The sequence below is a fragment of the Parasedimentitalea maritima genome (assembly GCF_005771405.1).
In the GTDB taxonomy this organism is placed as follows: domain Bacteria; phylum Pseudomonadota; class Alphaproteobacteria; order Rhodobacterales; family Rhodobacteraceae; genus Parasedimentitalea; species Parasedimentitalea maritima.
In genome coordinates this window covers 136,593-319,677 of sequence record NZ_VAUA01000006.1, presented here as the reverse complement: position 1 = coordinate 319,677, position 183,085 = coordinate 136,593, and the positions used below count along the sequence as shown (strand labels likewise).

Here is a 183,085-nt window from a genome sequence, read left to right as displayed (position 1 = left end):
GTAGAAGAGTGCGCCTTGCGCTTCTTGCTTAGGTCCCAACACCGTCAATCCCCCTGCATTCACAAGCAAATTGAATCAGTGAAGGACCCTCAAATCAAGAAGAGTTTTTCAACAAAATAGGCCATCTAAGCTCTTCCGGCTTGCCGGGTGGCCCCGACTTTGCAAAGTGCACTATCTGCGCACTCCTGCAGTTGATGCAGAATGCGTCTAATGGCCGCTGCGGACCTTTGCACTGAAGTGCCGCGTCGACCACAAGACGGTAGAAACGAACCATCGGCTTTGGGCCGACAATGGCCCATTTCTACCAGCTGTAAAGTGTATGATAGGGCAAATACGACGAACACGGTGTTCTGGACCATTCGCCATGAAAGAGTTCTGGCCGGTAAGTTACTAAAATTGGTCAAAGTTCATCTACGAAAGTTGTCGGCCCACCATTTATGACGAACGAATCAAGTATTTGACGATCTCAAAATCTTCCGAACACGTGACTGAATGCGCAACTGATCATACGGCGTCAGTTGCAGTCCACTGGTAAGATCCTTCTCAAAGTTCTTAAAGTCTTCCCCAACCATATCGTTAGAAAACTCGTCATCCCCGACAAGAGCATGCGCCAGATTTCGTTTTCTTGTTTGGAGCAAGAAAGCAGACAAGCGGTCACAGAGCCTGAGAAACTGATCATTGTCTACTTCGACAGTTGTATTGCTTACTAATGTCATTCTGGTTTCCCGAAGTGGGTTCGAATTCAATGCATCCAGATCTCGGATGACCAACCAGCCGAACCGCCGTTCAGCGAGTAGAAACGGCGACCGTGGCTGGTATGAGTTTATTCGAAGCCATTCAGAAAGATTGATCGAAACCAAAATTCAGTCAAGGTCAGCAGGATTGGCACTAAGGGTTATGCGCTCTCGCAAAACCCTGTTTCTCGATGTTCGCAAACCCCAGTAAAACAAGGGTTCGCGAAATTTTGGGCGTTTTATGCCTGTAAAAACCGGCTTAACTCACCCATTTGGACAATATATGCATGGTTTAACAAACAACTGGTTAGCGGAGAACTAGCCGCACTTGGAATGGCCGCAGCTTCGACAGGTCATGCAGCCTTCGACCATTTGCATATCAAACTGGCCACAGCTGGGGCAGGCTTTGCCACGCGGCGCGCCCAGGTTGACCACCTCGGCGGTGGGATCGGTTTTTAGCCCCATGCCTTCCCCTTCGATGAAGCCAGTGTTGATCATATGGGTCTCAATCACGCCACCAATGGCCGCCAGGATCGACGGAATGTATTTTCCCTGCACCCAGGCGCCACCGCGCGGATCAAACACCGCTTTCAGCTCTTCGACCACAAAGGACACATCGCCACCGCGACGGAACACAGCCGAAATCATTCGGGTTAGCGCCAGTGTCCAGGCATAGTGCTCCATGTTTTTGGAGTTGATGAAGACCTCAAACGGGCGACGGTGGCCATTCAACAAGATATCGTTGATGGTCAAGTAAATCGCGTGCTCAGAATCCGGCCATTTCAGCTTGTAAGTATGGCCCTCCAGGCTTTGCGGGCGATCCAGCGGCTCGGACATGTAAACGACCTCGGCACTGTCACTTTCATGTGGCGCATCGGCAGTTTCACCTGGGGCTTTTTCGGAGCTTTCCGAAACGGTCAGAACCGACCCCGTCACATCATTTGGACGATAGGTGGTGCAGCCCTTACAGCCCTGATCCCAGGCCTGCATGTAGACCTCTTTGAATTCATCAAAGCTGATGTCTTCGGGGCAGTTGATGGTTTTAGAAATCGAACTGTCGATCCATTTCTGAGCCGCGGCCTGCATCTTGACGTGATCGGCTGGGGCCAATGTCTGGGCGTTAACAAAATAGCCTGGCAGTTTGGCGTCTGCGCCGTATTTCTCACGGTACATCTGCACCGCGTAATCCACCACTTCCTCTTCCGTGCGGCTGCCGTCTTTTTGCAGAACCTTGCGGGTATAGGCATAGGCAAACACAGGCTCGATGCCCGAGGATACGTTGCCTGCGTACAGTGAAATTGTGCCGGTGGGGGCAATCGAGGTCAGCAGTGCGTTGCGGATGCCGTGTTCGCGAATGGCGTCACGTACATCGTCGTCCATGTTCATCATATTGCCCGACGCCAGATAGGCCTCGGCATCAAACAGTGGGAACGGACCTTTTTCTTTGGCCAAGTCCACTGACGCCAGATAGGCGGCGCGGGCGATTGCTTTGAACCAAGTTTCCGTCTGACGCGCCGCTTCGTCTGATCCATAGCGTAGGCCCAGCATCAGCAATGCATCAGCCAGACCAGTCACACCCAGCCCAATCCGGCGCTTGGCCAGGGCCTCGGCCTGCTGTTCGGGTAGTGGAAATTTTGACGCATCCACCACGTTGTCCATCATCCGCACGGCGGTGGTGACCAGCTCTTGCATGGCGACTTCGTCCATCGCAGCATTTGTCTCAAACGGATTAGCCACAAGGCGGGCCATATTGATCGAGCCCAGCAGGCAAGCACCATAAGGTGGCAGTGGCTGCTCACCACAAGGATTGGTGGCGGCAATCTTTTCAACATAAGACAGGTTGTTGGCCTTGTTGATACGATCAATAAAGATCACACCCGGCTCGGCATAGTCATAGGTTGCCTGCATGATCTTGTTCCACAGATCACGCGCCTGAACGGTTTGATAGACTTTACCGCCAAACTGCAGCTCAAACGAGCCATCTGCCTTGACCGCATCCATAAAGTCATCAGTGATCAGCACCGACATGTTGAACATACGCAGGCGGGCCGAGTCTGACTTGGCAGTGATGAAATCTTCGATATCTGGGTGATCGCAGCGCATGGTCGCCATCATCGCGCCCCGGCGTGAGCCCGCCGACATGATGGTGCGGCACATCGCATCCCACACATCCATAAACGACAGCGGACCCGAGGCATCTGCCGCGACACCTTTGACGTCCGCGCCACGGGGCCGAATGGTTGAAAAATCGTAACCGATCCCGCCGCCCTGCTGCATGGTCAGCGCCGCTTCTTTCAGCATCTCAAAGATGCCCGACATGCTGTCCGGTACAGTGCCCATCACAAAGCAGTTGAACAGGGTCACCTGACGCGCAGTACCTGCACCTGCGGTGATCCGCCCAGCTGGTAGATATTTGAAATCATCCAGCGCTGCATAAAACGTGTCTTCCCAAGCCGCTGGGTCTTTTTCTACCTTAGCCAGATCGCGGGCAATCCGCCGCCAGCTGTCTTCAACTGTGGTATCAATGGGCGTACCGTCTGCTTCTTTGAAACGGTATTTCATATCCCAGATTTGTGCGGCGATGGGGGCAGCAAAGCGGCTCATTTAGCGAATCCCTTTAGGCTTGAGGAGCGATCTCGATACACAGGCAAGGCCCATGTCTCAACTTGGAATCGACGACTGCGGCGCATTTTCCTGAGGAGTGTACCACAATACCTTGTTTCCCCCAAGGGAGTGACTACAATATACGGACGGTTTGGGGACGACTCTGGGGATGACCTGTGGATAACACTATCAATCTAATCAAGCTTTCGGTCGGGTCAGAAAGTGTAGAAACTTTGACCGCGTGGCAGGAAATGCGGCGCGCGCAATCCCCGGATGATTTGCCACGTCATGTTACCCGCATGTGGCCCAAGCGCGAGGTTGAAATCGTCGCAGGTGGGTCCATTTATTGGGTGATCAAAGGCGCCATTCAGTGCCGTCAGCGTATCCTGCGATTTGATGAGGTGATTGGTGAAGACGGCATTCGGCGCTGCGCCTTTGTGCTGGACCCAGAAATTCACCGCACCCAAAGCGCCCTGCGCCGCCCCTTTCAAGGCTGGCGCTACCTCAAACCAGAGGACAGCCCCCCTGATCTGCGTGAAGGGGCCAGCGCCGAGGATAGCCTACCGCCCGAATTGAACCAGGCGTTAGCTGAAATTGGGGTGCTATAGATAGTGACGTTACCGAACCGGGAAACCTACGGTAACGCCAGTAAATCTAACCTCAGGCTTCGCCGCGCAAAAGCGCCAGCATCTGCTTCAGCGCAGCCTTTTCTTTGTCGGTCATCACAACCGACCGGCTGCGCCACAGGGTGGCCTGTGATTTCAGCACTGGCCCGTCGCTGAGGATCTTCAAGTGGTTGGCCCGCAGGGTTTCACCAGTTGAAGTTATATCTGCGACCATTTCAGCAGTCTCATTCTTGACCGTGCCTTCGGTTGCGCCCTGGCTATCAACCAACTGGTAATCAGCCACACCACCGTCGGTGAGGAATTCCCGCACCAACCGGTGGTATTTTGTGGCGATCCGCAACCGATGCCCATGTCGCGCCCGAAACGCCGATGCCACCGCATCGAGATCATCCACCGTATCCACATCAACCCAGGACTGCGGCACCGCCAGGATCAGGTCGGCCTGTCCAAAGCCCATTGGTTCGACCTGTTCGACCTGCTGTTCCCACCGCGGAAGTTTCTCGTGCACAAGATCCGTTCCCGTGACACCAAGATGAATACGCCCGGCCGCCAATTCACGCGGGATTTCACCCGCAGACAGCAATACCAGATCAACACCATCAACGCCGTCGACACGGCCGGCATATTCCCGGTCCGAAGCGCTGCGCGACAGGGTCACACCCCGCTTTTCAAACCATTTGAAAGTTTTTTCCATCAGCCGCCCCTTGGACGGCACACCCAGTTTGAGGCTCATGACTGTGCCTCCTCTAACATCAGGATCAAATCCGGGCGCAACACGCCACCGACAGCAGGGATTTCGGCCCCCTGCCCGAGTTGCCGGGTCAGCGCATCATAACGGCCTCCACTGGCAATAGGAGGCAAGTCAGGGCGTGCCTCGGCATAAAACCCAAAGACAAACCCGTCGTAGTATTCCATCGAAGTCCGGCCAAATGAGACTTCAAAGTCAAGGTTTTCAACTGACACACCGCGCGCAGCTAAGGCCGCAGCGCGGGCTTCCAGTCGATCCAGCGCAGGGGTGATCGCGGGCAGGTCAACAGCGATATCGCGCAGCTGCTCCAACGCATAGGGCACAGTTTCGCGCACCGCCATCAGGGCCTCAAGCGCCAGCATTTCATTCTCGGAAATTGGCGCGACTGTCGCATCTTCGCGCAAGGCTTCAACCCGCGCATCAATCTCAGCCCGGCTACGCTTGCCGATTTCAACCGATGTTCCAGTCAGCGGTCCTTCCGTCGACAATAGTTTTTTGCGGCTCTCGGGCAGCTCGACCCGACCTGAGAAACGGTCCAGTAAGGCACGAAACCGGCGTGGTCTCCAGATATGGCGCATCAGTGCGGCCTTGCGTCGGTCTGTGGTGTTCAACCCCTGCACCGCAGCCATCAATATACCGATGTCGCCGGTGGCTGCCCGCAGGTTCAAACCTCGAACCTGTAGCGCGATCATGGCAAACACTTCTGCATCTGCCGAGGCCGGATTGTCACGATCAAAGATTTCATACCCGACCTGAACATATTCGTTCATCCGGTCCGGATCTAATTCCTGACGCCGGAACACCTCACCCGAGTAGGTATATCGTGCTGGTTCGGCGCCATCGCGCATATGCATCTGCACAACAGGGACCGTAAAATCCGGACGCAGCATCTGTTCTCCACGAAGCGCGTCGGTAGTCACATAGGCACGAGCGCGAATATCCTCGCCATATAGGTCCAGCAAAGTACCAGCCGGTTGCAACAGGGGCGGATCAACCACCAGCCCCCCTGCAGCTTCAAAACTCACGCGCAGCCGGGCGGCGCGGGCCTGAATATCAGAACGATTTGGCATTACTGATCCTGCCCATCCAGAATTTCACGCACCTTGGCAACCAGTTGGTCGCGCGGGACCTGAAACTGGCTGGGGCGCTCTTTCCATTCTTCCAATGTGGCGCTTTCGGCAATTTTGGCACCAAGGATCAGGTCCTTGATCTGCACCACGCCCTGTTCCTTCTCGTCACCACCTTCGATAATGGCGATGGGCGAGTTCCGCTTGTCCGCATATTTCAGCTGGTTGCCAAAGTTCTTGGGGTTGCCCAGGTAAACTTCGGCCCGGATGCCCGCATTGCGCAGCTCGGCGACCATCTCCTGATAGTCCGCCATGCGTTTCTTATCCATCACCGTGACCACGACCGGCCCCTTGGGTTCTGCAGTAATACGACCCTTTTCACGCAGAGCAGCCAGTAGGCGATCCACACCAATCGAAACGCCAGTTGCGGGCACTTCCTGCCCAGTAAAGCGCTTGACCAGATCGTCGTATCGACCGCCACCCGCAACAGACCCAAACTGACGCTTGCGGCCTTTGTCATCTAGGATTTCAAAGGTCAGTTCTGCCTCGTAAACCGGGCCGGTATAATAGCCCAGACCGCGCACAACAGAGGGGTCAATCTCGATCCTGTCCGGGCCATAGCCACCTGCCGTCAAGAATTCACCGATCTGCTCCAGCTCGGCAATACCTTCGGCCCCGACCTTGCTATCGCCAACAGCAGCACGCAGGTTGGCCAACGTTCCAGCCGTATCAGTCGCCTTTGAGGTCAAGAAAGCCAGCACCGGAGCAGCCTGTTCATCGGACAGACCAACACCGTCGATATAGGCCCCTGAGGCGTCCAGTCGGCCTTTGGTCAGCAGTTCACGCACACCAGCCTCGCCCACCTTGTCGAACTTGTCGATGGTGCGCAGCACATTATCACGAGCCCCGTCCCCCTCAGGCAGGCCCATAGCTTCCAGCACACCGTTCAAAACCTTGCGATTGTTGATACGCACCAGATAATCACCGCGGGGTATGCCGACGGTTTCCAACGTGTCCGATAGCATCATGCAGATCTCGGCATCTGCCGCCATCGACGCAGTACCAACAGTATCTGCATCACATTGGTAGAACTGGCGATAGCGCCCTGGTCCCGGCTTTTCATTACGCCATACCGGCCCCATTGCAAAACGGCGATAGGGTGTGGGCAGGTCATTGCGGTGCTGGGCATAGACACGGGCCAGTGGCGCCGTCAGATCATAGCGCAGTGCCATCCAGTCGCCGTTGTCTTTTTCGTCAAACTCTTGCCAAGCAAACACGCCCTCATTCGGGCGATCGACGTCAGGCAGGAACTTGCCCAGTGCCTCAACCGTCTCAACTGCGGCACTTTCCAGCGCTTCAAACCCATAGCGATGATAGACCCCGGCAATCGCATGCAGCATCTCGGTGCGCTGAGTAACTTCAGCTCCGAAATAGTCGCGGAACCCCTTAGGCGTCTGGGCCTTGGGGCGTGGGGCTTTCTTTTGCTTAGCCATGGGTATGGTCCCTTTGGGAGTGGTGTCGCCGCGCGGTCTATCCGATGCATGTAACAACAGCAAGGTATAGGCAGCGGCGGACCGTTGCCCCGTCGACCTTTCCCGCCTATGACAACCCAACCATCCGCAGGAGAGCCCCATGCAAGACCTAGAAGAACAAATCGCCCATCTGACCCGCACGGTTGAGGACATGAGCGATGTGATGGCCAAGCAGCAAAGTGAAATTGCCACGCTGACCCGGCGCGTACAGATGTTGATGCAAAGAGAAGCTGGCCGCGATCAGGATGCAGGCGGCAGCGCCACATTTGGCAACGAACGCCCACCACACTATTAATCAATCAGGGTTTTGACCCACTTATATTCCCCTTGATTTATAACGGACCACGACACAGGCTGAACTTGTTTTCTGACGTTGGCTCGCCAGCCCTGTGTTTTGTGTACGAGTATTTCAAGGAGATGTGCCATGGCACCATCCAATGATCCGGTAAAGTTTGTCGAAGAGGCAATTGTGGAGCACCAAAAACGCGTGCTCAATTTCTATAAGTCTGTCTGGAAGCGGGTGAAGTCCTATCTGACGCCACTGCAAAAGTTTCTGAAAAACGTTCTTTCGGCAGCTAAGGATCTAGCCCAAACAGTTGGCAAAAAGGTCATTAGCCAGCTTACCGATACGATCCGCGCCATCCTGAATTTTCTGTCTCCGATTGAAAAATTGCTAAAAGATATCATCCAGCTGGGTAAACGTATTCTGGCAACCATCCGCAAAAAGGTCGACAAAAACGAGGTCATTCGGTTTTTGAAAACCGTCGTGCGCAAGTACATCGAAACCTTCACGAAAATTGTAGGGCTGATCACTGACCTGTGGAAAGAACTTGGCATTCTGGATGCTGCGTTGGCAGTATTCAACAAATTCCGCTTGGTTCTGAGCATGGCATTTGGCTGGTTCGACCAGGTTACTGGCGTTCTGACTGCAATTGGGAAAGTCAGGAAACAGTTGCAGAAAGCAATAAAGTCGCTCCTGAAAGAACGCAAAGAGGCCCTACGGCTGGTCAAAGACGTCGCCAAGCTCAAGCTGTCGTAGCCTTTTTGGCAATTTCCTTTGCATGGATTCGGGAGTCACAGTTGCTAATCTGCTTGAGCATTTGAAACAGGTTGAATTTCGGGATCCGCAGTCGAGTTTCGACCCCAGTCCCTACTTTTGAGACCGCCTCGTCCCTCACCGAAAAGGATATTCGATGCAAAACAACACGGCGCAAATCGAGTTTTGGAACTCTCATTCGGGACGAAAGTGGGTCGCTTTTGAAGATGAATTGAACCTTGTGTTCCAAAACGTGAACTCGGAGCTCATTCGCCGATCTCAACCAGCGCCGGGCGAAACTGTTCTCGATATTGGTTGCGGCACTGGAGCAACGGGCCGGGCGTTTTCCCAGCACCTAGCACCCGGCGGAACAGTTACTGGATTGGATATCTCCGCGCCGCTGTTAGCGCAGGCTGAAAACCGGGCGGAAGAATCTGAGACAGAGATGCGTTATCATCTGCTGGATGCACAGGTCGATGCAATTCCTGGTGGGCCCTTCGATCTCGTGGTGTCCCGGTTTGGTGTCATGTTCTTTTCAGACCCCGTTGCAGCATTTGCGAATATTCACAGGCACATGGCTAGCGATGGGCGCCTCGTCGTCGCAGCTTGGGCGCTTATAGCTGACAATCCCTGGTTCAGAATTCCGCGGGATGCCGCTGTCGCCCAACTGGGCGAGCCGGATCCAACCAGCCCCAATGCCCCCGGCCCGCTTGGATTTCAGAATATCGATCATGTAGTCGGCGTACTCAAATCCGCGGGGTTCGCAAATGCGAGGGGTGATGCCTGCAAGGTAATGTTGTCCCACCCGGGGCCGACACACAAGCTCGCCGCGCTTGCCGCTAACCTTGGTCCAGCGGCAAGAATTTTAAAGAAATATGATGGCAACAGCGACGACCTCGCGGCAATTCAAGATGGGGTTCTCTGGCAATTACAAGCCTTTGAAACCTCACGGGGTCTCAACATCCCTGCCAGGCTAAATGTCTTTGAAGCCATACGAGAGTAGCGCTGCTACCTTTGGCAATTAAGACTAAGCTCGGAACAAAGCATGCTAAGGTACTGCCAAATGGACCATTTTCAGCCTGGTATCGCCGGGCCGCGCCTGACCTTCCCCCGGGAAGGCGCTTTGCACCTCCTCAAGGTCAGACGCGTCCTTTTACAAATGGATTCGCCGCTTACTGCCAAACTAGGATAGGGTCGTTTTCCGTTTGAAGCAGTATAACTTCCAGAGAAAAATAATCCTCGTCCGTCAGCGCAAGTTGCAGATAGTTGTGAACGTAATTCAACTGCTCGATGTCTTTCCAACAAGTATGTCACCAAATATATCAGCGCTCATGCTCAAATCTCCTCAACATCCAACACCCCATCCAAGCTCTTGATCGCCCCCTTAATCTGCGGGTTGATCGGGAAGTACTGACCCAGATCCAGCTCTACATCGCCGGGTAATGTCGGGTCTTGCAAATACATCAGCACCTCGCCCCGGCTGGCATTTTTGGCGGCGGCGCGGGCCTCTTCCAGCACGGTGGCTACGGTCGAGACCGCCGCCGCCTCGGTGATATAAACCCGCAGGCTGCTGTTGCCGGCATCGGCCACGGCGGCATCAATGGGACCAACGGATCGAGCCAGCAGTTTTAGCTGGTCAGCTTCCACTGTCGCCTCGGCGCTCAGCACAACCTTGCCACCGGTCACCAAATGTTCGCGGCTTTTCTCTAGCGCTTCGGAAAACAGCGTAATCTCAAATCCGCCAGTCGTATCCGACAGTTGGGCAAAGGCAAAGCGGTTACCCCGTGCCGATTTACGTTCCTGACATCCGGCGACAACTCCCGCCATCTTGGCCAGAAACGGTCCACGCTTGGCCTTCTCCAGAACCTCATCCAGCGTCATCACACCTTTGCGTTTCAACGCGGGCATGTAGTCGTCCAACGGGTGGCCAGACAGGTAGAAACCAATCGCTTTGAACTCTTCGCTCAACCGTTCAGCAGGCAGCCAATCCGGTGTGCCGGACATACGCGGTTCGGGCAGATCCTCACCCGCATCGCCAAACAGAGACACCTGGTTTGAATTCTTCTGCTCATGGATCGCATGTGAATAGCTAACCAAGGGTTCCAGACTGTCAAACACCCGGCGGCGATTTGGATCCAGCTGGTCAAAGGCCCCGGCTCGCGCCAGCATTTCCAGTGGCCGCTTGCCGACCTTCTTCAGATCCACCCTGCGAGCAAAATCATACAGCGTAGCAAAGGGTCGATCCTCGCCATCAGCACGACGCGCATCGGTCACTAGCTTCATCGCCTCAACGCCGACGTTTTTCAACGCGCCCAGCGCGTAGATCAACGCTCCATCGATTACGTTGAACATAGCCTCCGAGCGGTTCACGCAGGGCGGGATATAGGGCAGTCCCAGCCCCTTTTTCACCTCTTCAAAAAACACCGCCAGCTTATCGGTCAGGTGAATATCGCAGTTCATGACCCCGCCCATGAACTCAACCGGGTGGTTCGCCTTGAGCCAGCCGGTCTGGTAAGACACCACCGCATAAGCCGCCGCGTGGGATTTGTTGAACCCGTAGTTGGCGAATTTTTCCAACAGGTCGAACACTTCCGAGGCCTTTTTGGGCGGCACGCCATTTGCCGCTGCGCCCTTTTCAAACTTCGGACGTTCAGCGTCCATCGCCTCTTTGATCTTCTTACCCATCGCACGGCGCAACAGATCTGCGCCACCAAGGCTGTAACCCGCCATCACCTGGGCAATCTGCATCACCTGCTCCTGATAGATGATGATGCCCTGGGTTTCGGCCAGCAGGTGGTCAATCAACGGGTGAACAGATGTGATCTCTTTCAGTCCGTTCTTAACCTCACAATAGGTCGGGATGTTCTCCATAGGGCCGGGACGATACAGCGCCACCAGCGCCACGATGTCCTCGATACAGTTGGGCTTCATCCGCTTTAGCGCATCCATCATGCCGCTGGATTCCACCTGGAACACTGCCACCGTTTTGGCTGCAGCATACAGCTTGTAGGTGGGGATATCGTCCAGTGGAATAGCGTTGATCTCGTTCACCGCACCTTCGGGTGGATCATACAGCTGGGTGCCATCAGCGGCGATATGCAGATCACGCCCCTCGCCCTTGATCAAATCCACCGCGCTTTGGATCACGGTCAGGGTCTTCAGACCCAAGAAGTCAAACTTGACCAGCCCGGCCTGCTCCACCCATTTCATGTTGAACTGGGTCGCGGGCATGTCGGAACGTGGATCGCGGTACAGTGGCACCAGCGCATCCAGTGGGCGGTCGCCAATCACCACCCCCGCGGCGTGGGTCCCAGCCGAACGCAACAATCCCTCGACCTGCATACCATACTTCAGCAGCCGGTCCACAACCTCTTCATTCTTTGCCTCTTCACGCAGACGCGGCTCTTCCTTCAGGCTGTCCACGATGGACATCGGTTTGACGCCTTCAACCGGGATCAGCTTGGACAGCCGGTCCACCTGCCCATAGGGCATCTGCAACACCCGCCCCATGTCGCGCACCGCCGCCTTGGACAGCAGGGCGCCAAAGGTGATGATTTGCCCCACCTTGTCGCGGCCATATTTCTGCTGCACGTATTTAATCACCTCTTCGCGGCGATCCATGCAAAAGTCGATGTCGAAGTCGGGCATCGATACCCGTTCCGGGTTCAAAAAGCGTTCGAACAGCAGGGAGTAGCGTAGCGGATCAAGGTCAGTGATGGTCAGCGCATAGGCAACCAACGACCCCGCCCCCGAGCCCCGACCCGGCCCGACCGGGATATCATGGTCTTTGGCCCACTCGATAAAGTCGGCAACAATCAGGAAGTACCCGGGAAATCCCATGCCTTCGATAATGCCCAACTCAAAATCAAGCCGTTCCTGATACTCCTCCAAGCTCACTGCATGCGGGATTACGGCCAGACGCTTTTGCAAACCAACGTTGGCGATGCGGCGCAGTTCGGCCACCTCGTCATCGGCGAATTTTGGCAGAATCGGATCACGCAAATAGGCTTTGAAGGCGCAGCGTTTGGCAATTTCTACGGTATTTTCAATCGCCTCGGGCAGGTCAGCAAACAGCGTGACCATTTCCTCTTGGCTCTTGAAGTAATGCTGCGCGGTCAGCCTGCGCCGCCCCTCGATCTGGTCAACATAGGCGCCCTCGGCGATGCAGATCAGCGCATCATGCGCTTCGTACATCTCGGTATTAGGGAAATAGACGTCATTGGTCGCGACCAACGGAAGATCCATCGCATAGGCCATCTCAAGATGGCCGCGCTCTGTCAGCTTCTCCGCCTCAGGCTGGCCAGCCTCTCCCGGATGGCGTTGCAGTTCTACATAGAGCCGGTCCGGGAATATCGCCTTGAGCCGATCCATCAATTCTTGTGCTGCTGGGCGTTGCCCCATCTGCAACAGCTGCCCCACCGGCCCGTTTGGTCCACCTGTCAGGCAGATGACCCCACCGGAATTCTCGTTCAATTCCTCCAGCGTCACAAAAGGCAGCTCACTCCCCGGCCGCATGTAAAGGCAGGAGTTCAACTTCATCAAATGCTCATAGCCTGACTCGTTTTGCGCCAAGAGCACGATGGACGCGGGTGGTCTGGGCCGCTCGCCTGGGGCTGGTTCAGCAAACCGTAGATCCATCTGGCAGCCGATGATCGGCTGCACTCCAGCACCACTGGCTGAAACGGAAAACTCCAAAGCCGAGAACAGGTTGTTGCTGTCCGTCACCGCAATCGCGGGCATGTCATGCTTCTTGCACAAATCAGGCAGCTTTTTCAGCCGCAACGCCCCCTCTAGCAGAGAGTATTCGGTGTGGGTGCGCAGGTGAATGAATCGAGGAGATTGGGTCATAATGGCAAGTTAGCCCATTGCGGACACCCTGTGAAAGCTGATTATCCGAGTCGCTTCGCCCTCATTTTGACAGAATATCCACGCCCATTGTTCTGCTTTTGTTGAAAGTGTTATATAAGCGTTAAGAAGAGAGAATCCCTCAACTCTATGAAATTTAACGGGAACAACCCCAAAATTGGACTTTTGGACACATCAATTCACCTCGTAATACTGCAGCGCAGAGTGACTTTTCCTTGCCAGACTAAGGATCTGCTTTCTACGCTAAGGACAGCAAGCGACAATGCCCGCCATTTCTTCTACGTCGCATCGAAGGATGGCAATTCGGCAAAACAATGTAACGCGACGGGTTTCAACAATGACAATCACCTTTCACTTAAACGGTGAGGAGGTAACGCTGCCGGACGCAGAGCCGACAGTGACGCTGTTGGATTGGCTTCGAGAAGAGCGCCACCTTACAGGAACCAAAGAAGGCTGCAACGAAGGCGATTGCGGCGCCTGTACAGTTATGGTGACGGATCCCAACGGCTCCAAGTCCCTCAACTCCTGCATTCTATTCCTGCCACAGCTTAACGGAAAATCCGTGCGCACTGTCGAAGGTGTTGCCAGTGAGACCGGGGAATTACACCCGGTGCAGCAGGAAATGATCACCCATCATGGCTCACAGTGCGGTTTTTGCACGCCGGGCTTTGTGATGTCGATGGTCACCGCCCACAAGAACGGCGCCACCGATCACGACGACCAACTGGCCGGCAACCTGTGCCGCTGCACTGGCTACGCCCCAATTATACGCGCCGCCGAAGCGGTTGAGGAACAGCCGGTTCCCGTTTGGATCAAGAAAGAAGGCACCGAACTGCCAGCCCTAGCCGACGCCGGTGAATTTTCACCGCGCTCATCCGATGAGCTGGCCAAGGTCTATGCCGACAACCCAGATGCAGTTCTGGTCGCGGGTGCCACCGATGTTGGCCTGTGGGTCACCAAGGGCATGCGCCAGCTGGATCCTGTGATCTTCCTCGAAGGCTGTGCAGACCTGAAACAGGTCAAGGTCACTGGCACCCACGTCCGTTTGGGCGCCATGGTCGATATGAACGCTATGCGTGACGTTCTGGAGCCCCTGCACCCGTCTTATGGCGAAATGATCCGTCGCTATGCCTCTATGCCGGTGCGCAACGCCGCCACGGTTGGTGGCAACATCGCCAATGGCTCACCCATCGGGGACAACCCGCCAGCGTTGATTGCCCTAGGTGCCACACTGCACCTGCGCAAGGGTGACAGCCGCCGCGACATCGCCCTCGAAGACTTCTTTGTCGAATACGGCAAGCAAGACCGCCAAGCTGGCGAATTTGTCGAGGCTGTCAGCTTCCCCCGTCAGGACGACACCCTGCGCGTCTACAAGATCTCCAAGCGGTTTGATCAGGACATCTCGGCCGTGCTTGGTGCCTTTAACGTGACCGTGGACAACGGCACCGTCGCCTCTGCCCGTATTGCCTTTGGCGGTATGGCCGGCACGCCACATCGGGCCACCCATGTTGAAAACGCCCTGATCGGACAGCCCTGGTCCGAAGAAACCATTGCAAACGCCATGACAGAGTTTGGCAAGGATTACACTCCTTTGACCGACATGCGCGCCTCGGCTGACTACCGCCTGCAAAGCGCCAGCAACCTGCTGGCCCGCTACTTTGCCGAGATGAACGGCGAAACAACCTCGGTTCTGGAGGTGGCGCTATGAACGATCTGAGCAACAATGGCCCCGTTGCCAAGCCCCTGCCCCATGACGCCGCGCTGCTGCATGTGACTGGTAAGGCCCGTTATATCGACGACATCCCAATGCCCGTCGACTGCCTGCATCTGGCCTTTGGCACCTCTCCCATCGCCAAGGGCCGGATCCAGTCGATGGACCTGTCCGAGGTCAAGGCCAGCAAAGGCGTGGTTGCAGTATTGGTCGCCGACGACCTGCCCTTTACCAACGATGTTTCGCCGTCGATCCACGACGAACCGCTGCTGTCTGATGGCACCGTCAACCACGTTGGTCAGCCAGTGTTTCTGGTGGTTGCCACCAGCCACAATCTGGCCCGCGCCGCCGCAAAGAAGGGTAAAATCGACTATATCGAAGAAACCCCGATCCTGAGCATGGACGAGGCGATGGCTGCCAACAGTCGTTTTGAAGACGGCCCGCGCATCTACACCAAAGGTGATCCCGCCTCCGCAATCGACGCCGCCCCGCGCAGTGTCGAAGGCACCTTTGAAATCGGCGGCCAAGAGCACTTTTACCTCGAAGGTCAGGCCGCGCTGGCACTGCCACAAGAAGGCGGCGACATGCTGGTGTCCAGCTCAACCCAGCACCCCACCGAAATCCAACACAAGGTGGCCGAGGCCATTGGTCTGCCAATGCATGCGGTCCGGGTTGAAACCCGCCGTATGGGTGGTGGCTTTGGCGGCAAGGAAAGCCAGGGCAACGCACTGGCCGTATCCTGTGCGATTGCTGCGCGCCAAACCGGCAAGCCCTGCAAGATGCGCTATGACCGCGATGATGACATGATCATCACCGGCAAACGGCACGAGTTCCGCATCACCTACCGCGCTGGTTTTGATAATGACGGCCAGCTGCTGGGGGTCGAATTCCATCACATGACCCGCTGCGGCTGGGCTCAGGATCTGTCACTGCCCGTGGCCGACCGCGCCATGCTGCACGCCGACAACGCCTATGCCATCCCGGCCATTCGCATTGAAAGCCACCGCTTGAAAACCAACACCCAAAGCGCCACCGCCTATCGCGGATTTGGCGGCCCACAGGGGATGGTTGGGATAGAGCGCGTGATGGATCACATTGCCCATGATCTGGGACTAGATCCGGTCGAGCTGCGCAAACGCAACTACTATGATGCGCCCAACAACCGGGTGCGGGCTGACAACACCACGCCCTATGGCATGGAAGTCACCGATTTTGAGCTGCACGGCATGACCGACAAGCTGTTAGAGACCTCGGACTATGCCGCCCGCAAGGCTGAGATTGCCGAGTGGAACAAGGGTCAAACCCGGCTCAAGCGCGGTATTGCTTTCTCGCCGGTCAAGTTTGGCATTTCCTTCACCCTTACTCACCTGAACCAGGCGGGTGCGCTGGTGCATGTCTATCAGGATGGCTCGGTCCACCTGAACCACGGCGGCACCGAAATGGGTCAGGGTCTGTTCCAAAAGGTCGCTCAGGTTGCCGCCTCCCGCTTTGGCGTTGGCATGGATGTGATCAAGATCACCGCCACCGACACTGCCAAAGTGCCCAACACCTCGGCCACTGCGGCCTCGTCCGGGTCGGATCTGAACGGCATGGCGGTCAAAGCCGCCTGTGACACCATCCGCGACCGCATGGCCGAGTTTTTGGCCGAGCGCCACCAGTGTGATGCCAAAGCTGTGAAGTTCGAAGATGGTCAGGTCATCATCGGCGATGATGTGATGACTTTTGAGGACGCAGCTTCGCAGTGTTACCAAGGCCGGATCAGCCTGTCGGCAACCGGGTTCTACAAAACCCCCAAAGTCAAATGGGACCGGATCAAGGGTCAGGGTCGTCCATTCTTATACTTCTCCTACGGCGCGGCCATAACCGAAGTGGTGGTGGACCAGCTGACCGGCGAAAACCGCATCCTACGCACCGATATCCTGCATGACGCCGGGGCCTCGTTGAACCCAGATCTGGACATCGGTCAAGTCGAAGGTGCCTATGTACAGGGCTCGGGCTGGCTGACAACCGAGGAACTGGTCTGGGATGACAAAGGCAGCCTGCGCACCCATGCCCCGTCGACCTATAAAATCCCCGCCTGTTCCGACCGCCCCGATGTATTCAACGTTGACCTTTGGGATGGCCGCAACCCCGAGGACACGATCTATCGGTCCAAAGCAGTGGGCGAACCGCCGTTTAACCTAGGCATCTCGACCTTCCTGGCGCTCAGCGATGCGGTATCGGCTTTTGGCGATGCCTATCCGGCGCTGGATGCGCCCGCCACGGCTGAACAGGTCTATACCACGATCCGGAGGGTCCGTGATGGGGCTTGACCTACAGGGTCTGAAATCCGCGGTGACCGCCCATGGGCGTGTCACCCGGGTTGTCATCGCCGACATTCGTGGCTCCTCCCCTCGCGAAGTCGGTGCGGCGATGCTGGTCTGGTCTTCGGGCCAGTCCGGCACCATCGGCGGCGGCACATTGGAATATGAGGCCGCCGAGACAGCCCGGTCACAGTCCAAAGACCGGGTGCTGAGCAAACACGCGCTTGGCCCTGATTTAGGCCAATGCTGTGGCGGTGTCGTTTTTCTGCTGAGCGAAGTCTACGATGCAGCGACAGTGGCAGCACTGGACGACGAACTCATCGCCCGACCAGCGGACCCTGCCCCAGTGCCGATGTCCGTCACACGCGTGTTGACAAAACTGCGCAATCAAGGCCAGCGCCCCGTCCCGCAGCTGATCGATGGTTGGATGATTGAACCCGTGCACAAGCCTGACACACCTTTGTGGATCTGGGGCGCCGGACACGTGGGTCGTGCCCTAGTTGATGTGCTGTCCCCCCTGCCAGACTTGGACATCACCTGGGTGGACACCGCACCTGATCGTTTTCCGGAGAACATTGCAGACGGCGTAACAGCTGTTCCGGCCTCTGACCCGACGCTTTTGGTTCCACACGCGCCTGAAAATGCACAACATTTGGTGCTGACCTATTCCCACACACTCGATCTGGCGCTATGCCACGCCTTGTTGAAGCATGAATTTTCTTTTGCTGGTCTCATCGGCTCAGCCACCAAATGGGCGCGATTTCGCTCCCGGCTGGGTGGGTTGGGACACAGCGCCGGGCATATCGCCCGGATCACTTGCCCCATTGGCGATCCGTCCCTGGGCAAACATCCGCAGATGATTGCGGTCGGCGTTGCAGGGGAAATTCTGCGCGCAGGCGCAAAGGAAGAGTTAAAGAAGGATAGACGCGCGTGACTGTTCCATTGCTGAGCCTACAAGGGCTGACCAAGGCCTACCCCGGAGTGGTGGCCAACGACACTGTGACTTTCGACATCGGCGAGGGCGAAGTCCACGCGCTGTTGGGGGAAAACGGGGCCGGTAAATCCACACTAGTGAAAATGATTTATGGATTGGTGAAACCTGACAGCGGCCAGATGCTGTTGCGGGGCCAACCCTATGCCCCCCCTGAACCCCGCGCGGCGCGTGCTGATGGCATTGCTATGGTGTTCCAGCACTTTTCACTGTTCGACGCCCTTAATGTGGCTGAAAACATTGCGCTTGGCATGGAAAACCCGCCGCCGATGAAGGATCTGGCCACCCGTATCCGCGAAGTCTCTGAGGCCTATGGTCTGCCTCTGGACCCCTACCGCACAGTTGGCGATCTGTCGGCTGGCGAGCGCCAACGGGTCGAGATCATTCGCTGCCTGCTGCAAGATCCCAAGCTGCTGATCATGGATGAACCTACATCAGTGCTGACACCGCAAGAGGTCGAGATCTTGTTCCAGACGCTGCAGAAATTGCGGTCTGAAGGCACCTCAATCTTGTACATCAGCCACAAGCTGGAAGAGATCCGCACCCTGTGTGATCACGCCACCATTCTACGACTGGGTAAAAACGTCGGTGAATGTACACCGGCCGAGACTTCGGCGCGCGACATGGCGGAGCTGATGGTTGGTTCGACCCTGCACACTCCAGAACGGTCGGGTCGCGAATTTGGTTCTGCGGCAATGGATGTGTCGGGCCTTTCGGTTCCCTCCCCCTCGGCCTTTGGCACAGCGTTGAAAAACGTGCACCTAACAGTGCGCAAAGGCGAAGTGCTGGGTATTGGCGGCGTGGCTGGCAACGGCCAGGACGAATTACTGAGCGTATTGTCCGGTGAAACAGTCACTGAAGCGGACGCCGTCAAGCTGAATGGTGAAGCCATTGGTCAATTGGGCCCGGTAGCCCGACGCCGTCTGGGTGTGCTTGCTGCCCCCGAGGAACGATTGGGCCATGCGGCTGCGCCAGACATGAGCTTGACGGAAAACGCCATGCTAACCGGCTCCGTCCGTCAGAACTTGGAGACCAATGGTTTTCTAAACTGGGGCGCAGCCAAGGAATTCGCCGAAACGGTGATCAAGTCCTTTGACGTGCGCACCCCTGGGCCAGAAAATGCAGCGCGATCCCTGTCAGGCGGCAACTTGCAAAAGTTCGTGATTGGCCGCGAAGTGCTACAAGACCCCGACGTGCTGGTAGTAAACCAGCCCACCTGGGGTGTAGACGCCGCAGCAGCAGCTGACATCCGGCAATCCTTGCTGGATCTGGCTGCCAAAGGCGCGGCGGTGATCTGTATCAGTCAGGATCTGGATGAGCTGATGGAAATCTCGGACAGTTTTGCCGCGCTGAACGAAGGTCGCCTAAGCGCACCGCGCCCAGCGGCCGGGCTGACCGTAGACGAAATTGGTCTGATGTTGGGTGGCGCCCACGGAATGGAGGTCGCACATGATTGACCTCAAACTCAAAAAATTCACCTTCGACGTGAGTATTTACAACAAAAAGAAGCAAGGGGCAGCACAATGATCAGCCTAGAGAAAAGGCCACAGCCGTCGCGGGCCTGGTCGCTGGCAACCCCGCTGGTGGCGGTGCTGGCAACCATGGTGTTTGGCGGGCTGCTGTTCGCAATGTTGGGTAAGCCTCCGGTTGAAGCCATCCGGACCATTTTTTGGGATCCGCTGTTTGGCGAGTTTGCCTTTTATTATCGCCCACAGCTGCTAGTCAAAGGTGCGCCCTTAGTGCTGATTGCCATTGGTTTGAGCCTGGGCTTCAAGGCCGGAATCTGGAACATCGGGGCCGAAGGGCAATACATCATTGGCGCCATTGTTGGGGCCTCCGTCGGACTGGCCTTCTACCCTTATGAAGCTTGGTACATCTTTCCGCTGATGGTTATGGGCGGAGCGCTTGGCGGATGGGCCTGGGCGATGATCCCGGCGGTTCTGAAGGTCCGCTTTGGCACCAATGAAATTCTGGTGTCACTGATGCTGGTCTATGTTGCAGAGCAACTGTTGGCCTCTGCATCACTGCGGTTCCTGAAAAACCCCGAAGGATTTGGCTTTCCCGGATCACGCAACCTGCAAGACTATCCCAGCGCATTTAACGCCGACCTGATTGCTGGGTCAGGTATGCACTGGGGTGTCGTTGCAGCGCTGATTGCAGTGATCTTTGCCTATGTACTGTTGAACCGACACATGCTGGGTTTTCACATCCGCCTGACGGGTGAAGCCCCCCGTGCAGCACGGTTTGCCGGCGTCAATCCCTCGCGATTGATCTTGCTATGCCTGGGTATGTCCGGCGCATTGGCTGGATTGGCTGGATTGTTCGAGGTTTCAGGACCCGCGGGACAAATCAGCATCGACTTTAATGCAGGCTATGGCTTTACCGCAATCATCGTAGCCTTTCTGGGCCGGTTGCATCCCATTGGCATCATGTTGGCAGGCGGGCTGATGGCGCTGACCTATATTGGTGGCGATATTGCCCAGTCCAATCTGGGGCTGCCGTCAGCTGCTATCCAAGTGTTCCAAGGCATGCTCTTGTTCTTTCTGTTGGCGCTGGACCTGTTGACAAATTACCGCGTGACGTTGCGCAAATCGGAGGTGGCGTGATGAAAGCCCTCTCTCAACGTTTCGCGAAAGCTGCTGCTATCAGCTTTGTTGTCCTAGCTGCACTTTCACTAACTCCCCTCGCGTTTCTCCCAGCTTTTCTTGGCATCGCCGGATCTAGCTGGGGAGGTTTCGCTCTCCTTCTCGTGGCAGCTGGAGTCCCATTTGCGGGCTTCCTAATGGTCGCGATCTTCTCTCGCTCAGGTGAACGACTTAGCGAAATGGCCGCTCTGGCCGGGACTTGGACTGGGGCAATCACCGGCTCGCTATTCGGTGTAAAATTCTTGGGAGCCGTGTAATGGATCTTTCTGCAATCAATCCCGTCCTGCTGATCGCCTCTCTCATGGTGGCAGCAACCCCTATCCTGTTAGCTGCAATCGGCGAATTAGTGGTGGAAAAAGCCGGCGTGCTGAACCTTGGTGTCGAAGGTATGATGATTATCGGCGCCATTGGCGGCTTTGCCATTACCGTCGAAACAGGCTCACCTTGGCTGGGCTTTATTGCCTCGGCGGCCTGTGGCGCGGTGTTCTCGCTCCTGTTTGTTCTGCTGACCCAAGTGGCACAAGCCAATCAGGTGGCCAGTGGGCTGGCCCTGACGTTGTTCGGTCTTGGTCTCTCGGCACTGCTCGGACAAAGCTATGTTGGCATCAAGCCACCACAAATGGGCAAACTGGATATTCCATTCCTCAGCGATCTACCGGTCATTGGGCCGATCCTGTTTGGCCATGACCCAATCCTGTATATTGGCATCGCCTTGACCGCAGGTGTCTGGGCCCTGCTGAAGTACAGCCGTGTCGGACTGGTGCTGCGCGCCGTTGGTGAAAACCACGATGCGGCCCATGCCCTGGGATACAAGGTCGTACGTATCCGCATTCTGGCCATCATGTTCGGTGGCGCCTGTGCTGGCTTGGGTGGCGCCTATATCAGCCTGATCCGGGTGCCACAGTGGACCGAGGGCATGACAGCCGGTGTAGGCTGGATTGCCCTGGCGCTGGTGGTGTTCTCCAGCTGGAAACCCTGGCGTGCCTTGTTGGGTGCCTATCTTTTTGGCGGCATCACGGTTGTACAGCTTAATCTGCAGGCCGCAGGCGTTGCCATCCCTGTCGAATATCTGGCAATGTCGCCCTATGTGATTACAATCATTGTGCTTGTCATCCTTTCCGCCGACAAGAGCAGCGCGCCCGCTGCCCTGGGCCGCAATTTCCACGCCTCCCGTTAAGAGGCCGCAATTTTCACGCTCCCCGGCAAACGGGGGGCGTTCTAACCTGCCCCAATATTTTGGGGCCAATGACAATCAACCTGGGAGACTTTTGATGAAACTGACAACCCTTCTGACCAGCGCCGCGATGGCTCTGGGTCTGGCGACAACAGCCATGGCCGCAGACAAAACCAAGGTAGGCTTTGTTTATGTAGGCCCCGTCGGCGACGGCGGCTGGACATACGAGCACGACCAGGGCCGCAAGGCCGTTGTAGAAGCCTTTGGTGACAAGGTCGAAACTGTCTATGTTGAAAACGTAGCTGAAGGCCCTGACTCCGAGCGTGTGATGACCCAGATGGCACTGGAAGGCGCTGACCTGATCTTCACCACCTCTTTTGGCTACATGGATCCAACCATCAACGTTGCGAAGAAATTCCCCAACGTTCGGTTCGAGCACGCAACCGGTTATAAAACCGCGCCAAACGTGTCGACCTACTCAGCCCGCTTCTATGAAGGCCGTGCTGTGCAAGGCACCATCGCGGGCCACATGACCGAGAGCAACATCGTTGGCTACATCGGGTCCTTCCCTATCCCCGAAGTTGTCCGTGGCATCAACTCGGCCTACATCCACGCCAAAAAAGTTAACCCTGATGTTCAGTTCAAGATCGTTTGGGCCTTCACATGGTTTGACCCGGCCAAAGAAGCAGACGCTGCCAAGGTTCTGATCGAACAGGGTGCTGACGTGATCCTGCAGCACACTGATTCAACGGCGCCTCAGGCTGCGGCCCAGACAGCTGGTAACGTGATCACCTTTGGTCAGGCTTCGGACATGTCAGAGTACGGTCCTAAACCACGTGTATCGTCGATCATCGACGACTGGGCCCCTTACTACATCGCCCGCACCCAGGCTGTCATGGACGGCACCTGGGAATCGGCTATGACCTGGGACGGTATTGGCGCTGGTATGGTTGGCATCGGCGAGATCTCAGACGCAGTTCCTGCTGACGTCAAAGAGGCCGCACTCGCTATGAAGGCCGCACTGGCAGATGGTTCCTACCACGCCTTCACTGGCCCGATTAACAAGCAGGACGGCTCTGCCTGGCTGGCTGACGGTGAAACTGCCGACGATGGCACACTGGCTGGCATGAACTTCTTTGTAGAAGGCATCGAAGGCGAAATTCCACAGTAAGCGGATCGCTTGTGAGATACCGAAAGGCCCGTCATTTTGGCGGGCCTTTTTTAGGAGAAGTAAGAAATTTGGGCCGTTGCGCCTTAGCCTGCAAAACCTTCTACCAATTTCGACCATTCGTGACGATTGCAACGAATGACAGGTTCGAACCCAAACTACTGATTTTCTGCGTGGCAGCGAACGTCAAGCCTTTCCGGGACGCCCAAAACCGAATTTTTGAAACCAGAACAAATATCAAACATCTAAGCCCTTGTAGTGATCGGCATCATCGAAGTGACTTTGGTTGATGCTTGGACTCTATTCCAATAGGATTTTGCTATGTATTCGAAGGAGAAAAAGACTTGAGATGGCCTTGGCAACTTCAGAAAAGTGATTCCGGTTATTCGATTTTTACGACCGAGTTTGACGTTGAGTTGACAGGAGATGAGCTGGGGCGCGAACTTTCCGCCAAGGACCGTACAATTTGGCAGGCGCAAATCGATGCCTACCAAGCAGCTACGGAATTGGAGAGAACAAGGGCTGCCCTAATTTCAGCGGCCCGCATCAGTGACGTTCTTGCGCAGAATAACGATTTTCGCTCAACAACAGTTTCAATCGTTGTCGATCATTCTGGATCTCTTAAGGGACAAAGAGCGATCATCGCTTGCCTAATGGTTCAGATGATTGGTGATTTCCTCAGTAGGCTCGGCGTGAAATTCGAAATTCTTGGTTTCACAACAGCGGCATGGAAGGGTGGAAATTCGCGGAAGCGGTGGATTTCCAAGGGACGCCCCAAAAATCCAGGTCGTCTTAACGATTTACTGCATATTTGCTATCGCAAAGCATCGAGCACGAATCCCGGATGCCCATGGTCAATCCATCATATTCTCCGAAGCGCTGTTCTAAAGGAGAACATTGATGGTGAAGCGGTCTTCTGGGCAGCCGAAAGACTAAAGAACCAAGGCTCTGATCAGAACCTCATAATCGTAATTTCAGATGGTGCACCAGTCGACGACAGCACTCTTCACGAGAATGGTACTGAATTACTATGGAGGCATCTGGAGTCAGTGGTCTCAGATGTTGTGGCGACCCAAGGATTTCGTATTGCTGGGATTGGTATCGATCACGATGTTAGCCGTCTTTACCCGATCAACCTAAAGGTGGATCGGCTTGAGCAAATCTCTACCAAACTACCCGATTTCCTTGGTTCGCTTTTTTCGTAAATGCCTCTCGCATAATAAGGTAAATGAAAGGCGGGCGTTGGTACGGGTGCAGCGAAAGCCCATTTTGTCCGCATCTCTGTTGTTTGTGTTTGTCGCAGCTAACGTCTGGTATCCGCCATAGCCTGACAAAAGAATGTTCTATTGAAAAGGACCCCAAAACACCATCTCCAGACCTCGGGGAGGTGTGGAGTGTCTTCCCGGGGGAAGGTCAGGTGTGGGCAGCGATGCTACGCACCCTTTGCCCCCGAAAACGAGAGCCCTATCGCCTTCCAACACTAAATGCTTTGCTCTGTGGAAATAGCAGCGCCAATTCTGACCACAAGATTGCTAACCATCGAGCTATACTGCTCAACGGCCTATTGTTAGCGTTAGAGATGCTGTCCTATGCCAAACAGCCCTTTTCAAACGCCCTTGCAGCTGCTGCTAAAACAACCGCGCTGGCGCACTGGCCTTGGCGGTATTTCCGCGCAGTCGGTCGAATATGGAATTGCTTGGCGGGTTGAAATCGCGAATAGAAACGATCCCCAAAACCTGTCCCTCGTCGCAGATCGGCAAATGACGGAACTTGCCTTTGATCATTATTTGGTAGGCTTCGATCGGTTTTGCATCCGGAGAAAGCCATTGAGGGTTGGGAGTCATTACCTGCTTAACCAGTGTCGTCGCCGATGGGCGGTACACGATAACGCTGCGTTGGATGACATCTCGCTCACTAAATATCCCAACGAGCGTTCCGTTGTCGTCTACGACAGGAAGGGCACCGACATTCACGGAGGTCATGATAATACAGGCGGTTCGCACAGTATCATTGGGGGATGTACTATGCACCTGTTGACCGGCGATCATATCACTTAGCGTTGAAGCCTTCATTGGTTACCGCCTATATTATTTGTTCAGCTCTGAACGTCAGAATAGCACGGAAAATGGCCTCTGAGTTGATGAAGAAAATACTGTTTTAGGCAAATCCGCTGCAGCTATCATTTGGGAGGGAACCCTTCCTATTTTTAATGGGGTTCTCGAATGGAAATCCGCTAAATTTTCGACATTATGAAGATCTGATGCCAACCATTCCACTTTGAGCGTGCCAAATTGACTCCGCATCAACCGTTTCTTGGACGTGATCTGCAGCTACAGTTCTAGACCATAGCAGGTCCTATGCGCGCGATTTTGGTTTCAGTCAGTGTGACTTTGCAGAAGCATTCTCAAACCTGACACTAAGTTTCTAGCTAAACACCCGCCATGCCAGCCAAACCCGCACAGCAGCGGTCACAAGACACAACGTGCCAAACACCCAGGCCAGTGGCGCAAAAGCAACCGGCCAAAGGCACAGCAATACAAAAAATCCTATGGTTTCAGCCCCTTCCAGTAGTCCGCCCACATAATACAGCGTTTTTACTCCCTGTGCTTGTGTGGTCATCTTGCGCTTCTCAGCCAGTATCGCGTAGCCCAGAAAACTGGTACCGCTGACATAGAAACTGGCCAACAGGAATGCCCCAGCAACACCATTGGATGCGGGATCTGCCAGTACAAATCCCAGAGGAACAGCTCCGTAAACGGCAAAGTCGCAGGAGATGTCCAGCAAGCCACCAAAGTCGCTGGGCTGACTGGCCCGGGCCACCGCACCGTCCAATCCGTCTGCCAGACGCGACAACAACAGAGGCAGCAATGCCCAGCCCGGCGCACCCAGAGCAATCAAGAGTGCCGCGGTCAGGCCCAGCGCCAGCCCCAGCAAAGTGACCTGATTGGCACTGATCCCAAAGTGGGCCAGTTTGCGGCCCTGTGCATTCAGCAGCGGGTCGATGAAGAGGCGAATACGAGCGTCTAACATGCCCCCTATTACCGCCTGCCACGCCCAGATCACCAGTCACAATATGCGGAGCCTGTAATGTGATCCTGTGACAACAGGGCAAGACCAAGATCGAAACTCGCAATCTTGACAGGCATTCCCTAATCCCGCATCACAGGCGCACAGGGTTTGAGCCCCTGCCGTTCGCGGGATTTTCCTTGGTGAAGCCTCAAGCAGAGATATCTGACTTCCGTTTTTTTGCGGTTTGTTGGTAATGCGAGCCCCAGCCTGAAATCCGCATCCGAACACAAAACGAGGTTTTTGATGTCTAATACTGAACGCCCTGCGCATGGCGCGGGACAGGTCGCCGACACCCGGCACCCTGACAATATCTATTTGTCTGGCCCTATCATGACGCTCTTCCTTAAAACGGCGTTGCCTATTGTACTGGTGATGCTGGTGAACGGTTTGTTCACCGTTGTTGATGCCTATTTTCTGGGCATCTACGTCGGCACCGATGCTGTGGTGGCCGTCACACTCATGTTCCCACTCTATATGATGCTGATTGCACTTTCGACATTGGTTTCAAACGGTTTTTCATCGGTCTATGCGCGCCAGACAGGTGCTGGCAATATCACCACGGCGCAGGCAGTATTTACCAGCGCCATACAACTTTCGATGCTGGTTTGTGCGATCCTTATCATTGGCTTTGCACTGCTCGGTGGGCAGTTGTCGATCTGGGTGGCAAACGGATCTGAGGTACTGGCGAATTTGGGATGGGGTTACATGGCAATCCTGATTTTCTGCTCACCACTGGTGTTTGTGCTGGCCATCAACATCGACGCGCTCCGCGCCGAAGGTCTGTTGCCTGCCATGACCTTTATCACCCTGCTGTCGGCTATCCTGAACATCGTGTTTGACTGGCTGTTTGTGGTCCAAATCCAATGGGGGGTGAATGGGTCGGCCTATGGTACAGTCTTGTCACAGATCTGCGCCATGGCGGCAATTCTTCTGTATCGGCATCGTTCAAACAGCGGTCAGAACAGTTTTACATTCACGCCGATCACCCAGTACTGGCGTGAATTGCTAGCCTTAGGCGCGCCCTCCAGCCTTGGTTACATCGGGCTGTCACTTTCAGCAGGCGTCACCCTGTTTGGTCTTCAGGTCTGGGCTGGAGATCACTTTGAACCTACCAGCGGGGCCTTTGGTATCATGACGCGTCTGATGACCTTTACCTTCCTGCCTTTGCTGGGGCTCAGTCTGGCGTTCCAAACCATCGTCGGCAACAACTATGGTGCCAGACAGACCGAGCGTGCGCATAAAGCAACGTTTATTTCTGTGACCGTTGCCTTTGGATATTGCGCATTGGTGCAGTTTGCCTTTGTCCTTACCGCTCCTTGGTTGGGCGGCGTGTTCATCAATGATATGCTTATCCAGCAAGAGCTGGCACGCATTCTGCCCATTGGGACCCTGACCCTGTTCCTGTTTGGGCCTTTAATGATGATTGCTGGGTATTTTCAGGCCGTGGGTGATGCTGCGCGCGCTGCTATTTTGGGGCTGTCGCGCACCTATCTGTTTGCCATCCCGCTTACCTTTGCCTTGCCCTTTGTCATTGGCGAGCCCGGCATCTGGTACGCCGGCGTTGTGGCCGAGATAATGGTTCTTGCGGTGACAGTGGTTGTCCTGTTGCAATTGCGTTCCACACCTCAGACCAGCCCAACAACCTAAAACAAAACAGGCCCGGAGCAATTCCGGGCCTGCTTCAGTCTATTTCAGTCTATTTCAGCAAAATCAGTGTCCCGAGAACACCAGTGTCTGCACCGGCAGCATCAACATTTGGATCCTCAGTAACAAGGCATGCACAATGCCAACCGTATCGACCATATGCAGGAATAGCCACTCACCCGTGCCCAGGTCCGGGTTATCCAACAGGTGGTGGTTGTTTGTATAGGCATTGGCCAGACAGGTACTGCCCGGTGGGATATCATCAGCCTGCCCTTCGTAGACGGGTTCCAAGAACACTGTAAGCGTGCCCGGGCGGCCATTATCCTGGACATCGCGCAGAACATCCGAAGGCCGCATCTGACCTGCGGAAATCACATCCTGTATCCCGACAACAACCATTGGAATGATCGTGAACGGCTTGGACAAACAGCCCATCTCTGCGTACATTCCCGGCTTGATCACATTCGCGGTCAATTGCCCAAACCCGGCTGCAAAACGCTCCCGATCTACAAATTCGGTTGGCACCAGAATACCTGCAGGACGCAAGATCGGATTGATGTAATCGCCCTCTTGCAGCTCGAACTGTTCAACACGACCCGGAACGCTGGCTTTGACAACAGTTTTAGCCAGCTCCGCTTCGGCCTGTTTCAACGCTGCTTCGGCGCTTGCCATCTGCGCAGGGATCAGAACCGATATTTTTTCCTCAACCGATGATTTATTCGCTTCGGCAGCGTCCAGTTCTGCTTCGCGCTTGTTAACCAGGTTTTCCAGTCTCTCAATCTCAGTTTCGCGAACAGCACTGGAGCCGCGCTCACGCAGGGTCAGATTGCGCTCAAGATCGTCTCGAGCCTGCTGCAGGGCCGCCTGTACCTGTCCAACACCTGCATCTGCTGCTGCCAAATCGGTGGCAGCAACCGAAAGAGATGCAACCGTTTCGTTCACCTTTGCCTCGGCAGTGGCAACAGCTGCGGCTTGGCTGGCATCGTCGAGGCGAAAAATTATGTCGCCCGCCTCTACTAGCGCATTATTGTCTTGTAGCACTTCAATCACCCGACCACTGGTCTCAGGCAGAATAGTTACCGTACGAAAGAACGACCCAACTTTGGTGGTTGCCGGGTGGTAGTAGAAAATCGTGGTGATCAAAGAGATTGTCAGGATCGCACAGGCGGTAATTCCCCAACGCAATTCATACCAAACCGAAAACAGGTTTATCTCTTCGCCAATCCGCTTGCCCTGTGCGTAACGTCGAAAAAGGAAGTCTGGGAGAACGGTCAGCATGGAACAAAAAAGTAGCTCAAGCATGGGTCTCTCCTTCAGTTTGCCGGACCGGGGCCTCTACTGCCTCTAGGGTTTCAACAGGTTGTTGGGGCTGAGGTTGAGCTGGAGCCTGATCACGTTGTTTCAGATAGTCGAGTGAACTGGCTATCGATTGTAACGGCGTAAGAAAATCTGGCATTCGGAAAGCTGCCACCAGCAACGCGATCACCCAGAAAATGTTGTTGTGTGTAAACAGTGCCAGCAGGGCCAGAATACCAATCACCTGCATTTGCGTGTGGTTATCCTCATGCGCCATGTGCTCGGGGATCGCGTGCAGTTTGAAATAGAAAGACCCAATCAAGAGCACCAGCAGGATCGTAAAGACCACCATCCCGGTGAACAGTGGGTCGCTGCCATCGGCGCCTGGCAGATAGCCCGGAATATGTCCTGTCGCCATGGCATGGGTATTAGCAGTGGATGTGGACACGGCTTTTCCTCCAGAAAATTAAAATGTTTAACTATCTCTTTGCCCCATACTGACACTGGAAGAGATTGAAAACCAAGTTATTATTGCACGGCTCAGCCGACCTCTTTTCCGCTTTCCCCCGGTATTGCGACCATGCAATGGTCTGCAACAAACGCCCTCATTACCGCGACGGCAATCCAAAAGCTGAAACACGGGACCATTTAATGGCTGATTTTATCGTTATTGGCGGCGGCATCGCAGGTGTCAGCGCCGCCGCTCAGCTGTCTAAACTCGGCACTGTTACCGTTTTGGAAATGGAAGACGCGCTTGGCTACCATGCTTCTGGTCGTTCGGCAGCATTGTTTGAGCCAAACTATGGAAATACATCAACCGTTGCTCTGAGCCGTGCCAGTGCGGACCACTTTTGCCACGCAAATGGTGGCTATCTGACCCCGCGCGGCCTGATGCTACTGGCCACCGCGGATCAGACGAAACAATTTGCCACCGATCTGAAAGAATTGGACTTACAGGAAATCAGCCTTGACGATGCGATCAACCGCGTGCCGATCCTAAACCACAAAACAGTCGCTGCTGCTGCCTTTCATGATATAGCGTTGGACATCGATACCGATCGGTTGATCCAGGATTTTGCGAGGATGATACGGGCGAACGGAGGAACGACGCAGACCAAGACCGTCGTGACATCTATCACATCAACAGATGACGGCTGGCAAGTTTCCGCGGGTGAAAAAACCTACCAGGCCAAGGTTCTGATTAACGCAGCGGGAGCCTGGGTTGATCAAATTGCCGAACTGGCCGGGGTTGCCCCAATTGGCATTCAACCTCTTCGTCGTTCTATGGCGCAGCTGCCCGCCCCCGATGGGCATGACGTATCCTCTTGGCCAATGATGTTGGGCGCTGGCGAGGGATGGTACGCAAAGCCAGAGGCGGGCAAGCTGTTGGTTTCCCCTGCAGATACCGACCTAATGACGCCACATGATGCCTTTGCCGATGATATGGTCTTAGCAGAAGGTTTGGCGCGCTATGAGGAAATGGTTTCCGCACCGGTCACACGAGTGGAAAACAACTGGGCCGGGCTGCGTAGCTTTTCGCCTGACAAGGCACTGGTATTGGGCCCTGATCCAACTGTCTCCAACTTTTTCTGGTGCGCTGCACAGGGTGGGTTTGGCTTCCAAACCGCCCCAGCCGCCGGCCGATTGCTGGCTGATTTGGTTGCCGGACGAAAACCAGAGCTGGACACAGGTGTCCTGGCACAACTTTCTCCTGAAAGGTTTCATTGATGGTCGTTCGTTCTGTTCCCGGCTCAGCTTCGGTTGCCACTCCAGACGACGGAGGCAAACTGTTCGCGCCCTCTGCCGCCCGCAATCTGCGACCCCTGTGTGACCTGCTGACTGAGGTCGCAGCAAAGCAAGGCCGGGCACTCGAAATCGCCAGTGGTACAGGCCAGCATGTGGTGGGCTATGCCGCCTGTCTGCCAGGCCTTAGTTGGCAGCCCACCGAAGTTGAGGCGGCCCGCCGTGCAAGCATTGATGTCCATGTCGCTGAAACGACGCTCACCAATGTACTGCCTGCTCTTGAGTTGGATGCCACTGTGCCCGGTTGGGGCACTGATTTGGTCGACCAGAATTTGATTATGCTGAGCAACCTGTTGCATTTGATCAGCGAGATCGAAGCGCGCATTTTAATTTCTGAGGCAGCCAAAGCCCTGGCCGCTGGCGGCCGACTGGTGATCTACGGCCCCTTTCTGCGCAGTGACGAACTGACCAACGACAACGATGCCGCCTTTCACGCCTCGTTGATCGCGCATGATCCGGCAACTGGGTACAAGGATGATTTTGACACCATGGATTGGCTGCAAGAGGCTGGCCTGGAAATGGTCGATATGATCGAGATGCCGGCCAATAATCTGGCCCTGATTGCGCAGAAATAGCGTCCGCTCCTTGGGCCATCTCCATTAAATCCAGAGACTGACCTAGATCAAAGTTCTGTACGGCCTCCTTCATTACACATTCTGTAAATCAGATATGTAAAGAAGGAAAACACCATGAGTTATCGCGATAAGCTAAGTGACACCCGCAAAGGGCTACGCAACTTGAACAGCGCCATACCCGAAGCGGCGCAGGCATTTGGCGGGCTAAGCAAAGCCGTAAAACAGGGCGGTGTTCTGGACTTCAAAACTAAAGAATTTATCGCCCTTGGCATCGCTATCGCCGGACGCTGCGAAGACTGCATTGGCTTACATGTCGAAGCGCTGGTCAAGGCCGGTGCCACCCGTGCCGAAGTTGCAGATGTATTGGCAATGTCCATCCAAATGGGTGGTGGCCCGGCAATGATGTATGCCGCAAGGGCGATGACCTGCTTCGACGAGCTGACAAGTTAGAGAACAGCAGTATCTCTGCTTACCCCGAAACTCTACGGGAGTGGTGGTCAAGAATTTCAGGAAATTTCTCAGGCGGCGTTCTTACGCTGCCTTGGATTTTTCCAGCACAAGAAATGTCATCATGCCCATGGGCGGTAGAGTTGTCTTTTCGACCACAGAGAGGGTTGGCTCACCCAAAACTGTGCTGACTTCAAAGTCAGAGTGCCAACCCAGCAGATTGGAGAACGGCGCCGATATCCGCTCAACCGCAGCCAGAAAGCCCTTATCGCGGGCAAAATGGTTGGTGATGACGATATGACCTCCAGGTTTGCAAACCCGCGCCATCTCAGCCACTACGCGCTCTGGCTCTGGCACAACTGAAACAATGTGCATGGCTGCAACGGTGTCAAAATGGTTGTCAGGAAAATCAAGATCCCGTGCATCCATCTGCCGAAGGCTTTCGACATGGTTCAGGTCTTTCTTGCGCACCTTTTTGCGCGCCTTTTCCAACATGTCATCACTGAAATCGATACCCGTGACGTTCAATTTTGGATCATAGAATGGCAGTGCCAATCCGGTTCCCACCCCCACTTCAAGCACCTTGCCCGCGCTGCGCCCGTTGACGTAGGCAACAGAGCGACGGCGACCAACATTGGTGATCGCGCCAAACGTTTTGTCATAAACCGGTGCCCACCTCGCATAAGAGGTCTTCACAGCGTTGATGTCCATGGGTCTACCTTTATTTGGCCTTGGTCCTGCCCGAGCGGCGCAGCGCCCAGACAATACCGACAATGTAAACAATATTCAGAAGTACAAGCGTCGCCCAGAGATAGGTGAGCAACGCCGCTGCAAGCAACACAGCACCAAGCACAAAGAACTTGGCCTGATCACGCATAATCGCCATATTTTTGAACGAATAAGTCGGAATGTGGCTGATCATCAATAGACCAACCAAAACTGTGAACAGAGCCACGACGAGTGGTGGAATCTGCGGTATTTCCGGAAACAAAAACGAAATGAACATCGGTAGCATCACCAGAAATGCACCAGCCGGTGACGGAACACCGACAAAATATGAGGGATCCGTTTCTTCGTCGTCAGATTTGCTAGACACGTTGAACCGCGCCAGACGCAGCACACAACACATGGCGTAGGCAAGCACCGCAATCCAACCTGCGCGGCTCATCTCTTGCAGGCCCCAAGCATAAAGGATCAGTGCAGGTGCGACGCCAAAGTTCAAAAAATCGGCAAGCGAATCCAGTTCAGCCCCGATTTTTGACTGAGCCTTGAGCAGCCGCGCCAGACGGCCATCAAATCCATCCAGAACACAGGCCAGTAAGATCAGGTAAACCGCCCGTTCAAAATCCCCTTCAAAGCCAAACCTAATAGCTGTCAATCCGGCACAGATGGCCGCAAAAGTCAGAAGGTTGGGCAAGAGGTGGACAATTGGAACGTCCGTCTTTGGGGTATGTGATCGGTCGGCCATGTGTCAGACTGTCCGCGCTACACGGGCAGTTTCCTCTGACGTGAAATCTGCCAAAACGGTTTCGCCGGCAACCATAGTTTGACCCAAGCTCACCAAGGGCTCGACGCCCTCTGGCAGATACACATCCAGACGGGAACCAAAGCGGATCAAACCAAAGCGTTCACCCGTCTGCATTTGCTGGCCTTTACTGACAAAGCAGACAATTCGCCGCGCAACCAGCCCAGCAATTTGGACCACAGCGATCTGACGGCCATCTGCCATTTCGATACAAAGGCTGTTGCGTTCGTTGTCGACACTGGCCTTATCCATCGAGGCATTCAGGAATTTACCGGGACGATAGGCAATAGCTGCTACTTTACCGGCAATTGGTGTCCGGTTCACATGGCAGTTAAAGACACTCATGAACACGCTGACACGGGTAAGTGCCCTGTCTTCCATCCCCAGTTCTGCAGGGGGAACGGCCTTTTCAATCAGCGAAACAATGCCATCCGCAGGGCTGACCAACAACCCTTCACGGGTTGGGGTGGAACGTTTGGGGTCGCGGAAAAAATAATAACACCAAACGGTCAGACCAACGCCAATCCAACCCAAGAATTCCGCCAACAGGAACAATACAAATGTGATCGCTGCGAAAATGGCGACGAATTTGCGGCCTTCGGGGTGCATCGGTTTAATAAATGTATCGCGCATCCGCATGGAGCATGTCGCCTTTTGGTAAAGGATAGTCGCTTTTTGCCCGATCTCGTAGAAAGGTACAACACGATTATCCAGATTGTGCGCAGCCAGTGGCCACGCGCTTGTTTTTGTTAACTCCGTTTACGCGGCGCCGCGACAAACAGCAAAGTATTTTGGTTGAAAGTTGGATCATCCGCGAACAGCGTTTGCGCCACGCGATACACCTCACAACAAGCCTGCTCAAATCCGTGGCCGTCAATTCACTGAGTGCAAGATTTGGCGCACTGGTTGCGCACTAGTCCAACTCAAAACACTCTTCATTCGTTAGCCCACGGATGAAACTTTCGAAATCTGGCGCCACTGGTGTAATGCGATAATTATCTTCTTGATCCACATGTACAACCGAAGGCTCTTCCCCCGAACTGAGACCTCTATAGTCCAAGCAAAGCATATCATGGCCCCCAGAGGGACAATTGGCGAAATAGACTCCAATTTGAGGATACCCCACTCCCTGTTCAAGAACCCATTATCAAATTTGCCACAAAGAGAGTATGTTGGGGTTCGATCAATCGAGTAAATCCCAGATATAGCAACATGATCTTCCGCCCACGAAGTTGCTACTTTAGTAGCGTGGCAAGTGTTGCGTGGAATGCCACCATTTTGAAATCTCATCAATTCCACATAGCTTTTGGGCAGTATATACCCAAGCTCACGTTGAACCGACGAGACCAAGTCTTTATTCAAGGAAACGCCAACGTATTCCTTGCGTTCATATTCACTTCCGGACCAAAACTCAGAAACGTCAAAATTGCCAAAAACTATCATACGGTTTCCCAATAAAATGCTATTTCGACATTATTTTAAGATTGCACTCAATCTACTACAAGTATTCTGGCGCACCAAATTGACCAAGGGAACGCGGACCGTAAGTAAATAACATAGCCAGTCAGTTTCTTACCCAGCCAGGCACTGCCCGAAAAACACCGGCAACGTTTTCACACCCAACTGGCCAAAAGGGTAAAGGGCCTTGCGCCGCGCGATGCGCGTCGCAACATGCCAAGCAGGCCGCGCCTTTGGCGCGGCCTGCTTGGCCCAACGGGAACCTTCAGATTTCATATCTGAATAGTGACGGGCGGGAGACCTGGTTCGCAGCTCCCCACCCGTCTCAAAGGACTATAATCAGCCCGTCACCCGGATAGCTTCATTTTTCGGATCATAAGGGCTGTCTACTGTCACTTCGGCATCCCATAGTTGGTCCATGATTTTGACCTTCAGCTTGGTGCCTGGCACCGCCAGTTCGGGTTTAACGTAACCCATACCGATGCTTTTCTCGAACGCCACCGAATAGCCGCCCGAGGTCAGACGCCCAACGCGCTCGCCTTCTGGCGTATACAGCACTTCTCGGCCCCAAGGGTCGGCATCTGCCGGGCCGTCGATCAGCAGTGTACAGCATTTGACCCGCACGCCGGTTTCAACCATGGCATCCTTGCCATGGAAGTCCTTGGACAGATCAATAAAACGCGGCAGGTCGGCCTCGGCCGGTGTCGCATCGCGGCCCAGCTCGGTGCCAAAGGCGCGATATGACTTCTCAAGACGCAGCCAGTTTTGGGCGCGGCCACCAACCAGTTTCATACCGTGCTTTTCACCGGCTTTTTCCAGCAGATCAAACAGATAGTTCTGCATCTCGATCGGGTGGTGCAGCTCCCAGCCCAGTTCACCGGTGTAAGCTACGCGGATCGCATTCACCGGACACATGCCCAGTTCGATCTGACGGGCCGACAGCCATGGGAAGCGTTTGTTGGACAGGGCTGTGTCTGGATCAGCGTCGACGATCACCTCTTTCAGCACGTCACGCGACTTGGGGCCAGCGATGGCAAAGACGCCCCATTGGGTGGTGACATCCTGGATCTCGAGATAGCCGAACTCCTCCATCTTGTCTTGGGCGGCCTTGCGCAGGAAGTCAGCGTCATATTCTGTCCAGGCACCGGCAGAGACGAGGTAGTAGTCATTCTCACCATTGCGCACGATTGTGTATTCGGTGCGGGTGGTCCCGGCCGAGGTCAGCGCATAGGTCAGGTTGATGCGGCCAATTTTTGGCAGTTTATTGCAGGTGAACCAGTCCAGGAACTGGGTGGCACCGGGGCCTTTGACGACGTGTTTGGTGAACGCGGTTGCGTCGACCAGGCCGACACCTTCGCGGATTGCTTTGGCCTCGTCCACGGCGTACTTCCACCAACCACCACGGCGGAAGCTGCGCGCCTTTTCGTCATCAAATCCAACCGGGGCGTAATAGTTCGGGCGTTCCCAGCCGTTGACCCAACCAAATTGCGCGCCGCGCTCCTTTTGACGGTCATAGGCCGGCGAGGTGCGCAGGCCACGGGCCGCCGGGCGCTCTTCGTCCGGGTGGTGCAGAATGTAGACATGCTCGTAGCATTCTTCGTTCTTGCGCGCGGCAAACTCGGTGGTCATCCAGTTCGACGAGTAACGCTTGGGGTCAAGCGAGGCCATGTCGATCTCGGCTTCGCCGTCGACCATCATCTGCGCCAGATAGTAGCCAGTGCCGCCAGCGGCGGTAATACCAAACGAGAAACCTTCGGCCAGCCACATGTTGCGCAGGCCCGGTGCGGGGCCGACCAGCGGGTTACCGTCCGGCGTGTAGCAAATCGGGCCGTTGAAATCGTCCTTGAGGCCGGACTCGGCGCAGGACGGAACCCGCTCGGTCATTGCCATATACTGTTCAGCGATCCGGTCCAGATCCAGCGGGAACAGATCAGCGCGGAAACTGTCTGGCACGCCGTGTTCAAACCGTGCAGGGGCGCCGTGTTCATAGATGCCCAAAATCCAGCCGCCGCGTTCTTCACGAGCATAGGATTCAGAGTCGGCATCGCGAACCACTGGGTGCTCGGGGTTGCCCTCTTCGCGCCATTTCACCAGCTCAGGGTCTTTGTCCATGACGATGAAGGTGTGTTCGACCGGGATCGCGGGCATCTTGATACCCAGCATCTTAGCGGTGCGCTGAGCGTGGTTGCCCGATGCGGTGACGACGTGTTCGGCCGTGATCACGAACTGTTCGTCGCTGGGCACCAGGTTGCCGCCCTTTTCGACCATCTTGGTGCAGGTGACTTCCCAATGAGTGCCGGTCCAGTGAAAGGCATCAGCCTGGACCTTGCGCTGAATGTCGACACCGCGTTGACGCGCGCCCTTGGCCATCGCCATGGTCACGTCAGCCGGGTTAATATAGCCATCCTCGGTGTGATAGATCGCCCCCTTCAGATCGTCGGTGCGGATCAGCGGCCAACGTTCCTTGATCTGATCAGCAGTCAGCCACTCGTAATCTACCCCGCAGGTTTCAGCGGTCGAGGCATAGAGCTTGAATTCGTCCATACGCGCGTCGGTCTGTGCCATGCGTAGGTTACCAACCACGGCAAACCCGGCGTTCAAGCCAGTTTCTTCCTCAAGCGATTTGTAGAAATCGACCGAGTATTTGTGGATGTGTGTTGTCGCATAGGACATGTTGAACAGCGGCAGCAGGCCTGCGGCGTGCCAGGTCGAGCCCGAGGTCAGCTCATCGCGTTCGATCAGCATAACGTCGTCCCAGCCTGCTTTGGCCAGGTGGTAGGCAATCGAGGTTCCGACGGCACCACCGCCGACGACCAGTGCTTTGACTTGGGTTTTCATGGGGCCGCTCTCCGACAAATATGACTCGCTTTGATACGGTTATGCCCATGCCAAAGGGCACAGGCCAAATCCAGCCGACGCAAAAACTGGCAAAACCGACCTCTCGAGCCATTCATCGGCATATTTTCCAGGGACGTGTAGGAATTGGAGTATTTTGGGCAAAAAGAAACCACAAGATTCTGTCGCACCTTTTGAACAAGAACCAGGTATTTTGGGGATCCGCAGTGGACCCTTAGCAGTTCAGGATAGTTCCGCGCCGGACACAGCCACCGGCAGAGGCGCGCGATGTGGGACGGGCCAACCCTTTGTTGACGCGGACACCGATCCTATCTTCACGCAGATCAGGATTGGTCATCACCTGCGGAATTGTTGGGTCGATAGGCTCTTCAGCGCTGACCAGGGACCAGCTCGTTGTCAGGTCGGCGATGGCGGTCAGGTTGATTGTTGGAACACCCTCAATTGCTTGGAACCGGTTGCTAAGCACTGCGCCATATTGCGCCACACCCATTTGACCAAAAGGGATCTGGGCCCGGCGTGACGACTGACCATAATCAGCGCCTAGAACGACGAGACCGCATGTCGCAGCGAAACAGATATTCTGAGCAATCGCCATCAGGATTCTCCATAAAGGCGCGGTAGTTAAAGGTTAATTTTAATTGCTCATAAAGCTGAGAACTCCGGCAATTTTACGGCACAGGCAAGGCAACTTTAATAGGATTTCAGTTGGCTCTATTGGCAGTTCGACGAAGTACCGCGGCGGATACAGACGGGTGTCGGCGGCGCATCACTGCCCAGCCCCCCCTGTTGGACCGCGCTCAAGCCTGAAGCCGTAGCCGCTGGAGTGTTATAGCGTGCCTGAACAATGGCACTATAGGCCTTCATGCTCAATTCACCGGGGCCGAGCCCGGCCTGTTGGCTCTGCATGTTGTAATCAACTACCACAACCACCTGCGTGCACACGGCGATGATCCCTAACGATTTACGCAACCCCATCTGCCTGCTCCTACAACAACACCCTGCATAGTCTGGTATAGGGTGAACTGGTGCAAAATTATGGCAGGTTAAAGCGGTCCATTTCGCACTACCTGAGCGATCAGGGCGCACTACGGGCTAGTCTCTTAATCGATCAGGATTTTGCCGGGGTTCAAGATATTATCAGGGTCCAACGCCGCCTTAATCGCGGCCATATAGCGAGTGGTCTCTCCCAATTCCACTTTGAGATAAGGCCGTTTACCCTGACCGATACCGTGTTCTCCCGTACAGGTGCCATCCATGGAAATCGCCAATTGATTCAGCCAAGCCACATAGTCATCCGCCCTTGCGCGCTCTTCGGCATTGTCCATATCTATCAAAAGCAACGCGTGGAAATTGCCGTCCCCGACATGCCCCACGATAGGTGCAATCAACCCTAAGGCATCTGCCTTTTCCTGAGCCGCACCAACGCATTCCGCCAATCGCGAGATTGGCACACAGACATCTGTCGAGATCCCCTTGGCGCCCGGGCGAATTTGCATACAGGCCCAATACATATCATGACGCGCCTGCCACAGTTTGTTTCGTTCTTCGGTAGAAGTGGTTGTGGCAGTGTCAAAGCCTCCAAATTCTTCGGCAATAGAACTGAACATCTCGGCCTGTTCTGCCACACCCGCCTCAGAGCCGTGGAATTCCATCAGTAGCAACGGCGTCTCTGGCAGCTCCAGTTTAGAATAGGCGTTGGCGGCCTTGACGCTAAGCTCATCCAGCAACTCAATCCGGGCAACCGGGATGCCGTATTGGATGGTCATCATCACCGCACGACAGGCGTCATCAACGGTGCGAAATGAACAGCGGGCGGAACTGACCGCCTCGGGAATGCCCTGCAATTTCAAGGTCAATTCAGTGATTAGACCCAGGGTCCCTTCGGAGCCTACCATAAGGCGGGTCATATCATACCCAGCCGAAGATTTCTTGGCCCGTTGCGCAGTGCGAATAATTTGGCCGTCGGCCATCACCACCTCCAACGCCAAAACATTGTCCTTCATGGTGCCGTAGCGCACCGCATTGGTGCCCGAGGCTCGGGTGGCAGCCATGCCGCCAAGGGATGCGTTGGCACCGGGATCAATTGGGAAGAACAGCCCCTGATCACGCAAGAAGGTATTGAGCTGTTCGCGGGTGACGCCTGGCTGCACCACAACATCCAGATCTTCTGCGTGCACCGCCAAAATTTGGTTCATTTGGGTTGTATCAACCGAAATACCGCCAGCCGGAGCGTTTACGTGCCCCTCAAGCGACGTGCCGGTGCCAAAGGGAATAATAGGCACGCCATACTCAGCGCAGCATTTTACAATCTGCGACACTTCGTTGGTATCTGCTGGAAACACCACTGCGTCCGGCATCTGGTTGTTAATCCAAGTGGTGGTGTGACCATGCTGCTCGCGGATGGCGTCACTGGTTTGCAAGCGGTCGCCGAACAGCTGCTTCAACACGCTGATGGCGGCTTTGATACCGGCTTCGTTGCGCGGCAATGAGATAGCTTGCGCCATGATCGGCTCCTAATTCTGTAATGAGGCCATGGTGTCACCTTGGCCCCGCAGGTACAATAGAACTCAGGATAGTTACCAAGTGCAACCAACTATTAAATCATGAGTGTCGTGCCCAGCCGATGGAAACTCCCCGACCGAACACAACAGTGTTATAATCAGTCGCCCAGCGCGATCCCTTCACGTCTTGGATCTGCAGCCCCTTGCAGACCATCACCAATTTCAATGGCGTGAAGTCCCGAATTGAGTGCGCGGAGTTTGACTTCGTAGCCCATGCCGATCAAGGCCTCCTCCTGAGCAGCGGCCTCGGTCCCCTCTTCCAAATCATAGGTGCCAAACCGGTTCACCGCATGTGGCAGTGCAATCGCCTGTTGCAAATCCATGCCCCAATCGGCCCAGGCAATGATCGACGTGGCGACATACCCAATGATCCGGCTGCCACCGGGTGAGCCGATGGCCAGCACAGGCTTACCCTCCTGCATCACAATTGTTGGGGCCATTGATGAGCGTGGGCGCTTGCCCGGTTCAATACGGTTGGCAATCGGCACCCCTTCACGATGGCTGCGGAATGAGAAATCGGTGAGTTCGTTGTTCAGCAAAAACCCATGCACCATCAAGCGCGAGCCAAAGGCGTTCTCAATCGTTGTCGTCATCGACAGCACGTTGCCGTACTGATCAACAATCGAGATATGCGAGGTTGACGGCAGCTCAATCGATTCGTCATCAGCCCAAAGCGCGTGGTCAAATTCAGGCGAACCTGGAGCCACCTCGGCCAATGCATCATCACCCGATAGTAAGGCGGCCCGTTGGGTCAGGTATTCAGCGTCCACCAGACCGTTGGTAGGCATTGGGACATAGTCACTGTCAGCCATGTACCGGCCCCGGTCGGCAAACGCGAGCCGCGAAGCATCTCCGATCAGCCGCCAGCTTTCCGGGTTGTCAGCGCCCAATGTGGCCAGATCATATTGACCAACCATGCCCAAAATTTGCCCAACTGTCAGAGCCCCAGAGGAAGGTGGGCCCATGCCGCAGACCTCAAAAGACCGGTAAGCTGCACAGACTGGTGCGCGCTCCTTGACCTTATACAATGCCATGTCCATTGACGATAAAACGCCGGGATTGCCAGGAGCATGGGTCACTGCGCCGACCATTTCATCCGCGATACGCCCAAAATAGAAGCCTTCGGCGCCCTTGTCCGCCAAAACGCCGAGCGTATGTGCGTATTCTTCATTGGTCAGCACGTCACCAGCCTGTAATGGCATTCCGCCGGGAAGGAAGTAATCCGCAGTACGGGGAAATCGAGACAAGCGCTCGGCGTCCCGTTCGATCAACCCAGCAAGACGCGGTGACACGGTAAATCCATCTTTGGCCAGCTGCGTTCCTGCCTCGAACAGTGAAGACCACTCAGATCGCCCCCAGCGGCGGTGAGCTTCAGCCATCAATGCTGGCGTACCGGGAGTACCAACGGACCGTCCGCCTACAACCGCATCGAAAAATTTCAAAGGCTCTCCGTTTTCGTCCTGAAACAGGGTTGGCGTTGCGGCCAGAGGCGCGGTTTCACGGCCATCTAATGTTGTCAGTTTCCCGCTTGCAGCATCATACCAAACCAAAAAGGCTCCACCACCAAGACCCGAAGACTGCGGCTCAACCAGCCCCAACACGGTTTGCACCGCGACCATCGCATCAGCGGCAGATCCACCTGCGCGCAAAACTTCGGCTCCGGCCTCAACCGCGTGCGGGTTAGCAGCTGAAATCATCCAGTTGTCCGATTTGACCACCTGCCCAGCCAGTTTGGCCTCAAGGGAGGCTGCTACAGCAGGTGAAATAGCCTCAAAATCACCAGAGGTCGCCGCCTCGGGGGCTACGGCATCTGCCGCCTGCTGTGCAAAAGCTGGAAACACCAGTGTTGAGCTTGTCAGCAGCCCTAGAAATATCCGACGCATAATACCCTCCAAACAAATCAAACAACCGCAGCCTAGGGCTTTAACTGAGAAGACTGCAACACCTCATCGGTGTATGGGCCGCAACGTCCTGCGTGGGGATCAAGCCTGTCCTGCAAATTCATATTCGGCAAGCTGTTGGTGGAGTGCACCATCTTGGTGTAACTGGGATTCAAACAATGAAAATGTGTTCACTGGGAATGCCGGTAAGGTCAAAGATACATGATCGTTGATGAACTCGGCCAGTTGATCCGCGTCGCGCCAATGTACACCACGCCCAAATCGGGCCAGTGTCACATGTGGCTTATAACGCTCCCTCGCCAACACTATGCCAGCACGGTGCGCCGCACGGCGGGTTTGACGGTGCAGGTCCATCAGTGCGGTGTTGTCTGCAATACGTGCAAACAGGATTTTGGGTGCACCAGATCCAAAACTGCCCAACCCGTCAAAGCCCAATTCGAGCGGCGACATTCGCAGATCATGCAGTTCATAATGCAACTGCTCTAGTTGCTCCTCACTTTGATCATCCAGAAACGCCAAAGTAAGATGCAGGTTGTCCTCGGGCACCGGGCGACCGACTGGCAAGGCCATAGTCACCTGCATCAGTGCAGAGACAACAGGCTCAGGCAGATCGATCGCCAAAAAGGCACGCATTCCAGGATTTCACTTCTATAACATTGACGGGACAACTTGATCTGGGGGCCTGTGGCCATCCTCGAATGTTTTGATATTCAGCAATACCTTTTCACCCATCTCTATCCGCCCTTCAACGGTTGCTGAGCCCATGTGAGGCAAAAGAACCACATTGGGCAGCTCGCGCAGGCGCGGATTGATGTTGGTGCCATGCTCATAGACATCCAGTCCTGCCCCAGCGATCTCACCAGCCCGCAACATCCGGGTGAGCGCCATCTCGTCGATCACCTCGCCACGCGAGGTGTTGACGATCACCGCATTTGGTTTCATCAACTTCAAACGGCGCGCGTTCATCAGGTGGAATGTCGATGGGGTCGATGGGCAATTGATCGAAATCACATCCATCCGCGCCACCATCTGGTCCAAGCTCTCCCAATAAGTGGCTTGTAGTTCAGCCTCGGTCTCACTGCGGAGCCGACGGCGATTGTGATAATGGACCTGCATGCCAAAAGCAGCAGCGCGGCGTGCGACAGCCTGACCAATGCTGCCCATACCCAATATCCCCAAACGGCGGCCAGTCATGCGCCCGCCCAGCAATGCGGTTGGCGCCCAGCCCTGCCAGTCACCTTTTTGCATGATTCCCAATCCCTCGGGGATGCGGCGCACCACAGCCATGATCAGCGCCATGGCCATGTCAGCCGTATCATCGGTCAGAACGCCGGGCGTGTTGGAAACAAGAATGCCGCGCTGGCGAGCGGTGGCGACATCAATGTGATCCACCCCGGCGCCATAATTGGCAATGAGTTTAAGGCGTTCGCCCGCCTGGGCCAGCAACCGTGCATCGATGGTGTCCGTCACGGTTGGGATCAAGACATCCGCCCGCGCCATGATATCGGCCAACTGGGCACGGGTTAGCGGCGTATCCTCAGTGCGTAGGGTGACATCAAATAATTCGCTTAAGCGGGTCTCAACCACTTCTGGCAACCGTCGCGTTACGACAACACTCAGACGTTCTCTTGCCACTTGCCCACTCCTATTTCTTTTCACACTGGCCTGTTCTGTGCCATCGTGGCGTAGGATGGCAAAGGGCACAAGAACCCTTCCACCCCATCGACGCCAAGTGACGCAGTTTTCTGGAACCAGCCCGCGGGGAGACCCGGCAGAGGCAACGGCATGAAAAACGCTTTGGTCCGGTGGTAAACAGGCAACGAGAAAAAGAGCGAGCAGGCAGTGACATTTTCGGTTTTTAGATTGCGCCCATTGGTGGCAGCGCTTTTTGTGCTGCTGGTGTCTTCCCCTTCTGTAATGGCAGGCAATCCCGCGCCCGGTCAGGAACGTGGTCAGGTGACTAACCTACCGCTACCGCGCTATGTTTCCATGAAAGCCTCCGAAGGCAATGTCAGACGAGGCCCGTCGCTGACACACCGTATCGACTGGGTCTTCAAGCGTCGTGACATGCCTCTGGAGATCACAGCCGAATATGGCCACTGGCGCCGGGTCCGCGATCGTGATGGCGCTGGCGGTTGGGTCCACTATGCGCTGTTGTCGGGCAACCGCACTGTATTGATCGAAGAAGACATGCTGACTCTGCGGGCACAGCCCAGCGAGAACGCTCAAATCACCGCAGCTTTCGAATTGGGTGTCGTGGCGCGTCTCGGCAGTTGCTCGCAGGATTGGTGCCGCATTTCAGCTGGCGGTTATCGCGGTTGGGTCCCCAAACAGAAACTGTGGGGCGTTACACCAGCCGAACTGCGCGACTGAACCAGGTTTTCACCGCGCAGCGCAGCCTCGTCCCAAATATCAGAAACTCAACCTGACACTGTATACATTTCGCCTTTCCGAGTGCGAGATGCGCACAACTCTATGTGCTGTAACAAATTTATCTGATCGAGTGCATCAACCCTATGCGCTGCGATTGACTCCGAGACCGGAGCGGTTGAGAAATAAGCACTAATTGCCGAGCCCGGCCCAAAGTGTAGTCGCGGCATATGGATGTGCATTTTGAGAGGGATACCATGACAACTTTGAACCGCCGCAAGGCACTGGCTCTGATGGGCGGCACTGTTGCTGCCGCCGGTCTTTCAACTCCAGCACTGTCGCAGGGTCGCAAGATCACTGTTGGGGCGCTGCGCTTTACCAGCCACTCCGCCAGCTTCATCGCGCAACAGCGTGATTATTTCAAAGAGGCCGGTTTGGATGTCGAGCTGAAGTTCTTTCAGGCGGCCACACCGATGGCCGTTGCGATTGCCTCGGGTGATGTCGACTACGCCGTGACAGCCATGTCTGGCGGTCTGGTGTCATTGGCCGACAAAGGCGCGATCAAGATCATCGGTGGCGCACTGTCCGAGGAAGCAGGCATCGACGGTCAGAAATACCTGGTCTCTGACGCGGCATTTCAGGCTGGCGTGACTAGCCCGGCCATGCTGGACGGCAAAAGCTATGGTATCACCAGTGCCGGTTCTTCGTTCCACTACATGGGCTCCAAGCTGGCGCAGAAAGAGGGCATCTCAATGTCCTACAAGCCGCTGCAAAAGGTCGGTGCCATCATCGGTGCGCTGAAATCGGGCCAGATTGATGCATGGTCGATCGTGCCGCACATTGCCAAGCCACTGGCTGGTTCGGGCAAGGTTCACATCATTGGCAACGTGTCGGATGTTCTTCCTGACTATCAGGTTACTACCGTGTTCACCTCGGCCAAAAACGCAACTGACGAGCGCGGTATGACCGGCGATTTCCTGGCTGGCTTTTCCAAGGGTGTTGCAGATTACAACGCCACCATGATTGACCGTGCCCACGGCGATGACGGTGTGAATGAAATGGTCGATCTGATCCACAAATATGTCTACGCCGATAAACCGCGCGAAAAGGCCGCCAAGTCGATCATCAACGGCACCATGCGCCTGAACGAAGGCGCTGCGATGAACACCGCGTCCTTGCAGGATCAGCTGAGCTGGTTCCAGTCCGAAGGTCTGGTTGGCGGCGACATCACACTCGATACAGTTGTGGACAGCAGCTACGTCAAGACACTGGGCTAATTTCAAAAGTCTTATGCCCGGCCGACAGGCCGGGCAGCGCCTGACCTTCCCCCGGGAAGGCGCTTTGCACCTCCCCAAGGTCAAACACCGCCCTACCAGCCAAAGTCTCAGGGCGTTTTCAGATCCAACACCCACAGGACAATACCACATGGACATCCGCCTATCAGGCGTCAGCCACCGCTATGACCAAACCGAAGTCTTGCGGGACATTTCGCTTGAAATCCCGTCCGGCAAAATCGTCTGCATCGTCGGCCCGTCAGGCTGCGGAAAATCCACTCTCTTGCGGTTGATTGGCGGGCTGGAACAGCCCAGCGCGGGCAGAATCCTGCAGGTCGGCACCCCACCCGCCGATTGCCTGAATCCCCTGACCTATGTTTTTCAGGATTTTGCCCTGCTGCCCTGGCGCACTGTGCATGGCAATATCTCTCTGGTGCTAGAGGATCACAGTATTCCTAGCCAAGACGCCGATGACATCATCCAGAACGTTCTGGCCCGCACCAAGCTCAGCGATTTCGCCGAGGCCCTGCCCAAGCAGCTGTCCGGCGGCATGAAACAGCGGGTGGCAATTGCCCGTGCACTCGCGGTTAATCCCGCAGTGATGCTAATGGACGAGCCCCTGTCTGCGCTCGACAGCCAAACCCGCGAATTGCTGATGGACGATCTGGTCAACCTTTGGACCCGCATACCGTTCACTGCCGTCTACGTCACCCACAACCTGGCCGAGGCCGTGCGTCTGGGTCATTCCATTGTCGTCATGTCCCGCCGCCCCGGCGAGATCCGCGAGATTGTGCACTTGGACCAGCCGCTGGAACAACGCGGGCTGGGGAATGCCGAGCTGGAAGACAAGCAAAAATACCTTTGGAAGCTGATGCGTGAAGAAGCAGAAGCTGCAGATGCGGAGCTGATTCATGTCTGATCAAATAAACGCAGACGCCATCCGCCCCGTCCCGTTTCGTGGTGGCGGCTTTGCCCCCTCCTCGCGTCGCTGGGTTGGCTTGGTAGTTTTTGTCGTGCTGATCGCATTGGCCGAAATGGGAACCCGACAGGGATGGATTTCATCTCTGACGCTGCCCAAACCCTCCGATGTGCTGAAAACCTTTGGCGAGCTCTACAGCACTGGACTGCTGTGGAAACATCTGAGTGTGTCCCTGTCCCGCTTGATCGTCGGCGCGGCACTGGGGGCCAGCGTCGGTATCGCGGTGGGGGTGATGATCGGGTTGTTTTCCTATGTCCGCGCCGGGCTAGTGCCGTTGGTGGCCGCCCTGTTCCCGATCCCCAAAATCGCACTGCTACCGCTGTTTGTGATCTGGTTTGGCATCGACGAAGGATCCAAATACGCACTTATCGCCTTTGGCACATTCACCCCCACAGTGGTGGCCACCTATGGCGCAGTGGACAATGTCGACCGCGGGCTGATCCGTATGGGGCAAAGCTTTAACCTCAGCTGGTGGTCGATTGTGCGCAAGATCGTGCTGCCCGGCGCCATGCCCGGCATTCTGTCCGGGCTGCGGATCAGTCTGGCAATTGCCATCATCCTACTGGTCGCGGCTGAAATGCTGGGCGCGGAATACGGCATCGGTGCCTATATCCTCGAGGCTGGGTCGCTGTACGATCTGGAGCGCCTGTTTGCTGGGGTCACAATCTTGTCGATACTAGGTGTCACGCTGAGCATTTGCATCGGAATGATTGAACGCCGACTATTGCGCTGGCGGGTTTAGGGTTTTCCCTAGGGCCCTCCCCCCCAAAGGAGACATTCTTGGCTTGTCCCCCAACAAGTCGGACAATCCAAACGACTGGAGCCACACCTAAAGCTTGTCTCCCGGTCACAAAGCAACCGGGAGATGGGATCATTCAGCCACTGTTAGAATTTCATCGAGGGGCTTTTTCATCTTGGCCACTTTTGGCACTTTGGCATCTTCGGTGGGGTGACCAACCGCTACAATCATGATCGGTTTTTCTGATGCTGGACGGCCCAGCATTTCGTTCAAAAACCGCATCGGGTTGGGCGTATGGGTCAAGGTGACCAGCCCCGCACAGTGCAATGCGGTCAGCAAGAACCCCGAAGCGATTCCGACACTTTCCGGAACATAGTAATTCTTGAACCGTTCACCATCATCAAAATGCCCCCACCGTTGGGCAAACACCACAATCAGCCAAGGGGCCTGATCCAGATGTGGTTTATCATCATTGGTGCCGATGGGTTCCAACGCCTTCAACCATTCGTCCCCTGCTCCGCCCTCATAGAACTTGCGCTCTTCTTCTTCAGCAGCCAAGCGGATGCGATGTTTGAAAGTCGGATCCGAGATCGCCACAAAATGCCACGGCTGATGGTTGGCCCCAGATGGCGCGGTTCCCGCAGCGCGAATGCACTCCTCAATGACCTCACGAGGAACTTGACGATCTGTGTAGTCCCTCACTGTGTGTCGACGCTTGATTTTGTCGTAAAACGCCTGTGCCTCAGTCAGCATCTCGGCATCGCTCAACTCGGTGCGATCTGGTAGATCAACAGCTTCATATTCGATGTGATCTTTTGCAAACATGGTTGCACTCCTTGGTCATCTGCAGCACGTGATGACATCTTACTACGCCCATATCGCCCATAGGTGCATTCCTCATTAGTGAGGACTTTTGACGCCAAATACAGATCGTGTAATGGTCTGATTTACACATATACCCTTGGCTTCCAGTCAGCCATTTTTTGTGGTTGGAGAACGACAATGATCATTGACCGCAAATTGAACGAAGCCCTGCCGAAAGCTGCCTTTGACGTTGGTCCCTTGTGTGAGCTTACTGCGACCATCGGGACACCGACATATGTTAAAGCAGCGCTAGATTTTGCAAAACAAATAACCGGGGCCAGTTTTATCTCAATGTTTTGCCAAGGTGACCGTGATCATCCCCTATTGGTTGGAACGGCTTGCTCTCTGGGACAACGACGGGCCGAAAAAGCCGCCAAGGGCTATGAGCGTTATAGCGCGAATGACAAAAACGCTGCCTTGTTGGCGGGCGCTTCAGGGCTTGGCGATTTTCTGACTATTCAACATGCCGCCAGTATAAAGGACTTTACCTACAGGCGGGATTGCTATGAACAGCCGGGAATTTCTGCACGGGTTTCCCTGATCCGACGCACACAGACTTTTGGACTATCGGTTAGCCTGTACTCCAGCGCCGAAGATGGCGCATTTTCACCCCAAATGCACGACCCGGCAACCGCCGTTCTGGACCTGCTTCTGGCTACGACAGAACGCCATGTGGCTTTTTCTCTAAAAGGGAATACCTGGCAAGGTCAGGATATCCAAACTCGGCTGGCGGTCAGCTTTCCCGATCTGACCAAACGCGAGCGCGAAGTCGCCGCAATGACCATTAAAGGACGCACTGCAAGCGAAATTGCCGGGATCCTCGGGCTGGCAGAAACCACAATCATCACGCACCGCAAAAAGGCGTACAAACGCATGAACGTGCGCTCACTAAGGCAATTAATGGCCACAATTTGAGCCACCTAAGTGCTAACTATCCAATTGCTGTTCAAAGTCTTGCTGAATTCGACGCAGCTCTTCTATGGCGGCGCGGATGTTACTACTGTCAATCACGTTCACTTCGACGTGGCTTCCACTTCGCGAAAGTCTTCGCCGTAACATTCGGTCACGATGCTCTGCAGAGCGGAATTCCAGCACCTTGAACACCTCAACCGGACGCGCAAACCCCTTTGGGTTTATCTCTCCAACGGGTTCACATGCGACATGTTCTGAAATCAGGTTGCAGGTGCTCTCAGATATCAGAACACACCCCGGTTCAGCCAATCCTTCAAGCCGAGATGCCAAATTCACTGGGCCACCTAAGACAGTGTAATCAAGCCTTTTTTCAGAGCCAAAGTTACCAACAGTGCAAAAACCAGAGGTAATTCCCATGCGCACTCTCATGTGCTTTGGCACGCCTAATTTTTTCCAATGGCTCTGCAACTCCCCAACACGTTGTTGCATTAACAGTGCCATCTCAACAGCCTTTAATGCATCTTCCTCCTCTCCATCACTCTCTGGGTCCCCAAAGAAGACCATCACCGCATCGCCGATAAATTTGTCGATGGTTCCGCCGCATTGAATGGCAATTGCAGACATTTCAGAGAGGTAGGAATTGATCACTGATGTCAGACGTTCTGGCTCTAACGTGTCAGACAAGTCCGTGAAGTGTTCAATATCAGAAAAGAAAATAGTCAGGTTTTTACGCTTGGTTCTGGTGCTGCCGTCCTGTTTGCCTGCAAAAATGCTCTCATATATCTGCGGTGAGAGATATTTTGCCAAACGTGTGGCAAGATGTTCCAATTGGGAGCTTTTCTCTTCAATGATCTCACGGTCGCGAATTTTCTGCTCCAGCAGTTCCTCCCGCTCATGCCGCAGAGCCCATTCTTCGGTGCGATCGACAAACTGACCCTGAATGCCGTTGAGGTAAGAAAAACTGGGATCTTTCGTACGTGCCGACATCAGCGCATAGACCCGGCTGTTCCCATTGTCAGAGATGTGTATCTCAGGAATTCGCACGGCTCCGTCTTCGCGGATACCGGTGATCCAGGTATCAATTTGAGCACCCGGAACGCCCAGTTGCTCCAGAACATCTGGAAAATAGGCGTTGGAGACATTTCCCAACACTGGAAAGAAGTGCAGGAAGTTGTCGTTTACCTTGAGGATCTCAAAATCCTCGTTGGCATAATATGCCGCTGTTATAGCGTTGCGGAAATTGAAGAAACTCAGTTCGACGATATTCTTTTGGTTGAATAGATCCTCAACTTTCATGATATCTCCCTAGAACACACATCAGCCATCTTTCTTTGCCGAAAAATCAAGCTGCCATTGGGCACGCTTACCCGTCACCGCCCCCCAAGTGGTCACACAAAAAGGGGTGAAATAGGTCAGCAACACCTTCCACATTGGCGGTAGCTCTCCCGCCAAGACTTGATCCCCATGATTTATCAAGGTCAAAATAGTACCGACGACCAATGCGGTCATCAGCGCCTTTCTTGGGGTTCCGTCACCAAATACCATGTGCCGCAAAGAAGGAGCGGCTTGATAGGTTGCTTTGGGTTTGGTCATCAAAAGCCCCTTAGAAATTATCGTGCTTGGTCAAATCCCCGTACCGATTATCAGGCAGGTCAGAGCCTGGAGTGTCTACGCCAGTCTAATGAAGACCTCAGAAAAAGCATGAACTAATTTCTGGGGGCTCAGTTTCATTGAATTCAAACCTCGGCCTAAGACGTGGGCCAGACCATTTATTCTAGGCGACAAGAAACCGACGGCTTGACCATTTTTAACTTGGCAAAGCGAATCTGCTTCATGGTTTCTGCATCACAGCATTTTTGGCTCTACGCGGGCACGAAGCCAGCACGCCTGGCGAGCAACGCGCTTGAGAAATACACCTTCATGGAGAGAAAAGCCGTTTTCCGTAGGGTAAAACATATTTTTTCTCCGGCATCTAAGGAAATATTAGGAGCCCTTTCTTAGGAGCTGTTCGAATATCGAACACCGCAAAGGAAACAACTTACGATGCCTGCTGCACTTTACCGCCTATCCACCCGCATCTATGCGGTGATTGCCCTCTCGCTGATTATGATCGCCTTCCTCACCGTTATTCTGCTATCTCGCGCAGTCGACAACGCCTACTCGATGCGGGAAAACGAGTTACACCATGCGACCGATACCGCCATCAGCCTTTTGACTGCCCTTGAAGCGCGTGTTGAATCTGGTGAACTGTCGCGTGATGATGCCAAGAAAATTGCCCATGATCAGTTGAACAGTCTGCGGTTTGGAACTGCCGGGTACTTCTTCGTCAACGATGTGGATAATATCGTGCAGGCGCACCCATTCAAGCCTGAATGGGAAGGAACCAACAAAGCCGATCTGGAAGACATCAATGGTTTGAAGATCTTCGAAGAGATGAACAAGGTGGCCCAAAGCCAGGCAGGTGCAGGGGCAGTACGATACTGGTTCCAGAAGCCAAATGCAGATCAGCCTGAGCAGAAAATTGGCTATGTACAACTGTACAAACCCTGGGGGTGGATTATCGGAACCGGCTCTTATGTCTCTGATATCGAAGCCAGTCTTAGCTGGATGCGCAAGGCAGCAATGGCCACGATGGCTGTTTGCCTACTGTTGCTTGCTGGAGCAGGCTATGTAATCGCCCGCAGCGTAACCGCCCCCTTGGGCGCATTGCAGGTTCGCATGCAGGCAATGGTGAACGGGGAAACGGAAACTGAAGTTCCGGCAACGCAGGTACGTAGCGAAATCGGATTGATGGCCCAGACAGTTGAAGTGTTCCGCCAATCGCTTCAGAAACAACGGGAAATGGAACGTGGCCAGGAAGCCCGTGATCAAGAAAGACGTGGTGTGGTCGAAACCTTAAACCAGCGCCTATCTGCATTGTCCGACGGAGATCTCACTGGGCAAATCACCGAAACATTCCCCGAAGGTTACGAACAGCTGAGGCTCGATTTCAACCAAACCTTGGAGACATTGAACGGTACAGTGGTCCAAGTGATTGAAGCCTCTGAGAGTATCCGTAGCGGCGCGAATGAGATTAGTCAGGCGTCTGATGACCTATCACACCGCACCGAAAGCCAAGCTGCAACACTGGAAGAAACCGCTGCTGCTCTGGAAGAAATGACTGCTAGTGTGCGGTCAGCTGCGGAAGGTGCCCGAAGCGTTGAAAACTTGATGCAAGAAGCCAGAAGCGAAGCACAAGACAGCGGAACTGTGGTGAAAAATGCCGTCGAGGCGATGCATGAGATCGAAAATTCCGCCCATCACATTTCGCAGATCATCGGGGTCATTGACGATATCGCTTTCCAGACCAACCTTCTAGCTCTCAACGCTGGTGTTGAGGCCGCGCGTGCAGGCGAAGCAGGCCGTGGCTTTGCTGTTGTCGCTTCCGAAGTACGTGCACTGGCCCAGAGGTCCTCGGATGCGGCCACTGAAATCAAAACCCTGATTGGGAATTCCTCGCAGCAGGTTGAGCGTGGTGTAGACCTTGTCGGCAAGGCCGGCGGTGCACTGGACCGCATTGTTCAGCGTGTTACGGATATTTCCCAACAGATTTCCGGCATTGCCGAAGGGGCCAGTGAACAATCGACAGGTCTTGGTGAAATCAACATGGGTGTTAGCCAATTGGATCAGGTAACGCAGCAGAATGCTGCAATGGTGGAACAGGCGACCGCCGCAGGCCATTTGCTGAATACCGACGCCACCAAACTGTCTGGATTGGTGTCCCGCTTCACGATCACTGGTGGGTCAAGTACACCAACACTTGCAACAGCGGCTCCGGCGAACTCAATTTCCGGTCCAACTTCTCACGGCGAGGATGGCTGGGATACAGCCGCCGCGATCCCAGTGGCAACCGCAATGTCCGAAGGATCCGCAGCGAAGGACCTTTGGCAGGATTTCTAGTCCTTCTCCTTGAATTCCACTCGAGGAACATCTGCAAATTGACATCCCTCCATCGTTCAGGCGATGGGGGATTTACGTCTTCATGACAAAGCGCGGCAATATGTTCGGTCGTTTTTTCCTCCAGACGATTGAACGTCAGCGCTCCTTGTTTTACATGAGGCCCATAACGTAGGCCGCAAGAGTCGCAATTCGCGCCCCTTGACCGGCAATATGGGATCAATTCTGGGTGCAGCGTGTTGCATCGATTTACCAAAGTTTCCGAAATCGCTGAAAGGTTGAGAATAATGGCAGAAAAATCAAACTCCGATGTATTGTATACCATCGTAGACGAAGCGCCTGAGCTGGCCAGTGCCTCACTGCTGCCGATCATTCGCACCTTTGCCAGCGCCGCCGGCGTGAACTTTGGCACTAAGGACATTTCACTGGCCGCCCGTATTCTTTCGGCCTTTCCCGACAGCCTGACGGAAGAACAGCGCCAATCCAACGATCTGGCTGAACTGGGTACACTGGTGAAAACACCAGAGGCCAACGTCATCAAACTGCCAAACATCTCGGCTTCGGGTCCCCAGCTGGTCGCCGCGGTTACAGAACTACAGTCACAGGGTTACGCCCTGCCCAACTATCCTGAAGAGCCTTCGACCGACGAAGAAAAAGCTGTTCGCGCCGGTTACGACGCCATCAAAGGTTCCGCTGTGAACCCAGTACTGCGCGAAGGCAACTCGGACCGTCGTTCCGCACGCGCTGTTAAAAACTACGCTCAGAACAACCCACACTCGATGGGCAAATGGGCAAGCGACAGCAAGACCAAAGTTTCGTCCATGCCGGGCAACGACTTTTATGCCAACGAAAAATCCGCGACCATCACTGCTGCACAGGCTGGTGACGCGAAAATCGAATTTGTCACCAAAGACGGTTCTGTCACCGCGCTAAAAGACGCATGGCCACTGGAAGAAGGCACCGTTGCTGACGCGACATTCATGTCCGCCAAAGCTCTGGCATCTTTCTTGGCTGGTGCCATTGAAGACACCAAAGCCGACGGCACCATGTTCTCGCTGCACATGAAAGCCACCATGATGAAGGTCTCGGACCCGATCATCTTTGGCCACGCGGTTAAGGCTTGGTTGGCGCCCGTGTTTGACAAATTCGGTGCTGAATTGGACGCCCTGGGTGTCAACGCAAACTCTGGCATGGGTGACCTTCTGGACCGTGTCAAAGACAACGCCGACATCATGGCTGCCATCGAAGCCGTGACAGCTGACCGTCCTGGCATGTATATGGTCGACAGCGATAAAGGCATCACCAACCTGCACGTTCCGTCCGATGTGATCATCGACGCCTCGATGCCTGCTGTGATCCGCGCTGGCGGCAAAGGCTGGGATGCTGCGGGCAACAAGGGCGACACCAACTGTGTCATCCCTGATCGCTGCTATGCAACCATCTATGACGAATCCATCAACTTCTTCAAAGCCAACGGTGCTATGGATGTGACAACTGTTGGCTCCGTCGCCAATGTTGGCCTGATGGCGCAAAAGGCCGAAGAATATGGCTCGCACCCAACCACATTCGAAGCGCCTGCCGACGGTGTGATCCGTGTGGTTCTGGCCAATGGCGACACACTGCACAGCCACGACGTTGAGGCTGGCGACATCTGGCGCTCTTGCACCGCCAAGAAGGCGCCGATCCTGAACTGGATCGAACTGGCAATGGACCGTCAGCGTTTGACAGGTTCCGAGGCGATCTTCTGGCTGGACGCAAACCGCGCCCACGATGCTCAGCTGATCGAATATGTCACGCCTGTGCTGGCCGCTGCCGGTGTAGCTGACAAGTTCCAGATCATGGCACCGCGTGAGGCAACGGCCCAGTCGCTGAAAACCATCACAGCAGGCAACGACAGCATCGCCATCTCGGGCAACGTGCTGCGGGATTATCTGACCGACCTGTTCCCAATTCTGGAACTGGGCACCTCGGCCAAGATGCTGTCAATCGTGAAACTGATGAACGGTGGTGGCTTGTTCGAAACCGGTGCTGGCGGTTCTGCCCCCAAGCACGTTCAGCAGTTGGTCGAAGAGAACCACCTGCGCTGGGACTCGATGGGTGAATTCTGCGCTTTGGGTGAAAGCCTGAATTTCCTGGCTGACAGCCAAGGCAATGCCAAGGCTGGCGTTCTGGGTGTTGCTGCCGAGGCCGCGACGCAGGGCATTCTGGACAACAACCGCTCGCCTTCGCGCAAGGTTGGTGAGCCTGACAACCGTGACAGCCACTACTGGTTCGCTCGCTACTGGGCCGAAGCTTTGGCTGCACAGTCCGATGACGCTGAACTGGCCGCGCACTTTGCTCCGATTGCAGCTGAACTGGGTGCAAAAGAAGAGCAGATTACTGCGGAGCTGGCTGCTGCGCAGGGCAAACCTGCTGATCTGGGCGGTTATTTCCACACAGACCCGGCCAAGACCGCAGCAGTGATGCGGCCCAGCGCGACGCTGAACGCAATCATTGGCTAAACTTTGGCTATGGTTAAAGAAGAAAAGGCGCCCAAATCTGGGCGCCTTTTTTCTTGGTTCAACAAAAAGGCCCAGCCGGACCAATCGCCAAACAAAGATCTAGAAGACTACACCAGACATAACGATAGCCAGCCCCAGTAAGCCAACACACACCTTGGCGTACAGGGCCGACAAGGCGATCAGGCCATAGCTTAGCACCGCCAAACCTACTGCCATGCGCAAAAAGGCAAGCAGTGCAGCCATAGGGGTTTCAGCCAGCCGTAAGATATCTGGATTGGCTATCATCCCCAAAGGAATGACATAAAGACCAACGCCCAGCGCCATCGCAGTAAGAGCAACCTTGATCCAGTTTTCGCCAATCATCCCTGCGGCGATGAACACCGCCCCACAGACTGGCGGAGTGATGGTGGACAGCAACGCAAACCAAAACACAAACAGATGCGCCTGCAATGGCTCTAGCCCCTGCTGGATCAGCGCTGGCCCTGCGACAGAGACGCAGATGACATAGGCAGCAGTGGTCGGCACCTCCATCCCCAAAACCAGACATGCTATTGCGGTCAGCAGTAGAGACGGCCACAGCAACCCACCTGACCCAGACAGGATCAGTGAGGTGATTTTCACACCCAGCCCAGTAATTGACAACACGCCAATGATGATAGACGCGCAAAAGATGATCGAAGCGATCATCCCGATCTGACGTGCCGCATTCATCAGAGCCGAAGACAATCTTGCGGCGAATTGAGTGCCGTCAAACCGGGCCTCACGGTTAAACATCAACAGCACCGCTCCGGCGAGTATCGCCATACAGGCGGCGTATTGCGGCGTATATCCGGACCCAAACATGCCCCACAGAAGAACCGAAAACGGCACCAGAAAAAAACCGGATGTGATCACTACGTCGCGCGTTGCGGGTTGTTCGCTCGCGTCAATACCACGCAACTTAAATCGGCTTGCATAGGCGTTGATACCCATCCAGACAGCAAAGAAAAACAGCACGGCAGGTAGGATGGCAGCGCCCATGATCGAGGTGTATGGCACACCTGTCAGCTCAACCATGACAAAGGCGCCGGCCCCCATCAGTGGTGGCATGATTTGTCCACCCGACGACGCCACAGCCTCTACCGCAGCGGCCAGACGTTTAGGGTAACCAAGTTTGGTCATCGCCGGCAGAGTGATAGCGCCCGTTGAAGCAACATTGGCCGAAGCAGAACCCGAAATGGAGCCAAACAGCGCTGATGAAATCACCGAGACCTTGGCCGCCCCACCTTTAAGACGTCCGGCCGCTGCGGCAGCAACATTCATGAAGCCCTGCCCGGCCTCACCCGCGTTCAAAACCGCACCAAATATCACAAAAATCGACACCACCCCGACGGAAACCGCGGTCAGGCTTCCCCAAATTCCACCCTCCGCTATTGTCATGGTGCCCAGAAAACTAGGCAAGGGGGTGCCTGAATGCCCAAATTCGCCCGGGATAGCGTCACCAAACAGTGCATACCCCAATGCTGCAACTGCGACCAAGGGCAGCGGCCAGCCAATTGCACGGCGCGCGGCTTCGATCACGCAGACCAAAAGGGTTAAAGCCACTGCGGTCTGAAAACCCCCCTCAAGAAAGCCGTACTGGTCACCTAGCATGTCGTGGTTCAGCGCTATCCACAGTGCAGAAGCCCCCCCCAGTACTGTCAGCACCCCGCCCGAGATCAATTGCGCCCGAGATTTGGCAGCAAAAACAAAAACCCAAGGTAATACGAATGCCAAATGCAAAGGGCGGCTGACGAGATTAGGGACCAGCCCCCAGAAAATCAAACCCAGATGAAACATCACCATCAAGGCTGCCAATCCCAACCAGATAGGATGCTGGGTCATACGTGACTGTGTATCGATCATATTTTCTGGGGCCTTTAGATAACAGGACCGGGCAGTTGCCTGCCCGGTCAATTTTCTCTGACGATCAAGTCAGCTTATTTTTGCGCGTCACTCAATTCAAACCCAGCTTCAGTGTAATACTTCAACGCTCCTGGATGAATTTTACCCGTAATATTGGCCATCAAACCGCGATCCACACCGTTCCACCACGGGGCTGCGGCGCCCATGTCGGCTTTGCCTTCCCAGTAAGTTTTAGTCAGCTCATAGGCGGTAGCCTCGTCCATCTTGGTGGTGGTGAAGGCGACAACGGGCAAGGACGTTGTAACAATGTCTCTGTCCTGACCCGCGTAGGTGCCAGCCGGAATGACCAGCCGGGCGCGCTTACTGGCTGCGATTTGCTCGTCATTCAGTGATAGGACTGAAACGCCCGTTGACGCGGCGGCCTCGATCACGTTGGGGGCTGGATATGACCCGGCAGTGACAAAACCATCGATCTGGCCATTTTTCAACGCAGGGACAGCACCAGAGAGCTCAACATCTGCAATCTCAACTTTGCCCTCAAGGCCAAACAGCTTGAGATATTTTTCCCCTTCACGAGCACCAAACGATCCCTTGCCCAACAGCAGCGTTTTACCTTCCAGACTTGCGAAGTCGGTCACGCCTGACGCATCGGACATGACAAAATGCATTGTCAGTGATGGAATTGGGAACAGTGCGCGGATCTCGTCAAAAGCCGGATCGCTCTTGTCCTTGAACATCGCCCTGCCGCCTTGTGCCAGACTGACCAGGACCGGCGGAGTGGTGAACACATAGTCACCATTACGGGCCTTTACCTCCAACACGTTCTGTACCGAGCCTTGGCTTTCCTCAACCGTAACAACAATATCGCCACCAGATCCGGCCTTCATTGCCTCGGCGATCTGAACCGCCATCTGGTAATATGACGATGTGGTTTTGGCGGATTTATAAGTCACGCGGGTCTGCGCATAAGCCGAAGTCGCGGCCAGCCCGGTAACGATAGCGGCGGCAACGAACGGTTTAAAAATCTTGATCATTGGTCTCTCCCAGATAAGGCATATGGGTTTCTATCAAGCCTCACAGGAAAATCGAGCTGTTCTTTGCTCTACACAACCTCTAATTGCAATTCGGCATTCATGCGTTTGCTGTCCCAACCTCTCAAATTCGTTTCTAGCAATGACGAGCATCCCATAGCGCAAACTCCTGCTTGCAATCTATAATTGAAGTTTATTCACAAAATTCTCCCAACTTAACGCACCCGAAACATATTTTGGGCAGCATGAGTGCAGGCCCCCCTTTTTTTGTTCGGCCGCTTAAAAAGTAACCTTTTGATGAGAGATCCGCGATCATGACCAGCATATTCACACTGTGGAAGAGACTAAAGCTGAGTAAAAAGCTGCCTCTGTTGATTGCTCTGCCAACAATCCTACTAACCATGGCGTCAGGTGTTATGTATGCTTGGCAGACCCGGACAGTGCTTAAGGCTGACCGCGAAGCTGCTTTCTACACTTTGCTGTCCGAACGGGAACACGCTCTTAGCGATTGGCTTGAACGGTTAGAAACTGAAACCCGCGCCCTAAGTGAAAGCAACAGTGTGGAAACCGCGCTAATTGAATTCGATACGGCCTGGCAACAACTGGGTGACAGAGCTGGTGAGCATCTCCGCACCGCCTATATCGCAGATAACCCAAATCCGCTTGGTAAAAAGGACGAACTTCTTAAGGCTTCTGATCAGTCGCTTTGGTCCGACCTGCATGAACAATATCACTTGGGTTTCCAAAGTTTCCAACGCGAATTGCATTACTATGATCTCTTCCTTTTGAACCCTAATGGGGATCTTGTTTACTCAGTGTTTAAAGAAGATGATTTTGCGACGAACTTCCAAACTGGGCTTTATAGTTCCTCGGGACTTGGCGAAGCATTTCAATCGGCCATAACTCTGCAAAGGGGTGAGGTGCACTTTACCAGTATGGACGCATATGCGCCGAGTCATGGTGCACCTGCCATGTTTATTTCTACCCCTGTCATTCGCAACGGCGAATTGTTGGGTGTCTTTGTGCTGCAAATCCCAATTGACCACATGGCCGAAATCTTGTCCCAATCGGATATTCTAGGTGAAACCGGGCTGGTGTATCTGGTGCGTGGTGATGGTGTCGCATTGACCGCGTCACCTCATCCAGAAGGTCACCAGATTTTGGATGCTTTGCCCAACTTGCCTCAAATTGAGGAATCATTCCTTGAAGGTCACCATGCGCTCTCAGGCGTGACAGGGCTGAAAGGGCAATCGGTCGAGGCTGAATCTATTCCTTTCACATTCGATGGAAAAACCTGGGGCATTGTTCTCGAAATCGATAGTACAGAAGCCCTCGTCTCCGAACACGAAATGCTGCAATCATCCGTCGTTCAGGTCTTGGTGGTTTCGCTGATCGTTGCGCTTCTTTCTTGGTTTGCTGCCCGCGGCATTGCCCGCCGAGTTGGAGCATTGGCCCAAAGCGTGGAACGCATTGCAGATCAAGATTACGACAGCGAGGTTGCGGGCACCGAGGCCGGAGATGAATTCGGCACCATCGCCGTCACTCTGGAAGGCTTTAAAGCTGACCTAAAAGCTGCATCAGCTGCGCAAACCCAACTTGCGGTCCAGCAGGAGGAGCAACGCAATATGGTCGACAAGTTGAGCCATGGGCTGGTCAACCTGGCCGACGGCGACTTCACAAAACCACTGATCGAACCCTTCCCAGAAGGCCATGAACAATTGAGAAGTGATTTCAACCGAACTCTGAAGACCCTGAGTTCAACCATAGTTGAGGTCATCGGTTCCTCCGACAGCATCCGCAACGGTGCAACTGAAATCAGTCAGGCCTCTGATGATCTGTCCCGACGCACTGAAAGCCAGGCCGCAACTCTGGAACAAACCGCGGCTGCACTTGAGGAAATGACCGCAAGTGTCAAATCTGCGGCGGAAGGCGCCTTGAGTGTGGAAAACATCGTCAACGAAGCCAGAGATGAGGCCGTGGAAAGCGACAAAGTGGTCCAAAACGCGGTGACTGCAATGACGGGAATCGAGGACTCGGCCCGCCATATCAGTCAAATCATCAGCGTCATCGATGACATCGCATTCCAGACCAATTTACTTGCGCTCAACGCGGGTGTCGAGGCTGCCCGTGCCGGCGAAGCAGGTCGTGGCTTTGCGGTTGTTGCCTCTGAAGTGCGGGCTCTTGCCCAGCGCTCCTCGGACGCTGCCATGGAAATCAAAACCCTAATCGGCGACAGTTCGAAACAAGTGGAAGAAGGCGTTGAACTGGTCGGCAAGGCAGGCACAGCGCTGATTAGCATTGTGGACAGGGTTGGTCACATCTCGCAGCTGGTTTCCGAAATGGCCGTTGGGTCAACAGAGCAGTCCACGGGTCTGGCTGAAATCAACATTGGTGTGACCCAGTTGGATCAAGTGACTCAACAAAATGCTGCTATGGTGGAAGAGGCCACCGCCGCCAGTCATTTGCTGAACACCGACGCCAGCAAACTGTCCCATCTGGTGGCCCATTTCACCATTGATGAAAAACAGGCTTCTTCTTCGCGCAATCTAGACGCCGATGAGGTTGCTCCACCAACGGCTCATGGAGACAGTTGGGACACTGTTCCAGACGACCTGCCTGAGAAAAAAACAGTCAATGCAACATCAAGTACAGCTGATATCTGGAAAGACTATTAATCTCAGATCACTAAGGATTGCATCACGTCCCGAACACAAGGGTCCGTGGTGCAGTTCTTATTCTGACAGCGGTCAAATTTGCGATAGCTTAATCGAAGAGTAAGAGAATTACTCTACTTCTGCACTCCCCAAATATGATGTGAGCCGAAAACGTACCCGCTCAGAACGACACCGTTCTGCGGCCAGAATGGATGTGGTACCGGTTTGGCTAAGATGGAGCGCCAGACATGCAGAAGATGCTTAAGTCGATTGCCTTTAGATTGACCTTTCCAATCCCACTTTTCATACTCTTGTGCCTTGGCATTGCCTGGCTATCCATTCCTCGAATTCTTGAAAAAAACACCATTGATTTTGCCACCACTTCCGCAACGGGAGTGGTCAATCAAATCAAGGCAATCCGCGGATATTACACAAGAAATGTAATCAAAGATGTAAAGCAATCTGCGGATATGTCCGCAGGGATTGATCATGCCAATGACCCCAGCGTGATCCCCCTTCCCGCTACATTTGTGCATGATGTCAACGCACTCCTCGCCGAACAGGGCACCAGCTTATCGCTCTATAGTGCCTTCCCCTTCCCTGGTCGGGCAGAGCGTGAAATGGACAGCTTCATGCAAGACGCCTGGGAGTATTTAAGCGCCAATCCCGATGGAACATTCAAGCGGCAGGAGATCGAAAACGGCGAAACCTACCTGCGCGTTGCAGTCGCTGATCCAATGGTCGCAGAAGGCTGCGTATCCTGCCACAATGCCCACCCCGACACGCCCAAGGCCGATTGGGAAATTGGCGATGTGCGCGGCGTCCTAGAAGTACGCGAAAACATTCAGGCTCCTCTCCTTGCTTCGCAGATTTTGACCCGCAATATTCTGATTGGCGTGGCCCTGGCCGGGCTAGCCTTGATGCTTATCGCATTGTTCACCATCCGTACCATCACGCGCCCGATCACCAAGATCTGCGAAAGCATGGACGGTGTGGCCGCCGGTGAATTGGACAGCGATATCCCCTCCGCAGATCGTAAAGACGAACTCGGGAAAATCGGGAAGGCACTGGCCAGTTTGCGGGATGATTTGAAACGCGCACGCGGCGCTGAGGAAGAGCGTGCTGAACAGCAGCGTGAACAGCATGATGTGGTGGAAAAACTCAGCCACGGGTTGGTTGACCTGGCCAAGGGTGACTTCTCAAAACCGCTGACAGAGCCCTTCCCGGCAGATCACGAACAGCTGCGCAGTGACTTCAACCGGACCCTGACAACACTCAGCTCAACAATCTCTGATGTCATCAACTCAGCTGACAGCATTCGCAACGGCGCGACGGAGATCAGCCAGGCGTCGGATGATCTGTCTCAGCGGACTGAAAGTCAGGCGGCAACGCTGGAACAGACAGCCGCGGCACTGGAGGAGATGACCACCAGCGTCAAATCCGCGTCAGAAGGGGCCCGCAGCGTTGAAGGGATCGTCAACGAGGCTAAATCCGAAGCAGAAGCCAGTGGAACAGTGGTGCAAAACGCGGTGTCAGCGATGACTGAAATTGAGGACTCGGCCCGCCATATCAGCCAGATCATCAGCGTCATTGATGATATTGCCTTCCAGACCAATCTGCTGGCGCTAAACGCTGGGGTCGAGGCGGCCCGGGCGGGCGAAGCTGGCCGTGGGTTTGCCGTGGTGGCTTCCGAAGTGCGCGCCCTGGCGCAGCGCTCCTCGGATGCCGCGATGGAGATCAAGACACTGATCGGCGACAGCTCGAAACAGGTCGAACAGGGTGTTGATCTGGTTGGCAAAGCCGGCACAGCGCTGAACAGCATTGTGGAGCGGGTGAGCCATATTTCGCAACTGGTGTCCGAAATGGCAGTTGGCACATCTGAACAGTCCACAGGTCTGGGTGAGATTAACCTCGGCGTGACACAGCTGGACCAGGTGACCCAACAAAACGCTGCCATGGTGGAAGAGGCCACCGCCGCCAGTCACCTGCTGAATACCGATGCCAACAAACTGGCCAAACTGGTGTCGCACTTTAACATCGACGGCAACCAGCAAGCGCCTGCAGAGGACAGCGTCGTCGAGTTCAACGCGCCATCGGCACATGGCTCGGATTGGGACATGGAGCCCGAAACGCAGCCCCTTGCCGCAGCTGCCAATGGTGACCTTGGATCCTCCAAGGTTTGGCAGGACTTTTAATCCCAGCCCGCGCCGGGCACAAAAATCTGGGTCTTACCCAGGTTTGTAGTCGGCGCGGGCTTCCTGAAACAGGTTGTCGTTCAACCGAGCAATTATGAATGGGTAAACCTTTGTCTTCTTTAAGCCTATTGATCGTAACTACGGACCGCAGCTTTGCTAGAACTTTGCAAAGCCACATGGAATCTGCTTATCCTGGTATGCAGGTTCTTTTGGCCAACAATTTGATGACGGCCTATAATCAGGCTGAATCGGTACAACCAACCTTTGCCTTTATCGAAGATGGTTTCACTAAGTTACCAGAATTTGAAATGATGATGGCGCTGTTTTCTGCGCTGGATACCCGCTGGGTTTCTGTGATGGACAGCCATTCGGAAGCACCAGCGCGCAAATCGAACCCTTTGCTGGATCGCGGTGCCGGGATTTTTGAACTGAGCAAGTCTGATCATCCCGTTCAGTTTGTGCAGTATTTTGACATGATGGTAAAAGCCCCACGTCGCACAGCGAGTGGCCGTGGCCCCGCCATGAATGGCACTAAGGCTCCCGCTAGTACTACGGACAAAATCATCCTCATTGGATCATCAACCGGTGGGGTCGAAGCGCTGCGCAGCCTTTTGGTTGGGTTTCCTGCGAACTGCCCACCAACAGTGATTGTCCAACATACCGGCAAGAATTTTGGCCCTGGATTGGTGGCGCTGTTAAACCGGATCTGTGCCGCATCCGTTGTGGCCGCCCAGGATAGTATTCAGCTGCAACCCGGAACCGTACATATCGCTGCCGGTCAGTCGTTACACCTTGGCCTGACACCACGCAAACCCCATCGCACCCGACTCAAAGAAGGCCCACCGATTTCTGGGCATACACCTTCTGTTGACGCTCTTTTCAGCTCTGCAGTGCCATTTGCCAAAAATGTTGTAGCAACAATCTTAACCGGAATGGGGCAAGATGGTGCAAGAGGATTGCTAGAACTTCGCAAGGCTGGGGCCACCACCTTTGCCCAAGACGAAAAAAGCTCGGTTGTTTACGGGATGCCGCGCGTTGCGTGGCAGAACGGCGCCGCACAAAAACAAGTGTCCCTGGCCCGTATGGCCGGCACACTACTTCAAGCCTGCAAGGCCTGAACTTATAACAGGAAGGAAGCCGCTTTGAGCTCTGTATTTGCAAACACTTCTTCAGTCACAGTTCTGCAGGGTGAATACCGTGTGTCGAACAGCCCAACGGTTATGTTTTCTACCGTGCTGGGATCCTGCATCGCGGCCTGTCTTTATGACGCCGAAAATGGTGTAGGTGGGATGAATCATTTTCTGTTGCCCAGCACCAGCAGCCAGGACAGCAAAAATGCGCGCTATGGCGTTCATGCCATGGAACTGTTGATCAACGGCGTGCTCAAGAAAGGGGCGACGCGACAACATTTGAAGGCTAAGGTTTTTGGCGGTGCAAAGATGTCAGCCAACCTGTCTGACATCGGTCTGTCGAATGCTGAATTTGTGCAACGGTTTCTGCGTGATGAAGGGATTTCGTGTGTATCATCCAGCGTAGGAGGCACCTCTGCCCGCAGGGTGCGATTCCATCCTGTGACCGGCAATGCGCAACAAACCCGCGTTGAGAACGATCGCCGTTTGGGCGAGCAGGAACGCGCAGCGGCGAAACCAGCGCCAGTGCCAACAGACGTTGGTGCCGTGACACTGTTCTAACTGCAGCAAAACGATCTATGACACTTGGCCGCTGCGTTTAACTTCGTGGCGGCCAGATTGTATTTAAGACCATTTTATAGATGCTTGACCTGCACTCAAATTAGCGCTGTAGCCATTGGTGAACATAGTCTTTGGCCAAGCGACATGCTTCTGACAAGTTATGCCCGGAGGCAAGATTACAGGCGATAGCGGTTGACAGCGTGCAGCCGGTACCACGTTTGGCTTGGGTCAATCTCGGGGCGACAAGTCTGACATGGTGCTCTGGACTAAAAACATGATCAACACAGTCAAAGCCATCTGCATGGCCGCCTTTGATCAGAACAGCCGCGGCCCCCTGAGCCAGTAAAATTTCAGCCTGTTTTTTGACCTCATCTTCATCGCTGGCCTTGGCGCGGCTGGTCAAGATGGCAGCTTCGTCTAAGTTGGGCGTTAAAACTGTGGTGATGGCAAAAAGCCTGTAGATGTCTCGGCCGGAAAAGAGGGTACCGCCCGAGCTGGATTTAAGAACCGGATCTAGGATGACGGGGCCGCAATAACCAGACAGCGAGCTTAATACGGTACCGGCGGTCTCCGCTGTTCCCAACATTCCAATTTTAACAGCGGCAGGTTTTGTACCCTGTAGGGCTGCTTCAAGTTGTGCCTTGATGACAGGGGGTGGGACGGCATGGCTGTCTATAAACGACTTATCGGTTTGAACCGTTACCGACGTCACTACGGGCTTAACCCTAAATCCCAATTCCTGAGCTGTTGCGGAGTCACGGGTTAGGCCCGCGCCACCGCTGCTGTCCGTACCAGCGATAGCCAATATGTTGTTCATAATGCGCATGTCCTGATCCACTCGCGGGTGCGGGCCTCGGGGTCATTTGCGGTCTGGATGTCAGTTACAACGGCAACACTATCGGCACCGGCAGCAAATACACCAGGCAGACGTTCAGGTGTCATCCCGCCAATTGCTACCAACGGTGTTGCCCCTGCCATTGCCTTCCACTGGGCTACCCGGTCTAACCCCTGTGGACCCCATTTCATTTTCTTGAGCAGGGTGGGATAGACCGGTCCAAGGGCCACGTAAGTGGGATCATGGGATAGTGCACGGTCTAGTTCGGTCTCGTCATGGGTGGACAGACCGTAACGTATACCAGCTCGACGCAGGGCGGCCAGGTCAGCCGTTTCCATGTCTTCCTGCCCAAGGTGGACAAAACTGCAGCGCAAATCCAGCGCCGCCTGCCAATAGTCATTTACCACCAGTTGCGCGCCATGTACGGCGCAGAAGTCGCGGGCACGAGCGATCTGTCGTGTCACTTCGGCTTTGGGTTGATCCTTTATTCTAAGCTGCACCAGTTTGACGCCCTGTGGCACCAACAATTCGACTTGGGCTACATGGCCCGCAATCAGATAAAACCGTTCCATTACGCCAACTCTGCCATTCCAAGTATCGGGGTTGAAGGGATTGCCATATTGCGTCGCTCCATTGGATCGGCAAGGTAGCCAGCTCGTCCTGCATCGACTGCCTGTGCCATCGCTTGTGCCATGGCTGCCGGGTCCCCGGCCTTGGCGATGGCGGTGTTTAGTAGCACCGCGTCCATGCCCAGTTCCATTGCCTGACAGGCATCAGATGGGCGTCCAATTCCGGCATCGACGATCAGCGGCACATTGGGGAAATGTGCGCGCATACCCCGCAAAGCATCGGGATTACGCAGCCCCTGACCAGATCCGATAGGAGCACCCCAGGGCATCAGCACCTCGCAGCCGGCCTCTAGCAGTTTTTCACCAACTACCAGATCATCGGTGGTGTAAGGGAACACTTGAAACCCCTGGGCGCAGAGAATACGCGCTGCTTCGACGAGTCCAAATACGTCGGGCTGTAAGTTGTCGGCGTGGCCAATGACTTCAAGTTTGATCCAGTTGGTCCTAAACAGCTCACGCGCCATTTGGGCGGTGGTCACCGCCTCCTGCACTGAATGGCATCCTGCCGTGTTGGGCAGTATCCGGGTTCCCGTCTGGCGTAAGGTATCCCAAAAACCAGTACCTGACCCATCAGCATTTTCGCGGCGTAGGGAAACGGTGACGATTTCGCAGCGACAGCTGTTGATCGCATCCACCAGAACGGCAGGTGAGGGATATTGCGCAGTCCCCACCAGCAGCCGCGAGTTGATTTCTGTATCATAAATTTGCATGTCAACCACCCTGCATGGGAGCCAGAATTTCGATCCGGTCCCCTTCACTTAATGTTGTTGCTGGCCGTTCTTCGCGAGGGACAAAGACGCTGTTTAGCGCGGTCGCGATGGCTGGCTTTGTAATTTCCAACTCCAAAAGAACAGCGGCAAGGGTTGTGCTGGCGACCTCATGGTCTTGGGCATTTACAGTGATTTTCATCGCTTACCTCCTGGGAAGATTTGATCGGCCAACCGGGCGGCCATTGCGGGTGCCAAAAGGAATCCGTGGCGGTAGAAACCGTTCAGGTGCAACCTGCCGTTATGAGTGATGATACGTGGCAGGTTATCGGGGAAGGCGGGGCGCAGGCCTGCGCCAATCTCGACAACGCTGGCCTCGGCAAAGGCCGGGTGCAGGGTAAAGGCGGCTGATAACAGCTCTGTCAGGGATCGTAGGGAGGGCGGCCGGGTAGAGGAGCTTTCGATCATGGTGCCGCCGATCATGTAATGACCATCGCCGCGTGGGACGAGGTAAAGCGGCATGCGCGGATGTAGGAGTCGTAGGGTTCGGGTGATCTCGATTTCTGGGCAATGCAGGATCGCCATTTCACCGCGCACAGGACGCAGGTCAGGCAAATCAGCAGCCATACCGGTGCAATCAAGGTCAACTAGCGCTGGTGTTGGCGTGTCATACAGCAGTTCAACACCCATATCCTGAAGGGACTGAGCCAAATCCCGCAATGCCCGCCGCGGATCAAGATGTGCCTCGCCTTCAAAGAACAGACCGTGTTGGAACCGGCCTGATAAAGCCGGTTCCAATTCGCTAATTTCGGCCCCTTTGACCGGTCGGTGGGCACTGGTGCGGCGGGCAAAGCGGGTCAGATCAGGCGTATCACGCGGCGAGGCCACGACCAAAGTGCCTCTTCGGCAGACAGGCGTAACTTGCGCCCACCAATCGGCTGCCAATGCGCCAAGTGTTACAACTTCATCCTCGGCGCTTTCCCCTTCACACCATGGGGCCAGCATGCCGCCGGCAAACCGCGCGACACTGTTGGAGCCGGGACAATCGCCCGGATCAAACACGCGCACGGATGCCTCACGCCGGGCAAGTTCATAGGCCGAGGCCAGACCCGCAAGCCCGCCCCCAGCTATGGTGATCATGTGTCGTTGTCCTCGATCGGCAGATACAGATCACCACCGTGGCGGAACTTGGCCGCCATCGCTTCCATTCCCTCTTTCTGCGCCTCGGCGCGGATGTCGTGAGAGATGCGCATTGAACAGAATTTGGGTCCGCACATGGAACAAAAATGCGCAACCTTATGGGCCTGTTTTGGCAGGGTTTGGTCATGGAATTCGCGTGCGGTGTCCGGGTCAAGCGACAGGTTGAACTGATCCTCCCAGCGGAATTCAAACCGCGCACGTGACAGGGCGTCGTCGCGTCGTTGGGCACCCGGCAATCCCTTGGCCAAATCTGCCGCATGGGCCGCGATTTTGTAGGTGATCACGCCGGTTTTCACATCATCCCGATCCGGCAGGCCAAGGTGTTCTTTGGGCGTCACATAACACAGCATTGCACAGCCGAACCAACCAATCATCGCGGCGCCAATACCACTGGTGATGTGGTCATAGCCCGGCGCAATATCGGTGGTCAGCGGCCCCAATGTGTAAAACGGCGCTTCGTCGCAGCATTCCAGCTGCTTATCCATGTTCTCTTTGATCTTGTGCATGGCGACATGGCCTGGACCTTCGATCATCACCTGACAATCTTTTGCCCAGGCGATTTTGGTCAGTTCCCCCAGAGTTTCCAGCTCAGCGAACTGGGCTTCGTCATTGGCATCCGCAAGGGAACCGGGGCGCAAACCGTCGCCAAGACTAAAGGCCACATCATATGCGCGGCAGATGTCACAGATCTCGTCGAAGTGTTCATACAAAAATGATTCACGGTGATGATGCAGGCACCATTTGGCCATGATAGAACCACCACGTGACACAATTCCCGTCACCCGGTTCACGGTCATCGGCACCATATGCAGGCGTACACCGGCATGGATGGTGAAATAGTCTACGCCCTGTTCGGCCTGTTCGATCAGCGTATCGCGGAATACTTCCCATGTCAGATCTTCGGCAATGCCATTGACCTTTTCCAGGGCCTGATACATCGGGACTGTACCGATTGGCACCGGGCTGTTGCGGACAATCCATTCACGGGTGTTGTGGATGTTACGCCCGGTTGAGAGATCCATCACCGTATCTGCGCCCCAGCGAATGGACCAAACCATCTTGTCCACTTCTTCTTCCATCGAAGAGGTGACAGCCGAGGTCCCCATGTTGGCATTGATTTTCACCAGAAAATTGCGCCCGATGATCATCGGTTCACTTTCAGGGTGGTTGATATTGGCAGGGATGATCGCACGACCTGCGGCAACCTCATCACGCACAAATTCAGGGGTGACGTAATCGGGGATGTTTGCCCCCCAGTCGTGACCATCGCGGGGGATGGGCGTAGTCTCACGCAGTTGGTTTTCGCGGATTGCGATGAATTCCATTTCGGGGGTGACGAGTCCTGCGCGGGCATAGGCCAATTGGGTCACGGCCTGACCGTCCTTAGCGCGGAGCGGGCGCGGGCGGATTGGGAATTCCGGCGTCAGTCGGTCCCCTTCTACAAAGCCATTATCGGCGGGTTCTATGTCCCTGCCGTCATATTCTTCAACATCGTTGCGCGCCCGGATCCAGTTTTGGCGCAGCGGGTTCAGACCCTGGCGGATATCCGTCTCTACATTCATATCGGTGTAAGGCCCGGACGTATCATAGACCGGAAGGGGGGCTTCACCTGCGGTTGGGTGCACCGAAATTTCACGCATTGGGACGCGGATGTCGCTGTGCAGCGATCCATCTACGTAAATCTTGCGCGATGCCGGCAGGTTCCCGGAGGTAATTTTTGGGTTAGGGATATTCATTTTGGCGCTCCTCAAGCTCAAGTCTCAAAAAAACACCAGATGAGGTTTGGCTGGAAACAAGGGGACAGAGTCCCCCAGTTAGGCGAATGAAGGTTGGGGGATTGATCCCGGCCCGTCGCGCGCCTCGCTTCCTACGCCAGTGTCAACTGGGTCAGGTTCAAAGGGTCGCGCCACCGGACAGATGTCCTGAACGCCTCTCAGTCCCTTAGGTGGGACTCCCCTGCATAGGGACCGGCTAGACGAGGAAAACAGATGGGTCAACGAAAAAAGTCAGAAAACAGGGCGGTGAAGCTAATGCCCTGGGGCTCTCATTCACCAACTAAAGACCTGGTGTGGTGGCTACCGCTTTTCTAAAGCCCGGTTGCGGGCGCCGATAATATGTTTGCGCATCAATGCTGTTGCCTGTTCAGAGTTACGGGTCTCCATCGCGTCGATGACGTCCATATGTTCCAGCATTGTGGGCAGCAGAACCGATGGTCTGAGCTGCGTCTGTTCCTGCTTGATCAGTCGAATTTTGATCATATTGACCCGGTAGGCATCGCTAATGATCCGGTTGCCAAGTGCATCAACCACTGTTGTGTGAAACCCCCAATCAACAGCTTGGGCCTGAGCAATGAAATCAGCAGGGGCATCAATAGAAGCGGCGGGTTCCTGACATTGTTCAATGATTGCCTGATGTTGTGCTCGGATTTGAGCGATTTCATCGCTGGTGGCATCCAGTGCAAAACGGGCTGCGGCTTCGGTTTCGATACACAGACGAAACTCAAAGGCGTCCCGGATCAAATTAAGATCTACATGGGCAATTTGCATCCCGCGTTTTGGGATGGTCTTTATCAACCCTTCGGTCTCGAGACGCGGAATAAGTTCACGGATTGCGCCCAGGCCAAGGCCTGTCAACTCAACCAGTTCACGCTGTGAGATAAATTGTCCGGGGTAAAGATTGCGAGCCAATAGATGCTGTGTAAAGCTTCCATAGGCTTGTTCGCGCTGATTGTTCGGTTTCGTCGCCTGCAAAAGTGACTTTGAATCAGTAGGTGACATCCGAGTTCTCCGGCACTGAGGGTCATAAAAACAAAACATCGTGCCGCTGTTTTGTATGGTCAGATATGTCACACATATGACAAACCGAAAAGGCCCTGATCCAGCTGTGAGATGTATCGAGATCAGGGGCGATGCCTGGTAGAAATTACGCAGTGATCCTCAATGCTTCGAAGGAGCCTATCAATGCTTGCCGCTGGGGGGCTGACAAGGGTGACAAAGGGGGGCGAATTTGTACAAAGGTTGCATCGCGATTGACATGAGCAGTCAGTGTCTTGACTGCCGCGGTTACGGGAAGGGCAACAACAGCTTCGACAATTTCGGATACTAATTTTCCATCGCCCCCTTCATGAATGATCCGGCGCAACAGATCGGGGATAAAGTTGGCCGTTCCGCAGATCGACCCCTGAGCACCATGGCTCATTGCCTTGGGCAACAACCGTTCATCGCCCACCAAAACGGCAATGTCTCCATGGGCCGTAAGAAATCGTTTTGTTGTTGCCCAATCCCCTGAACTGTCCTTGATGCCGGTGACAACGTCAGGGTAGGCGGCGCGTAATCTTGACACCAGTGAGACCGAGAGGGGCACAGCCGTCTGGGCAGGAATATGGTACAGAATTACGTTTCTGAGGGGTGATCCAATTTTTTCGAATACAGTTCCGAACCAGTTGAATAGGCCGTCCTCATCCACATCTTTCATAAAGAAAGGTGGCGCCAGTAGGAGACCACCGGCGCCGTCTTCATAGGCGGCTTGGGCGAACCCTACCGCATCGTCAATGGAAGGGTTCAGCACACCAGCATGAATTTGTGCTCCGTCAGGTAATGCCTCGGCGACGGCCGTCAAAATGGCGCGCCGCTCTGGCAAAGAGAAGCCATATCCTTCGCCTGTTGTGCCAAAAAGTGTGACACCATCACATCCATTTTCGACCACTGTTTTGGCGTGCTGGGCAGTTTTGGCCAGGTCTGCGTTCCCATTTGAATCGAAGGGAGAAACCAGAGCGGCCGAAAGACCAAATATACTGGATTCAGGCGGTTGGATATGAGGCATGTAATTGCTTTCTAATGTTGAATATAGAGACAAAGTTAGGGTCAGGCGTTGTTCTCAAATCGGAGTGCCACACCATGACACTGTGATGCCCAGCTCTGTTGCGAGGGAGGCTTTGGTCAGTGCGGCATCACGCGCCGTCTTGGAACTGACGGCATAGGCCACCTGAATGTGGTTGGCCTTGTGACGCGACATCAGCTGATCACGGCTAACCCCATGCAAAACCGCGTGCATGATTGGCCATTGTGGTGTGGTGGTCTGACTGCGACGCTGGGTTTCTGCGTCAGGCAGGGCCACAACCGAGCCAAGCCCAATATCCATGCACAGGGCATCATCCTCGACAAACAGACGGGACCAGATAATATCTCCGGGTTTGGCGATGCCTTTCAGTGTGCCGCCGCCTAGTCGAAAATACATCTCGGGTTGACGCAGGCTTTCGGTTCCGCGCCAGCCGTCGATGTGATGGGCCGGTGGGGTTGCACCTGAGATTTCAAACACCCAGACAAAATCATCAACAGTTCCGCTGCGATCCTGATCGCCCCACCGAATGTCATGTAGGGTTGTTTCCACCGGTTGCCCCAAGGCCCGGTGCACACGATTGGTCAAAATCCCATCTATCCCGGCGCATTCGTCGACCTCATTAAAATGTACAATGGCCCGCCCGGGCCGTATGGCAGCGCCACTTTGGGTCAGGGCAGGGGGGCGGTCGTCATTGTTCAACATGCCCTCGACCAGATCTGAGGCCGGCAACAGGTCTTTGAGACCCTGCTGATACTGGATGCCAATGGCTTCGCAGCCAAAGTCATCTGCCAGACGGCAGGCCGCGATATACATACGACATTGATCCAATACCTGATTGCGGGTCAGTTCTGTTGCCGGATTACTGCCGAAGTGGAACCGCATGCCAGTGCTTTCCAGCCAAGTCAGAACCGTTTCGGCCTCAGTGTCGGTGACCTGCGTCGTTTCGTAATAGAGAGTGGATTGCGACAGGCGTTCTTTGAACATGCCAAGTGGCGCCATCAGAGCATCAGGCACAATGGCGTTATACATACCCATGCAGCCTTCGTCGAAAACGCCCAGGATCACTTTGTTGCGGAGTATGTCTGCTGCAATGTTCTTCGCTACATCGATCTGTGTAGGGGTTGGCGATGTCGGATCGAATGCGCAAACATGCGACGTATCATGGGTGACACTGCCGGTCGTCAGCCATTCGTCAAACCTGTCCAAGAAGAAATCATCTTCGAAGGTCTCGCTCCAGAGTGTGGAGTAGGACACACCGGCCTTAGTCAAGGATCCGTTCAGGTTCAACATCCCAACCAGACCGGGCCACTGTCCAGACCAGTTGGCAACGGTCAGGATTGGCCCGCGATGGTGCATCAGACCAGGTAAAACGTGGTGAGAATACTGCCAGACGGCTTCGGCCACGATAAGTGGGGCATCGGGGTCGATCCCGGCAAAAGCATCCATGCCAGCCCTTTGTGAGGACAAGAACCCGTGCCCTGCTGCGGCATCAAAAGAGTGGGCACGACGGAGTTTTCGGCCCCGTGCCTCAACGACGTTGGTCAAGGCGGTTTCTAATTCTGCTTGGGCGGGCCAACAGGTTTTATTTGCACCGTCACGCAAGTCACCGCTGGCGAACAATAGGATTTCAGGGGTGTCCATTTAAATGTCTCCTGGGGAGGTCATGAGGTCGCGATATGCAGCGAAGTCAGTCTGCATTTTTAGAAAAACCGCGTATTTGGCGTCATGAAAGGCGCGGGGTTTACCCCTGCGTGGGGCGATTGTTCGCGCAGGTCCGCACATTTCGCGCATGGCGTCTTGTAGGGTGTCAAATTGGCCTGCTGCAGTTGCCGCCAGCATGGCGCTGCCCAGTAGGACCGGTTCTTGTGTGGTGGTTTGCAAGATGCGCAGACCAGTAGCATCGGCATGTTCGCGCAGGTAAAGCGCATTGAGGGCCAGACCACCGCTGACCACAATTGTGTCTATACCGGCACCTTTTTCATTCATAGCTTCAATGATTTGTCGGGTGCCATAAGCCAAAGCCTGTAGTGCGGCGAGATATTGTAAAGCTAGATCAGTAACGCCACAGTCCTTAGTCAGACCGGTGATGGCACCTTTACGCAGAGGGTCCGCCAGAGGCGCACGGTTGCCATGAAAATCTGGCTGAATATGAATATGTCGGGTGAGGGTATGGGTGTCTGCATCACAGCCGGCCTGTTCTGCCAATACCTGTTCTAACTGGTCATAAAGGCTGATCTTTTGCTCGTCAGCTTGCAGTCGCAAACTTGAGGTCGCCGAATGACCATCAAGGACCCGATCAATCAACGCACCAGCCATGGATTGGCCGGCTTCATTTGCCCATTGATCCGGACCCAGGACTGAAAAGTAAGGTCCCCAAACACCTGGAACAAATAGGGGTTCAGAGGTCGTGGTGATGTGGCAGGCTGAGGTGCCGGAAATCAGGGCCACACGTGCGCTGCTGGCTTTGGGGGTCTTGGCTTCAACGCCCATCGTACCCAAGGCTCCTGCATAGGCATCAATCAAGCTGGCCGCGACGGGGGTGCCAGCGATCAACCCTAATTCATTGGCGGCATCGTCCGTCAGGCCCGTGTCAATGGCCGCGCCGGGTGCTGCAAAGTGATTGCCAATTCTGGCGGTATTGTCCTGCAACAAGGGCTCAAGCCCGACTGAGTTGAGGAATTCTCGGTCCCACCCTTCGCCGGAATAGCCATTTTTACCCTGGTAGGTCCATTTGCAGGTCGCACTGCATAGGGATCGGGTTTGGGTCCCGGTAGCGCGATGAACCAACCAATCGGGCAGATCGAAAAAGTGCGCCGTTTTTTCAAATAAGCTCGGTAGATTTTCCTTTAGCCACAACAGTTTTGGGATCTGCATTTCAGGAGAGATAACGTTGCCGGTAAACTGCAAGATTGGATGTTTTTGGGCATTGATGCGGGCGGTTTGAGACAGGGCGCGATGATCCATCCAAACGACTATATTGCGTTTGTTGTCGCCCGATGGGCTAATGGATATGGGTTGAAAATCCTGATCTAGCGCCACCAAAGAGCAGGTCGCGTCAAACCCGATACCTTTGACCTGCTCAGCAGTAATGTCAGCATTGGATAAAACTGCATGGGTCGCTTTGCAAATGGCCTCCCAAATATTGGTTGATGACTGTTCGACAAAATCTGGCTGCGGGTAGAATGTTTCTATCTCAACAGCAAAAGACGCGATCAACCTGCCGTTTTGGTCAAAGGCGCCAGCGCGGGCGCTGCCGGTCCCCACATCTATACCAATAAAAATTGGATGCATCATTGCGGCTATCCTGTCTGTATCATCTCAATAACATGTCAGTTAACATGTTACCTTGACAGTAAGCAATAAGCTTGTCACAACATGCTTAGTGGAAATCGCTGCTTTGGCAGGGTGGCCTTAGAAAACGGGTCTGGACTGAACCGCCATTTGCTGTTCTGTTCTGACCAGATTTTAATCTGACCTGGGTAGATTTAATTGGCCCGGAAAATATTGGTGGAGGAAATTCTGTGATCATGAAAACAACCCGACGCGCCTTTGGTACGTTGACCATCGCCCTGCTCGCAAGCACCGCGCTTGCGGATGACAATAATGTCACCCTGCGGATGTCGACACCTGCATCTGAAACCGATCAGCGCTCCGTGTCGCTGGCCGAAGTGTTTGCCCCTGCCGTTGCCGAGTTTGCAACTTATGAGCCACATTATAACGCCTCACTGATTGCTCAGGGATCCGAGCTAGAGTCGATTGCGTCGGGCGATTTGGAAATGTCGATCACTTCGGCACAGGAATTGGCACAGTTCTTCCCTGAATTTTCGATCTTCGCGACCGGCTATGTCCACCAGGATGCGGCACATCAGGTTGCGGTTTTCAACGATGCCCTGATGGATGGCTTTAAGGCCAAAGCAGAAGCCGAGTTGGACGTTAAGCTATTGTCGGTCATGTATTTGGGGCGGCGCCATGTAAACCTGCGCCAGACAAAGGATGAACTGACAGTTACCAATCCCGCAGATCTGGCTGGTGTGAATTTGCGGATGCCGGGCACAGATGCCTGGCAGTTTCTGGGAAAAGCGCTTGGTGCAAACCCAACGCCGATGTCATTCACTGAAGTGTACACAGCCTTGCAGACTGGATCGGTCGACGGTCAGGACAATCCACTGCCAACTGTTGTGGACGCAAAATTCTATGAAGTAACAAAGCAGATTGCTCTGACGTCGCACTTGGTTGACCTGAACTATATCGCAATGTCCAAGTCCACTTGGGATGGGCTGACCGGTGAGCAGCAAGCGACGCTCCAGTCTGCTGCAGATGCTGCAGCTGAATCTGGCCGAGTTGCGCAACTTGAGAAAGAAGCCAATTTGGTTTCCTTCCTGAAGGAACAGGGTCTGTCCGTTTATGAACCTGATCTGGCGGCGTTCCGTGAACACGTTCAGGCGCAGTATGTTGGAACCGAATTTGCCGCATCCTGGCCTGCAGGTGTACTGGACAAAATCAACGCGCTTGGTAACTGAAAATACTGACACCAAGCAGGGCAGGGGAGCATGTCATTCCCTGCCTCACTTGTATTGAAGTTTGGCCACATCCAAGATTGCCCTAACCCCTACTGCTATTGTGCCCCGTTTGGAGCCCTGCCGATGAGCCGACTTCCGAAATTGTTCACTGGCTTTACCCATGCGGTTGCTGCGTCGCTGGTGGGGTTGATGTTCCTGACGTTCATCCTTCAAATCGTTATTCGATATAGCGCCCAGTTGCCCTGGTTGGCTGAGATGTTCCCGTTCATGGAGCCGTCTCGCTATGGATGGACATTGGAGTTTTGTTTGTTTTTGTGGGTCTGGTTGGTGTTCTGGGGCAACGCGTTTGTTGTTCGGCAGCAGGATCACGTGACCTTTGATATTCTCTACAACTCCGTGCGACCCAAGGTGCGCAGAGGGTTTTTCGTCATTTTTAGTCTGGTGATTGCTGTTGGGCTGCTGGCGTCCTTGGAACCGACCTGGTCCAAGTTCTATGTTCTACGGCTCAAGAAAACCGCGACCTTATCTTCGCTGTTTGGAGATTGGGTCCGCATGCGCGATGTGTATTTGGTTTATGCCCTGTTTCTGATCGTGGTGCCGCTACGGTTCGCCTGGCTCGCCTACCATGCAATCCGTTATGGCGTGGATGATCCGACAAACGATGCAATGGATTCCTCTCTGAAATGACTTTTGAATTTATGCTTTGCCTTGGGACGATCATTGTCCTTGCCGGGATTGGCGCGCCGATTGCCTACGTTATTCTAATTGCGGCGTTATTGTACCTTCTTGCTGCCGGGCAGGGCATTGGTATCGCTGGCAAGGTGCTGATGGATGGGCTGTACCAAAGCTTTATCCTGCTGGCAGTTCCACTGTTTATTGTTGCTGCCAATATCATGAATGCAGGCACCATTAGCGATCGTTTGCTAAGCTTTTGTGTGGCGCTGGTTGGTCGGTTTCGCGGTGGGTTGGGACATGTCAATGTTGTGGCGTCCCTGATCTTCTCGGGAATGTCTGGCTCGGCTGTGGCGGATGCTGCAGGCATCGGGAAAATCATCATAGAAATGATGACAAAAAGTGGCCAATACACACGTGGATATGCCGCCGCAATCACCGCGGCCTCGGCGACGATCGGGCCAATTATCCCACCCTCGATTCCAATGGTCCTTTATGCACTCGTCTCCAACACATCGATTGGATATTTGTTCCTGGGTGGTATTTTGCCCGGTTTGTTTATGGGTGCTGTCCTGATGGCCGTGAACCTATGGATGTCAAAGCGACGTGGCTTTGCACTGGAAGAACCAGTGCCACTCATTGAATTGCCACGGCGCACCTTGAATGCGTTTCCGGCTTTGTTGATGCCAGCAATCCTGCTGTATGGTATTTACGGGGGCGTCACGACCCCAACCGAAGCTGCAGCCGTTGCAGCATTTTATGCTCTGATGCTGGCGGCGTTGTTCTATCGCGCACTGTCAATGAAGGCCATGTATCAGATCCTGGTTGAGAGCGCCCGTTCTTCTGCGGCCATTGGCCTAGTGATCGGTGGTGCGCTGATCCTCAACTATATTGTAGCGTCGGAGAACATCCCCAGCCTGTTGGCTGAACATCTGGTTGGGTTGGATATTGATCCACTGATGTTCTTACTTGGCGTGAATGTACTGCTATTGTTGCTTGGCTGCATTCTGGATGCGACGACGATTATTCTGGTAATAATTCCATTGTTCATTCCAACCTGTCGTGAGTTGGGGATTGATATGGTGCATTTCGGTGTTGTCGCCATCGTCAATTGTATGATTGGTCTGATCACGCCGCCCTATGGTATCCTGCTGTTTGTTATCACTGCGGTCACTCGCATCCCGTTGTCTGAAATTATCCGCGAAGTCTGGCCGTTTTTGGGAGTTCTGGTCCTGGCGCTCTTGTGCATGGTTTTGTGGCCGGGGCTGGTATTGGCTTTGCCGAGACTGTTTGGTTATGCGGGCTAGAGTAGCGCCGGCTTGTTATGGCTCCGGGCTTTGATCACTTGCCATGTAAACTGCTGCCCCAACTATAGGGCCTATTCCTTGGAAACGCGCACTACGTCAGCGGGGGGGAGTTCTCCAACGTCTGTTTTTATGGGGATCGTTGAATAATTAAACCAGAATCGTTCGGTTGCAGTGTCTCGGATGCGAATGCCCTCGGGGAGGGACATGGTTCTAACCCCTGCCGCCTGGCAAATGAGACCGACCATTCGATCCATCCCTTGATCATCCAACCATGCAGCTAGATAATAGACGTTATCAGTGTTCATTAGCACGGCTTGTCCGGCTTCAGTTTGTAACGTGGCTGTAGCTGTACCCTCTACTTCTTCGAAATAACCGGTCACAGCGCCGCCGCCTTTTAGGTGTATTGGCATGTCCGGCCGCAGGCTTTCAACACGGGCTACGGTCACATCCAAACCGGGCAGGGCAGGGGGCATTGGGGTTGGAATGACCATGTTATTGTCGCGCGCGCCAGAGCGAGGCCCGATCACCACCTGTGCAGAACTGTTGGCGAGCGCTTTCTTTTGCGTGTCGGACATATGCATCAGGCCCGGTGCCAGGATCATAGAGTAGTCATCAAATGCTTTGCTGTCCGATGGTAGAATGTCCACGGACAATCCCGCCCGCCGCAGGGCGCGGTAGGTGTCAAAGATCAGGCCGAAGTAGCTGAGATCCTGCCCGTGAGGCTGTACCGCCCAGGCCCAATCGGCTTCGTAGTCGAAGATCAGTGCAACAGGTGCGCGATAGGGCTGCACTTTTGGCGCCGCGGCCAGTTCAGCTGAAACCTGTCTTGCTTCAACAATCGCCGGCGCATCAACGCTATCGGGGCGCAGCATGCCCGTGTGCAATTGTTCTTGCGCAAAAGGCGCCTGTCGCCAGCGGAAGTAACAGACCGCTTCCGCCCCATGGGCAAAGGCTTCCCAAGTCCACAGACGAACCATACCGGGCAAAGGGGCTGGGTTGTAGGGCGCCCAGTTCACTGGGCCCGGTTGTTGTTCCATCACCCACCAGCGGTCGCGCCCGACAGCGCGGTACAGATCATGGTGAAAGGCTTGGAAATCCGGATCGCCCTGACGGGCATAGGCACGTTGGTGCTCGGGAGATGCGCCAACACGATCTTCGAGAAAGCCAAGCGGGTAGCTGTCCCAGCTGGCGATATCCAGATCTGCGCCCACCTTGTAATGGTCGAATTCGGTAATCCGACCCATATAATTATGGGCGATCGGTGCCGCCGAATGGGCGCGGAGTATGTCCGACTGCACGCGATTGAAGGCAACAACCTGATCCGAGCTGAACCGTCGAAACGCCAGTGCATGAGATGGATTGGGCTCTGTTACCGTCAAGTTGGGGAGATCAATATCGTCGAAATCGGAATACTCCATCGACCAGAATACATTGCCCCAGGCGCTGTTCAATGCGTCGATATCACCCGCATTGCCGTTGGTATTGTGGAATTCCTCACGCAGCCAATGGCGGAAGGCATCGCGTGCGGCATTGGAGTAAGAAATGACCGTGTCGTGGCAACCGTATTCATTGTCCGTCTGCCAAGCCGCGACATAAGGGTTTGGGCCATAACGTTCTGCCAGAAGGGTCACAATACGGCGGCATTCACCCAGATAACCCGCATGGCTAAAGCAATAATGTCGACGAGACCCAAATTTTCGCGGGTTGTCGTTTGCATCTACCGCAAGCATGTCGGGATGTTTGTCGAGCACCCATTTAGGTGGCGTTGCTGTTGGTGTTCCTAGCACAACTTGTAAACGGGCTTGCCCAAGCACATCGATCGCCTGATCCAGCCAATCCCAGTTTAATTGCCCTGGTTGGGGCTCTATCCGTGACCAGGCAAATTCGCCGATGCGGACCCAGGTCAGGCCAGCCTCGACCATGCGACGGGCGTCGTCAGCCCAGATCGTTGAAGGCCAGTGTTCAGGGTAATAGCAGGTGCCGAGAGTGCGCTGCATAAGGACCTCAGAGAAGAACTTGGTGTTCGCGTTGACCAGCGACATCCGATTTGAATAGGTAAGTTTGGCCCGCTTCTGGCGCGTCATCGCCTTCGGCAGCAGTGGTCACAAACAATGTTGTAAGATCTGCACCGCCAAAGGCCGGGCAGGAGGCCTGTTTCGCAGGAACGGGCAGGGCGGTTTTGAACCCGCCATCCGCTGTATAGCAGGCCACACGTGATGCGCCCCATTGTGCATTCCACAGGTTGCCATCTGCATCCACGACCGCGCCATCTGGGCCAAAATCCTGACCCGACAGGTCAACAAAGAGCTGAGGTTTGCCCTCAGGCCAGCCATCATCTGCGTTCAGAGGTTGTCGCAAAATACGACCTTTGGCGGTATCCGTGTAATATGCGCAGGATCGGTCTGGGGCAAAACAGATGGCATTGCTGATGGTGACGTTTGGCACCAGTTTTCGCAGTGCGCCCCGATAATAGCGATAGATCGCCCCTGCGCCGGGTTCACAATTATACCCCATGGTACCAATCCAGAATCCACCCCAGGGATCAGCCCGGCCATCATTGGACCGGGTGACAGGATTGTCGGCTTCTAGCGCGATCAGGTATTCCTGTTCGCCACTTTTGATATCGAACCGCCAAAGGGCGGAAGCGCTGGCCAAAATTAGGGTGTCGTGGTCCACCCAACCAGCCGCAGAAACACATTCGTCGAACTGCCAATGCCGCTGCTCGCCATCAACAACCGTAAGCAACTGCATGGAAAGAATGTCAAACCAGAACAGTTGTTGGCGCTCGGGATGCCACAGGGGGCCTTCTCCCAAGGTGCAACGGGTGTCACTAAAGATCTGGGCCGTTGTCATGCAAATGCCTTGTCATAAGCCGCGACGATTTCAGCGGCGCGCGCTGCAACATCCTGAGCGCTGAAGCCAGGTTTGTAGATGCCGGTGCCAATGCCAAAACCGGTAATACCTGCCCCTTGCCAATCGGCAAAATTGTCCGGCCCAGCCCCGCCAACAGCATATGTTTTTACCACCGGTGGCAAAACCGCCTTAAGCGCGGAGCATCCGTCTATTCCCAGTTTAAAGGCCGGGAAGAATTTCAAGCCGTCGGCCCCGGCACGCAGGGCGGCAAAGGCTTCGGTTGGGGTCAGAACACCGGGATAAGACAACATGCCTGCGGATTTTGTCGCCGAAATGACATCTGCGCAGCAATCTGGCGAAACCACCATCTGAGCGCCGATCCGGGCCAGCTTGGCAACATCGTCGACCTGTAAAACCGTACCGGCCCCAATGGTTGCCCGATCCCCTGCGTGGGCAAGCATCGCAGCGATGCTGTCCAGTGGTTGAGGTGAGTTTAGCGGCACCTCGATCTTGGTGATGCCAGCCTCGATCAGGACATCCGTAATGGCGCAGGCCTCGTGCGGTTGGATACCGCGCAGAATGGCGATGATTTCGCGGGTCATAGAGGTTTGCTTTCTAGGGCCAAGTAAGCGGCGCAGAGGCCGGCTAAAGTCATGGTTTCTGATGGTACTGTCTGCACCGGTAATCCCTGTGCGGACAAAGCGGCTTGATAGGCGGATGAAAGGCCATCTTCGCCAAGGATGACGATGTTTTGCCCTAACCAATAAGGACGTGCGCCTGCCAGTTCAGCGCCGATCAGCAGGCCTGACACCTTGGCGCGACCTACCGCGTTGCTTTGTCCGTGCAGCAGGGATTCCGCACGGACCGAGAACAGCTTTGACGCCAATGTCGCCGGATTGGACATGGCATCATCCACAGCAGCGGCAAAGGCTTCGGCATCCCAGTCACGGGATGCTGTGGAATGGCGCAATACTGATTGATCGGCGATCAGCGCGAACAGCTCTCCGGTCATAAAGGTGCGGAAACTGACCACTTCGCGCGCACTGATATGGACCCATTTTGTGTGGGTGCCCGGCAGGCAGATTACCCCGTCGAATTTGGGGTTGGCGGCCAGAAAACCGGCAATTTGGGTTTCTTCGCCGCGCATAACATCGGCGGGACCGTTTTGTTTAATTCCGGGCAGGATGTAGACATCAATTCGGTTATCTTTGGTTTTGATCCTGGTGGCCGTTGTCGCGTTGGGCGGTTCACAGGGCACTGCAGCATAAGGCGCCTCTGCCCAGCCCTGCTTCGCCCCGGCCATACCGCAGATGACAACCGGGACAGTACGCTCATTTGGCAGATGTTCAGCGATCAGCTTCATCAATGCTGGCTCAAATTGATCCGGCGTCAGGTTGCCCATACCGCAGTCTGCGCTGACCCGGCGCAGAACATCGCCTGTGTCTGCCATCAGCCAGATTCGCAGGTTTGATGTGCCCCAGTCTGCTGCGATCCAAGTCAGTTGTTCAGTTGTCTGTGTCATTATCCAGTTACCACTACGCCACCATCGACGACCATTGTCTGTCCGGTCATCATCTTGCTGGTCTGTGAAGCCATAAACAACACGGCGTCAACAATATCTTGCGGTTCTAGATGGTCCTTCAGGCACTGGCGGTCCAGATGTGCGGCCAATGCATCGGGGTCAGCCCAGAGGTCCAATTGTTTTTGGGTGAGCACCCAGCCGGGGGCCAATGCATTCACGCGGATGTGGTCAGGACCAAACTCGCGTGCCAGTGCCCGTGACAGTCCATTGATGCCGGCATTGGCGGTGACGTAGGCAGGATAGCCCGCGTTGCCCATCATGTAACTGATCGATGAGAAATTGATAATCGACCCGCCGCCCAGTTGTTTCATGCCATCAGCAACGGCCTGACAGGCGAAGAAATAGGCCTTTAGATTGATCTCCTGCGACCAGTCCCAGAACTCTTCAGTCACTTCGGCGGTTTGATGGCGCTGGTCATTGGCGGCGTTGTTCACCAGAATCTTGATGGGGCCATGGGCCTCGGCACTTTGACCGATGGCGGCCTGCAACGCGGGAATGTCGGTGATGTCACATTGAATGAACAAGGGGCGCGCACCGATTTCCTGTTCCATCTGATCCACGAATTCACTGGCATCCGACCGCCCGACAAAGGCAACCTTGGCACCCTGCCGCAAAAAACCTTCGGTCAGGGCCGCGCCAATACCGGACCCACCGCCGGTGATGAAAACTGAAGCGCCATTGAGATCATGAAATGTAGCTGAGGATTGCATTAGTGGCTCTCTCTCGTGACAGGGCGGGTATCTTTGCCCACCAGAAAATCCAGATCAGCGCCTTTGTCGGCCTGTAAAACGTGGTCGACATACATCTTGGCATACCCACGTGTGTAATGGGGTTCATCCGGTTGCCAACTGGCGCGCCGGGCGTCCATCTCTGCGTCAGATATCAGCAGTTCCAATGCGCCAGTGCTGGTTGAGACGCGAATGCGGTCGCCGGTTTTAACAAGCGCCAGCGGTCCGCCTGCCTGCGCCTCGGGGCTGACATGCAAAATGACGGTACCAAAGGCCGTGCCTGACATCCGTGCATCCGAGATACGGATCATATCCTTGATACCCTGGGTGATCAGCCTGCGCGGGATAGGCATATTGCCGACCTCTGGCATACCCGGATAGCCTTTGGGACCGCAGCCTTTGAGCACCAGAATGCTGTCTGCCGTCACCGGAAGATCGTCGCGGTCGATATTGGCTTTCATGTCTTCGATGTTATCGAACACATAGGCTTCACCTTCGTGGTCCAGCAGGTGATCCGAAGCTGCCGAAGGTTTGATGATGGCCCCACGTGGTGCCAGATTTCCACGAAGCACCCGCAGACCTGCAGCGGGTTTGACCGGGCTGTCGAAACTTTGGATCACATCGTCATTGTAGCACTCGGCCCCATCGGCATAGGCATGAATATCACCACCCAGAACGGTCTGTGCATTGCGAAGGTGCCCTTGCTTGACAAGTTCACTCAGCACCACAGGCATCCCGCCCGCATAACAGAAATCCTCCATCAGATATTTACCTGATGGCATGCAATTGACTAACAACGGGATTTCGCTGCCCAGCTCAAAATCGTCCAGCGCAAGATCAACGCCAACGCGACCAGCCATAGCCAGCAAGTGAACCACTGCATTTGTAGACCCACCAACCGCTGCATTGGCCAGAATGGCGTTCTCAAAGGCTTCGCGCGTCATGATATCCGAAGGCTTGATGTCTTCATCGACCATTTCCACAATGCGCTTGCCAGTCAGATGTGCCAACGCCATGCGGCGGGAATCCACGGCAGGCAGCGCGGCATTGGTGGGCAGGGACATGCCCATTGCCTCGACGACCGAGGCCATGGTCGAGGCCGTACCCATGGTCATGCAAACGCCTTTGGAGCGGCTCATACCGCTTTCAGCGTTCATGAAATCCTGAAGCGTCATTTCCCCTGCGCGCACAGCCTCGGAGAATTTCCAGACATCTGTGCCAGAACCGATATCCTTACCTTTCCATTTGCCATTCAGCATCGGCCCTGAGCTGACAACAATGGTGGGGAGGTCGACCGAGGCGGCACCCATCAGCTGACCCGGTGTGGTCTTGTCACAGCCCCCCAGTAGCACAACACCATCAATCCCGTAGGCGCGGATTGACTCTTCGACATCCATGGCCAGAAGGTTGCGAAACAACATCGCGGTGGGTTTCATCTGGGTTTCACCCAGCGACATCACCGGGAACTCGACAGGAAACCCGCCGGCCTCCCAAACGCCGCGTTTTACGCCCTCAGCCAGATCGCGCAGGCCCGAATTGCAAGGAGTGAGCTCAGACCAGGTGTTGCAGATGCCGATAACCGGTCGGCCATCAAATGCGTGATCTGGAAAACCCTGGTTCTTCATCCAGCTGCGGTGAATAAATCCGTCTTTGTCATGTTTGCCATACCATGCGCTGCTGCGCCTTTTTTTGGTCATATCCGTCTTCCTTCGATCACCCACATGCGGTCTGGGAATGACCAGGGCAGGGTGAGCCCGTGTTGCATCAGGTATTGGCCGTCCAGGGTCAGCGGACCCTCTTTCAGCGGAGTTGATCCACGTGACAGGTGATGGATCTCGTGGCGGTTTATGAGATCGATTTCATAATTGGCGTGAGGTTGTAAACCGGTCAGACGTAATGGGCGTGGCAGGATTTGGGTGCCGGTGGCGGCTTTGCCCGCAAAAGCCACAAACTGGCTGCCATCCTGTGCCATTTGTTGTTCGGCAATGACGCTGGGATCTGCGCTGTCTAATCGTAGAATGTCCGCCCCCATTCGCCAATCTCTATTGGATTTCCACCATCTGGTCACGCGACGCAGAACATCCGCCTCTTCCACACTCAGCTCACGCGGGTCCATTTCGAACCCCATGTGCCGCTGCGCTGCCACCCAAGCTCGAAAGTGAATGTCATGTGTCCGGCCAGAGGTGTGGCATTGGCGCGGTCCCACATGGCTGCCGGTGATCGCAGCGGGGAGCAACAGCGCAGAGTCGTGCTGAATACGTAGTCGCTCCAGCGCATCGTTGCTGTCTGACAGCCACACCCGCTGGGTCAGACTAAGAATGCCTGCATCAATCCGTCCGCCCCCCGACGCGCAGCTTTCGATTTCGACTAATGGAAAAGCCGTGCGGAGATCCAAAAGCAATTCATACACGCCCTCTGTCTGCGCGGCATCAGCGATGGGCAGCAGCCGGTTATGATCCCATTTGATGTAGTCGATGTCGTTGGATGACAAGATCCTGGAAATTTTGCGGTACAAGTGGTCGCGGACATCCGGGTTCGACAAATCCAGCACCCGCTGCTGGCGCCCTTCGATCTGGTTGGACGGCCCAAGTATCCAATCCGGGTGGGCCCGCGCCAGATTGCTGTCCAAGTTGACCATTTCCGGCTCAAACCAGATGCCAAACGTCATGCCCAGCTTTTGAACATGTTGGATTAATGGCGTTAGTCCATCTGGCCATTTGCGTGGATCGATTTCCCAATCGCCAAGCGATGAGGTGTCATCATCACGATGTCCAAACCAGCCGTCGTCTAGTACAAACCGCTCTGCACCAAGTTCTGCGGCTTGGGTGGCAATGTCAGTCAGAATATCGGGGTCGTGATCGAAATAGACCGCTTCCCAGCAGTTGTAATGTACGGGGCGTGGGCGGTCAGCGTTCGGCCCGGTTACAACGTGGTCGCGCAACAGGCGCTGAAAGGCCACTCCGCATCCGTTGAGGCCCGTTTCAGAGACACTCAGATAAAGCGGCGCGGTTATGAACTTGGTTCCTATGCGTTGGGTCCCGGTTGCGTGACCCCATTGGATTTGTCGGCGTCCATCCGGCAGTTCTTCGGCGGACATGACATGGCCACCAGACCAGCCATAGTGCATAGCAAACACGGTGCCGCTTGTGTTGGTTGCCCCAGTTTCGGGGAAATAGGCCAGCGATGGATGTTCGTGCCCGGACCTGCCCGTGCGTGATTCACGCATATGGACACCGGCGCGCCAAGGCGTGTTTTGCAGTTGAAACTCACCTATCCATCGCCCTGCAAAATCGATGATTTCCTGACCCATCTGCGGACCGGGAACCACAGGTGCGGACAGGTGATGCAAGGTGATTTCATCGTCAGAGACCAGCGTTGACATGGCAGCAAGCGTGTCGCCAACTGGCTCAAAATCAAAGAACAGGGTCAGTCCCAAGACATCATCATGGCAGGTAAAGCACTGACCGTCAGTTGCGGTTAGTCTGAACTGTGGATGCAGCGGTTTGCCGTTTTGGTAAGCGATCAATCCAGGCTGCCCTTGAAAGCCATCGGCGGCTTGTGGACACAGGGTCAATGTCGGCAGGCTGTCGATCATGCCGCCAGTAACATCGCGGATCGCAGCACTGGCGATTGCGTTCAGATCCGCTGCGGCTGGCAGAGCAGGCCCCCAGTAGACCGCGCCGGGAAGCCCACCGTTCGAGGACAGAACCAAAGTTTGCCCCGGCGCATCGATTCGCCAGACTTGTGTTTCTTTGCTCACTTCACCGCTCCCAGTGTCAAACCAGCAATGAAGTGGCGCTGCATCAAGAAGAACATCGCCACGGGGGGGAGGGCAGCCACGATTGAGCCCGCGCTCATCAGATGATAGGCTGCGCGATACTGCGCGTTGAAAGATGTAATGCCTGCGGTCACAGGTTGGCTTTCAATGCCTTGGGTCAGCACCACGGCCCAGAAATAATCGTTCCAGATAAAGGTGAAGATCAACACAGACAGCGCGGCAATCGCGGGCTTCATCAGCGGCAGCACAACGTACCAGAAAATCCGCCATTCCGCGACACCCTCGACCCGGGCTGCTTCGATCAACTCATAGGGAAGCGCCCGGATGAAGTTGCGCATAAACAGAGTACAGAACCCGGTTTGAAACGCTATATGGAACAGTACAAGGCCGGTCTTGGTATTATACAAGCCTAAATCCAATGTCAGATCGCGGACTGGAACCATCAAGATCTGGAACGGGACAAAATTGCCAGCGATGAACATGAAGAACAGGATCAGGTTGCCGCGGAATTTGTAAATTCCAAGGGCAAAGCCGGTCATGCAAGACAGGGCAACAGCGCCAATGACGGTTGGGACTGTGATCAGGATCGAGTTCATCAAATAGCGTGGCATATCCGAGGCGAAAAACACCTTGCCGTAGTTGTTGAAGCCTTCGAATGAACTCGGCATTCCCCAATAATTTCCCGATGTGAAATCGGTGTCTGGTTTGACAGAAAAAATGGCAACGGCAATCAACGGCAGCAGCCACAGGGTTAATGCAACGGGCAACAGCGACTGATAGGTCATCTGCCAGCTGCGGGAGGATTTTTCGATAGGTCTGGGAAACATCAGCGTGCCCCTTTTTCGTCTTGGTACATCGACCACAGGAAGTAGGCGATAAAGGCCAACATGATGACAAACAGTACAACGGCGATTGCTGCGCCATATCCCATGCGGAAGCCATATTCGCTTAGCGCTTTTTCAAACATATAGAAGGACAATACGCGGGTAGATCCAAATGGGCCGCCGTATGTCATGATCGATATCAGATCAAACGAGCGCAACGCTCCGATGATAGTGACCACAAAGGCAATGAACGTCGCGGGGCGCAGTTGTGGGATGATTATATGCCATAACATCCGCCACCCCTTGGCTCCATCCAATCGCGCGGCCTCAATTTGCTCGGGATCAACTGCGTTCAAACCTGTGAGGTAGAGGATCATGCAATAAGCTGTCTGTGGCCAAAGACCTGCAAGAATAATACCATATGTGGCCAGGTTTGGGTCACCCAGAACGTTTAGGGGCTCCAGCCCAAACTGTTCCAAAATCGTATTGAGGAGTCCAAAAGTTGGATCGTAGAACCATGTGAACACCAGCCCAACAACTACCTGACTAATCACAAAAGGGAAAAAGAACAAAGACTTGTACAGGCGAATACCTGTTACTGTTTGGTTCAGAAACAGCGCAATGAACAGTCCCGCCGGTATCGCCAACAGGTATAGGATCAGCCATTTGAAGTTGTTCCATAGCGAAACTTCGAACGCCCGGTCAGTTAGCAATTTCTTGTAGTTTTTCAGTCCGACATATTCAGCTTCGCCCAGCCCGTCCCATTTGTAAAAAGACAGGTTGAAACTCTGGATGACTGGGAAAATCACGTAAAACAGGAAAAACAGAATGCCAGGGGTTAGAAACAGAAGTGGCGTGATGACCTGTCGGTTACGTGCCATAAACCCAGGGCGGAACGTCTTAGCCCGGGCCGAGGCTTGAGGAGCATTACTCATCTGATCAGTATCCTGCGCAGTCGCTATTGCAGCGAAATAAAGGGGCAGGGCGAGTAAACCGCCCTGCCGGGTTTTAATCGTTTAGTAGACGTCCTGACGCACCGACTCGAGGCGCTCCAAGATTTCGTCCAGATTATCCGGGATAACCATAAACTCCTGGAACCCTTCCATGGCAACGGCTGCCATTTCGGCTGGGTAATCCCGGTCAAAGAACTGGGCTACACCGCCGGGGCTGTTTGATGACAACATGTCAAAGCCCTGTTCGAGGAACTTGTCAGCATCAACCGAAGACTGCGCGTTCACAGGCAACTGACCAAGAGCCCCACCCGAGTTGATCTTGGTCTGAACACTTGAGGACGCGACAAAGCGCAAGAACTCACGCGCGGCTTCTTTGTTTTCAGCCTTGGCTGGGATGTGGAACGTATCGGTTGGCGCGTCTTCGGCCATTTCAACGTCCGGGTTGATTTCAACAAACTGGTAGAAATCAAGTTTGCTATCATCCAGGCCTGCTTCACGCAGGGGCGAAACGGCAAAGTTGCCCATCAGATACGCAGTGGCTTCACCGTTGACCATAAAGGGCAGGGCTTCTTGCCAGCTGTAGGTCTGGTGGTTGGCAACAAAACCATTCATGTCGATCAGCTGACGCCAGTTGGCAAATGTCTGACGGACACGGTCGTCAGTCCACTCGACCTCACCCCGGGCCAGCTGCATGTGGAAATCAAACCCATTGGTGCGCATGTTCAGGTAGTCAAACCAGCCACCTGCAGTCCACAGGAATTTGGACCCGATAGTGTAACAAGCGCGGCCCGAGTCGACGATTTTCTGACAGTTGGCCAGTTCCTCGTCCCAGTTGGACGGTTCTGACAGACCTAGCTCAGCAAAGATGTCTTTGCGGTAGTAAACGCCCCACTGATAGTAGGTATAGGGCACGCCCCATTGCTTGCCGTCGATGGTCATCGCCGATTTTGTCGATGCAAGATTGTCAGCAATTGCGGGTTCTTCCCACAGATCGCTGACATCTTCGAACAGACCGGCAGATACATATGGACCCATACGGTTGGCGGCATACCAGTTCGCAACATCGGGCGGGTTTGCGGACAAGAAGTTGCGGATTTGGGTTTTGTAGGCTTCGCGGTCAATGACAGTCAGTTCGACCGTCAGGTTTGGATGCAGTGCATCAAAATCCGATGCCAGGCCTTCCATGACGGCGCGCGGTGCTGGGTTCGACATATCCGAAAAGATTTTCAGTGTGCCATTCAGTTCGGCCATCGCAGGTGATGCAAGGCCTGTGGTCAGGGCAATCGCTGCCGCTGCCGTGGTGAGTTTCTTAAGCATGAGTTCCTCCCTCTTGACATTCAGATTTAGTTCCAAATAATGAAACCAAATCTCAACTATTGAAACTATGCTGGAAACAGCTTAACGATGTCAACACTCTCGACGCGGGATGCGATTGAGAAAGCCGGAGAGAACGATGACTGAACCAAACAAAACCAAGGGATCGAGTGACGGAACCGTTGGTAAAGCTTTGGAAATTCTTGATGCGGTGGCTGCAAAGAGCCGCCCTGTTCGGTTTGGTGAGCTATTGGCGGACTCTCCGCATCCCAAGGCCACTTTGTACCGATTTCTGCAAACTCTAACGAATCAAGAGATGCTGCATTACGACTCGGATCAGCAGACTTATTCGCTTGGGCTACGTTTGGTGCGCATGGCACATTCAGCCTGGAGCCAATCGTCGTTGTCTTCCGTTGCTGCCCCAATTCTGGACGAGCTGGCAGCTGCGGCCAATGAAACTATTCATCTCGCGCAAATGGAGAATGGACAGGTTCTGTTTGTTGACAAGCGGCGTGCCTCTGCCCTGTTTGAGACACTGGCCCAGACCGGACGTGTTGCACCGGCCCACAGTACCGGGGTTGGCAAAGCCATTTTGGCCTTTATGTCTCCGGAACGCTTGGAACGTGCCCTGAAGCAGCAGGCCTTTGTCAAATATACGCAGAATACTCACGATAACGTCGAAAGCCTGAAGGCAGAGTTTGTCCAGATCCGCGCAGAAGGCCTAGCCTATGACCGGGAAGAGCACGAACAGGGCATCATCAGCATCGCCGCCCCGATTTTGTTAGGCAATGGTAAAGTCGTTGGGGCAGTCTCCATTGCCAGTTCGACGTCGCGCCATTCGCCTGAAAGCTTGCAGACCTTTCGCGAGGCGCTGCTGGATGCAACCGCCCGCATCGGCAACGAAGCCACGCCGTGGCAATTCCCTACATAAGTTTCAGGAGATAAACACATGACCGGCGTAAAGCTTCAGAAGGTTGTCAAGAAATATGGCGAAACCCAGGTTATCCATGGTGTTGACTTGAGCATTGATGACGGAGAGTTCTGTGTTTTTGTCGGCCCATCGGGCTGTGGCAAGTCTACCTTGCTGCGGATGATTGCGGGTCTCGAGGAAACCACGGACGGTCAAATCGAAATTGGCCATCGCGACGTTACCCATCTTGATGCATCGGACCGTGGGGTGGCAATGGTGTTCCAGACCTATGCCTTGTACCCGCATATGACGGTCGAAGAAAACATGGGGTTTGGTCTGCGGATGAATGGCCATCCCAAAGATGAGATCAAATCAAAGGTGGGTGAGGCCAGCCGCATCCTAAAGCTCGACGACTATCTAAGTCGCAAACCGAAAGCGCTGTCCGGGGGGCAGCGTCAACGTGTTGCAATTGGCCGGGCGATTGTTCGTGGCCCCGAAGTGTTCTTGTTCGATGAGCCCCTGTCCAACCTGGACGCTGAGTTGCGCGTTGATATGCGGGTTGAGATTGCCCGTCTGCACAACAAAATTGGCGCCACGATGATCTACGTGACACATGATCAGGTCGAGGCAATGACCCTAGCCGACAAGATTGTGGTGCTACGCGCCGGCCGCATTGAACAGGTTGGGAAACCGATGGATCTGTACCGCGACCCGGATAACAAATTTGTTGCTGGATTTATCGGTTCACCGAGTATGAATTTTGTCGAGGGTGTTGTTGAGGGTGGCGCTGTCCGTGTCCCGGCTTTGGGTAACCGGATCGTTAAAACCTCAGTCAACTTACCCGGAGAAGGCCACCCGGTGTATGTCGGAGTCCGCCCTCAACATCTTTCTATCACCGAAGGTGACTCTGATATTAAATTGGATATTCGCGAGCACTTAGGTGGCATTTCGTATGACTATCTGGTGGTGGGTGATGGTTCCAAATTGATTGTTGAAACCCGTGACGACCGTGAAATTCCAGAAGGCAGCACCCTTCTTGTTGATTTTGATGAAGCGGACGCGTTGTTCTTTGATGGTGAAACTGAAAATAGGCTGAGATAGACCTAGTTCAACGAACGCAGTGGCAAGTTGGTATATGACCATGGTCTTAGTTTGACGGACAGATACCGGGCTATGCGGAACTGGCCGATGGTTACGGTTGGTTCCCTAAAATCCTCAAAAGTCTCGCTAACCCGGCTGTTGATCTATGGCGGTTGGAATGCACAACTTTGAAAAGTGTAGGGGAAACGGTTCGTAGCTTTCTAGTGCAGTCCAGAAGGTTGCCGTTGTCGCGGCATTAAACTGCTTTGAAAATCAATATTTAGATGGCAATATTGGTCAAAATTCCTCCTGCAAGGCAACCTCATATGAAGATTGCAGTTATTGGTGTTGGATATGTTGGACTCGTCTCCGGCGTCTGCTTTTCAGATTTTGGCCATCATGTGGTTTGCGTAGATAAAGATCCCAAAAAAATAGAAACACTTGAGCAGGGTGAGTTGCCGATTTACGAACCCGGTCTAGATGTCCTCCTGGCAAAGAACACTGCAGCAGGTCGCTTGTCCTTTACAACAAAATTGCCTGAAGCGCTTGATGGGGCTGACGCAGTTTTTATTGCCGTTGGAACGCCGACGCGTCGGGGTGATGGTCACGCGGATTTATCCTATGTTCTGGCCGCAGCGACCGAGGTTGCCCAAACGCTGAAGCATTACAGCGTAATCATCATTAAATCGACTGTGCCAGTTGGTACTAATCAGCAGGTCGAAGATACCGTTCGTAGTGCAGCCCCAGACCTTGATTTTGACGTTGCCTCCAACCCAGAGTTTCTACGTGAAGGGTCAGCCATAGATGATTTTATGAAGCCTGATCGGGTGATTGTGGGTGCTGAAAGCGAGCGCGCATCAAAGGTCATGGCAGACATCTACCGTCCGCTCTACCTTCGAGATTATTCAATTTTGACCACTGACCGCGAAAGCGCTGAGATGATCAAATATGCGGCAAATGCATTCCTTGCTATCAAGATCACTTTTATCAACGAGATTGCAGCACTATGTGAGCGTGTCGGAGCGGATGTAAAAGAGGTGTCGAGGGGCATCGGCCTGGATGGTCGGATCGGTAACAAATTCCTTCATGCTGGCCCTGGCTATGGCGGGTCCTGCTTTCCAAAAGACACCTCGGCGCTTGCCCGTATTGGTCAAGAGAATGCACAGCCAGTGCGGTTGGTTGAAGCCGCGATTCAGGTCAACGAAGATATAAAGCGCCGCATGATCGAAAAGCTGCTCGATCTCTGTGACGGAAGTTTTTCCGGCAAAGCCGTGACGGTTCTGGGCGTAACGTTCAAGCCAAATACAGACGACATGCGGGCAGCTCCGTCTTTGACCATCATACCCGCACTTTTGGGGAACGGAGCGAAAGTGCGGGTCGTGGACCCTCATGGATATAGAGAAGGTTTAGAATTGTTACCTGGGGTCGAGTGGTATGATGACGTGTATAAGGCGGCTTCTGAGGCAGATTTGGTGGTTGTCCTGACTGAATGGAACGAATTTAGGGCTCTGGATTTGTCGCGTTTGGCGTTAGGCATGGCAACCGCAAAAATGGCAGATTTACGCAATGTCTATAGTGCTGAAGAAGCCCAAGAAGCAGGGTTTGTGGCATACTCATCTGTTGGCCGCCGCAACTTGGTCGCGCAATAGAGATCGGAATTTCTCCAGTTTCTTCACTTGTTGAGAAACACCCGAAGCAAAAAAGAATGGGCTGGGAAGATAAACCGGACCTTGCATACATCGACTTTGGCCATAAATGAGTGAAACAAGCTGTATGAAGGCGAGCCCAAATGCTGTTTAGCCGAGCCTTAAACCTATCCGAACAAGCAGGGCTATTTCGGTCATCGCAATCATCTATGGGCGCATTTCAGTGACGAGCTTTTTCAGATACTTACCATAATTTGTTTTTCCAAACGTATCCGCATGTTCGCGCATTTTGGCATCGTCGATCCAGCCGTTCTGATAGGCAATTTCTTCTGGGCAACCTGATTGCATACCTTGCCGCTCGGATAGCGTTCGTACGAAATTTCCGGCGTCTAGCAAAGAGCCATGCGTGCCGGTATCAAGCCAGGCAAAACCACGCCCCATACGTTCAACCGAAAGTGTGCCGTCGTTGAGATAGCTTTCCAGCAGCGTGACAATTTCAAGTTCTCCGCGCTCAGAGGCTTTGACATCTTTTGCACGGCGTGGTGCATCACCATCAAGAAAATACAGCCCTGTCACAGCGTAGTTGCTCGGTGGGGTTTCAGGTTTTTCGATGATCTGCTCAACAGTGCCCTTAGCATCGAATTTGACAATGCCATAGCGTTCAGGGTCTGCCACGTGATAGCCAAACACCGTTCCGCCGATGTCCCTGTCGTCCGCCGCCTTGAGCATTTCCGGCAGGCCATGACCAAAGAATATATTGTCGCCTAAAACCATAGCTGATGGCGCGTCATTCAGAAAATCTTCGGCCAGAATATAGGCTTGTGCCAAACCATCTGGAGACGGTTGCTTGATGTAGGTCAGAGACAAGCCCCATTGACTGCCATCGCCCAATAGGCGCTTAAACTGGGATTGGTCTTCAGGCGTTGTAATCACCGCAATTTCACGAATTCCAGACAGCATCAACACCGAGAGCGGGTAGTAAATCATGGGCTTGTCATAAATCGGCATGAGCTGTTTTGAGACGGCCATGGTCAGAGGATATAGGCGGGTGCCAGACCCTCCTGCCAAAATGATGCCTTTTCGTTGTGTCATTACTTAGTCTCCAGTTCGCTCAAACAAGCGGACAATGCGTCTTTCCATTCTGGGCGTGCAACACCAAAAATGGTCTCGGTCATGCTGCAGTCAAGTCGGCTGTTACAGGGTCGGGTTGCAGGTGTGGGATAAGCAGAAGTAGGAATTCCCTCAACCGTCACCGTTTTACCAGCCTGTACAAAAATTAAACGTGCAAAATCAGCCCAGTTCACATTGGGGTATCCCGAAAAATGGTAGGTGCCAGACTTCGTTGGGTCGGTTTTAAGCTGCTTTGATATTTCTACGCAGGCTTTGGCAATATCACGTGCTGACGTTGGTCCGCCGGTTTGATCTGCGACGACCGTTAGGTTGTCGTGCGTCTCTGAAAGGCGCAGCATTGTTTTGACGAAATTATTTCCATGAGCAGAGAACACCCAGGAAGTGCGCAGGATCGCATGTGTACCTGCTTCCGCACGCACCCCTTCTTCACCTTGCAGTTTTGTGCGCCCGTATGCCCCCAAGGGTGCGGTGGGATGATCTGCTTTAAAGGGTGCATCACCCTGTCCGTCGAAAACGTAATCTGTCGAAATATGAACAAATGGAATGCCAAGCTCGGCACATGCCTTTGCCATTTGCCCTGGTGCAGCACCATTGATCAACGCGGCCAACACCGTGTCCTCTTCGGCTTTATCAACTGCCGTATATGCGGCCGCATTGATGACCGCGTCTGGTTTCGCAGCCATAATGACAGCGTAACAGGCCGCAGGATCACTTAGGTCCGCCTGCTCCCGGCCCAAAAATGTGGCCGTAGGCAAAAGCTTTCTCAGTTCAGTCGCGACTTGTCCCGTTTTTCCAAAGACGATCATGCTTTTACACCCAGCCGTTCACCAACCCCCTGGCGATTTTGCAGGGCACGCCACCACGCCTCATTCGCGAGGTACCAGTCGACGGTTTTTGCGAGCCCTTCTTCGACGGTAACCGACGGTCGCCAGCCCAATTCGTCACGAATTCGCGTCGGATCAATGGCATAGCGAGCATCATGGCCCGGACGATCGGCGACAAAGGTGATTTGATCAGCGTAGCTGCCACTCGGCTTGGGTCGCCTATCATCTAAAATAGCACAAAGCGCTTTGACCAGCTCCAGATTGGAGCGCTCATTTTCACCGCCGATGTTATAGCTGCGACCCACTTCGCCCTTTTCGGCTACCAACAATAGTGCATCTGCGTGATCTTCAACGTAAAGCCAGTCACGAATATTCGCGCCAGTCCCATAGATTGGCAGTTCTTTCCCCGCCAGCGCATTAAGAATGACAACCGGTACCAACTTCTCGGGGAAGTGAAAGGGACCATAATTGTTCGAACAATTGGTCAGCACAACTGGCATGCCATAGGTTTCTTGCCAGGCGCGTACCAGGTGATCAGAGCTAGCTTTGGAAGCCGAATAGGGCGACCGCGGGTCATAGGCTGTCTCTTCAGTGAAAAGCACGTCCGGGTCATTTGGCAAAGAACCAAAAACCTCGTCCGTTGAGATGTGGTGGAAACGAAAGCTCTCTGGTTTACCTGCGTCGGTCCAATATTTTCGGGCTGCTTCCAACATATTGAAAGTGCCCGTGATGTTGGTTTCGATAAAGTCACCAGGTCCATCAATTGAGCGATCAACGTGACTTTCTGCCGCTAAATGCATCACCATGTCAGGCTGGTGGCGGGTAAAAACAACGTCGAGTGCTGGGCGGTCACGAATATCAACGTGTTCAAATGCATAATGAGGGCTATTCGCCACTTCGGCTACATTTTCAAGGCAAGCCGCGTAGGTTAGTGCATCGACATTGACAACATCGTGGCCTCGCGCGACGGCCAACCGCAATACCGCAGAGCCAATGAATCCTGCACCGCCAGTTACCAAAACCTTCATTATTTAACCCTTGTAGTTGAATGGAGTCTGGAAGGTCTCAAACGTGGGTGCCTTCTCGTCCTTATCGGAGATAATTGGGGTAATGCCCTCTAACGGCCAATCGACACCACAGCTATCCCATTTTATTGCACCATCACATTCGGGCGCATAGTGGTCAGTACACTTGTAAATGATCTCGCTATCAGCTTCCAACGTCATGAACCCATGTAAGAAACCAGCAGGTATCCACAGTTGGTTACCGTTTTCAAACGATAACTCTTCGCCTATCCATTGACCAAATGTTGGCGAGCCCCTGCGCACATCTACGGCAACATCAAAAATACGGCCGCGTCCACAACGTACCAATTTGCCCTGAGCATGGGGAGGACTTTGAAAATGCAGTCCGCGCACTGTGCCAACTTTGCTCGATATAGAGTGATTGTCTTGCACAAATTCTGGTAGATCCAGCCCCAACCCAGACAGGGTTTTCTTATTCCAGCTTTCGGAAAAGAACCCGCGATGGTCACCAAAACGCGAAGGGGTAATTCGATAGACATCGTCTAAACCTGTCAAAGAAATATCCAAAACAACGTCCCCAATTAGTTCCGAATTAAGCGCGCCACATCCAATGGTGCTACATTCCACTGTCTATCTAAATGGAGCTAAGCCAAAAAGCGATATCTCGCTAGGACGTACAGGTAAGCCGCACGAGATATATTGTTCAACTTCAACCCTTATTGCCCAAATGCTTCATGGGATCTGGCAAGTGCCAACTGACTAACGTTACGGTTCGTGTTGCCACAACCGATGAAGTGTCCGACACAAGGGCGCATTTTGGTCCTTACGCCACGTCGATAATCTAAGGAGCAATCTCCATTTGAACACCAGCAACCTGTTGTGTTCTGCACCTGGTTTTTGCCAAGGTCTTTCTGCTGCTCAGCTACTTAGTTCGAGGTAATCGCGCGCTGGAAAAACGTCTTGGTTGCAGTGTCATACCTGTTTTCCGGCTGTGTACTAGATCAAACGACACACTTTGAGTTTCGCCCGGGTCTTCAGAGGCGCAGCATCATAGGCGGACCGGCATGTCGATCTGACGAAGGCTTGGTGTATAGCCTTTCGCGGTAATTTTTACCCGTGGCCGCGAAGCCTAAGTTAAGGAAAGTGTATTCAATCCATCCTCAAAGGGTCGGCTGAGTTGAAACTTTTAAGGCTTCAATTCGCTTCATCCTCTCGGCGATCATAAATATCTTCGTAGCGGATAATGTCATCTTCCCCAACGTAAGACCCGGTTTGTACTTCGATCAAAACCATCGGCACTTTGCCAGGGTTCTCCATTCGATGAACCGCACCTAGAGGAATGTAGACTGATTGGTTTTCAGTTATGAGACGCACCTTATCATCGACTGTCACGCGGGCAGTGCCCTCGACTACAATCCAATGCTCTGAACGATGGAAGTGGCTTTGTAACGAGAGCGCCGCACCGGGATGAACATGTATACGTTTAACCTGAAAGCGATCGCCAACCACTAGGCTTTCGAACCAACCCCAAGGTCGGTGGTCCTTGGGAAATTGCACTGCTTGCGTCGCGCCCTTGGCCTTTAGAGCACTGACCGCAAGTTTAACCTCCTGTGCTCGCGACATGTCGGCAACAAGTACGGCGTCGTTCATTGCCACAGCCACGATATTGTTCAGGCCGATGCCGACAATTTCTAGCCGGTCGCTATCTGAACGTAGCAGCGAGTTTTTGCATTCAATTGCAGTGGCGTCACCTGTGGTGACCACGCCCTGCTTATCAGCGTTGCTCTCCCGCCAGACCGCGTCCCAACCTCCTAGATCAGACCAGCCGCTGTCAAATGGCACGACTGACAAGTTCTTGGCGCGCTCCATGATCGCATGATCGATGGAGATGTTGTCGGTGTTAGACCAGGCATCCTTAGCCAGCCGCAGAAATCCAAGATCGGTCTGAGCTTCGTTGACAGCCTCTTCAACCGACACCAGCATTTGCGGCGCATATTCTTTGAAGGCAGCGATGATTTGAGTGGCCTTAAACAAGAAGATACCGGCATTCCAAAGGAAGTTTCCGGCCTCTAACATATCGGCGGCTTTGCGGGCATGCGGCTTTTCAACAAACCGTGCTAAGTCGACGGCCGACCCTTCACCATCTGGTGCGGCCGCCAATTCCAAGTAACCATATGCTGTCTCGGCATGGGTTGGGCTAATACCAAATGTGACGAGCTTATTCTCAGTGACTGCGGTCAGGCCTTTTTGCACGGCAGATTGAAACGCCTCGCGATCAGGAACAACGTGGTCGGACGGTGCAACCAGCATAACCGCGTCCGGGTCGCTCTTACTGATATGTAAAGCCGCAGCCAAAACAGCTGGGGCGGTGTTGCGGGGTTCTGGTTCGATCAGAATTGCACCTGGGTCGATCCCAATGGCGGCAAGTTGTTCTGTAACGATAAAGCGAAAATCAGAACTTGTCATAATCACGGGAGAAGCAAACTTTTCTCCCTGTAAGCGCTGTGCAGAGGCTTGGAACAAAGTCTCATCATTAATGAGTGGGGCAAATTGCTTTGGGTAGCTTTTACGTGAAAGAGGCCACAGCCTTGTGCCGGAACCTCCGCAGAGAATTACGGGATAAATCATATTGGCCTCAATGAACTTAAGAGAGTTGAATATGCTCTGTGGTGAGAGCACTACTTTATAGATTTTTGGTCGTTTCCTCAGCCCAAGGGAGAGAAGTTTTTAAGAGATTCTAGCCAAATGGAGCATGATTACCTACTGAAAAAGGACTTTTCGTAGTGCCCGTGCTGACCACCTGCATGCCAGATAAAAGCGAAAGCATCACTGGCTTATTGACGGAACATGGTCAGCAATGAGCTATGGAAGCTTGATCCCATGTGGCTGACACCCTGATTCAACAGTGCTATTTTCCTGTTCGGTCTAGTACTGCCATGCCGGTACGAAGGATCAATTCGGCATCAAATTTTAAAGACCCACGAAGACTATAGTCGACGTCCATCGCTACTCGCTCATCATAGCTCACGTCATTGCGCCCTGAGACTTGCCATGGACCTGTAATCCCAGGTTTTAGACTAAGATAGACGTTTGCCGAAATGCCATATTTAGCAAGTTCTGCACGCACGATTGGGCGTGGGCCAACAAAACTCATCTCGCCCTTCAGCACGTTCCAGATTTGCGGTAACTCATCCAAGCTGGTTTTACGCAGGAAATCACCAACACGAGTAATACGCGGATCGTTTGTCAGCTTGTGGTCGCGTTCCCATTCGGCAGCGGCGGCAGGGTTGTCGGTGAGATAGGCCTGCAACCGCTCTTCAGCGCCATGCACCATGGTGCGAACTTTCCAGCATTTGAAAACACGACCGTTTTGCCCAATGCGACTATGGCCGAAAAAGCTGGGGCCTCCGTCGCGTCGGACTAGAAGTGCGAGGATAGCTACAACTGGTGCGATGACTGGCAAAAGAACTAGAGCCAGAACAAGGTCAAAGAAGCGCTTTCCACCTTTGGCATAGAGGCTTTTGTTTGTATCTGTCTGGACATCGGCCGACACGTCCACAACAGCACTTTCACTTGCTCGGACGTATGCCCAAGCGGGGAAACGGACCCTACTCATTGATGCTGATTTACGTAATCCCAACATCCAGAAATTTCTAGGTGAAAAGCCTGCATATGGCTTGATGGACTACTTGATGAATGGCGGGGCTGTAAAAGTCGATGAAGTCTCCAAAGACAAACAATCCAAGGGAAGCCAAGACCCTGTTGAAGAGTTCTATGTCTTGGATCCGATCAGTAAACTGGGGCTTATCCTCGGCAGCCACAGAGCGAACACTCCGACAGATGCACCCCTGCAGGGTAAAGTGTTTCACGATTTGATAGCTGAATCCCGGGCTACATTTGATGTTGTGGTTATCGACTCTGCGCCCTTACTCCCTGTTGTCGATACACGATACATCGCACCACTGGCAGATGTTGCTGTTTTATGCGTCCGCTTTGGCGAAACGAGCCAGATGGAGCTTAGAGCAGCGTACCACCATTTGGCGGGCGCACTAAGGCCAGAAACCAACTTGGTTAGCACTCTGAATTTCTATGAGGGCAGCCAACAAGGGTACAAATACGGCGGATACTACAGCTAATACACGCATACCTGGTAGGTAGCTGAAAACCCAAAAACGGGTCAATATCAGGATCTACTGGGTATAGCTGGTATCGATTGTTCAAGTCACTTAACGCAGCCCTGCTGAATGACTTAGCCGTACACGAATTATGCATGATGGTTTGGTCAAGAGATGACTTTTGAGGACGGTAAGCAACAGTGAGTGCCGTCTGATTTCTTGTACGGGCTTACGAAGATTGAGACCGGTAGAAAAATCACCTGCAATGTTTTGACTAATAATATCTAAATGCAGCTCTTCAACTCTTGAATTGCAGCTTGAAAAATCATCAATCCGCTCCAAACAGATCCCGAGTAAACACTTTACCTTCGACATCGTGCATTTCATCAGTAAGACGATTTGCGACGATAATATCAGCTTCATTTTTAAAAACGCTGAGGTCACGTATAACCCGGGATCCGAAAAACTCGTTATCATCCATCACAGGTTCATAGATTACGACTTCAATACCCTTGGCCTTAAGTCGCTTCATGATGCCCTGAATTGATGACTGTCTGAAGTTGTCCGAGCCTGCTTTCATAACAAGACGATACACACCTACAACATTGGGCTTTTTTGCAATGATCTGGTCAGCAAGGAAATCCTTGCGTGTGCGGTTGGCGTCGACGATGGCGCGGATAAGGTTTTGTGGAACATCAGAGTAATTGGCTAACAGTTGTTTGGTGTCTTTTGGCAGGCAATAGCCACCATAGCCAAATGACGGATTATTGTAGTGTGTCCCAATGCGCGGATCCAGACCGATGCCTTCAATGATCTGTCGGCTATCCATACCGCCAGCCATGGAATAGCTGTCGAGTTCATTAAAAAACGCGACGCGCATGGCCAGGAAAGTGTTGGCAAATAGCTTAATCGCTTCGGCTTCATCAGGGTCAGTATAGAGAACGGATATGTCCGATTTTACCGCCCCTTCCATTAGGAGATTGGCAAATATCTTCGCGCGTTCAGAAATCTCACCTACTACGATCCGGCTAGGGTGCAAGTTATCATACAATGCACGACCCTCGCGCAGAAATTCGGGCGAGAAAATAACCTGATTGGTGTCGAGTTCTTTTCGGATGCGGTTAATGAATCCCACAGGTATTGTTGATTTGACCACAATCGTTGCGTTTTCGTTGACACTTAAAACCGCTCTGATCACATTTTCAACACTTGATGTGTCGAAGAAATCTGTGGACGGGTCATAGTTTGTGGGCGTTGCCACAATCACAAAGTCTGCGCTTTTGAACGCAGTGAGGCCATCTGTTGTGGCAGAAAGAGAAAGGGGCTTATTGGCCAGAAAGTCTTCGAGTTCTGCGTCAACTATCGGGCAGCGACGACTGTTAACCATGTCCACCCGCTCACTCGAAACATCGATCGCAGTCACTTCGTGATTCTGGGCGAGCAATACTGCGTTCGACAACCCTACATAACCTATACCGGCAACAGAAATTTTCATGGATTATCCCTTTTTGCGCTGTCTGCGCCAATAAAATTATTCACGGCAAAAATCAAAATAAGCAGCAGTTTCTATAAGTTGCGGTGTGCTTGGCAATTCAAAGCGGATCTTCGGAGGGCGCCTGGCGAGACAAATGTTGCAGGTGCCAAACTTGTTGAATGCCGCGTATAAACTAGAAGTGTTTTGTCCGTTCTAGCGTCAGAAGGCGTAGGTTGGTGAAAAAAACCGCGTGGGAAAGTCCAATGAGATGTTCCGGAAAATTCACTCAATTTAGCGGAAGCGTCCATACCTTTACCTCAGACCTTAAAACTCATTAGCAATGCACTTTCATTAGGGAGCCCCAAAGAAGTTACCACAACAACCAAAGAATCAAGTAGGCTGTTCCGTGCCTTTTAGAGGCAAAACCGCCTTAAGAAAACCAGCAAAGGGTTGGGGCGTTGTGATTGTTAAGCGATTGGGCCGTGCAGGCTCCCCTCTACGGGTCAAACTTGTGCAGCCAACGATTGGTTGCAGATAGATCTACCTCGATACCCTGTTCCGATGCTCCCTTTAGGAGACCAAATTGCTCCAAATATCGAAGTTAAACCTGAGTAACGCAGCAGACCTGGATATTGTGTTGGTGTCCTGATGGTTGCAGTGACACTCCGTGACTTATAGGAGAGGCAATGGGTGAGAGTCTTACGAGACATCAGGAGTAGGCTATAGATGAGCAATGCGGTGGATCGGATCTGTGTGATTGGCTTGGGCTATGTCGGTTTACCGCTGGCTGTTGAGTTCGGCAAACACCGCGAGGTGGTGGGATTTGATATTAATCAGGATCGCATCGACCAGCTTCGCCAGGGACAGGATTTGACCCGCGAGATTGAACCGGATGAAATGGGTCTGGCCCAGCACCTGAGCTTTACTAGCGATACCGCTGAAATCGCGACTTGTTCCATCTACATTGTCACCGTACCAACCCCGATTGATACCAGTCGCCGCCCTGACCTGGGACCCCTGGAGCGCGCATCGCAGCTGGTGGGTCGGGTTCTGGCGCCGGGTGATATCGTTATCTACGAATCCACCGTTTACCCCGGCGCCACCGAAGAGGAATGCGTACCTATTCTTGAAGCTCGCTCTGGGTTGACCTTTAACCGGGATTTTTATGTGGGCTATAGCCCTGAGCGGATCAACCCAGGTGACAAAACACATCGTTTGACCACTATAGTTAAGGTGACATCAGGCTCGACTCCGGAAACAGCCGACCAGGTGGACGCACTTTACCGCGAGATTATCACTGCCGGCACTTACCGCGCCGAGAGCATCCAGGTCGCCGAGGCGGCCAAGGTGATCGAGAACAGCCAACGAGACATAAACATAGCGTTGATCAACGAACTTGCGAAAATCTTTAACCGGCTGAATATCGATACAGAGGCGGTGTTGCGGGCCGCAGGAAGCAAGTGGAACTTCTTGCCGTTTCGCCCCGGGTTGGTCGGTGGTCACTGTATCGGTGTTGATCCCTATTACCTAACTCATAAAGCTGAGCAGGTTGGATATCACCCTGAAATCCTGTTGGCAGGACGGCGGCTAAACGACGGAATGGGAGCCTACGTGGCTCAGCAGATGATCAAGGCCATGCTGAAACGCCGCATTCAGGTGGTGGATGCACGGGTTTTGGTGATGGGGCTGACTTTCAAAGAGAACTGCCCCGATTTGCGCAATACACGAGTGATTGATGTGGTGCGTGGGTTAGAAGACTTTGGTGTTCAGGTTGATGTGTCTGATCCAAATGTTGCACCAGCGGATGCCCGCACTGAGTTTAATCTGGAACTGGTTGAGGCGCCACAGCAAGGGGCCTATGATGGGATCGTTCTGGCAGTAGCGCATGACGAATTCCATACCATGGGAGAGGCTCAAATCCGAACGTTGGGCAAACCGGGGGCCGTGGTCTATGATTTGAAGTATGTTCTTCCTGCCGATCACAGTGACTTACGGCTTTGATCTGCAAGAGCTTGGTAACCTGCTATTGTTCAGCAAACGAGTAGCTGGAAGCGCTACGATAACTAAACATGGCGAAATAGCCGAAAAAAATATGATTGGCACGTGAATGACTAAGACAGCACTTATCACCGGCGTGACCGGTCAGGACGGTTCATATCTGGCAGAATTTTTGTTGGAAAAAGGCTATGAAGTCCATGGCATCAAGCGGCGAGCCTCGTCATTTAACACCCAACGAGTGGACCATATTTTTGAGGACCCGCATACGGATAGCGCTCGGTTCAAGCTACATTACGGTGATCTTAGCGACAGTTCAAACCTGACTCGGATTCTACAAGAAGTGCAGCCGGACGAAGTCTATAATCTTGGCGCGCAAAGTCATGTTGCGGTTAGTTTTGATTCACCAGAATACACAGCGGATGTGGATGCCATGGGCACGCTGCGGCTCCTCGAGGCTATCCGCTTTTTGGGGTTAGAGAAGAAGAGCCGTTTCTACCAGGCTTCAACTTCGGAGCTTTACGGATTGGTACAGGAAACGCCCCAAACCGAGACCACGCCGTTTCACCCGCGCAGTCCTTATGCAGTGGCCAAAATGTATGCCTATTGGATTACGGTGAACTACCGCGAGGCCTACGGCCTGTATGCCTGCAACGGAATCTTGTTCAATCACGAGAGCCCGCGACGTGGTGAGACCTTTGTCACGCGCAAAATCACCCGTGGACTGGCCAATATTGCGCAGGGGTTGGAGCCTTGTCTGTATATGGGCAATATCGACGCGCTTCGCGACTGGGGCCATGCCAAAGATTATGTGCGCATGCAGTGGATGATGCTGCAACAAGATGAGCCTGAAGATTTTGTCATTGCCACTGGTGTACAATATTCGGTGCGTCAGTTCATCGAATGGTCTGCTGCAGAGTTGGGGATCAAAGTCCGTTTCGAAGGCTCTGGCCTAGACGAGGTTGCTGTTGTCGACAGCATTAGCGGTGATGAGGCACCAGCCCTGAAAGAAGGTGATGTGATCTTGCGTATTGATCCCCGGTATTTCCGCCCCGCCGAGGTGGAAACCCTGCTGGGCGATCCGGCCAAAGCCAAAGCGAAACTAGGCTGGACGCCCGAGATTACTGTGCAGGAAATGTGTGCAGAGATGGTTCGTACGGATCTGAAATCCGCGCAGCGTGCCCGCGTTTTGAAAGATCACGGGTATGACGAACCCGTTGCGCGCGAGGATTAATCCATGGGCACTAAGGGCACTTTGCTCCTGACCGGCGGAGGTGGTTTGGTTGGGCAGAATATTCAAGAGCATGCTTCGGCTGCAGATTGGTCGATCTTAGCGCCACGCAGCGGTGAACTTGACCTGACCGATGCGGGTGCCGTTGATGCCTATTTGGGACAACACAAACCGGATCTGGTGGTTCATGCCGCTGGCCGGGTTGGCGGCATTCAGGCCAATATGGCAAATCCAGTGGCGTTTCTGGATGAAAACACCGCAATGGGCCGTAACATCATTATGGGCGCACATCGTAATGGGGTGCGTAAGTTTCTGAACTTGGCCTCGACCTGCATGTACCCCCGTGCAGCAGAAAATCCACTGCGCGAAGACATGGTGCTGACCGGAGAGCTGGAACCTACCAACGAAGGTTATGCCATTGCGAAAATTCTGGCGATGCGCCTGTGTGACTACATTCGTCGTGAAGATGCCGGTGCTCACTACAAGACATTGATCCCATGCAACCTGTATGGGCGGCATGACAAATTTGACCCCAAACATTCGCATCTGGTACCTGCCATTATCCACAAGGTGCACGAGGCCCGGAAGAATGGCGAAGCCACCGTTGAAATCTGGGGGGATGGTACTGCACGGCGTGAATTTATGTATGCCGGCGATCTGGCCGATGCGGTCTTGCGGGCGGCTGATGACATCGAGAACTTGCCTGACAACATGAACACTGGCTTGGGCCACGATCATTCTATCAACGACTATTATGCTGTTGTGGCAGACGTTATCGGTTGGGATGGTGAGTTTACCCATGATCTGAGCAAACCGGTCGGCATGAAGCAGAAGCTCTGCTCGACTGAACGTCAGACTCAATGGGGCTGGCAGGCCCCGACATCCTTGCGCGACGGAATCGCGCAGACTTATCGTTATTATCTGGAAAGCTTTGCGACATGAGCCCTAAGTACCCTCTTGCTACTTCGTCCTGGGATCAGGCTGAATATGATGCTCTGCAACGGGTGATCGACAGTGATATGTTTTCTATGGGTCCGGAAGTGCGGGCCTTTGAGGAGCAGTTCGCCAAACAATTTGGTAGCAAATTTGCTGTGATGGTGAATTCGGGCTCCTCCGCCAACTTGCTGATGACGGCGGCGCTGTGCTTTACTAAGAACCCAGATCTAAAGCTGGAACGCGGCGACGAAATCATCGTGCCCGCAGTCAGCTGGTCGACCACCTATTACCCCTTGGGCCAATATGGTCTGAAGATGCAGTTTGTGGACATCGATCTGGCTACTCTGAACTACGATCTGGATGCACTTGCCGAGGCCGTGACCGACAAAACACGGGCGATCATGGTCGTGAACCTGTTGGGCAATCCAAATGACTTTGATGCAATTGATCGCATCATTGCCGGCCGCGAAATTGTCGTGATGGAAGACAACTGCGAATCCATGGGTGCTACATTCAACGACAAAGAATGCGGTACCTTTGGCGCAGTCGGCAGTTACTCGGCGTTTTTCTCGCACCATATCTCGACCATGGAAGGCGGGATTGTGGTGACTGATGACGAAGAGCTGTACCACGTGATGCTAAGTCTGCGCGCCCATGGTTGGACCCGTAACCTGCCCAAGTTCAATCACGTGACAGGTGAAAAGTCGGATGACCCGTTTGAAGAAAGCTTCCGATTTGTGCTGCCGGGTTACAACCTACGACCGCTGGAAATGTCAGGCGCCTTGGGCATTGAACAGCTGAAAAAGCTTCCGGATCTGGTCAAAGGTCGCCGCGCCAATGGAGCAATGCTGCAGGCCAAGTTAGGCAATCACCCAAAGTTCATCATTCAGCGCGAAATAGGCAACAGCAGTTGGTTTGGATTTTCGTTGGTGTTGCGCCCTGATCTGGGCTTAAAGCGCGCCGACTTTGTCAAAAAGCTAACAGAAGCCGGCTTTGAATGTCGCCCGATTGTGGCCGGAAATTTTGCTAAAAACGAAGTGATGAAATACTTTGATTATGACATCCATGGCGAGCTGAAAAACGCTGACTATATAGATGAATTCGGATTGTTTGTTGGCAATCATCATTATGCTACCCCCGAGGCAATTGATGCGTTGGCAGCGCTGTAACGAGGTATATCAACGTGGCAACATCAACCATCACCCCTGTTCTCCTTTGTGGCGGTTCCGGGACCCGGCTTTGGCCGCTGTCTCGTAAAAGCTATCCCAAGCAGTTTTCACCGCTGCTTGGCGATACCACTCTTTTTCAGGCGTCTGCGCAGCGGCTGTCAGGTGCAGGCTATGCAGCGCCTTTGGTGCTGACCAATTCTGACTTCCGTTTTATTGTTACGGAGCAGTTGTCGGAAGTTGGAATTGATCCCGGCGCTATTTTGATCGAACCCGAAGGTCGCAACACAGCACCTGCGGTACTGGCCGCGGCGTTACATTTGCAAAAATCCGACCCAGATGGGCTGATGTTGGTGGCCCCGTCGGATCATGTAGTGCCTGATGCCTCCGCTTTCCGGGCCGCAGTTGAGGCCGGTGTGACAGCGGCACAAGACGGGCAGTTGGTCACTTTTGGTATCAAACCCACCCATGCTGAAACGGGCTATGGTTATCTGGAACTGGATGGGGATGCAGGCGATTTTTCTCCACGCCCAATTGGGTTAAAGCAGTTTGTCGAAAAGCCAGATGCCAAAACCGCCAAAGAGATGCTGGCTGCGGGTAACTACTTGTGGAACGCAGGAATTTTCCTGTTTTCGGTCAAGAGTATTGTCGCGGCTTTTCAAGCCCATGCACCAGATCTGATGCCGGCTGTGCAAGCGGCGGTGAAACAGGGCTTACCTGATTTGGGGTTCTTGCGTCTTGATCCTCAGGCCTGGAGCGGAGCCGATGATATTTCGATCGACTATGCCGTGATGGAGCAGGCTGAGAACTTAACAGTGGTTCCCTTTGCTGCTGGCTGGTCCGATCTGGGCGGCTGGGATGCTGTTTGGCGCGAGGCAGGGCCAGACGCAGACGGTGTGGTGGCGCAGGGAGCGGCAACGGCGATTGATTGCGAAGGCAGCCTGTTGAGGTCCGAAGATGCAGGGCTGGAAGTGGTCGGCATCGGTCTGAAGAACATTATTACAGTTGCGATGCCGGATGCTGTTCTGGTGGCGGATGCCAGCCGGACCCAGGACGTGAAACTGGCGGTTGCTGCGCTGAAGGCAAAACAAGCCAACCAAGCCACGGCATTCCCAAAAGATCACCGGCCATGGGGTTGGTTCGAAAGTCTGGTTGTGGGAGACCGGTTTCAGGTGAAGCGCATCGTGGTCCACCCCGGTGCAGCGTTGAGCCTGCAAAGCCATCACCATCGCTCGGAACACTGGATCGTGGTCGAAGGGACGGCCAAGGTTACGGTGGACGACGATGTAAAACTGGTGACTGAAAACCAGTCGGTTTACATTCCACTAGGTGCGGTACACCGAATGGAAAACCCGGGCAAAGTGCCAATGGTATTGATCGAAGTTCAGACCGGTAGTTATCTGGGTGAGGATGACATCATTCGCTATGAGGATGTCTATGCCCGCAGCTGATAGAGAGTTGCACTAACTCACTTATACTAATGCCACGCAACAGGTGTTTCCTTGGTGCGTGGCATTTTTGGGTGAGTTCAGGCCGAGACAACTTTGAGTTCTGTCAGCGGGGCACGCTCAATGGTGCCGTTGTCAGAAACGGTGATCCGGGTACCACTGTCAATCTGATCCAGCGCTTTGCAGCCCACCAACATCAGGATGTCCTTTTCACGAGCGACAATTGCCATGTGGCTAAGCCAGCCACCGACCTCGGACAACACTGCACCTGATCTTTGCACCCAAGGCAACCAGGCTGGATTGATCATCCGGCAGACCAAAATGTCACCGTCGCGGAAACCATCAAAAAGGGCAGGGTCAGTGGAACTGTCATCTTCGATCCACAATACCCGGCCAGTGGAGGCACCACTGCCAGCGACACAGGTCCCGCCAAGTGTGCCATCACTGCTTTGAGCCAGTTTTCCGAGTGACAACATTTCGCAATCACGCAGAGTCAGGCTGACTTCTGTCGGAGCTGACTTTTTGCTCAATGCAGCCTTATCTTTACGTGTCATTGCCATTTGGCGGAGCTGTGCGGGTTGGCTCCAGTCGCCCATAAGCAACTCGTCAAAGCTCAGGTAGAAAACAAGATCTTCCAGTCTGCTGACCCGGCCAAGTGCGAGGGCAGCGCGACGAATTTCGGCAACCACCCGCAGTGCTTCGTGTTTCGCCTGTTCTTTGAGATCCTGAAAGGCCAAAGCCCGTTCCAACACCGTGCTGAGCTCACCGGGCAGGTTAGCTGGCAGTTGAGATGCGCGTGGTTTTGCGATTTCAGTGTCAGCATCCGAGCTGTCCAGCAGCGACCACAACAGACTTGGCGCTTCGATATAGCGCGGTGTGCTAAGTTCGTAGTCAAAGATTGACCGATGCCCCATCAGTTGCAGCGCCCGGGTCTGCGCCGACTTACCTTTGCAGCTTGCAATCAGGCTGGTTGGAGCATTGGGCAGCTCTGCCTGCATCAAATGGGTCCGCAATGTGGGATCCTCCTGTGCGGCAGCGCTGGCCTCACCCATGGTGAAACCTGCCAGAATATTGATTTTCTCGGCCTCTACATAGATGTCCAGCACCAGCATTTTCTGCAACAGATCAATGGTTTCAACCAGCTTGGGTAAGGGCAGGGCGGTATAGTCCACCGCCTGCCAAAGTGCCAGTTTCTGGGTCAGGTCGGGAATGGTTTCAGCGCGGAATTGGGTGATCAGCGGGTCCGCGATTTTGCGCAGCTGTTTGGCCTTGGACGAACTAAGGTTCAGCGTCATGCTTTGCTTCAGCGCAACATCCACATAGGTTTTTCCAAACAGGTTGACCAAATGGCCATCCGGACCTTCGGGCAGGCCATAGGGAACACCCAATTCACGGCAGGCCAGATCAACGCTGCCACCCGGCGACCACAGACGTCCCATCAACGAAAAGGACAGAGGGGTCGGGCGAGGCAGGACTTCGGACATTTCATCCTGCTCAAGTATGATCTGGTCCGGTTCGGCACCAGCAAAGCGGTCCAATACGTTCCGCCATTCGCTCAACCGGATCTGTTCCTGTTCGCTGCCCAAATTCAATGTTGTGATGTCGCGGCTTTGCACAATTTGGAACTGTCCATTCGCATAGGCCCATTCGACATCTTGCGGACAGCCAAAGGTGTCTTCGATCTGACGGCCCAATTCCAACAGAGGGGCCATATCCAAAGTTTGGTCCTGCTCCGTATCCGCTGCCAAGCGGGTGTAGCGGCCAAATCGCAGCGAGGTTGGGGTGACACGACCGGAAACCAGATCCTCGCCACAACCTTCGACCCATTCAATCATGACCATTCCGGGTGCGGTGGGATCCTGGGTGAACATCACGCCCGCATACTCTGCCTCCACCATTTCCTGCACCAGAATATTGCCGGCGTTTTCATCCGTAGCCTCAAAATCATAGCTGGCGGCGCGTTCAGAGGTGAAGCTGTCCACCACGGTCTGTAGCGCGCTTTGCATAGTCAGAGCACTAACGTCCAAAACGGATTCAAAAACCCCGGCAAAGCTTTGGTCTGCACCATCTTCGTTGCTGGCCGAACTGCGAACGGCGCATGGTTTTTGCCCCGCCAGTTGCCAAATCTTCGCGGCAAAGGCCCCTTTCTGAGCAAGTGTCATCTGGCGGTAGTCCTGAATTGCGTCAGCTCGGACCACCACTCCACCAGGAACCGGCAAACCTGCATTTTTGAGAACTGACAAACGCAACGCCTTGTTTCCCGAGGTTTTCAGCTCTTCTGTATAACCCATGGGGATCACACCACGTGGCAAACGACGCAGGGCACGGGCATGGCGGTGTATAGTCAGTGTGTTGCGCAACTGAGCAAACATTCCCGTGACATAGGCTCGCTGCACAAGCAGCAAGGCGAGACTGCAACAAAGATAGGCATTGGCCGCAGCGCTGAGCGAAAACACCATGGCAAACAGGGCCGGTAGGCCGAGACCCAGCCAGACCAATGTCTGACGCCGGGTTTTGGCCACGGCCCATATCAAATAGATGCCGCCCAAGGCAGTAAACAGGATAGGCATAAGGAATGTTGGATCGGGCAGGCCCAGGTCAGTCACCCAAAGAAAGGAGACTTTCAGGGATGCACTGGCCTCTTGCGCGGCTGAAACACCTATCATCATCACCGGCAGGAACAGCAGGGCGGTTAAGTTGCGCAGTGGCGTGAGCCCCTTGTCAGCGTAAAAGGCCTGTATCGCGCGTCCTTTGCGCACTGGATCATCGGCTAACTGTGTTTTGATGGCCGATAGTTCATCGGCAGTTTGGCTGGTGGTGATCTGATCGCGTTCGGATTTCAACGCTACTGGCAGTACCAATAGGCGTGTCGCCAACGACAGTGCGAACAGACCTAATAGAATATGGCTTTGACCGTGAACCCATAGCAAACCTGTTGCAACTGCGGAAATCATCTTGGTCCACAGTCCTGTCTGTTGCTCACCTAGCCAATCCTGGATATGCGGCTTTGGCGCAGGCGGAATAAAAAATTCCCACGGGAGGGTGTAGCGGCCGCGAAAGTCGATTCCTTTTTGGGCGAGTTCCAAACCCAAAACCTGGCCCATGAAGCAACTGCGACGGTCATAACAAGCTGCTATGGTTGGCTTACTACTATCCAAAGCACTTATGCGCTGCATCAGGTCATCGGTTGTCAATTTTCGGATCGGTATGTTAATTGCGCCGGGCAAGTGACCACTGGCAAAATCGCCTGGATAGCGTGTGTCAACGATTTGCAGGTCTTCGGTATCTAGCAGCGATTTGAAATCATCTGTATTCAGTAAAGTATCCTTATTGGGGTATTCTGGAATGGCGCGCAAATCGGATAGGGTCTTTACCTCTGCATCACTAAAGTCGCGACCCTCAACGATCCACTTTTCAATGCCGCCAGCAATGAAAGAGCAGTTAATTCCCTGTGCGGCTAGCCTCTCGCATGTTTCCGAGCTGCGATTTCCATTATGACAGAACAAGACTACGGATTGGTCGGCGCTGATGGGGCGCGACTGTAGAAAATCTGGGAAACGAATGTGGGTGGCACCGGGCAGCGTGCCCATGGCGTTCTCACCTGTTTCACGGATGTCGTAAAATAGTGTGTCGCCATCGTTCAACAATTCTGCGGCATGTGTGGTTGAGATGGCCAGAGGGTGATTGCCTTGCCGGGAAAAGCTCGTTTCTTTGAGGGTATTATCTTGGATCGTAGTGCCGTCGAATTGCGCGGGACGCACCAGCGTGGCCTGTAGTCGCTTCAACTCATCAGTTTTATTATTGTTATATTGCAAATAATTAACATAGCTAAGCGCAAGAACTATGAAACCCAGCGCCGCAATCAGCCGCACTGGATAGCGTGCTACTGTTGTCCCTTTTTTTGACGCGAAACCCAGTTTTCGGGCGATTAAGGCCCCCACTCCGGAAACCATCGCGATGCCAACTGCAAAAATTTGACCCAGCGAAGAAACCGAGCCAATCACCAGTTCAGGTGACGGGATTGCATTAGCAGGCGCAGGCAACAATACAACGGCTGTTACCAGGGCTAGCAAAGGTCGTGCTACATTGGTGATCCTGTGCTGGATCTGAGCGCAAATTTCATTTTTCACGTGTCTGTATGTTGGGCGGATTCGCGCCAACCCCTAAAATTTTTATTAAGATGTCATGAAAGCGTCACAAATCTTACCGTTTGGTTAACTGTTCGGTAAAAAGCCTGCTTTACCGTAAAAAAAGACGAGCCGGCTAGTGGCCGGTTAACCTAATCTTTTGACCAATGTGACCAATATGTGCGTGGGAACGAGCCTGTAGGAGTACAGGAATTAAAACCTGAGGTGGTTTAGAATGAATTGTGCAATGTTGTGTTTACGAGTGATCGACGGCTACATACCCAAACCGCAAATCGCGGCCAAAATTGGGGCCATAACTTTGGCTGCGTGCCTGTGGGTGCTACCTATAGAAGCAAAGGCAGATGTGACGCTGACTTTTGGTACCTATGCTGCCGACAAGCCTACAGAAACCGTTCGAAAATATCGTCCATTCCTGTCCTTTCTGGCTGAACGGATGAGTGAAGAACTGGGCGAACCAGTGACCATCAAGATGAAGATCGCCAAAGAGTATGAAGCCGGTATTGAGCAACTGGCCAGCGGTGATGTGGATTTTGCTCGATTTGGTCCCGCATCTTATGTGCATGTTGTGAACAAAAATTCAGACGTTCAGATGGTTGCAATGGAATCAAAGAAGGGCGGCAAGCGTTTTAAGGGTGTAATTGTTGTTCACGCAGACAGCGACATTCAGTCTCTGGCACAGCTAAGGGGACACAGTTTTGCCTTTGGCAACGAATTGTCGACTATTGGCCGCTATCTCGCACAAGCTGAATTGCTCGACGCGGGGGTTGGTAGTGGAGACCTGCAGGATTTTTCCTACTTGGGTCGCCATGACCTGGTTGGGGAAGCCGTGGGGGCAGGGCGCTTTAGCGCTGGTGCACTCAAGGAAAGCACCTACAAAAAATTGGTTGCCAAAGGGGTTCCTATTCGCGTTTTGGTATCGTTCGACAATGTAACCAAACCCTGGTTGGCCGGATCAGACGTGCCACCCAACATTGTAGCGGCGATGCGCCGGGTGATGTTGTCATCCGAGAACGAAGACATTGTACAGCAGATTGCCAAAAATGGATTTTTGGAAGGCTCGGACTCGGATTATGACCTTGTCCGCAGTGCAATGGAGAAAAGTCAATTATTTTAATGACCTCGAAGGCCATCCCAGATGAAGCGTTCCGGTATTCTATTTCAAATTGTTGTTTCAATGGCTCTGGCGGCGGCATTGGTCGCCTGGGTTGTTGGTGATCTTGCACGCCGATACGAGACACAGCGACTGACACAACAACTGTCTGAGCAGGCTGACCTAACTGTTTCTTTGCTGAGCGGTTTGATGATTGACGCTATAATCGTCGAAGACGTACCGGTGCTGGAAACCGGGCTGAACGAAGCCATTAAGCGTAAACCGCAAATTCTGGGAATCCAGATACTAGCGGAAGACAGAAGTGTCATTGCTGAGGCCAATGCTACGCAAGGTCCAGAGACATGGACTTACGTGATGTATGAGCGTCCAGTCGAATGGGATGGCGTTGTGTTTGCCCATATGATTGTCAAATGGTCAATCAGCGAAGGTCAGGCCATGGTGCAGGAGAAGGTACATCAGACAATCTGGTGGACTGTCTTGACCGTCGCTGCCTTGTCATCTCTGGTATTGTACTTAACCCATTTGTTGGCGATGCGACCTTTGCAAATGATACACCAACGGATGTCAGACGCTATCTCTGGTCTTAAACGGCCAACCCTGCATTTGCCCTGGTTTGCCTCTCGGGAATTCTGGGCACTGAACTTTTCTGTTGGAGTGATGGAAGACACCTTTGTTGAAAGGGACGAACGAGAGTTTGCATTGGAGCAGGCACGGGAAGCCGCAGACATTGCTAATGGGGCAAAATCTGAATTCCTTGCTAACATGTCACATGAAATCCGAACCCCGATGAATGGGGTAATTGGTATGGCAGAGTTGATCCTTGAAACTGATCTGGATGAAGATCAGACAATGTATGCCGAGACAATTGCCAAATCGGGCTCTGCGCTGCTCACAATCATCAATGATATCCTCAACTTCTCCAAGATTGAGGCGGGCAAGATGGAGCTGGATTGTGAAACGTTCAATCTGCAGACAGCGATGGAGGATATCGTAACATTGCTGTCACCGACGGCGGCAGAAAAGAACGTCGAAATTACACTGCGCTATGATCCAGATTTGCCGACAGTGTTTGAGGGCGATGTGGGGCGTATTCGTCAGGTGGTGACCAATATCGCTGGGAACGCGGTCAAGTTCACTTTGGAAGGGTATGTCTTTATCGATGTCTCTGGTAGCTTTGAGGCTGACCTTTGTGATCTTAAAATTTCGGTGACCGACACTGGTATTGGTATTCCAAACGATAAGATCGATCATATCTTTAACGCCTTTGAACAGGTGGATGGCGCCGCTACACGGAATTTTGAGGGCTCAGGGCTTGGGTTGGCGATCTCCACTCGTCTCCTCCGGTTGATGGGGGGTGACATTTCGGCGCGTTCAGATCCTGGCGTGGGGTCCGTTTTCTCGATGGATCTACCGTTGCAGATCAGCGCAGGAAGATGTGAACCTGTGTTGCACAATCAGGTTAACTTGAATGGTCTGAAGGTTCTGGTCGTAGATGACCTGGAACTGAACCGAACCATCCTGTTTGAGCGGCTGTCGACCTGGGGTATGCACTGCACACTGGCTGGTTCAGGGGCCGAGGCTTTGGCAGCTCTAGCCGCGGCAAGATTGCATGGCGAGACTTTCGATCTTGTTGTGCAAGACTACCAGATGCCAGGAATGGATGGCCTTGAGCTTGCAGAGCGGATCCGCGCAATCCCCGAACATGTTGAATTGCCTTTGGTCATATTGTCGTCGGTCGAGCAGTCTCTGGATGCGAAAACACGCATTGCTTTGGGCGTGTGCGAACTTGCTCTGAAACCGGTTCGATCAGCGCAGCTACATAGTGTGATTAGCCGATCGTTACGTCCTGGGCGAGCCCTTGTCAGCGCACGTAGTTCGCCCGAGGTTCAAGTGGCAATGGAAGGCACACTCCGCGTGCTCTTGGCCGAAGATAACAAAACCAATCAGCTGGTGGTCCGCAAAATGCTAAAAGATGCCCCAGTTGAAATCTGTATTGCAGCCAATGGGGTCGAGGCGGTGGAGATGTACTGTGAAACCGGGCCTGATGTCGTGCTGATGGATATGATGATGCCGGAAATGGATGGGCTTGAAGCCACCATGGTCATTCGAGAATACGAGGAGGCAAACGGTGTAGGTCACTGCCCAATCATAGCTTTGACCGCGAATGCCATGCCCGCAGACAAAGACAGATGTCTGCAGGCCGGCATGGACGGTTTCCTGAGCAAACCAATCAACAAGAAAGCGCTGTGGGGCGCCATTGAGGAGAGTTCACGCCGACATAAGGTCGTGCGGACCGGAAGCTGATGCACAGGTAGATGTGGGGTTAGATCCGGTTGCCGCGGAAGAACAGGCTGGTCAAGCTGGACAGAGCAAACATTACCGCGGCGAGGCAGACGATGGTTGGCCCGGTTGGCGTGTCGAGCGCAAAAGCCAACTGTAGCCCACCCAGAGCAGACAATCCTCCTATAGCGGCAGCGATGAGCGCCATACGCTCTGGCGTGGATGCAAAAGGACGTGAGGTGGCAGCTGGGATGATCAGCATTGCGGCGATGAGCAAAACCCCGACCACTTTAATGGCAACCGCAACAACCAGAGCCAGAGCGATGGTCAGGACCAGTTGCTCGCGACGTGGGTCGATGCCTGCAGCATAGGCCAAATCAGGGTTGAGTGTCGCCGTCAGCAGGGCTGACCAGCGCCACCACAGCAGCGCCAATACCAAGAGAGCACCGCCCCAGATCACCGCCAGATCCAGCCGCCCCACCGCTAGAATATCACCAAACAGATAGGCCATCAGATCGATACGCACGCCCTGCAGGAATGACACTGCGACCAGACCAAAGGCCAGCGCAGAATGGGCCAGAACACCTAACAGGGTATCCATCGCGTATCCCCGATTGCTGAGGGTCGAAACTGTGGTGGCCATCAGCAAAGACACCACCAACACGCCAGTAAAGATAGAGGTTTGAAAACTGAGCGCCAGCGCGACCCCCAGAATTGATGCATGAGCTGTTGCATCGCCAAAATAGGCCATCCGGCGCCAAACCACAAAACAACCCAAGGGCGCCGCGGCAATGGCTACGCCAAGCCCAGCCAACGCAGCGCGGATCAAAAAACTGTCGAGCAGGGTCATTGCGCGGCCTCGTGGTCATGGTGTTCGTGGGTGCAATCTTGATCATGCGAATGGTTGTGTTCATGCCGGTACAAGGCCAATGCCCCTTGGGTCCCAGAGCCAAACAGAGCCCGGTATTCAGGGGCTGAGGCAACCTGCTCCGGTTCCCCTTCGCAACAGACATGGCCGTTCAAGCAGATCACCCGGTCCGAGGCAGCCATCACAACATGTAATTCGTGGCTGACCATCAAGACAGCACAGCCAAGATGTTGCCGTACCGTTTCAATCTGTTGATAAAAGGCGGCGGACCCAGGCTGATCCAACCCTTGGGTCGCTTCATCCAGAATCAACAGCTGAGGATCGCACAACAACGCGCGTGCCAGCAACACGCGTTGAAACTGGCCACCCGACAGCCCTGCCATTTGTTGATTTGCCAATCGGCCTGCGCCTGCTTGTTCCAGGGCCTGTGTTGCAGCTGCATTGGTAACACGCAAAGGCAGGCTCAGAAACCGGCGCACGGTCAGTGGCAGGGTGGGGTCTATATGCAATTTTTGTGGGACATACCCAACCCGCAGCCCACTGGCGCGGGCTACTTGCCCAGAACTGGGCTGCAGAGCACCGATAATAGCCCGCAGCAAAGTGGATTTTCCGGATCCATTTGGCCCAACTACGGTAACAATCTCTCCAGCTTGAATGTTGAAATTCACTCCGGTCAGCACCGGGTTCCCACCATGGTGGATAGTTAGATTGGTCAGGGTAACAAGGCTCATGCCGAGGCCTGCTGTTGGCATTTAGGGCACAGGCCCTCGGCCTCAACCACGCTGCATTCAATTTGAAAACCAACATCGCGAGCCAATTGCCCCAGCTGGCCTTTGTCCAGGTCAGTATGTGTTTCGGCCACGGCACTACATTCACGACAAATCATGAATACCGGAGTGTGGCTTTGACCAGGGTGCGAGCAGGCTATAAAGGCATTTAGCCGCTCAATTTTGTGGGCAAACCCATGCTTGACCAAGAAATCCAATGCCCGATATGCGACGGGCGGCTGCGAACCCATTCCCTCTTCGCGCAGACGATCCAGAATTTCATAAGCGCCAAGCGACTGATGTTCCTGCAATAAAATTTCCAACACGCGGCGTCGCACTGGCGTCAGTTGCAACCCTTCTGCCTTGCAGTGTTTGTCAACCACAGCAACACAGTCATTGATACAACTGGAATGGTCGTGGGTTTCAAAGCCAATAGTTCCCATCCGACATTTCCCCGCTTGGCCAGATCATTTAGCGCTTGATATGTTATAGTATGACAATTAACAAGCCGCGTAATGTTATAAAATCACATGAGGTCGCTGATGTTAAAAACAACTGCTTTTGTCACGTTATCCGGACTGATTCTAACCGGGGTAGCGCAGGCGGATGTACCACGAGTGGCTACTGACATCGCGCCTGTTCACGGACTAGTTGCGCGCGTGATGCAGGGTGTCGGGTCGCCAGATTTAGTGGTGCAACCAGGCGCCTCTCCACACGGATATTCGATGCGTCCTTCCGAAGCCCTGGCATTGAACCAAGCAGATTTTGTGTTTTTGATGGGAGAGGCTCTGACACCTTGGCTTGAGGGATCGTTAGAAACTCTGGCCGCAGAGGCACACGTTATCGAATTGCTGCATGTCGAAGGGACAACAACGCTGGCATTTCGGACCGGTGCGCGTTTTGCTGGTCACGAGGAAGAAGGTGATGAGCACGGCCATGAGGAAGAAGAACATCATGAAGCTGAGCACGAAGACGAGCATGAGAAGGAAAGTGGCCACGATGAGGAACACGACGGGCATGATCACGAAGGTGTTGATCCACATGCCTGGCTAGCCCCGGAAAATGGCAAGCTCTGGTTGGGCCTGATTGCGGATGAACTGGCGCAGTTTGATCCAGAAAATGCGAACTCCTATTTAAAAAATGCGGCTGAAGGTCAGGCAGAGATCGAGGCCGTTGTGATCAAAATCAACGCTGCGCTTGATCCGCTGCGCGGTGGTGGCTTTGTGGTGTTTCACGATGCCTATCAGTATTTTGAGACCAGCTTCGGCCTGTCTGCTTTGGGGGCCATCTCGCTAAGTGATGCGTCGTCACCTAGCCCGTCGCGGATTACTGAAGTTCGCGACACGGTGGCTGAACTGGGGGCAACTTGTGTCTTTTCAGAACCGCAATTTAACCAGGGACTGGTTGCGACTGTATTGGATGGGACCAACGCAAAAACGGCTGTGATTGATCCCATGGGAACTGCCTTGCCACTGGGACCGCAGTTCTATCCTTCGCTTTTGCTAGATCTGGGTAACAGAATGGCAGGCTGTCACTAATTGTATGCGGGCAGGGCGGTTGGCGTCTTGCCCGCAAAGGACTGCTGGCGCAGGGTTTGCGGGCTGGTGCCATAACCCTTTTTGAACCAGTGCCGTAGGTTGGTGCGCGAACCAAAACCTGTGGCCACCACAATTTCAGCCAGCGGCAGATCTGTATGAACGAGCAACTGGTGCGCACGTTCAACCCGCAGCATGCGGTAGGCGGCCAGCGGAGTAGTGTCCGTTTTATCCTGAAACCGTCGCTCCAATTTTCGAGTTGAAACACCAACCTGCGCTGCCAATTCGCGGATCTGCTTTGGATCTTCCAGGTTGTCCTGCATCAATTGTAATGTGGTGGCGATCAGAGTGTCACCGCAGGCCCGCTGGCGCAGGTGCAGCGAGACCTTACTTACTTCATGTTTTGAGCTGTCAGAGAGGCCTAAGTATTGGCCTAGCGCGTTGGCAATCTGTTGGCCGTGATCGTCACGGATCAGCCTTAATAGTAGGCGTAACGCCGCAAAGGGGCTGCTGGCGCTATTGACGATTCCTGCCGATGCCACATGTTGCCCCGGGTCGCTGGCGACCAATTGCTCTTCGACGGCGGCGGCTGCAAAATTGGGATGGATGGCAAGAGGCGAAGTCTTTAGTTGCCCCACCACGCGGGGCAGGAATACGGCGCCGCCGACCAAAACCACTCGGGCCGCCAACCGCAACAGTTGTCGCAACCGGCTGCGCTGTGCTGGGCTAACCTGCCAGCGGGATTGGATGTCGCCTAAGAAAATCACGGTGCGACGTTGCCACAGCTGCGGGTCTTCGGGCAGGGGAGACAAAAGACTGCGTAAAGTCACCCGGTAATGCTGTGCTGGGATCAGATCATTGGCGGCATCAAACAGATCTCGAAACATTTGCGCCCCCGATGCCGCGGCACCTTCAGGCAGAATGATTTCAATGTCATGGACCGCGTTGGGCCCTGACTGTTTGTTGGCGCAAAAGGGGGCAGCAGTCTGACTGTTCATGGCTGGCTCCTACTGCGGGATACGATCAACGGGATGTTCAAAATATACTGAAACGAAGAAGGCTGCCCCACCGCATAGGGCGGGGCAGCCAGGTCAGAAAAATCAGGCGTCGTCTTCGTAATCCGACATTGGCGGGCAGGTGCAAATCAAGTTGCGGTCGCCATAGGCATTGTCGACGCGGTTGACCGGCGACCAGTACTTGTCGACCCCCAACGAGCCGGGAGGGAAGCAGGCCTCTTCACGGCTGTAGGGGCGATCCCAATCCCCCACCAGATCACGCACCGTGTGTGGGGCATGTTTCAATGGGTTGTTTTCAGGATCAACTTTACCGTCGATCACATCCTGTGCTTCGGCCCGGATAGACAACATAGCGTCGCAGAAGCGGTCCAATTCTGCCTTGGGCTCGGACTCGGTTGGCTCCACCATCAGCGTGCCTGCAACTGGCCAAGACATCGTTGGCGCATGAAAACCGCTATCCACCAGACGTTTGGCGACATCGTCCACAGTTATGTTACCTGCATCATTCAGCGGGCGGGTGTCCAGAATACACTCGTGCGCAACCCGACCCGTTTTGGAGGTATAGAGGATGGGATAAGCATCCTTGAGCCGGGCAGCGATGTAGTTCGCATTCAGGATGGCCACTTTGGTAGCCTGTGTCAGACCAGCGCCGCCCATCAACAGAATGTAAGCCCAGCTTACTGGAAGGATCGAAGGTGAGCCAAATGGTGCCGCAGAAACAGGGCCAACATCAGTGCCGTATTCAGGGTGACCGGGCAGGAAATCGATGAGGTGTGATTTAACACCAATTGGACCCATGCCGGGGCCGCCACCACCGTGCGGAATGCAGAATGTTTTGTGCAGGTTCAGGTGCGAGACATCACCACCGATTTTGCCGGGCTGAGCCAGGCCAACCATGGCGTTCATGTTGGCGCCGTCGATATAGACCTGACCGCCGTGATCATGCGTGATTTGGCAAACTTCCTGCACGGTTTCCTCGAACACGCCGTGGGTCGACGGGTAAGTTATCATGCAGGCGGCCAGCGCGTCCGAGTGCTTTTCAGCCTTTTCGCGGAAGTCTGCGATGTCGATGTTACCATCTTCGTCGGCTTTGACTGGGACCACTTTGTAGCCAACCATCTGTGCAGTGGCAGGGTTGGTGCCGTGCGCCGAAGTTGGGATCAGACAGACATTGCGGGCGCCCTGTCCACGAGCGGTGTGGTAGTTGCGGATGGTCAATAGGCCGGCATATTCACCCTGCGCACCGGAGTTAGGCTGCTGGCTGATCGCATCGTATCCTGTAATCTGACACAGCTTGTCGTTCAGATCGTCGATCATCTGGGTGTAGCCCATGGCCTGATCGGCAGGCACAAAAGGGTGCAGGTTGCTGAACTCAGGCCAGGTCACCGGGATCATCTCGATGGTGGCGTTCAGTTTCATTGTGCAGGATCCCAGTGGGATCATCGAACGATCAAGTGCCAGATCACGATCTGCAAGGCGGCGCATATAGCGCGTGATTTCGGCTTCAGCCCGGTTCTTGTGGAAAATCGGGTGAGTCAGGTACTCGCTTTCCCGCAACGCATGTTCCGGCAAACGATAGGCTCGGTTGGCCTGACTGTCATCTTTCTTGTCGATGCCAAAGGCACCCCAGACAGCTTCGATTGTTTCGGGGCGCGTTTGTTCGTCCAAACTGACGCCGACCTTGGTTTCCCCAACTTTACGCAGGTTGATGCCACGGGCAATTGCTGCTTCCATTACAGTTTTCTGCAATGGTCCAACTTCGACGGTGATTGTGTCAAAGAAGACTTCTGGCTCAACCTTGTAACCATTTTCCTCTAGGCCAGCGGCCAAACGCGAGGTCTTGCGGTGGACCGATTGGGCGATGGCCTTGATGCCGTCGGGGCCATGATACACTGCATACATTGATGCCATAACAGCCAGCAGCGCCTGTGCGGTACAGACGTTGGAGTTGGCTTTTTCACGGCGGATGTGCTGCTCTCGGGTTTGCAGGGCCAAACGATAAGCCTTGTTGCCACGCGCATCGATCGAGACGCCGATGATGCGGCCGGGCATAGCGCGCTTCAATTTGTCACTTGTGGCCATATAAGCGGCGTGTGGTCCACCATACCCCATGGGCACACCAAAGCGCTGGGTAGATCCGATGGCAATATCTGCACCCATTTCACCAGGGGATTTCAGCAACGCCAGCGACAGGATGTCCGCTGCAACAATGGCCAAGCCTTTATTTTCATGTAGGGACTTAATTTCGTTGGTGAAGTCACGCACGTGGCCATAAGTGCCAGGATACTGGAAAATCGCACCAAACACGGTTTCGGCGACCAGATCATCCGGGTTCCCTACGATGACTTCAACACCCAGTGGTTCGGCGCGGGTTTTGATCACCGCGATGGTCTGAGCGTGGCAGCTCTCATCCACAAAAAAGGCCGCGTTATTGGCTTTGGAACGGCTACCCCGTTTGGCCATAGCCATGGCTTCGGCAGCGGCAGTTGCTTCATCCAGCAGCGAGGCATTGGCGATATCCATGCCGGTCAAGTCGCTGACCATGGTCTGGAAGTTCAGCAGTGCTTCGAGACGGCCCTGAGAGATTTCAGGCTGATAAGGAGTATAAGCGGTATACCAAGCCGGGTTTTCCAAGATATTACGCAGGATTGGTGCCGGCGTGGTGGTGCCGTAATAGCCCTGACCAATCAATGACGTCAGAACCTTGTTCTTATTGGCGACCTCTTTCATGTGGAACAACGCATCGCGTTCGGTCATAGCCGGACCCCAATCCAATGCCTCAGCCTGACGGATCGCAGGCGGCACCGTGGCGTCGATCATCTCGTCCAGCGTTTTGAAGCCGATCACCTGCAGCATATCCGCCATTTCGCGGGGGCTGGGGCCGATGTGGCGTCGGTTGGCAAAGTCATAGGCTTCGTAGTCGGTCAGCTTGAAGGCCATGGGGGTGTTCCTTTGGAAAGTCAGCGCTTGCCGGGAGGAGGGGAGCCTCCGGCGGGGATATTTTTAGCTAGATGAAAAGCGGATCACACCGATTGGCGGATCCGCATCAGGATGGGTTAGCCAATAAAGGCTTTGTAGCCGTCCAGGTCCATCAGCTCTTCGAGTTGGTCAATGTTTGTCAGCTTGATCTTGTAGATCCAGGCATCGCCCTCGGGAGAGTCGTTGAGCGCGCCGGGATTTTCTTCCAATGTGCCGTTAACTTCGGTCACTTCACCGTCAACGGCAGCATAGATTTCCGAAGCTGCTTTGACGGATTCAATAACGCCAATGTCGTCGCCTTTTTCGAAGTCATCGCCGACTTCTTTTTGTTCGACAAAAACAATTTCGCCCAGCTGGTCAGCTGCGTGTTGGGTAATACCGACTACGGCGGTTTCACCCTCGACAGTCAGCCATTCGTGCTCTTCGGAATAATAGGTGGTCATGTTGGACACTCCTGGGGTTTAGCGTTTGTAGTTTTGGGTGACAAAAGGCAGTGCTGCAATTTCAGCTGGCTGCGCCTTGCCACGGATGATGAGATTGATCTTTTGACCTGGCTCACTGTGTTTGGTTGCCACATAGCCCATCGCAACCGGTGCGCCAACTGTTGGGCCAAAGCCGCCTGAGGTAATGCTGCCAATAATGTTGCCATCCAAATCCTGAACTTCGACACCGGCACGGGCTGGGGCGCGGCCAGTCGGCCGAATTCCGACAAGTTTTTTGGCGGTGCCTTCGGCAAGATCACGCTGGATGCGGTCAGCACCCGGAAAGCCACCTTCTTCGCGGCGGCGTTTTTGCATGGCCCAGGTCAGCGAGGCTTCGACCGGAGAGGTAGAGTTGTCGATATCATTGCCATAGAGGCAGAGACCAGATTCCAGCCGCAGACTGTCACGGGCGCCCAATCCAACGGGTTCACAATCCTCATGCGCCAAAAAGGCCCGGCAGACTTCAATGGCTTTGTCTTCCGGGATGGAAATTTCAAAACCATCTTCGCCGGTATAGCCCAGACGCGAGATGCGGCATTCAACACCATTAATGTCAGCAACCATGGTCTGCATGAAGGTCATGTCACGGGCCGCCGAGCAGAGATCTCCGACCACATTTTCGGCGACCGGTCCTTGAACCGCAACCAGAGCGCGGTCAAAAATTTCGGTGACCTCAATACCGTCCAGATTGTCCGCCATATGCGGGATATCCTGATGACGCATCGAAGCGTTGACCACGAGGAACAAGTGATCGCCGGCATTGGCGACGATCAGGTCGTCCATGATGCCACCGTCTGGGTTGGTAAAGAAGGTATAGCGTGCTTTGCCTTCCTTTAGGGTGGTCATCGCCGAGGGCACCAGAGTTTCGAGCTTTTCTGCAGCCCCTTCACCGCGCAGGATCACCTGACCCATATGGCTAACATCAAACAGCCCAGCCTTGGTACGGGTGTGATTGTGCTCGCCCATGATACCCATGGGATATTGCACTGGCATTTCCCACCCTGCAAAATCAACCATCTTGCCGCCAAGCTCGACGTGCAGGTCATATAGCGGTGTGCGTTTTGGCGCGTCAGTCATGACAGTGGCCTTTCGGTTTGGGATGGAACAGAGGTGCAGACTGCGCCCGGCAAGACGCCTGGGCGACCTTGTCTGTCAGAGAAACGGGCAATCCCGTTGGAGCGAGCAATGTTCATCTGGAAGCCTCTGTGAATGTCAGGGTCAAATCAGCGATGTATGCGCTTGTATACGTGAATAGCGCAATAATGTTCCTTTAGGAAACTTTTTCCCTATTGGCAACAAATTTGATGATAAGATAAATTCAGCTGAAACAGGCGACAGGATTAAGTCGTTTGTAAATAGGAGAAATTCCAAATGGAACCGGTACAGACCGAAGAAACAGGTCCAGCACGTGACGCTGGTGACGCGCCGGATGGGCAGGTTCTTGGCCAGATGATTCGAGATGCACGCAAAGAAAAGGGACTAACGCTGGAGGAGGCTGCCAAAGCTGCGGCTATTGGTCGGTCAACCCTGTCCAAGATCGAGAACAACCTGACCAAACCCAGTTTCGACATTATTCGCCGATTGATGCAAACACTGGATTTAAAGACGCCACAGCTGTTTGTGCAGTCGGGCGATGGGGATATATCAGGTCGCCGCGACTATACCTTGGCCGGGCGTGGCGAACACCAAGAGACAGCAACCTATGATCACGAGTTGCTATGCACTGAGCTGACCAGCAAACGGATGTTGCCGTATATCAGCACGATTAAGGCGCGAGATGTCAGCGAGTTTGAGAGCTGGGTTCGCCATCGCGGCGAAGAGTTCATGTTTGTGATTAGTGGCTCGCTGACGCTGTACACTGAACACTACCGACCACTGGAAATGACTGAGGGTGACAGCGTATATTATGACAGCGGAATGGGACATGGCTGCGTGTCCACCAGCACCGAAGATGCACGGGTGCTGTGGGTGTCATTGTAAGATGATTGGACAGGAAGGAACGAGCAAACATTCTCCGTTACCGGAATAAACCACTATTGCACTTTAGTGTCAGCGAACTTTGAACATCGCTTTGGCGGGGGTAAGATTGTTTGCACCTCTCCAGGTAATCCCAGACACAGGGGCTACAGAGGACGCAAAGGAATTTGAAATTGTTCGTGTTAAGATGTGCTGCAGTCTAGATCGTGTAAAATGACTGATTTCAGCCTAAGTTTAGGTTGCTCAACTGAAAGTTCCGAAGTGCTGACCCGGCAAAAATCAAGCTCGCGATCACAAAAACACTCAGACTTCCAGCACCCATGTAGATTGTAAGAGCAAAGAGAAACGAGTGGCCCGTAACGAGTGCAGCACCAGCCAATGCACCGCCGAAAATCACTGCCAAAGCCAATATACCAACAACCATTTTTCCCTCCAGAACGAAACAAAGCTTGATGATTAATGTAGCGTCAAAAACGTTAACACTTAATTATGAAACCCCTGGTTAAGGCGTCAACTTCGTGAAGCTTTGTGTCCGTAATGTGGCGAGTGACAGTTCAGTAAATTAAGTTTTACTGTAAATGAGAGGAACTAAGTAAGGGCTCTGATGAGGGGCTTACCCTAGATGCCCTTAGTCCTGGAGCATATGGCGGGGGTCCAATCTACAATCACACTGCTCAGTGGGCAGCTTCAACAGGTCCCTGCTAACAGGCCTTTACACCCATTCTAATGATTTCGGTTCCACTCATTCGGTAAATGCCACGGATCCTCTTTCGGCCTTTCTTCATGTACCAATTTCGCAGAGTTTCGGGATAATGCTGCGCTATCAGCTCTGAGTAATACTCAAACTCGTCTGGCTTTAGTCGCTTGCCGCTGCGAGAGGGGCCGTGAAACCCAAAAACAGTTCCCGGTGAGACGCAGGTTTGAGGGAGGCCAAGCAGCATGGTACAGGTAGAATAGCATATCTGACCGCGGATTTCGACCGGCTGACCTGTAGTGCGCAGGGTATCGATTTCGAGCAAGCGGTCCCTGACAGTGCCACCGCGGTCGTTGTTAATCACATAAGGCTGCACGCTAGCGTAGGCACGATTCTCTGCCCCAGCCAACCCCATGACAAGCGCCAATGCGGTTGGCAATGTGCCACGTAATGTTCTTTTTCCGCGACCCTTGTTACTGGCCACAGCCTTCAATGACCTACGAATAGGTTTTGTCCACACTACCATACATCCACCCCAATGTTCGCGTCCTGAGGAATGGATTGCTCCATGTTCCGCAGCGAAAATTTTGGTAGCATGCTGGTGGTTAACGACGCCTTTTAACGGATCCTTAATACGTTGAATATTTTAGATAATATTCATATTTATTGGGGGAAAAGATTCACAAATTTGTAACGTCTTCTCAATTGAGTTTTAAACGTGGTCAAGAACGTCACAGTAACTAAAGATAGGTCGAATGCAGCGTTCAGCAGGCAGCGATGCCACCTGTACCAAGCCATGCAAAATATGTCTGACGTCAGCGTTAAGTCAGTAAACACCCCGAGACTGGGGCGCGATAGCTAGTGCAGCATCCAGAATGTACGGAACGAGTTCTTCCTGGATGCGATCTTGGCCCCAGTGATGTGAGGATACTGAACATTGCACAGCCGCATAGGCTCGACCATCAGGACCAATAATTGGCGCAGCAACGCCGGTTTGATTCAGGATCATTTGGTTCTGGGTTGTAGCGTAGCCTTTTTGGGCCGCCTCTTCGATACCCTCGCGAATGACATTACGATCAATCGTTGTCTTTGGTGTGAACTGGTGGATTGGCCAGCTCTCTACGACACGGTCCCGTTCCTCAGCTGGCCAAGTTGAAATCATTACGCGGCCTGCTGAAGCGTTCAGCGCAGGGAGGCGCCGTCCAACAAGTGTGGCTGAAAACTGGCTGATGCCATTGGGCAATCGGCTGACGTAAATAATATGATCCCCTGAAAGTTCGGTCAGGTTGACGGTCGATCCTAACCGCTGAGACAGGTCAATCAGTTGTGGCATAGCTTGTCTGACCAGCGGATCAGACCAGAAATACGCATAGGCCAACTCTAGCCAGGCATGCGAAGGGCGGAAGCGTTTGGTTTCCGGATCTTTGTCCAGCATGCCTTCGACGTGAAGTGTATTCGCCAATCTCTGAGTCGCACTTTTGTCCAGCCCTGTGCGGCGGGCAAGATCCGTCAATGACATCTCAGTTGTGGTTTCGTCAAAGGCCCGTAGCAATTTCAGGCCCTTGGCCAAAGAGCCAACAAACAGTGTATTTTGCTTTTCTTTCATACAGATACCAACTTGTTAACCCGCGTTTCGTCAGCCCAAACCGAAACGGGCTTGACTGATTGATGTGAAAAATGATTACTTAGCGTATATAACAATAAAGAATATCATATTATGATATCTTGTCAACCAGCAACTTATCGGCTCCGGCCGACCAGCAAGGGAAGAGACATGGCTTATAGCAAATTGAAATCGGCCGTCGCCGTACTGTCGATATGTGCCGCAGGAGCGGCCTATGCCGACAAATCTGACGGCACGCTGTCGGTGGCCTTTACCAAAGAACTTGAAAACGTTGATAGCTACTTCAACTCATCCCGCGAAGGGGTGGTGCTTCAGCGCGCGGTCTGGGACGGCTTGGTTTATCGCGATCCGGTGACCAGCGAATATAAAGGCAACCTTGCAACCGCCTGGGAGTGGATTGATGACGTCACCCTGGAGTTCAAGCTCCGCGAAGGGGTCACATTCCACAACGGCGAAGCCTTTAATGCTGACGATGTTGTCTTTACCGTCAATTTTGTCGCCGACGCAGAAAATGGGGTCAAAACCCAGCGCAACGTGAGTTGGATGAAATCGGCTGAGAAAATCGACGACTATACCGTTCGTATCAACCTCAAGGCGCCTTTCCCTGCAGCGATCGAGTTTCTGTCTGGTCCGGTTTCGATGTATCCAAATGAATACTACGCCGAAGTTGGGCCAAAGGGCATGGGGCTAAACCCGGTTGGCACTGGCCCTTACAAAGTTGCAGAAGTCATTCCTGGGCAGCGGTTCGTGCTGGAAAAAAATGCCGGTTACCATGATAGCCCTAAGGGTCAGCCCAGTATTGAACGTATAGACATCCGCACCATCCCGGACATCAACACGCAGATTGCGGAACTGTTCAACGGCACGCTGGATCTGATCTGGCAGACCCCTGCGGATCAGGCTGAAAAACTGGCCCAGATGGATCAGTTTACCGTCGCCAACGAAAGTACCATGCGCATTGGGTATCTGACACTAGATGCAGCCGGCCGCACAGGCGAGGACAACCCCTTCACCAACCTGAAGGTCCGTCAAGCCGTTGCCCATGCGATCAACCGCGAAGCACTGGTTTCTGCCTTGCTAAAGGGTAAGAGTCAGGTGATTTCGACGGCCTGCTTCCCCAGCCAGTTTGGCTGTGATCAAGCCGTCAAAAGCTATGACTATGACCCCGAAAAAGCCAAGGCGTTGTTGGCTGAGGCCGGGTATGAGGATGGGTTCACAACTGAATTCTACGCCTATCGTAACCGGGACTATGCCGAAGCGATTTCGAGTTATCTGAATGCTGTTGGTATCAAGACCGACTTCAAGATGCTGAAGTATTCGGCCCTGCGCGAGTTGCGTACAGCCAAGGGTACACCCGTATCTTTCCAAACATGGGGGTCTTACTCGATCAACGACACCTCAGCGATCACCAGCCAGTTCTTTAAACTGGGCGCACTGGACGATGCCCGCGACCCGGAACTGCGCGATTGGCTGGACGTTGCAGACAGTTCAACAAATCCAGACACCCGCAAAGAGTTCTACTCAAAGGCGCTGAACAAAATTGCTGACAATGCCTATTGGGTGCCAATGTTCTCGTACAACACCAACTATGTATATGGGAACGACATCTCTTATACACCAACTCCGGACGAGGTTCTGCGGTTCACTACAATGACCTGGAACTAATCCACTGTCACAGCCCGATTGCCTTGATGGTGGTCGGGCTACTTTCCAAAAACTATGTCGGATTTGACAGCCGCTCTTTTGGACTGCTGCAAATCTAGCTGGACGACGACAACCGGAGGCCTGCTTCCCCGTGCTCAATTTCATCCTCAAAAGACTAGGGCTGGCCTTTTTGGTGGCGCTTACCGTCTCTTTCATCAGCTTTAGCTTGCTGTTTCTGTCGGGGGATCCCGCCATTGCCTTGGCGGGCGAAGGCGCGACCGATCAGGACGTTGTAGCCATTCGCGAGCTATACGGGTTCGATCGGCCAATGCTAGTGCAATATGCAAGCTGGTTGGTGAACGCACTTTCGGGTGATTTTGGTGAAAGCTATTACTTCAAACTGCCAGTGTCATCTCTGATTGCAGACCGCCTGTCGGTCACAATGCTGCTTGGGCTATGCGGCATCAGCTTTGCACTGCTCACTGCTGTTCCTTTGGGAGTGATTGCCGCCATTCGGCCAAATTCCATCATCGACAGGTTTGCTTTGTTTCTGTCGGTTGCCGGACAGGCGATGCCGTCATTCTGGTTTGGGCTTATTCTGATTGTTGCGTTTTCGATCAAGCTGCGCTGGCTGCCACCGTCAGGCACAGACAGTTGGCGGCACTTTATCATGCCAACCGTGGTGCTGGGCTATTACGCGATGCCTGCCATCATGCGCCTGACCCGGGCTGGTATGTTGGATGTGCTGTCATCGGACTATATACGCACTGCGCGCGCCAAGGGTGCCTCTGAAATGCGGGTGATGTTCAAACATGCGCTACGTAATGCGATCATTCCGGTGGTCAGTCTGGCTGCGGTGCAGATGGGGTTCATGCTGGGCGGATCTATCGTCGTTGAATCGATCTTTGCGCTGCATGGTGCCGGCTATCTCGCCTGGGAAAGCATTTCACGCAATGACCTACCGACAGTACAGGCACTGATCCTGGTTTTTTCAATGTTCTATATCACCTTCACCTTTCTGGCCGATGTGCTCAACGCCTGGCTTGACCCCCGTATGAGGAGCAGCTGATATGACCCTTGCACCTTCGACAAACAATGTTGATCCTTTACTGCAGGACATCGTCGGCCCCACTCCGGGTCAACAGTTGCGGCGGCGGTTCTTCGGCCATCGGGGGCTGATGATTGGTGCCTCGGTTGTGGCGGTTCTATTGGTGATTGCACTGTTGGCTCCCGTTGTGGCCCCACATGATCCCTATGCACAGGACCTGTTGGCGCGAATGAAACCGCCAGTGTTTCTGGGCGGCACCTGGGAGCATATTCTGGGTACCGACCATCTAGGCAGGGATTACCTGTCACGGTTGATCTACGGCGCCCGAGTTTCGCTGCTTATCGGCTTTGTGGCGGCATTGATTTCAGGCACCATCGGTACTGCAATGGGTGTCGCAGCCGGATATTTTGGGGGCCGCACTGATGCAGTTGTTACCTTTCTGATCAACGTACGACTTGCGATGCCGGTGGTACTGGTGGCGCTGGCCGTCGTGGCCATTCTGGGCGGGTCCTTGCAAGTGGTTATTGGTGTGCTGGGGCTCTTGTTGTGGGATCGGTTTGCGGTGGTCATGCGCGCCTCGACATTACAGGTAAGGGGGCGGGAATATGTCTCCGCAGCGCAGGCGATTGGGGCCTCGACCCCTCGGATCCTGCTGTCTGAAATCATGCCCAATATTCTGAATAATCTGATCGTCGTGATCACGCTGGAGATGGCCCATGCCATTCTTCTAGAGGCAACCCTATCGTTCCTGGGTCTGGGGGTGCAGCCTCCGACTCCGTCCTGGGGACTGATGGTGTCAGAAGGCAAAAACATGATGCTGTTCGAACCCTGGCTGGTGTTGATCCCCGGTGCGGTGCTTTTCGTGCTGGTGCTGGCAATCAATCTGATGGGCGATGGTCTGCGTGACGTCACTGCCCCTGAAAACCGGAGCTGACCCATGTCGCAGAACAATTCCCGCCAGGACATCCCCTTATTGTCAATCAACAATCTTACAATCGACATTCCCACTGCTGCTGGCACGCTACATGCGGTGCGTGGCATCAGTTTCGACCTAAAACGCGGTGAGACACTGTGCATCGTGGGCGAAAGTGGATCTGGTAAGTCGTTGACTTCGCTGGCGTTGATGGGGTTACTGGGCAAAAACATAACCCCGCGGGCCGACCGGATGGAGTTCGACGAAGTTGAACTGACCACGGCCAGTGCCCGCACCATGCGCAATTTGCGCGGTGCCCGTATGTCGATGATTTTCCAAGAGCCGATGACTTCGTTGAACCCGGCCTACACCATTGGGGATCAGCTGATGGAGGCCTTGACCCTGCATGGTAGCACCAATCGGAAAAAGGCACGGGCGCGCGCCATCGAACTGCTGGAGAAGGTCGGCATCACCGCTGCTGAAAGCCGGTTGTCCCAGTATCCGCACCAGCTGTCTGGCGGATTACGACAGCGGGTAATGATCGCAATGGCATTGATGTGTGAACCGGAATTGATCATCGCGGATGAGCCAACAACCGCGCTGGATGTCACCATTCAGGCGCAAATCCTGCGGCTGTTGGCGGAATTGCAGCGCGAAATGAACATGGCGATGATTCTGATCACCCACGATCTGGGTGTGGTTGCACGGGTCGCTGACAAGGTGGCTGTGATGTATGCAGGTGAGCTGGTCGAAACCGGGCCGGTTGACGAGATATTCGCCGCCCCATCCCATCCTTACACGCGCGGGTTACTGCGCTGTATTCCACTGCCGGGTAAAACAAAACGTGGCTCCGTTCTGGGCACCATTCCCGGCATTGTTCCGTCGCTGGTAGGCGAAGTCAAAGGATGCACCTTCCGAACCCGTTGCGAGCATGCGTCCCCAGCCTGTCGTGGCACAATCCCGTTGCATACGTCGCCAACCGGGACCCACACCTTCCGTTGCATTCATCATCCCGATGACCTCGAAACCGATGCTGTTCAGTCTACAGGAGCCAACGCATGAGCCAGTCAGACACACCTGTTCTTGAACTTCGCAATGTGACCAAGACCTATTCGGTTAAACAGGGGCTGTTTGGAAAATCCAAACCGCTAACAGCGATCAATGATGTTTCGATCAAGCTGGCTCGTGGTGAGGTGCTTGGACTTGTCGGCGAAAGCGGATGTGGCAAATCTACCCTAGCAAAGATCCTGCTTGGGCTTGAGGCTCCAACCTCGGGTGAGGTCCTGGTCGATGGTCAAACCTTGGGTGGCCAGGACCGTTTGGCGTTAGCGCGACGGATACAGCCAATCTTTCAAGATCCGTATTCCTCGCTAAACCCACGCAAAAATATCTATGATATCATAGCGCTACCCCTGCGTGTGCATGGCATTGGAGATGAGGCCAGTCGACAAAAATCCGTTCGTGAGATCCTGGATATTGTCGGCCTGCCTGCGCGGGTGATGAACAATTATCCCAGCCAGATGTCAGGCGGACAGCGTCAGCGGGTCGCTATTGCTCGGGCCCTGATCATGAAACCCGAGATTGTCATTTGCGATGAGCCAACCTCGGCGCTGGATGTGTCCGTACAGAGCCAGATCCTGAACCTGTTGAACGAGTTGCGTCAGGAATTTGGCCTCACGTATTTGTTCATCAGTCACAATTTGGCGGTGATCGAACATTTGGCGACGCGCGTGGCGGTGATGTATCTTGGACGTATTGTCGAAGAAGCCAGCGTTGGAGGCTTATTCGATGCCGCGCGCCATCCCTATACAGATGCTTTGCTGAAATCCGTCCTTACACCAGAACCTGAGCTTGGCATTCCGGACACCCATCTTGGCATGTCTTATCCCAACCCAATTGCGCCACCTGAGGGATGCCATTTTCATCCACGCTGTCCTGCCGCTTCGGATCTGTGCAAATCAAAGCGGCCAACGCCTTTGTTTGATCCGAACGGCAGGATCGAATGCCACTTGCATAGCCCATAAGGCATCGGACACCGCTTTCCTCAACGTTTGTCTTTATCCCAAGAAAGGACGCTCAATGCGTTCCAGCCTATCGCGCAGTCAAACCACCACCAAAACAGTCATTGAAACTGAATACGGTGTTGTTGCCGCTCAGCATAGCCTGGCGGCTGAGGTTGGTGCCCAGGTTCTTGCCGCCGGTGGTAATGCAGTCGACGCAGCTGTGGCGACATCCTTTGCTATTGGTGTGCTAGAACCCTGGATGAGCGGCCCGGCAGGGGGTGGTGCACTGATGTTATGGCGGGCAGAAGATGGCAAAGCACAAGCGTTGAATTATGGTATGCGCTCCCCTGCAGCGCTGGACCCGGCCAACTATCCGTTGAGCGGGGCAGGGCAGGCAGGCGACCTTTTCCCTTGGGAACATGTGGTGGATGATCGAAACCTGCAGGGCGCAACATCCATCGCAGTGCCCGGCGTGGTTGATGGCATGGGTAAGATGCATGCGCGCTATGGCAAAATGCCCTGGGCAGAACTGCTGACGCCAGCTATCGAATTTGCCCAAGAAGGACTGCTGGTTGATTGGTATGCAGCCCTGATCATTGCCTCGACCACTCGTGCCTTGGCCCAGGATTCAGATGCCGCGCAGCTATTTTTGGAAGATGGCCAGTGGCCAACAATTACTGGCTGGACGGCACTTGCGGAAAAACGGCTGGATCAATCGGTGCAGGCAGCCAGCTTGCAACAATTGGCAGATAAAGGCGCGCGGGATCTATATGAAGGCGATCTGGGTGAGGCCATGGTCAAGGATGTGCAGGCCAAAGGCGGCTGCTTGTCGATGCAGGATATGCGGAGTTATCATGCCCATTTTGCTGATGCACTTACCTTTGCCTATCGGGAGTCACAGTTTCACGCACTACCAGGTCTGACAGCTGGGCCCACTTTCCGTCATGCATTGGGGGTGATGGAACAGGCGAACATGCCAGGCGCAGTGCCGGGGGCAGGGGCCTTTACAGCCTATGCCGCAGGGTTAAAGTCGGCCTACGCAGACCGGCAGGCCCATATGGGCCACGATGGCGAGGCCCCCGGTGCTGAGGGCTGTACCACACATTTTTCGGTGGTCGACCGTGACGGAAATATGGTGACACAAACCCAGACGTTGCTGTCGATATTTGGCAGTCGGGTTGTCTCTCCCTCCACAGGGTTTGTCATGAACAACGGTATCATGTGGTTTGATCCGGTGCAGGGACGGCCAAACTCGCTTGCCGGCGGTAAGCCTTGTTTGATGAACGTTTGCCCGGTGATTGGTGAAAAGAATGACACTCGCTTTGCCTTTGGCGCTTCGGGGGGGCGCAAAATTGTTTCAGCCGTAGCCCAGCTCAGCAGTTTTGCCACCGATTTTGACATGGATCTAGCTGCTGCGTTTCATCAGGCGAGGATTGATGTCTCAGGGGGGGAACGAATTATGGCAGATGAAAGCCTGCCACCTGACGTAATTTCTGCGCTTACCGCTGAGCATCCGGTGACCACCACGCGCCGAACCGTCTTTCCTTATGCTTTTGCCTGCCCGGCTGGGGTCATGCGGCGGAAGGGAATGAACTCGGGCTGTACAGAAATAATGTCGCCGTGGGGCGACGCAATACATGAGCAGGAGGTTACGCAATGAGCCGTAACAATGCGTTGGAGCAAGTAGAAACCTATTTCCAAGGTGGTGAATTTTTCACCGACCTGGCCGCGCTAGTGGCTTTCGAGACAGAGAGCCAGAACCCGGACCAAGCCCCCATACTGGGGCAGTACCTGACCGATGCTATGGTACCTCGGCTTGAAGCATTGGGGTTTGAGTGCGTCCTGCATAAAAACCCAGACGCCGGCGGCGGCCCCATTTTAACCGGCGCCCGGATTGAAGACCCTTCCTTGCCGACAATCCTGACCTACGGGCATGGTGACGTTGTCTTGGCCCAGACCGAACAATGGCGCGAAGGGTTGCGTCCGTTTGAGTTGATGGAACAAGGGGATCGTCTGTATGGCCGTGGTACAGCCGACAACAAGGTTCAGCATCTCATCAACCTCGCTGCACTCGAGTCCGTTCTGGCAGTACGTGGCAGGTTGGGCTTTAACGTAAAAATCGTGATCGAGATGAGCGAGGAGATAGGTTCACCCGGTTTGGCTGAATTTATGAAAGCCAATAAAGACCGCCTGAAATCCGATGTCCTGATTGCCTCGGATGGGCCACGGCTGCAGCCGGATCGTGCAACCATGTTCATGGGCGCGCGGGGTGGCATATCATTTGACTTGACCCTGGACTTGCGTGAAGGGGCGCATCACTCCGGCAATTGGGGCGGTCTGTTGGCAGATCCAGCCATCATCCTTTCACATGCCATTGCCTCGATCTGCGACGCACGGGGCCAAATCCAAATTCCCGCGTGGCGCCCAACCAGCCTCACCGATGATATCCGCGCCGCAATAAGTGAGTTGCCTGTTAATGACGGCAACGATCCAAAGGTGGATGACGACTGGGGCGAGGAAAATCTGACGCCAAATGAACGGGTCTACGGGTGGAATTCCTTTGCAATACTGGCGATGACAAGCGGGGTTCCCGAGGCGCCAGTGAATGCGATTGCTGCCAAGGCATGCGCCACTTGCCAATTGCGCTATGTGGTGGGGACCAAGCCCGAAGACATCTTGCCCGCGCTGCGCCGACATCTTGATCAACACGGGTTTCAACAGGTACAGATCGAGCAACACGAACGTGCATTCTTTCCCGCAACCCGTCTTGACCCAGCCAACCCCTGGGTGAAATATGTCGAAGACTCTCTGACCCGAACCAGTGGTCAGAAGCCACATATCCTGCCCAACCTTGCCGGTTCTTTGCCCAACGATTGTTTTGCGGATATCCTTGGTCTACCGACCGTCTGGGTGCCGCACAGTTATCTCGGCTGCTCACAGCACGCACCAAACGAGCATGTTTTAAAGGCGGTTTGCCAAGATTCCCTACGCCTCATGGCTGGCCTGTTTTGGGATATCGGAACAGGAGCACCTTGAACCCATCAAAATGGCCCACTAGGCTAGTGGCTGTGTTTTAGCTCCTGTTGCTCCGTTTGGTTCTTATTCTTTGTGTGCAATAGTGCGAGTAATCTCTTTCTCGTTGCAACCAAATGAAAATAGCGGCAGTCAAAGCTCATGTTGGATCAAAAGCTCTCCCCGCCCCGTACCGCGCTTGTCACGGGTTCCGCCGGCTTTATCGGTTATCATCTTTCGGCCCGGTTACTGGCAGACGGTTGGCGAGTGATTGGGCTGGATTGCCTGTCGCCATACTACGACGTCACATTGAAAGAACGCCGCCATGCGGTCTTGCAAGAGAATGCTGAATTCATTCCTGTAATTGGCAAGCTAGAAGATCCAGGGTTGTTGATGCAATTGTTTGCTGAACATCAACCCGATGCAGTGGTGCATCTGGCTGCTCAGGCAGGTGTCCGTCACTCCATTGATGCGCCCCGCGACTATGTGGAGTCCAATTTGGTCGGTACTTTCGAATTGCTCGAGGCAGGCCGCGCCCATCCACCTGCTCATATGTTGCTGGCGTCGACGTCATCCGTCTATGGCGCCAATACCGAAATGCCGTTTAACGAACGGATGCAGGTCGAAACGCAGATGTCCTTTTATGCCGCCACCAAGAAGGCGACAGAGTCGATGGCGCATTCCTATGCGCATTTGTATCAACTACCCACCACGATGTTTCGGTTTTTCACGGTCTATGGACCTTGGGGCCGTCCCGATATGGCCTTGTTCAAATTCACCCGTGCGATGCTCGCTGGCGAAGCGATCGACGTGTATAACCATGGCCGCATGAGCCGTGATTTCACTTACATCGATGATTTGATTGCTGGTATTTGCGGATTGATTGAAGCCGTGCCCGGAGATACTCCGGTTTCAGATCGCGATAGCCTCAGCCCAGTCGCACCGTTTCGCAGTGTAAATATCGGCGCTAATGCTCCGACTCCGTTGATGGATTACATCAGCGCAATCGAAACAGCTATTGGAGTAGAAGCGCGTAAGAACATGTTGGACATGCAAGCCGGCGATGTTCCGGCCACATGGGCCGATGCGGGACTATTGCAAGACCTGACCGGGGTCTGTGCTAAAGTGGATGTTGTGACCGGTGTCCGAAACTTTGTTGAGTGGTATCGCGACTACTACAAAGTTTAAAATGTGGAATCTCTGATACGCACCAGAGACTTCAGGCTGCGGCTTGAGCTCTCTGCTTTACAGTTTCAGAACCTATCAATTTTGAGCTGACTGCAGGCTTACGAAATAGATTTTCGCCTGTTTGGTTTCTCGCTAGCCATGGATGCACCCCTGCGCGCACAAAAGACTGCAATGGAAACCTTCTTTAGGCCATCAGAGCAGGATTAGTATGGCTACGGCGGAAATCTGAAAACTCTATTGACAATTGGAACGTTCCATAATTACAAATAGTCCAACTGGAACGTTCCAACGGGAGTCGCATATGAACTGGGGTCTGATTGGTGCAAGCACAATTGCATCAGAGCATATGATTGGAGCAATCCGCGCAAATAGCGGCCATGACGTGGTGTCAGTACAAAGTTCAAGCCCAACACGGGGCAAAGAATACGCTGCAAAACACGGAATTACGGCCTCGACGACCAGTCTTAGCGATATTCTGAACGGATCCGATGTTGATGCCGTCTATATTTCTACGACAAACGAGAAACACTTGCCGCAGGCCATGACAGCGATCGCGGCAGGCAAGCATGTGCTGTGTGAAAAGCCCCTCGCAATGACGGTAGCAGACGCTGCTACAATGGTGCGTGCCGCCCAAGATGCAGGCATCGTTCTTGCGACGAACCATCACCTACGCAACGCGGGTAGCCATTTGGCCATTCGCAACCTCATCACCACAGGGCGCTTGGGCGAGGTACTAAGCATCCGCATCTTCCACGCGGTGATGCTGCCTGAGCACCTGCGCGGTTGGCGTATTGATAATCCATTGGCTGGTGGTGGCGTTATCCCCGACATCGTTGTGCACGATGCCGATACGGTGCGTTTTTATCTGGGTGAAGACCCAGCCGACATCGTAGCGCAGGAATTGTCTGGTGCCATGGGCGTGGATGTAGAGGACAGCGTCATGTCGGTCTGGACAACCCCGTCGGGGGTCACAGTTCAAACCCATGAATCTTTCACCCACCCATTTGCCGGTTCAGGCATTGAAGTGCACGGAACCAAAGGGTCTGTCATTGCGCGAAATGTAATGACCCAGCAGCCTGTTGGAGACATCCTGTTGCGGACGGCATCTGGCGAGGAGAGTATCGAATACTCGCTGCATAATCTCTATGAGCGATCAGTTTCAAAGTTTGCTACCGCCGTTGCAGGCGACAGACAGCCTGCAGCAACTGGTGTGGATGGGCTGAAATCACTTGCCGTCGCCGAAGCGGTAAAGAAAGCAGCCGTGACAGGCCAGCGCACCACCGTTGATTACGGAGGGTACTAAGCCATGTCGAAGATCGTTTCAGCATCCGAAGCCGCTGCAAAAATTCAGGACGAGCATGTTGTCTCGGTTTCATCGTCGTCTGGGTTGGGATGTCCAGATCTTGTCTTACAAGCGATTGGTGCGCGTTTTGAGGCCGAAGGTCATCCACGAAACCTGACCACACTACATCCCATTGCTGCAGGCGATATGTATGGAATCAAAGGGGTCGACCATATCGCGCGCGATGGCTTGTTGCGTCGAATTCTAGCTGGCAGCTATCCGTCCGGTCCTTCCTCGTTGGAAATGCCTGAGATCTGGAAAATGGTCGTCGAAAACCGGGTTGAAGCCTATAATGTTCCATCCGGGATCTTGTTTGATATGCACCGAGATGTGGCGGCACGGCGACCGGGCGTGCTGACCAAGGTTGGATTGGGAACCTTTGTCGACCCTATGCGTGAAGGCTGCGCAATGAATGCTGCCGCAGCAGAGATCCCTGTTGTATCGCGGCAGGAATTTGGCGGCGAGACCTGGCTGCATTTTCCAAACATTGTACCCAACGTGGCCATTCTGCGGGCGACAACTGCGGATGAACATGGAAACCTGACGTACGAACACGAAGGGGCCTATTTGGGTGGGCTGGAACAAGCGATAGCTGTTCGCAACCACGGCGGCCTTGTTATTGCACAGGTCAAACGTGTCACCGCACGAGGATCATTACGCCCGCATGATGTGCGGGTACCTGGGCATTTGGTTGATCTGATAGTGATTGATGCAGACCAAAAGCAAACCACCGAAACGCAATATGATCCCGCCATTTCAGGCGAGATCATTCGGCCACTCCCCAGCTTTTCCATTCCGCAGCTTTCGGTCGAAAAAGTTCTGGCTCGTCGCGCTGCGATGGAGCTGAAAGCAGGTCAAACTGCCAACCTGGGGTTCGGAATATCTGCAATGGTACCGCGTATCCTGTTGGAAGAAGGGCATCCGGACCAGGTCACATGGGCCATCGAACAGGGCGCGGTTGGGGGCATTCCGCTCACTGGTTTTGCATTTGGATGCGCGTCAAACGCAGACGGGTTTGTACCCAGCCCACAGCAGTTCACTTACTTTCAGGGCGGTGGTTTTGATGTATCCTTCCTCTCCTTCATGGAGGTGGACACAGAGGGCAACGTCAACGTCTCGAAATTGGGTAAAAAACCATACCTGACAGCAGGTTGTGGTGGATTTGTGGATATCGTTGCCCACGCACCCAAGATTGTCTTCTCTGGCTATTTCGAAGCCGGAGCACAGATGAGCTTGAATGAGACCGGGCTGACAATCACCAAGCCGGGTAAGTTTTCCAAAATGGTTGCAGCGGTCGAGCATGTGACCTTCTCGGGGCAGCGGTCAAGGGAACTAGGCCAAGATGTTTTGTACATCACGGAACGCTGTGTGATGCGCCTGACCGAGACCGGCCTGGAAGCCATTGAGATCATGCCGGGCATCCAACCCGAACGAGATATCGTTGCGGCTTCACAAGGGCGCGTCAGAATTTCCAAGGATGCTGTTGAAATGCCACTGGCGTTGCTGAGCGACGGATCGATGGGGCTGACCTTATGAGCGCAGTCCATCTTGAAATTCAGGGCGCGGTGGCAACAATTCGACTGGACAATCCGGCCAAGCTAAACGCCCTTGATGTGCCAATGTTGCAGCAAATTGATCAACACTGTCAGGCGCTTGAACTCCGTGACGATATCCGTGTTGTGTTGGTGACCGGAACTGGAACCAAGGCGTTCTGCACGGGCGCGGATATCAAGGCTTGGGCCTCTCTTCCACCGGCGCAATTTGCACGCAGTTGGGTTCGCGATGGACATCGCATATTTGACCGGCTTGCGCGCCTATCCAAGCCAACAATTGCCGTGTTGAACGGACATACTTTTGGCGGCGGGCTGGAATTGGCTGCGGCCTGTGACATCCGCGTAATGCGGACCAAAGCTCGAATTGCACTGCCTGAAGCGGGTGTTGGTATCGTGCCGGGATGGTCAGGCACACAAAGACTGGCACGCTTGCTGCCCGAACCCCTGCTAAAAGAAATGGCCCTGTTCGGGCGCCAGATTGAGGCAGGTCGTATCCAGTCTTTGGGCTTCGTGGCCGAGGTCGCGGATGAACCAATGGATGTTGCGCTAGAAATCGCAGCACGGGCGGCGGAGCTGTCTCCGCGCGCGACTGAAATCACCAAAAACATGATCCATGTCGGGGTGGGCGAGGATAGGCCCGCTCTGATCGAGGCATTGGGAAGCGCAGCAATGGGTGCTTCGGACGACAGAACAGAGGGTGTTTCCGCATTCAGCGAAAAGCGCACACCCGATTTTTCAGGAAGATAAGTATGAGCCAGCACGACTTAACACTGATTGTTGGAAAAGATGCCCCTAGGGACGAGATCAACCGCGTTCGTCATTTGATTGACGGCGCGTGGGCCGACGGAAATGGAGAGGTCTTTGAGCGCCACTCACCCGCGCATGGAACACCTGTTTCCCTGATTTCAAAAGGGGACGCAAATGATGCGTCTGGTGCTATTGCAGCAGCACGTCGCGCCTTTGAACGTGGGGTCTGGTCTGATCTGTCCGGTAAAGAGCGCGCGACATTGCTGTTGAAAGTTGCGGACCTGATTGATGAAAACCGTCCCAGAATTGCCCGACTTGAGGTGCTGGAAAGTGGCAAGCCTATCAGTCAAGCCTTGGGCGAAATCGAAGGTGCTGCAGATATCTGGCGTTATGCCGCTTCCCTAGCGCGGACACTGCACGGGGATAGCCACAACAGTCTTGGCCGTGACATGCTGGGTATCGTTCTAAAAGAGCCGATTGGCGTTGTTTCCATCATCACACCCTGGAATTTCCCGTTTCTGATCGCAAGCCAGAAGATACCGTTTGCGCTGGCTGCGGGATGCACCTGTGTTGTGAAACCGTCTGAACTGACCCCTTCAACCACCGCCATCTTGGGCGAACTTCTTATCGAGGCAGGTTTGCCAGCGGGTGTAGTCAATATCATCAACGGATTTGGCGATCCCGTTGGTTCTATTTTGACCACAGACCCTCGTGTTGACATGGTCAGCTTTACTGGATCGACCGCTGTTGGCAAAACCATCGAGAAAGCGGCTGGTGATACCCTTAAAAAGGTATCGTCTGAATTGGGCGGGAAAAACCCGCAGGTCCTGTTTGCTGATGCTGATCTGGACAGTGCCATCGACGCCATCGTGTTCGGCATCTATTTTAACGCTGGTGAGTGTTGCAATTCAGGCAGTCGTATAATCGTGCACGAAGACATTCTGGACGAGGTCATCTCTCGTGTTGTTTCCTTGTCCCAAAAGGTCCCATTTGGCGATCCTCTAGACCCAAAGACTAAGGTAGGTGCGATCATCCATGATGGGCATCAGCAGAAAATCGATAGTTATGTCCGCGAGGCCGTAGCAGCAGGCGCCAAAATCGAAATCGGTGGCGCACCTATACAAATCGACGGTCTCCCCGGTGCATTTTATGGCCCTACAGTTGTGTCGGGTCTGACGCCAGACATGCCAATTGCTAGCGAGGAAGTGTTTGGTCCAGTGTTATCTGTCTTGACTTTTCGCACAATGGACGAAGTAATTTCACTTGTGAATGACGCCTCATACGGTCTTTCAGCCGGTGTTTGGAGCGAGAACATTCACACATGCCTTGAATTTGCTCGGCGCACGCAGGCTGGAACTGTCTGGACTAACACATGGATGGACGGTTTCCCCGAGCTGCCTTTTGGAGGCGTGAAGGAAAGTGGGCAAGGTCGTGAACTTGGCCGCTATGGACTCGAAGAATTTCTGGAAGTGAAAACTGTGCAAATGCGGATTGGCCGTACGCGCGCAAACTGGATCTGATCTCTGCGGAAGAAAGAGACGGATCGATACGCAATAGGGAGGAAACCACATGCGTAAATTCATTTTAAAAACTACCACAACTTTGGCGGCTGCGGCTGTTTCAGTCAGCATGGCCCATGCGGGTGACGTTGAAGTCTTGCACTGGTGGACATCCGGTGGTGAAGCAGCTGCATTAAACGTGCTCAAGCAAGATCTTGAAGGGCAGGGGACGGGTTGGAACGACATGCCGGTTGCAGGCGGTGGCGGCGAGAGCGCCATGACGGTTCTGCGGGCCCGTGTTACGTCCGGCAATCCGCCAACTGCTGTACAAATGCTGGGTTTCGACATTCTGGACTGGGCCAAAGAAGATGCCTTGGCTGATCTGAATGCTGTGGCCGTCAAAGAAGGCTGGGATGACGTTATTCCAGAGGCATTGCAGGCCTTTGCAAAGCACGATGGTCAATGGGTTTCTGCGCCGGTTAACGTACACTCAACCAACTGGGTTTGGGCCAACAAAGCTGTGCTAGACGCCAATGGCATTGCTATTCCTGCCAACTGGGAAGAGTTCGAAGCTGCGCTTGAAACATTGGCTGCAGCGGGTGTCACGCCTGTCGCCCATGGCGGCCAAGCCTGGCAAGATGCCACTGTATTTGATGCGGTTGCGATGTCGGCTGGTGGTCCTGAATTCTACAAAGCAGCGTTCATCGATCTCGATGAAGAGGCATTGGGTTCGGACACAATGGTTGAATCCTTCCGCCGCATGGAAGTCATCCGCGGTCACGTAGACGATAACTTCTCTGGCCGTGACTGGAACCTTGCAACTGCGATGGTCATCAATGGCGAAGCCGGTTTCCAGATGATGGGCGACTGGGCAAAAGGTGAATTCTTGAATGCCGGCAAAGTGCCCGGCGAGGACTTCCTTTGCTTCCGTTTCCCAGGCACCGAAGATCAAGTTACGTTCAACGCGGACCAATTTGCGATGTTTGACCAAGGTGGAAAAGTGTCAGCCGAGCAGGCAGCACTGGCAACAGCCATTCTGTCACCATCATTCCAGTCGGCGTTCAACGTTGTAAAAGGCTCGGTTCCAGCACGGACCGACGTTTCTGACGAAGCTTTTGATGCCTGCGGGAAACAGGGCATGAAAGATCTTGCCGCTGCGGCCGCCTCGGGGAACCTGTACGGTTCAATGGCCCATGGTCATGCGGCGCCTGCTGCAGTCAAAAACGCGATTTATGATGTGATCACTGCTCACTTTAACGGTGAGTATGACGCTGCAACCGCAGCGCTTGAGCTTGTCGACGCTGTGTCGATCGCCAAGTAATACACTTTGCCGGGCTGACTGTGTTTGCCCGGCACCCCACCCAAATTCCTTACGACAATTGGAGGGAGGCCCGCCATGGCAACCCCTGCCGCTGATGCGGATTTCAAAACGAAATTGCAGACCTGGGTGCCCAAACTTGTGCTCTCGCCATCGTTGGCGTTGATGCTGGTTTTTGTCTACGGTTTCATCCTGTTCTCGGTTTACCTAAGCTTTACGGACAGTCGAATTCTGCCCTCATATGGCTGGGTTGGCTTCGAGAACTATGACAAACTGTTCCGGCTTCGCCACTGGGACATTGCGGTCAATAACCTGATTGTCTTTGCTGCGCTGTATATCATCATCTGTTCGGTAATTGGGCTGATGCTGGCGATATTTCTGGATCAGAAAATCCGGGGTGAATCTGTGCTGCGGCCCATTTTCCTTTATCCGATGGCGTTGTCATTCATCGTGACTGGGACCGCCTGGAAGTGGTTTCTTGATCCGGGCATTGGGCTTGAACACACCATGCATCTCTGGGGTTGGGAAAGCTTTCATTTTGATTGGATCAAGAACCGGGATTACGCGATCTACACCGTTGTTCTAGCCGCTGTCTGGCAGAGCTCTGGCTTTGTGATGGCAATGTTCCTGGCTGGCCTTCGTGGGATCGACAACGAGATGCTGAAAGCGGCCCAAATGGATGGTGCAACCAATTTCCAACTGTATCGCCGGATTATCATTCCGCAACTTCGCCCTGCCTTTTTATCGGCATTTGTGATCCTCAGCCATTTGGCAATCAAGTCTTATGACCTTGTTGTTGCGCTGACAGGTGGTGGTCCGGGGCGTGCGACCGAAGTGCCGGCAACATTTATGTATTCCTACACGTTCACCCGAAACCAAATGGGCATTGGTGCCTCATCCTCGGTGATCATGTTGATGACAATCGTCGCGATCATGGTGCCCTATCTCTACTCTGAACTGCGGGAGAAGAACTGATGTCTGCTGGTTCAACTGACACCGCGGTACGTACTGGGCGTATCACCCGTACTGCGCTTTACCTTGTCCTGTTGCTGTTTGCTCTGTTCTATCTGCTGCCCTTTGCCATCATGGTCATCAACTCGGTGAAGCCACTGTCTGAGATCACCGGTGGCAATATGATGGCGCTGCCACAGGACTGGACATTCGAACCCTGGGTAAAAGCCTGGGCAACCGCCCAGATTGGGGTCGATCCGACGGGTCTAAAACCCTACTTCTGGAACTCTATCAAAATGGTGGTTCCAGCTGTTGCCATCTCGACCATACTCGGGGCGTTGAACGGGTATGTGCTGACCAAATGGCGGTTCAAATATGACACCCTGATCTTTGGCTTTATGCTGTTTGCCTGTTTCATCCCGTTCCAGATCGTATTGATCCCAATGGCACGTATTCTTGGGCTGGCCGGGTTAGCAGGCTCCACCCCCGGCCTGGTGCTTGTGCATGTGGTCTATGGGCTGGGATTCACCACCCTTTACTTCAAAAACTACTATCAGGTGTTCCCAACCGAACTGGTCCGGGCTGCACAGATTGATGGTGCTGGATTCTTCCGCATCTTTTGGCGCCTTTTGCTGCCATCTTCCGGACCGATCATCGTCGTAAGCGTCATCTGGCAGTTCACCAATATCTGGAATGATTTCCTGTTTGGGGCTTCGTTTGCCGATTTTGACAGCCAGCCAATGACCGTGGCGTTGAACAACCTGGTTCAGTCATCAACCGGTGTGAAAGAATACAACGTCCACTTCGCGGGGGCGATCCTCGCTGCCCTTCCAACTCTTCTCGTTTATATCGTCGCCGGCCGCTACTTTGTGCGTGGTCTGATGGCGGGCAGCGTCAAAGGATAAGACTATGAGCTTCCTGACAATCGACAACGCAACCAAATCCTACGGCTCCGTTGAGGTGCTGCACAGGGTTGATATTGATGTGCAAGAAGGGGAATTCCTAGTTCTTGTTGGCCCCTCGGGCTGTGGCAAATCCACCTTGTTGAACATGATCGCAGGGTTGGAAGACATCACGTCGGGCACGATTTCGATCAAGGGTAAATCCATGAACGGTGTGCATCCCTCGAACCGGGATATTGCCATGGTGTTCCAATCCTACGCGCTCTACCCCAATATGAGTGTCGCCAAGAACATCACTTTTGGCCTGGAAATGCACAAGGTGCCCAAGGCTGAGCGTGAGACAGCACTGCGCGATGTGGCCAAGTTGTTGCAAATCGAACCTCTGCTTGATCGCAAACCCGGCCAGCTATCGGGCGGGCAACGTCAGCGGGTCGCGATGGGGCGGGCATTGGTGCGAAACCCCGATGTGTTCCTGTTTGATGAACCACTTTCAAACCTCGACGCCAAACTGCGTGTTGATATGCGCACCGAGATCAAAAAACTGCATCAGAAACTGGGAACCACAATTGTCTATGTGACCCATGATCAGATTGAGGCGATGACGCTGTCGACCCGTATCGCGGTGATGAATGGTGGCTATATTCAGCAGCTTGGCACCCCAAAAGAGATCTATGACACACCGGCCAACCTGTTTGTTGCGACCTTTATGGGTTCACCTTCGATGAACCTGATCCCAGTGAAAATTCTGGAGGAAAACGGTGGGCTGGTTGCAGAGACCACAAATGGACTGGGTGAAACGATCAAATTGCCCTTTGCTACGCCTCCGGCTGGGCTGAAGGACTACGTCGGCCGCACCATTACGCTTGGACTAAGGGCTGAGGCACTGACTGATCCAGACGGTGCGGACAGCAAAGCTGTCAATCTGGTGACTGTAAAGAGCCGGGTTATTGTCATGGAACCGGCCGGTTCGGATACCTTTGTAATGACCGAATTTGGTGGCCAAGACTGCAACGCTCGTATGCGGGCGGATGTGCAGGTCGCGCCGGGTGAGGATGTCGATTTCACTATCAATATGGACAAAGTTGTCGCGTTTGATCCCGAGACTGAAGACCGGATCGTCTGATGACACAGCGGGCGGATATCGTGATCATCGGATCTGGGATCGGGGGGGCGACCACAGCTTTAGCCCTCGCGCCCTCGGGTCGGTCGATTGTGATCCTTGAACGTGGTCCGCGTTTAACTGACAGCGATGCCGCACGCTGCGATCGCGCCATTTTTCGCGATGGTGTGTTCCGCCCTGTCGAGGAATGGCTTGATGGATCAGGCCAAGGATTCAATCCGGGCAATTACTACTACGTCGGTGGGAATTCCAAATTCTTCGGTGCGGTCATGCTGCGGTATCGGCGCGAGGATTTTGAGGAGATGCTTCATCTTGGCGGTGTCTCTCCGGCTTGGCCAATTTCATATGATGAAATGGAACCTTGGTACCAAAAGGCAGAAGAGCTGTTTGAGGTCCGTGGGGATGCACGGCAAGATCCAACCGAACCCTCACGTACTGGTGATTACAATTTTCCACCGGTTCCGGATGAACCAACAATTTCCACCCTGCGTAACCAACTGGTAAGAGCAGGGGTAACCCCGTCATCGCTCCCTCTGGCGGTTGATTGCGAAGCTTGGTTGGCACGTGCAAACACCCCCTGGGATGCCTTTCCAGACACCACAGGGGCAAAGAAGGATGCCGAAAACACGGCTCTTGCCAAGGCGTTGGCCTTTGCAAATGTCACATTGATTTCCGGGGCGGAGGTGACACGGCTGGGAACTGGGGCAAGCGGTCACGTTAGTTTTGTTGAGTTCACTCAAAAGGACACAGGAACATCCGACCAGGTCCGACTAAAATGGTTGGAGGTAGGGATTTGTATTCTGTCTGCGGGGGCTGTGAATTCCGCCGCGCTCTTGCTGCGCTCGGCAAATAGTGATCACCCAACTGGGCTTGCCAACGGGTCTGACAATGTCGGCCGTCACTTTATGAACCACAATTGTTCAGCCGTTTTGGCATTGCACCCTTGGCGTAAAAACACAGCTGTTTACCAGAAGACCCTGCAATTTAACGATTTCTATCTGTCAGGCGGCCCCATGAACAAACCGCTTGGCAACGTTCAGCTTCTGGGCAAAATCTCTGGCGAAATCCTCTCTGCACAGACAGGCCTGCCTGTATGGGCTGCCCGCCAGATCGCGGCGCGTTCCGTTGATTGGTACGCGATGAGTGAGGACCTCCCCAACCGGGATAGCCGTGTCTCTTTAAAGGGGGGCCGCATTGTTCTGGATTGGAAACGAACTAATTGGGAAGCCCATCAAGCGTTGGTTCGTAAGGTTAAATCGGTGCTTCGCAAAGCCGGGTCGCCCGTTGTGATATCGCGGCCTTTTGATCGGCAAACGCCATCGCATCAATGCGGTACGACACGGTTCGGCGCGGATCCAAGCAACAGTGTTTTGGATCTGTATTGCCGGACCCATGATCACAGAAATCTCTTCGTGGTGGATGCAGGTTTCTTGCCGACTTCTGCTGCGGTCAACCCCGCTCTGACAATAGCGGCGCAGGCGCTTCGGGTTGGTGACTATATCAATAGAAAGGTTCTGGCAGCATGAGCAGCTTAGCTTTGATCACAGGAGGTCAGACCGGTATTGGTCTTGGTATCGCCCGTGTTTTGGTTGCACAAGGATGGCAGGTCGCGCTGGCGTCGTCGTCCTCAGGGGACAGTCCCACCGTCCAGGATGCTCTGACGGAACTTGGCAATGCAGCCAGCTATTACCAGCATGACCTGCGCGACACCGATGCGGTGCCCAACCTGCTGGAGCGGATCACAACTCAACAAGGTGAGATTGACAGCCTGATCAGCAACGCAGGCGTACCGGCACGGGTGCGCGGCGATATGTTGGACATGTTGCCCGAAAACTGGGATTTCACTCTGGATATCAATCTTCGTGGCGCCTTTTTTCTGGCGCAGTCCGTTGCTCGACGCATGATCAATGCGCCCGGCGACGCCTACCGCTCAATCATCTTTGTTACCTCTATCAGCGCCGACATGGTGTCGATTGAGCGAGCAGAATACTGCATTTCAAAGGCAGGTGCAGGGATGATGGCCCAATTATTTGCGGTGCGACTTGCAAGTGAAGGTATTGGCGTATTTGAGCTGCGTCCGGGCATTATAGAAACCGGAATGACTGCCGGTGTGAAAGACAAATACACCAGTCGGATTGAAGCGGGATTGGTGCCTGCCGCACGCTGGGGGCAACCCGCTGATATCGGGTCGGTCGTTTCTCCGCTTGTTAGTGGCCAAATGCAGTTCGCAAACGGAGCTGTCATTCCAGTTGATGGCGGTCTGTCCATCCACCGGTTGTGAAGGAATAAACATGTCCAGAGGTTATGATTTTATCATCGTCGGCGGTGGTTCGGCCGGGTGCGTTTTGGCGGCAAGGCTGAGCGAAGAGTCGTCCGCTCGGGTTCTTCTGTTGGAAAGTGGTGGGTCCGATTGGAACCCACTGTACAAAATGCCCGCTGGCTTTGCGAAAATGACCAAGGGGATTGGATCGTGGGGCTATCAAACCGTGCCCCAGAAACACATGAACAACATGGTTATAAACTATACGCAGGCCAAAGTGTTGGGCGGTGGGTCGACCGTCAACGCCCAGATCTACACCCGTGGCAACCGGATCGACTATGACGAGTGGCGACAGCTTGGATGTAATGGCTGGGGATACGACGACATTCTTCCATACTTCCGCAAGTCCGAAGACAACGACACTTTCGACAATACCTATCACGGTAAGGGTGGTCCATTAGGGGTCAGCCAGCCACGGGCTCCATTGCCCATTTGCGACGCGTATTTTGATGCGGCTGGTCAAATTGGCATTCCACGCAATCGAGATATGACAGGTGAAAGCCAGGATGGCGTCGGATTTTACCAGTTAACCCAACGCAACGCGCGGAGATCGTCAGCTTCAGTAGCTTTTTTGAAACCAGCCATGGGTCGCCCAAATCTGACCATTCGTACAGGCGCGCAAGTCACGCGTATTGTCATCGATAAAGGTCGCGCCGTTGGGGTAGAACTTGAAGGACCAGAAGTCGTCTACGCTGAGAGTGAAGTTATTGTGTCGTCCGGCGCGATTGGCTCGCCTAAATTGCTACAACTTTCCGGGGTTGGGCCCGCAGACCACCTGCAATCGGTTGGTATTCAAACCAAGCTGGACCAACCCGAAGTTGGGTCGAACCTGCAGGATCACCTAGACCTGTTCACCATATCTGAGTGCACCGGCGATCATACCTATGACAAATACGCCAAACCACATTGGTCGGCAGTAGCCGGGCTTCAGTATCTGCTAACAAAACGCGGCCCGGTTGCCTCCAGCCTGTTTGAAACCGGCGGCTTTTGGTACGCTGAGGAAGGTGCGCGGTCGCCGGATATTCAGTTCCACCTTGGGCTTGGATCTGGCATCGAAGCCGGGGTCGAGAAAATGGGGGCAGGGGTGACGCTTAACTCAGCCTACCTACGCCCCCGCTCACGGGGGTCGGTCAGGCTGACCTCCTCTGATCCAGCTGCAGCACCTTTGTTAGACCCTAATTATTGGGCCGATCCTCATGACCGCGAAATGTCGATCAAGGGTCTGAAGCTTGCACAAGAAATCATGAAACAGGATGCGCTGAAGCCTTTTGTGAAACGGGAGGTCCTGCCTGGGCCAGACGTCACAACAGACGAAGAATACATCCACTTTGCCTGTGCCAACTCCAAAACCGATCACCACCCTGCGGGTACCTGTCGAATGGGCGGAGACGACACATCCGTGGTGGATCCGCGACTGAAACTGCGCGGCATAGAGGGCCTGCGCGTTTGCGATGCCTCCATTATGCCCAGATTGATTTCTTCCAACACCAACGCGCCGACTATCATGATCGCTGAAAAAGCAGCCGACATGATCCGCGCCGACTACGCATCGTGAGGTCCGAAATGCTGCTCCCCTCTTACCAAGGCACTCTGCAAGAGTTCAGAATGTCAAATGATCCATTACAGCCGCGTGCCCCTCGTACTGCTTTGACACGCACAGCATTTGCCGCAGCGCATGTGGTCTCGGACCCTATGCAAGACCGGGATCCATGGGTCGGCCGCCCTGCTGTGGACTGGGACAATACATTACGGTTTCGCTATACGCTGTGGGATCAGGGGCTTGGCTTGGCCGAGGCAATGGACACGGCCCAACGGGGCATGGGGGTAGACTGGCTCACCGCTAAAGAGCTGATCGAACGAACCATGGTAGAAGCCAAGGCGCATCCCCTTAAACCTCGGGTCGCCTGCGGTGCAGGTGCGGATCAGTTCGATATCGCGGATCTGAACAGCGAAGACGCCATCATTGCCGCCTATACTGAACAGATGGAGGCCATCGAAGCAGCCGGCGGCCAGATTATAATCATGGCAAGCCGCGCCATGGCCGCCTTGCGCGGTGATCCAGAGGTTTATGCGCGGGTCTATGGCCGATTAATCGAACAAGCTTCGTCGCCTGTCATTTTGCACTGGCTCGGTGATATGTTCGATCAGGCCTTAGAAGGCTATTGGGGAGCTGACGACTTGGACCGGGCCGCAGACTCGGTTTTGGACATCATCAACACCCACGCAGACAAAATTGACGGCATCAAAATCTCTTTGTTGGAGCAATCCCGCGAGGAAGCCTTTCGGGCCCGTCTACCAGATGGTGTTCGGCTTTATACTGGTGATGATTTCAACTATGCGGCCCTGATCGAAGGGGATGGCGCACGATATTCGCATGCGCTTTTGGGGATTTTTGCAGCAATTGCCCCAGCAGCGAGCCAGGCGCTGGAGGCATTGGCTGAAGGCGACATTCAAACCTATCACGCGTTATTGGGGCCAACGGTTCCCTTGTCACGAGAAATTTTCAAGTCCCCAACGCAGTTTTACAAAGCGGGAATTGCCTTTCTTGCGTGGCTGAACGGTGCGCAGGAACATTTTGTGATGCCCAATGGGTTCCAGTCTTCGCGCGAGATTGTTCACTACGCCGAAGTGTTCAGGCTTGCGGATAGCGCCCGCCTGTTGTCACAACCAGAACTGGCTCAGCACAGGATGGGTGTGCTACTCGCACTACACGGAATTTCCTGAGGAGCTTAGTAATGAGCAAGAGACCAACAATCATTGATGTTGCCAAGGCTGCTGGCGTTTCAAAATCTACGGTCTCGCTTGTTTTACAGAATAGTTCTTCGGTTAAAGAGGAAACCCGGGCGCTTGTGCATCAAGCAATCAAAGACACGCGCTACGTCTACAATCGCGCAGCGGCCAACCTGCGCGGAGCAGGCGCGGGCTTGGTAGGTTTGATCATCAATGATCTACGCAACCCGTATTACACCGAACTCGCCGTGTCGGTTCAGATGAAACTTGCTGAACGGGGTTTCGCTACTTCAATTGGCAACTCCGACGAAGACCCCGCGCTTCAGGAACAGTTGATTGCTTCCATGATTGAGCATGGCGTATCTGCCTTAATGATTGCGCCCGCTTATGGGGGCGATGTTGCCCCTTTTAAAGACATCCAACAGGCGGGTATTCCAACCATACAGGTTCTACGATCTACTGGATTTGATACTGCATCTTTTCCATTATTTTCAATGGATTACGATGCTGGCGGCATTCTCGCGACTGAACACTTGCTGGAAAACTGGGGAAACAACGTTGCCTTTGTTGGGGGTATCGAAACGCATGATATCACCATCGAACGTAAAAGTGGTTATCTCCGTAAAATGGGCGAGGCGGGGTTAGACCCCGTTTCGTTTCACGGAAAAGCCAACCGTCGCTTTGGATATGAAACCGCCCTTAAAATTACACGAGACAGACCTGATATCAAAGGCATAGTGACGTTCAATGACCTTGTAGCCTTAGGCATGTTGGCGGGGTTTGCTCAAGCTGGAGTGAAAGTCGGTTCGGATATCGGAATCGTAGGATTCGATGACATAGAAGAAGCTTCTCAGTGTTTTCCACAGCTCAGTTCCGTGCGGTGCGATGTCAAAACATTCGGGCAGCAAACCGCAGACGTCCTCTTGAATTGGGTTGAAGAAAATAAGCAGCCGAAAGCGCAGGTGCGCTATCCGGTTGATCTGGTTGTTCGGGCATCCAGTTCAAAGACCTAAAAGAATACAGCACACGCCCTCTTTTCAAATTACCAAGGTGAATTCATGCTAAAGCACTGCGTCTTTCTCAACTTCAAAAACAATTTCTCCGAAGATGAGAAAAAGGACATCATGACAGGCTTGGCCGGCCTGGTCGGTGTCGTCGACGGAATGACTGACATGACGTTTGGTCCCAATCTTGATTTTGAAATGAAAACACCTGATTTTGACTACGGGTTTATCGTGACTTTTCGAGATCGAGCCGCACATCTGGCTTATGAAGCGCACAGCACACATGTTAAAATGGGGGCCAAATTGGTCGCTGCCTGCACCGGGGGAGCACAGGGCATCACTGTATTTGATCTTGAAACCTGATGTTGCGCAAAACCCTTTACGACCAGTCCTGATGATCTGAAGGTCATGAAAGCCTTGCTGGCGTATTAGGTCGTTTAGAACGCCCGTCAATTACGACTTCGGGCCGTTGCGCATTCTAGTAACCTGGCACTACCCGAGAGGGTTCAGCGGCCTTTTCCTCCGCACCAAAGAGCGTAATTTCACTCCTCCCATCTAAAAAGGTCCCGCGGCATAACCAAATGTCGGTCAAGAAAGTTTTCCATATGAACAACTGTACTGTCGCTATCCGTCAGTACGACTGCCAGTTGGCCCGGACCTTCACGCCGCGGCACACGGTTTGGGATCGGACCCGAGAGACTTTCCAGTGTCGGTTCAATACTGTAGTGACCCCCGGCCAGGGTACAAAATGGAATACCACGGAAACTGCCTGATGTGGTCATGTGAACGTGACCGCAAATGACCTGACGGATGTCTGGATGGCTGGCTACCACCTCTGCAAAAGCTTCGTTCTCACGCAAGATAATGAAATCTGTCTGGACATGTAGCTTGGTAATGTTGTGGTGCAAAACGAGTATGACTGGGCGGTCCTTCGCTTCGTCCAGACGTGCAGCCAGCCAGTTTAGCTGTGCCTGATCAATCAACCCTGCGTGGCCAACATCTGGGTCATTGCTATCCAGCACGATTACGCGGTGGCCATGACGATCAATAACGTGATTGACGCTGCCAGTTTCATCGGTAGATCCCGGAAAAACGTTCAAAAACACTGCCCTGTCATCATGGTTGCCGAGCGTCAGATAGGTCTTGGGCTTTAGATCCGCCAGGGACTCGCGAAACCGTTCATAGGCTGCTTTTTCACCGTGATCTGCTATGTCCCCCGCAATGACGACAAAATCGGCATCAGCGTGGTTTTCGTTTACATAGGCAATCGACTGGAGAAACCGATCAGTGGTGCAAAGCCCGTGGGATAGCTTACTTTCTGGCACGATGTGAAGATCGGACAGGACAATGAATTTCAACAAGGGACAGGTCTCCGGGAATTGGGTGTATTTGACGACGGGCGTCGGTCAGATGCGCGATGTGTTTTGTGGGGAAGGCCTACATTGACGACAGCAAAGAGCTCTAAGATCATCCCTTTACCCCTGTCATCGTGATGCCGCGGATAAACAGGCGGCGGGCAAACAAAAACGCGATGACCATGGGGGCGGTGACTACAGTGGCCGAAGCAAAGGTGCGGCCATAATCGGTGTCGAAATCTGACTGATATTGCATCATCGAAAGTGTCGCCGTCATCTTGTCCTGGCTTGTGACCACAATCAGTGGCCAGTACAAATCATTCCAATGAGCGACAAAACTAAAGACAGAAAACGCTGCGATAGCTGGTACGGCTGACGGCAGGACAAGGCGCAATATGATCTCCATTTCAGAGAACCCGTCAACACGAGCCGCATCAATAATGCTGTCGGGGAAACCGCGGAAAAACTGTCGGAACAAAAAGATCGCAAAAACCGAGATGAAGAACGGCAACATCATCGCCAGATATGTATCCAGCAGCCCCGTTTTCGCGAGTGCCACATAGATTGGGATTGAGGTCACGTTGATCGGAATCGTCAAGGCGGCGATCACTGTCCCAAACAAAATAGAACTGCCCCGAAACTTGAGCTTGGCCAAGGCATAGGCAGCAGGCACGGCCGTGATCAATTGAACGATCAGGATGCCGCAGCAAACAAGAAAGCTGTTCATCAAGTAGATCAGATAGGGCTGATTGAACAGAACTTCGTAGTAGTTTTCAAACCCTTTGAATGTGCGTGGAATGATTGAAAAATTGGCGTCGTAGACCTCGTCGGTGGGTTTCAAACTGGACGACACCATCCAGATGAAAGGAAACACCATCACCCATGCACCAAGGAACAGAAACAACGTCCCAATGAGCGACCAAACAGAGCGGGGCGCGTAGGAGCGCAGGGAAAGGCTAATACTGGACATTGCGATCCACAAACAGCGCCTGAACCAGCGCAAAAAGGAAGATGATCCCGAGAAATACAAGCGACAGCGCTGCTGAATACCCCATGTTGAAGTACTCAAATCCTTCAAGGAATGTGAGATAGAGGAAAACTTCACTTGATCTGTTGGGACCACCCTGGGTCAGGATGGCGACGGTATCAAAGAGCTTAAATGCAGTGATTGAGCTGGTGACTGCGACAAACATCGACGTCGGCCCTAACATGGGCCAAGTCACCCGAAAAAACCTGTCGACCGGATGATCAGCCCCATCAATTGCGGCTGCCTCATATAGGCTGGACGGAATGGCCGTTAGGCCTGCCAAAAACAGCACCATATTGAAGCCAATAACGCTCCACAGTGAAATCAGCGCCATGGAAAACAGGACCATGGTTTCCGACCCCAGCCAGTTAAACGGCCCCAGACCAACTGCCCCGGCCCAATGGTTGATGACACCCTGATTGCTGTCCATCAGCGCTGCCCACACTAATGCCATGGCAGCAAGCGTGGACGTCACGGGCAGGAAATACAGCACTTCAAGGATAGAGCGGAACTGCTTGCGCTCCTGAATGGCTATAGCCAGGAAAAGACTGATTATGAACGAGCTTGGCAGGAACAGGCTGGCATAGATCAGCGTATTCACTATCGCGTTGCCAAAGGCCTCATCCGCCAACATGTGCCGGTAATTTTCCAGGCCGACGAATTCATAATAGTTACTGACGAGAGAATAGTCGGTAAAACTGATCCCGAACACCGTTAGGATCGGCAAGATGTATATCCCAAGGATTAGCAAAGTAGCGGGTAAAACCAACATATAGGCCAACCGGGTCTGGGCCCGTTTCTTCGTTCCCAAACTCATGTGACAACCTCGCCAAGGCTCTGTGCCATATGTGGTGTGGGTTGAATACGTAGCCCATGAGCATTGAACAGCAGCAGTTGCGTGGGATCGATTGCGACCTGCAATTTATGTGTTCCTGCAAATTGATCTGTTTTCCCATAATCGGTGTTCTTTTGCGCTCGGACGCGTATCTCAATTTCTGGATCAGCTTCAAAACATCCATGGATCAGGATTTCAGGTCCCAGATCCTCAACCATACGTTTCTGAAAAGGCAAAAGGATTGAACCGGGTTTTATCGGCTGTAGTTGTAGCCCGGCCACCCCACGAAATGACAACGCTTCGGGTCGTAAGCCAAGTTGCAGGTCAGACACCTTACCAATAGTTTCCAAATGCAGATTGATGTCGCCCAGAAACAACCCATCAAGGCGTGATTGGACCGGCAGAATGTTGATTTGCGGCGAACCAATAAACCGCGCGACGTCTACCGAAACCGGATTGGTATAAAGCGTATTTGGTGCAGCAACCTGCAACACTTCTCCACCCTGCATCAGCGCGACACGGTCAGACATAGTCATTGCCTCGGTCTGATCATGAGTCACGTAAACAAAGGTCAGGCCGGAACTGTGGTGAAGTTCAGAGATTTCGCGGCGTACTTCAACGCGCAGTTTTGCATCAAGGTTTGACAGCGGTTCGTCCATCAAGAAGATACCCGGATTACGGACCAGCGCCCGACCCAGCGCGACACGCTGCCGTTGACCACCAGAAAGCTGTGCAGGTTTACGGGTCAATAAATGATCGATGCGCAGTTGTTTGGCGACAGTTTCAACCTGTGTTGCCATGCTGGGTTTTGCGCGTCGCGCCGACGGGGCCACATGGCGCACTAGGGGCAATCTGGCATGTAGCGGCAGTTGCGACATGATCAACGGCATTGCCATATTTTCAGCCACGCTCATATGAGGGTAAAGTGCGTAGTCCTGAAACACCATCGCGATGTTGCGCTGTTTTGGAGACTGTTCGGTAACCACCTGACCGTCTATCAGAATTTCGCCCCGACTTGGGGCTTCAAGCCCTGATATGATCCGCAAAAGCGTTGATTTTCCGCAGCCCGACTGGCCAACAAGCGACAAAAACTCGCCATCTTCCACGTCGAGCGAAATGTTCTTTAAAACTTCGGTTTTACCGAAGGATTTGCCGATATTTTTGAGAGTTAGTCGCGCCATTTTTGCACCCGAACTTGTTGAATGGCAGACAGGGGGAACCTGCCTGCCATTCAAATTTATCGCTTCATCAGTTTTTCAGCGATTTCGACAAGCTTGGCGGCACCCTCTTCAGGTGTAACCTCGCCTTCCATAACAGCGCGGATTGTGGATGCCTGATCGCGCCAAATTTTCTCAGACTGTGTGCCCGGGTAACCGGACCAGGGGCCAGCCCGGTCATACTGTTTGATTGGCGTCGCATAATATGGGTTCTGAGCATAAAATTCGCCCATATAATCAGTGCCAAGGGTCCCTTTGTTAGTGGGAAGATACCCGGTGATTTCTGCAGTAACCTGCTGACCGCGGGCACCGGTCAGGAACTTGATGTACTCCCAAGCCGCCGCCTGTTTTTCCGGGTCAGAAGCGGTTATGATGGCCGCGTTCCCGCCAGTCGGCAGCTTGCCGTCGGCATCATTCCAGACAGTAAACGGTGCTGATCGCAGCTCAAATGCATCGCCAACCCGCTCTGCTGCGCTACGTGCGCCAGCAGGGGACAGCCCCCACATGCCCATACGGCCTTCGGTAAAGGCGGTGAATTGAGTTGCCCGGTCCTGATCAGTACGTGCACCACCTTCAACCACCAAACGGCGGGCCATCTTCATAGCTTCGATGTGATAGTCGTTTTCGCTGAACGCGATGGACTGGCCATCGTCAGACATCATTTGGCCACCCTGTTGCAGGATCAGCGTCTGAAAGCCCCAATCGTCGCCGTTGATCAACCACATGAACATCGGATCGATGTCGTCACCCAATGCGTCGATTTTCTGTGTTGCGTCAAAGAAGCCATCCCAGTCGGTTGGGAATTTGTCGGGGTCTAGTCCGGCTTGACGGAACAGATCAGCGTTATAGTACCACTGGATCACCGAAGCATTGAACGGCATACCATACTGAACGCCGTCCACGCGGCCAAGGTTCAGCATCTGATCTGTGTAGTTTCCGTCTTTGAAATCGCTGCCTTCGGCAGCCATCATCTCATCCAGGTTGACGATTTGACCACGTTCGGCCAGGGCCCGTGCCAGGGACGGTAACTGATTGTACGCCTCAAATGCGCAATCGGGCAGGGTGTTGGTCGCCGAGCCACGGAACAGACGCAAATGTGTGTCGCCGTAGTTTTTGGCAGGCGCTGCATAGACGACTTCGATCTCGTCCTGCATTGCGTTAAATTCTTTCATCAGCGGCTCGTGCTGGCGGGTCAGATGGCCTGCATTTGTCAAGCAAGTGATGGTCACTTTGGCCTCAGCAGCTAGACCTGACAAACTCAAAGCCAAAGCCGTGGCCGATACTTTGTAGAACATTATGTATTCCATTCGGAGTAAGATGCGAGTGCGTCTGAATTGAGACTTCATCTGAATGGATGGTCTATGTAACGAACGCATCACGCGCCGCTGAGTTCACAAAAATTTCGCAAAAACTATGTGCGATGCGAAACATAGATACCGCGCGGCATAACCATTCGGTCACGTTACAACGTATACGGCTACCCCTACCGTGGTGAGTTCAATTCACATATCCTAGCTACTTTGCCTCGGGTGAAAGCAAGTGGAGATTAATCCGCTGGTAGCCGTATCCGATATGGGTGCGTTGGATAAAACCAATGGCGGTGATATCACCATGCTCCAACGCCCTGTTGATATCCTCTAATTCCGCCACCAGCGCCTGTGCCACCTCAGCACCCATCTGAAGACTTACCTGATACCACGTACTTGCTGCTTGATAATATGTCTGCCACCAGAACGATTGCAGCACACTGTTGCCGATCAAGTCAGCGATTAGGCCATGCAAATGGTGATTAATTTCAACATAGCGTCGAGGGTCAAAATCAAGAAGCAATGCGTGGGCCGCATTGAGCAAATCTTGCCCACGTTCGCAGTCATTTCGGGTAATTTCTCGCGGAGACTCTGTGCCAATCAACTTGGCCAGTTCCAGTCGCATATCATAGACATGGCGTATCTGTGCTGCAGAGAGCGCCACCACCACCGTACCGACACCATTTCGCGTTTCGACTAGCCCGAGATGGTTGATCCGGCTGATCGCATCTCGCACAGGTGTGCGGCTAACACAAAACTCGGCCGCCAGTTCCGCTTCTTTCAATTGATACCCGGGCTGATAATCCAGAAAACAGATGCGCTGTAATATCTCGGTCTGGATGGTCTCCACCGTACTTTTCGGTTCTTTTTCGTCGTCGCGTTTGGCGAAGCTCATATGTCTCTCCCTGGCTCGACCTGCATACACCATATGACGCTTTCGCACAATATCGGCGTTTGTGATGCTATTGACTCGCTAGCTGCATGCAGCTTACGCATTTATGACAAGCGTTACATCACCATCACAGGATTCCTGCTATGCTCGATGAAGCCAGAACCCGCACTGTCACTCTTCAGGCCCGCATGTTGGATTTGGGTATTCAACGCGCCGTGTTTACCGACGAAAGCTCAATTGCTTATCTGGCTGGATTCTGGGGATATCTAGGCATCGAATTTGGCCGTCCGTCCATGTTGGTAATAGATGCCAAAGAAGCCCCCGTTGTTATCACTCCGCTGATGGAAAGCGAAATGGTCGGTGCCATGACATGGGTCGAGGATGTGCGGACATGGGAAGATAGTGGCCAGCGCACATGGGGGCGGGCGCTAGCCGAAGTTTTGGGCAACAAGCCAGATGAGATCTGGGTCGAACGACACAGTATTCCTGCCATCGTGCGCAATCATCTAGACGAGACCTATCCGGGCGTCCCGATCGAAGATATTTCACCCATTCTGGGTGCTATGCGGATGATCAAGTCTCCGTTCGAAATCCAGGTGATGAAGGAGGCTGGTCAGATTGCCGGAGCAATGATGGCCGCAGCACATCTCAGCGTACAGGCGGGCGCACAGGAATATGAAAGCGCGCTGGCGGTGATCGAAGCGGGTTCTCGCAAAGCGGCAACTTTCTTGACCGATAAAGGATGGGAACGCTTCATTTCGCCGATGATCCATAACCTACAGATCATGCAAAGCGGCAAGGACACGTCCATGGTACATCGTCGCGCATCGGTTCGTCGGTATCAACGCGCCGATCCGGTGTATTTCTGCTTTTGCAACTTGGCACAATTCAAACAATACAAATTAGGGTTTGATCGGATGTTCCATATTGGCGAGGTGGAAGATGCCGCCGCACGAGTGCAAGAGGCCGCCATTGATGCCCAACAAGCCGCCATTGCAACCATCCGTCCCGGCGTTGAGGCGCAAGAAGTCGCTGCTGCTGCCAACGACATCTATGCTGAACGTGGCTATGAAACGGGGTATCGCACTGGGAGATCCATCGGAGTAGCCTATCTTGAGGCGCCAGAGCTAAAAACCGGCGATACCACAGTCCTGCAGCCAGGGATGACCTTTGCTGTGGATGGAGGGATCTCCATCGACGGGGTCACTGCAGGGCGCATCGGTGACTCTGTTGTGGTGACGGAAACCGGGTTTGACTACCTTACCGACTACCCGCGCACTCTGCTGGTTACGGACGGCTGAAGATGGGGCGCACATTCCACCTGGCCGTCGGGCAATCTCCTGCTGATCTACCTACTACACAAAAGCGGCTAAGGTGGCTTGGGACGGCCTTACCGACTCTTGCCGCAAAGGGTGCTGATCTTCTGGTCCTTCCAGAGCTTTTTGCCACAGGTTATAATCGTGGCGATCAGATTCTCGCCCTCGCGGAACCTTCTGATGGGCCCATTGCTCAGGCTATTGCAGCTCTGGCCGCGGCACATGAAATCGCCATCCATTATGGCTTTCCTGAGCGCAAAGGTGACTTGGTTTACAACGCAGCGCAATGCTTTGGGCCGGATGGTTCGCGACTAGGCGGGCATCGCAAGCTGGTCTTTCCTCCCGGTTTTGAACGTAGTCACTTCACACCGGGTCAGGGCTGCACTTTGTTCACTTACCGCGGTGTGCAAATAGCCACGCTAATCTGCTATGACGCCGAGTTCCCCGAAACAGCGCGACATGTGGCCTATTTGGGGGCAAAACTCATTTTGGTGCCAACGGCCCTTGGCGCACAATGGGGATGGGTAGCCCAACAAATGATCCCAACCCGTGCCTACGAAAATGGGATCTACCTTGCATATGCCAACAGTGCTGGGGATGAAAATGGTATGACATTCCTGGGACAGAGCTTTATCGCCACTCCAGATGGTCGGGAACTTGCACGCGCAGGGGATCAGCCCGAGATTATCTACGGCCAATTGCAGTTAGACAAAGTTGCTGATGCTCAAAATCGGCTCCCCTATCTAAGGGACCAAGAAATGTTTGGGGCAAACATTTATGGCTGTTAGCTTGACGTTTCCATTGGACTGCCCCCGATCCTGACAAAATAGGCGCAACGCGGGCGTTGATTACGTTTAGAAAAAACCTTGCCTGAGACATCCAGAGATCCAGCTAAACAAAGGTGACTTAGCAGCTGTTTCACGTTACAAAACCACCTGTTTGTTGTGCAAAGTGGTAGATCATCACGCGCTGTTTGACTGAACCTACCGCTGAGCTGATAAAAAGAAATGATCTCCTTGTCCCACATCGAAATTCTTCTTCCGGAACTGCGCGCCTATGCACTGGCCGTTGCAACCAACCGAGATGAAGCTGAAGATCTTGTGCAGGATGCCGTTGAACGAACACTTCGCGCGAATTCCTATCCGGCAAAATTGGAAGATCTACGACCCTGGATGTTCCGCGTTATCCGCAACTTAAATCTGGACGGCTTGCGGAAAAAACGGGTGCGTATGGAATATTCGCGTTCTCAGAGCCGTTTATTAGTTGATCTTGCGCAAAGCACCGACCATGCCAACGACGTACTGGTTCGCATGACGTTCCAAAAACTCGCGGCACCGATGCGCGAGGTGCTGTTTCTGGTGGATGTAATGGGACTGAAATATTCAGAGGCAGCTGAAGTTATGGATGTGCCGCATGGAACAGTCATGAGCCGCGTCAGCAGGGCACGGCGCGCATTGGTCATTGCGATGAGTAGTGATGGCACAAGTAGCGAAAAGGACCGACAAGCATGAGTGACGCTATGGACCGTGACTGGGATCTGATGAGCGCCTATAGCGATGGCGAGGTAACGTCAGCGCAGCGCACTGAAATAGAGGCGCGGCTGCCGCAGGAACCTGCCTTGCAGAAGATGCTGGAAGAAATCCGTATGGTGTCTGGCGCGTTGGCGGGGCTAAAACCAGAGCAGCCAACTGTTCTGGCGCCTGCGAACACAAACTGGCGTCCAATGGCGTTATGCGCTTCGATTGCTGTGGTGTTCATTCTGGCAGGGACATTTCTGTTTAGGCCCGCCGGGGAGAAGACACCAATGGAATGGCACCAATCATTTCTGTTGAAGGCTTATGAGCTCAACAACTTGCCGACGCAGGTGGGCTATGACGACCAAACGGGCATTCCGGATCTTGAGTTGGCTAATCTGTACCTGGTTGAGCAGCGACAGTTGCCCAAAGACCAGATCGTTGCGCATTATTCTGGCCGCAACAATTGCCGTCTAACCATCTTGTCGGGACCGCTTGGGTCTGACCTTCCAACACCCAACAGCGCTTGGGTCAGCCAATGGAGCACTGTTTCAGGAAGCTACACGATACTTGCAACCGGAATGGATCAACGCCGGTTCGATGCTGTTTCCGACTTCGTCCAACAGGCAACCCGCTCAAATTTCCAGCCTGCCACAGTACTGGCCATGAAAATGGCAACTGATGCTGCAACCCCGTGCCAAAAGGCCTAACAAAAAACACCCTTCAAACCCAACGCATATGAGGAGCTTGAAGAGTAACATTCAAAATCAGGAGCTGGACCGCCTGCGGTGAAATTCAGTTGGTTTTGCCCGGAAAATTGGGGCGGTCTTCTCCGTAGTGCGCGGTCAGGTAATCCAGAATGATCGTGCGATCCGGTTCATCGATTTCCGCAGCCCCCTGATCTTCGACCATCCATTCGAACAGCTCTTCCCAGCCATCGCGTGTCAGCCCCTGTTGGGCAACGATCATTTCCGAATGACAGGCTGAACAAGCGTAAAAAGTCTCTTCAACACCCGGAGCATCGAACAAGATGCCGAATTCGTGCTCTTCTTCAGCTGTTTCGCCAGCATCAGCGGCCTCAGCTGCGCCGAACGTAAGTGGCGAGCTGGATTGGCTGTTCAGATAGGCAATCAGGTTGGCGCGGTCTTTGGCCTTCTTCAGGCCAGAAAAGCTCATTTTGGTGCCATTGATCTCGGCCTTGGGTTTGGTCAGAAACGCGTCCAGTCTCTCGACTGTCCATTCGCCAGCATAGCCAACCATCGCCTTGGAGTAGTTAAAGCCATCAGCCGCGGCCACTGGTGCGCCAACGATCCCAAACAGGTTCGGCCCGGTTTTCTTTTTGCCGCCTTCGTCCACTGTGTGGCAGGCCTTACATTTCTTGAATGCTTTTTCACCCTTGGCCAGATCAGCAGTCGACAACAGGTCAATAGCAGACTCTGCGACGGTGAGAGTCGGGATCAACAGAACGGTGGACAGGGCAAACCCGCCAAGTTTGGACAAACGCATGTATGTCTCCAGGTATTTAAGAGATTGGATAAAGGTCATCGTAATGGGGCGGCACAACCGCACCGCCCCTGTTCACTGGGTTAGCTGACGCGCAGACCGACCCGGTGCATGGTGTTGTTCAGGTACCCTTTGGGGTTCCAGTTGATGGCAAACGGCTGTGCGTCACCATTGCTGTCTGTGGCACGCGCCCAGACTTCGTAGTAACCGGCCTGATTAAATTTGACGTTTGCACGCCAGTTGTGCCAAGCGCCCGAGTTCACAGGCGCGTCCAACTCGGCTGTTTGCCATGTCGTGCCAAAATCGGTGGAGATTTCCAATTTTTCAACCGTACGATCACCCGACCACGCGTGGCCACGAACTTCGGTTTCCATGCCAACTTCGGCGCCATTGGCCGGAAAGGTCACCAGCGATTTCACCGGCATCCGCTCGATGATCACAAAGTCTTCCTTAGCAACCTTTTCACCCGGTGCAACCGGACGGTTTGGCACCCGGTAGGCTTTGCCGGTCATTTTTGGCCCGTCATGCACAACGTCACGCAGCTCGATCCGGTTCAGCCATTTCTGAGCCGTCGAGGCAGGCCAGCCCGGAACAACCAGACGCAATGGCGCACCGTTCAGAGGGTGCAGCTCCGCACCGTTCATTTCGAACGCGATCAGAATTTCGTCTGTCATTGCTTTGGCGATTGGCATGCCGCGTGAGATTGGCAGCTTGGCCGGATCACCCGACAAATGGCTGTCTGCACTGTAATGCGCAGTGTAAACAACGTTGGACTGTACGCCAGCGGCCTCCAGAACGTCCTTCAGACGCACACCGGTCCACTCAGAACAGGCAATCGCGCCTAGGGTCCACTGGTTGCCTTTTGCCGGCGGATCAAATGCCGAACGACCGTTGCCGCCACATTCCAGTGTCAGCGCCTTGGTGACGACCTCAAACTTTTCTTTCAGGTCCGCAATGGTCAGAGTCATTGGCTTATCTACGAAACCGTCGATGGTCAGGGTCCAGGATCCTGCGTCCATTTCCTCGGGCGGAATACCGTTGTTACGGACAAAGTGACGGTTGGTGGGCGTAATCGCATCATCCAGCAGGTGCGGTGGCGTTTCAGCATTCACCGGACGGTCATTCAACAACGTCAGGCCATCTTTGCCCGCCAGCACATTTTCACCAGCCATGGCAGCAGGAACAAAACCGATAGGCAGGTTTTTACTGAATGGAATGGATGTTCCGACCATGGCAGCAACAGTTGCAAGGCCGGTGCGTGTCAGAAAGCCACGGCGGCTTGGGCTTTGTACCTGGCCAGCGTCTTCACTGCGGGCAATTCCGGTTTCTTCGGTAGTGACACTGTGAGCGTCAGTTTTCTGGTCGATCTCGGCCATTCTTTCCTCCCTTTAGCTTTAAACCTGTCAGTAATTTGTTTCAGGTCGCATGAGAGAAACGGGGGGTGCGGCTGGTTTATTCCCTTGGCAAAAAATAATTCTCATTTTTGACTAACCTTCTGTTGAATAGGGCCCCAGCCAGTCTTGTCGGCACCTGTTGCGATGATGGCGAACCTGGCTACCGCTATCCCGAGTTGCCTAGCGAGACTCTTCAAATGGCCGAGCGGGATGGGCCCTTGCATTTGTTCTCTTTTTGTTCTAATTTGTAAGAACGCTAATGGGAGAATTTTGATGCAAGACACAGCCGTAAACGTTCCCAGCACAAATCCAATGGGCTCCTCATCTAATGACTACCACCTGTTGCCTGTGACCGAAAAGCAAACCCAATTTGCGCTCGCGATTGCTAAGCGAACCGGGAAAACCCTACCATCGGACGTTCAGCAAGATCGCCATGCTCTGTCGGTTTGGATCAGTGAGAACAAAGATACCCCAAAGGGCGGTAAGTTTGAAAACTATGCTTCATCGAAACAGGTGGCTTTTGCCGAGCGTATCGCGAGAATGAAGCGGCGCACCGTTCCCGATGAATGCATCCGCGATCGTAGCCTGATGTCGAAATGGATCGACTACAACCGGTGAGGCCCAATCTGCGTTGGGGCTCTACCATTCCATTGAACAGGTTCAGTCCCAACGCCTTTCGGATCTACTTGGTGGCTCTCCGATGATCATCTCTCGCATCCCTGCTTAGTTCCGGCGTTGAGCAACGGTGAGTTGCGTATTTAGCACCAATCGCAACGTTTCTAGTTTAGCATCCTGATAGTTGGCCCAGGCCATTTTGAAAAAGACGGATTTATGCTGAGCAACTTGTTCCAGCAGATCAAAGCTACCAAATACGCACGATTTGGCACCACAGGAAATAACTGCACCTCGTCGTAATATTAGCGAGACCTCCGGTCGGCGGGGAGCTTGGTGGCGTTCCAGTGATCGAGGTTTTGAGCCCTAGAATGAATTCTGTTGGAGTGACCACGGTACCGCGACTATTGGTGCACCTCGCAGACCATTCCGGGCAGCAAGAGGAGAAGTAACATCTGATGAACCCACAGTTTGAAGCCCCCTGTGTTTTCGATCACGGATGATCTGCCTGGGTCAATTGTCGCGCTGTTAGCCAGCTGTCCAGACGCCACAACCCCCAGGCGAGTGGGATTGCAGCCAGCCCACCAATCACATAGGCCAATGGTTCGTCATGGAAACTTTCCAGGGCCTGTGTGTACGCGTGGATACAGGCAAAAGTAACAGCCGTGTTGAACAATCCGCGCTGGTTCGAATGGGCAAACCAACTGATCGCCCCTGCCAGTCCAATCGCCCACAGAACGGAATACATATTGGCCGAGATGAACATTGCGGTTTCGCGAAAGGCGTCGCGAGCATCGTACCAACTGCTATAGGTGCTGCTGTCCCAATCTTCGTATCTGCTGGTTCCCCACAGTGTTTCGCCCAAATAGTCGCCCCACAAACTGCCAACCAGCGCACAAAGATTGGCAACAATGAAGGCCATTACTGCCAAGGTCATGGCGTGTCTGGACAGCTGATTAGATTGGGTGCGCGCTACAAACAGCAGTACAAACACAAACAACAACATCTGCAAAATGGAGAGTGTCGATTCTGGCGAATAGAACACATATGCCGCATGGAAATAGAAAGTGCTGGTGTCCAGTGCCTGTGCAAAAGGCACAATAGCCAATGCTGTTATTAGACGAACATCGATAAACCAGCCTGCACCTGCGATCGCTAATGTTGCATAGAGATAAAAAATTGAAATCAGGGCTCCGTCGATCGCGGCTTGGTTAAGTAAAAAGCCAAGACCAATTAAGTGTAGCGCTAGCCCCATCAACAGGATCGAACCAGCAACAAAGCGCCCGGTTTTCTCTTGCTTGTTCAAGGCAAAGACACACAGGGTGGCCACCAGTGCTCCGGCAGGTGCCATAACCCAACCGGCTATGTCCGAATATTTGTCTATCAGCTCTATGCCAGCGCCGCCGATCAACATCCCGGCCCCTATCAGGGCCGAGGCGTTGCCAAAGAACGTGAAATCGGAGTGATCCGCCCGCAGGATTAGAACGCCGGTCCCAAGAAACAGCAGGCCCACGATTGCCACCGACAGCGCCGATGCCAGCCAAAAGATAAATCCGCCAGTTGCCGATAATATACCAAAGCACAGAATGGCGTTAATGGCCATTGCCACCATTAACTTGCGCGACCGGAGTTCTATTTCCGCTTGTGCCGCTTGGGGAATAATGGCGTCAGCCACCAGAGAGTCTGTATCCGCTAAAACAATCATCGTTACCTCCATGAACGGCGTTCACTAAACTAATTGCATATTCTTGAACGCCGTTCAACAGATTTTTGAGTAACCATGTCCGGCTGTATGAAACATACCGTGTGTGACAACTCTTGCGGTGGAACCTTTAATCTCAGGCCGTGGAGCGATGCCAGCCAAGGCCGTCTCCTTCAGAATTTCTGATCTAACCAAAAATCTATGCAGACCATCAACGGAAATGTGGTGTGCAGGTATATCCAGTCATCATACAGTTTGTCTAATTTAGATAGTTCCAGCCACTACCGTTCAATAACCGAGCACCCTCAAAAGGCGAAAACATCACCAAGTTTGCGTTTTCACATTAAATTTTTGACGCAAGCGATTGCGGATAATGCAGGGAGAGGACCTGCCTTGTCTGGGACAGCCAGAAGCTATAAATTTGAAAAACATTTAGCCTCATCCCACGGGGGAGGGAATTCCGAAGATAGGAGAGTTCGCTGTCAGAGGCGGACGGCAAGTTGCCCGCCTCTGACTTCCTATGGTTTTGATCGGAACCGGCTTACGTCGTACCTTCAAGGCAACGCAGGACAGCCTGCGCGGCGGCAATATCTTCCAGACCTAGCCCCACTGAACGGAAAAAACTCGGCTTGCCTGCTTCGGGTTTGGGAGCAAGGTCATTGGTCAGTTCAGCCAAATCCCCTCGAATTTCATCGGGTTTCCAGCCGAAGTCCTGCGCTGCAAGGACCATTTCCCCGGCGACATTTGGGGTGGTGGCGCGATAGTCGCAGTAGACCTGCGTTGTAGAAAGCCAGTCAGGATTGACCTCATGCGCCTGGGCAACATTTGTGCTGATCGAGGTAACAAGCGTGTTGGGCCCAATTGCACTGTTGGCAATGACCGGCCTGCCAGAAGAGGTGCACAGCATGACAACATCCGCATTAGTTGCTGCCGCCTCTGCAGAGTCCGCAAAAACAGCATCCTTACATAGGTCGCGCCATTGGTTTTGCCTCGCGGTGTCAGAGTCAAGGCCGGGCGAGTAGATCCTGACCGTGTCCCATTCTCGCAGGTCCATAACATGGCGGTAGTGTGCCTGCGCCACGCTCCCGGAACCAATGATCGCAAGGCTCGCCGCCTTTGGGCTTGCCAGTAAATCGACCGCCAGAGCTGTGGTGCCCGCAGTCCGTTCTGTCGTCAGCTGTCCTGAATCACACAACAAAAGTGGTTCACCGGTTTCCATCGACAGCAATAATGTCCAAGCGGTGATGATTGGTTTACCCCCGGTCACCAAATAAGGAGACAGTTTTGCTCCAAACACACCTGATTGCCCCTGCGCGCCCAAATAGGTGATGAAGTCACCGCGATCTTCGGGAAACAGCGTTACTGTTTGGGCTGGTTGAATTGCTTGTTTTTGACCCAATTCAGCAAACATTCCGCGCAGCTCGGCCGCGAGATCAAGTTTCCCGATAAGGCCTGCAACTTGGTCAGCGTTCAGAATGGTAGGGGTATTATTGCGCATGTTTTTTCTTTCAGCAGAGGGCTGTGATCAGGCGCTCCATAAAGGCCTGACCCTGTCTTAATTGGTTGGCAGAGATGAATTCATCTGGTCCGTGAGCCTGCTCAATACTCCCCGGCCCACAAACAACCGTGGAATAGCCCGCCGCCTGAAAATGACCCGCCTCAGTCTGGTAGGAAACACAATTGTCCGAATTGTCGCCGGTTAACTGACGGGCCAACACCTCAGCCGCGCCAGAAGGTTCAGGCAGCATGGCCGGGATGTCTTCAGTCACCTCCAGCTCAATGCGCGCATCGTCGCATTCGGTGCGCATCGCATCTTCAACAGACCCGACTAACGCCCGGTACTCATCGACCCAATCACTGGCAGTCTCGTGTGGCATGTAGCGTATGTCGCTTTCGAAGACACAAAGATCAGGCACTGTATTTAACGCCACCCCGCCTTTGATAGTGCCAACCTGAACCGTTGAATAAGGAGGAATAAACCCACTGGCGGAGGAACTCGTGCGTGCTTTTTCCTGTCTGGCGCTGTGCCACTGGATCAAAGGATCTGCGTGTGAAATGGCCGAAGCGCCCAAGTCAGGCCTGGAAGAATGGGCCGCTTTGCCATGTAATCGCGTCACAAGCCCCAAGCCACCTTTGTGGCCAGTGACCACGGACATTGATGTGGGCTCCCCCACGATCACGGTTTCAGCCTGGGGGAAATGTGTTTCAAGCGCGGTCAATAAGGGGGCAGTGCCAAGACAACCGACTTCCTCATCAAATGAAAACGCCAGCTGGATGGGGCGCGCCAAAGGGGCCGACGCAAACTTCGGGACAGCTGCGAGCGCCAATGCCACAAACCCTTTCATATCGCAGGTCCCGCGACCGTAGAATCGCCCATCCCGCTCAGTCAGGATCCAAGGGTCACTGCTCCAAACCTGACCGGCGATCGGGACGACATCTGTATGGCCTGACAGAATAGTGCCGCCTTCTACATTCGGCCCAATCTGCGCAATCAGGCCCAGCTTGGTCGCAGAGCTGTCAGGAAAGATGTGATATTTGACATCGAATTCATCGAGATAGGCCATGATGTAGTGGATGAGATCCACATTCGATTGATCGGAAACGGTTGGAAATCCTATCAGCTTTGAAAGCACAGAAAGGCTGTGCGTTAGGTCATCTGTCATCCGGTATTTGCCTTTAGATCGTTGTATATGGTGGCGCGGCTAACTCCCAAAAGGCGCGCGACGTATGAGGCTGCGTTGCGTTCGGACAATGCCCCCGAGATTTCAAGAGCGCCGAGTAAAACACGTCGCGCTGTACGATCCAGCTCATCAACGCGATGTCCATTTTGCACACACCAATCACTGACAAAAACATTCAGCCGTTCATGCCAGTCATTGCGGAACAGGGATTCGGGCTGTGAGCTGGAAAGTCTGGCTGGCTGTAAAGCACGGACCGCTCGTTGCAGTTGCTGCAGGTCCACTTGATCGTGGTTGATACAGAGCACAAATTCAGCGTCACCACTTTCAGCACGCATCACAACACTGATCGAGCGGATGACATTGCCATCCCAATTTACCTTTTCATAGGGGCCGATGACTGTGTCACTGGGGCGAAAATCAATTTCCTGCATGTTCGATGGATCGCCAGATTTACGCTGCGAAAACGGATTGACGATATGGGCGATTGTCTCGCTTCGCAGGTCGTGAACAACGACTTCAACTCGGTCCCCCATCAGCAGGGGGATCGCCTCAGCAAGCGCCTTGGTATTGGTCAAAAGAGCAGTACGATTGGTCATGGCTTAGTGTCCCTGTAGAATTTCACTTGTCAGACCATTGAGACGTGAGAGACCCTCACGCAAGTGGTCTTCGGGCAGGGCGGAGCTGAAGCGAAAATGATTTTCCACTCCAAATCGCGAACCGGGAATGACCAGAACTTCCCGCTCACGCAGCAGACGCATACAGAAATCTTCTGAAGAAATTGGCAGGTCGAAACGAACAAAAGACATCGCCGAGGCTTGCGGAGGCACCACATCGAAGACACCGGGGTGGCGAGCTAATTCCGCAGCAAGAACATCAAAGCCAGTCCGGATCAGCGTTTTTGCCCGGGCGTTTAGTTTCGATCGTGTGGGGTCTGACAGGGCCTTATCTGCCAGCTCCATCGACAACATCGATGTAGTGATCGAGGCATATTCGTGCCGCCGCCAGCACTCGGTGATGACATCTTCCGGTCCGACAAGCCAGCCGAGGCGCAAACCCGGGAGACCGTAGGCCTTTGATGTCGAATTGACGATCAAAACCCGATCATAGCTGCCCCAGAACGAAGGTGTTTCAACGTCACCTTCGCGTTCAGTGCCCGCATAGACCTCGTCTGCAACGATCCATGCTCCCACACGATCAGCCGCTGCGATGATTTGGCGGCGGTCACTGTCGGACAGGATACGCCCGGTTGGATTGTTTGGGTTCACCACGTGAATGATGCGTGTCTTATTGTCTACGGCCTTGGCGAGCGCAGCGCTGTCGATGGCCCACCCGTCGGACCCAACCAGATCAACCCAGCGCACCTCATTGCCCAGGTTGGCCGCATTGCCCGAAATCTGTTCATAGGTTGGCCGAAAGCAGACGACGTTGTCCCCGGGCTGCAGCAGCGTGTTGGCAACCAGTGTATTGGCTTCGGTTGCACCAACTGTAATCATCACCCCATCCGACGAAGAATCTGGGTAAAACCCTGAGATGGTATCCCGTAGGGACTGCTTTCCATTCACTTGCGGATAATCGATCAGCGTTGCCATTAGTGAGGGCAGGTCAATGTCGGCCATGTCCACCAGACCCTGAAACGAAATTGGGTGCACGCCACTTTCTGAAAAATTATACGTAACCCCATGTTCCAGCTCCGACAGAAATTGCTCGACCTTGAAGGGGTGAAAATCTACGCGGAACATTGGATTACCTTTCGATAAGCGGGGTAGAGAGTTGTTGAAATTGACTCATTTGTATAATTTAGATAGTTGAGTATAAAAAATCAGTCAATAAGCATTGAGAGACATTTTGCTGGAACTACATAAATCTGAGATCCAGGGCCTGCTTGACTTGTCCACTGGAGCAAAGGCCATACGCCAAGCCTATATTGCACAGGCACAGGGTTGCGTGCAGGTTTCTGAGGTCACCTATCTTGGGTTCGAAGAGGTCAATGGCGACTGCCATGTAAAATCCGGGCACATTGATGGCAGCGAAGGTTTTGTGGTCAAAATCGCAACCGGGTTTTACAACAACCCAAGCCAGGGCCTGGCCAGCTCAAATGGCTTGAACCTATTGTTCTGCGCCAAAACGGGTCAGACTCTGGCCCTGCTGAAAGACGAGGGCTGGTTGACGGACATCCGTACAGGTCTGGGCGGAGCGCTGACCACTCTGGCTCTGGCGCGGGCTGATTTTTCCAGAGTGCTCATTGTTGGGGCGGGCCTGCAGGCCGAACATCAGGCCCGCTGCCTTCAGCATCTGTCATCCAATCCAGGCATCACTTTCGAGATCTGGGCGCGGCGGCCGGATCAAGCGGAGCAAACAGCACAGAGATTGCGATCCGATGGCATAGAGGCCAGTGCCGCAAGTGATCTACAAGAGGCCTGCAAGCAGGCAGATGTGATCATTACCACAACCCCAACCAAAACGCCCTTGGTGCAGTCCAGTTGGGTGGCACCTGGCACGCATATTACAGCAATTGGCGCCGATTGCCCTGGCAAACAAGAGTTGGAGGCAGATCTGGTTCTGCGCGCTGACCTTTGCCTGTGTGATCTGGCGGCCCAGTCGCTCTCGCACGGGGAATTTCAAACGGCGGCGGCGGCGGGAAAACTCTCTGCCAAAACCGTTATCCCGATTGGTGCAGTTCTGTCGGACGACCACCCGGGGCGAACCAACGACGCCCAAATCACCATTGCCGATCTGACAGGCCTCGCAGTCCAGGACGCAGCCGTTTCCTTGTCTGTTTATCGCGCAGCGCAAACAGGCAAACCAAATGAAGGAACTATCACATGACACGTCCAACCGAACGGGTTCTTCAATCCGCCTGCCGCTCTGTTGCCGCTCGCCGACGCATCGCTGCCCTGGTTAGAAAAACTGAAGTTTTACCTAGCAGAATGACTTTGCTCCCCGGCACAGAGATCCACTACAAAACCGAAAATTTCCAACTCACCGGATCTTTCAAGCTTCGCGGTGCCTCGGCTAAACTCAGCTCGGTTCCTGTTGATCGGCCGGTTATCACTGCCTCCTCTGGCAACCACGGCATTGCCTGTTCGCTGACTGCCCAAAGAACTGGACACAAGCTCACCGTCGTTTTGCCTGAAACTGTGATCGATCAGAAACGCAAAGCCATCGAGGCTTTTGGAACGCGTGTGGTGATTGCAGGTGCAGACTCATCTCTGGCCGAGGTGCATGCAAGGATGTTGGCAGACACCGAAGGACATACCTATGTCTCGCCTTACAATGATGCCGAAGTCATCGCAGGTCAGGGGACCATTGGGCTGGAAATTCTCGAACAGCTGCCTCGTATTGACAACATTTTTGTTTCCATGGGCGGTGGCGGTTTGATCTCGGGCATCGGTTCAGTTGTGAAATCAGTATCGCCCGACACACGTATCATTGGTGTAAGTGCCACCAACTCCGCAGCGCTCGCAGCCTCGATCAAGGCCGGGGAGGTTGTCGAAACAGAGCATCTGGACACGCTCGCTGACGGGGTAGCCGGCGGCGTGGACGAAAACTCTTTAACCCTCCCGTTGGCGAGTGACGTTATCGACCAGATTGTTCATGTCAACGAAGACCAGATCGCAGGGGCCTTGCGCGTTCTCGCTTGGCAAGAAAACATGATAGTGGAAGGTGCCGCAGCACTTGCTCTGGCTCCCTTATTGATCGAACCTGACAATTATGCCGGAGCCATCAATGTGGTTCTCTTATGCGGCGCAAACTATGATAAGGACCGGATAGCCAAGGTGTTGTTCTGAGACAGTGACTTTGGAGTCAGATTAAAACACTGGACGATGAAACCAAGGTGGATCGCCAAATCTATTTGCTGGCGATTCTAATGACCCATTCCAGCCTGAATGATATCTTTGGCGCCAATGTAGGGTTTGCAATGAACGGTGAAATCGTGCCAGCGTTGATTGTTACTGGGTTCCATTCCTATGACAAGTCAAACAAGATAGCGCCAAATTCGCGGCCGTTTTGTTCGACTGAACCAGAATAGGAAGTCGGGTTTGGGCAATGTATCGCCCGGCCCCATGTTAATAGGGAAGACAATACATGAAGCTCTTGCGCTATGGTCCAGCGGGACAGGAAAAACCCGGTCTTTTGGATACTCAAGGACAGGTGCGAGATCTGTCCGGTGTGGTGTCTGACATTGCGGGTGCAGCACTGAGCAGCGAAAGCCTGGCAAAACTGGCCGCACTGGACCCGAACAGCCTGCCGGTTGTAGCCGGAAAGCCGCAAGAAGATCTGCGCTTGGGCGCTTGTGTGGGTCAAGTCGGGAAATTCATCTGTATCGGCTTGAATTATGCCGATCACGCTGCCGAGGCAGGCATGGATGTTCCGTCCGAACCGGTGATTTTCAACAAATGGACCTCGGCCATTGTTGGGCCTGATGACGACGTACAGATCCCGCGCGACTCCACCAAGACCGATTGGGAGGTAGAGCTGGGCGTGGTGATTGGCACTGGTGGCAGCTACATCGATGAGGCCGACGCGCTGTCCCATGTGGCAGGGTTCTGCGTGGTCAACGACGTTTCGGAACGTGAATTCCAACTGGAACGTGCAGGCACATGGGACAAGGGCAAAGGCTGCGACACCTTTGGCCCAACCGGCCCCTGGTTGGTAACCCAGGACGAGGTGGACGATTTTGATAATCTGGCCATGTGGCTGGATGTGGATGGGACGCGTTATCAAAACGGTTCAACCGCAACGATGGTTTACAAGGTGCCGCATCTGGTGGCCTATTGCAGCCAGTTCATGAGCCTGCAACCCGGCGATATCATTTCAACCGGTACGCCCCCAGGTGTTGGCATGGCACAATCGCCGCAGGTTTACCTAAAAGGCGGAGAAGTGATGTCACTGGGCATCAAAGGATTGGGCACGCAAACCCAGCGGGTGCGCGCTTTCTCATGAAAAATTCTGGAGCTAGGGGGCACTTTTCACCGCTTAGCTCCAATTCACATTCTGACGCCATAAACTCATAGGGGCGGCACACATTGCAGATGTAGTCTTGCTGCTCCCACCCTTGAAGTTCAGCAAACGCCAGGTCTGCAGATTCCCGTCATGTTTGCGACCAGGTAGGTGCCGATCTTTGGCGCGAGCAAAAAGACACTGCACTGCACTCTCTTACTTGCGCTCTTGGTCCTGTCATAGACGGGACGCCTTTCGTGGAGTTGCTCCCGCTAGTTTGGCCGACAGATCTGTACCGCGTGGATATGTGTTCGCCCGCATCAACTTCTCCTTTTGCTAGAGCGACATACCTGTCGCGCGAAGCTCAGAGCAGCAGACCGTCTTGGCTTCGGACTGGCAGCCCGCGCAATTCTGATCGCTGACCTGTGTTGACAACTACGCTCCCTCTGTTTTATTTTATACTCTAAAATAAATAAACTCGAACTCCATTGCGAGTGCGCCAATGTTAAAGGGACACGGATGTATATCGGTTTAGATCTGGGAACATCTGGCTTGCGCGCGTTGTTGTCTGATGTGGGCGGGGCGATTGTTGCAACTGCTGATGCAGCCTATTCGGTGGCAAACCCACATTCGGGCTGGAGCGAACAAGATCCTACGGATTGGGTTGATGCCTGCAAAACGGTGATGGCGCAGCTCCGGACTGATTATCCTGCCGAATTCAGCGCTGTCAGAGGGATCGGATTAAGTGGCCACATGCACGGCGCAACCCTGTTGAATGCCCAAGGGCAAGTGCTGCGGCCCTGTATTTTGTGGAACGACACGCGCGCGGCGGTGCAGGCTACCGTTCTTGATGAGACACCCAATGTACGCAACCTTTCAGGGAATATCGTATTTCCGGGCTTTACCGCCCCCAAGCTGACTTGGGTTGAAGAAAATGAACCTGAAATCTTTGCCAAGGTGGCAAAAGTTCTGCTGCCCAAGGATTATCTGCGCCTTTGGCTGACAGGGGAATATGTTAGCGACATGTCGGACAGTGCTGGCACGTCTTGGCTGGACGTTGGAAAGCGCGACTGGTCTGATGACCTGCTTGCCGCAGGGCACATGCGTCGGGACCAAATGCCCCGTCTGGTCGAAGGCTCCGAAATTTCTGGAAATTTGCGTGAAAAACTGCGTGCCGACTGGGAAATCCCTGGCCCTGTGGTTGTTGCAGGCGGTGGCGGTGATAATGCAGTGGCCGCCTGTGGTGTTGGGTGTTTTCAAGACGGCGACGGATTTGTCTCGCTTGGAACATCGGGCGTTTTACTTGCGGCCAAGAACAGCTTTGCCCCTGATCCGGCATCGGCCGTGCATACATTCTGCCACGCAGTGCCGGATACCTGGTACCAGATGGGTGTTATCCTTGCCGCAACCGATTGTTTGAACTGGCTATCGCGGATTTTAGGGCGGTCTCCGGCAGAGCTTGCCGGAAAACTAGATGGGGCGATCTCCGGACCCTCTAAGACCTTGTTCCTTCCCTATTTGTCTGGTGAGCGGACCCCACATAACGACAGCACAGTGAGAGGTTCATTTGTAGGCTTGGATGTTGCAACCTCGCCCGAAGATTTAACGCGGGCGGTTATGGAAGGTGTCTCTTTTGCTCTGCGCGATAACCTTGACGCGTTAAGGGCGACCGGAACCTGCTTGTCGCGCGTCCTGGCCATTGGCGGCGGGACAAAATCCCGGTTCTGGCTGGAAACGCTAGCCACCACGTTAAATCTGCCACTGGATTTGCCGGAAAAAGGCGACTTTGGCGCAGCGCTTGGCGCGGCGAGACTAGCAATTGCAGCGGACACAAATGCCGACCTTTCTACGATTATGAACAGGCCCAAGGTCGCAGAGACCGTCGAGCCACGCATTGATTTGGTCGACCGATATTCCGAAACTCATGCGCGGTATCGCGCGCTTTACCCCAACTTGAAGGTTGCCTTATCATGAGCACTGGATTTTTCCGCGACATCACCGAAATTCCATTCGAAGGCGCCGACAGCACCAATCCGCTGGCGTTTCGTCACTACAATCCAAACGAAGTTGTCATGGGCAAACGGATGGAGGACCATCTGCGTTTTGCCACCTGTTACTGGCACAACTTTGCTTGGCCGGGCAGCGACCCCTTTGGTGGTCAGACCTTTGACCGCCCTTGGTTTCCTGCGGATTCCATGGAACTGGCAAAGCTGAAAGCCGATGTGGCCTTTGAAATGTTCACACTATTGAAGTCGCCATACTATTGCTTCCACGATGCGGATGCACGTCCCGAAGGGGCAAATTTTGCCGAAAACACCAAGAACCTAAACGAGATCGTCGACTATTTTGCGCAAAAGCAAGAAGAGACCGGCGTGAAGCTACTTTGGGGGACTGCTAACCTGTTTAGTCAGGTGAAATTCATGTCTGGTGCCTCCACCAATCCTGACCCCGACGTGTTTGCGTTCTGTGCGGCGACCATCAAAACATGTATGGATGCAACCCATCGTTTGGGCGGTGAGAACTATGTTCTGTGGGGTGGCCGTGAAGGCTATGAAACGCTGTTGAACACCGATCTGGCCAAAGAAGACGCACAGATGGGGCGCATGTTGAACCTTGTTGTTGAGCACAAGCATAAGATCGGGTTCAAAGGCGAAATCCTGGTTGAACCAAAGCCACAGGAACCGTCCAAGCACCAGTATGATTACGATACTGCAACTGTTTACGGGTTCTTGAAACGTCACGGGCTGGAAAACGAAGTCAAAGTGAACATTGAGCAAGGCCATGCTATTCTGGCAGGCCATTCGTTTGAGCACGAGATCGCAACGGCCACGTCACTGGGGATCTTGGGCTCGATTGATATGAACCGTAACGATTACCAATCTGGCTGGGACACGGATCAATTCCCGAACAACGTTCCAGAAGTTGCGCTGGCTTACTATCACATTCTTCAGGATGGCGGTTTGAAAACCGGTGGCACCAACTTTGACGCGAAACTACGCCGTCAATCTCTAGATGCCGAAGACCTGTTGATTGCTCATATCGGCGGTATGGATGTATGTGCCCGCGGGCTAAAGGCCGCTGCTGCAATGATCGAAGACGGTACATTACCGAACTTTTTAAAAGACCGGTATGCCGATTGGGACAAACCTGTGAACCAATCCATGTTGGCGGGCAATGAATCCCTGGATGAAATTGCGGCACGTGTCGAGGCGCAGGAGATTAATCCAAAGCCACGATCCGGAAAACAGGAATATCTGGAAAATGTCGTCAATAGGTTCGTATGACTGTCGTTAGCGACTGCGGCCAATTTAATGGCCAAACTCTACGGGAGGCCACCATCAGAGATGGTGATGTCTCGCTGTTGATCCTGAACTATGGTGCGACGACTAAGGATTGGCGGGTTCCGTTGAATGGGCTGCGTGTTCCTGTTGTGCTGGGATATGAAGATCCTGCTCGCTACTTGAATTGCAGCACCTACTTTGGAGCCATTGCCGGGCGGGTGTCCAACAGGATTGGCGGTGCGGTCTATTCGCAAAATGGGCAAACTCACCAATTGGACCCCAATGAAGGGGCCAACCAACTGCATGGTGGCCCTGCTGGCTTATCCAAAGTTTTTTGGGACATCGAACCCGACGGAGCGTCTGCTGTGCGTTTGTCATATACGTCGCCCGCTGGGGAAGGGGGGTTCCCGGGGCGCGCTAAATTCTCTGTTGATATTCGGTTGAATGGAGCCCGTGTAACCTATGATATGCGCGCCGAAGTGGATTGCGTGACTCCGATTAGCTTGGCCCAACATAATTATTACAACCTCGCAGGCTGTGGCTCCATTTGGGAGCACCAAATGTGCTGTGCAGCGGACAGTGTGCTAGAAATGGATGATGAGGGCGTCGCAACGGGACATATTGCGCCGGTTGATGGCACCCGCTTTGATTTTCGCAAGAAACGTTCGTTTAATGAAGCAGATTCTGCGCGGCTTGGGATCGACCATAATTTGGTTTTTGAAGCGGACAGGAATATCAGAGAGGCCATCGCGACTGTGGTGGCCCCCAACGGTATGGGGCTGAAAATCTGGAGTGATCAATTAGGTGCGCAGCTTTATACCGCCGCGCAGATGGCACCGCAGAGCGGTGGGCTGGAGGGTCAGACCTATGGCCCGGCTGGCGGTTTTTGTTTTGAGCCGCAGGGATTTCCCAACGCGGTCAATATCCCCTCGTTCCCATCCGTTATGGTTTCTCCCGAAATGCCTTATACTCAGAAGTTGCAGATCGAAATCAAAGGGAGCTGACGGATGAAGTGGATGATGGTCGGCGCCCTGTTGGCAACCGGTGCTCAGGCACAGAATCTGGGGCCTCGACCTGTGTTTCCCGAGATGGACCCATCGCGTGTTCAGCTTGGGCAACTGCTGTTTTACGATTCCATCTTGTCCGGCAACCGAAACATCAGCTGCGGGACCTGCCATCATCCCCGGTTTGGCACCTCTGACGGGATGTCGCTGTCGATAGGGGAAGGGGGAATTGGACTTGGCCCGGACCGGCGTATTGATCCGAACAACATCCCCGAAGACAGATTGCCCCGTAATGCACCGGCCCTGTGGAACCTGGGTGCCCAAGAATATACGTCCTTTTTCCATGACGGTCGTTTGGAAATTGATCCTGACAGGCCAGGTGGCATCCGAACACCGTTAGGCAGTGAAATGGTGGTTGGGTTTGACAGTGTTTTGGCCGCGCAGGCGATGTTCCCGGTTCTGGCCAGTGATGAAATGGCGGGGCATTATTCGGAGAACGAGGTGTCACAAGCAGTTCGTTTGGGTCATCTGAGCATCAAGGATGGGGCCTGGGATAAAATTGCGGCACGGGTCGCTGCAATACCAGAATACCGCACCGCCTTTGATGCTGTGTTGGGGGAACAGGAACCCATTAAGTTCACTGACATTGCCAATGTCATTGCCGATTTCACGCGGGTTGAATGGCGGGCAGATGACAGCCCGTTTGACCGCGCCATGATGGGGGGAAACCCGCTGCCTGATGACGCGGCCCGCGGTCAGCAGCTGTTTTATGGCAAGGCGGGGTGTTCCAACTGTCATTCGGGATGGCTGCAAACGGACCACGGTTTTCACGCGATTGCCATGCCGCAAATCGGACCGGGAAAATCAGCTCCGTTTGAAACCCACGCACGCGACGACGGGAGGATGCGCGTGACCGGAGATCTGACTGACCAGTACAAATTCCTGACACCCTCGCTGCGCAACGTGTCCGTAACTGGCCCCTATGGCCACAACGGAGCCTATGCCAGTCTGGAAGCCGTTGTTCGGCATCATCTTGATCCGGTTGTATCCCTGCATGCCTATGATCCAACGCAGGTGGTGTTTCACCAAATCGATGATGCTGACGATTGGCGTGTTGTGGGGGACGAAGATGAACTGGCGCGGATCGCAGAGGCAAATGAATTGCAGCCAGTTGGGTTGAACGATGGTTCCGTGACAGATCTGGTCGCCTTTTTGCACAGTTTAACCGACGCAACTGCGATCAAAGGTCGGTTGGGCGTACCAATGCAGGTCCCCAGTGGATTGCCGGTTGATCAGTGAGCGAGTGTAATAACCTGATTGGCTGTGAACCGCTGCCAGTCAGATACACTTTGATCTGACCTGATAATCCTGATCTCGCCCTCGGTGACTTGCCCCAATCCAAAATGGATTTGCCCAGCTTGTCCACTGGCATGCCCACCCCCGACCGTGATTTCGCGGGTCTGCACCCTGTCCCCAACGCGCAATTCCACATGACTGCCAACGGATTGAGTATTGTCGGCACGGGCAGCAGGTTGCACCATCAGCCAGTTCCCTTCCGCCGTGGTGTTTTGGTACAGCTCCATCGGTGCCCGCCGGTTTACAACTGCCAGATCCAACTGCCCATCCAGGTTCAGGT

The 183,085-nt window shown here is 53.8% G+C and carries 155 protein-coding genes, 1 pseudogene and 1 riboswitch (1 of these 157 running past the window's edge); of the genes and pseudogenes, 78 read left to right on the top strand and 78 right to left on the bottom strand.

The genetic code is table 11. The features are described from left to right. Positions 1-449 precede the first annotated feature (449 nt). Positions 450-716: a hypothetical protein gene (locus tag FEE96_RS13875; RefSeq protein ID WP_138163716.1), complete on the bottom strand. Its 267-nt coding sequence runs from the start codon at positions 714-716 to the stop codon at positions 450-452. Between the two features lie 336 nt (positions 717-1,052). Continuing rightward, positions 1,053-3,338 (bottom strand): adenosylcobalamin-dependent ribonucleoside-diphosphate reductase, encoded by a 2,286-nt coding sequence (locus FEE96_RS13870; RefSeq protein ID WP_138163715.1) that lies wholly within the window; start codon positions 3,336-3,338, stop codon positions 1,053-1,055. 176 nt (positions 3,339-3,514) lie between these two features. Between FEE96_RS13870 and FEE96_RS13865 the strand changes: the two genes are divergently transcribed. Further along, on the top strand, positions 3,515-3,946 hold the full coding sequence (locus FEE96_RS13865) for a DUF1489 family protein (protein ID WP_138163714.1): 432 nt from the start codon (positions 3,515-3,517) through the stop codon (positions 3,944-3,946). A gap of 52 nt (positions 3,947-3,998) precedes the next feature. Here FEE96_RS13865 and hisG read toward each other — a convergent pair whose 3' ends face one another. Genes hisG through hisS form a run of 3 tightly spaced genes read right to left on the bottom strand, consistent with a single transcriptional unit; the run spans position 3,999 to position 7,272 of the window. Continuing rightward, the gene (gene hisG, locus FEE96_RS13860; RefSeq protein WP_138163713.1) at positions 3,999-4,697 is read right to left on the bottom strand and encodes an ATP phosphoribosyltransferase; all 699 of its coding nucleotides are present in this window, start codon (positions 4,695-4,697) and stop codon (positions 3,999-4,001) included. Next, positions 4,694-5,782 carry an ATP phosphoribosyltransferase regulatory subunit gene (locus tag FEE96_RS13855; RefSeq protein ID WP_138163712.1) on the bottom strand — a complete coding sequence of 363 codons (1,089 nt, stop codon included), beginning with the start codon at positions 5,780-5,782 and terminating at the stop codon, positions 4,694-4,696. Before FEE96_RS13855 ends, hisG begins: the two co-directional genes overlap by 4 nt. Next, on the bottom strand, positions 5,782-7,272 hold the full coding sequence (hisS, locus tag FEE96_RS13850; protein WP_138163711.1) for a histidine--tRNA ligase: 1,491 nt from the start codon (positions 7,270-7,272) through the stop codon (positions 5,782-5,784). Before hisS ends, FEE96_RS13855 begins: the two co-directional genes overlap by 1 nt. Before the next feature lie 139 nt (positions 7,273-7,411). Here hisS and FEE96_RS13845 point away from each other — a divergent pair, with 139 nt between their 5' ends. From FEE96_RS13845 to FEE96_RS13835, 3 genes are all read left to right on the top strand, one after another. Next, positions 7,412-7,606 (top strand): SlyX family protein, encoded by a 195-nt coding sequence (locus FEE96_RS13845; protein ID WP_138163709.1) that lies wholly within the window; start codon positions 7,412-7,414, stop codon positions 7,604-7,606. Between the two features lie 129 nt (positions 7,607-7,735). Then, positions 7,736-8,350 (top strand): hypothetical protein, encoded by a 615-nt coding sequence (locus FEE96_RS13840; RefSeq protein ID WP_138163707.1) that lies wholly within the window; start codon positions 7,736-7,738, stop codon positions 8,348-8,350. Positions 8,351-8,504: 154 nt separating this feature from the next. After that, complete coding sequence (locus tag FEE96_RS13835; protein WP_138163705.1) at positions 8,505-9,350, top strand: class I SAM-dependent methyltransferase; 846 nt, start codon at positions 8,505-8,507, stop codon at positions 9,348-9,350. Between the two features lie 332 nt (positions 9,351-9,682). Here FEE96_RS13835 and dnaE read toward each other — a convergent pair whose 3' ends face one another. Further along, entirely contained in the window at positions 9,683-13,195 is a 3,513-nt protein-coding gene (gene dnaE / locus FEE96_RS13830) for a DNA polymerase III subunit alpha (protein ID WP_138163703.1), read from the bottom strand. Between the two features lie 355 nt (positions 13,196-13,550). Here dnaE and xdhA point away from each other — a divergent pair, with 355 nt between their 5' ends. From xdhA to FEE96_RS13790, 8 genes are all read left to right on the top strand, one after another. Continuing rightward, positions 13,551-14,921: a xanthine dehydrogenase small subunit gene (gene xdhA / locus FEE96_RS13825; protein WP_138163702.1), complete on the top strand. Its 1,371-nt coding sequence runs from the start codon at positions 13,551-13,553 to the stop codon at positions 14,919-14,921. Beyond that, positions 14,918-17,236 carry a xanthine dehydrogenase molybdopterin binding subunit gene (gene xdhB, locus FEE96_RS13820; protein WP_138163701.1) on the top strand — a complete coding sequence of 773 codons (2,319 nt, stop codon included), beginning with the start codon at positions 14,918-14,920 and terminating at the stop codon, positions 17,234-17,236. Before xdhA ends, xdhB begins: the two co-directional genes overlap by 4 nt. Then, the gene (gene xdhC, locus FEE96_RS13815; protein ID WP_138163700.1) at positions 17,226-18,161 is read left to right on the top strand and encodes a xanthine dehydrogenase accessory protein XdhC; all 936 of its coding nucleotides are present in this window, start codon (positions 17,226-17,228) and stop codon (positions 18,159-18,161) included. The genes xdhB and xdhC overlap by 11 nt, the downstream gene beginning before the upstream one ends. Next, the gene (locus tag FEE96_RS13810; RefSeq protein ID WP_138163698.1) at positions 18,158-19,675 is read left to right on the top strand and encodes an ABC transporter ATP-binding protein; all 1,518 of its coding nucleotides are present in this window, start codon (positions 18,158-18,160) and stop codon (positions 19,673-19,675) included. Before xdhC ends, FEE96_RS13810 begins: the two co-directional genes overlap by 4 nt. Before the next feature lie 66 nt (positions 19,676-19,741). Next, positions 19,742-20,824: an ABC transporter permease gene (locus tag FEE96_RS13805; protein WP_138163696.1), complete on the top strand. Its 1,083-nt coding sequence runs from the start codon at positions 19,742-19,744 to the stop codon at positions 20,822-20,824. 295 nt (positions 20,825-21,119) lie between these two features. Continuing rightward, complete coding sequence (locus FEE96_RS13800) at positions 21,120-22,040, top strand: ABC transporter permease (protein WP_138163694.1); 921 nt, start codon at positions 21,120-21,122, stop codon at positions 22,038-22,040. 94 nt (positions 22,041-22,134) lie between these two features. Next, on the top strand, positions 22,135-23,208 hold the full coding sequence (locus tag FEE96_RS13795; protein WP_138163693.1) for a BMP family ABC transporter substrate-binding protein: 1,074 nt from the start codon (positions 22,135-22,137) through the stop codon (positions 23,206-23,208). A gap of 341 nt (positions 23,209-23,549) precedes the next feature. Continuing rightward, positions 23,550-24,410, top strand: a complete 861-nt coding sequence (locus FEE96_RS13790) for a cobaltochelatase CobT-related protein (RefSeq protein WP_212744771.1) — start codon at positions 23,550-23,552, stop codon at positions 24,408-24,410. Between the two features lie 423 nt (positions 24,411-24,833). Here the strand turns inward: FEE96_RS13790 and FEE96_RS13785 are convergent, their stop codons facing one another. Next, positions 24,834-25,277 carry a CBS domain-containing protein gene (locus FEE96_RS13785; protein ID WP_138163691.1) on the bottom strand — a complete coding sequence of 148 codons (444 nt, stop codon included), beginning with the start codon at positions 25,275-25,277 and terminating at the stop codon, positions 24,834-24,836. A 352-nt stretch (positions 25,278-25,629) separates the two neighbouring features. Next, entirely contained in the window at positions 25,630-26,235 is a 606-nt protein-coding gene (locus FEE96_RS13780; RefSeq protein WP_138163689.1) for a CDP-alcohol phosphatidyltransferase family protein, read from the bottom strand. A 282-nt stretch (positions 26,236-26,517) separates the two neighbouring features. Here FEE96_RS13780 and FEE96_RS13775 point away from each other — a divergent pair, with 282 nt between their 5' ends. Beyond that, positions 26,518-27,921, top strand: a complete 1,404-nt coding sequence (locus FEE96_RS13775; RefSeq protein WP_138163687.1) for an MATE family efflux transporter — start codon at positions 26,518-26,520, stop codon at positions 27,919-27,921. Positions 27,922-27,984: 63 nt separating this feature from the next. Here FEE96_RS13775 and FEE96_RS13770 read toward each other — a convergent pair whose 3' ends face one another. Further along, complete coding sequence (locus FEE96_RS13770) at positions 27,985-29,220, bottom strand: HlyD family secretion protein (protein WP_138163686.1); 1,236 nt, start codon at positions 29,218-29,220, stop codon at positions 27,985-27,987. After that, a complete protein-coding gene (locus FEE96_RS13765) occupies positions 29,213-29,662 on the bottom strand; it encodes a hypothetical protein (RefSeq protein ID WP_212744770.1) in 450 nt (149 codons plus the stop codon). Before FEE96_RS13765 ends, FEE96_RS13770 begins: the two co-directional genes overlap by 8 nt. Before the next feature lie 203 nt (positions 29,663-29,865). Here FEE96_RS13765 and FEE96_RS13760 point away from each other — a divergent pair, with 203 nt between their 5' ends. From FEE96_RS13760 to FEE96_RS13750, 3 genes are all read left to right on the top strand, one after another. Then, positions 29,866-30,942: an NAD(P)/FAD-dependent oxidoreductase gene (locus FEE96_RS13760; protein ID WP_138163685.1), complete on the top strand. Its 1,077-nt coding sequence runs from the start codon at positions 29,866-29,868 to the stop codon at positions 30,940-30,942. Continuing rightward, positions 30,942-31,592: a DUF938 domain-containing protein gene (locus FEE96_RS13755; RefSeq protein WP_138163683.1), complete on the top strand. Its 651-nt coding sequence runs from the start codon at positions 30,942-30,944 to the stop codon at positions 31,590-31,592. The genes FEE96_RS13760 and FEE96_RS13755 overlap by 1 nt, the downstream gene beginning before the upstream one ends. Before the next feature lie 114 nt (positions 31,593-31,706). Further along, positions 31,707-32,042 carry a carboxymuconolactone decarboxylase family protein gene (locus FEE96_RS13750; RefSeq protein WP_138163681.1) on the top strand — a complete coding sequence of 112 codons (336 nt, stop codon included), beginning with the start codon at positions 31,707-31,709 and terminating at the stop codon, positions 32,040-32,042. An 81-nt stretch (positions 32,043-32,123) separates the two neighbouring features. Here FEE96_RS13750 and FEE96_RS13745 read toward each other — a convergent pair whose 3' ends face one another. The 11 genes and pseudogenes from FEE96_RS13745 to FEE96_RS13695 form a co-directional block, all read right to left on the bottom strand. Then, positions 32,124-32,750: a class I SAM-dependent methyltransferase gene (locus FEE96_RS13745; protein ID WP_138163679.1), complete on the bottom strand. Its 627-nt coding sequence runs from the start codon at positions 32,748-32,750 to the stop codon at positions 32,124-32,126. A gap of 10 nt (positions 32,751-32,760) precedes the next feature. Continuing rightward, positions 32,761-33,507: a CDP-diacylglycerol--serine O-phosphatidyltransferase gene (gene pssA / locus FEE96_RS13740; protein ID WP_138163677.1), complete on the bottom strand. Its 747-nt coding sequence runs from the start codon at positions 33,505-33,507 to the stop codon at positions 32,761-32,763. Between the two features lie 3 nt (positions 33,508-33,510). Further along, positions 33,511-34,203, bottom strand: coding sequence for a phosphatidylserine decarboxylase (locus FEE96_RS13735; RefSeq protein ID WP_138163676.1), 693 nt, complete (start codon positions 34,201-34,203; stop codon positions 33,511-33,513). 274 nt (positions 34,204-34,477) lie between these two features. Beyond that, a pseudogene (locus FEE96_RS24115) lies at positions 34,478-35,007 on the bottom strand (SMI1/KNR4 family protein). Between the two features lie 354 nt (positions 35,008-35,361). Further along, positions 35,362-37,860 (bottom strand): GcvT family protein, encoded by a 2,499-nt coding sequence (locus FEE96_RS13725; RefSeq protein ID WP_138163673.1) that lies wholly within the window; start codon positions 37,858-37,860, stop codon positions 35,362-35,364. Between the two features lie 232 nt (positions 37,861-38,092). After that, on the bottom strand, positions 38,093-38,473 hold the full coding sequence (locus tag FEE96_RS13720; protein WP_138163672.1) for a hypothetical protein: 381 nt from the start codon (positions 38,471-38,473) through the stop codon (positions 38,093-38,095). Between the two features lie 116 nt (positions 38,474-38,589). Next, positions 38,590-38,853 (bottom strand): hypothetical protein, encoded by a 264-nt coding sequence (locus FEE96_RS13715; RefSeq protein ID WP_138163670.1) that lies wholly within the window; start codon positions 38,851-38,853, stop codon positions 38,590-38,592. Positions 38,854-38,978: 125 nt separating this feature from the next. Further along, a complete protein-coding gene (locus tag FEE96_RS13710) occupies positions 38,979-40,382 on the bottom strand; it encodes an FAD-binding oxidoreductase (protein WP_138163669.1) in 1,404 nt (467 codons plus the stop codon). Positions 40,383-40,537: 155 nt separating this feature from the next. Then, positions 40,538-42,322: a gamma-glutamyltransferase gene (ggt, locus tag FEE96_RS13705; RefSeq protein WP_138163667.1), complete on the bottom strand. Its 1,785-nt coding sequence runs from the start codon at positions 42,320-42,322 to the stop codon at positions 40,538-40,540. A gap of 99 nt (positions 42,323-42,421) precedes the next feature. Further along, positions 42,422-42,973, bottom strand: coding sequence for an RNA 2',3'-cyclic phosphodiesterase (gene thpR, locus FEE96_RS13700; RefSeq protein WP_138163666.1), 552 nt, complete (start codon positions 42,971-42,973; stop codon positions 42,422-42,424). A gap of 15 nt (positions 42,974-42,988) precedes the next feature. Then, positions 42,989-43,975 carry a 2-hydroxyacid dehydrogenase gene (locus tag FEE96_RS13695; RefSeq protein WP_138163665.1) on the bottom strand — a complete coding sequence of 329 codons (987 nt, stop codon included), beginning with the start codon at positions 43,973-43,975 and terminating at the stop codon, positions 42,989-42,991. 282 nt (positions 43,976-44,257) lie between these two features. On the opposite strand from FEE96_RS13695, the gene FEE96_RS13690 reads away from it, so the two are divergent. The 4 genes from FEE96_RS13690 to FEE96_RS13675 all read left to right on the top strand — a co-directional run bounded on the left by FEE96_RS13690 (position 44,258) and on the right by FEE96_RS13675 (position 47,705). Next, the gene (locus tag FEE96_RS13690; RefSeq protein ID WP_138163728.1) at positions 44,258-44,713 is read left to right on the top strand and encodes an SH3 domain-containing protein; all 456 of its coding nucleotides are present in this window, start codon (positions 44,258-44,260) and stop codon (positions 44,711-44,713) included. Between the two features lie 254 nt (positions 44,714-44,967). Next, positions 44,968-45,987 carry an ABC transporter substrate-binding protein gene (locus FEE96_RS13685; protein ID WP_138163664.1) on the top strand — a complete coding sequence of 340 codons (1,020 nt, stop codon included), beginning with the start codon at positions 44,968-44,970 and terminating at the stop codon, positions 45,985-45,987. 148 nt (positions 45,988-46,135) lie between these two features. Then, on the top strand, positions 46,136-46,903 hold the full coding sequence (locus FEE96_RS13680) for an ABC transporter ATP-binding protein (RefSeq protein WP_138163663.1): 768 nt from the start codon (positions 46,136-46,138) through the stop codon (positions 46,901-46,903). Then, complete coding sequence (locus FEE96_RS13675) at positions 46,896-47,705, top strand: ABC transporter permease (RefSeq protein ID WP_138163662.1); 810 nt, start codon at positions 46,896-46,898, stop codon at positions 47,703-47,705. Before FEE96_RS13680 ends, FEE96_RS13675 begins: the two co-directional genes overlap by 8 nt. A gap of 129 nt (positions 47,706-47,834) precedes the next feature. Here FEE96_RS13675 and FEE96_RS13670 read toward each other — a convergent pair whose 3' ends face one another. Continuing rightward, entirely contained in the window at positions 47,835-48,527 is a 693-nt protein-coding gene (locus FEE96_RS13670; protein ID WP_138163660.1) for a nitroreductase family protein, read from the bottom strand. A 177-nt stretch (positions 48,528-48,704) separates the two neighbouring features. Between FEE96_RS13670 and FEE96_RS13665 the strand changes: the two genes are divergently transcribed. Beyond that, on the top strand, positions 48,705-49,481 hold the full coding sequence (locus FEE96_RS13665; protein ID WP_138163658.1) for a helix-turn-helix transcriptional regulator: 777 nt from the start codon (positions 48,705-48,707) through the stop codon (positions 49,479-49,481). Between the two features lie 12 nt (positions 49,482-49,493). Here FEE96_RS13665 and FEE96_RS13660 read toward each other — a convergent pair whose 3' ends face one another. Together FEE96_RS13660 and nrtS are read right to left on the bottom strand one after the other, a co-directional pair. Beyond that, positions 49,494-50,774 carry an adenylate/guanylate cyclase domain-containing protein gene (locus FEE96_RS13660; RefSeq protein WP_138163657.1) on the bottom strand — a complete coding sequence of 427 codons (1,281 nt, stop codon included), beginning with the start codon at positions 50,772-50,774 and terminating at the stop codon, positions 49,494-49,496. Between the two features lie 21 nt (positions 50,775-50,795). Then, complete coding sequence (gene nrtS / locus FEE96_RS13655) at positions 50,796-51,071, bottom strand: nitrate/nitrite transporter NrtS (protein ID WP_212744768.1); 276 nt, start codon at positions 51,069-51,071, stop codon at positions 50,796-50,798. Positions 51,072-51,521: 450 nt separating this feature from the next. Here nrtS and FEE96_RS13650 point away from each other — a divergent pair, with 450 nt between their 5' ends. Together FEE96_RS13650 and FEE96_RS13645 are read left to right on the top strand one after the other, a co-directional pair. Next, on the top strand, positions 51,522-53,417 hold the full coding sequence (locus tag FEE96_RS13650; protein ID WP_138163655.1) for a methyl-accepting chemotaxis protein: 1,896 nt from the start codon (positions 51,522-51,524) through the stop codon (positions 53,415-53,417). Between the two features lie 284 nt (positions 53,418-53,701). Beyond that, positions 53,702-55,915: an NADP-dependent isocitrate dehydrogenase gene (locus FEE96_RS13645; RefSeq protein WP_138163653.1), complete on the top strand. Its 2,214-nt coding sequence runs from the start codon at positions 53,702-53,704 to the stop codon at positions 55,913-55,915. Positions 55,916-56,014: 99 nt separating this feature from the next. On the opposite strand, the gene FEE96_RS13640 is transcribed toward FEE96_RS13645, so the two are convergent. After that, the gene (locus FEE96_RS13640; protein WP_212744767.1) at positions 56,015-57,799 is read right to left on the bottom strand and encodes a TRAP transporter permease; all 1,785 of its coding nucleotides are present in this window, start codon (positions 57,797-57,799) and stop codon (positions 56,015-56,017) included. Positions 57,800-57,873: 74 nt separating this feature from the next. Beyond that, a complete protein-coding gene (locus tag FEE96_RS13635) occupies positions 57,874-58,833 on the bottom strand; it encodes a TAXI family TRAP transporter solute-binding subunit (RefSeq protein ID WP_138163652.1) in 960 nt (319 codons plus the stop codon). A 311-nt stretch (positions 58,834-59,144) separates the two neighbouring features. Between FEE96_RS13635 and FEE96_RS13630 the strand changes: the two genes are divergently transcribed. The 4 genes from FEE96_RS13630 to FEE96_RS13615 all read left to right on the top strand — a co-directional run bounded on the left by FEE96_RS13630 (position 59,145) and on the right by FEE96_RS13615 (position 65,370). After that, positions 59,145-61,505: a methyl-accepting chemotaxis protein gene (locus FEE96_RS13630; RefSeq protein WP_171021706.1), complete on the top strand. Its 2,361-nt coding sequence runs from the start codon at positions 59,145-59,147 to the stop codon at positions 61,503-61,505. Between the two features lie 227 nt (positions 61,506-61,732). Beyond that, the gene (locus tag FEE96_RS13625; RefSeq protein WP_171021705.1) at positions 61,733-63,679 is read left to right on the top strand and encodes a methyl-accepting chemotaxis protein; all 1,947 of its coding nucleotides are present in this window, start codon (positions 61,733-61,735) and stop codon (positions 63,677-63,679) included. A gap of 176 nt (positions 63,680-63,855) precedes the next feature. Then, positions 63,856-64,797 (top strand): CheB methylesterase domain-containing protein, encoded by a 942-nt coding sequence (locus FEE96_RS13620; protein ID WP_138163651.1) that lies wholly within the window; start codon positions 63,856-63,858, stop codon positions 64,795-64,797. Positions 64,798-64,821: 24 nt separating this feature from the next. Then, positions 64,822-65,370 (top strand): chemotaxis protein CheD, encoded by a 549-nt coding sequence (locus FEE96_RS13615; RefSeq protein ID WP_138163649.1) that lies wholly within the window; start codon positions 64,822-64,824, stop codon positions 65,368-65,370. Between the two features lie 100 nt (positions 65,371-65,470). Here FEE96_RS13615 and thiD read toward each other — a convergent pair whose 3' ends face one another. The 10 genes from thiD to FEE96_RS13565 form a co-directional block, all read right to left on the bottom strand. Continuing rightward, entirely contained in the window at positions 65,471-66,187 is a 717-nt protein-coding gene (gene thiD / locus FEE96_RS13610; protein WP_138163647.1) for a bifunctional hydroxymethylpyrimidine kinase/phosphomethylpyrimidine kinase, read from the bottom strand. Further along, complete coding sequence (locus FEE96_RS13605; RefSeq protein ID WP_138163645.1) at positions 66,184-66,777, bottom strand: thiamine phosphate synthase; 594 nt, start codon at positions 66,775-66,777, stop codon at positions 66,184-66,186. Before FEE96_RS13605 ends, thiD begins: the two co-directional genes overlap by 4 nt. After that, positions 66,777-67,544: a thiazole synthase gene (locus FEE96_RS13600; protein ID WP_138163643.1), complete on the bottom strand. Its 768-nt coding sequence runs from the start codon at positions 67,542-67,544 to the stop codon at positions 66,777-66,779. Before FEE96_RS13600 ends, FEE96_RS13605 begins: the two co-directional genes overlap by 1 nt. A 1-nt stretch (position 67,545) precedes the next feature. Next, entirely contained in the window at positions 67,546-67,743 is a 198-nt protein-coding gene (gene thiS / locus FEE96_RS13595; protein ID WP_138163642.1) for a sulfur carrier protein ThiS, read from the bottom strand. Continuing rightward, positions 67,740-68,681, bottom strand: a complete 942-nt coding sequence (locus FEE96_RS13590) for an FAD-dependent oxidoreductase (RefSeq protein WP_138163640.1) — start codon at positions 68,679-68,681, stop codon at positions 67,740-67,742. The genes thiS and FEE96_RS13590 overlap by 4 nt, the downstream gene beginning before the upstream one ends. Next, positions 68,678-70,477 carry a phosphomethylpyrimidine synthase ThiC gene (gene thiC / locus FEE96_RS13585; RefSeq protein ID WP_138163639.1) on the bottom strand — a complete coding sequence of 600 codons (1,800 nt, stop codon included), beginning with the start codon at positions 70,475-70,477 and terminating at the stop codon, positions 68,678-68,680. The genes FEE96_RS13590 and thiC overlap by 4 nt, the downstream gene beginning before the upstream one ends. A 111-nt stretch (positions 70,478-70,588) precedes the next feature. Next, positions 70,589-70,709, bottom strand: a riboswitch (TPP riboswitch). A gap of 107 nt (positions 70,710-70,816) precedes the next feature. Continuing rightward, complete coding sequence (locus FEE96_RS13580; protein ID WP_138163638.1) at positions 70,817-71,518, bottom strand: GntR family transcriptional regulator; 702 nt, start codon at positions 71,516-71,518, stop codon at positions 70,817-70,819. 145 nt (positions 71,519-71,663) lie between these two features. Then, on the bottom strand, positions 71,664-72,563 hold the full coding sequence (locus FEE96_RS13575) for a dihydrodipicolinate synthase family protein (RefSeq protein WP_138163637.1): 900 nt from the start codon (positions 72,561-72,563) through the stop codon (positions 71,664-71,666). Between the two features lie 54 nt (positions 72,564-72,617). Then, a complete protein-coding gene (locus FEE96_RS13570; protein WP_138163636.1) occupies positions 72,618-74,222 on the bottom strand; it encodes a fucose isomerase in 1,605 nt (534 codons plus the stop codon). Then, positions 74,223-75,875 carry an FGGY-family carbohydrate kinase gene (locus FEE96_RS13565; RefSeq protein WP_138163635.1) on the bottom strand — a complete coding sequence of 551 codons (1,653 nt, stop codon included), beginning with the start codon at positions 75,873-75,875 and terminating at the stop codon, positions 74,223-74,225. A 227-nt stretch (positions 75,876-76,102) separates the two neighbouring features. On the opposite strand from FEE96_RS13565, the gene dctP reads away from it, so the two are divergent. The 3 genes from dctP to FEE96_RS13550 all read left to right on the top strand — a co-directional run bounded on the left by dctP (position 76,103) and on the right by FEE96_RS13550 (position 79,080). Next, positions 76,103-77,101: a TRAP transporter substrate-binding protein DctP gene (dctP, locus tag FEE96_RS13560; protein WP_425467315.1), complete on the top strand. Its 999-nt coding sequence runs from the start codon at positions 76,103-76,105 to the stop codon at positions 77,099-77,101. Between the two features lie 123 nt (positions 77,102-77,224). Then, on the top strand, positions 77,225-77,788 hold the full coding sequence (locus tag FEE96_RS13555) for a TRAP transporter small permease (RefSeq protein ID WP_138163633.1): 564 nt from the start codon (positions 77,225-77,227) through the stop codon (positions 77,786-77,788). After that, entirely contained in the window at positions 77,785-79,080 is a 1,296-nt protein-coding gene (locus tag FEE96_RS13550; RefSeq protein ID WP_138163632.1) for a TRAP transporter large permease, read from the top strand. The genes FEE96_RS13555 and FEE96_RS13550 overlap by 4 nt, the downstream gene beginning before the upstream one ends. 71 nt (positions 79,081-79,151) lie before the next feature. Here FEE96_RS13550 and FEE96_RS13545 read toward each other — a convergent pair whose 3' ends face one another. From FEE96_RS13545 to FEE96_RS13500, 10 genes are all read right to left on the bottom strand, one after another. Beyond that, the gene (locus FEE96_RS13545; RefSeq protein ID WP_138163631.1) at positions 79,152-81,077 is read right to left on the bottom strand and encodes a beta-galactosidase; all 1,926 of its coding nucleotides are present in this window, start codon (positions 81,075-81,077) and stop codon (positions 79,152-79,154) included. Between the two features lie 7 nt (positions 81,078-81,084). Continuing rightward, the gene (locus tag FEE96_RS13540) at positions 81,085-81,933 is read right to left on the bottom strand and encodes an SMP-30/gluconolactonase/LRE family protein (protein ID WP_138163630.1); all 849 of its coding nucleotides are present in this window, start codon (positions 81,931-81,933) and stop codon (positions 81,085-81,087) included. Further along, positions 81,930-82,535: a 2-dehydro-3-deoxy-6-phosphogalactonate aldolase gene (locus FEE96_RS13535; protein ID WP_138163629.1), complete on the bottom strand. Its 606-nt coding sequence runs from the start codon at positions 82,533-82,535 to the stop codon at positions 81,930-81,932. Before FEE96_RS13535 ends, FEE96_RS13540 begins: the two co-directional genes overlap by 4 nt. Then, positions 82,532-83,455, bottom strand: a complete 924-nt coding sequence (locus tag FEE96_RS13530) for a 2-dehydro-3-deoxygalactonokinase (RefSeq protein WP_138163628.1) — start codon at positions 83,453-83,455, stop codon at positions 82,532-82,534. The genes FEE96_RS13535 and FEE96_RS13530 overlap by 4 nt, the downstream gene beginning before the upstream one ends. Next, positions 83,455-84,225, bottom strand: a complete 771-nt coding sequence (locus FEE96_RS13525) for an SDR family NAD(P)-dependent oxidoreductase (RefSeq protein ID WP_138163627.1) — start codon at positions 84,223-84,225, stop codon at positions 83,455-83,457. Before FEE96_RS13525 ends, FEE96_RS13530 begins: the two co-directional genes overlap by 1 nt. Continuing rightward, on the bottom strand, positions 84,225-85,940 hold the full coding sequence (locus FEE96_RS13520) for an IlvD/Edd family dehydratase (protein ID WP_138163626.1): 1,716 nt from the start codon (positions 85,938-85,940) through the stop codon (positions 84,225-84,227). The genes FEE96_RS13525 and FEE96_RS13520 overlap by 1 nt, the downstream gene beginning before the upstream one ends. After that, on the bottom strand, positions 85,937-88,003 hold the full coding sequence (locus FEE96_RS13515; RefSeq protein WP_138163625.1) for an alpha-galactosidase: 2,067 nt from the start codon (positions 88,001-88,003) through the stop codon (positions 85,937-85,939). The genes FEE96_RS13520 and FEE96_RS13515 overlap by 4 nt, the downstream gene beginning before the upstream one ends. Further along, on the bottom strand, positions 88,000-88,848 hold the full coding sequence (locus FEE96_RS13510) for a carbohydrate ABC transporter permease (RefSeq protein WP_138163624.1): 849 nt from the start codon (positions 88,846-88,848) through the stop codon (positions 88,000-88,002). The genes FEE96_RS13515 and FEE96_RS13510 overlap by 4 nt, the downstream gene beginning before the upstream one ends. Beyond that, positions 88,848-89,780: a carbohydrate ABC transporter permease gene (locus FEE96_RS13505; protein WP_138163623.1), complete on the bottom strand. Its 933-nt coding sequence runs from the start codon at positions 89,778-89,780 to the stop codon at positions 88,848-88,850. The genes FEE96_RS13510 and FEE96_RS13505 overlap by 1 nt, the downstream gene beginning before the upstream one ends. 81 nt (positions 89,781-89,861) lie before the next feature. Beyond that, positions 89,862-91,115, bottom strand: a complete 1,254-nt coding sequence (locus tag FEE96_RS13500; RefSeq protein ID WP_138163622.1) for an ABC transporter substrate-binding protein — start codon at positions 91,113-91,115, stop codon at positions 89,862-89,864. Between the two features lie 136 nt (positions 91,116-91,251). Between FEE96_RS13500 and FEE96_RS13495 the strand changes: the two genes are divergently transcribed. The 3 genes from FEE96_RS13495 to FEE96_RS13485 all read left to right on the top strand — a co-directional run bounded on the left by FEE96_RS13495 (position 91,252) and on the right by FEE96_RS13485 (position 94,751). Continuing rightward, the gene (locus FEE96_RS13495; RefSeq protein WP_138163621.1) at positions 91,252-92,043 is read left to right on the top strand and encodes an IclR family transcriptional regulator; all 792 of its coding nucleotides are present in this window, start codon (positions 91,252-91,254) and stop codon (positions 92,041-92,043) included. Between the two features lie 18 nt (positions 92,044-92,061). Then, positions 92,062-93,123 (top strand): ABC transporter ATP-binding protein, encoded by a 1,062-nt coding sequence (locus FEE96_RS13490; RefSeq protein ID WP_138163620.1) that lies wholly within the window; start codon positions 92,062-92,064, stop codon positions 93,121-93,123. A 305-nt stretch (positions 93,124-93,428) separates the two neighbouring features. Next, positions 93,429-94,751: a UDP-glucose dehydrogenase family protein gene (locus FEE96_RS13485; RefSeq protein ID WP_138163619.1), complete on the top strand. Its 1,323-nt coding sequence runs from the start codon at positions 93,429-93,431 to the stop codon at positions 94,749-94,751. 204 nt (positions 94,752-94,955) lie between these two features. Here the strand turns inward: FEE96_RS13485 and rfbA are convergent, their stop codons facing one another. The 6 genes from rfbA to FEE96_RS13455 form a co-directional block, all read right to left on the bottom strand. Beyond that, complete coding sequence (gene rfbA, locus FEE96_RS13480; protein ID WP_138163618.1) at positions 94,956-95,840, bottom strand: glucose-1-phosphate thymidylyltransferase RfbA; 885 nt, start codon at positions 95,838-95,840, stop codon at positions 94,956-94,958. After that, positions 95,840-96,685 (bottom strand): dTDP-4-dehydrorhamnose reductase, encoded by an 846-nt coding sequence (gene rfbD, locus FEE96_RS13475; RefSeq protein ID WP_138163617.1) that lies wholly within the window; start codon positions 96,683-96,685, stop codon positions 95,840-95,842. The genes rfbA and rfbD overlap by 1 nt, the downstream gene beginning before the upstream one ends. Continuing rightward, positions 96,682-97,731, bottom strand: a complete 1,050-nt coding sequence (gene rfbB, locus FEE96_RS13470; RefSeq protein ID WP_138163616.1) for a dTDP-glucose 4,6-dehydratase — start codon at positions 97,729-97,731, stop codon at positions 96,682-96,684. Before rfbB ends, rfbD begins: the two co-directional genes overlap by 4 nt. 3 nt (positions 97,732-97,734) lie before the next feature. Next, positions 97,735-98,295, bottom strand: coding sequence for a dTDP-4-dehydrorhamnose 3,5-epimerase (gene rfbC, locus FEE96_RS13465; protein WP_138163615.1), 561 nt, complete (start codon positions 98,293-98,295; stop codon positions 97,735-97,737). A 627-nt stretch (positions 98,296-98,922) separates the two neighbouring features. Beyond that, entirely contained in the window at positions 98,923-100,356 is a 1,434-nt protein-coding gene (locus FEE96_RS13460) for a mannose-1-phosphate guanylyltransferase/mannose-6-phosphate isomerase (RefSeq protein WP_138163614.1), read from the bottom strand. A gap of 280 nt (positions 100,357-100,636) precedes the next feature. Further along, the gene (locus tag FEE96_RS13455) at positions 100,637-101,344 is read right to left on the bottom strand and encodes a sugar transferase (protein WP_138163613.1); all 708 of its coding nucleotides are present in this window, start codon (positions 101,342-101,344) and stop codon (positions 100,637-100,639) included. 64 nt (positions 101,345-101,408) lie between these two features. Here FEE96_RS13455 and FEE96_RS13450 point away from each other — a divergent pair, with 64 nt between their 5' ends. After that, positions 101,409-101,864, top strand: coding sequence for a tyrosine-protein kinase family protein (locus FEE96_RS13450; protein ID WP_138163612.1), 456 nt, complete (start codon positions 101,409-101,411; stop codon positions 101,862-101,864). A 307-nt stretch (positions 101,865-102,171) separates the two neighbouring features. On the opposite strand, the gene FEE96_RS13445 is transcribed toward FEE96_RS13450, so the two are convergent. After that, positions 102,172-103,338 carry a nucleotide sugar dehydrogenase gene (locus FEE96_RS13445; RefSeq protein ID WP_138163611.1) on the bottom strand — a complete coding sequence of 389 codons (1,167 nt, stop codon included), beginning with the start codon at positions 103,336-103,338 and terminating at the stop codon, positions 102,172-102,174. Between the two features lie 705 nt (positions 103,339-104,043). Between FEE96_RS13445 and tviB the strand changes: the two genes are divergently transcribed. From tviB to FEE96_RS13420, 5 genes are all read left to right on the top strand, one after another. Further along, positions 104,044-105,318, top strand: a complete 1,275-nt coding sequence (gene tviB / locus FEE96_RS13440) for a Vi polysaccharide biosynthesis UDP-N-acetylglucosamine C-6 dehydrogenase TviB (protein WP_138163610.1) — start codon at positions 104,044-104,046, stop codon at positions 105,316-105,318. 106 nt (positions 105,319-105,424) lie between these two features. Continuing rightward, positions 105,425-106,546 carry a GDP-mannose 4,6-dehydratase gene (gene gmd, locus FEE96_RS13435; protein WP_138163609.1) on the top strand — a complete coding sequence of 374 codons (1,122 nt, stop codon included), beginning with the start codon at positions 105,425-105,427 and terminating at the stop codon, positions 106,544-106,546. A 3-nt stretch (positions 106,547-106,549) separates the two neighbouring features. Beyond that, positions 106,550-107,485 carry a GDP-L-fucose synthase family protein gene (locus FEE96_RS13430; protein WP_138163608.1) on the top strand — a complete coding sequence of 312 codons (936 nt, stop codon included), beginning with the start codon at positions 106,550-106,552 and terminating at the stop codon, positions 107,483-107,485. Next, positions 107,482-108,648 (top strand): DegT/DnrJ/EryC1/StrS family aminotransferase, encoded by a 1,167-nt coding sequence (locus FEE96_RS13425; RefSeq protein ID WP_138163607.1) that lies wholly within the window; start codon positions 107,482-107,484, stop codon positions 108,646-108,648. Before FEE96_RS13430 ends, FEE96_RS13425 begins: the two co-directional genes overlap by 4 nt. A 14-nt stretch (positions 108,649-108,662) precedes the next feature. After that, positions 108,663-110,096 (top strand): mannose-1-phosphate guanylyltransferase/mannose-6-phosphate isomerase, encoded by a 1,434-nt coding sequence (locus FEE96_RS13420; protein WP_138163606.1) that lies wholly within the window; start codon positions 108,663-108,665, stop codon positions 110,094-110,096. A 77-nt stretch (positions 110,097-110,173) separates the two neighbouring features. Here the strand turns inward: FEE96_RS13420 and FEE96_RS13415 are convergent, their stop codons facing one another. Next, positions 110,174-114,046, bottom strand: coding sequence for a PEP/pyruvate-binding domain-containing protein (locus FEE96_RS13415; protein ID WP_138163723.1), 3,873 nt, complete (start codon positions 114,044-114,046; stop codon positions 110,174-110,176). Positions 114,047-114,467: 421 nt separating this feature from the next. Between FEE96_RS13415 and FEE96_RS13410 the strand changes: the two genes are divergently transcribed. Next, entirely contained in the window at positions 114,468-115,355 is an 888-nt protein-coding gene (locus FEE96_RS13410) for a PhnD/SsuA/transferrin family substrate-binding protein (protein ID WP_138163605.1), read from the top strand. A 21-nt stretch (positions 115,356-115,376) separates the two neighbouring features. Beyond that, positions 115,377-117,656, top strand: a complete 2,280-nt coding sequence (locus FEE96_RS13405) for a response regulator (RefSeq protein ID WP_138163604.1) — start codon at positions 115,377-115,379, stop codon at positions 117,654-117,656. Between the two features lie 19 nt (positions 117,657-117,675). On the opposite strand, the gene FEE96_RS13400 is transcribed toward FEE96_RS13405, so the two are convergent. Genes FEE96_RS13400 through FEE96_RS13390 form a run of 3 tightly spaced genes read right to left on the bottom strand, consistent with a single transcriptional unit; the run spans position 117,676 to position 119,710 of the window. Further along, on the bottom strand, positions 117,676-118,482 hold the full coding sequence (locus tag FEE96_RS13400) for a metal ABC transporter permease (RefSeq protein ID WP_138163603.1): 807 nt from the start codon (positions 118,480-118,482) through the stop codon (positions 117,676-117,678). Beyond that, the gene (locus tag FEE96_RS13395; RefSeq protein WP_138163602.1) at positions 118,479-119,231 is read right to left on the bottom strand and encodes an ATP-binding cassette domain-containing protein; all 753 of its coding nucleotides are present in this window, start codon (positions 119,229-119,231) and stop codon (positions 118,479-118,481) included. Before FEE96_RS13395 ends, FEE96_RS13400 begins: the two co-directional genes overlap by 4 nt. Further along, on the bottom strand, positions 119,228-119,710 hold the full coding sequence (locus FEE96_RS13390; protein ID WP_138163601.1) for a transcriptional repressor: 483 nt from the start codon (positions 119,708-119,710) through the stop codon (positions 119,228-119,230). Before FEE96_RS13390 ends, FEE96_RS13395 begins: the two co-directional genes overlap by 4 nt. Before the next feature lie 99 nt (positions 119,711-119,809). Between FEE96_RS13390 and FEE96_RS13385 the strand changes: the two genes are divergently transcribed. Next, complete coding sequence (locus FEE96_RS13385; RefSeq protein WP_138163600.1) at positions 119,810-120,805, top strand: zinc ABC transporter substrate-binding protein; 996 nt, start codon at positions 119,810-119,812, stop codon at positions 120,803-120,805. Here the strand turns inward: FEE96_RS13385 and FEE96_RS13380 are convergent. From FEE96_RS13380 to gcvT, 4 genes are all read right to left on the bottom strand, one after another. Next, positions 120,802-121,800, bottom strand: coding sequence for a helix-turn-helix domain-containing protein (locus FEE96_RS13380; RefSeq protein WP_246079443.1), 999 nt, complete (start codon positions 121,798-121,800; stop codon positions 120,802-120,804). The genes FEE96_RS13385 and FEE96_RS13380 overlap by 4 nt on opposite strands. A gap of 102 nt (positions 121,801-121,902) precedes the next feature. After that, positions 121,903-124,758 (bottom strand): aminomethyl-transferring glycine dehydrogenase, encoded by a 2,856-nt coding sequence (gcvP, locus tag FEE96_RS13375; RefSeq protein WP_138163599.1) that lies wholly within the window; start codon positions 124,756-124,758, stop codon positions 121,903-121,905. Between the two features lie 116 nt (positions 124,759-124,874). Further along, positions 124,875-125,240 carry a glycine cleavage system protein GcvH gene (gene gcvH / locus FEE96_RS13370; RefSeq protein ID WP_138163598.1) on the bottom strand — a complete coding sequence of 122 codons (366 nt, stop codon included), beginning with the start codon at positions 125,238-125,240 and terminating at the stop codon, positions 124,875-124,877. 18 nt (positions 125,241-125,258) lie between these two features. Then, positions 125,259-126,356 carry a glycine cleavage system aminomethyltransferase GcvT gene (gene gcvT, locus FEE96_RS13365; RefSeq protein ID WP_138163597.1) on the bottom strand — a complete coding sequence of 366 codons (1,098 nt, stop codon included), beginning with the start codon at positions 126,354-126,356 and terminating at the stop codon, positions 125,259-125,261. A 294-nt stretch (positions 126,357-126,650) separates the two neighbouring features. Here gcvT and FEE96_RS13360 point away from each other — a divergent pair, with 294 nt between their 5' ends. Further along, complete coding sequence (locus tag FEE96_RS13360) at positions 126,651-127,259, top strand: helix-turn-helix domain-containing protein (protein WP_138163596.1); 609 nt, start codon at positions 126,651-126,653, stop codon at positions 127,257-127,259. A gap of 220 nt (positions 127,260-127,479) precedes the next feature. Here FEE96_RS13360 and FEE96_RS13355 read toward each other — a convergent pair whose 3' ends face one another. The 3 genes from FEE96_RS13355 to FEE96_RS13345 all read right to left on the bottom strand — a co-directional run bounded on the left by FEE96_RS13355 (position 127,480) and on the right by FEE96_RS13345 (position 129,556). Further along, on the bottom strand, positions 127,480-127,680 hold the full coding sequence (locus FEE96_RS13355) for a hypothetical protein (protein WP_138163595.1): 201 nt from the start codon (positions 127,678-127,680) through the stop codon (positions 127,480-127,482). 277 nt (positions 127,681-127,957) lie between these two features. Then, positions 127,958-128,476 (bottom strand): hypothetical protein, encoded by a 519-nt coding sequence (locus tag FEE96_RS13350; RefSeq protein ID WP_138163594.1) that lies wholly within the window; start codon positions 128,474-128,476, stop codon positions 127,958-127,960. Positions 128,477-128,776: 300 nt separating this feature from the next. Continuing rightward, positions 128,777-129,556, bottom strand: coding sequence for an IclR family transcriptional regulator (locus FEE96_RS13345; protein ID WP_138163593.1), 780 nt, complete (start codon positions 129,554-129,556; stop codon positions 128,777-128,779). 168 nt (positions 129,557-129,724) lie between these two features. Here FEE96_RS13345 and FEE96_RS13340 point away from each other — a divergent pair, with 168 nt between their 5' ends. From FEE96_RS13340 to FEE96_RS13235, 22 genes are all read left to right on the top strand, one after another. Then, the gene (locus FEE96_RS13340) at positions 129,725-131,239 is read left to right on the top strand and encodes an ABC transporter substrate-binding protein (protein ID WP_138163592.1); all 1,515 of its coding nucleotides are present in this window, start codon (positions 129,725-129,727) and stop codon (positions 131,237-131,239) included. A gap of 130 nt (positions 131,240-131,369) precedes the next feature. Further along, positions 131,370-132,287, top strand: a complete 918-nt coding sequence (locus FEE96_RS13335) for an ABC transporter permease (protein ID WP_138163591.1) — start codon at positions 131,370-131,372, stop codon at positions 132,285-132,287. A 1-nt stretch (position 132,288) separates the two neighbouring features. Beyond that, positions 132,289-133,200 (top strand): ABC transporter permease, encoded by a 912-nt coding sequence (locus FEE96_RS13330; protein ID WP_138163590.1) that lies wholly within the window; start codon positions 132,289-132,291, stop codon positions 133,198-133,200. Positions 133,201-133,203: 3 nt separating this feature from the next. Continuing rightward, positions 133,204-134,241, top strand: coding sequence for an ABC transporter ATP-binding protein (locus FEE96_RS13325; RefSeq protein WP_138163589.1), 1,038 nt, complete (start codon positions 133,204-133,206; stop codon positions 134,239-134,241). Beyond that, positions 134,238-135,203: an ABC transporter ATP-binding protein gene (locus tag FEE96_RS13320; RefSeq protein WP_138163588.1), complete on the top strand. Its 966-nt coding sequence runs from the start codon at positions 134,238-134,240 to the stop codon at positions 135,201-135,203. The genes FEE96_RS13325 and FEE96_RS13320 overlap by 4 nt, the downstream gene beginning before the upstream one ends. A gap of 55 nt (positions 135,204-135,258) precedes the next feature. Beyond that, entirely contained in the window at positions 135,259-136,842 is a 1,584-nt protein-coding gene (locus FEE96_RS13315) for a gamma-glutamyltransferase family protein (RefSeq protein WP_138163587.1), read from the top strand. Next, entirely contained in the window at positions 136,839-138,218 is a 1,380-nt protein-coding gene (locus FEE96_RS13310) for a M20 family metallopeptidase (RefSeq protein WP_138163586.1), read from the top strand. The genes FEE96_RS13315 and FEE96_RS13310 overlap by 4 nt, the downstream gene beginning before the upstream one ends. 138 nt (positions 138,219-138,356) lie before the next feature. Further along, positions 138,357-139,382: an NAD-dependent epimerase/dehydratase family protein gene (locus FEE96_RS13305; protein ID WP_138163585.1), complete on the top strand. Its 1,026-nt coding sequence runs from the start codon at positions 138,357-138,359 to the stop codon at positions 139,380-139,382. 301 nt (positions 139,383-139,683) lie between these two features. Beyond that, positions 139,684-140,685, top strand: a complete 1,002-nt coding sequence (locus FEE96_RS13300) for a Gfo/Idh/MocA family protein (protein WP_138163584.1) — start codon at positions 139,684-139,686, stop codon at positions 140,683-140,685. Positions 140,686-140,688: 3 nt separating this feature from the next. Then, on the top strand, positions 140,689-142,260 hold the full coding sequence (locus FEE96_RS13295) for an acyl CoA:acetate/3-ketoacid CoA transferase (RefSeq protein ID WP_138163583.1): 1,572 nt from the start codon (positions 140,689-140,691) through the stop codon (positions 142,258-142,260). After that, the gene (locus tag FEE96_RS13290; protein ID WP_138163582.1) at positions 142,257-143,024 is read left to right on the top strand and encodes an enoyl-CoA hydratase/isomerase family protein; all 768 of its coding nucleotides are present in this window, start codon (positions 142,257-142,259) and stop codon (positions 143,022-143,024) included. The genes FEE96_RS13295 and FEE96_RS13290 overlap by 4 nt, the downstream gene beginning before the upstream one ends. A 2-nt stretch (positions 143,025-143,026) precedes the next feature. After that, the gene (locus tag FEE96_RS13285; protein WP_138163581.1) at positions 143,027-144,544 is read left to right on the top strand and encodes an aldehyde dehydrogenase family protein; all 1,518 of its coding nucleotides are present in this window, start codon (positions 143,027-143,029) and stop codon (positions 144,542-144,544) included. 49 nt (positions 144,545-144,593) lie between these two features. Continuing rightward, positions 144,594-145,844, top strand: a complete 1,251-nt coding sequence (locus FEE96_RS13280; RefSeq protein WP_138163580.1) for an ABC transporter substrate-binding protein — start codon at positions 144,594-144,596, stop codon at positions 145,842-145,844. A gap of 75 nt (positions 145,845-145,919) precedes the next feature. Next, complete coding sequence (locus tag FEE96_RS13275; RefSeq protein WP_138163579.1) at positions 145,920-146,816, top strand: carbohydrate ABC transporter permease; 897 nt, start codon at positions 145,920-145,922, stop codon at positions 146,814-146,816. Next, positions 146,816-147,697 carry a carbohydrate ABC transporter permease gene (locus FEE96_RS13270; RefSeq protein WP_138163578.1) on the top strand — a complete coding sequence of 294 codons (882 nt, stop codon included), beginning with the start codon at positions 146,816-146,818 and terminating at the stop codon, positions 147,695-147,697. The genes FEE96_RS13275 and FEE96_RS13270 overlap by 1 nt, the downstream gene beginning before the upstream one ends. Before the next feature lie 4 nt (positions 147,698-147,701). Further along, on the top strand, positions 147,702-148,817 hold the full coding sequence (locus FEE96_RS13265) for an ABC transporter ATP-binding protein (RefSeq protein ID WP_138163577.1): 1,116 nt from the start codon (positions 147,702-147,704) through the stop codon (positions 148,815-148,817). Beyond that, on the top strand, positions 148,817-150,340 hold the full coding sequence (locus tag FEE96_RS13260; RefSeq protein ID WP_138163576.1) for a GMC oxidoreductase: 1,524 nt from the start codon (positions 148,817-148,819) through the stop codon (positions 150,338-150,340). Before FEE96_RS13265 ends, FEE96_RS13260 begins: the two co-directional genes overlap by 1 nt. Next, complete coding sequence (locus tag FEE96_RS13255; protein ID WP_138163575.1) at positions 150,337-151,095, top strand: 3-ketoacyl-ACP reductase; 759 nt, start codon at positions 150,337-150,339, stop codon at positions 151,093-151,095. The genes FEE96_RS13260 and FEE96_RS13255 overlap by 4 nt, the downstream gene beginning before the upstream one ends. Positions 151,096-151,105: 10 nt before the next feature. Next, positions 151,106-152,689 (top strand): GMC family oxidoreductase, encoded by a 1,584-nt coding sequence (locus tag FEE96_RS13250; protein ID WP_138163574.1) that lies wholly within the window; start codon positions 151,106-151,108, stop codon positions 152,687-152,689. An 8-nt stretch (positions 152,690-152,697) separates the two neighbouring features. Next, positions 152,698-153,858, top strand: coding sequence for a dihydrodipicolinate synthase family protein (locus FEE96_RS13245; RefSeq protein ID WP_138163573.1), 1,161 nt, complete (start codon positions 152,698-152,700; stop codon positions 153,856-153,858). An 11-nt stretch (positions 153,859-153,869) separates the two neighbouring features. After that, complete coding sequence (locus FEE96_RS13240; RefSeq protein ID WP_138163572.1) at positions 153,870-154,877, top strand: LacI family DNA-binding transcriptional regulator; 1,008 nt, start codon at positions 153,870-153,872, stop codon at positions 154,875-154,877. 45 nt (positions 154,878-154,922) lie between these two features. Beyond that, positions 154,923-155,231 carry a Dabb family protein gene (locus FEE96_RS13235; protein WP_138163571.1) on the top strand — a complete coding sequence of 103 codons (309 nt, stop codon included), beginning with the start codon at positions 154,923-154,925 and terminating at the stop codon, positions 155,229-155,231. Between the two features lie 179 nt (positions 155,232-155,410). On the opposite strand, the gene FEE96_RS13230 is transcribed toward FEE96_RS13235, so the two are convergent. From FEE96_RS13230 to FEE96_RS13205, 6 genes are all read right to left on the bottom strand, one after another. Then, complete coding sequence (locus FEE96_RS13230; protein ID WP_138163570.1) at positions 155,411-156,229, bottom strand: metallophosphoesterase; 819 nt, start codon at positions 156,227-156,229, stop codon at positions 155,411-155,413. Between the two features lie 106 nt (positions 156,230-156,335). Then, positions 156,336-157,193 carry a carbohydrate ABC transporter permease gene (locus tag FEE96_RS13225; protein ID WP_138163569.1) on the bottom strand — a complete coding sequence of 286 codons (858 nt, stop codon included), beginning with the start codon at positions 157,191-157,193 and terminating at the stop codon, positions 156,336-156,338. After that, the gene (locus FEE96_RS13220; protein WP_138163568.1) at positions 157,180-158,067 is read right to left on the bottom strand and encodes a carbohydrate ABC transporter permease; all 888 of its coding nucleotides are present in this window, start codon (positions 158,065-158,067) and stop codon (positions 157,180-157,182) included. Before FEE96_RS13220 ends, FEE96_RS13225 begins: the two co-directional genes overlap by 14 nt. Continuing rightward, positions 158,064-159,266, bottom strand: a complete 1,203-nt coding sequence (locus FEE96_RS13215; RefSeq protein ID WP_138163567.1) for an ABC transporter ATP-binding protein — start codon at positions 159,264-159,266, stop codon at positions 158,064-158,066. The genes FEE96_RS13220 and FEE96_RS13215 overlap by 4 nt, the downstream gene beginning before the upstream one ends. 56 nt (positions 159,267-159,322) lie before the next feature. Then, complete coding sequence (locus FEE96_RS13210) at positions 159,323-160,597, bottom strand: ABC transporter substrate-binding protein (RefSeq protein ID WP_171021704.1); 1,275 nt, start codon at positions 160,595-160,597, stop codon at positions 159,323-159,325. A 220-nt stretch (positions 160,598-160,817) separates the two neighbouring features. Then, positions 160,818-161,504: a GntR family transcriptional regulator gene (locus FEE96_RS13205; protein WP_138163565.1), complete on the bottom strand. Its 687-nt coding sequence runs from the start codon at positions 161,502-161,504 to the stop codon at positions 160,818-160,820. 140 nt (positions 161,505-161,644) lie between these two features. Here FEE96_RS13205 and FEE96_RS13200 point away from each other — a divergent pair, with 140 nt between their 5' ends. From FEE96_RS13200 to FEE96_RS13185, 4 genes are all read left to right on the top strand, one after another. After that, positions 161,645-162,802, top strand: a complete 1,158-nt coding sequence (locus tag FEE96_RS13200) for a M24 family metallopeptidase (RefSeq protein WP_138163564.1) — start codon at positions 161,645-161,647, stop codon at positions 162,800-162,802. 2 nt (positions 162,803-162,804) lie between these two features. Continuing rightward, complete coding sequence (locus FEE96_RS13195) at positions 162,805-163,605, top strand: carbon-nitrogen hydrolase family protein (RefSeq protein ID WP_138163563.1); 801 nt, start codon at positions 162,805-162,807, stop codon at positions 163,603-163,605. Between the two features lie 219 nt (positions 163,606-163,824). Beyond that, positions 163,825-164,328 carry an RNA polymerase sigma factor gene (locus tag FEE96_RS13190; protein WP_138163562.1) on the top strand — a complete coding sequence of 168 codons (504 nt, stop codon included), beginning with the start codon at positions 163,825-163,827 and terminating at the stop codon, positions 164,326-164,328. After that, positions 164,325-165,041: an anti-sigma factor family protein gene (locus FEE96_RS13185; protein ID WP_138163561.1), complete on the top strand. Its 717-nt coding sequence runs from the start codon at positions 164,325-164,327 to the stop codon at positions 165,039-165,041. The genes FEE96_RS13190 and FEE96_RS13185 overlap by 4 nt, the downstream gene beginning before the upstream one ends. 85 nt (positions 165,042-165,126) lie before the next feature. Here FEE96_RS13185 and FEE96_RS13180 read toward each other — a convergent pair whose 3' ends face one another. Then, a complete protein-coding gene (locus tag FEE96_RS13180) occupies positions 165,127-165,837 on the bottom strand; it encodes a c-type cytochrome (RefSeq protein ID WP_138163560.1) in 711 nt (236 codons plus the stop codon). An 80-nt stretch (positions 165,838-165,917) separates the two neighbouring features. Continuing rightward, on the bottom strand, positions 165,918-167,210 hold the full coding sequence (locus tag FEE96_RS13175; RefSeq protein ID WP_138163559.1) for a sulfite oxidase: 1,293 nt from the start codon (positions 167,208-167,210) through the stop codon (positions 165,918-165,920). A 291-nt stretch (positions 167,211-167,501) separates the two neighbouring features. Here FEE96_RS13175 and FEE96_RS13170 point away from each other — a divergent pair, with 291 nt between their 5' ends. Next, complete coding sequence (locus tag FEE96_RS13170) at positions 167,502-167,846, top strand: hypothetical protein (RefSeq protein ID WP_246079438.1); 345 nt, start codon at positions 167,502-167,504, stop codon at positions 167,844-167,846. A gap of 487 nt (positions 167,847-168,333) precedes the next feature. Here the strand turns inward: FEE96_RS13170 and FEE96_RS13165 are convergent, their stop codons facing one another. The 5 genes from FEE96_RS13165 to FEE96_RS13145 all read right to left on the bottom strand — a co-directional run bounded on the left by FEE96_RS13165 (position 168,334) and on the right by FEE96_RS13145 (position 173,962). Next, entirely contained in the window at positions 168,334-169,545 is a 1,212-nt protein-coding gene (locus tag FEE96_RS13165) for a hypothetical protein (RefSeq protein ID WP_138163558.1), read from the bottom strand. 538 nt (positions 169,546-170,083) lie between these two features. Further along, entirely contained in the window at positions 170,084-171,040 is a 957-nt protein-coding gene (locus FEE96_RS13160; RefSeq protein ID WP_138163557.1) for an ornithine cyclodeaminase family protein, read from the bottom strand. Positions 171,041-171,050: 10 nt separating this feature from the next. Then, positions 171,051-172,205 (bottom strand): acetylornithine deacetylase, encoded by a 1,155-nt coding sequence (gene argE, locus FEE96_RS13155; protein ID WP_138163556.1) that lies wholly within the window; start codon positions 172,203-172,205, stop codon positions 171,051-171,053. Continuing rightward, a complete protein-coding gene (locus tag FEE96_RS13150) occupies positions 172,202-172,819 on the bottom strand; it encodes a helix-turn-helix transcriptional regulator (protein WP_138163555.1) in 618 nt (205 codons plus the stop codon). The genes argE and FEE96_RS13150 overlap by 4 nt, the downstream gene beginning before the upstream one ends. 3 nt (positions 172,820-172,822) lie before the next feature. After that, positions 172,823-173,962 carry an aminotransferase class I/II-fold pyridoxal phosphate-dependent enzyme gene (locus FEE96_RS13145; RefSeq protein ID WP_138163554.1) on the bottom strand — a complete coding sequence of 380 codons (1,140 nt, stop codon included), beginning with the start codon at positions 173,960-173,962 and terminating at the stop codon, positions 172,823-172,825. Positions 173,963-174,068: 106 nt separating this feature from the next. On the opposite strand from FEE96_RS13145, the gene FEE96_RS13140 reads away from it, so the two are divergent. The 8 genes from FEE96_RS13140 (at position 174,069) to FEE96_RS13110 (ending at position 182,748) form a co-directional block, all read left to right on the top strand. Beyond that, a complete protein-coding gene (locus FEE96_RS13140; protein WP_171021703.1) occupies positions 174,069-175,049 on the top strand; it encodes an ornithine cyclodeaminase family protein in 981 nt (326 codons plus the stop codon). Next, positions 175,046-176,011, top strand: coding sequence for a pyridoxal-phosphate dependent enzyme (locus FEE96_RS13135; protein ID WP_138163552.1), 966 nt, complete (start codon positions 175,046-175,048; stop codon positions 176,009-176,011). Before FEE96_RS13140 ends, FEE96_RS13135 begins: the two co-directional genes overlap by 4 nt. A gap of 80 nt (positions 176,012-176,091) precedes the next feature. Further along, positions 176,092-176,253, top strand: coding sequence for a hypothetical protein (locus tag FEE96_RS23500; RefSeq protein WP_171021702.1), 162 nt, complete (start codon positions 176,092-176,094; stop codon positions 176,251-176,253). 56 nt (positions 176,254-176,309) lie between these two features. Next, positions 176,310-177,167, top strand: a complete 858-nt coding sequence (locus tag FEE96_RS13130; RefSeq protein ID WP_138163551.1) for a fumarylacetoacetate hydrolase family protein — start codon at positions 176,310-176,312, stop codon at positions 177,165-177,167. Between the two features lie 516 nt (positions 177,168-177,683). Further along, a complete protein-coding gene (xylB, locus tag FEE96_RS13125) occupies positions 177,684-179,138 on the top strand; it encodes a xylulokinase (protein WP_138163550.1) in 1,455 nt (484 codons plus the stop codon). Next, on the top strand, positions 179,135-180,448 hold the full coding sequence (gene xylA, locus FEE96_RS13120; RefSeq protein WP_138163549.1) for a xylose isomerase: 1,314 nt from the start codon (positions 179,135-179,137) through the stop codon (positions 180,446-180,448). The genes xylB and xylA overlap by 4 nt, the downstream gene beginning before the upstream one ends. Next, positions 180,445-181,449: an aldose epimerase family protein gene (locus tag FEE96_RS13115; RefSeq protein ID WP_138163548.1), complete on the top strand. Its 1,005-nt coding sequence runs from the start codon at positions 180,445-180,447 to the stop codon at positions 181,447-181,449. Before xylA ends, FEE96_RS13115 begins: the two co-directional genes overlap by 4 nt. A gap of 3 nt (positions 181,450-181,452) precedes the next feature. After that, positions 181,453-182,748 carry a cytochrome-c peroxidase gene (locus tag FEE96_RS13110; RefSeq protein ID WP_138163547.1) on the top strand — a complete coding sequence of 432 codons (1,296 nt, stop codon included), beginning with the start codon at positions 181,453-181,455 and terminating at the stop codon, positions 182,746-182,748. Here the strand turns inward: FEE96_RS13110 and FEE96_RS13105 are convergent. After that, a protein-coding gene (locus FEE96_RS13105) for a CRTAC1 family protein (protein ID WP_138163546.1) crosses the window boundary here: on the bottom strand, positions 182,742-183,085 show its end. Its footprint extends 1,171 nt past the window's final position; only the last 344 of its 1,515 coding nucleotides appear in the window; the start codon falls outside the window, past its right edge — the gene reads right to left on this strand; it ends in the stop codon at positions 182,742-182,744. The genes FEE96_RS13110 and FEE96_RS13105 overlap by 7 nt on opposite strands.

What these genes read in the sequence shown, in the direction of transcription:
- FEE96_RS13355 (WP_138163595.1), bottom strand. Translation starts at nt 127,680, where the DNA reads ATGGTTGTTGGTATATTGGCTTTGGCAGTGATTTTCGGCGGTGCATTG.
- FEE96_RS13575 (WP_138163637.1), bottom strand. Translation starts at nt 72,563, where the DNA reads ATGCCTCATATCCAACCGCCTGAATCCAGTATATTTGGTCTTTCGGCC.
- FEE96_RS13800 (WP_138163694.1), top strand. Translation starts at nt 21,120, where the DNA reads ATGGATCTTTCTGCAATCAATCCCGTCCTGCTGATCGCCTCTCTCATG.
- FEE96_RS13410 (WP_138163605.1), top strand. Translation starts at nt 114,468, where the DNA reads ATGTTGTGTTTACGAGTGATCGACGGCTACATACCCAAACCGCAAATC.
- FEE96_RS13795 (WP_138163693.1), top strand. Translation starts at nt 22,135, where the DNA reads ATGAAACTGACAACCCTTCTGACCAGCGCCGCGATGGCTCTGGGTCTG.
- FEE96_RS13455 (WP_138163613.1), bottom strand. Translation starts at nt 101,344, where the DNA reads ATGAGTAGGGTCCGTTTCCCCGCTTGGGCATACGTCCGAGCAAGTGAA.
- FEE96_RS13530 (WP_138163628.1), bottom strand. Translation starts at nt 83,455, where the DNA reads ATGACACAGACAACTGAACAACTGACTTGGATCGCAGCAGACTGGGGC.
- FEE96_RS13555 (WP_138163633.1), top strand. Translation starts at nt 77,225, where the DNA reads ATGAGCCGACTTCCGAAATTGTTCACTGGCTTTACCCATGCGGTTGCT.
- FEE96_RS13130 (WP_138163551.1), top strand. Translation starts at nt 176,310, where the DNA reads ATGAAGCTCTTGCGCTATGGTCCAGCGGGACAGGAAAAACCCGGTCTT.
- FEE96_RS13415 (WP_138163723.1), bottom strand. Translation starts at nt 114,046, where the DNA reads ATGGTTTCCGGAGTGGGGGCCTTAATCGCCCGAAAACTGGGTTTCGCG.
- FEE96_RS13685 (WP_138163664.1), top strand. Translation starts at nt 44,968, where the DNA reads ATGACAACTTTGAACCGCCGCAAGGCACTGGCTCTGATGGGCGGCACT.
- FEE96_RS13715 (WP_138163670.1), bottom strand. Translation starts at nt 38,853, where the DNA reads ATGGGGTTGCGTAAATCGTTAGGGATCATCGCCGTGTGCACGCAGGTG.
- FEE96_RS13550 (WP_138163632.1), top strand. Translation starts at nt 77,785, where the DNA reads ATGACTTTTGAATTTATGCTTTGCCTTGGGACGATCATTGTCCTTGCC.
- FEE96_RS23500 (WP_171021702.1), top strand. Translation starts at nt 176,092, where the DNA reads ATGACCCATTCCAGCCTGAATGATATCTTTGGCGCCAATGTAGGGTTT.
- pssA (WP_138163677.1), bottom strand. Translation starts at nt 33,507, where the DNA reads ATGGCCGACCGATCACATACCCCAAAGACGGACGTTCCAATTGTCCAC.
- FEE96_RS13725 (WP_138163673.1), bottom strand. Translation starts at nt 37,860, where the DNA reads ATGAAAACCCAAGTCAAAGCACTGGTCGTCGGCGGTGGTGCCGTCGGA.
- FEE96_RS13780 (WP_138163689.1), bottom strand. Translation starts at nt 26,235, where the DNA reads ATGTTAGACGCTCGTATTCGCCTCTTCATCGACCCGCTGCTGAATGCA.
- rfbD (WP_138163617.1), bottom strand. Translation starts at nt 96,685, where the DNA reads ATGATCGTCTTTGGAAAAACGGGACAAGTCGCGACTGAACTGAGAAAG.
- FEE96_RS13675 (WP_138163662.1), top strand. Translation starts at nt 46,896, where the DNA reads ATGTCTGATCAAATAAACGCAGACGCCATCCGCCCCGTCCCGTTTCGT.
- FEE96_RS13350 (WP_138163594.1), bottom strand. Translation starts at nt 128,476, where the DNA reads ATGGTAGTGTGGACAAAACCTATTCGTAGGTCATTGAAGGCTGTGGCC.
- FEE96_RS13645 (WP_138163653.1), top strand. Translation starts at nt 53,702, where the DNA reads ATGGCAGAAAAATCAAACTCCGATGTATTGTATACCATCGTAGACGAA.
- FEE96_RS13250 (WP_138163574.1), top strand. Translation starts at nt 151,106, where the DNA reads ATGTCCAGAGGTTATGATTTTATCATCGTCGGCGGTGGTTCGGCCGGG.
- FEE96_RS13395 (WP_138163602.1), bottom strand. Translation starts at nt 119,231, where the DNA reads ATGAGCCTTGTTACCCTGACCAATCTAACTATCCACCATGGTGGGAAC.
- FEE96_RS13495 (WP_138163621.1), top strand. Translation starts at nt 91,252, where the DNA reads ATGACTGAACCAAACAAAACCAAGGGATCGAGTGACGGAACCGTTGGT.
- FEE96_RS13445 (WP_138163611.1), bottom strand. Translation starts at nt 103,338, where the DNA reads ATGAAAATTTCTGTTGCCGGTATAGGTTATGTAGGGTTGTCGAACGCA.
- FEE96_RS13280 (WP_138163580.1), top strand. Translation starts at nt 144,594, where the DNA reads ATGCGTAAATTCATTTTAAAAACTACCACAACTTTGGCGGCTGCGGCT.
- FEE96_RS13775 (WP_138163687.1), top strand. Translation starts at nt 26,518, where the DNA reads ATGTCTAATACTGAACGCCCTGCGCATGGCGCGGGACAGGTCGCCGAC.
- FEE96_RS13235 (WP_138163571.1), top strand. Translation starts at nt 154,923, where the DNA reads ATGCTAAAGCACTGCGTCTTTCTCAACTTCAAAAACAATTTCTCCGAA.
- FEE96_RS13505 (WP_138163623.1), bottom strand. Translation starts at nt 89,780, where the DNA reads ATGAGTAATGCTCCTCAAGCCTCGGCCCGGGCTAAGACGTTCCGCCCT.
- rfbA (WP_138163618.1), bottom strand. Translation starts at nt 95,840, where the DNA reads ATGACACAACGAAAAGGCATCATTTTGGCAGGAGGGTCTGGCACCCGC.
- FEE96_RS13630 (WP_171021706.1), top strand. Translation starts at nt 59,145, where the DNA reads ATGACCAGCATATTCACACTGTGGAAGAGACTAAAGCTGAGTAAAAAG.
- FEE96_RS13690 (WP_138163728.1), top strand. Translation starts at nt 44,258, where the DNA reads ATGGCAGGCAATCCCGCGCCCGGTCAGGAACGTGGTCAGGTGACTAAC.
- FEE96_RS13290 (WP_138163582.1), top strand. Translation starts at nt 142,257, where the DNA reads ATGAGCGCAGTCCATCTTGAAATTCAGGGCGCGGTGGCAACAATTCGA.
- FEE96_RS13875 (WP_138163716.1), bottom strand. Translation starts at nt 716, where the DNA reads ATGACATTAGTAAGCAATACAACTGTCGAAGTAGACAATGATCAGTTT.
- FEE96_RS13680 (WP_138163663.1), top strand. Translation starts at nt 46,136, where the DNA reads ATGGACATCCGCCTATCAGGCGTCAGCCACCGCTATGACCAAACCGAA.
- FEE96_RS13460 (WP_138163614.1), bottom strand. Translation starts at nt 100,356, where the DNA reads ATGATTTATCCCGTAATTCTCTGCGGAGGTTCCGGCACAAGGCTGTGG.
- xdhC (WP_138163700.1), top strand. Translation starts at nt 17,226, where the DNA reads ATGGGGCTTGACCTACAGGGTCTGAAATCCGCGGTGACCGCCCATGGG.
- FEE96_RS13285 (WP_138163581.1), top strand. Translation starts at nt 143,027, where the DNA reads ATGAGCCAGCACGACTTAACACTGATTGTTGGAAAAGATGCCCCTAGG.
- FEE96_RS13340 (WP_138163592.1), top strand. Translation starts at nt 129,725, where the DNA reads ATGGCTTATAGCAAATTGAAATCGGCCGTCGCCGTACTGTCGATATGT.
- FEE96_RS13840 (WP_138163707.1), top strand. Translation starts at nt 7,736, where the DNA reads ATGGCACCATCCAATGATCCGGTAAAGTTTGTCGAAGAGGCAATTGTG.
- xylA (WP_138163549.1), top strand. Translation starts at nt 179,135, where the DNA reads ATGAGCACTGGATTTTTCCGCGACATCACCGAAATTCCATTCGAAGGC.
- FEE96_RS13405 (WP_138163604.1), top strand. Translation starts at nt 115,377, where the DNA reads ATGAAGCGTTCCGGTATTCTATTTCAAATTGTTGTTTCAATGGCTCTG.
- FEE96_RS13485 (WP_138163619.1), top strand. Translation starts at nt 93,429, where the DNA reads ATGAAGATTGCAGTTATTGGTGTTGGATATGTTGGACTCGTCTCCGGC.
- FEE96_RS13605 (WP_138163645.1), bottom strand. Translation starts at nt 66,777, where the DNA reads ATGGAACGGTTTTATCTGATTGCGGGCCATGTAGCCCAAGTCGAATTG.
- FEE96_RS13195 (WP_138163563.1), top strand. Translation starts at nt 162,805, where the DNA reads ATGGGGCGCACATTCCACCTGGCCGTCGGGCAATCTCCTGCTGATCTA.
- FEE96_RS13835 (WP_138163705.1), top strand. Translation starts at nt 8,505, where the DNA reads ATGCAAAACAACACGGCGCAAATCGAGTTTTGGAACTCTCATTCGGGA.
- FEE96_RS13520 (WP_138163626.1), bottom strand. Translation starts at nt 85,940, where the DNA reads ATGACCAAAAAAAGGCGCAGCAGCGCATGGTATGGCAAACATGACAAA.
- FEE96_RS13710 (WP_138163669.1), bottom strand. Translation starts at nt 40,382, where the DNA reads ATGGCGCAAGCTATCTCATTGCCGCGCAACGAAGCCGGTATCAAAGCC.
- FEE96_RS13205 (WP_138163565.1), bottom strand. Translation starts at nt 161,504, where the DNA reads ATGAGCTTCGCCAAACGCGACGACGAAAAAGAACCGAAAAGTACGGTG.
- tviB (WP_138163610.1), top strand. Translation starts at nt 104,044, where the DNA reads ATGAGCAATGCGGTGGATCGGATCTGTGTGATTGGCTTGGGCTATGTC.
- FEE96_RS13385 (WP_138163600.1), top strand. Translation starts at nt 119,810, where the DNA reads ATGTTAAAAACAACTGCTTTTGTCACGTTATCCGGACTGATTCTAACC.
- FEE96_RS13425 (WP_138163607.1), top strand. Translation starts at nt 107,482, where the DNA reads ATGAGCCCTAAGTACCCTCTTGCTACTTCGTCCTGGGATCAGGCTGAA.
- rfbB (WP_138163616.1), bottom strand. Translation starts at nt 97,731, where the DNA reads ATGAAGGTTTTGGTAACTGGCGGTGCAGGATTCATTGGCTCTGCGGTA.
- FEE96_RS13310 (WP_138163586.1), top strand. Translation starts at nt 136,839, where the DNA reads ATGAGCCGTAACAATGCGTTGGAGCAAGTAGAAACCTATTTCCAAGGT.
- FEE96_RS13220 (WP_138163568.1), bottom strand. Translation starts at nt 158,067, where the DNA reads ATGAGTTTGGGAACGAAGAAACGGGCCCAGACCCGGTTGGCCTATATG.
- thpR (WP_138163666.1), bottom strand. Translation starts at nt 42,973, where the DNA reads ATGCGTGCCTTTTTGGCGATCGATCTGCCTGAGCCTGTTGTCTCTGCA.
- FEE96_RS13490 (WP_138163620.1), top strand. Translation starts at nt 92,062, where the DNA reads ATGACCGGCGTAAAGCTTCAGAAGGTTGTCAAGAAATATGGCGAAACC.
- FEE96_RS13870 (WP_138163715.1), bottom strand. Translation starts at nt 3,338, where the DNA reads ATGAGCCGCTTTGCTGCCCCCATCGCCGCACAAATCTGGGATATGAAA.
- FEE96_RS13325 (WP_138163589.1), top strand. Translation starts at nt 133,204, where the DNA reads ATGTCGCAGAACAATTCCCGCCAGGACATCCCCTTATTGTCAATCAAC.
- FEE96_RS13510 (WP_138163624.1), bottom strand. Translation starts at nt 88,848, where the DNA reads ATGTTTCCCAGACCTATCGAAAAATCCTCCCGCAGCTGGCAGATGACC.
- FEE96_RS13400 (WP_138163603.1), bottom strand. Translation starts at nt 118,482, where the DNA reads ATGACCCTGCTCGACAGTTTTTTGATCCGCGCTGCGTTGGCTGGGCTT.
- gcvT (WP_138163597.1), bottom strand. Translation starts at nt 126,356, where the DNA reads ATGACTGACGCGCCAAAACGCACACCGCTATATGACCTGCACGTCGAG.
- FEE96_RS13270 (WP_138163578.1), top strand. Translation starts at nt 146,816, where the DNA reads ATGTCTGCTGGTTCAACTGACACCGCGGTACGTACTGGGCGTATCACC.
- FEE96_RS13760 (WP_138163685.1), top strand. Translation starts at nt 29,866, where the DNA reads ATGGCTGATTTTATCGTTATTGGCGGCGGCATCGCAGGTGTCAGCGCC.
- FEE96_RS13135 (WP_138163552.1), top strand. Translation starts at nt 175,046, where the DNA reads ATGACACGTCCAACCGAACGGGTTCTTCAATCCGCCTGCCGCTCTGTT.
- FEE96_RS13755 (WP_138163683.1), top strand. Translation starts at nt 30,942, where the DNA reads ATGGTCGTTCGTTCTGTTCCCGGCTCAGCTTCGGTTGCCACTCCAGAC.
- FEE96_RS13390 (WP_138163601.1), bottom strand. Translation starts at nt 119,710, where the DNA reads ATGGGAACTATTGGCTTTGAAACCCACGACCATTCCAGTTGTATCAAT.
- hisS (WP_138163711.1), bottom strand. Translation starts at nt 7,272, where the DNA reads ATGGCTAAGCAAAAGAAAGCCCCACGCCCCAAGGCCCAGACGCCTAAG.
- FEE96_RS13625 (WP_171021705.1), top strand. Translation starts at nt 61,733, where the DNA reads ATGCAGAAGATGCTTAAGTCGATTGCCTTTAGATTGACCTTTCCAATC.
- FEE96_RS13430 (WP_138163608.1), top strand. Translation starts at nt 106,550, where the DNA reads ATGGGCACTAAGGGCACTTTGCTCCTGACCGGCGGAGGTGGTTTGGTT.
- gmd (WP_138163609.1), top strand. Translation starts at nt 105,425, where the DNA reads ATGACTAAGACAGCACTTATCACCGGCGTGACCGGTCAGGACGGTTCA.
- dnaE (WP_138163703.1), bottom strand. Translation starts at nt 13,195, where the DNA reads ATGACCCAATCTCCTCGATTCATTCACCTGCGCACCCACACCGAATAC.
- FEE96_RS13380 (WP_246079443.1), bottom strand. Translation starts at nt 121,800, where the DNA reads ATGAACAGTCAGACTGCTGCCCCCTTTTGCGCCAACAAACAGTCAGGG.
- FEE96_RS13650 (WP_138163655.1), top strand. Translation starts at nt 51,522, where the DNA reads ATGCCTGCTGCACTTTACCGCCTATCCACCCGCATCTATGCGGTGATT.
- FEE96_RS13175 (WP_138163559.1), bottom strand. Translation starts at nt 167,210, where the DNA reads ATGGCCGAGATCGACCAGAAAACTGACGCTCACAGTGTCACTACCGAA.
- FEE96_RS13845 (WP_138163709.1), top strand. Translation starts at nt 7,412, where the DNA reads ATGCAAGACCTAGAAGAACAAATCGCCCATCTGACCCGCACGGTTGAG.
- FEE96_RS13210 (WP_171021704.1), bottom strand. Translation starts at nt 160,597, where the DNA reads ATGTTCTACAAAGTATCGGCCACGGCTTTGGCTTTGAGTTTGTCAGGT.
- FEE96_RS13750 (WP_138163681.1), top strand. Translation starts at nt 31,707, where the DNA reads ATGAGTTATCGCGATAAGCTAAGTGACACCCGCAAAGGGCTACGCAAC.
- FEE96_RS13785 (WP_138163691.1), bottom strand. Translation starts at nt 25,277, where the DNA reads ATGAAGGCTTCAACGCTAAGTGATATGATCGCCGGTCAACAGGTGCAT.
- FEE96_RS13720 (WP_138163672.1), bottom strand. Translation starts at nt 38,473, where the DNA reads ATGGCGATTGCTCAGAATATCTGTTTCGCTGCGACATGCGGTCTCGTC.
- FEE96_RS13735 (WP_138163676.1), bottom strand. Translation starts at nt 34,203, where the DNA reads ATGCGGATGCGCGATACATTTATTAAACCGATGCACCCCGAAGGCCGC.
- FEE96_RS13580 (WP_138163638.1), bottom strand. Translation starts at nt 71,518, where the DNA reads ATGTCACCTACTGATTCAAAGTCACTTTTGCAGGCGACGAAACCGAAC.
- FEE96_RS13200 (WP_138163564.1), top strand. Translation starts at nt 161,645, where the DNA reads ATGCTCGATGAAGCCAGAACCCGCACTGTCACTCTTCAGGCCCGCATG.
- FEE96_RS13265 (WP_138163577.1), top strand. Translation starts at nt 147,702, where the DNA reads ATGAGCTTCCTGACAATCGACAACGCAACCAAATCCTACGGCTCCGTT.
- FEE96_RS13165 (WP_138163558.1), bottom strand. Translation starts at nt 169,545, where the DNA reads ATGATTGTTTTAGCGGATACAGACTCTCTGGTGGCTGACGCCATTATT.
- FEE96_RS13110 (WP_138163547.1), top strand. Translation starts at nt 181,453, where the DNA reads ATGAAGTGGATGATGGTCGGCGCCCTGTTGGCAACCGGTGCTCAGGCA.
- FEE96_RS13525 (WP_138163627.1), bottom strand. Translation starts at nt 84,225, where the DNA reads ATGCAATCCTCAGCTACATTTCATGATCTCAATGGCGCTTCAGTTTTC.
- FEE96_RS13620 (WP_138163651.1), top strand. Translation starts at nt 63,856, where the DNA reads ATGGAATCTGCTTATCCTGGTATGCAGGTTCTTTTGGCCAACAATTTG.
- FEE96_RS13770 (WP_138163686.1), bottom strand. Translation starts at nt 29,220, where the DNA reads ATGCTTGAGCTACTTTTTTGTTCCATGCTGACCGTTCTCCCAGACTTC.
- thiC (WP_138163639.1), bottom strand. Translation starts at nt 70,477, where the DNA reads ATGAATATCCCTAACCCAAAAATTACCTCCGGGAACCTGCCGGCATCG.
- FEE96_RS13150 (WP_138163555.1), bottom strand. Translation starts at nt 172,819, where the DNA reads ATGACCAATCGTACTGCTCTTTTGACCAATACCAAGGCGCTTGCTGAG.
- FEE96_RS13300 (WP_138163584.1), top strand. Translation starts at nt 139,684, where the DNA reads ATGAACTGGGGTCTGATTGGTGCAAGCACAATTGCATCAGAGCATATG.
- FEE96_RS13805 (WP_138163696.1), top strand. Translation starts at nt 19,742, where the DNA reads ATGATCAGCCTAGAGAAAAGGCCACAGCCGTCGCGGGCCTGGTCGCTG.
- argE (WP_138163556.1), bottom strand. Translation starts at nt 172,205, where the DNA reads ATGACAGATGACCTAACGCACAGCCTTTCTGTGCTTTCAAAGCTGATA.
- FEE96_RS13315 (WP_138163587.1), top strand. Translation starts at nt 135,259, where the DNA reads ATGCGTTCCAGCCTATCGCGCAGTCAAACCACCACCAAAACAGTCATT.
- FEE96_RS13565 (WP_138163635.1), bottom strand. Translation starts at nt 75,875, where the DNA reads ATGATGCATCCAATTTTTATTGGTATAGATGTGGGGACCGGCAGCGCC.
- FEE96_RS13640 (WP_212744767.1), bottom strand. Translation starts at nt 57,799, where the DNA reads ATGATCGATACACAGTCACGTATGACCCAGCATCCTATCTGGTTGGGA.
- FEE96_RS13570 (WP_138163636.1), bottom strand. Translation starts at nt 74,222, where the DNA reads ATGGACACCCCTGAAATCCTATTGTTCGCCAGCGGTGACTTGCGTGAC.
- FEE96_RS13545 (WP_138163631.1), bottom strand. Translation starts at nt 81,077, where the DNA reads ATGCAGCGCACTCTCGGCACCTGCTATTACCCTGAACACTGGCCTTCA.
- FEE96_RS13160 (WP_138163557.1), bottom strand. Translation starts at nt 171,040, where the DNA reads ATGCGCAATAATACCCCTACCATTCTGAACGCTGACCAAGTTGCAGGC.
- FEE96_RS13225 (WP_138163569.1), bottom strand. Translation starts at nt 157,193, where the DNA reads ATGTCCAGTATTAGCCTTTCCCTGCGCTCCTACGCGCCCCGCTCTGTT.
- gcvH (WP_138163598.1), bottom strand. Translation starts at nt 125,240, where the DNA reads ATGACCACCTATTATTCCGAAGAGCACGAATGGCTGACTGTCGAGGGT.
- FEE96_RS13540 (WP_138163630.1), bottom strand. Translation starts at nt 81,933, where the DNA reads ATGACAACGGCCCAGATCTTTAGTGACACCCGTTGCACCTTGGGAGAA.
- FEE96_RS13145 (WP_138163554.1), bottom strand. Translation starts at nt 173,962, where the DNA reads ATGTTCCGCGTAGATTTTCACCCCTTCAAGGTCGAGCAATTTCTGTCG.
- FEE96_RS13305 (WP_138163585.1), top strand. Translation starts at nt 138,357, where the DNA reads ATGTTGGATCAAAAGCTCTCCCCGCCCCGTACCGCGCTTGTCACGGGT.
- FEE96_RS13500 (WP_138163622.1), bottom strand. Translation starts at nt 91,115, where the DNA reads ATGCTTAAGAAACTCACCACGGCAGCGGCAGCGATTGCCCTGACCACA.
- FEE96_RS13635 (WP_138163652.1), bottom strand. Translation starts at nt 58,833, where the DNA reads ATGATCAAGATTTTTAAACCGTTCGTTGCCGCCGCTATCGTTACCGGG.
- xdhB (WP_138163701.1), top strand. Translation starts at nt 14,918, where the DNA reads ATGAACGATCTGAGCAACAATGGCCCCGTTGCCAAGCCCCTGCCCCAT.
- FEE96_RS13115 (WP_138163548.1), top strand. Translation starts at nt 180,445, where the DNA reads ATGACTGTCGTTAGCGACTGCGGCCAATTTAATGGCCAAACTCTACGG.
- FEE96_RS13190 (WP_138163562.1), top strand. Translation starts at nt 163,825, where the DNA reads ATGATCTCCTTGTCCCACATCGAAATTCTTCTTCCGGAACTGCGCGCC.
- FEE96_RS13245 (WP_138163573.1), top strand. Translation starts at nt 152,698, where the DNA reads ATGCTGCTCCCCTCTTACCAAGGCACTCTGCAAGAGTTCAGAATGTCA.
- FEE96_RS13660 (WP_138163657.1), bottom strand. Translation starts at nt 50,774, where the DNA reads ATGAAAGTTGAGGATCTATTCAACCAAAAGAATATCGTCGAACTGAGT.
- FEE96_RS13240 (WP_138163572.1), top strand. Translation starts at nt 153,870, where the DNA reads ATGAGCAAGAGACCAACAATCATTGATGTTGCCAAGGCTGCTGGCGTT.
- FEE96_RS13275 (WP_138163579.1), top strand. Translation starts at nt 145,920, where the DNA reads ATGGCAACCCCTGCCGCTGATGCGGATTTCAAAACGAAATTGCAGACC.
- FEE96_RS13320 (WP_138163588.1), top strand. Translation starts at nt 134,238, where the DNA reads ATGAGCCAGTCAGACACACCTGTTCTTGAACTTCGCAATGTGACCAAG.
- FEE96_RS13360 (WP_138163596.1), top strand. Translation starts at nt 126,651, where the DNA reads ATGGAACCGGTACAGACCGAAGAAACAGGTCCAGCACGTGACGCTGGT.
- gcvP (WP_138163599.1), bottom strand. Translation starts at nt 124,758, where the DNA reads ATGGCCTTCAAGCTGACCGACTACGAAGCCTATGACTTTGCCAACCGA.
- FEE96_RS13180 (WP_138163560.1), bottom strand. Translation starts at nt 165,837, where the DNA reads ATGCGTTTGTCCAAACTTGGCGGGTTTGCCCTGTCCACCGTTCTGTTG.
- FEE96_RS13670 (WP_138163660.1), bottom strand. Translation starts at nt 48,527, where the DNA reads ATGTTTGCAAAAGATCACATCGAATATGAAGCTGTTGATCTACCAGAT.
- xdhA (WP_138163702.1), top strand. Translation starts at nt 13,551, where the DNA reads ATGACAATCACCTTTCACTTAAACGGTGAGGAGGTAACGCTGCCGGAC.
- FEE96_RS13450 (WP_138163612.1), top strand. Translation starts at nt 101,409, where the DNA reads ATGGACTACTTGATGAATGGCGGGGCTGTAAAAGTCGATGAAGTCTCC.
- FEE96_RS13600 (WP_138163643.1), bottom strand. Translation starts at nt 67,544, where the DNA reads ATGCAAATTTATGATACAGAAATCAACTCGCGGCTGCTGGTGGGGACT.
- FEE96_RS13185 (WP_138163561.1), top strand. Translation starts at nt 164,325, where the DNA reads ATGAGTGACGCTATGGACCGTGACTGGGATCTGATGAGCGCCTATAGC.
- FEE96_RS13590 (WP_138163640.1), bottom strand. Translation starts at nt 68,681, where the DNA reads ATGATCACCATAGCTGGGGGCGGGCTTGCGGGTCTGGCCTCGGCCTAT.
- hisG (WP_138163713.1), bottom strand. Translation starts at nt 4,697, where the DNA reads ATGAGCCTCAAACTGGGTGTGCCGTCCAAGGGGCGGCTGATGGAAAAA.
- thiS (WP_138163642.1), bottom strand. Translation starts at nt 67,743, where the DNA reads ATGAAAATCACTGTAAATGCCCAAGACCATGAGGTCGCCAGCACAACC.
- FEE96_RS13855 (WP_138163712.1), bottom strand. Translation starts at nt 5,782, where the DNA reads ATGCCAAATCGTTCTGATATTCAGGCCCGCGCCGCCCGGCTGCGCGTG.
- FEE96_RS13330 (WP_138163590.1), top strand. Translation starts at nt 132,289, where the DNA reads ATGACCCTTGCACCTTCGACAAACAATGTTGATCCTTTACTGCAGGAC.
- ggt (WP_138163667.1), bottom strand. Translation starts at nt 42,322, where the DNA reads ATGCGTCGGATATTTCTAGGGCTGCTGACAAGCTCAACACTGGTGTTT.
- FEE96_RS13255 (WP_138163575.1), top strand. Translation starts at nt 150,337, where the DNA reads ATGAGCAGCTTAGCTTTGATCACAGGAGGTCAGACCGGTATTGGTCTT.
- FEE96_RS13215 (WP_138163567.1), bottom strand. Translation starts at nt 159,266, where the DNA reads ATGGCGCGACTAACTCTCAAAAATATCGGCAAATCCTTCGGTAAAACC.
- FEE96_RS13345 (WP_138163593.1), bottom strand. Translation starts at nt 129,556, where the DNA reads ATGAAAGAAAAGCAAAATACACTGTTTGTTGGCTCTTTGGCCAAGGGC.
- FEE96_RS13260 (WP_138163576.1), top strand. Translation starts at nt 148,817, where the DNA reads ATGACACAGCGGGCGGATATCGTGATCATCGGATCTGGGATCGGGGGG.
- FEE96_RS13745 (WP_138163679.1), bottom strand. Translation starts at nt 32,750, where the DNA reads ATGGACATCAACGCTGTGAAGACCTCTTATGCGAGGTGGGCACCGGTT.
- thiD (WP_138163647.1), bottom strand. Translation starts at nt 66,187, where the DNA reads ATGAACAACATATTGGCTATCGCTGGTACGGACAGCAGCGGTGGCGCG.
- nrtS (WP_212744768.1), bottom strand. Translation starts at nt 51,071, where the DNA reads ATGACCAAACCCAAAGCAACCTATCAAGCCGCTCCTTCTTTGCGGCAC.
- FEE96_RS13535 (WP_138163629.1), bottom strand. Translation starts at nt 82,535, where the DNA reads ATGACCCGCGAAATCATCGCCATTCTGCGCGGTATCCAACCGCACGAG.
- FEE96_RS13295 (WP_138163583.1), top strand. Translation starts at nt 140,689, where the DNA reads ATGTCGAAGATCGTTTCAGCATCCGAAGCCGCTGCAAAAATTCAGGAC.
- FEE96_RS13665 (WP_138163658.1), top strand. Translation starts at nt 48,705, where the DNA reads ATGATCATTGACCGCAAATTGAACGAAGCCCTGCCGAAAGCTGCCTTT.
- xylB (WP_138163550.1), top strand. Translation starts at nt 177,684, where the DNA reads ATGTATATCGGTTTAGATCTGGGAACATCTGGCTTGCGCGCGTTGTTG.
- FEE96_RS13170 (WP_246079438.1), top strand. Translation starts at nt 167,502, where the DNA reads ATGCAAGACACAGCCGTAAACGTTCCCAGCACAAATCCAATGGGCTCC.